The organism is Alkalibacillus flavidus, from assembly GCF_040545925.1.
GTDB lineage: Bacteria > Bacillota > Bacilli > Bacillales > Alkalibacillaceae > Alkalibacillus > Alkalibacillus flavidus.
Window position 1 is genome coordinate 173,014 of sequence record NZ_JBEPMX010000001.1, and the last position, 230,686, is coordinate 403,699.

General features: G+C 39.9%; 240 protein-coding genes, 1 tRNA gene, 1 other RNA gene and 1 pseudogene (1 of these 243 cut by a window edge). 169 read left to right on the plus strand and 74 right to left on the minus strand.

The genetic code is table 11. The features are described from left to right. Positions 1–115, minus strand: the 5' portion of a protein-coding gene (locus ABID56_RS00875; protein WP_354218490.1) for an NCS2 family permease. Its footprint begins 1,148 nt before the window's first position; only the first 115 of its 1,263 coding nucleotides appear in the window; its start codon is at positions 113–115; the stop codon falls past the left edge of the window. Between the two features lie 181 nt (positions 116–296). Between ABID56_RS00875 and sdaAB the strand changes: the two genes are divergently transcribed. The 9 genes from sdaAB to rnc all read left to right on the plus strand — a co-directional run bounded on the left by sdaAB (position 297) and on the right by rnc (position 8,268). Beyond that, positions 297–959, plus strand: a complete 663-nt coding sequence (sdaAB, locus tag ABID56_RS00880) for an L-serine ammonia-lyase, iron-sulfur-dependent subunit beta (protein ID WP_354218492.1) — start codon at positions 297–299, stop codon at positions 957–959. A gap of 21 nt (positions 960–980) precedes the next feature. Next, complete coding sequence (gene sdaAA / locus ABID56_RS00885) at positions 981–1,865, plus strand: L-serine ammonia-lyase, iron-sulfur-dependent, subunit alpha (protein ID WP_354218982.1); 885 nt, start codon at positions 981–983, stop codon at positions 1,863–1,865. 6 nt (positions 1,866–1,871) lie between these two features. After that, entirely contained in the window at positions 1,872–3,908 is a 2,037-nt protein-coding gene (gene recG, locus ABID56_RS00890) for an ATP-dependent DNA helicase RecG (RefSeq protein ID WP_354218493.1), read from the plus strand. 70 nt (positions 3,909–3,978) lie between these two features. Continuing rightward, positions 3,979–4,542: a transcription factor FapR gene (gene fapR / locus ABID56_RS00895; RefSeq protein WP_354218494.1), complete on the plus strand. Its 564-nt coding sequence runs from the start codon at positions 3,979–3,981 to the stop codon at positions 4,540–4,542. A 14-nt stretch (positions 4,543–4,556) separates the two neighbouring features. Further along, complete coding sequence (gene plsX / locus ABID56_RS00900; RefSeq protein WP_354218495.1) at positions 4,557–5,570, plus strand: phosphate acyltransferase PlsX; 1,014 nt, start codon at positions 4,557–4,559, stop codon at positions 5,568–5,570. After that, a complete protein-coding gene (fabD, locus tag ABID56_RS00905) occupies positions 5,563–6,507 on the plus strand; it encodes an ACP S-malonyltransferase (RefSeq protein ID WP_354218496.1) in 945 nt (314 codons plus the stop codon). Before plsX ends, fabD begins: the two co-directional genes overlap by 8 nt. Further along, positions 6,507–7,247 carry a 3-oxoacyl-[acyl-carrier-protein] reductase gene (fabG, locus tag ABID56_RS00910; RefSeq protein WP_354218497.1) on the plus strand — a complete coding sequence of 247 codons (741 nt, stop codon included), beginning with the start codon at positions 6,507–6,509 and terminating at the stop codon, positions 7,245–7,247. The genes fabD and fabG overlap by 1 nt, the downstream gene beginning before the upstream one ends. A 42-nt stretch (positions 7,248–7,289) precedes the next feature. Continuing rightward, positions 7,290–7,523, plus strand: a complete 234-nt coding sequence (locus ABID56_RS00915) for an acyl carrier protein (RefSeq protein ID WP_354218499.1) — start codon at positions 7,290–7,292, stop codon at positions 7,521–7,523. A gap of 22 nt (positions 7,524–7,545) precedes the next feature. Then, entirely contained in the window at positions 7,546–8,268 is a 723-nt protein-coding gene (rnc, locus tag ABID56_RS00920) for a ribonuclease III (RefSeq protein ID WP_377946521.1), read from the plus strand. A 488-nt stretch (positions 8,269–8,756) separates the two neighbouring features. Here the strand turns inward: rnc and ABID56_RS00925 are convergent, their stop codons facing one another. After that, positions 8,757–8,978 carry a DUF1128 domain-containing protein gene (locus ABID56_RS00925; RefSeq protein ID WP_354218502.1) on the minus strand — a complete coding sequence of 74 codons (222 nt, stop codon included), beginning with the start codon at positions 8,976–8,978 and terminating at the stop codon, positions 8,757–8,759. A 170-nt stretch (positions 8,979–9,148) separates the two neighbouring features. Here ABID56_RS00925 and smc point away from each other — a divergent pair, with 170 nt between their 5' ends. The 4 genes from smc to ffh are packed head-to-tail and all read left to right on the plus strand — an operon-like array spanning position 9,149 to position 15,470. Continuing rightward, positions 9,149–12,718 (plus strand): chromosome segregation protein SMC, encoded by a 3,570-nt coding sequence (gene smc, locus ABID56_RS00930; RefSeq protein WP_354218503.1) that lies wholly within the window; start codon positions 9,149–9,151, stop codon positions 12,716–12,718. A gap of 39 nt (positions 12,719–12,757) precedes the next feature. Next, on the plus strand, positions 12,758–13,777 hold the full coding sequence (gene ftsY / locus ABID56_RS00935) for a signal recognition particle-docking protein FtsY (RefSeq protein ID WP_354218504.1): 1,020 nt from the start codon (positions 12,758–12,760) through the stop codon (positions 13,775–13,777). An 11-nt stretch (positions 13,778–13,788) separates the two neighbouring features. Then, entirely contained in the window at positions 13,789–14,115 is a 327-nt protein-coding gene (locus tag ABID56_RS00940) for a putative DNA-binding protein (RefSeq protein WP_354218506.1), read from the plus strand. A gap of 14 nt (positions 14,116–14,129) precedes the next feature. Further along, positions 14,130–15,470: a signal recognition particle protein gene (gene ffh, locus ABID56_RS00945; protein ID WP_354218507.1), complete on the plus strand. Its 1,341-nt coding sequence runs from the start codon at positions 14,130–14,132 to the stop codon at positions 15,468–15,470. A 57-nt stretch (positions 15,471–15,527) separates the two neighbouring features. Here ffh and ABID56_RS00950 read toward each other — a convergent pair whose 3' ends face one another. After that, positions 15,528–15,905: a PH domain-containing protein gene (locus ABID56_RS00950; protein WP_354218509.1), complete on the minus strand. Its 378-nt coding sequence runs from the start codon at positions 15,903–15,905 to the stop codon at positions 15,528–15,530. Between the two features lie 190 nt (positions 15,906–16,095). Here ABID56_RS00950 and rpsP point away from each other — a divergent pair, with 190 nt between their 5' ends. The 112 genes from rpsP (at position 16,096) to ABID56_RS01510 (ending at position 124,429) form a co-directional block, all read left to right on the plus strand. Then, a complete protein-coding gene (gene rpsP, locus ABID56_RS00955; protein ID WP_354218511.1) occupies positions 16,096–16,368 on the plus strand; it encodes a 30S ribosomal protein S16 in 273 nt (90 codons plus the stop codon). 14 nt (positions 16,369–16,382) lie between these two features. Beyond that, on the plus strand, positions 16,383–16,610 hold the full coding sequence (locus tag ABID56_RS00960; RefSeq protein ID WP_354218513.1) for a KH domain-containing protein: 228 nt from the start codon (positions 16,383–16,385) through the stop codon (positions 16,608–16,610). Between the two features lie 77 nt (positions 16,611–16,687). Further along, positions 16,688–17,071, plus strand: coding sequence for a YlqD family protein (locus ABID56_RS00965; protein ID WP_354218514.1), 384 nt, complete (start codon positions 16,688–16,690; stop codon positions 17,069–17,071). Between the two features lie 9 nt (positions 17,072–17,080). Further along, a complete protein-coding gene (gene rimM, locus ABID56_RS00970) occupies positions 17,081–17,602 on the plus strand; it encodes a ribosome maturation factor RimM (protein WP_354218516.1) in 522 nt (173 codons plus the stop codon). Next, positions 17,602–18,360, plus strand: coding sequence for a tRNA (guanosine(37)-N1)-methyltransferase TrmD (trmD, locus tag ABID56_RS00975; RefSeq protein ID WP_354218518.1), 759 nt, complete (start codon positions 17,602–17,604; stop codon positions 18,358–18,360). Before rimM ends, trmD begins: the two co-directional genes overlap by 1 nt. A gap of 92 nt (positions 18,361–18,452) precedes the next feature. Beyond that, complete coding sequence (gene rplS, locus ABID56_RS00980; protein ID WP_354218520.1) at positions 18,453–18,797, plus strand: 50S ribosomal protein L19; 345 nt, start codon at positions 18,453–18,455, stop codon at positions 18,795–18,797. A gap of 129 nt (positions 18,798–18,926) precedes the next feature. Further along, a complete protein-coding gene (gene ylqF / locus ABID56_RS00985) occupies positions 18,927–19,772 on the plus strand; it encodes a ribosome biogenesis GTPase YlqF (protein ID WP_354218522.1) in 846 nt (281 codons plus the stop codon). A 50-nt stretch (positions 19,773–19,822) separates the two neighbouring features. Next, positions 19,823–20,599 carry a ribonuclease HII gene (rnhB, locus tag ABID56_RS00990; RefSeq protein WP_354218524.1) on the plus strand — a complete coding sequence of 259 codons (777 nt, stop codon included), beginning with the start codon at positions 19,823–19,825 and terminating at the stop codon, positions 20,597–20,599. Between the two features lie 44 nt (positions 20,600–20,643). After that, positions 20,644–22,824, plus strand: a complete 2,181-nt coding sequence (locus ABID56_RS00995; protein ID WP_354218526.1) for a TP0910 N-terminal domain-containing protein — start codon at positions 20,644–20,646, stop codon at positions 22,822–22,824. Beyond that, positions 22,821–23,090, plus strand: coding sequence for an EscU/YscU/HrcU family type III secretion system export apparatus switch protein (locus ABID56_RS01000; protein WP_354218527.1), 270 nt, complete (start codon positions 22,821–22,823; stop codon positions 23,088–23,090). The genes ABID56_RS00995 and ABID56_RS01000 overlap by 4 nt, the downstream gene beginning before the upstream one ends. A gap of 117 nt (positions 23,091–23,207) precedes the next feature. Then, positions 23,208–24,368, plus strand: coding sequence for an ADP-forming succinate--CoA ligase subunit beta (sucC, locus tag ABID56_RS01005; protein ID WP_354218528.1), 1,161 nt, complete (start codon positions 23,208–23,210; stop codon positions 24,366–24,368). A gap of 16 nt (positions 24,369–24,384) precedes the next feature. Continuing rightward, positions 24,385–25,287, plus strand: coding sequence for a succinate--CoA ligase subunit alpha (gene sucD, locus ABID56_RS01010; RefSeq protein WP_354218529.1), 903 nt, complete (start codon positions 24,385–24,387; stop codon positions 25,285–25,287). 73 nt (positions 25,288–25,360) lie between these two features. Continuing rightward, positions 25,361–26,254, plus strand: coding sequence for a DNA-processing protein DprA (gene dprA, locus ABID56_RS01015; protein WP_354218531.1), 894 nt, complete (start codon positions 25,361–25,363; stop codon positions 26,252–26,254). A 760-nt stretch (positions 26,255–27,014) separates the two neighbouring features. Continuing rightward, positions 27,015–29,090 carry a type I DNA topoisomerase gene (topA, locus tag ABID56_RS01020; protein WP_354218532.1) on the plus strand — a complete coding sequence of 692 codons (2,076 nt, stop codon included), beginning with the start codon at positions 27,015–27,017 and terminating at the stop codon, positions 29,088–29,090. A gap of 248 nt (positions 29,091–29,338) precedes the next feature. Then, positions 29,339–30,238 carry a tyrosine recombinase XerC gene (gene xerC, locus ABID56_RS01025; protein ID WP_354218533.1) on the plus strand — a complete coding sequence of 300 codons (900 nt, stop codon included), beginning with the start codon at positions 29,339–29,341 and terminating at the stop codon, positions 30,236–30,238. Positions 30,239–30,253: 15 nt separating this feature from the next. Continuing rightward, entirely contained in the window at positions 30,254–30,817 is a 564-nt protein-coding gene (gene hslV, locus ABID56_RS01030; RefSeq protein ID WP_354218534.1) for an ATP-dependent protease subunit HslV, read from the plus strand. Further along, a complete protein-coding gene (gene hslU, locus ABID56_RS01035) occupies positions 30,817–32,208 on the plus strand; it encodes an ATP-dependent protease ATPase subunit HslU (protein WP_354218535.1) in 1,392 nt (463 codons plus the stop codon). The genes hslV and hslU overlap by 1 nt, the downstream gene beginning before the upstream one ends. A 15-nt stretch (positions 32,209–32,223) precedes the next feature. Continuing rightward, positions 32,224–33,003 (plus strand): GTP-sensing pleiotropic transcriptional regulator CodY, encoded by a 780-nt coding sequence (codY, locus tag ABID56_RS01040; RefSeq protein WP_354218537.1) that lies wholly within the window; start codon positions 32,224–32,226, stop codon positions 33,001–33,003. A gap of 226 nt (positions 33,004–33,229) precedes the next feature. Further along, on the plus strand, positions 33,230–33,610 hold the full coding sequence (gene flgB / locus ABID56_RS01045) for a flagellar basal body rod protein FlgB (RefSeq protein ID WP_354218538.1): 381 nt from the start codon (positions 33,230–33,232) through the stop codon (positions 33,608–33,610). A gap of 2 nt (positions 33,611–33,612) precedes the next feature. Next, complete coding sequence (gene flgC, locus ABID56_RS01050; RefSeq protein ID WP_354218540.1) at positions 33,613–34,068, plus strand: flagellar basal body rod protein FlgC; 456 nt, start codon at positions 33,613–33,615, stop codon at positions 34,066–34,068. A gap of 10 nt (positions 34,069–34,078) precedes the next feature. Next, positions 34,079–34,393, plus strand: a complete 315-nt coding sequence (gene fliE / locus ABID56_RS01055) for a flagellar hook-basal body complex protein FliE (RefSeq protein WP_354218541.1) — start codon at positions 34,079–34,081, stop codon at positions 34,391–34,393. Between the two features lie 43 nt (positions 34,394–34,436). Further along, a complete protein-coding gene (gene fliF / locus ABID56_RS01060; protein ID WP_354218542.1) occupies positions 34,437–36,020 on the plus strand; it encodes a flagellar basal-body MS-ring/collar protein FliF in 1,584 nt (527 codons plus the stop codon). An 18-nt stretch (positions 36,021–36,038) separates the two neighbouring features. Then, entirely contained in the window at positions 36,039–37,052 is a 1,014-nt protein-coding gene (gene fliG, locus ABID56_RS01065) for a flagellar motor switch protein FliG (RefSeq protein WP_354218544.1), read from the plus strand. Continuing rightward, the gene (fliH, locus tag ABID56_RS01070) at positions 37,045–37,788 is read left to right on the plus strand and encodes a flagellar assembly protein FliH (protein WP_354218545.1); all 744 of its coding nucleotides are present in this window, start codon (positions 37,045–37,047) and stop codon (positions 37,786–37,788) included. The genes fliG and fliH overlap by 8 nt, the downstream gene beginning before the upstream one ends. Positions 37,789–37,794: 6 nt before the next feature. Continuing rightward, entirely contained in the window at positions 37,795–39,117 is a 1,323-nt protein-coding gene (gene fliI / locus ABID56_RS01075) for a flagellar protein export ATPase FliI (protein ID WP_354218546.1), read from the plus strand. Continuing rightward, a complete protein-coding gene (fliJ, locus tag ABID56_RS01080) occupies positions 39,114–39,554 on the plus strand; it encodes a flagellar export protein FliJ (protein ID WP_354218548.1) in 441 nt (146 codons plus the stop codon). Before fliI ends, fliJ begins: the two co-directional genes overlap by 4 nt. 11 nt (positions 39,555–39,565) lie before the next feature. After that, on the plus strand, positions 39,566–40,147 hold the full coding sequence (locus tag ABID56_RS01085; protein WP_354218549.1) for a MotE family protein: 582 nt from the start codon (positions 39,566–39,568) through the stop codon (positions 40,145–40,147). 34 nt (positions 40,148–40,181) lie between these two features. After that, positions 40,182–41,681: a flagellar hook-length control protein FliK gene (locus ABID56_RS01090; protein ID WP_354218551.1), complete on the plus strand. Its 1,500-nt coding sequence runs from the start codon at positions 40,182–40,184 to the stop codon at positions 41,679–41,681. A 2-nt stretch (positions 41,682–41,683) separates the two neighbouring features. Then, positions 41,684–42,148, plus strand: coding sequence for a flagellar hook assembly protein FlgD (gene flgD / locus ABID56_RS01095; RefSeq protein ID WP_354218553.1), 465 nt, complete (start codon positions 41,684–41,686; stop codon positions 42,146–42,148). Continuing rightward, the gene (locus ABID56_RS01100) at positions 42,141–42,521 is read left to right on the plus strand and encodes a TIGR02530 family flagellar biosynthesis protein (RefSeq protein ID WP_354218554.1); all 381 of its coding nucleotides are present in this window, start codon (positions 42,141–42,143) and stop codon (positions 42,519–42,521) included. The genes flgD and ABID56_RS01100 overlap by 8 nt, the downstream gene beginning before the upstream one ends. An 82-nt stretch (positions 42,522–42,603) precedes the next feature. Beyond that, entirely contained in the window at positions 42,604–43,860 is a 1,257-nt protein-coding gene (locus ABID56_RS01105) for a flagellar hook-basal body complex protein (protein WP_354218556.1), read from the plus strand. A gap of 41 nt (positions 43,861–43,901) precedes the next feature. After that, entirely contained in the window at positions 43,902–44,129 is a 228-nt protein-coding gene (locus ABID56_RS01110; protein ID WP_354218557.1) for a flagellar FlbD family protein, read from the plus strand. After that, the gene (locus ABID56_RS01115; RefSeq protein WP_354218559.1) at positions 44,113–44,535 is read left to right on the plus strand and encodes a flagellar basal body-associated FliL family protein; all 423 of its coding nucleotides are present in this window, start codon (positions 44,113–44,115) and stop codon (positions 44,533–44,535) included. Before ABID56_RS01110 ends, ABID56_RS01115 begins: the two co-directional genes overlap by 17 nt. Before the next feature lie 30 nt (positions 44,536–44,565). Beyond that, on the plus strand, positions 44,566–45,561 hold the full coding sequence (fliM, locus tag ABID56_RS01120) for a flagellar motor switch protein FliM (protein ID WP_354218560.1): 996 nt from the start codon (positions 44,566–44,568) through the stop codon (positions 45,559–45,561). After that, on the plus strand, positions 45,551–46,795 hold the full coding sequence (gene fliY / locus ABID56_RS01125) for a flagellar motor switch phosphatase FliY (RefSeq protein ID WP_354218562.1): 1,245 nt from the start codon (positions 45,551–45,553) through the stop codon (positions 46,793–46,795). The genes fliM and fliY overlap by 11 nt, the downstream gene beginning before the upstream one ends. A 21-nt stretch (positions 46,796–46,816) precedes the next feature. Next, a complete protein-coding gene (locus ABID56_RS01130) occupies positions 46,817–47,179 on the plus strand; it encodes a response regulator (RefSeq protein ID WP_354218563.1) in 363 nt (120 codons plus the stop codon). Positions 47,180–47,200: 21 nt separating this feature from the next. Further along, positions 47,201–47,887 carry a flagellar biosynthetic protein FliO gene (locus ABID56_RS01135; protein ID WP_354218565.1) on the plus strand — a complete coding sequence of 229 codons (687 nt, stop codon included), beginning with the start codon at positions 47,201–47,203 and terminating at the stop codon, positions 47,885–47,887. Further along, the gene (gene fliP, locus ABID56_RS01140) at positions 47,880–48,548 is read left to right on the plus strand and encodes a flagellar type III secretion system pore protein FliP (protein WP_354218567.1); all 669 of its coding nucleotides are present in this window, start codon (positions 47,880–47,882) and stop codon (positions 48,546–48,548) included. Before ABID56_RS01135 ends, fliP begins: the two co-directional genes overlap by 8 nt. 21 nt (positions 48,549–48,569) lie before the next feature. Then, positions 48,570–48,839, plus strand: coding sequence for a flagellar biosynthesis protein FliQ (fliQ, locus tag ABID56_RS01145; RefSeq protein ID WP_354218569.1), 270 nt, complete (start codon positions 48,570–48,572; stop codon positions 48,837–48,839). Position 48,840: 1 nt separating this feature from the next. Further along, entirely contained in the window at positions 48,841–49,620 is a 780-nt protein-coding gene (gene fliR, locus ABID56_RS01150; protein WP_354218570.1) for a flagellar biosynthetic protein FliR, read from the plus strand. Between the two features lies 1 nt (position 49,621). After that, positions 49,622–50,707, plus strand: coding sequence for a flagellar biosynthesis protein FlhB (gene flhB / locus ABID56_RS01155; RefSeq protein WP_354218572.1), 1,086 nt, complete (start codon positions 49,622–49,624; stop codon positions 50,705–50,707). 23 nt (positions 50,708–50,730) lie between these two features. Beyond that, positions 50,731–52,767: a flagellar biosynthesis protein FlhA gene (gene flhA, locus ABID56_RS01160; protein WP_354218574.1), complete on the plus strand. Its 2,037-nt coding sequence runs from the start codon at positions 50,731–50,733 to the stop codon at positions 52,765–52,767. Next, positions 52,764–53,915: a flagellar biosynthesis GTPase FlhF gene (flhF, locus tag ABID56_RS01165; RefSeq protein WP_354218576.1), complete on the plus strand. Its 1,152-nt coding sequence runs from the start codon at positions 52,764–52,766 to the stop codon at positions 53,913–53,915. Before flhA ends, flhF begins: the two co-directional genes overlap by 4 nt. Further along, a complete protein-coding gene (locus tag ABID56_RS01170) occupies positions 53,912–54,778 on the plus strand; it encodes a MinD/ParA family protein (protein WP_354218577.1) in 867 nt (288 codons plus the stop codon). The genes flhF and ABID56_RS01170 overlap by 4 nt, the downstream gene beginning before the upstream one ends. Before the next feature lie 3 nt (positions 54,779–54,781). Beyond that, entirely contained in the window at positions 54,782–55,849 is a 1,068-nt protein-coding gene (locus tag ABID56_RS01175; RefSeq protein ID WP_354218578.1) for a protein-glutamate methylesterase/protein-glutamine glutaminase, read from the plus strand. A gap of 12 nt (positions 55,850–55,861) precedes the next feature. Beyond that, the gene (locus ABID56_RS01180; RefSeq protein WP_354218580.1) at positions 55,862–57,919 is read left to right on the plus strand and encodes a chemotaxis protein CheW; all 2,058 of its coding nucleotides are present in this window, start codon (positions 55,862–55,864) and stop codon (positions 57,917–57,919) included. A gap of 12 nt (positions 57,920–57,931) precedes the next feature. After that, positions 57,932–58,396, plus strand: a complete 465-nt coding sequence (locus ABID56_RS01185) for a chemotaxis protein CheW (protein ID WP_354218581.1) — start codon at positions 57,932–57,934, stop codon at positions 58,394–58,396. A gap of 25 nt (positions 58,397–58,421) precedes the next feature. Next, positions 58,422–59,051 (plus strand): chemotaxis protein CheC, encoded by a 630-nt coding sequence (locus tag ABID56_RS01190; RefSeq protein WP_354218583.1) that lies wholly within the window; start codon positions 58,422–58,424, stop codon positions 59,049–59,051. Then, positions 59,048–59,545, plus strand: a complete 498-nt coding sequence (locus ABID56_RS01195) for a chemotaxis protein CheD (protein WP_354218584.1) — start codon at positions 59,048–59,050, stop codon at positions 59,543–59,545. The genes ABID56_RS01190 and ABID56_RS01195 overlap by 4 nt, the downstream gene beginning before the upstream one ends. Next, complete coding sequence (locus ABID56_RS01200) at positions 59,545–59,883, plus strand: hypothetical protein (RefSeq protein ID WP_354218586.1); 339 nt, start codon at positions 59,545–59,547, stop codon at positions 59,881–59,883. Before ABID56_RS01195 ends, ABID56_RS01200 begins: the two co-directional genes overlap by 1 nt. An 18-nt stretch (positions 59,884–59,901) precedes the next feature. Then, the gene (locus ABID56_RS01205; protein WP_377946527.1) at positions 59,902–60,663 is read left to right on the plus strand and encodes a FliA/WhiG family RNA polymerase sigma factor; all 762 of its coding nucleotides are present in this window, start codon (positions 59,902–59,904) and stop codon (positions 60,661–60,663) included. 20 nt (positions 60,664–60,683) lie between these two features. Continuing rightward, positions 60,684–62,225 (plus strand): flagellar assembly protein A, encoded by a 1,542-nt coding sequence (locus tag ABID56_RS01210; protein WP_354218588.1) that lies wholly within the window; start codon positions 60,684–60,686, stop codon positions 62,223–62,225. A 77-nt stretch (positions 62,226–62,302) separates the two neighbouring features. After that, complete coding sequence (locus ABID56_RS01215; RefSeq protein WP_354218590.1) at positions 62,303–62,617, plus strand: hypothetical protein; 315 nt, start codon at positions 62,303–62,305, stop codon at positions 62,615–62,617. Positions 62,618–62,641: 24 nt separating this feature from the next. Next, a complete protein-coding gene (locus tag ABID56_RS01220; RefSeq protein WP_354218592.1) occupies positions 62,642–63,196 on the plus strand; it encodes a DUF6115 domain-containing protein in 555 nt (184 codons plus the stop codon). A 148-nt stretch (positions 63,197–63,344) separates the two neighbouring features. Then, entirely contained in the window at positions 63,345–64,097 is a 753-nt protein-coding gene (rpsB, locus tag ABID56_RS01225) for a 30S ribosomal protein S2 (protein WP_354218594.1), read from the plus strand. Between the two features lie 94 nt (positions 64,098–64,191). Further along, positions 64,192–65,076, plus strand: coding sequence for a translation elongation factor Ts (gene tsf / locus ABID56_RS01230; RefSeq protein ID WP_354218596.1), 885 nt, complete (start codon positions 64,192–64,194; stop codon positions 65,074–65,076). A gap of 78 nt (positions 65,077–65,154) precedes the next feature. Continuing rightward, complete coding sequence (pyrH, locus tag ABID56_RS01235) at positions 65,155–65,877, plus strand: UMP kinase (protein ID WP_354218598.1); 723 nt, start codon at positions 65,155–65,157, stop codon at positions 65,875–65,877. A 2-nt stretch (positions 65,878–65,879) separates the two neighbouring features. Beyond that, entirely contained in the window at positions 65,880–66,437 is a 558-nt protein-coding gene (gene frr / locus ABID56_RS01240) for a ribosome recycling factor (protein ID WP_354218600.1), read from the plus strand. 82 nt (positions 66,438–66,519) lie between these two features. Beyond that, positions 66,520–67,266: an undecaprenyl pyrophosphate synthase gene (gene uppS, locus ABID56_RS01245; RefSeq protein WP_354218601.1), complete on the plus strand. Its 747-nt coding sequence runs from the start codon at positions 66,520–66,522 to the stop codon at positions 67,264–67,266. Between the two features lie 12 nt (positions 67,267–67,278). Beyond that, entirely contained in the window at positions 67,279–68,067 is a 789-nt protein-coding gene (locus ABID56_RS01250; RefSeq protein WP_354218603.1) for a phosphatidate cytidylyltransferase, read from the plus strand. A gap of 24 nt (positions 68,068–68,091) precedes the next feature. Then, positions 68,092–69,237 (plus strand): 1-deoxy-D-xylulose-5-phosphate reductoisomerase, encoded by a 1,146-nt coding sequence (dxr, locus tag ABID56_RS01255; RefSeq protein WP_354218605.1) that lies wholly within the window; start codon positions 68,092–68,094, stop codon positions 69,235–69,237. Between the two features lie 15 nt (positions 69,238–69,252). Further along, positions 69,253–70,509 (plus strand): RIP metalloprotease RseP, encoded by a 1,257-nt coding sequence (rseP, locus tag ABID56_RS01260; RefSeq protein ID WP_354218606.1) that lies wholly within the window; start codon positions 69,253–69,255, stop codon positions 70,507–70,509. 82 nt (positions 70,510–70,591) lie between these two features. Beyond that, positions 70,592–72,295, plus strand: coding sequence for a proline--tRNA ligase (locus ABID56_RS01265; protein WP_354218607.1), 1,704 nt, complete (start codon positions 70,592–70,594; stop codon positions 72,293–72,295). Between the two features lie 77 nt (positions 72,296–72,372). Then, complete coding sequence (locus ABID56_RS01270; protein WP_354218608.1) at positions 72,373–76,680, plus strand: PolC-type DNA polymerase III; 4,308 nt, start codon at positions 72,373–72,375, stop codon at positions 76,678–76,680. A gap of 450 nt (positions 76,681–77,130) precedes the next feature. Continuing rightward, the gene (gene rimP / locus ABID56_RS01275; RefSeq protein WP_354218610.1) at positions 77,131–77,601 is read left to right on the plus strand and encodes a ribosome maturation factor RimP; all 471 of its coding nucleotides are present in this window, start codon (positions 77,131–77,133) and stop codon (positions 77,599–77,601) included. A gap of 19 nt (positions 77,602–77,620) precedes the next feature. Continuing rightward, entirely contained in the window at positions 77,621–78,724 is a 1,104-nt protein-coding gene (gene nusA, locus ABID56_RS01280) for a transcription termination factor NusA (protein ID WP_354218611.1), read from the plus strand. A gap of 15 nt (positions 78,725–78,739) precedes the next feature. Beyond that, positions 78,740–79,012, plus strand: a complete 273-nt coding sequence (gene rnpM / locus ABID56_RS01285) for an RNase P modulator RnpM (protein ID WP_354218613.1) — start codon at positions 78,740–78,742, stop codon at positions 79,010–79,012. Then, positions 79,009–79,311 carry a YlxQ family RNA-binding protein gene (locus ABID56_RS01290; protein WP_354218615.1) on the plus strand — a complete coding sequence of 101 codons (303 nt, stop codon included), beginning with the start codon at positions 79,009–79,011 and terminating at the stop codon, positions 79,309–79,311. The genes rnpM and ABID56_RS01290 overlap by 4 nt, the downstream gene beginning before the upstream one ends. A 17-nt stretch (positions 79,312–79,328) precedes the next feature. Further along, positions 79,329–81,482, plus strand: coding sequence for a translation initiation factor IF-2 (infB, locus tag ABID56_RS01295; protein WP_354218617.1), 2,154 nt, complete (start codon positions 79,329–79,331; stop codon positions 81,480–81,482). Then, positions 81,483–81,761, plus strand: coding sequence for a DUF503 domain-containing protein (locus ABID56_RS01300; RefSeq protein ID WP_354218619.1), 279 nt, complete (start codon positions 81,483–81,485; stop codon positions 81,759–81,761). A 25-nt stretch (positions 81,762–81,786) separates the two neighbouring features. Continuing rightward, positions 81,787–82,134, plus strand: coding sequence for a 30S ribosome-binding factor RbfA (gene rbfA, locus ABID56_RS01305; RefSeq protein ID WP_354218621.1), 348 nt, complete (start codon positions 81,787–81,789; stop codon positions 82,132–82,134). A gap of 69 nt (positions 82,135–82,203) precedes the next feature. Next, a complete protein-coding gene (gene truB / locus ABID56_RS01310; RefSeq protein ID WP_354218623.1) occupies positions 82,204–83,115 on the plus strand; it encodes a tRNA pseudouridine(55) synthase TruB in 912 nt (303 codons plus the stop codon). Positions 83,116–83,130: 15 nt separating this feature from the next. After that, entirely contained in the window at positions 83,131–84,078 is a 948-nt protein-coding gene (gene ribF, locus ABID56_RS01315) for a riboflavin biosynthesis protein RibF (protein WP_354218625.1), read from the plus strand. Positions 84,079–84,206: 128 nt separating this feature from the next. Then, entirely contained in the window at positions 84,207–84,476 is a 270-nt protein-coding gene (gene rpsO, locus ABID56_RS01320) for a 30S ribosomal protein S15 (protein ID WP_354218627.1), read from the plus strand. Positions 84,477–84,632: 156 nt separating this feature from the next. Then, positions 84,633–86,747, plus strand: coding sequence for a polyribonucleotide nucleotidyltransferase (pnp, locus tag ABID56_RS01325; RefSeq protein ID WP_354218629.1), 2,115 nt, complete (start codon positions 84,633–84,635; stop codon positions 86,745–86,747). Between the two features lie 54 nt (positions 86,748–86,801). Continuing rightward, positions 86,802–88,019 (plus strand): M16 family metallopeptidase, encoded by a 1,218-nt coding sequence (locus tag ABID56_RS01330; protein ID WP_354218631.1) that lies wholly within the window; start codon positions 86,802–86,804, stop codon positions 88,017–88,019. A 31-nt stretch (positions 88,020–88,050) separates the two neighbouring features. After that, a complete protein-coding gene (locus ABID56_RS01335) occupies positions 88,051–88,290 on the plus strand; it encodes a YlmC/YmxH family sporulation protein (protein WP_354218633.1) in 240 nt (79 codons plus the stop codon). Between the two features lie 103 nt (positions 88,291–88,393). Then, complete coding sequence (gene dpaA, locus ABID56_RS01340; protein ID WP_354218635.1) at positions 88,394–89,275, plus strand: dipicolinic acid synthetase subunit A; 882 nt, start codon at positions 88,394–88,396, stop codon at positions 89,273–89,275. Between the two features lie 15 nt (positions 89,276–89,290). After that, entirely contained in the window at positions 89,291–89,881 is a 591-nt protein-coding gene (locus ABID56_RS01345) for a dipicolinate synthase subunit B (RefSeq protein WP_354218637.1), read from the plus strand. A gap of 74 nt (positions 89,882–89,955) precedes the next feature. Next, positions 89,956–91,005, plus strand: coding sequence for an aspartate-semialdehyde dehydrogenase (locus tag ABID56_RS01350; protein ID WP_354218639.1), 1,050 nt, complete (start codon positions 89,956–89,958; stop codon positions 91,003–91,005). Positions 91,006–91,019: 14 nt separating this feature from the next. Continuing rightward, positions 91,020–92,234 carry an aspartate kinase gene (gene dapG, locus ABID56_RS01355; protein WP_354218641.1) on the plus strand — a complete coding sequence of 405 codons (1,215 nt, stop codon included), beginning with the start codon at positions 91,020–91,022 and terminating at the stop codon, positions 92,232–92,234. Positions 92,235–92,253: 19 nt separating this feature from the next. Continuing rightward, positions 92,254–93,126, plus strand: coding sequence for a 4-hydroxy-tetrahydrodipicolinate synthase (dapA, locus tag ABID56_RS01360; protein ID WP_354218643.1), 873 nt, complete (start codon positions 92,254–92,256; stop codon positions 93,124–93,126). A 184-nt stretch (positions 93,127–93,310) separates the two neighbouring features. Then, entirely contained in the window at positions 93,311–93,976 is a 666-nt protein-coding gene (locus tag ABID56_RS01365; protein ID WP_354218985.1) for a ClpP family protease, read from the plus strand. Then, positions 93,973–94,182: a YlzJ-like family protein gene (locus ABID56_RS01370; RefSeq protein WP_354218645.1), complete on the plus strand. Its 210-nt coding sequence runs from the start codon at positions 93,973–93,975 to the stop codon at positions 94,180–94,182. The genes ABID56_RS01365 and ABID56_RS01370 overlap by 4 nt, the downstream gene beginning before the upstream one ends. A gap of 90 nt (positions 94,183–94,272) precedes the next feature. Then, entirely contained in the window at positions 94,273–96,576 is a 2,304-nt protein-coding gene (locus tag ABID56_RS01375) for a DNA translocase FtsK (RefSeq protein WP_354218647.1), read from the plus strand. A gap of 66 nt (positions 96,577–96,642) precedes the next feature. After that, positions 96,643–97,932, plus strand: coding sequence for an EF-P 5-aminopentanol modification-associated protein YfmF (yfmF, locus tag ABID56_RS01380; protein WP_354218649.1), 1,290 nt, complete (start codon positions 96,643–96,645; stop codon positions 97,930–97,932). Next, positions 97,925–99,214 carry an EF-P 5-aminopentanol modification-associated protein YfmH gene (gene yfmH / locus ABID56_RS01385; RefSeq protein WP_354218651.1) on the plus strand — a complete coding sequence of 430 codons (1,290 nt, stop codon included), beginning with the start codon at positions 97,925–97,927 and terminating at the stop codon, positions 99,212–99,214. The genes yfmF and yfmH overlap by 8 nt, the downstream gene beginning before the upstream one ends. A 1-nt stretch (position 99,215) precedes the next feature. Beyond that, positions 99,216–99,944: an elongation factor P 5-aminopentanone reductase gene (gene ymfI / locus ABID56_RS01390; protein ID WP_354218653.1), complete on the plus strand. Its 729-nt coding sequence runs from the start codon at positions 99,216–99,218 to the stop codon at positions 99,942–99,944. Between the two features lie 70 nt (positions 99,945–100,014). Then, positions 100,015–100,272 (plus strand): DUF3243 domain-containing protein, encoded by a 258-nt coding sequence (locus ABID56_RS01395; RefSeq protein ID WP_354218655.1) that lies wholly within the window; start codon positions 100,015–100,017, stop codon positions 100,270–100,272. A gap of 191 nt (positions 100,273–100,463) precedes the next feature. Beyond that, positions 100,464–101,261, plus strand: coding sequence for a DUF3388 domain-containing protein (locus ABID56_RS01400; RefSeq protein WP_354218657.1), 798 nt, complete (start codon positions 100,464–100,466; stop codon positions 101,259–101,261). Between the two features lie 17 nt (positions 101,262–101,278). Next, positions 101,279–102,214 (plus strand): RodZ domain-containing protein, encoded by a 936-nt coding sequence (locus ABID56_RS01405; protein WP_354218659.1) that lies wholly within the window; start codon positions 101,279–101,281, stop codon positions 102,212–102,214. Positions 102,215–102,280: 66 nt separating this feature from the next. Beyond that, positions 102,281–102,859, plus strand: coding sequence for a CDP-diacylglycerol--glycerol-3-phosphate 3-phosphatidyltransferase (gene pgsA / locus ABID56_RS01410; protein WP_354218661.1), 579 nt, complete (start codon positions 102,281–102,283; stop codon positions 102,857–102,859). Then, positions 102,856–104,097 carry a competence/damage-inducible protein A gene (locus ABID56_RS01415; RefSeq protein ID WP_354218663.1) on the plus strand — a complete coding sequence of 414 codons (1,242 nt, stop codon included), beginning with the start codon at positions 102,856–102,858 and terminating at the stop codon, positions 104,095–104,097. The genes pgsA and ABID56_RS01415 overlap by 4 nt, the downstream gene beginning before the upstream one ends. Before the next feature lie 88 nt (positions 104,098–104,185). After that, complete coding sequence (gene recA / locus ABID56_RS01420; RefSeq protein ID WP_354218665.1) at positions 104,186–105,229, plus strand: recombinase RecA; 1,044 nt, start codon at positions 104,186–104,188, stop codon at positions 105,227–105,229. 247 nt (positions 105,230–105,476) lie between these two features. Further along, complete coding sequence (rny, locus tag ABID56_RS01425) at positions 105,477–107,042, plus strand: ribonuclease Y (RefSeq protein ID WP_354218667.1); 1,566 nt, start codon at positions 105,477–105,479, stop codon at positions 107,040–107,042. A gap of 94 nt (positions 107,043–107,136) precedes the next feature. Next, positions 107,137–107,934 carry a TIGR00282 family metallophosphoesterase gene (locus ABID56_RS01430; RefSeq protein WP_354218669.1) on the plus strand — a complete coding sequence of 266 codons (798 nt, stop codon included), beginning with the start codon at positions 107,137–107,139 and terminating at the stop codon, positions 107,932–107,934. Positions 107,935–108,046: 112 nt separating this feature from the next. After that, positions 108,047–108,307 (plus strand): stage V sporulation protein S, encoded by a 261-nt coding sequence (locus tag ABID56_RS01435; protein WP_017186088.1) that lies wholly within the window; start codon positions 108,047–108,049, stop codon positions 108,305–108,307. Positions 108,308–108,439: 132 nt separating this feature from the next. Beyond that, entirely contained in the window at positions 108,440–109,348 is a 909-nt protein-coding gene (locus tag ABID56_RS01440; RefSeq protein ID WP_354218672.1) for a dipeptidase, read from the plus strand. Positions 109,349–109,483: 135 nt separating this feature from the next. Continuing rightward, a complete protein-coding gene (miaB, locus tag ABID56_RS01445; protein ID WP_354218674.1) occupies positions 109,484–111,055 on the plus strand; it encodes a tRNA (N6-isopentenyl adenosine(37)-C2)-methylthiotransferase MiaB in 1,572 nt (523 codons plus the stop codon). A gap of 3 nt (positions 111,056–111,058) precedes the next feature. Further along, positions 111,059–111,469 carry a YlbF/YmcA family competence regulator gene (locus ABID56_RS01450; protein WP_354218676.1) on the plus strand — a complete coding sequence of 137 codons (411 nt, stop codon included), beginning with the start codon at positions 111,059–111,061 and terminating at the stop codon, positions 111,467–111,469. A 180-nt stretch (positions 111,470–111,649) separates the two neighbouring features. Next, positions 111,650–112,180 carry an outer spore coat protein CotE gene (gene cotE / locus ABID56_RS01455; protein WP_354218678.1) on the plus strand — a complete coding sequence of 177 codons (531 nt, stop codon included), beginning with the start codon at positions 111,650–111,652 and terminating at the stop codon, positions 112,178–112,180. Positions 112,181–112,281: 101 nt separating this feature from the next. Continuing rightward, a complete protein-coding gene (mutS, locus tag ABID56_RS01460) occupies positions 112,282–114,834 on the plus strand; it encodes a DNA mismatch repair protein MutS (RefSeq protein WP_354218680.1) in 2,553 nt (850 codons plus the stop codon). A gap of 18 nt (positions 114,835–114,852) precedes the next feature. Continuing rightward, complete coding sequence (gene mutL, locus ABID56_RS01465; RefSeq protein ID WP_354218682.1) at positions 114,853–116,685, plus strand: DNA mismatch repair endonuclease MutL; 1,833 nt, start codon at positions 114,853–114,855, stop codon at positions 116,683–116,685. 16 nt (positions 116,686–116,701) lie between these two features. Continuing rightward, on the plus strand, positions 116,702–117,655 hold the full coding sequence (gene miaA / locus ABID56_RS01470) for a tRNA (adenosine(37)-N6)-dimethylallyltransferase MiaA (protein ID WP_354218684.1): 954 nt from the start codon (positions 116,702–116,704) through the stop codon (positions 117,653–117,655). A gap of 24 nt (positions 117,656–117,679) precedes the next feature. Further along, entirely contained in the window at positions 117,680–117,901 is a 222-nt protein-coding gene (gene hfq, locus ABID56_RS01475; RefSeq protein ID WP_354218686.1) for an RNA chaperone Hfq, read from the plus strand. 62 nt (positions 117,902–117,963) lie between these two features. Next, complete coding sequence (hflX, locus tag ABID56_RS01480; RefSeq protein WP_354218987.1) at positions 117,964–119,250, plus strand: GTPase HflX; 1,287 nt, start codon at positions 117,964–117,966, stop codon at positions 119,248–119,250. Positions 119,251–119,258: 8 nt separating this feature from the next. Further along, positions 119,259–120,494, plus strand: coding sequence for a methionine gamma-lyase family protein (locus tag ABID56_RS01485; protein WP_354218688.1), 1,236 nt, complete (start codon positions 119,259–119,261; stop codon positions 120,492–120,494). A 107-nt stretch (positions 120,495–120,601) separates the two neighbouring features. Then, positions 120,602–121,006 carry a MerR family transcriptional regulator gene (locus ABID56_RS01490; protein ID WP_354218690.1) on the plus strand — a complete coding sequence of 135 codons (405 nt, stop codon included), beginning with the start codon at positions 120,602–120,604 and terminating at the stop codon, positions 121,004–121,006. A gap of 27 nt (positions 121,007–121,033) precedes the next feature. Beyond that, positions 121,034–122,368, plus strand: a complete 1,335-nt coding sequence (glnA, locus tag ABID56_RS01495) for a type I glutamate--ammonia ligase (RefSeq protein ID WP_354218692.1) — start codon at positions 121,034–121,036, stop codon at positions 122,366–122,368. Positions 122,369–122,599: 231 nt separating this feature from the next. Beyond that, the gene (locus tag ABID56_RS01500; protein ID WP_354218694.1) at positions 122,600–122,827 is read left to right on the plus strand and encodes a hypothetical protein; all 228 of its coding nucleotides are present in this window, start codon (positions 122,600–122,602) and stop codon (positions 122,825–122,827) included. 4 nt (positions 122,828–122,831) lie between these two features. Further along, complete coding sequence (locus ABID56_RS01505) at positions 122,832–123,161, plus strand: YolD-like family protein (protein WP_354218696.1); 330 nt, start codon at positions 122,832–122,834, stop codon at positions 123,159–123,161. Between the two features lie 11 nt (positions 123,162–123,172). Continuing rightward, positions 123,173–124,429: a DNA polymerase IV gene (locus ABID56_RS01510; RefSeq protein ID WP_354218698.1), complete on the plus strand. Its 1,257-nt coding sequence runs from the start codon at positions 123,173–123,175 to the stop codon at positions 124,427–124,429. Between the two features lie 37 nt (positions 124,430–124,466). Here the strand turns inward: ABID56_RS01510 and lexA are convergent, their stop codons facing one another. After that, positions 124,467–125,087: a transcriptional repressor LexA gene (gene lexA / locus ABID56_RS01515; RefSeq protein ID WP_354218700.1), complete on the minus strand. Its 621-nt coding sequence runs from the start codon at positions 125,085–125,087 to the stop codon at positions 124,467–124,469. Positions 125,088–125,289: 202 nt separating this feature from the next. Between lexA and ABID56_RS01520 the strand changes: the two genes are divergently transcribed. The 7 genes from ABID56_RS01520 (at position 125,290) to ABID56_RS01550 (ending at position 130,365) form a co-directional block, all read left to right on the plus strand. Then, positions 125,290–125,523, plus strand: coding sequence for a DUF896 domain-containing protein (locus ABID56_RS01520; protein WP_354218702.1), 234 nt, complete (start codon positions 125,290–125,292; stop codon positions 125,521–125,523). 93 nt (positions 125,524–125,616) lie between these two features. Further along, positions 125,617–127,626, plus strand: coding sequence for a transketolase (gene tkt, locus ABID56_RS01525; protein ID WP_354218704.1), 2,010 nt, complete (start codon positions 125,617–125,619; stop codon positions 127,624–127,626). A 98-nt stretch (positions 127,627–127,724) separates the two neighbouring features. Next, positions 127,725–128,159 (plus strand): sporulation inhibitor of replication protein SirA, encoded by a 435-nt coding sequence (gene sirA, locus ABID56_RS01530; protein ID WP_354218706.1) that lies wholly within the window; start codon positions 127,725–127,727, stop codon positions 128,157–128,159. 100 nt (positions 128,160–128,259) lie between these two features. Further along, positions 128,260–128,508 carry a YneF family protein gene (locus ABID56_RS01535; protein ID WP_354218708.1) on the plus strand — a complete coding sequence of 83 codons (249 nt, stop codon included), beginning with the start codon at positions 128,260–128,262 and terminating at the stop codon, positions 128,506–128,508. Positions 128,509–128,653: 145 nt separating this feature from the next. Beyond that, a complete protein-coding gene (locus ABID56_RS01540) occupies positions 128,654–129,358 on the plus strand; it encodes a cytochrome c biogenesis CcdA family protein (RefSeq protein ID WP_354218710.1) in 705 nt (234 codons plus the stop codon). 72 nt (positions 129,359–129,430) lie between these two features. Beyond that, positions 129,431–129,883 (plus strand): Na(+)/H(+) antiporter subunit B, encoded by a 453-nt coding sequence (locus tag ABID56_RS01545; protein ID WP_354218712.1) that lies wholly within the window; start codon positions 129,431–129,433, stop codon positions 129,881–129,883. Then, a complete protein-coding gene (locus tag ABID56_RS01550) occupies positions 129,883–130,365 on the plus strand; it encodes a CcdC family protein (RefSeq protein WP_354218714.1) in 483 nt (160 codons plus the stop codon). The genes ABID56_RS01545 and ABID56_RS01550 overlap by 1 nt, the downstream gene beginning before the upstream one ends. Positions 130,366–130,397: 32 nt before the next feature. Here the strand turns inward: ABID56_RS01550 and ABID56_RS01555 are convergent, their stop codons facing one another. After that, entirely contained in the window at positions 130,398–130,844 is a 447-nt protein-coding gene (locus ABID56_RS01555; protein WP_354218716.1) for a DUF2621 family protein, read from the minus strand. 27 nt (positions 130,845–130,871) lie between these two features. Then, positions 130,872–130,968, minus strand: a tRNA-Sec gene (locus tag ABID56_RS01560). Positions 130,969–131,200: 232 nt separating this feature from the next. Here ABID56_RS01560 and ABID56_RS01565 point away from each other — a divergent pair. Together ABID56_RS01565 and selB are read left to right on the plus strand one after the other, a co-directional pair. Beyond that, positions 131,201–132,292, plus strand: a complete 1,092-nt coding sequence (locus ABID56_RS01565) for an ATP-binding protein (protein ID WP_354218718.1) — start codon at positions 131,201–131,203, stop codon at positions 132,290–132,292. A gap of 17 nt (positions 132,293–132,309) precedes the next feature. Further along, positions 132,310–134,190, plus strand: coding sequence for a selenocysteine-specific translation elongation factor (selB, locus tag ABID56_RS01570; RefSeq protein WP_354218720.1), 1,881 nt, complete (start codon positions 132,310–132,312; stop codon positions 134,188–134,190). Between the two features lie 60 nt (positions 134,191–134,250). On the opposite strand, the gene selD is transcribed toward selB, so the two are convergent. Then, positions 134,251–135,306 (minus strand): selenide, water dikinase SelD, encoded by a 1,056-nt coding sequence (gene selD, locus ABID56_RS01575; protein WP_377946531.1) that lies wholly within the window; start codon positions 135,304–135,306, stop codon positions 134,251–134,253. A gap of 123 nt (positions 135,307–135,429) precedes the next feature. Here selD and ABID56_RS01580 point away from each other — a divergent pair, with 123 nt between their 5' ends. From ABID56_RS01580 to acnA, 3 genes are all read left to right on the plus strand, one after another. Then, the gene (locus ABID56_RS01580; RefSeq protein WP_354218722.1) at positions 135,430–135,660 is read left to right on the plus strand and encodes an Rdx family protein; all 231 of its coding nucleotides are present in this window, start codon (positions 135,430–135,432) and stop codon (positions 135,658–135,660) included. Between the two features lie 71 nt (positions 135,661–135,731). After that, on the plus strand, positions 135,732–137,141 hold the full coding sequence (selA, locus tag ABID56_RS01585; protein WP_354218724.1) for an L-seryl-tRNA(Sec) selenium transferase: 1,410 nt from the start codon (positions 135,732–135,734) through the stop codon (positions 137,139–137,141). Positions 137,142–137,279: 138 nt separating this feature from the next. Continuing rightward, the gene (acnA, locus tag ABID56_RS01590) at positions 137,280–139,988 is read left to right on the plus strand and encodes an aconitate hydratase AcnA (RefSeq protein WP_354218726.1); all 2,709 of its coding nucleotides are present in this window, start codon (positions 137,280–137,282) and stop codon (positions 139,986–139,988) included. 40 nt (positions 139,989–140,028) lie between these two features. On the opposite strand, the gene ABID56_RS01595 is transcribed toward acnA, so the two are convergent. Further along, positions 140,029–142,143 (minus strand): catalase, encoded by a 2,115-nt coding sequence (locus ABID56_RS01595; protein ID WP_354218728.1) that lies wholly within the window; start codon positions 142,141–142,143, stop codon positions 140,029–140,031. A gap of 144 nt (positions 142,144–142,287) precedes the next feature. Here ABID56_RS01595 and ABID56_RS01600 point away from each other — a divergent pair, with 144 nt between their 5' ends. The 6 genes from ABID56_RS01600 to ABID56_RS01625 all read left to right on the plus strand — a co-directional run bounded on the left by ABID56_RS01600 (position 142,288) and on the right by ABID56_RS01625 (position 144,840). Next, a complete protein-coding gene (locus ABID56_RS01600) occupies positions 142,288–142,959 on the plus strand; it encodes a hypothetical protein (RefSeq protein WP_354218730.1) in 672 nt (223 codons plus the stop codon). Continuing rightward, positions 142,959–143,543: a TlpA family protein disulfide reductase gene (locus tag ABID56_RS01605; protein WP_354218732.1), complete on the plus strand. Its 585-nt coding sequence runs from the start codon at positions 142,959–142,961 to the stop codon at positions 143,541–143,543. The genes ABID56_RS01600 and ABID56_RS01605 overlap by 1 nt, the downstream gene beginning before the upstream one ends. Positions 143,544–143,598: 55 nt before the next feature. Further along, on the plus strand, positions 143,599–143,745 hold the full coding sequence (locus tag ABID56_RS01610; protein ID WP_354218734.1) for an FbpB family small basic protein: 147 nt from the start codon (positions 143,599–143,601) through the stop codon (positions 143,743–143,745). A gap of 55 nt (positions 143,746–143,800) precedes the next feature. Further along, positions 143,801–144,040, plus strand: coding sequence for a small acid-soluble spore protein Tlp (locus ABID56_RS01615; RefSeq protein WP_354218735.1), 240 nt, complete (start codon positions 143,801–143,803; stop codon positions 144,038–144,040). A 76-nt stretch (positions 144,041–144,116) separates the two neighbouring features. Next, the gene (locus tag ABID56_RS01620; protein WP_354218736.1) at positions 144,117–144,554 is read left to right on the plus strand and encodes an acyl-CoA thioesterase; all 438 of its coding nucleotides are present in this window, start codon (positions 144,117–144,119) and stop codon (positions 144,552–144,554) included. Then, positions 144,538–144,840 carry a hypothetical protein gene (locus ABID56_RS01625; protein WP_354218738.1) on the plus strand — a complete coding sequence of 101 codons (303 nt, stop codon included), beginning with the start codon at positions 144,538–144,540 and terminating at the stop codon, positions 144,838–144,840. Before ABID56_RS01620 ends, ABID56_RS01625 begins: the two co-directional genes overlap by 17 nt. Positions 144,841–145,418: 578 nt before the next feature. Here ABID56_RS01625 and yidD read toward each other — a convergent pair. From yidD to plsY, 4 genes are all read right to left on the minus strand, one after another. Beyond that, entirely contained in the window at positions 145,419–145,652 is a 234-nt protein-coding gene (gene yidD, locus ABID56_RS01630) for a membrane protein insertion efficiency factor YidD (RefSeq protein WP_354218740.1), read from the minus strand. A 10-nt stretch (positions 145,653–145,662) separates the two neighbouring features. Beyond that, positions 145,663–146,580 (minus strand): GTP cyclohydrolase FolE2, encoded by a 918-nt coding sequence (folE2, locus tag ABID56_RS01635; protein WP_354218741.1) that lies wholly within the window; start codon positions 146,578–146,580, stop codon positions 145,663–145,665. 80 nt (positions 146,581–146,660) lie between these two features. Next, positions 146,661–147,833, minus strand: coding sequence for a CapA family protein (locus ABID56_RS01640; protein ID WP_354218742.1), 1,173 nt, complete (start codon positions 147,831–147,833; stop codon positions 146,661–146,663). 12 nt (positions 147,834–147,845) lie between these two features. Next, positions 147,846–148,427: a glycerol-3-phosphate 1-O-acyltransferase PlsY gene (plsY, locus tag ABID56_RS01645; RefSeq protein WP_354218743.1), complete on the minus strand. Its 582-nt coding sequence runs from the start codon at positions 148,425–148,427 to the stop codon at positions 147,846–147,848. A 174-nt stretch (positions 148,428–148,601) separates the two neighbouring features. On the opposite strand from plsY, the gene ABID56_RS01650 reads away from it, so the two are divergent. From ABID56_RS01650 to ABID56_RS01710, 13 genes and pseudogenes are all read left to right on the plus strand, one after another. Beyond that, positions 148,602–149,015: a CoA-binding protein gene (locus ABID56_RS01650; protein WP_354218745.1), complete on the plus strand. Its 414-nt coding sequence runs from the start codon at positions 148,602–148,604 to the stop codon at positions 149,013–149,015. 103 nt (positions 149,016–149,118) lie between these two features. Next, complete coding sequence (parE, locus tag ABID56_RS01655; protein WP_354218746.1) at positions 149,119–151,071, plus strand: DNA topoisomerase IV subunit B; 1,953 nt, start codon at positions 149,119–149,121, stop codon at positions 151,069–151,071. Between the two features lie 11 nt (positions 151,072–151,082). Beyond that, complete coding sequence (gene parC / locus ABID56_RS01660) at positions 151,083–153,533, plus strand: DNA topoisomerase IV subunit A (protein ID WP_354218747.1); 2,451 nt, start codon at positions 151,083–151,085, stop codon at positions 153,531–153,533. 96 nt (positions 153,534–153,629) lie between these two features. Next, complete coding sequence (locus ABID56_RS01665; RefSeq protein WP_354218749.1) at positions 153,630–154,235, plus strand: TetR/AcrR family transcriptional regulator; 606 nt, start codon at positions 153,630–153,632, stop codon at positions 154,233–154,235. A gap of 75 nt (positions 154,236–154,310) precedes the next feature. Continuing rightward, positions 154,311–155,453 (plus strand): acyl-CoA dehydrogenase, encoded by a 1,143-nt coding sequence (locus ABID56_RS01670; protein ID WP_354218750.1) that lies wholly within the window; start codon positions 154,311–154,313, stop codon positions 155,451–155,453. Between the two features lie 22 nt (positions 155,454–155,475). After that, a complete protein-coding gene (locus ABID56_RS01675; protein WP_354218752.1) occupies positions 155,476–157,113 on the plus strand; it encodes an AMP-binding protein in 1,638 nt (545 codons plus the stop codon). A 15-nt stretch (positions 157,114–157,128) separates the two neighbouring features. After that, positions 157,129–157,440: an AMP-binding enzyme gene (locus ABID56_RS01680; RefSeq protein ID WP_354218753.1), complete on the plus strand. Its 312-nt coding sequence runs from the start codon at positions 157,129–157,131 to the stop codon at positions 157,438–157,440. Between the two features lie 15 nt (positions 157,441–157,455). Further along, positions 157,456–158,799, plus strand: a complete 1,344-nt coding sequence (locus ABID56_RS01685) for an acetyl-CoA carboxylase biotin carboxylase subunit (protein WP_354218754.1) — start codon at positions 157,456–157,458, stop codon at positions 158,797–158,799. A 12-nt stretch (positions 158,800–158,811) separates the two neighbouring features. Continuing rightward, positions 158,812–159,024, plus strand: a complete 213-nt coding sequence (locus tag ABID56_RS01690) for an acetyl-CoA carboxylase biotin carboxyl carrier protein subunit (protein WP_354218755.1) — start codon at positions 158,812–158,814, stop codon at positions 159,022–159,024. 23 nt (positions 159,025–159,047) lie between these two features. Then, entirely contained in the window at positions 159,048–159,950 is a 903-nt protein-coding gene (locus tag ABID56_RS01695) for a hydroxymethylglutaryl-CoA lyase (RefSeq protein ID WP_354218756.1), read from the plus strand. Between the two features lie 5 nt (positions 159,951–159,955). After that, positions 159,956–160,735: an enoyl-CoA hydratase-related protein gene (locus ABID56_RS01700; protein WP_354218757.1), complete on the plus strand. Its 780-nt coding sequence runs from the start codon at positions 159,956–159,958 to the stop codon at positions 160,733–160,735. Positions 160,736–160,754: 19 nt separating this feature from the next. Beyond that, positions 160,755–162,284 carry an acyl-CoA carboxylase subunit beta gene (locus tag ABID56_RS01705; RefSeq protein ID WP_354218758.1) on the plus strand — a complete coding sequence of 510 codons (1,530 nt, stop codon included), beginning with the start codon at positions 160,755–160,757 and terminating at the stop codon, positions 162,282–162,284. 97 nt (positions 162,285–162,381) lie between these two features. Next, positions 162,382–164,030 (plus strand): annotated as a pseudogene (locus ABID56_RS01710) (FAD-binding dehydrogenase). A gap of 79 nt (positions 164,031–164,109) precedes the next feature. Here ABID56_RS01710 and ABID56_RS01715 read toward each other — a convergent pair. From ABID56_RS01715 to ABID56_RS01725, 3 genes are all read right to left on the minus strand, one after another. After that, positions 164,110–166,053 carry an AMP-binding protein gene (locus tag ABID56_RS01715; RefSeq protein ID WP_354218760.1) on the minus strand — a complete coding sequence of 648 codons (1,944 nt, stop codon included), beginning with the start codon at positions 166,051–166,053 and terminating at the stop codon, positions 164,110–164,112. 586 nt (positions 166,054–166,639) lie between these two features. Further along, complete coding sequence (locus tag ABID56_RS01720; RefSeq protein WP_354218762.1) at positions 166,640–167,206, minus strand: NADPH-dependent FMN reductase; 567 nt, start codon at positions 167,204–167,206, stop codon at positions 166,640–166,642. Between the two features lie 16 nt (positions 167,207–167,222). After that, positions 167,223–168,278, minus strand: coding sequence for an LLM class flavin-dependent oxidoreductase (locus ABID56_RS01725; RefSeq protein ID WP_354218764.1), 1,056 nt, complete (start codon positions 168,276–168,278; stop codon positions 167,223–167,225). A gap of 162 nt (positions 168,279–168,440) precedes the next feature. Between ABID56_RS01725 and ABID56_RS01730 the strand changes: the two genes are divergently transcribed. Together ABID56_RS01730 and ABID56_RS01735 are read left to right on the plus strand one after the other, a co-directional pair. Beyond that, the gene (locus ABID56_RS01730; protein WP_354218766.1) at positions 168,441–168,659 is read left to right on the plus strand and encodes a hypothetical protein; all 219 of its coding nucleotides are present in this window, start codon (positions 168,441–168,443) and stop codon (positions 168,657–168,659) included. 100 nt (positions 168,660–168,759) lie between these two features. Next, positions 168,760–169,497 (plus strand): hypothetical protein, encoded by a 738-nt coding sequence (locus ABID56_RS01735; RefSeq protein ID WP_354218767.1) that lies wholly within the window; start codon positions 168,760–168,762, stop codon positions 169,495–169,497. Here ABID56_RS01735 and ABID56_RS01740 read toward each other — a convergent pair whose 3' ends face one another. Both ABID56_RS01740 and ABID56_RS01745 read right to left on the minus strand, forming a co-directional pair. Beyond that, positions 169,498–170,502 (minus strand): LLM class flavin-dependent oxidoreductase, encoded by a 1,005-nt coding sequence (locus ABID56_RS01740; RefSeq protein ID WP_354218768.1) that lies wholly within the window; start codon positions 170,500–170,502, stop codon positions 169,498–169,500. A gap of 141 nt (positions 170,503–170,643) precedes the next feature. Then, complete coding sequence (locus ABID56_RS01745; RefSeq protein ID WP_354218769.1) at positions 170,644–172,413, minus strand: methyl-accepting chemotaxis protein; 1,770 nt, start codon at positions 172,411–172,413, stop codon at positions 170,644–170,646. 271 nt (positions 172,414–172,684) lie between these two features. Between ABID56_RS01745 and ABID56_RS01750 the strand changes: the two genes are divergently transcribed. Continuing rightward, positions 172,685–173,035 (plus strand): carboxymuconolactone decarboxylase family protein, encoded by a 351-nt coding sequence (locus ABID56_RS01750; RefSeq protein ID WP_354218770.1) that lies wholly within the window; start codon positions 172,685–172,687, stop codon positions 173,033–173,035. Positions 173,036–173,078: 43 nt separating this feature from the next. Here the strand turns inward: ABID56_RS01750 and ABID56_RS01755 are convergent, their stop codons facing one another. Next, positions 173,079–173,282, minus strand: coding sequence for a CDGSH iron-sulfur domain-containing protein (locus ABID56_RS01755; RefSeq protein ID WP_354218771.1), 204 nt, complete (start codon positions 173,280–173,282; stop codon positions 173,079–173,081). Between the two features lie 277 nt (positions 173,283–173,559). Between ABID56_RS01755 and ABID56_RS01760 the strand changes: the two genes are divergently transcribed. Further along, a complete protein-coding gene (locus tag ABID56_RS01760; protein WP_354218773.1) occupies positions 173,560–174,372 on the plus strand; it encodes a glycerophosphodiester phosphodiesterase family protein in 813 nt (270 codons plus the stop codon). A 16-nt stretch (positions 174,373–174,388) separates the two neighbouring features. On the opposite strand, the gene ABID56_RS01765 is transcribed toward ABID56_RS01760, so the two are convergent. Continuing rightward, positions 174,389–176,428 (minus strand): penicillin-binding transpeptidase domain-containing protein, encoded by a 2,040-nt coding sequence (locus tag ABID56_RS01765; protein ID WP_354218774.1) that lies wholly within the window; start codon positions 176,426–176,428, stop codon positions 174,389–174,391. Between the two features lie 115 nt (positions 176,429–176,543). Here ABID56_RS01765 and ABID56_RS01770 point away from each other — a divergent pair, with 115 nt between their 5' ends. Next, positions 176,544–176,690: a lmo0937 family membrane protein gene (locus tag ABID56_RS01770; RefSeq protein WP_354218775.1), complete on the plus strand. Its 147-nt coding sequence runs from the start codon at positions 176,544–176,546 to the stop codon at positions 176,688–176,690. A gap of 102 nt (positions 176,691–176,792) precedes the next feature. Further along, positions 176,793–177,320: a peptide-methionine (S)-S-oxide reductase MsrA gene (gene msrA, locus ABID56_RS01775; RefSeq protein WP_354218776.1), complete on the plus strand. Its 528-nt coding sequence runs from the start codon at positions 176,793–176,795 to the stop codon at positions 177,318–177,320. A gap of 37 nt (positions 177,321–177,357) precedes the next feature. On the opposite strand, the gene ABID56_RS01780 is transcribed toward msrA (ABID56_RS01775), so the two are convergent. The 4 genes from ABID56_RS01780 to ABID56_RS01795 form a co-directional block, all read right to left on the minus strand. Beyond that, the gene (locus tag ABID56_RS01780) at positions 177,358–179,343 is read right to left on the minus strand and encodes a S9 family peptidase (protein ID WP_354218778.1); all 1,986 of its coding nucleotides are present in this window, start codon (positions 179,341–179,343) and stop codon (positions 177,358–177,360) included. Positions 179,344–179,404: 61 nt separating this feature from the next. Continuing rightward, the gene (locus tag ABID56_RS01785) at positions 179,405–182,971 is read right to left on the minus strand and encodes a dynamin family protein (protein ID WP_354218780.1); all 3,567 of its coding nucleotides are present in this window, start codon (positions 182,969–182,971) and stop codon (positions 179,405–179,407) included. Between the two features lie 11 nt (positions 182,972–182,982). After that, positions 182,983–184,047, minus strand: coding sequence for a GGDEF domain-containing protein (locus ABID56_RS01790; protein ID WP_354218781.1), 1,065 nt, complete (start codon positions 184,045–184,047; stop codon positions 182,983–182,985). A gap of 83 nt (positions 184,048–184,130) precedes the next feature. Beyond that, positions 184,131–184,367, minus strand: coding sequence for a ferredoxin family protein (locus ABID56_RS01795; RefSeq protein ID WP_306978084.1), 237 nt, complete (start codon positions 184,365–184,367; stop codon positions 184,131–184,133). A 162-nt stretch (positions 184,368–184,529) separates the two neighbouring features. On the opposite strand from ABID56_RS01795, the gene ABID56_RS01800 reads away from it, so the two are divergent. After that, positions 184,530–185,435 carry a M14 family metallopeptidase gene (locus ABID56_RS01800; RefSeq protein WP_354218782.1) on the plus strand — a complete coding sequence of 302 codons (906 nt, stop codon included), beginning with the start codon at positions 184,530–184,532 and terminating at the stop codon, positions 185,433–185,435. A gap of 35 nt (positions 185,436–185,470) precedes the next feature. Here the strand turns inward: ABID56_RS01800 and ABID56_RS01805 are convergent, their stop codons facing one another. The 4 genes from ABID56_RS01805 to ung form a co-directional block, all read right to left on the minus strand. Next, the gene (locus tag ABID56_RS01805) at positions 185,471–185,674 is read right to left on the minus strand and encodes a DUF6501 family protein (RefSeq protein WP_354218784.1); all 204 of its coding nucleotides are present in this window, start codon (positions 185,672–185,674) and stop codon (positions 185,471–185,473) included. Between the two features lie 23 nt (positions 185,675–185,697). Beyond that, positions 185,698–186,657 carry a peptide-methionine (S)-S-oxide reductase MsrA gene (gene msrA / locus ABID56_RS01810; RefSeq protein WP_354218785.1) on the minus strand — a complete coding sequence of 320 codons (960 nt, stop codon included), beginning with the start codon at positions 186,655–186,657 and terminating at the stop codon, positions 185,698–185,700. A gap of 23 nt (positions 186,658–186,680) precedes the next feature. After that, positions 186,681–187,058, minus strand: coding sequence for a hypothetical protein (locus tag ABID56_RS01815; RefSeq protein WP_354218786.1), 378 nt, complete (start codon positions 187,056–187,058; stop codon positions 186,681–186,683). A 61-nt stretch (positions 187,059–187,119) separates the two neighbouring features. Then, positions 187,120–187,782: a uracil-DNA glycosylase gene (gene ung / locus ABID56_RS01820; RefSeq protein ID WP_354218787.1), complete on the minus strand. Its 663-nt coding sequence runs from the start codon at positions 187,780–187,782 to the stop codon at positions 187,120–187,122. Positions 187,783–187,928: 146 nt separating this feature from the next. Here ung and ABID56_RS01825 point away from each other — a divergent pair, with 146 nt between their 5' ends. Beyond that, entirely contained in the window at positions 187,929–188,018 is a 90-nt protein-coding gene (locus ABID56_RS01825; protein WP_167260439.1) for a YjcZ family sporulation protein, read from the plus strand. A 50-nt stretch (positions 188,019–188,068) separates the two neighbouring features. On the opposite strand, the gene ABID56_RS01830 is transcribed toward ABID56_RS01825, so the two are convergent. The 6 genes from ABID56_RS01830 to ABID56_RS01855 all read right to left on the minus strand — a co-directional run bounded on the left by ABID56_RS01830 (position 188,069) and on the right by ABID56_RS01855 (position 191,126). Further along, entirely contained in the window at positions 188,069–188,290 is a 222-nt protein-coding gene (locus ABID56_RS01830) for a YozE family protein (RefSeq protein WP_354218789.1), read from the minus strand. A gap of 14 nt (positions 188,291–188,304) precedes the next feature. Further along, positions 188,305–189,078, minus strand: coding sequence for a twin-arginine translocase subunit TatC (gene tatC / locus ABID56_RS01835; protein ID WP_354218791.1), 774 nt, complete (start codon positions 189,076–189,078; stop codon positions 188,305–188,307). An 81-nt stretch (positions 189,079–189,159) separates the two neighbouring features. Beyond that, positions 189,160–189,375 carry a twin-arginine translocase TatA/TatE family subunit gene (tatA, locus tag ABID56_RS01840; RefSeq protein WP_354218792.1) on the minus strand — a complete coding sequence of 72 codons (216 nt, stop codon included), beginning with the start codon at positions 189,373–189,375 and terminating at the stop codon, positions 189,160–189,162. 20 nt (positions 189,376–189,395) lie between these two features. After that, positions 189,396–189,578 (minus strand): twin-arginine translocase TatA/TatE family subunit, encoded by a 183-nt coding sequence (tatA, locus tag ABID56_RS01845; protein ID WP_354218793.1) that lies wholly within the window; start codon positions 189,576–189,578, stop codon positions 189,396–189,398. Between the two features lie 97 nt (positions 189,579–189,675). Then, on the minus strand, positions 189,676–190,161 hold the full coding sequence (locus ABID56_RS01850; protein WP_354218794.1) for a dihydrofolate reductase: 486 nt from the start codon (positions 190,159–190,161) through the stop codon (positions 189,676–189,678). 11 nt (positions 190,162–190,172) lie between these two features. Beyond that, complete coding sequence (locus ABID56_RS01855) at positions 190,173–191,126, minus strand: thymidylate synthase (protein ID WP_354218796.1); 954 nt, start codon at positions 191,124–191,126, stop codon at positions 190,173–190,175. 100 nt (positions 191,127–191,226) lie between these two features. Here ABID56_RS01855 and ABID56_RS01860 point away from each other — a divergent pair, with 100 nt between their 5' ends. Then, positions 191,227–192,216, plus strand: coding sequence for a C40 family peptidase (locus tag ABID56_RS01860; protein WP_354218797.1), 990 nt, complete (start codon positions 191,227–191,229; stop codon positions 192,214–192,216). Here ABID56_RS01860 and ABID56_RS01865 read toward each other — a convergent pair. Then, positions 192,213–193,067 carry a DUF72 domain-containing protein gene (locus tag ABID56_RS01865; protein ID WP_354218798.1) on the minus strand — a complete coding sequence of 285 codons (855 nt, stop codon included), beginning with the start codon at positions 193,065–193,067 and terminating at the stop codon, positions 192,213–192,215. The two genes, ABID56_RS01860 and ABID56_RS01865, sit on opposite strands and share 4 nt — an antisense overlap. A gap of 241 nt (positions 193,068–193,308) precedes the next feature. Between ABID56_RS01865 and ABID56_RS01870 the strand changes: the two genes are divergently transcribed. After that, positions 193,309–193,509 (plus strand): cold-shock protein, encoded by a 201-nt coding sequence (locus tag ABID56_RS01870; RefSeq protein WP_354218799.1) that lies wholly within the window; start codon positions 193,309–193,311, stop codon positions 193,507–193,509. Positions 193,510–193,565: 56 nt separating this feature from the next. On the opposite strand, the gene ABID56_RS01875 is transcribed toward ABID56_RS01870, so the two are convergent. From ABID56_RS01875 to ABID56_RS01925, 11 genes are all read right to left on the minus strand, one after another. Continuing rightward, positions 193,566–194,402, minus strand: coding sequence for a sulfurtransferase (locus tag ABID56_RS01875; RefSeq protein ID WP_354218801.1), 837 nt, complete (start codon positions 194,400–194,402; stop codon positions 193,566–193,568). 15 nt (positions 194,403–194,417) lie between these two features. Continuing rightward, on the minus strand, positions 194,418–194,930 hold the full coding sequence (locus ABID56_RS01880; RefSeq protein ID WP_354218802.1) for an isoprenylcysteine carboxyl methyltransferase family protein: 513 nt from the start codon (positions 194,928–194,930) through the stop codon (positions 194,418–194,420). A gap of 2 nt (positions 194,931–194,932) precedes the next feature. Next, positions 194,933–195,982 carry a type III polyketide synthase gene (locus ABID56_RS01885; protein WP_354218804.1) on the minus strand — a complete coding sequence of 350 codons (1,050 nt, stop codon included), beginning with the start codon at positions 195,980–195,982 and terminating at the stop codon, positions 194,933–194,935. A gap of 103 nt (positions 195,983–196,085) precedes the next feature. Then, positions 196,086–197,216 (minus strand): THUMP domain-containing class I SAM-dependent RNA methyltransferase, encoded by a 1,131-nt coding sequence (locus ABID56_RS01890; RefSeq protein WP_354218805.1) that lies wholly within the window; start codon positions 197,214–197,216, stop codon positions 196,086–196,088. A gap of 75 nt (positions 197,217–197,291) precedes the next feature. Next, positions 197,292–197,673: RNase P RNA component class B (rnpB, locus tag ABID56_RS01895), an RNA gene on the minus strand. Positions 197,674–197,755: 82 nt separating this feature from the next. Next, a complete protein-coding gene (gene gpsB, locus ABID56_RS01900; protein WP_354218806.1) occupies positions 197,756–198,055 on the minus strand; it encodes a cell division regulator GpsB in 300 nt (99 codons plus the stop codon). Between the two features lie 27 nt (positions 198,056–198,082). Next, the gene (locus tag ABID56_RS01905; protein WP_354218807.1) at positions 198,083–198,637 is read right to left on the minus strand and encodes an SLOG family protein; all 555 of its coding nucleotides are present in this window, start codon (positions 198,635–198,637) and stop codon (positions 198,083–198,085) included. A 104-nt stretch (positions 198,638–198,741) separates the two neighbouring features. Next, complete coding sequence (locus ABID56_RS01910; RefSeq protein WP_354218989.1) at positions 198,742–199,185, minus strand: cytidine deaminase; 444 nt, start codon at positions 199,183–199,185, stop codon at positions 198,742–198,744. Between the two features lie 15 nt (positions 199,186–199,200). Then, complete coding sequence (locus ABID56_RS01915) at positions 199,201–199,560, minus strand: DUF1798 family protein (RefSeq protein WP_354218808.1); 360 nt, start codon at positions 199,558–199,560, stop codon at positions 199,201–199,203. A 50-nt stretch (positions 199,561–199,610) separates the two neighbouring features. Continuing rightward, complete coding sequence (locus ABID56_RS01920; RefSeq protein ID WP_354218809.1) at positions 199,611–199,748, minus strand: hypothetical protein; 138 nt, start codon at positions 199,746–199,748, stop codon at positions 199,611–199,613. A gap of 101 nt (positions 199,749–199,849) precedes the next feature. Then, positions 199,850–200,812 (minus strand): DUF2515 family protein, encoded by a 963-nt coding sequence (locus tag ABID56_RS01925; protein WP_354218811.1) that lies wholly within the window; start codon positions 200,810–200,812, stop codon positions 199,850–199,852. 92 nt (positions 200,813–200,904) lie between these two features. On the opposite strand from ABID56_RS01925, the gene recU reads away from it, so the two are divergent. Both recU and ABID56_RS01935 read left to right on the plus strand, forming a co-directional pair. After that, the gene (gene recU / locus ABID56_RS01930) at positions 200,905–201,528 is read left to right on the plus strand and encodes a Holliday junction resolvase RecU (protein WP_354218813.1); all 624 of its coding nucleotides are present in this window, start codon (positions 200,905–200,907) and stop codon (positions 201,526–201,528) included. Then, positions 201,525–204,128, plus strand: coding sequence for a PBP1A family penicillin-binding protein (locus ABID56_RS01935; RefSeq protein WP_354218814.1), 2,604 nt, complete (start codon positions 201,525–201,527; stop codon positions 204,126–204,128). The genes recU and ABID56_RS01935 overlap by 4 nt, the downstream gene beginning before the upstream one ends. A gap of 49 nt (positions 204,129–204,177) precedes the next feature. On the opposite strand, the gene nth is transcribed toward ABID56_RS01935, so the two are convergent. The 16 genes from nth to ABID56_RS02015 all read right to left on the minus strand — a co-directional run bounded on the left by nth (position 204,178) and on the right by ABID56_RS02015 (position 219,131). Continuing rightward, positions 204,178–204,831 (minus strand): endonuclease III, encoded by a 654-nt coding sequence (gene nth / locus ABID56_RS01940; RefSeq protein WP_354218815.1) that lies wholly within the window; start codon positions 204,829–204,831, stop codon positions 204,178–204,180. Positions 204,832–204,845: 14 nt separating this feature from the next. Continuing rightward, positions 204,846–205,505, minus strand: coding sequence for a DnaD domain-containing protein (locus ABID56_RS01945; protein ID WP_354218816.1), 660 nt, complete (start codon positions 205,503–205,505; stop codon positions 204,846–204,848). 64 nt (positions 205,506–205,569) lie between these two features. Continuing rightward, a complete protein-coding gene (gene asnS / locus ABID56_RS01950; RefSeq protein WP_354218817.1) occupies positions 205,570–206,862 on the minus strand; it encodes an asparagine--tRNA ligase in 1,293 nt (430 codons plus the stop codon). 12 nt (positions 206,863–206,874) lie between these two features. Continuing rightward, positions 206,875–208,056 carry a pyridoxal phosphate-dependent aminotransferase gene (locus ABID56_RS01955; RefSeq protein ID WP_354218818.1) on the minus strand — a complete coding sequence of 394 codons (1,182 nt, stop codon included), beginning with the start codon at positions 208,054–208,056 and terminating at the stop codon, positions 206,875–206,877. A 16-nt stretch (positions 208,057–208,072) separates the two neighbouring features. Continuing rightward, positions 208,073–208,591: a hypothetical protein gene (locus ABID56_RS01960; RefSeq protein WP_354218819.1), complete on the minus strand. Its 519-nt coding sequence runs from the start codon at positions 208,589–208,591 to the stop codon at positions 208,073–208,075. A gap of 80 nt (positions 208,592–208,671) precedes the next feature. Next, a complete protein-coding gene (locus ABID56_RS01965; RefSeq protein ID WP_354218820.1) occupies positions 208,672–209,421 on the minus strand; it encodes a hypothetical protein in 750 nt (249 codons plus the stop codon). 68 nt (positions 209,422–209,489) lie between these two features. Continuing rightward, the gene (locus ABID56_RS01970; RefSeq protein WP_354218821.1) at positions 209,490–212,126 is read right to left on the minus strand and encodes a helicase C-terminal domain-containing protein; all 2,637 of its coding nucleotides are present in this window, start codon (positions 212,124–212,126) and stop codon (positions 209,490–209,492) included. A 65-nt stretch (positions 212,127–212,191) separates the two neighbouring features. Next, entirely contained in the window at positions 212,192–212,575 is a 384-nt protein-coding gene (panD, locus tag ABID56_RS01975) for an aspartate 1-decarboxylase (RefSeq protein WP_354218822.1), read from the minus strand. Between the two features lie 5 nt (positions 212,576–212,580). Further along, positions 212,581–213,450: a pantoate--beta-alanine ligase gene (panC, locus tag ABID56_RS01980; RefSeq protein WP_354218823.1), complete on the minus strand. Its 870-nt coding sequence runs from the start codon at positions 213,448–213,450 to the stop codon at positions 212,581–212,583. Further along, a complete protein-coding gene (gene panB / locus ABID56_RS01985; RefSeq protein WP_354218825.1) occupies positions 213,447–214,277 on the minus strand; it encodes a 3-methyl-2-oxobutanoate hydroxymethyltransferase in 831 nt (276 codons plus the stop codon). The genes panC and panB overlap by 4 nt, the downstream gene beginning before the upstream one ends. A 29-nt stretch (positions 214,278–214,306) precedes the next feature. Further along, on the minus strand, positions 214,307–215,281 hold the full coding sequence (locus tag ABID56_RS01990; protein ID WP_354218826.1) for a biotin--[acetyl-CoA-carboxylase] ligase: 975 nt from the start codon (positions 215,279–215,281) through the stop codon (positions 214,307–214,309). Further along, positions 215,257–216,462, minus strand: coding sequence for a CCA tRNA nucleotidyltransferase (locus ABID56_RS01995; protein WP_354218828.1), 1,206 nt, complete (start codon positions 216,460–216,462; stop codon positions 215,257–215,259). The genes ABID56_RS01990 and ABID56_RS01995 overlap by 25 nt, the downstream gene beginning before the upstream one ends. Positions 216,463–216,466: 4 nt before the next feature. Beyond that, positions 216,467–217,597: an N-acetyl-alpha-D-glucosaminyl L-malate synthase BshA gene (gene bshA / locus ABID56_RS02000; protein WP_354218829.1), complete on the minus strand. Its 1,131-nt coding sequence runs from the start codon at positions 217,595–217,597 to the stop codon at positions 216,467–216,469. Continuing rightward, a complete protein-coding gene (gene mgsA / locus ABID56_RS02005) occupies positions 217,590–218,006 on the minus strand; it encodes a methylglyoxal synthase (RefSeq protein WP_354218831.1) in 417 nt (138 codons plus the stop codon). Before mgsA ends, bshA begins: the two co-directional genes overlap by 8 nt. Positions 218,007–218,019: 13 nt before the next feature. Next, positions 218,020–218,823 (minus strand): 4-hydroxy-tetrahydrodipicolinate reductase, encoded by an 804-nt coding sequence (gene dapB, locus ABID56_RS02010; protein WP_354218833.1) that lies wholly within the window; start codon positions 218,821–218,823, stop codon positions 218,020–218,022. Beyond that, positions 218,820–219,131 carry a nucleotide pyrophosphohydrolase gene (locus ABID56_RS02015; RefSeq protein ID WP_354218991.1) on the minus strand — a complete coding sequence of 104 codons (312 nt, stop codon included), beginning with the start codon at positions 219,129–219,131 and terminating at the stop codon, positions 218,820–218,822. The genes dapB and ABID56_RS02015 overlap by 4 nt, the downstream gene beginning before the upstream one ends. 194 nt (positions 219,132–219,325) lie before the next feature. On the opposite strand from ABID56_RS02015, the gene ABID56_RS02020 reads away from it, so the two are divergent. Continuing rightward, entirely contained in the window at positions 219,326–220,195 is an 870-nt protein-coding gene (locus ABID56_RS02020) for a YitT family protein (RefSeq protein ID WP_354218834.1), read from the plus strand. A gap of 59 nt (positions 220,196–220,254) precedes the next feature. Here ABID56_RS02020 and ABID56_RS02025 read toward each other — a convergent pair whose 3' ends face one another. The 13 genes from ABID56_RS02025 to ndk form a co-directional block, all read right to left on the minus strand. Continuing rightward, positions 220,255–220,473, minus strand: coding sequence for a hypothetical protein (locus tag ABID56_RS02025; protein ID WP_354218835.1), 219 nt, complete (start codon positions 220,471–220,473; stop codon positions 220,255–220,257). A gap of 31 nt (positions 220,474–220,504) precedes the next feature. Continuing rightward, on the minus strand, positions 220,505–221,092 hold the full coding sequence (gene lhaT, locus ABID56_RS02030; protein ID WP_354218836.1) for a lipoprotein heptaprenylglyceryl N-acetyltransferase LhaT: 588 nt from the start codon (positions 221,090–221,092) through the stop codon (positions 220,505–220,507). Between the two features lie 65 nt (positions 221,093–221,157). Further along, a complete protein-coding gene (locus tag ABID56_RS02035) occupies positions 221,158–221,967 on the minus strand; it encodes a menaquinol-cytochrome c reductase cytochrome b/c subunit (RefSeq protein ID WP_354218837.1) in 810 nt (269 codons plus the stop codon). Between the two features lie 31 nt (positions 221,968–221,998). Then, positions 221,999–222,673: a menaquinol-cytochrome c reductase cytochrome b subunit gene (gene qcrB, locus ABID56_RS02040; protein ID WP_354218838.1), complete on the minus strand. Its 675-nt coding sequence runs from the start codon at positions 222,671–222,673 to the stop codon at positions 221,999–222,001. Between the two features lie 3 nt (positions 222,674–222,676). Next, positions 222,677–223,186: a Rieske (2Fe-2S) protein gene (locus ABID56_RS02045; RefSeq protein ID WP_354218840.1), complete on the minus strand. Its 510-nt coding sequence runs from the start codon at positions 223,184–223,186 to the stop codon at positions 222,677–222,679. A 151-nt stretch (positions 223,187–223,337) separates the two neighbouring features. Further along, entirely contained in the window at positions 223,338–223,805 is a 468-nt protein-coding gene (locus ABID56_RS02050) for a DUF2487 family protein (protein WP_354218841.1), read from the minus strand. A gap of 1 nt (position 223,806) precedes the next feature. Beyond that, complete coding sequence (locus ABID56_RS02055; protein ID WP_354218843.1) at positions 223,807–224,364, minus strand: YpiB family protein; 558 nt, start codon at positions 224,362–224,364, stop codon at positions 223,807–223,809. 13 nt (positions 224,365–224,377) lie between these two features. After that, on the minus strand, positions 224,378–225,628 hold the full coding sequence (locus ABID56_RS02060; RefSeq protein WP_354218845.1) for a tetratricopeptide repeat protein: 1,251 nt from the start codon (positions 225,626–225,628) through the stop codon (positions 224,378–224,380). 16 nt (positions 225,629–225,644) lie between these two features. Beyond that, positions 225,645–226,949 (minus strand): 3-phosphoshikimate 1-carboxyvinyltransferase, encoded by a 1,305-nt coding sequence (aroA, locus tag ABID56_RS02065; RefSeq protein ID WP_354218847.1) that lies wholly within the window; start codon positions 226,947–226,949, stop codon positions 225,645–225,647. A 13-nt stretch (positions 226,950–226,962) separates the two neighbouring features. After that, on the minus strand, positions 226,963–228,069 hold the full coding sequence (aroB, locus tag ABID56_RS02070) for a 3-dehydroquinate synthase (RefSeq protein WP_354218849.1): 1,107 nt from the start codon (positions 228,067–228,069) through the stop codon (positions 226,963–226,965). Further along, positions 228,066–229,232 (minus strand): chorismate synthase, encoded by a 1,167-nt coding sequence (aroC, locus tag ABID56_RS02075; RefSeq protein WP_354218851.1) that lies wholly within the window; start codon positions 229,230–229,232, stop codon positions 228,066–228,068. Before aroC ends, aroB begins: the two co-directional genes overlap by 4 nt. A gap of 14 nt (positions 229,233–229,246) precedes the next feature. Next, the gene (locus ABID56_RS02080; RefSeq protein WP_354218853.1) at positions 229,247–230,023 is read right to left on the minus strand and encodes a CheR family methyltransferase; all 777 of its coding nucleotides are present in this window, start codon (positions 230,021–230,023) and stop codon (positions 229,247–229,249) included. 148 nt (positions 230,024–230,171) lie between these two features. Further along, positions 230,172–230,618 carry a nucleoside-diphosphate kinase gene (ndk, locus tag ABID56_RS02085; RefSeq protein ID WP_354218855.1) on the minus strand — a complete coding sequence of 149 codons (447 nt, stop codon included), beginning with the start codon at positions 230,616–230,618 and terminating at the stop codon, positions 230,172–230,174. Positions 230,619–230,686: the final 68 nt, after the last annotated feature.

The window sequence follows — 230,686 nt, forward strand, 5'->3', positions numbered from 1 at the left end:
TCCCAGCATCATTTAAAATCGCGCTGTTAACGACGACGATGTAAACGGTCGTTAAATAACCGATCAAACCAGCGATCACATCGTTATACCAACGATGGTTTGGCCAATTATTCATGACGACTCCTTCTTTTTTTGTAAGCCCTCACCCGCCCAGGTCTTAAAAACCCAAAATACATTATAAGCTTTGCATTGAAAAATATCAACTCATGACATGAAGACACGTCGGATAAGTGTTGGCTTTTTGTTCAATTAACGATAAAATGGAGGTAATATGAATTTATAAAGGGGTGTCCGGCATGAAGTTTAGATCGGTGTTCGACATTATCGGACCTGTCATGATTGGGCCGTCCAGCTCACACACAGCAGGTGCTGCTCGAATTGGTAAAATGTCACGTGAATTATTTGGTCGCAAACCAGATTGGGCGAAAATTCACTTATATGGTTCTTTTGCCAAAACGTATGAAGGTCATGGAACAGACGTTGCACTAATTGGTGGTATTTTAGGATTTGATACGTACGATGAACGCATACGCGATGCTAAAACGCTAGCACAAGATGAAAACGTTGACATACAAATCATAGAAGAAGATGGTTCTAGTGATCATCCGAATACAGCTCGGATTGAATTAGGAGATCAAGATGGTACGTTTGAACTCGTCGGTATTTCAATTGGTGGCGGGAAAGCTGAGATTACTGAATTAAACGGTTTTGAACTCCGTTTGTCAGGACAGTCGCCAGCTATTTTAGTGATGCATAATGACCGTTTTGGTGCGATTGCTTCAGTGACAACCGTTTTAGCTGAATATGAGATTAATATCGGTCATATGGAAGTTGCTCGACGAGAAGAAGGTCAGGAAGCGATGATGATTATCGAAACGGACGAAAAAATACCTAACGATGTGATGGAGCAATTAAATGAATGTGATCATATCTTGCAAGTCGTGACGATTTCAGAATAAGGAAGGGGTGGACAGCACATGATGTTTCAAAATGTTAGTGAATTAGTGAAACGCGCAGAAGATGATGGGATTCCCATTTCAGAAGTGATGATTCGTCAAGAAGTTGAAGAAACCGATAAACCACGAGAAGAGATTTTCGCCGAAATGGGTCGTAATTTAGACGTCATGGAAAAATCCGTTGAAGATGGGCTACAAGGTGTAAAATCGACATCAGGCTTAACTGGCGGCGATGCGGTTTTAATCCAACAATATATGGCAGAACAAGAGTCGTTGTCTGGTAATCTACTTTTAGATGTAGTTAGTAAAGCTGTGGCGACGAATGAAGTGAACGCAGCGATGGGAACGATTTGTGCAACGCCAACAGCCGGAAGTGCAGGTTGTGTGCCGGGAGTTTTATTTGGCCTTAAACCGAGGTTAAACCCGACGCGTGAACAAATGATTCGCTTTTTATTCACATCTGGAGCGTTCGGCCAAGTCGTCGCTAATAACGCATCTATTTCTGGTGCAGCTGGTGGTTGTCAAGCAGAAGTAGGTTCAGCTGCGGGAATGGCTAGTGCGGCAGCTGTTGAAATGGCGGGTGGTACACCTCAACAATCAGCTGAAGCGATGGCGATTACCCTTAAGAATATGTTAGGTCTTGTTTGTGACCCTGTGGCAGGTTTAGTGGAAGTGCCGTGTGTGAAGCGTAATGCGATGGGCTCATCCCAAGCCATTGTATCAGCTGACTTAGCATTAGCAGGTGTCACGAGTCGAATTCCGACTGATGAAGTAATCGGTGCCATGTTCCGGATTGGTGAAAGCATGTCACCGGCGTTAAAAGAAACAGCTGAAGGCGGATTAGCCGCAACACCAACTGGCCGTGAATTAGCGAAGAAAGTGTTCGGGCCTGCAATGGGAAGCGAGTGATTTTAAGTGTTTTATGAATCAGTCGATACGATTCCGAGTGTTGGAGATAAAACGAAAGAACAATTAACGATGCTTGATATTGAGAAAGTGGGAGATTTACTCTTCCACTTTCCTTTTCGTTATGACTTTTTAGAATTGAAAGATCTTGAAGACTTAGAACATGATGAAGTCGCCACGATTGAAGGGGAAGTCGCTTCACAACCTAATATCTCTTATTTTGGTAAGAAGAAATCTCGTTTAACTTGTACAATTCAAGTCGGATTAGTCGCTGTGAAGGCTGTCTTTTTTAATCAAGCCTTTTTAAAAGATAAGCTAGTCATGGGTGAAACCGTGACGTTAACGGGAAAATGGGACATGCATCGTTTGCAACTCACTGTACATAAATTCCATCCGAAGTCATTTGATGAAGCGTCATCAATTGAACCTGTCTATCATACAAAAGGCAATCTTAAGATGACTCAGTTGAAGAAGTTTATTCGTTATGCGCTTAAATCTTCGCTTCATGAAGTCGAAGAGATTTTGCCAGGTGATTACTTAACTGATTATAAATTACCGACTCGACAAGAAGCAGTTCGACAGTTGCATGAACCAGCGAACCAAACGACATTGAAACATGCACGACGGCGCTTTATTTTTGAAGAATTATTTCTATTTCAGCTGAAAATGCAATATATTAGAAGAGAAAATAAAGCACAATCGATTGGAACGACGAAAGTATTTGACGACGAACGGCTACAATCGTTCATTCAGTCATTACCGTTTCAACTGACAACTAGCCAAGTGAAAGTGTTAGACGATATTTTACATGATTTACGTGATGAAACACGCATGAATCGATTACTTCAAGGGGATGTCGGCTCAGGTAAAACGGTTATAGCCGCAATCGCTCTTTATGCCACCGCATTATCTGGACAACAAGGGGCTTTAATGGTTCCGACTGAAATATTAGCTGAACAACATGAAGCGTCACTTAACGAGTTATTAGGCGAATCACTGCGTATCCGGTTGTTGACAGGGTCGATCAAAGGGAAGAAGCGCCAAGCGATTTTAGAAGAAGTCGCAAATGGTGAAGTGGATGTGTTGGTCGGGACGCATGCGCTTATTCAAGACGATACGATCTTTCATCGACTTGGACTAGTTATTGTTGACGAACAACACCGATTTGGCGTGAAGCAACGAAAAACGTTACGTGACAAAGGGTTAACCCCTGATGTGTTATTTATGACAGCGACGCCAATTCCGCGAACGTTATCGATTACATCCTTCGGGGATATGGATGTGTCAGTCATCGATGAAATGCCTGCAGGTCGATTACCTGTTGAAACGTATTGGGTCAAACACAATATGACAGAGCGCATCCATCAATTTTTAATCGATCAAATCCAACAAGGTGAGCAAGCTTATGTCATTTGTCCTCTCATTGAAGAATCAGACCAATTAGATATTCAAAATGCGGTTGATATTTTTGAAACATTACGCGATGTTATGCCGGAGTCGATCCAAGTTGGCTTAATGCACGGTCGTTTAAGTGCGCAAGAAAAAGAAGATTTAATGCGCCAATTTGCCAATAATGAGATTCAACTGCTCGTGTCGACTACCGTGATCGAAGTAGGGGTGAATGTGCCAAACGCAACGACGATGGTGATTTATGATGCTGAACGATTCGGTCTTGCACAATTGCACCAATTACGCGGACGAGTCGGTCGTGGCAGTCAGCAAAGCTACTGTGTGTTAATGGCAGACCCGAAAAGTGATAACGGAAAAGAGCGAATGCGCGTGATGACGGAGACGACAGATGGCTTTGAGTTGTCGGAACATGACTTAAACATTCGCGGACCAGGTGACTTTTTTGGCAAACGTCAAAGTGGTTTACCAGAATTTAAAGTGGCGAATATTGTTGATGATTACCGGGCGTTAGAAGTTGCAAGACAGGACGCTGTGCGTGTCATGCAAGAAGGACGGTTAGAAAAAGACCCTAATTATGCTAAGCTGAAACACTTGATTGAATCGGATCCGCTAATCCAAGAACGAATTTTTGATTAATGTTTGCATCTAACGGTGACGTATTATATATTACTATTAGGACCTAGTCATAAAACGGATGGTGTATGACATGAAAAAGAAGAAACAAGAGCGACAAGAGCAGTTAACTCAACTGATTGAAGACACACCATTTATTACCGATGAAGCGTTAGCGGAACAATTCGGTGTCAGCATTCAAACCATTCGTCTTGATCGATTAGAATTGTCGATTCCAGAATTACGTGAACGGATCAAACATGTAGCGCAGCAACAATGGGATGAAACGGTTAAAGCTTTACCGCTTGATGAAGTGATCGGTGAAGTGGTTCATTTAGATTTAGATCAATCGGCTATTTCATTATTAGACATTGGAGCCGAACATGTTTTTTCTCGTAACCAAATTGCACGTGGTCACCATTTATTTGCCCAAGCTAATTCGTTAGCGGTCGCCGTTATTGATGATGATTTAGCTTTAACGGCTCAATCTGATATACGTTTTACGCGCCCTGTTAAGTTGCATGAGCGTGTTATAGCTAAAGCTTACGTGCGAGGCGAGAATGAAAAGGGACACACCATTGTCGATGTGACGAGTTATGTTGACCAAGAAATGGTATTCCAAGGTCAATTCCACATGTATCGATCAACAGATGAATAAAGGAGTTAACGACGATGAAAATTGCAATAGATGCTATGGGTGGTGACAATGCTCCGCAAGCCGTGGTTGAAGGTGCGATGCAGGCAGTCAGTCACTACGATCAATTAGAGATAATACTGTACGGTGATGAAGAGCAAATCAAGCCATTTTTGACATCTAATACCGATCGGATTGCGATTCATCATACGACTGAAAAAGTTGAAAACGATGACGAACCAGCTAGAGTAGCGCGTAAAAAGAAACAAGCGTCAATGGTGTTAATGGCTGAAGCTGTGAAGAATGGTGAAGCGGATGCTTGTATTTCTGCCGGAAATACAGGGGCGTTAATGAGCGTTGGTTTGTTTAAAGTTGGCCGCATTAAAGGGATTGAACGACCAGCATTAAGCCCGACGCTACCGACAGTCGATGGACAAGGCTTTTTACTGTTAGATGTTGGCGCAAATGTCGAAGCGAAGCCGCAGCACCTTTTACAGTACGCGATGATGGGGTCAGTCTATGTCGAAAATGTTCGTCATATTAAAGAACCACGCGTCGGTTTGTTAAACGTTGGGACAGAAGACGGAAAAGGAACAGAATTAACGAAACAAGCCTTTGATTTAATGAATGATGCCCCGATTAACTTTGTTGGAAATGTGGAAGCGCGTGATCTGTTAGAAGGTGTAGCTGACGTCGTCGTAACAGACGGCTTTTCAGGTAATATCGCCTTGAAATCGATTGAAGGAACGGCTTTAACGATGTTTTCGATGATTAAAGATACGTTCTCACAAAACATAAAAACAAAACTAGCAGCTGGCTTAGTTAAATCGGATTTAAAAGGTATTAAAGACCAACTCGATTATTCGGAATATGGTGGTGCCGGGTTGTTTGGCTTAGCAGCACCTGTTATAAAAGCGCACGGATCATCCAATGGTCGCGCTGTATTTAGTGCCATTAAACAAACATACGATATTGTCGAAAAAGATGTCGTTAATCGAATCCAAGCAGACGTCGAAGCAATGAATGAACGAAAGGAGTCTCATGATGGCTAAATTAGCATTTCTCTTTCCTGGTCAAGGATCACAAGAAGTAGGTATGGGAAGCGCGTTTTATGAGCAATTTGACGATGTGAAAGCCTTATTTCAACGAGCTGATGATGTATTAGGTTATGGTTTGTCTGATTTAATGTTAAACGGGCCAGACGAAACGTTGACGAAAACCGAAAATGCTCAACCCGCTTTGTTATTAAACAGTGTCGCGATATTAGACCATATTAAACGAGCTGGCATAGAGCCGGACATGGTTGCTGGTCATAGCTTAGGCGAATATAGCGCACTGTATGCGGCTGGCGCTCTCTCGTTTGATGATGCGATCCAAGCAGTTCATAAACGCGGTAAATTAATGGAAGAAGCTGTGCCGAGTGGACAAGGAACCATGGCAGCTGTTTTAGGATTAGATGATGAAACGATTCATAACATTACTGAAAACGTGACAAAATCAGGCGAAACAGTCAATGTCGCGAACTATAATTGCCCAGGTCAAACGGTTATTTCTGGAACAGTTGACGGCGTTAACCAAGCGATTGAGCAATTGAAAGAAGCGGGTGCTAAACGCGCTTTGCCACTCAATGTTAGTGGACCGTTTCATTCGGACTTGATGAAACCTGCGAGTGAACAGTTCCAATCAGTCTTGGATGGTGTGAACATTCAATCGGCTCATATTCCAGTTTATGCTAATGTGACGGCCGAACCGATTCAGGATGAAGATGAGATCCGTGAGCGTTTAATCGAACAGTTATATTCTCCCGTTAAGTTCAAACAAACGTTAGAAAACATGGTGGAACAAGACGTTGATGCGTTTGTTGAAATTGGGCACGGTAAGGTGTTAGCAGGCCTTGTCAAAAAAGTTCATCGCCGAGCTAAGATTTACAATATTCAAGACGTTGAACAATTAAATGCGTTTATTGAAGACATGAAGGAGGAATCGTAATGTTAGACGACCAAACGGCCCTCGTAACTGGGGCATCACGTGGTATTGGAAAAGCAATTGCATTAGAGCTTGCCAAAAGTGGTGCGAATGTCGTTGTGAACTATTCAGGTAGTCAAGCGAAAGCTGAAGAAGTAGTTGAAGAAATCAAAGCCATTGGTCGCGATGCGATTGCGATTCAAGCGAATGTATCTAATAGTGATGATGTCCAAGCGATGATTAAACAAACAGTTGAACAATTCGGTTCTGTAGATATTTTAGTTAATAACGCTGGAATTACGCGTGATAATTTACTTATGCGTATGAAAGAAGAAGAGTTTGACGATGTTATTGACACGAACTTAAAAGGCGTATTTAATTGTATTAAAGGCGTTACGCGTCAAATGATGAAGCAACGCGGTGGTAAAATCGTAAACGTGGCATCCATTGTCGGCGTTATGGGTAATCCAGGACAAGTTAATTACGTTGCTGCGAAATCAGGTGTGATCGGCATGACGAAATCGGTAGCGAAAGAATTAGCTTCTCGTCACGTCAACGTGAATGCTGTCGCACCAGGCTTTATTGCGACCGATATGACAGATGATTTAACCGAAGAGCAAAAACAACAAATGCATGACATGATTCCGCTTGACCGTTTAGGTGATCCGGAAGATGTCGCGCGCGTCGTCCGCTTTTTAGCTTCAGAAGACTCGAAATATATGACCGGTCAAACGTTACATGTTGATGGCGGTATGGTCATGTAATAATATAGACAATAATTGATTCTTTGAAGGGAGGTGAACGACATGGCAGACGTATTAGATCGTGTCAAAAACATTATCGTTGAACGTTTAGACGTTGACGAATCAAAAGTAACAGAAAACGCTTCATTTAAAGATGATTTAGAGGCAGACTCATTAGACGTTGTAGAGCTCGTCATGGAGCTTGAAGATGAGTTTGATTTAGAGATTTCTGATGAAGACGCTGAAAAAATTAATACAGTAGGTGATGCTGTTAATTACATAAACAGCAATCAGTAACTGAGAAAACAGAGGATGGCTTATGATGTCATCCTCATTTTCTATGAAAAGAAAAGGTGACAGTATGGATATAAAACATTTTCAAGATCGATTTAATGTACATTTTGAAAACGAATCATTGTTAAAACAAGCTTTTATGCATACATCATATGTGAATGAGCATCGAGATCAATCACTTGAGGATAATGAACGATTAGAGTTTTTAGGTGATGCTGTGTTGGAACTTGCTGTTTCACAATATTTATTTAGACAGTACCCACATATGAGTGAAGGCGAGTTAACGAAGTTCCGTGCGAACATCGTCTGTGAGCCATCACTTGAACAATTTAATCGTGATTTATCGTTGAGTCAGTATTTATTACTAGGTAAAGGGGAAGAAGCGTCTGGTGGAAGAGAGCGCCCAGCGATTTTAGCTGACGCGTTTGAAGCGATGATGGGAGCCATTTATTTGGACCAAGGATTTGAAACAGCGTTATCTTTTTTAGAGACGAATATATTCCCGAATGTTGAACCTGGTGCTTTTTCGCATGTGATGGATTATAAAACAAAATTACAAGAATCAATGCAAAAGGAAGGCAAAAACGTTTCATATCAAATTATTGATGAGTTAGGGCCTGATCATAACCGAGAATTTGTCGCTGCGTGTTATGTGAATGATCAAAAAATAGGCGAAGGTCGAGGTCGCTCGAAAAAAGACGCCGAGCAAGAAGCCGCTAACGAAGCATTACAAAAACGCCAATCATAGAAAAATATGGTTGAGATAAAAGATTAATCGTTATATAAATAACGAATGTTTGAAAATAACGTTAGATAGTGATTAAGCGGAATCAAAACACATAGACGCCTGGTCGACTAAGTACGGTCACGTCCTGTGACCAACGTCGACATTAAACCGTCCAGGTCGTCATGGGAACAGCACGAGTCTCGAGACCCCGCAGGAAGCGTTTTTCTTCCGAGGGATGCACCTGCGTCTCCTAGTAATGCCTCGAAGTTAGCTTCCTCGGTGCAAGTTGCAAGGAAGCATATTCGATGGTGTGGGCTGGCTCGAGCCGCGCCCCGGTAAAGGAAACACGGCGATTGCGCCAGCAGAGCCGATATTGAGCTTATGTCACGTAGAACAAAGCGAAGCGTTTTGATGGAGCGTCATACAAGCAGAAAACCCGAACGATTTATTTTTATTAAAATCGCTCGGGTTTTACTTTGCATTATTATCTTTAGTCTCAGCACTAACTTTTACTTACGATATTTACTTAACTCAGTGATGATCGCATTGATCTCAGCGACGCTGACTTGTCCTTGGGCTTTGACCATGTCATAAATGTCTTTAATGTCATGATAATGATCTAAGTCATAATCGCCCGGTTTTAGCAACGCAGCATTTAATACTTGTAACTCACTTGCTAAGTCTTCGATAATATAGTGTAAATTATCTTCTGTTGCTTCATTTAAATTCATAAAATCTCACTCCCATTCCTACTTTTGAGCCTTCTGTGAACTCTGAATGTATGATAAAATGTAACGGTTGACATGTTAAGGTGCAACTTTAAATGAACCCGATACTAAAACAATACTAGAACGTTTACATAAATTAAAGTGTAGCATGAAATAAGTAGGTGTATAAAGTCATGTTCCTAAAAAAACTCGAAACAGTCGGATTTAAGTCATTCGCTGAGCGTGTATCAGTTGATTTTGTCCCTGGTGTGACAGCTGTTGTCGGCCCTAACGGAAGTGGTAAATCAAACATTACCGACGCGATCCGCTGGGTCCTCGGGGAACAGTCAGCTAAATCACTGCGCGGTTCTAAAATGGAAGACGTTATTTTTTCAGGTAGTGATACGCGTAAAGGGCTAAATGTAGCTGACGTGACTCTCGTGTTAGATAACCAAGACCATCAACTTCCGATTGATTACGATGAAGTAGCCGTCACGAGAAGGGTTTATCGCTCAGGCGAAAGCGAATATTTACTTAATAAACAATCTTGCCGCCTTAAAGATATTACAGATCTCTTTATGGATTCAGGCTTAGGAAAAGAAGCGTTTTCGATAATAAGCCAAGGTAAAGTTGAGGAAATTTTATCGTCGAAATCTGAGGAACGACGTAGTATTTTTGAAGAAGCAGCCGGCGTATTAAAATACAAAAAGCGTAAACTAAACGCGCAAAAAAAACTCGATGAAACACAAGATAATTTAAGTCGTGTCGAAGATATTATACATGAAATCGAGGGCCAGCTTGAACCGTTAGAAGAACAGGCCCAAACGGCACAACAATACTTAACGAAACGGGACGAGTTAGAACAAGTCGAAGTGTCTTTACTCGTCGCAGAAATCGAATCGATCCATGCTGATTGGGAAAAGCTCCTATCATCGATTGAAACGTTGAAAAATACATTAACAGAAGAAAAAACAATTATCCAACAAGATGAAGCGAATTTAGAAGAAAAGACGAATACGATTAACACATTAGAACAACAAATCACGAAATGGCAAGATCAGAAACTATCACTCACACAAGAAATTGAGCAACTAGAAGGTCAAAAAAATGTGCTGGTTGAACGGTTGAAGCATTATGATGAAAGTAAAGATAAACTAGAGCAATCGGTTGAATCACATCGCGACCAAATTGATCAAATCCAGCTCGACATAGATGATTATGAGTCGCGCTTAGAAGTATTAAAATCATCGCGACAAGAAACAAAGGATCAAATCCAATCATTAAAGCAGACGATTGCATCTAGTGAAGGCAATATTGAAGAGACAATCGAAAACCATAAAGCAGAATACATTGATCTGTTAAATGATCAAGCCGCAAACAAAAACGAAAAAACTTCGCTTGAAAAACAATTGGAACAACTCGACGCTCGTAAGGAACGACTGGATCAACGCTTTGATGAAATGTTGCATGAACGACGTCAATTGGAAGACGATCTCGCGACTCATACGTCGAAAGAATCAGAGTTAAAGGAACAATTATCATCATATCAACAAGACTACGAAAGCCGTCAATCTGAACGTGAGACGTTACGGGAAACGATTCAATCTGATGATGACAAGCTTAACCAAGCTTATCGAATGATTGAACAACTACGATCGAAAAAAGACATGTTAGAAGACATGAAAGAGTCTTACAGTGGTTTCTACTATGGTGTTAAATCGATTTTACAGGCTACAGAGAAAGGGCAGTTAAGTGGGATCCACGGCGCAGTCGCTCAATTAATTGATGTACCTGAAGATTATGTGACAGCACTAGAAACGGCATTAGGTGGGCAAGCTCAACATATCGTCGTTGAACATGAGAAAGATGCTCGTGACGCGATTCAATTTTTGAAGCAATCGAAAAGTGGTCGTGCGACACTTCTTCCATTATCGACGATGAATTCACGGTGGATCGGCGATCGTGTTTACGACACAGTCAAAGACGTTGATGGGTTTGTCGGCGTAGCCAATGAACTCGTTCATGTTGATGACACATATCGTTCCATTGCGAATAATTTATTAGGCAATGTACTAGTCGCTGAGACGTTGAAACATGCCAATACTATTGCGAAAACGATTAACCATCGTTTTCGTATCGTGACTTTAGAAGGGGATGTCGTAAACCCAGGCGGCTCCATGAGTGGCGGGGCTAAAAAACAAAATCAACAAGCATCTCTTTTCACGCGGGAACGCGAACTAGAAGATGTGAAACAAAAGCTAGACCATTACGAGTCGAAAACGAAACAGTTTGAAGACGAGTTACAAACAAAGCGAACCCAATTCCAATCCCTAGATTCGACTTGTACGGAGTTGAATCAACACATGGAAACGATGAACCAACACGTACAAGAGGTCGAACAAGCGAAGCAATCGTGCCAAATTCAACTTGACCATATTAATAAACAGTTAGAAGTGTACGATCAAGAAAATAAACAGTACGAACAAGATAAGACTCAATTGCAAACAGATCTTGCACAACTAACTGATACGTTACAACAACAAGAAGACGAAGCGAATGCGTTAAAACAGAAGATTGACGATTTAACAGCCAATCAATCGACGTATAAAGCGGAACAAGATGAGCAACAAGAAAAACTTAACCATTTGCAAATACGTTTAGCCGAACAAGATAGCGATGTTCGTAACCAAGAAGAACGATTGAAACAGTTGAAAACGGATTTACACGATGAGCAGCAACAAAAAGCGCAACTTGAACAAGAATTACATGATTTACAGACGTCATTTGAAAAAGCAGACACGGTAGAGGGGCTGTCTGATTCTTTATCCAACCATCGTGAACAACTCGTGCAAGTTAATAGTCAATTAGAAAATGCTCGTGAAGAGCGAGAAAAAGAACGACAATTAAAAGACGACCTTGAACGCGAAGTGAAAGAGAAAAATCGTTTGTACGATGAGAAAAATCAACAATTACAGCAGCAAGAAGTGCAAGCTAATCGACTAGATGTGGAATTAGAAAACCGTTTGCAACAACTCCAAAACGAATATTCGATGACATTCGAACGCGCAAAAGCGACGTATGGACCGAGCGAGGCGATTGATGAAGCGAAAGAGACCGTGCAATCGATCAAGCAAGAGATTAAAGCGCTAGGTCACGTTAATCTTGGTGCGATTGATGAATATGAACGGATCCAAGAGAGATATCAATTTTTAACAGACCAGCGCGATGATTTATTAGAAGCGAAAGAAACACTTAATTCAATCATTGCCGAAATGGACGAAGAAATGGTTCGTCAATTTAGTGAGACATTCACACAAATTCAAGCCGAATTTACGAAAGTGTTTAAATCGTTATTTGGTGGGGGTCACGCGGAATTAACTTTAACGAATCCTGATAACCTTCTAGAAACAGGTGTTGATATCATCGCTCAGCCTCCAGGTAAGAAGTTGCAACAACTAGGGCTTTTATCAGGTGGCGAACGAGCACTAACGGCAATCGCTTTATTGTTTGCTATATTACGCGTCCGCCCTGTCCCGTTTTGTGTGCTTGATGAAGTCGAAGCAGCATTAGACGAGGCGAACGTGATTCGTTTTGCACAGTACTTAAAAGAGTTCTCAGCTCAAACACAATTTATCGTGATTACACACCGTAAAGGAACGATGGAATACGCTGATGTCCTTTATGGTGTCACGATGCAAGAATCAGGTGTGTCCAAAATGGTTTCGGTTAAATTGGAAGAGACAGATGAGATGATATATAATTAAACCCAATCGGGACGTTGCAAGTTAGAAAGGAAGATAACGATGGGATTTTTCCAAAAATTAAAAGATAAAGTAAATAAACAAACAGAAGAAGTCACCGAAAAATTTAAAGACGGCATGTCCAAAACACGCGACTCGTTTACGTCGAAAGTGAATGATCTCGTCGCGCGGTACCGTCAAGTTGACGAAGAGTTTTTTGAGGAATTAGAAGAAATTCTTATTTCAGCTGACGTCGGTGTGAACACTGTAATGGAATTAATTGAAGAGTTAGAAATGGAAGTGAAACGTCGTAATATTAAAGATACGGAACAAGTGAAAGAAGTCATTTCTGAAAAGCTAGTCGAGATTTATTATGATGGTGCCGATGAATCATTGCAGACCCTCAATATGCAAGAAGACGATTTAACCGTGATGCTTATCGTTGGTGTCAATGGCGTGGGTAAAACGACGACGATTGGTAAATTAGCTTATCAATTACAACAAGAAGGAAAGTCGGTCGTCTTAGCAGCAGGTGATACATTCCGTGCCGGTGCGATCGATCAATTGGACATTTGGGGTGAACGCGCTGGCGTTGACGTGATTAAACATAGTGAAGGCGCGGATCCAGCGGCCGTGATTTATGATGGGATTCAAGCTGCTAAATCACGCGGTGCTGATGTACTTTTATGCGATACAGCAGGACGTCTACAAAACAAAGTCAACTTGATGAAAGAGTTATCGAAAGTACACAAAGTAATCGAGCGTGAAATTCCTGATGCACCGCACGAAACGTTACTCGTGTTAGACGCGACAACAGGACAAAACGCGCTAAGCCAAGCGAAAACATTTAAAGAAGCAACCGATGTGTCAGGTATCGTATTAACGAAATTAGACGGTACCGCGCGTGGTGGTATCGTGATTGCGATACGCAATGAATTGAATATTCCGGTTAAATATGTTGGGCTCGGTGAAAACATCACAGATTTACAACCATTTGATCCGCATCAATTTGTTTACGGATTATTCGGCGATTTAATGACACGTGTTGAAACAGAAGAAGATGACGATCATAATAATGGCTGAGGAGTGCCCGCATGTTAGAAAAAACGACACGAATGAATTATTTATTTGATTTTTACCAGAAGCTCCTAACCGATAAACAGCGCAGTTACATGGAGTTATATTATTTAGAAGATTATTCTCTAGGTGAGATTTCTGAAACTTATGATGTTAGTAGACAAGCTGTTTATGATAATATTAGACGTACGGAAGCGATGCTTGAAGAGTATGAGTCGCAACTCGGCTTGTATCGATATTTCGAAGAGCGACATGATCTCATTCGTCAGATGAAACAGAAGCTAGCAGACAATGAATTGGATGAGGTTCGTGCGTTATTAGAACAATTGGAAAACCTAGATTAGGGGGGATCAGCCATATGGCATTCGAAGGATTATCCGAACGCCTGCAAGACACGATGAAAAAGATTACCGGTAAAGGTAAAGTGAGCGAAGCAGACGTCAAAGAAATGACCCGCGAAGTCCGTTTAGCTTTGTTGGAAGCGGACGTTAACTATAAAGTGGTGAAAGATTTAATTAAACGCATTAAAGAACGTGCGGTTGGCCAAGAAGTAATGGAGAGTTTAACACCTGGCCAACAGGTGATTAAAGTTGTCCGTGATGAATTAACAGAACTCATGGGTGGCGAACAAAGTAAAATCGCGGTAGCCAACAAACCGCCAACTGTCATTATGATGGTCGGTTTACAAGGTGCCGGTAAGACGACAACGACGGGTAAATTAGCCAATCATTTACGCAAAAATTTCAACCGCAGTCCATTACTCGTCGCAGCAGACGTCTATCGTCCAGCCGCTGTCGATCAGCTTGAAACATTAGGTGAACAACTCGATTTACCCGTTTATTCAAAAGGAACAGAAGCAAACCCTGTCGACATTGCGAACGAAGCGATTGAAAAGGCGAAAGCTGAACATCATGACTATGTCTTAATTGATACAGCCGGTCGTTTGCATGTGGATGAAGATTTAATGGATGAGTTACAACAAGTTAAGACGAATACTCAACCCGATGAAATCTTCCTCGTCGTCGATTCGATGACAGGTCAAGATGCCGTAAACGTGGCCGAAAGTTTCGATGATCAACTCGATATTAGTGGTGTTGTCTTAACGAAACTTGATGGTGATACGCGCGGTGGTGCTGCATTATCTATTCGTTCCGTGACAGGGAAACCGATTAAATTCGCTGGTATGGGGGAGAAGCTAGACCAATTAGAGCCATTCCATCCAGACCGTATGGCGTCACGCATCTTAGGTATGGGTGATGTGTTTAGTTTAATCGAAAAAGCCGAAACCGAAGTCGACGAAAAGAAAGCGAAAGAAATGCAAGATAAAATGCGTTCCGCTTCCTTTACGTTTGAAGACTTTTTAGAACAGATGGACCAAATCAAAAACATGGGACCTCTCGACGAACTCATCAACATGATGCCTGGAGCAAACAAGATGAAGGGCATGAAAAACATGCAAGTCGACGATAAACAGTTGTCTCATATCGAGGCGATTATACAGTCGATGACGAAAAAAGAACGTGTCGACCCAAGTGTCATCAATGCGAGTCGTAAAAAACGAATCGCTAGTGGTTCAGGGACGTCTGTTGCGCAAGTGAACCGTCTGTTAAAACAGTTTGAAGAAATGAAGAAAATGATGAAACAAATGACCAACTCGAAAAAAGGTAAAAAAGGCGGCATGAACCTGCCGTTTATGTAACACTAAACCCCCCTTATGACATGTCTTGGAACAGACAACATAAGGGGCGTTTTATAGTTAAGTGCATTTTTGAGTTAACACTTTTTGAATATCATAAATACTGTCGTCTTTTTTAAACTGTTTGCTTATGGTCGGTTGAGCAGCGCCTGATATCCATATTTTAAGCTCCGCATCCAAGTCAAATGTACCAGCCGTTTCAATGCTGAAGTGCGACACACTCTTATATGGAACCGAATGATAATCCGTTTTTTTGCCTGTCATGCCTTGCTTATCAACCATCATGAGACGACGATTAGTAAACACGATTAAATCACGCACTAATTTAAAGGCGACTTCAACGTTTTCATCATCAACTAATAAATTACCTAGTTCTTGTTCCACTTCATCTGGTTTTGCGGTCGATGCATTTCCCATTAATCCATCAAATAAGCCCATATCATAACCTCCTAAATAAATTGTTCCACTGATTATATTTTGACAAAACCGTATAATATCCTGCCATTTTAATGGAATAGTCAATAAAAATTGATAGATTTTTAATATGTCATGGAAAAATACTTTACACACTTCAAACTGTCTGCTACAATCTGTACTTGTGATAAGTTAATTAATGGAGGTGTAAGACATGGCAACGAAAATTCGCCTAAAACGTATGGGTTCTAAACGTAATCCGTTTTATCGTGTCGTTGTTGCTGATTCACGCGCGCCACGTGATGGCCGTATCATCGAGCAAATTGGCACATATAATCCAGTAGCTGAAACACCAGAGGTTTCAATTAATGAAGAGAAAGCACTTGACTGGATGACTAAAGGTGCTCAACCAAGCGATACAGTACGCAATCTATTCTCAGACAAGGGCATCATGAAGAAGTTTCACGAGTCAAAAAATAACGGATAAGGATTTGTGATATCATGAAACCCTTAATTGAATCGATTGTGACGCCGTTAGTCGATCATCCCGATTTGATTCATGTTGACGTAGAAGAAACGGATGAAAAAATTCGTTACCACTTAACGGTGCATGAAGATGATGTCGGAAAAGTCATCGGTAAAAACGGACGTATCGCAAAAGCCGTCCGTACGGTAGTACACGCTGCCAATTCGGACACATCGAAAAAGGTTTATGTTGATATTATGTAAAAAGGGAGAGGGTTTTGAACCTTTCCCTTTTTTATACATGATGAAGATTGAAGTCACACAACATATAGGTGATTCTCATGCAAATAATCCGTAAAACGACAGTGAAACAAGTGTTAACCGAAACGAGTAAGCACGAACTTAAAACGCATTTTGAAAACGAAATGGCAGCTAAACGAAAAGAAATAGACCAACTCGTCTTCCAAAAGAAAAAATTGCTCAAACAACAATTCGACGCCCAAAAAGTCGAAGAGAAGTTTGCTAAAGAAGAACTGAAACGGCAACAATCGATCGAGTGGTATGAATTTCAAATCGAACAATTGAACCAATTGCCATTAGGTAGTGAAATCACTGAACGTGACGTAGAAGAAATTGTGGACGTTTCAATTGGTGACGATTGGAATAACATTATCGGCGAACGCGAAATCGTCGTCCAAGACGGTAAAATAGTTAAAATAAATTAGGTGATGAACATGGATCAAGACTATTTAAAAGTAGGAACCATTGTGAATACACATGGTGTTCGAGGTGAAGTTCGTGTCATATCGGTAACCGATTTTGATGAACGATACGAACCAGGCAGTGAATTAATCGCGATAGATGATGACGGAAACGAAACATCAGTAGTCGTAGAATCGCATCGCGGGCATAAACAATTTGATTTATTAACGTTCGAAGGTTATACATCGATAGAAGCTGTCGAATCGTTAAAATCGGCCACGCTTTATGTTCACGTTGACGAATTACATGAATTAGATGATGACGAATTTTATTATTTTGAAATTATCGGCTGCCAAGTGTACTATACGACCGGGGAGTATGTCGGGTTTATTAAAGAGATTATGCAACCTGGTGCGAATGATGTGTGGGTGGTTGACCGACCAGAACCAGGTGCAAAAGATGCGCTTATCCCGTTTATTGATGATATCGTGAAAGACATTGATTTAGAAAATGAACGGGTGACGATTGCGTATATGGAAGGATTGTTACCGTGATGAAGCTCGATATCTTAACCCTTTTTCCTGAGATGTTTACAAACGTATTTGAGTCGTCGATGTTAAAGAAAGCAAAGGACAAAGGGGCATATGATTACGACTTAATCGATTTTCGTACGTATACGGAAAACAAACATAATAAAGTGGATGATTACCCATACGGTGGGGGCGCAGGTATGGTGTTAACCCCCCAACCCATTTTTGACGCTGTGGCTGATTTGAAAGCGAAACAACAGTCACAACCTCGCGTCATTTTGTTATGTCCACAAGGTGAACCTTACACGCAAGCAAAGGCGCATGAATTAGCGGAGGAAAACCATTTAATTATGATTTGTGGTCATTACGAAGGTTATGATGAACGAATTCGAACTGAACTGGCAACTGATGAAATCTCAATCGGTGACTATGTCTTAACGGGCGGTGAGCTTGGTGCCATGGTCGTAGCTGATAGTGTCATTCGATTGTTGCCTGACGCTTTGGGCAATGAAGAGTCCGCCGCACAAGACTCTTTTTCTAAACCGTGGTTAGAGCACCCACATTATACGAGACCGCAAGATTTTAGAGGGCATCAAGTTCCGGATGTGTTACTGTCAGGCAATCACCAAAAAATTGACGATTGGCGACAGTATCAATCGATTAAACGGACGTATGAACGCAGACCAGATCTTATTGATGAATCCACTTTATCAGACAAAGAACGACAATTATTAAATCAAATTAAAGCCGAACAAGGTGTTGCGTCTGATAATGGTGTATGATATATTAATTTAGTGCTTAAGTGTTCTTAAGTCGAAAACGATGTTCCGCTACTTGGATGAGTAAGAACATTAGTTGGAAGGAGTGAACGAACATGCAACAGATTTTAGACCAAGTCGTACAGGACCAACTACGTACAGACGTGCCTGAATTCCGTGCTGGTGACTCAGTAAAAGTACACGTAAAAGTTGTCGAGGGTAACCGCGAGCGTATTCAGGTATTCGAAGGTGTTGTCATTAAGCGTCGTGGTGGTGGAATCAACGAATCGTTTACAGTACGTAAGATTTCTTACGGTGTAGGCGTTGAGCGTACATTCCCTGTACATTCTCCACGTGTTGACAAAATCGAAGTATCTCGTCGTGGTCGCGTACGTCGTGCGAAGCTTTATTATCTACGTAACCTACGTGGTAAAGCAGCGCGTATCCCAGAGAGACGATAGGTATAAGCAGAACAAACAGAGCTTGGCGTTTACGACGTCAAGCTCTATTTTTTTCGTGAAATTTTAGCGATTATGGGCCGTTAACGATATAATAGAAGAACGTAGAAATGATAAGAAAGTGGTGATGGTATGACGATCCAATGGTTTCCAGGCCATATGGCGAAAGCGAAGCGTGAAGTTGAGGAACAATTATCCCTCGTTGACCTTGTGATTGAATTAGTCGACGCACGTGCGCCTTACTCAAGTCAAAACCCGATGATGCAAGATGTGACAAGTGATAAACAGAAACTTATTATACTCATGAAGCGTGACATGGCTGAAGAGCGAGTCACACAACAATGGTTAGACTATTTCCGGGAACAAGGGAAGTACGCTTTAGCTGTTGATGTGAATCAAAAAGATGATATCAAACAAATCGTGAAACAAACAAAGCAAATTAGCGAACACATTAACGAAAGACGTAAAGAAAAAGGAATAAACCCTCGCTCATTAAGAGCGATGATTATTGGTATTCCGAATGTTGGGAAATCTACGTTAATCAATCGATTAGCGAGCAAAAAACAAGCTCAAACAGGTGATAAGCCAGGTGTAACGAAAAAACAACAATGGATCAAAATTCAAGGTGAGTTTGAACTATTAGATACACCTGGGATATTGTGGCCTAAGTTTGAAGAAGAAGAAGTCGGTTATCGATTAGCCGCTATAGGCACGATTAAAGATCAAATTTTACACTTAGATGATATCGCGATTTATATATTAAATACGATGAAACAGTATTATCCAGATGCCTTAGTTAAACGGTATTCGACATTAAATTTAGAATCGGATGATGTCGTCGAGTGGTTTGACGCTATCGGTAAACAAAGAGGGTGTTTGATGTCTGGTGGTGTGATTGACTACGATCAAGTAGCCGATGTCATTATTCGTGATTTAAGGCAAGGTCACCTCGGTCGCGTTACTTTTGATCAAATGTAGCTTATAAACGGGCGTTTTGTGTCGATATAAATAAAAGGAGACAGTCACCTATGGATATTAAGCAAATGACAGTTCGAGATGTTAAAGCGTTAATCGATCAAGGCGATGTCGATGAACATACAATTGCCTTATTGCGTGAGGATTCGCGGACAGGTGTCCAAAAAGTCATTAAGCAATACGACAAACGTGTTGAATTAGAAAAACAGAAATATCAACAATTTCAAGACATGAGAGCTTATGAACAAGCGGGATGGTCACGTGGCTATCGTTATATTGCTGGGGTTGATGAAGTCGGTCGTGGGCCACTTGCTGGTCCAGTCGTCGCTGCTTCTGTCGTGCTTGACCCTGATGATGAGTCGTTAGTAGGGATTAACGATTCAAAACAATTATCGGAATCGCAACGTAAAGCGTTTTACGATACGATCATAGAACGTGCTATAGCAGTAGGTGTCGGTGTCGTTGAAGCTGAGACAATCGATAAAATTAATATTTATCAATCAGCTAAACAGGCGATGCAACAGGCGGTCGATCACATGGCTACACAGCCTGACTATTGCTTAATTGATGCGATGACGCTAGAGGAACTAATGTGTCCTCAACAATCACTCATAAAAGGCGATCAAAAGAGCATCTCTATTGCAGCAGCAAGTGTCATTGCGAAAGTGACACGAGATCGATTAATGATCGAGGCGGCACATACATATCCTGATTTTGAATTTGAGCGGAATATGGGTTATGGTACACCGAATCACTTGCAAGCCTTAGCAAAACACGGGCCGACTAAGATTCATCGTCTATCATTTAACCCTGTTTCTTCGTATCGTTAAATCATTGGTTTTGACTATAATCTTAGTTTAAAGGCGTGAGTATAATGGTTGAAGTGAATAAAGCGTTTCAGTCAATTCGTGTCGGTCGACAAGAGTCGAGCAGTTTAAATTTACGTGAAGGACAGGTCGTCTCAGGTCGTGTGTCGAAGTTTTATCCCGATAATAAGGCGCAAGTTCAGATCGGTCAACAACAAGTCGTAGCACAACTGAATGCCAATTTACAATCGAATCAAAATTACTTGTTACAAGTCAATCAAACGAGCCCGAGTGTTCATTTGCAAGTCGTCAGTGAAAAAGCGGTTAATTCGCCACTAGATGCGGCTAAAACATTACTTCAAGCGACGAATCAACAGGCGAGTCGACAAGAGACGATGATGCTTGCGCAAATGCTTCGTGAACAAATGCCTGTCAGTCAACAAAATATAGGCACACTATTATCGCTAGCTCGTAGTGATAGTGCGGATAGTCAAACCGTGTTACGCGAGATGTTAATGCGTCAATTTCCTTTAACAGAACAAACGTTTAGAGCTGTTGACCAACGAATTAATCAACCGATTTCACTGCAGCAAACGTTAGCTCAAATGCAAGCGCAATTAGGTCAATCTAGCCAATTGACGAGTGAACAAATGCAAATGCGTTTATATATGCACGCCTTAAGTGGAAATACGCCGTCTAACCAGCAAATGATGGCACAATTAACCCACCAAATTTTGTCGGAGATTGGTCGTGGGTCAGAAACGACTTTTCAAATGTTACAAAAAGCGGGTGTCGTTAGCCAACAAGTGTCGTTTTCTGAATGGTCTAATACATGGTCCAACTGGGCTCAACAAAATCAGATTACATTTAATTTGAATAGTCAAGGGGCTAACCCCCTTCCGAATATCCCGTTACCTTATAATATGACAGCGGATCAAGTACAATCAGGTTTGCAACAATTAGCTGGGCAACAATTGTCTGGCGGGTTAAAGTCACAGCAAATTTTACAATCGTTCGTCAATCAGCTCTCACAATTACAGCAATCTGGTGGAGAACGATTAAACTTTTTGCGAAATGTGACGCAATTACCTGTGTTTAATCAAGTGCAAGCGAACCTATCAGTTAGTAATCAGCAAACGATGCAACAGCTCGTGCAATATATAAATCAAAATCAAAGTGGTCAAGCACAACAGTTGTTAAATAGCGATTCTGGGCAACAATTAATGCAAAACTTAAACCAATTACTTGCTACACAATTAACTGCTGAGCAAAGTCGCGGACTGCAAGTGTGGCAAAACGTCATGACTGCGAATCAATCAAATAGTATGTCGCAAGTGATGCAGCAACTTCAAACATTTTTCAGTATGACGCAACACGACGGTCAAACAGCTAATCGAATGCAGCAAGCGATCACGCAAGTTCAAAGCCAATTGAGTCAGCCTAATCAGCAGACATTACAACAAGTGGTGCAAGCGGTCAGTCAAAATCAACCAGCACAAGTCCAACAACTATTAAACTCTGACTCTGGCCAACAGTTAATGCAACAGCTAACACAATTTAATTCACAAACGATGACTCAACAGGATGCGCGCGCTGTACAAATATTAAACAATATGTTGCAACAAATCACAACGCAACCTCAACAATCGGCTCAGTTTAATCAAATCATGCAACAATTGCAAGCGATGTTTAATCAACAAGACATGACTCAAGCACAAATGATGCGACAAGATTATCCATCTATGAGCCAATTGTTGCAAACTGTGTCTGCTCAAACGGGTCAAGAATCGTTCCAACAAATGAATCAAGTTTTGCAAGGTATGCATTTATCGATGCAAGACTCAGCGCGTGAGTGGATGCAATTTTCTGCTCATCTACCGAAGGAAATGTTTGGATTGAATGATGATTTATTTATGGATTTTGAAGGGCAACGACAAGCAGATGGGTCCGTTCATCCAAAGAATTGTCGCGTGATGTTTTATTTAGATTTGCCCAACCTTGAGCAAACAGTTGTGGATATGAAGGTCACACAAGGGCAGGTTGATTTATCGATCTATCATGACAACCCAGACAAACTCGCACCGCTTGCCGAAAGCATGGAAGATAACTTAAAACTTAATTTAAAAGATAAGCAATATGAGCTGGCTAATTTACAAATTAAACCACTTGAACAACAAACACTAGAACCTGTAAAACCACAAGAATCATCACTCGATACGTCTTACAAAGGAGTTGATTTCCGCGTATGACAGATGAATATAAACGAAAAGAAGCGATTGCGTTAAAGTATGATGAAGGTGAACACGAAGCACCAGAAGTGATCGCCAAAGGAAAGGGCTTAATTGCAGAAGAAATATTAGACCGAGCTGAAGGCCATGATGTCCCTATTTATGAGGATCCAGCTCTAATGAATTTGATGAGTGAACTCAACATTAATGAAAAAATTCCAGAAGATTTATACCAAGCGGTGGCTGAAGTGTTCGCTTTTATTTATCGGCTAGACAAAAAATACTAAAAAACCACATAAAAATGTGACAGATTCTTTTGATTACGACACATTTCATGTATAATAAAAACAGTGTGGTTTTATTAATTAAGTATATTGCAGTGACTTTTGATGGGAGGATGTAACATGAACATTCATGAGTACCAAGCGAAGGAAATTTTCCGTTCTTACAACGTTGCTGTCCCTAACAGTAAAGTCGCATTTTCAGCAGATGAAGCTGTCGAAGCGGCGAAAGAATTAGGTTCAGATGTAACGGTTGTTAAGGCACAAATTCACGCTGGTGGACGTGGTAAAGCAGGTGGTGTCAAGATCGCCAAAAGCTTAGATGACGTTCGTGAATACGCAAATGAAATTTTAGGTAGCACGCTAGTAACACACCAGACAGGCCCAGAAGGTAAAGAAGTAAAGCGTTTACTGATCGAAGAAGGCTGTGACATTCAAAACGAATACTATATTGGTGTTGTAATGGACCGTGCGACATCTAGTGTCGTTATGATGGGGTCTGAAGAAGGCGGTACAGAAATTGAAGAAGTAGCCGCTGAAACGCCTGAGAAGATTTTTAAAGAGGTCATTGACCCGGTAACAGGTCTTATGCCATACCAAGCACGTCGTTTGGCGTTTAATATTAATATTCCTGAAGAGTACTTAGGCAAAGCAGTTAAGTTCATGATGAGCTTATATGACGTTTTCGTCCAAAAAGACTGCTCAGTAGCAGAAATTAACCCACTTGTGACAACAGGTGATGGTGAAGTATTAGCGCTTGATGCGAAATTAAACTTTGACGATAACGCGTTATTCCGTCAAAAAGATGTCGTTGATTATCGCGACCTAGATGAAGAAGATGATAAAGAAATTGAAGCTTCTAAACATGACCTTAGCTACATTGCTTTAGACGGTAATATCGGTTGTATGGTTAATGGTGCAGGTCTTGCGATGGCGACAATGGATATCATTAAACATTATGGCGGCGAACCAGCGAACTTCTTAGACGTTGGCGGTGGCGCAACAGCTGAAAAAGTAACTGAAGCGTTTAAGATCATTTTGTCCGATGACAACGTTAAAGGCATTCTCGTCAACATCTTCGGTGGTATTATGAAGTGTGACGTCATTGCTGAAGGTGTTGTAGAAGCAACGAAACAAATCGGCTTAGAGATTCCGTTAGTCGTTCGTTTAGAAGGTACCAATGTCGAACAAGGTAAGAAGATTCTAGACGAATCAGGCTTAAACATCACGTCAGCAGATTCAATGGCTGATGGCGCTGAGAAGATTGTATCTCTAGTAAAATAAGAAAGGACGGACGAAAATGAGCGTTTTTATTAATAAAGACACAAAAGTATTAGTTCAAGGTATTACAGGTGGAACAGCTCTTTTCCACACGAAACAAATGCTTGACTATGGTACGCAAATTGTCGGAGGTGTCACACCAAAAAAAGGTGGCACTGAAGTAGAAGGTGTACCTGTATTCAATACAGTAGAATCAGCAGTTGCCGAAACAGGCGCGAATGCTTCTGTTGTTTACGTACCTGCTCCTTTTGCGGCAGATGCGATCATGGAAGCTGTTGATGCTGAACTTGACTTAGTTATTTGTATTACGGAACATATTCCGGTACAAGACATGGTTAAAGTGAAGCGTTATATGGAAGGTAAGAAAACACGTTTAGTTGGACCTAACTGCCCAGGTGTTATTACACCAGATGAGTGTAAGATTGGTATTATGCCAGGTTACATCCATACGAAAGGTCATATCGGTGTTGTGTCACGTTCTGGTACATTGACATATGAAGCTGTACATCAGTTATCTGAAAACGGCTTTGGTCAATCAACAGCTGTCGGTATCGGCGGTGACCCTGTAAACGGAACGGACTTTATCGACACATTAAAAGCATTTAATGAAGATCCAGATACTGAAGCGGTCATTATGATTGGTGAAATCGGTGGTACTGCTGAAGAAGAAGCAGCAGAATGGATCAGAGATAATATGAACAAACCAGTCGTCGGCTTTATCGGTGGTGCAACAGCGCCTCCAGGAAAACGTATGGGTCACGCTGGTGCGATCATTTCAGGTGGTAAAGGAACAGCGGACGAAAAAATCCGCGTTATGAATGAATGTGGAATCAGCGTTGCGTCAACGCCAGCTGTCATTGGCGAAACAATGATCGACACATTAAAAGAAAACAACCTTTACGACAAATGTAAAACTCATTAATAAATAGTTGAGTTGGGCGCCTTTTTGGCTAGCCCAACTCAATTTATATCATATTTAATAGGAGTGATCTTTATTGCATGTTAAGCAATCATTTTTATTATTTCTTATCCTCGAAACCCGCCTTATGAAACGACAACTTCTTTCCCGCTACCTTTTGGAACATAGTCATTTAGACCCACTGCTTGATGCGTCATCGACTGAATTATCTTTGATTTTTTCCTTACCGACAGAACAAGCTTCAAAACTTAACCATCTTCTGCATGATGAACGATATAAGCAACAAATGTGGCAACGTTTTTGTAATTTGTCTGTCATAACGTGGTTTGATTCGTCATATCCTGACTCTCTACGATTAATCCCAGATCCACCCCTAATTCTTTATTATCAGGGTAACCTCAAGTTATTAGCTACTCCGATGATTAGTGTGATCGGTTCACGCACCCCTTCTCAAGATGCAGAACAAAAAATTTCCTATATATTAAAAGAGTTAGTGAAACATCAGTTTACGATTGTGAGTGGCATGGCTAAAGGTGTTGATGGGTTGAGTCATGAATTTGCTTTAAAACAAAAGATAGGCACAATCGCTGTATTAGGCTTTGGTTTTAATTATATTTACCCCGCACGTCACCGCGAATTATTTCAAAGAATATCAAAGAATGGTCTCATCCTATCTGAATATCCACCCGAAACGAGAGCGCAAAAATGGCATTTCCCTGAACGGAATCGAATCATCAGTGGTTTATCCCGTGCAACGTTAATTGTTGAAGCTGCTGAAAAAAGTGGAACGATGATAACGGCAGATCAAGCGCTCGAACAAGCCAAAGATGTCTTTGTAATACCAGATTCTATTTTCCTACCCCAAGCAAAAGGTTGCCATCGCTTACTTCAAGAAGGGGCGATACCAGTGACAGCGCCTGAACAATTAATTGAGTATTTATCATCAGGCGCCTGGATTCATTCAACTTGATACACCTTTTCAAAAACCACCAATCATTCAATTTAAATTTAAACCTCTGTTAAAGTTTAGTGTTGATTTTCGATTCATTCAGCACTGAGTTGTTGAATTGTGAGAAGCGAAGGTGGCGACTCCTGGTCGACTAAAAGCGGTCACGTCCTGCGCCTGCGAGTACTCGGCGCAGAATTAGTCAAGGAAGCTTATGAAATCAGCTTTTGTGACCAACGTCGACATTAGACCGTCCGGGTCGTCACGGGAACAGCGCGAAGGCGCACAGGACGTGGGTCACTTCGGCGTTCGGACAGGACGTCCGGTACTTAGCCGAAGTTCCTTTGTCCCCCGAGGGATGCACCTGCGTCTTCTCGTATCGCTTCTAAGCAGGCTTCCTCGGTGCAAGTTGCAAGGAAGCATATTCGATGAGGTTGCCTGGCTCGAGCCGTGCCCGCGGTCGACTAAAAGCGGCCACGTCCTGTGGCCAACGTCGACACTAGACCATCCGGGTCGTCGGAAAGCGTCCACCGAAAGCGGAGCACAATTCAACAACGGATTCCAACAAACCCTAACTTAAAAATTCTCTTTTATTGTGATAGTATCAGCTCTTAATTATTTCTTTTGTCGAACATTTTTTCGTTTAAGCGTTTGACAAATGCTTATAAGTTATTTAATAATGAATGAGATTAAGATAGAATGTAAACGATTTAACCCATCAACTCAAACTTTAAAACAAATAAAAGAAATGAAAAGAGAAAATACCTCGTAGGAGGAATCGCAGATGTCAGATTATCTAGTCATTGTAGAATCACCAGCCAAAGCGAAAACAATTGAACGTTATTTAGGAAAAAAATATACGGTCAAAGCATCGATGGGCCATGTTATTGATTTACCCAAAAGTAAAATGGGAGTCGATGTTGAAAACGATTATGAACCTAAGTATATTACGATTCGCGGAAAAGGTCCTGTTCTAAATGATTTAAAAAAATCAGCGAAAAAAGCGAAAAAAGTTTATCTCGCAGCCGACCCTGACCGTGAAGGTGAGGCGATTGCGTGGCATTTATCACATAGTTTAGGCATTGAAGAAGGTACGAAATGCCGCGTTGTGTTTAATGAAATCACAAAGGATGCTATTAAGGAATCATTTAAAGAGCCACGTGAAGTCGATATGGATTTAGTGAATGCACAACAAGCTCGACGCGTTTTAGACCGACTTGTAGGTTATAACATTAGTCCATTACTTTGGAAAAAAATTAAAAAAGGCTTAAGTGCTGGTCGTGTTCAGTCCGTCGCAGTTAAGCTAATCATCGACCGTGAGAATGAAATTAACAATTTTGAACCAGAAGAATATTGGTCAATCACGTCACAATTTACACATAAGCGGAAGAAATTTGAGGCGAAATTTCACAGTGTAGACGGTGAAAAGAAAGACTTAAAGAATGAAGAAGATGTCCAAACCATTGTGAACCGTCTCAATGGCGATGTGTTTGATGTTGACAAAGTGAACAAACGTGAACGCAAACGTAATCCATCACCACCCTTTACGACGTCATCGCTACAACAAGAAGCTTACCGAAAACTGAATTTCCGAGCTAAAAAGACGATGATGGTTGCGCAACAATTGTATGAAGGTATTAACCTTGGAGGCAAAGAGGGGACAACAGGTCTTATCACGTATATGAGAACGGATTCGACGCGTGTATCCAATACAGCTAAGAAAGAAGCTGCTGATCTTATTGAAGCGAAATTTGACCAACAGCATTTAGGTAAACAAAAACAAGCCAAAAATGATGAGCGATCTCAAGATGCACACGAAGCGATTCGTCCAACGGCTATTCACAAAGAACCGACAGCGATTAAACCGAAGTTGTCTAATGATCAGTACAAGCTTTACAAGTTAATTTGGGAACGATTCATCGCTAGCCAAATGGCGCCAGCTGTATTAGATACAGTCACTGCTCATTTATTAAATGAAGGTGTCGAGTTTCGTGCAACTGGCTCTCAAGTGAAATTTAAAGGCTTTATGGAAATCTATGTTGAGAGCGAAGACGATAAGAAAAAAGACGAGCAAAAAATGTTACCGCCATTAGAAGAAGGCGACCAAGTGAAAGCTGAAGACATTACACCAAATCAACATTTCACGCAACCACCACCTCGTTATACTGAAGCTCGTTTAGTACGTACACTTGAGGAAAAAGGTATCGGGCGTCCATCAACCTATGCGCCTACTCTCGATACGATTCAGCGACGTGGTTATGTTGCGTTAGATAATCGCCGATTTGTTCCTACCGAATTAGGAACAATTGTGATCGATTTATTAGAACAATATTTTCCAGAAATTATTAACGTTCAATTTACCGTTGATATGGAAAATAATTTAGACAGTGTAGAAGACGGTGACAAGAATTGGCGTAAGGTTATCGATCAATTTTATCAAGATTTCGAAAAACGCTTGGAAAAAGCAGAAGAAGAAATTGAAAAAATTGAAGTCCGTGACGAACCAGCTGGTGAAAACTGTGAGAAGTGCGGTCACGAAATGGTTTATAAAATGGGCCGTTATGGTAAATTCATGGCTTGCTCTAACTTTCCGGACTGCCGTAATACGAAACCGATATTGAAAGAAATCGGTGTCGACTGTCCGCGTTGTGAAAAAGGGAGCATTGTTGAACGTAAAACGAAGAAAAATCGAACATTTTATGGTTGCGATCAATATCCTGAATGCGAATTTATTTCGTGGGACAAGCCGATTCAGCGACCGTGTCCAAAATGCGCATCGCTTATGGTTGAGAAAAAACAAAAGAAAAGTACTCAAGTTAAATGTACAGAATGTGACTACAGCGAGACAGAACAATCGTAATGAATTGAGAGCTAGTTAAAAAAGACTAGCTCTTTTTGTATATTTTTCAAACAAATTGAGAAAGATGACAATAGTTAAGTATTTTAAATTGACACACAATTTCACTTCGTATAAAATTTGATTTTGGCGCTATGAAAATGCGTGCAAATAGGCGATGAACAAATTGTGACACCTTTGTCAAATTTGTTGTATTATTTTGAAAAGTTTGATAAAATCTAAATTGGTCAATAGACGTAGGAGGGGGTTGTATGACAAATCAACAATTAATGCATGATTTTAATCAATTTTTAAACGTTGAGCGAAATGCCTCTTCATACACGATTGATCAATACCAAGCTGACTTACAGCAGTTTCATATGTTTCTAGAGCATGAACAGATAGAAGATTTTACGCATGTTAAGCATTCAGATGTTCGTCTATACTTGACACAATTATACGATCAAGGGTTAAGTCGTGTGTCTGCTTCACGTAAGTTATCAAGCTTAAGAACGTTTTATACCTTTTTAGAAAAGGAAGGGCTTGTAGGTGTGAATCCGATTGAGTATGTATCAACCCCTAAAAAAGATCGGAAAATACCGCAATTTTTTTATGAGGAAGAACTTGAGAAACTGTTTGAAACAGAAGATTTAAGTATGCCTTTAGGTCAGCGTAATCAAGCGATTATAGAGTTGATGTATGCAACTGGTGTGCGTGTGAGTGAACTTGTTCAAATAACGATTGGCGATATTGATTTTTCACTAAACACCGTTTTAGTACATGGAAAAGGGATGAAACAACGTTACATACCGTTTGGTGCTTATGCTGAGAATGCATTGCGGCAATATTTGCGTGATGGTCGGCTTCAACTTCAAGCAAAATCGGATCATGAATGTGATGATGTTTTTTTGAACCATCGCGGGGCACCATTAACTGATGAAGGCGTACGTTATATTTTAAATGATGTTATGAAACGAGCAGCATTAACGAGTTCAATTCATCCTCATAAGTTGCGGCACACATTTGCGACGCATTTATTGAACCAAGGTGCTGACATGCGTTCGGTTCAGGAGTTGCTCGGACATGAAAGTTTATCGTCAACTCAAATTTATACTCACGTCACGAAAGATTATTTACAAAATATTTATAACAATGCTCACCCAAGAGCATAACGAAAGAGGGATAAGATGGAACAATCGTTTCATGCGACGACGATATTCGCTGTTCGACACCAAGGGCAAGCTGCGATGTCAGGTGACGGGCAAGTAACGTTTGGCAATGCAGTTGTGATGAAACATAAAGCTAAAAAAGTGCGCCGGTTGTACCACGGTCAAGTGTTGGCAGGTTTTGCTGGTTCAGTGGCTGATGCCTTTACGCTATTTGAGAAATTCGAAGGTAAGTTAGAACAATTTAACGGTAATTTGAGCCGATCAGCAGTAGAGTTGGCAAAGGAATGGCGGAGCGATAAAGTATTACGCCGCTTAGAAGCAATGTTAATTGTCATGAATGCTGACAAAATGTTGCTCGTCTCAGGAACAGGTGAAGTGATAGAACCAGATGATGATATTTTAGCCATAGGTTCTGGTGGTCATTATGCTTTAAGTGCAGGACGAGCATTAAAACGCTATGCGGATAATCAAACGGCTAGCAGCATCGCGCAAGCAGCCCTTGAAATGGCGAGTGAAATCTGTGTTTATACAAATGATGAGATCGTATTGGAAACATTAGATGATAAAGGAGATTCTGAATAATGAGCACTAAAGCTACGCCGAAACAAATTGTTGAACAACTCGACCAATATATTATCGGTCAAACTGATGCAAAGCGTGCCTTAGCTGTTGCACTCCGAAATCGCTTTCGTCGTATGCAGTTATCAGGTAGTATGCGCGATGAAATTGTACCGAAGAATATTTTAATGATCGGGCCAACGGGTGTTGGTAAAACAGAGCTTGCTCGTAGACTTGCAAAATTAGTCGGCGCCCCGTTTTCAAAAGTGGAAGCCACGAAATTCACAGAAGTCGGTTATGTAGGACGCGATGTTGAATCGATGGTACGTGATTTAGTTGAAACAAGTGTCCGCATGGTTCGCGAAGAGAAAATGCTTGAGGTTCAGACAAAAGCACGTGAAGCAGCGAATCAGCGGTTAGTCGATTTAATGATGCCTAGTAAAAAGAAACAATCTGCCCAGTCCAAAAACCCTCTCGAGATGTTGTTTAATCAACAGCAACAGGAAACGGAAGAGGATTCTGAAGAAGAGGCAAACAAAGCAGATAAACGTAGACAACTAAAGGCACAATTAGAACAAGGACAATTAGAAGAAAAGACCGTTACGATTGAAGTGGAAGAGCAACAATCATCCATGTTTGATATGTTACAAGGTTCGGGTATGGAACAAATGGGTATGAATATGCAAGATGCCTTAAATCAATTTATGCCAAATAAAACGAAAAAACGTAAATTACCAGTGAAAGATGCACGTGAAGTGTTAACTCAAATGGAAGCTGAAAAACTCATCGACATGGATGAAGTTCATCAACTTGCGATTGAACAAGCAGAACAGTCGGGTATTATTTTTATTGATGAGATTGATAAAGTTTGCGGTCAAGACAATAAGCAAGCAAATGTATCCCGTGAAGGCGTGCAGCGTGATATTTTACCAATCGTTGAAGGTTCGACGATTATGACGAAGTACGGCGCTGTTAAGACGGACTATATGCTTTTTATTGCAGCAGGTGCGTTCCACACAGCAAAACCGTCAGATTTAATTCCGGAATTACAAGGACGTTTCCCGATTCGTGTCGAATTAAATAAATTAGTGGTCCAAGATTTCATCAATATACTGACTGAACCATCTAATGCGATCATTAAGCAATATACCGCATTATTGGAAACGGAAGGTATTAATGTTGTCTTTACAGATGAAGCGATTGAGCGGATTGCTGAAATTGCATTTGAGGTTAACCAAGATACGGATAACATTGGCGCAAGACGTCTTCATACGATTATGGAGAAATTGTTAGAAGATTTATCCTTTGAAGCACCTGATATTACGATGGAACAAATAGATATTACAGCGCACTATGTTGATGACAAACTCTCATCCATCGTTAAAAATAAAGATTTATCAGAGTATATCTTATAATTAGGAGGAATAAAGATGAATTTATTAGAAAAAGCACGAGTTATTAATGCAATGCTCCAAAAAACACAAGGTAAGGCTGTGAACTTTAATGATATGTCAGCAACACTACGTGATGTCATTGGGGCGAACATCTTTGTGTTAAGTCGTAAAGGTAAGTTATTAGGGTTTGCGATCAAACAGGAAATCGAAAATGAGCGAATGAAGTCCATGTTAGAAGAACGTCAATTCCCAGAAGAATATACAAATAATTTATTTAGTATTCAAGAAACAACAGCAAACATTGATATTGATAGTGAGTACACAGCGTTCCCGGTTGAAAATAAAGAGTTGTTCAAAGATGGTCTAACAACTATTACACCAATCATAGGTGGTGGCGAACGTTTAGGGACGCTTGTTCTTAGCCGCATTGAAGAGTCGTTTGATAACGATGATTTATTGTTAGCTGAATACGGTGCAACGGTTGTTGGTATGGAAATCTTACATCAGAAATCCGAACAAATCGAAGAAGAAGCGCGTAGTAAAGCTGTGGTGCAAATGGCGATTAATTCATTATCGTACAGTGAACTTGAAGCGATTGAACATATCTTTAACGAGTTAGATGGTAATGAAGGGTTACTTGTTGCGAGTAAAGTAGCTGATCGCGTAGGTATTACACGTTCTGTTATTGTGAACGCGTTACGTAAGTTGGAAAGTGCCGGTGTCATTGAGTCACGATCACTCGGTATGAAAGGGACTTACATCAAAGTATTAAATGATAAATTTCTTGTCGAATTAGAAAAAGTGAATATGTTATAATTCATGATAAAAGGCTAGCCGTTTATGACGACTAGCCTTTGTTTTGTTTTTATAACATACTTTAGTCCTAGGTATACATATTCCTAATTTGATAATATCGACAAAATCTCTAAAAGTTTAATAGAAACTGTGTTATTTTTCGTAAAAATATGCAATAATATAAGAAAATTAAGCACCTTATAAGTTATAACTATTCGAAAACCTTTTAACAGAGGTGGGGGTTTAAATGAATTTATTCGGTCAAACGATCAGTAATTTAGAACAAGGGTTAAATTATTCATCAGTGAAAAACCAAACTATCGGAAATAACATCGCTAATGTTGATACGCCAGGGTATAAAGCGAAAGATGTTTCATTCAAAGATCATTTAAATGCTGCTAGTTTTGATGCTAGACAAACGAACCAGCGACACATTTCGTTTTCAGGACAAGAACCATCTTTTAACATCTCCGCTCGACAAGATGCGACATACAACCATAACGGTAATAGTGTTGATATTGACAAAGAGATGAGTGAATTAGCTAAAAACCAAATGTATTATCAAGCATTAACAGAACGTATAAACGGTAAATTTAGTTCGATTAAAACAGCTGTAGGAGGCAGATAAACATGAGTATTTTTGACGGTTTAAATGCAAATGCAAGTGCTTTAACAGCCAATCGTTTCAAAATGGATGTCGTCTCATCTAATATTGCGAATGCGAATACAACACGCGCTGAGCAAAATGAAGACGGCGAATGGGTACCGTATCGCAGAAAGATTGTGTCACAAGAATCACGCGGTGCTAGTTTTGATTCATTTTTACAAAAATCATTAGGACGCAGTGATAATCCTGGTCAAGGTGTACGAATTAATTCAGTTGAAGAAGATCAGTCACCATTCAAACAAGTTTATCAACCGTCTCACCCAGATGCGAATGAAGATGGCTATGTCCAAATGCCTAACGTTGATCCATTAGAAGAAATGTTAGAGCTTATGTCTACATCACGTTCATACGAAGCGAACGTAACGGCATTAAACGCATCGAAGGGTATGATGATGAAAGCATTAGAGATTGGAAGGTAAGGTGGTTTAGATGAAACCAATTGATCCGCAATTTTTTACTCAAGCAACAGCAAGCTTAAACCCACAACAAACACAACAAAACCAAGTAACGGCAAGTGATGTGCAACAAGGGTTTGCTAATGAATTAAAAAATGCGATTAACAAAGTGAATTCAGCACAACAAGCATCTAACCAACAAACAAATGCACTTGTTAACGGCGAAGCAGATAATTTACATAACGTCATGATCGCCGCAGAAAAAGCAAGTGTCACATTACAAACGGCAACTGAGATGCAAAACAAAGCAGTTGATGCTTATAACAAAGTGATGCGAATGCAACTATAATTACAAGTCTAGATGAAGATTTTCTGAGAGTCGGAGGACTACAATGAATGAAACAGTACAAACATATAGGAATCGAATAACAGAATTTTGGAAATCGAGAACAACTCCTCAGAAATCGCTCATTGTTGGGGGTACATTAGGAGCTATTATTCTATTAGTGTGGCTTACGATTTTTGCTACATCACCGAATATGGTTCCTTTATACAGTAATCTTTCCATGCAAGAGGCTGGTAACTTGCGTGAGGAACTACAATCGCAGGGGGTACCACACGAAATTGAAAATGGTGGGACAACCATACTAGTTCCTGAGCAACAATCTGATGAGTTGTTAGTTGATTTAGCCGCTCAAGGTATTCCAGACAGTGGTAATATCGATTACTCGTTTTTCAGCGATAATGTGTCATGGGGTATGACCGACGAAGAACGGCAAATCATTGAACGTGACGCATTGCAAACAGAATTATCGAATTTAATCACCAATATCTCTGGTATTTCTGGGGCAAAAGTGTTGATCAACGAAGCTGAAGAATCAGTGTTTGTGGCGGACCAAACAGGTGAATCATCCGCATCGATCACGATTGAAACGGATTATGGTAGTTCGTTTGATCAAAGCCAGGTCCAGAGTCTATACCACTTAGTATCCAAAGCGGTACCGAACTTAGAACCAGAAAACATTGCGATTATGGACCAAAACTTCAACTATTATGACCTTGAAGGCGGAGGTTCCGGCGCAAGCAGTACATACGCAGAGAACCAACAGATCAAAGATGATATCGAACAAGATATTCAACGCGAAGTCCAACAAATGCTAGGAACGATGATGGGACAAGATCAAGTCGTCGTTTCGGTTACATCAGATATTGATTTTTCACAAGAAAACCGTGTTGAAAACCTAGTTGAACCTGTTGATATGGAGACAATGGAAGGGTTACCCGTTAGTGTTGAACGTGTAACAGAAACCTATACAGGTTATGATGCTGGTGATTTAGTTGATGGAGAAGGTGATATTCCAGAATTACCAGCTGTCATTGAAGACGGGGAGGAAGTATCGGATTACGAAAACACGCGCGAGACAATTAATAATGAATTTAACCGTGTTCGTCGCGAAATTGCCGAAGCGCCATACGAAATTCGCGATCTTGGTATTCAAGTAGCTGTCGATAATACCGTGGAGAACGAAAATGGTGAAGTTGTTGAATTGACAGATGAAGAACAACAAGCATTAGAAACGGATATTCAATCTATTTTAGGTACAATTGTCCAAACATCAATACCTGAACAAGAAACAGCAATTAATCCAGAAAATAAATATTCTATCGTATTTCAAGAATTTAATGGAGCACCAGAATTCGAGGGAGGTACACCAGGTATACCAACTTGGATGTATATCGCTGGAGCTGCTTTAGTATTAGTTGTGGTTATTTTACTCTTTATTCTTATGCGAAACCGCAATCGTGGGGAAACAACTGAAGAAGTTGTTGAAACACGAAAGCCTCAAGAAGAACGCGATTACACTATTGAACAAGAAGAAACCGAAGCTGACGTAAGACGTAAGCAACTTGAGCAAATGGCCAAAGATAAGCCAGAAGATTTTGCTAAGTTACTTCGTTCATGGATCGATGAGTAAAGGGGGAGTCAGGTTTCTATGACTGCACAAAAGAAAGAATTATCAGGTAAACAAAAAGCGGCAGCGCTCCTCATTTCTTTAGGTCCAGATGTTTCTGCTGAAGTATATAAACATTTGACTGAAGAAGAAATTGAGCAATTAACATTAGAGATTTCATCTGTTAAAAAAGTCGATTCCGAGCAAAAAGATGAAATCATGGATGAATTCCACCAAATCGCCATTGCGCAAGATTATATTGCGCAAGGTGGTATTAATTACGCGAAAACAGTACTAGAAAAAGCGCTCGGTGACGATCAGGCAGGTAAAATCATTGATCGATTAACGACATCACTCCAAGTGAGACCATTTGATTTTGCCCGCCAAGCAGATGCTGGACAAATATACAATTTTATTCAAAATGAGCATCCACAAACGATTGCGTTGGTGTTGTCTTATTTAGATCCAGAACAGTCGTCGCAAATATTATCTGAGTTATCAGAAGAACACCAATCAGATATTGCAAGACGTATAGCTGTTATGGAATCGACGTCACCTGAGATTGTGAATGAAGTGGAGCATTTACTCGAAAAGAAACTATCGACAACAGTGACAGATGATTACACCGAAACAGGTGGTATCGAATCGATTGTTAACATACTAAACAGTGTTGATCGAACAACTGAACGAACTATTTTAGATGATTTAGAAGTGCAAGATCCTGAACTTGCTGAAGAGATTAAGAAACGTATGTTTGTCTTCGAAGATATCGTGACATTGGATAACCGTGCTATTCAACGCATTATCCGCGATACTGAGAACGAAGATTTAATGTTAGCGTTAAAAGTTGCCAGTGATGAAGTAAAAAATATGCTATTTAGCAACATGTCAAACCGCATGTCTGAAACGATGAAAGAAGAAATTGAATTTATGGGACCTGTCAGGTTAAAAGATGTTGAAGAAGCACAAACACGAATTGTCGGCACGATTCGCCGACTAGAAGAAATGGGTGAAATCGTCATTGCGCGTGGCGGAGGTGACGATATCATTGTCTAACCTTTATCGATTATCACAAATTGATAAGACAAAAAAGATTCAGCTAAAACCAATTGATCTACCGGAAGAACCTGTTGAAGAAACAGAAGACGAAACAGAAGTTGATTATGATGCATTAGCGCAAGAAAAAGTTCAAGAAGCAGAACAGAAGCTTGAAGATGCACAACAGCAAGCCGATCAAATGATTCAAGATGCGAGGGCACAAATTGAACAAGAGCGGGAACAGTTTGAAGCAGAAAAGCAAAAAGCATTAAATCAAGCACATGAACAAGGCTATCAAGATGGCTTTCAGCAAGGTGAAGGTCAATTTAATGACTTAATTAATCAAGCTACACAAGCTGTTGAACGAGCACAATCTGATTACCATAATAAAGTGCAGGCTGCAGAAGAAACGATTTTGTCGATTGCAGTTAAATCAGCTGAGAAAATACTGCATCAACAATTACATGAAGATGAATCCCGTTTTCTACCAGTCGTTCAAGAAAGTATCGAAGACGTATCAGATCAACCTGAAATTAAAGTGTATGTTCACGTAAACCAATATCAACTATTACTTGATCGTAAACAAACATTACAACAATTGTTAAACCAGTATACGACTCTATCAATCTACCCGAAGAAAACGATGGATGAATATGGTTGTGTGATTGAAACTGAACAAGGCCAAATTGACACCTCAATTGACACCCGCCTAAATGAGCTGAAGCGAACGTTAATTGAGGATATAGAGGGGTAAACGTATATGGTGGTTGAAGATATTTTAAATCGAATTGAACAAGCGGATATTGTCAAACGGTACGGGCGTGTTAATCGTAACGTAGGATTATTGATTGAATCAAAAGGTCCTGAAGCCAATATGGGTGATGTGTGTTATATCTATACAGACCAGCAAAAATCGCAATACGTTAAAGCAGAAGTTGTTGGATTCCAAGAGCAACACGTTTTGTTGATGCCTTATGAACAGACAAACATGATTGGCCCTGATAGTTTAGTCGAAACATCACATCAGCCGTTACACGTTCAAGTTGGTGATGAACTGATTGGCCGCGTATTAAACGGTTTAGGCGAACCACTTGATGACCAAACGTTACCGACCAATTTAGATAGATTTAATATCGAACAAAAACCACCGAACCCTTTATCGCGGGCACCGATTGACCAAGTTGTCTCAACGGGAGTCAAAGCAATCGACAGTTGTATAACGGTCGGAAAAGGACAAAGAATTGGTATTTTTGCGGGAAGTGGCGTTGGTAAAAGCACCTTGCTAGGAATGCTTGCGAAAAATAGTGATGCCGAGATAAACGTTTTCGCCTTATTAGGTGAGCGTGGTCGTGAGGTCCGTGAGTTTATTGAACATGACTTAGGTCCTGAAGGGTTAAAGCGTTCAATTATTATCGTTGCTACATCCGATCAGCCCGCATTACAACGTATCAAAGGCGCTAGTACAGCCACAGCTGTTGCGGAGTATTTCCGAGACCAAGGCTATCATGTGAACTTAATGATGGATTCATTAACGCGTATTGCCATGGCACAACGTGAGCTCGGTTTAGCTAGTGGCGAACCACCGACAACTAAAGGCTATACACCAAGTGTTTTCGCCTTACTACCACAGCTGTTAGAGCGAACAGGGCCAGATGAGGCGGGTAGTATTACCGCTTTTTACACGGTTTTAGTCGATGGGGATGACATGGATGAACCGGTATCTGATGCTGTACGAGGATTACTTGATGGACACCTTGTATTAGACAGGCAATTGGCAGAACAAGGACAATATCCAGCGATTAATATTCTGAAATCAGTCAGTCGTTTGATGCAGAAGATCGTCAGCCAAGAACACCAACAATTAGCACAGCGTGTCCGTTCGTTATTAGCCATTTATGAAGAAAACCGTGAACTAATTCAAATCGGCGCGTATAAAAATGGTTCCTCGTCAGACATTGACGAAGCAATCTTTTATTATCCGAAAATCATGCAATTTTTGTCACAACAGATGGATCAAGTTGTTACAGCTGATGAAACATTTAAACAACTTAAAACCCTTTTCCGAAACGGTGATATGTCATGAGTGATATAAAAGCATTTGAAAAACTGTACCAAGTCCGGGAACAGGAATTAGATGATGCCAGGTTAAATTATGACCGTGCACTTGACCACTTTGAACAAGAAGCGACAAAGCTATATGACCTTCTAAAATCAAAAGAAAATGTTCAAGCGCAGTTGGAGCATCATGTGTCATCTGGTATAAAAGTTGATCAGATGGCAGGCTATTATAATTATTTAAGTATGTTAGAGCAACAAGAAGGGTCGCTACAAAAGAAAGTTCATCAAGCACGACTGAACATGTACAAAAAACAAGACGCTGTTCAAGAAGCCCATCAAGAAGTGAAAAAGATTGATAAAATCATTGAGCATAAGAAAGAACAGCAACGAGAATTAGATAAACAAGCTGAAGCATCCTTTTTAGATGAAATCGCAGTCCAGCAATATTCTAGAGTGAAGTAAAAGGTGATCAAATGGCTACAGGTCAAAATAAAGAAAATGCGAGCAAATTGCAATGGTTTTTATTCGTTATCGTGATACCAATCATTTTTGCAGTCACACTTGTCTTAATCATTGCAACATTTGCTGGTGTGAATCCGATCGAAAAAGCAAGAGAATACGGTAGTCAAATGCCAATTGTTAATTCATTTGTGACAAGTCCTGAAGAGGAGAATTATGAAGAACAGTTAGCCAATTACGAAGCGACCGTTCAAGATCAAGAAGCAACGATTAGTGAACAAGAGGCGACGATTAATTCTCAAACGCAAGAAATTGAAGAATTAAATGCTCAAATCGCTCAATTGCAAGAACAGTTAGAAGAAGATCAAAATGACCAAGCTTCTCGTGATGAGACGGTGTCACGTCTAACACGATCGTTTTCGGAAATGGACGCTACCCGAGCGGCGGAAGTCATGACTGAAATGGAACAAGCAGTCGTCTTAGATGTGTTAGCACAAATGAATGACACAGCACGAGGTTCCATATTAGCAGAAATGGACCCCGAATTAGCTGCCAATTTATCGAACGCGCTTGTCCAGCGATCTAACGCTGAATAAGTAATATCTAATTCCTTTGAAAGGGGGTGAAAATATGAATGGACTCGTCACAATGATGCCAACAGTACAAAATCAGCCGATGACAAATGCTGTGAGTAGTAAATCGTCTGGTGGCCAAGGCTTTAAAAACATGTTGCAAAATTTATCCGGTCAAGATGGACTTAAGTCTATGTCTAGTGGTGAGACAATGTCTGAAAGTGATGTCAAAGCCCTGCTTGCAAAAGTACAACAAGCACTTGATTCAGGAGATGGTGATTTAGCATCGTTAGTCAGTCAATTATCAGAAGGTGAGCTTTCACAACTTGTGAACACGATCAACCAACTCATGACTGATTCAGGATCGTTTATGACGGAATTATCCGGTGAGCAACTGAACGCTTTAGGCCAACTTTTACTAGAGTCGCACCAACAACTATCAAGTGAAACGTCATCTAGCCAACTAACAGATGTTTTAAAGCAATTACAGAATGAAACAAATGGTCAGTTGAGTGACTTGAGCCAAGATGAATTAACGAACATGATTAAAGGCATGGATGGTGTTAGCCTAGATCAGTTAGGGTTATCCGCTGAAGACTTGCAAAACCTTTTAGCAAAACTTGAGATCAGTGGTGCCCAATCGATTACAGAAGATCAGGTTCAGCAATTACTCGCATCTATGCAAGAGCAAAATATGAGTCAATTTGTCTTAAACGGACAAACCATGAACTTACAACAAGTTGAAACGATGGTGTCTAATGGTCAAAATCAATTGCAACAAACGGAACAAGCTTTAGCACGCGTGATCGCTGCCTTGTTCGGTCAGCAACAAAACATGACATCAAACCAACAATCAGGTTCAAACGAAAAATGGCAGCAATTATTACAACAATTACAACAACAATTGAATAAACAAAATCTCAATCAACCGTCGTTACAACACCGTCAAGATGTCACCGCTATTCGCCAAAATTTATCACAGATATTGAATGGTTCATCTAGCGACCAATCGATGCAAACCGTTAAACTCGATACATTGTTTGGCGACAACAATCAAATGTCAAAAATCGAACAATACACGATTCATTTATCTCGAGCTACTGGACAGCAATCGTCAGGACAAACGAGCAACCAACAGCAAATGATTGAACAATTACAGAAGATTATCCAATCATCTAACTTTGGTCGTGCAAATGGCGCAAACAATGTAACGATTCAGATGAAACCGGCTAATTTAGGTCAAATGACACTTCAATTCATGCAAATTGACGGCCAAATGGCAGTGAAGATTTCGGTTATGTCACAAGCTGCTAAAGACATGCTAGAAGGCAACTTGAATCAACTAAGACATATGTTCCAACCACATCAAGTCGTGATTGAACGTCAAGTTGATCAAACCAACACCGATTTCACGAAACAACATTTAAATGATGAGCAAAATGAAGATCAGGAAGGACAACTGTTTGAAGAGGAACAGTTTGATAACAGTCCAGATGAAGATGATGTCGTTGAAGAACCTCTGTCATTCCGAGATCTACTCATTAATGAGGAGGTGTAAATATGAAAATTGATGAGTCTTTAATGTTACAAAGCCAGAACAAACAACCGATTCAACAACAAGGCGATCAAGGATTAGGTCGTGATGCTTTTTTAGAAATATTAATGACCCAGTTAACGAACCAAAACCCATTGGATCCGATGAAAGATAAAGATTTCGTCGCGCAAATGGCAACCTTTTCTGAGTTAGAACAATCTACTAACATGGCTGAAAGTATTGAGAAGATGGCAGAAAATCAAGGTTATTCAGATTTTCTTCAAATGTCTAACTTAATCGGTCAATCAGTTAATTATGAAAAAGAAAACAGTGACGGTAATCTAGAAGAAATCACACAAACGGTGCAATCGGTTCGTAAAGGCGAAGACGGAATTGTCGTTGCATTAGAAAACGGTGATGAAATCAATTCTGACCAAATCATCCAAATTGGCCAAACCAATGATGGAAGTGATGGTGGAACAAATGAATAAAATCAATCCGGTTTATCATCAACAGCCATTACCATTACCGACAAAACCAAAAACCGAACCAACTCAAGGTCAATCGTTTAAGTCGGTTTTAGAACAACAAGTAGCTGGTGAAGGGATTAAGGTGAGCAAACACGCTCAAAAACGTTTAGATGAACGTCAAATTGACATTAGTGACCAACAATGGTCACAAATTGAAAACAAAATGAATGAAGCGAAAGAAAAAGGCGTCACAGATTCAGCGATTATTACGCGTGATGCCGTGTTAATCGCCAGTACAAAGAATGATACGATCGTCACAGCGATGAACCGTGAAGAAGCATCGAGTCAACTGTTAACAAACATTAACGGAACAATCGTTTTACAAGACGACTAACGGCTGGACCTAACGGAAGCCGTTCAAACTGCTGACTGACTGAAGCAGTTCAATTACACGAGAAGGAAAGGATGAACGATACATGATACGTTCTTTATACACAGGAATTTCCGGCATGAGCGGGTTCCAAGAAAAACTAGATGTCACATCCAATAACATTGCGAACGTGAACACATTTGGTTTCAAAAAAGGTCGTCAAACATTTTCTGACTTAATGAGCCAAACGACACAAGGTGCCACAGCTCCTGCTGAAGGAGGCCAAATAGGTGGTCAAAACCCAATGCAAGTTGGTCTTGGTTCAAACACAGGAAGCATTGACAACATCCATACACAAGGTAACCGCCAAACGACAAACCGTCCGCTTGACTTAGCGATTGAAGGCGACGGCATGTTTGCGGTAGCGGAGAGAACGTGGTCAACAGAACCTGACAACTTTTTAGATGTGTTAAATGATGTAGGGATGATTGTAGAAAATGATGACGATGATTTCGTTGCTGGAGAAGACTTAGTAGATTTGTCTGATGGTGATTTTGATTATGATGGTGACGTTGAAAACCTAGAAGATTTTGAAATTTCCTTTGCAGTTGATGGGGATGTAGATTTAGATGATACGGATTTAGATGTTGACGGTGATGAGGTTACTTTGACGTCACTTGATGATGCTAAAACACTATCACAACTCATTGATAATCAAAATGATGAAAATGGAACTTATGATGATCTCATTACACAATTAGATTCGTTTATTGACCAAGGTGATAAATCAGTATCGCTAGAACAAGATAACGTTATGTTCACACGTGCTGGTAATTTCTATCTTGATGAAGAAGGTTACATGGTTAATGCTAATGGTCAATATTTACTTGGAGATACCAATACGAATTTAACGAACGATGAAGGAACTGGAGTAACAAATTATGATGGTGAAGACACTCTTAATTCACCTGGACGTATTCAAATTCCAGAGGGTGCTCAAAGCTTTAACATTGCTGCTGATGGTACTGTGAATTTCGTTGATTCGAACGGACAAGCTCGAGTTGCAGGCCAAGTGATGTTAGCTAACTTCTCAAATGCTGAAGGGTTAACAAAAGCTGGTAGTAATAACTTTACTGAAAGTGACAACTCCGGATTAATGGAGGATGGCGAAATCGGGTTCTTAAACTCTCCTGGTAACGGCGGAACGGGTAACCTATACGCTGGTGCATTAGAAATGTCAAACGTTGACTTATCAGAAGAGTTCACGTCGATGATTACAGCACAGCGTGGTTTCCAAGCAAATACACGTGTGATTACGACATCTGATGAGATCCTTCAAGAATTAGTAAACCTAAAACGATAAGGAGGAAAGGGGCTAACGTCGCTTAGCCCTACTTATCATTTATGATTAATATAACCCGATTAAACGGTGAAGAATTTGTCATTAATGCCTTGTACATAGAGAAAGTCCAAGCATTGCCCGACACTACCATTACATTGTCTAATGGCAAAACGTACTTTGTAAAAGAATCTAAAGACGAAATAGTGAGTCGAACGACTTCGTTTTATCAACAAGTCGGGTTGATCAATCTCCAAGCGAAGGGTGTTGATACAGATGTCGAAACCGATTAAAATCATGTTAACGACGATTATCGCCTTGACGATTATTGGTATTGTCGCTATTATTTTATTACTTTATGTCGATTTTGGTAGTACTGAAAATGGCGAGCCAACGATTAGTGAAATGGCTGAAAATTCCTTTGTCACAGATGAAATTACGACGGACTTAGCAGATGGTAACTTTATTCGTATTCAGTTTCGTGTCGTGACAAACGATCAAGATACAATGTCGCAACTCCAATCAGGTGAACAATTTATTTTAAACGATGCAATCATTGAGGAATTGACGGTTATGGAAGGTGACGATTTTAGAAATGATTTAAGAACGATACGTAACAATGTAAAAACTGCAATTAACGAACGATTGAATGAAGGCGAAGTAACAGATGTCTTCATTACACAAAAAGCCGTGCAATAACGAATAGCACTCCACGATGGAGGTGATGATATGGCGGATGATGTTCTGTCCCAAGGCGAAATTGACGCTCTCTTATCGGCAATTTCGACGGGGGAGATGGACGCAGATGAGCTAAAAGAACAAGAAAAAGACGAACGAAAAATACGTGATTACGATTTCAAACGAGCCTTACGTTTTTCAAAAGATCAAATTCGTGGTTTAACGAGAATACATGAAAATCTCGCTAGGTTATTAACCTCGTTTTTCGCCGCCCAATTAAGGTCTTATGCAGAAGTGACTGTCGCGTCAGTAGACCAAGTCCCATATGAAGAATTCGTCCGGTCAATGCCACAACGGACGGTCTTGAACATATTTTCAGTTGATCCGCTAGAGGGACGGTTAATGTATGAGGTGAACCCGAACATTGCTTATGCGATTGTCGATCGCGTGCTAGGTGGTGAAGGGCAAGGCACGAACAAAGTCGACAATTTAACCGAAATCGAAAGTCGAATTATGTCTCGATTATTCGAAAAAGCGTTTGAGTCGTTAGAAGAAGCATGGGGATCTATGGTCGACATTGATTTAACGTTAGAAGAGTTTGAAACAAATCCACAGTTTATTCAAATGGTATCACCTAATGAAACGGTTGTTGTGGTTTCATTAAACGCATCGATCGGTGAAAGCTCAGGCATGATGAATATTTGCATCCCACACATGGTGTTAGAACCAATTATTTCGAAATTATCTGTCCATTATTGGATGCAAAACGAAAAATCAAAAAGTAACCCTGAAGATTATGAACATTTATCTAAAAACTTAACGCATGTTGATGTTGAGGCAAAAGCTGTTCTCGGCGAGTCAGCTATTTCAATTGAAGAATTTTTGAATTTAAATCAAGATGATGTGATCATGTTAGATCAACATATCGATGATCCATTAACGATGTATGTTAATGATGAACCGAAATTCCATGTTCAGCCTGGTAAACAAAAACGTCACATGGCTGTTCAGATCTTGGGCGAATTGAGAGGTGAAGATGATGAATAATAACGATGATATGCTATCCCAAGAAGAAATCGATGCGTTGTTGAATGGTACAAACGACGATAATGATCAGGATCAAACAGATGAAACGACTGATCAAGATAATCGTGATGAATCGTCGATGTTGCAAGATTTATTGACTGATATAGAAATTGATGCAATTGGAGAATTAGGTAATATCTCATTTGGAAGCTCAGCGACAGCACTATCGTCACTTTTAAATCAAAAAGTAGAGATAACAACACCGGTCGTATCAGCGATTGACAGTGAGTCGTTAGTTAATGAATTCCCGTCTCCACATGTTGCGGTTAAAGTTGACTACACCGATGGCTTAAGAGGAACGAATTTATTTGTAATTAAAAGTCATGATGCAGCAGTGATTGCTGATTTAATGCTCGGGGGAGATGGGACGAACCCTGCTGAGGAGCTTGGTAAAATTCAACTAAGTGCTGTTCAAGAAGCGATGAATCAAATGATGGGGTCTGCTGCAACGAGTATGTCATCTGTATTTAATAAACGGATTGATATCACTCCACCAGACACAACAGTATTGGATGTTGAAACAGGGCAAGGTACCGACTATATTCCAGACGGAGACAACTTTGTCAAAGTGTCCTTCCAGCTTAAAGTTGGTGATTTAATAGACTCGAACATTATGCAACTGTTGCCAATTGAATTTGCGAAAGAGTTTGTCGATAGTTTACTAAATGGAGAAGATTCAACCGAATCTGAGGAAGCGAGTACGGTGTCAGAGCAACCATCTGCGCCAAAACCGGACCCTGAACCACAACCATCGCAACCACAACAGCCAACTATGCCTCAACCTGAAGCGCAACCCCAGCCACAACCACAACCGGAGGCAGCGGCTAACCCGCAACAATTGGGGCAAAAATCGTTTCAACAAGGTGAAGGGCACAGTGTTGATCAAGCACAGTTCGAAGAGTTTGGTAAACAACCACAGCTCGCACAAGAAGAACATCGAAATTTAAATCTATTAATGGATATTCCATTAAATGTTTCTGTTGAACTAGGGCGTTCTAGTAAAAGCATTAAAGAAATTTTAGAATTAAACACAGGGTCTATCGTTGAATTGGATAAATTAGCAGGTGAGCCTGTTGATATTCTCGTTAATAACAAATTAATCGCGAAAGGTGAAGTTGTTGTTATTGATGAAAACTTTGGTGTCAGAGTGTCTGATATTTTAAGTCAATCAGAACGTATTCAAAAATTACGATAAATAAATTAGGGGGATTTAATCATGGGACAAAAAATCTTAGTAGTAGACGACGCGGCATTCATGCGCATGATGATTAAGGACATTTTAGAGAAAAATGGTTATGAAGTAGTTGGTGAAGGTGAAAACGGACAGGATGCCGTTAATAAGTATAAGGAATTAAAGCCTGATTTAGTTACGCTTGATATTACAATGCCTGAAAAAGACGGGATTCAAGCGTTGAAAGAAATCATGGGTGAAGATGGGAATGCACGTATTGTGATGTGTTCTGCCATGGGTCAACAATCGATGGTAATCGACGCAATTCAAGCAGGAGCGAAAGACTTTATCGTTAAACCCTTCCAAGCTGATCGTGTGTTAGAAGCTATTGGAAAAGCGCTAAGTTAATTGATACAAGGGACGATAATCATGATGAAACGAGTTTTTTTGGTTGGATTACTAACAGTTTTAATCGCCTTGTCCTTCGAGGGCGGCATATTAAATGCTAATACAGATTGCGAAGGAAGCGTCGCAGACTGTTTAGAATCTGATTCTTCATCAAATCAAAATGAAAACGATGAGCCAACGGATGACTTATCGCCTGACGATTCTAATAATGAATCAAATGAGGACGAAAATGCTGTTGGCTCGTCCAATCAGTCTTTGTTTCTTGATTTTCTAAGAATGATAGCGGCACTCGTTCTCGTCTTAGCACTGCTATATGTCGTGTTGAAGTTTATTCAAAAACGTACGCGCAATTATCAACAAACGAGAGCGATGGAGAATATTGGTGGTGTAGCATTAGGTCATAACAAATCGGCTCAGATTGTACGTGTCGGTGACGATTTTTATTTAGTTGGAGTAGGCGAAAATGTCGAATTTCTAACACAAATCGAGAACCCAGATACGATAGACCAACTTATACAATCACCTGAAGAAGCGTCAGGCAATGCATCGTTCCAATCATTTTTACAAAACTTTCAAAGCAAAAAACGAAACACATATCAAGAAGCTGAAACGAAAAATCAGTTCAAAACAGAACTTGAAACGATGAAAAATTCGAGAAAACGCATGATGAAACGTTATCAAGGTAAGGATGACCGTCACGATGAATGAGTTTATGAATCTATTTGCAGATAATGATCCCGGCAATATTTCGACAGCAGTTCAGTTATTACTGTTACTAACTGTCTTAACATTAGCGCCGAGTATTCTCGTCTTAATGACGAGTTTTACGCGTATTGTCATCGTTTTATCATTCGTTCGAACAGCTTTAGCGACACAACAAATGCCACCCAACCAAGTGTTAATTGGTTTAGCACTCTTTTTAACATTTTTCATTATGGCGCCAACATTATATGAAGTGAATGAAGAAGCCCTTCAGCCTTTGTTTAATGATGAAATTACACTTGACGAAGCATATGAGGAAGCAAGCATACCATTTAAAAATTTCATGTCTGAACATACTAGGCAACAAGACTTAGGGTTATTCATGGATTATACGGGTGCTGAAACACCTGAATCTGTCCAAGACATACCGCTTACAACATTAGTTCCAGCATTTGTGATAAGTGAGCTGAAAACAGCCTTCCAGATGGGCTTTATGATTTTTATACCATTTCTCGTAATTGATATGGCTGTTGCCAGTGTCCTGATGTCGATGGGTATGATGATGCTACCGCCAGTTATGATTTCATTACCGTTTAAAGTATTGCTGTTTGTCATTGTCGATGGTTGGTACTTAGTGACCCATTCAGTATTAGAAAGTTTTAGTTAGCAATAGGAAGAAGGAATCGATATGACTCCAGAGATGGTTGTCGCCTTAGGTGAACGAGGCGTTTATACAATTTTACTTGTCGTAGGGCCGTTACTAATTATTGCCCTAGCTGTTGGTTTAGCCGTAGCGATATTCCAAGCAACGACGCAAATTCAGGAACAAACGTTAGCGTTTATTCCGAAGATTATTGCTGTTTTTATTGCGATTGTCATTTTAGGTCCTTGGATGTTGCAGCGCATGATCGAATTTACGGTCAGTATTTTTAATAATATTCCACAAGTGATTGGTTAATATGCTTGAATTATTAGATATTACACGTATTCCTGCTTTCTTCTTAATACTGGCTCGTTTAACGGGTTTCATTTTATTTGCACCTTTATTTGCTTATACAACGATTCCAAACCAAGTCAAAATTGGTTTGATTGTCATGCTGTCGTGGATTATGTATTTAACACTCGACATTCCTGTTTTAGCGGTGGATGGCCAATACATATTACTTTTGTTAAAAGAGCTGACCATCGGGGTTATGCTCGCTTTGGTTGCTTATATTATTATCACAGCAGTTCAAATCGCAGGTGGTTTCATCGACTTCCAGATGGGTTTCGCGATTGCTAACGTTGTGGACCCGCAAACAGGTGTGCAAAGTCCGATCATAGGTCAGTATTACTACATCATGGCGATGTTGTTATTAATTGCGACTAATGCTCACCATTTACTGATTGACGGAATATTTTATAGCTATGATTTCATCGGCTTCCAAGATATGATTCCTATAGAGCAAGAGTCGTTTGCTGAATTTATCATCGTGACGATGTCACAAATGTTCATGCTGGCCTTCCAAATGGCGATTCCGATAGTAGGGACGTTGTTTTTAGTCGATGTGGCACTTGGTATGATTGCTCGTACCGTACCACAAATGAACGTCTTTATTATCGGTTTACCACTTAAAATTTTAGTGAGTTTCGTAACTGTTTTTATCGCATTTAGCTTTTTCGGTCTATTAATCTCACAACTATTTGAATACATGTTCCAAACAATGCGGCAGTTAATGGAGTTGATTGGAGGCGCGTAATGTGGCGTTACTGCGATTAGACTTACAATATTTTAATCAAGAGAAAACAGAGCAGGCAACACCTAAAAAACGTGAAGATTCCCGTAAAAAGGGTCAAGTTGCCAAAAGCCAAGATATAACGACTGCTATACTACTGTTCGCTGTTTTCGTGTTCATGGTAGCTTTCGGCTCAACATTAGGTGATACGTTATCGAGTATTTTTACATATGCCTTTACCGAAACGATTCATTTAGAAGTAACACCAGAAAATGTTGAGACCGTCTTATTTCAAGTGTCAGTTGAAGCAGTCAAAGTGGTCTTACCTATTATGGCTGTAGCTATAGTCGCTGCCTTAGTAGCGAACTATTTACAAATTGGCTTCCTCATCACAGGTGAACCGCTCAAATTTGATTTAAATAAAGTTAATCCTATTAATGGTATTAAGCGGATTTTTTCAGCGCGTGCTATTGTTGAATTTTTGAAATCGATGTTAAAGGTGTCATCAATTGCTGTCGTTTGTTTCACGATTTTGTGGTGGAATCGTTCTGAACTGATGATGTTATCACAAAAATCGATTGGTAATGCAATTGCTTTTTTCGGGCAACTAACGCTATTAATGGGTGTGGCGGCGACCTTAATGTTGCTCATTATAGCGGTCATTGACTTCGTTTATCAGCGTTATGACCACGAGAAAAATATCCGGATGTCAAAACAAGACGTTAAAGACGAGAACAAAAACATGGAAGGTGATCCGCTAATTAAGTCACGCATGAAAGAACGCCAGCGCTCTATGGCACAACAACGTATGATGAGTGAAGTGCCAGATGCTGATGTCGTCATCACGAACCCGACGCACTACTCAATTGCGCTTAAGTATGACGAGGACAAGGCAGACGCCCCATTTGTGATTGCTAAAGGGGTCGATTATGTCGCTTTAAAAATACGTGAGGTCGCTGATGCTAATAATGTTGTTCGAATCGAAAACCGTCAATTAGCAAGAGGCTTATACAACAGTGCTGAAATTGGCGAGACGATTCCAGAAGATTTCTTTCAACAAGTGGCTGAAGTACTTGCTTATGTATACAAGTTGGAAAAACGCGCGAAGTAGTAATGAAGAGAGGATTTTGAAACATGTCAGCAAGAGATATGTCGGTATTATTTGGTGTTATATTAATTATTGTCATGTTAGTCATTCCATTACCGGGATGGCTATTAAGTATTTTAATCTTAATAAATATTTCATTAGCTCTTATTGTTATTTTAGTCACGATGAACACACAGGAAGCACTTGATTTCGCGATTTTTCCTTCATTACTCTTACTATTAACGTTGTTTAGATTAGGATTAAACGTTTCGACTACACGTTCTATTTTATCAGAAGCTGACGCTGGTAATGTCGTTGATACGTTTGGTGAATTCGTAACAGGTGGTAACCCGTTTGTTGGTTTCGTTATCTTTATTATTTTAGTAATTATTCAATTTATCGTCATTACAAAAGGTGCCGAGCGTGTATCGGAAGTGGCGGCACGTTTTACGTTAGATGCGATGCCAGGTAAACAAATGAGTATTGATGCCGACTTGAATGCGGGTATGATTACGGAGCAACAAGCGAAACAACGCCGTGAAAAAATTGAAAATGAAGCTGACTTTTACGGTGCGATGGATGGTGCCAGTAAATTCGTGAAAGGGGATGCGATTGCTGGTATTGTCATCGTCTTAGTCAACATTATTTTCGGGTTTATTATTGGTATGGCACAGTGGGGCTTAACCTTCAATGAAACTGTTAATACATTTTTACGTTTAACAGTCGGTGACGGTTTAACATCACAAATTCCGGCTCTCTTAATTGCAACGGCAACAGGTATTATCGTCACACGTGTAGCAGCTGAAGGTAATTTATCACACGATGTGACGGGTCAACTTTTCCGTTACCCGCACTTACTGTATGTTGCGGCAGGTACGATTTTCTTCCTTGGCCTAACACCGATTAACTTCTTACTGACAACGTTTATTGCTGCTATTTTAGCCGTAGGTGGTTGGTTCTTAACCCGTGCACAAGAACGTCGGGATGCATATGAGGAAGAGGAAACCGAAGAACAAGCGGAGGAACAAGAAGTGGCGCAACCAGACAATGTTGTTGATTTACTTAATATGGATCCAATTGAATTCGAGTTTGGGTATGCGCTCATTCCAATCGCTGATGCGAACCAAGGTGGTGACTTACTCGATCGAGTTGTGATGATCCGCCGTCAATTGGCTTTAGAATTAGGGATTGTCATTCCTGTCGTTCGTATCCGTGATAATATTCAGTTAAACCCGAACGAGTATCAATTGAAAGTCAAAGGTAATGAAGTCGCTAAAGGTGAATTGTACTTGAATCATTACTTAGCGATGTCGCCAGGGATGGAAGACGACTCGATTGAAGGTATTGATACTATTGAACCGGCATTTGGATTACCTGCTAAATGGATTTCAGAAGATATGAAAGATGAAGCTGAACTGTCTGGTTATACAATTGTTGATCCGCCTTCTGTTGTATCAACACATATTACAGAAGTCATTAAGCAATATGCACACCAATTACTCGGCCGTGAGGAAACACAACAATTAATAGATCACTTGAAACAGAGTTACCCAACATTGGTCGAAGAGGTGACACCAGAGCCGCTGTCTGTTGGTGAAGTGCAAAAAGTCTTATCGAAGTTATTAGAAGAACAAATCTCGGTTCGTAATCTCCCGGTGATTTTTGAAACGTTGGCTGATTACGGCAAAATGACGAATGATACCGATCTGTTAGCTGAGTATTGCAGGCAGTCCTTATCGATGCAAATTACCCAAACGTTCGCATCACCTGACCATACGATGAAAGTTGTGACGTTATCTCCGCAAGTCGAAAAGAAAATTGCTGAGCATATTCAACAAACGGAGCACGGGAACTTTTTATCGATGGATCCTGAAACACAACAAAAAATTATTGAGTCGATTCATCAAGAAGCAAGCCAAGCATTTATGGATGACTCGACACCTGTCTTATTATGCTCACCTGCGATTAGACGTTACGTGAAGCAAATGATTGGTCGTTACTTAAAGGATGTAGTCGTCTTGTCTTATAATGAGTTAGAACCTGATCTTGAAGTCGAAAGCGCTGGGGTGGTGAACATCGCATGAAGGTAAAAAAATATACGGCACCGACTATGCCTGAAGCTATGAAAACGGTCAGAAAAGAACTCGGTGACTCCGCTGTAATATTAAATTCTAAAGAGAAGCGGACGAAAGGGTTTCTCGGACTATTTAAAAAGAAAAATATCGAAGTGGTTGCCGCTGTTGACCCAACTCCTGTGAAACCTTCGACACAAGAAGGTGACATAAAAGAACCGAATTTAAATTTTAAATTGAACAAACAATCGTCACTTAATTTGCACCAACCACAGCAGCAAAGTTCGGTGACAACGGATCAAGATTTATTAAAAGAAATTCGTGAGTTGCGTGAATCACTGATGCAATCATCATCAAGTACAACATCTTATCCCGCGCCTTTAGAAGCCGTTGCTAAACAATTGCACGAAGAAGGTGTCGCAGAAACTCACGTGCACCAGTTGATGGAACCCGCGATGTCTGAATATTATACGAGCGATAAACAAGCGGATGAAGCTGATTATTGGGAAATCGTAAAGCGTCAAATAACTGAAGATATGCAAGAGGCGATCGAATACGAACAAAAACAAAGTGTTAAAAAAGTCTTCTTATTTGGGCCAACGGGCGTAGGTAAAACAACGACTTTAGCTAAATTAGCCGCTGATGCGTCGATCAATCGAGGATTAGATGTAGCCTTAATCACACTTGATACATATCGTATTGCTGCTGTCGAACAACTGAAGACTTATGCCAAAATTCTCGACTTGCCTGTAGAAGTTGCCTACAACCAAGACGATTTTGTAAAAGCAAAAGAACAATTTGCCGATAAAGATTTAATTTTGATCGATACAGCTGGCCGCAACTTCCGACATGATCAGTATATTGATGAAGTTAAACAATTCGTTCAGTTTGAGGATGACGATGAATTATTTGTTGTGCTATCACTGACCGCAAAAGAACAAGACATTGACGATATTTATACTCGCTTTCATGATTTATATATTAGTCAAGTTATTTTCACCAAGTTAGACGAAACTAAACATTTTGGTTCGATTTTAAATCTATGGCGTAAACACCAGTTTAAAATTGCTTACTTAACGAATGGGCAAGATGTTCCAGATGATATTGAACGACCTTCAGCCCAACAGATGACGGACTTAATAGTGGGTGATCGTACGTGAAAGACCAAGCGCATGATTTAAGACAGCGTATGTTAGAACAAGAGCAAAATCAAGCTCATACGATTGCGATATTTAGCGGAAAAGGTGGCGTAGGAAAATCTAACTTTGCATTGAATTTTGGTATGGCTCTGTCTGACATGAATAAAAAAGTGCTCATTTTCGATTTAGATATTGGGATGGGTAATATTGATATTTTACTCGGTCTACAACCGAAACAAAGTTTATCGACAATGTTAGAGAAAAAGTTACAAATTTCTGATATTATAGAGACAGGACCACAACAATTGTCCTATGTAGCAGCTGGAACTGGCTTATCAGACTTTTTTCATCTCGATCGTTCGAAATATGATTATTTTGTCCGACAACTTCAGTATGTCACGGCTTCCTACGATTATATTATTTTTGATTTAGGGGCTGGGATGACGGAAGAACATTTAGCTTTTATTCAAGCAGCAGATGAGAGTATCGTTGTCACGACGACTGAACCGACATCGATCACGGATGCTTATGCAGCCATGAAACGATTAGTGGTGCATAGCGATCGTGATGATTTACAATTATCATTATTAGTTAATCGAGCGAGCGATGGAGATGAAGGAGAATTTGCTTATAGTAAATTGAATGCGGTTGTGACTAAATTTTTAGAATGTGATTTAACGTATCAGGGCTATATGCCAGATGATCCATCAATTATGCAAGCCGTTAAACAACAGGAACCTTTTTATACATTTGTACCGCGAAGTAAAGCGACAAAACAAATAAAAAAATTGGTCGAAAGCTTTTTAAACCAAGAGTCTGATTCAGAACCTGATCGCAAGTTTATTAAGCGGATTAGGTCATTTTTCTCAAGAAAGGTAGATTGACCTATGAATAAGAAAAATGTATTAGTCATCGATGATTCTGCCTTTATGCGTAAAGTCGTATCGGATATTATTAATCAAGATCCTAAACTACATGTGATTGATACGGCGCGAAACGGTGAAGATGGTCTGAAAAAAGTAAAACAACATAAACCAGATGTCGTCACACTTGATATTGAAATGCCTGTAATGGATGGATTGACAGCATTACAACACATTATGTCAGAACAACCAACTCCCGTTTTAATGTTATCGAGTTTAACATACGAAGGGGCAGAGAGTACGATTACTGCTTTACAGTACGGCGCAATTGACTTCATTAATAAAACGTCTGGGTCCATTTCTCTCGATTTAAACAAAAAAAGTGACGAAATTTGTACCAAGGTAAAACAAGTAGCCAAAGCCAATCTTCGTAAAAAAGCGACGTCGATGCCGGCCATGACACAAGAAGAATCGAATGTCAACACGACGTCAAAAGCTTCTCAGTTTCAACATGATCAAACCGTTGTTGCTGTAGGTGTTTCGACAGGTGGCCCGAAAGCATTGCAGGAATTTTTGACAAGAATCCCGAAATCATTTAATAGTCCTATACTTGTTGTGCAACATATGCCAGCTAAGTTCACACAATCTTTAGCTGAGCGATTGGATCGATTGTCTGACATACCTATTCATGAAGTGCAAAATGGCGAATTGTTAAAGCGTGGTCATGCTTATATTGCACCAGGCGATTTCCATTTTGAAGTCAAAACCGTTGGACGCTCTTTAGCAGCTGTAATTACTCAAGATGAACCTATTGGTGGTCATCGTCCAAGTGTCAATAAGTTATTCAAATCCGTTGCGCACGTTCCAAATATGAACAAAGTAGCTATTGTTCTGACGGGGATGGGACATGACGGGACAGAAGGCGCACAATATTTGAAGCAACATGATCCGTCAGCCTATTTAATAGCTGAATCGAAAGAGAGTGCTGTTATATATGGCATGCCTAAATCGCTCATCGAAGAAGCAAACCCACATTTAGTCAAACCAATAAAAGAGATGGCTGATGCTTTAGTTCAAGTCGTTAAGAAATAAGGAGGCATTCGTGTGGAATCGAACCAATATTTAGACGTGTTCATTGACGAAAGTAAAGAAAATTTACAAGTGGTCAATGACGGCTTACTAGAATTAGAAAAGGAACCAACTAATCTATCAATCGTCGACGAAATTTTCCGAGCGGCGCATACACTTAAAGGTATGTCTGCCACAATGGGGTATGATGACTTATCCGACTTAACACATAAGATGGAGAACGTGTTAGATGCGATTCGACATGAAAAAGTAAGCGTCAATTCAGATGTCATGGACGTTTTGCTTAATTCAGTCGAGTATTTAGAAGACATGACGGCCGATATTGCTGAAGGCGGAAATGGTTCGATGAATGTTGGTACTGTTGTATCACAATTAAAAGCAATTGAAGCGGGTGAAGCTATACCTGATAAGTATACAACAGAAGCCGCTAATGAATCAGCTGCTACGACAACTAATGATGAACCTAAGACGTCCAGTTCAAATACACTAACTGTCGATCAGTTTGAGCAAACAGTATTAGAACAAGCGAAAATTGATGGACAATCGGTATATCATATCACCGTGTCGTTATCAGAGGATTGCTTATTAAAAGTGGCTCGTGTCTATATGGTATTCGAAGTGCTTGAACAAAGTGGTGAAGTAATTAAATCGGTTCCAACTGTTGATGAACTTGAAAATGAAGAATTTGACCAAAGTTTTGATATTATTCTCGTCACTTCGGATAACGAAGATGATCTACAAGCAAAAATTATGAAAGTATCCGAAGTGAGAGAAGTCACGATTCAACCATTTGATGCTGAAGCTAACCAGTCAATTCAAGAACAAGAACAATCATCTGACGAAAGCGAATCAGACGAACAATCAGAAACGCCACAGAAAAATGAAAGTAATGATAATGGCGGTGAGCAAAAGAAAGCGGCAGGGAACAAAACGATTCGTGTGAATATCGAACGTTTGGATGCTCTTATGAACTTATTTGAAGAAATGGTGATTGATCGTGGTCGTCTAGAACAAATCTCAGAAGAATTAAACCATAATGACCTTAAAGGAACGGTTGAACGTATTTCAAGAATTTCTGGCGATTTACAAAATATTATCTTAACGATGCGAATGGTTCCGATCGAACAAGTGTTTAATCGTTTCCCTCGTATGGTCCGCCAATTAACACGTGAACTCGGAAAAGATATTGATATGCAAATTGAAGGTGCTGAAACGGAATTAGACCGAACTGTCATTGATGAAATTGGTGATCCACTCGTTCACTTAATTCGTAATGCAGTTGACCATGGTATTGAGACACCTGAAGAACGTAAAAGTAAAGGGAAGCCTGGCCAAGGTAAAATGTTGTTAAAGGCCTTCCATAGTGGTAACCATGTGTTTGTTGAGATTCGTGATGATGGACAAGGCATTAATAAAGAGAAAGTCTTGCAAAAAGCGATCGATAATGGCGTGGTTAGTGCAGAACAATCTTCTAGTCTATCAGATAAACAAATCAATGAATTGATTCTAGCAAGTGGTTTTTCAACTGCTCAAGAGATTTCAGATATTTCAGGGCGTGGGGTCGGTTTAGATGTTGTTAAAAGCACCATTGAATCACTAGGTGGTTCAATTGAGATTGAATCTGAGTTTGGAAAAGGTACTACGTTCTCCATTCAACTCCCATTAACTTTATCGATTATTTCGGTTATGCTCGTTGTCGTAGAACAAGAAACGTACGCGATTCCGTTATCATCGATTATTGAAACAGCTGTCATTAAGCGCTCAGAAGTGATGAAAGCTCATAATAAAGAAGTGATTGATTTCCGTGGTCATATCGTACCGCTTGTCGATTTACGAAATGTTTTCGAAGTCCCTAAAGCAAATGATGACGAAGAAGACTATTATTCTGTCGTCGTTGTACGAAAAGGCGACCAAATGGCCGGATTAGTTGTCGATTCTTTCATTGGCCAGCAAGAAATTGTGTTGAAGAGTTTAGGTGACTACTTATCAAACGTGTTTGCTATTTCGGGTGCCACTATTTTAGGTAATGGTGAAGTTGCTTTAATCGTAGATAGCAACGCATTGATTAAATAAGGAGGCGTAATCATGAGTGAAGCGATACAAGATGATAAAGTGATCGTATTTAAATTAAAAGATGAAGAATACGGGATTCCGATTGAAAATGTGGGTTCTATTGAACGAATTTTTAATATAACACGTGTCCCACGTGCTCCGAAGTTTGTAAAAGGTGTAATGAATTTACGTGGTGTTATAACGCCTATTATCGACCTCCGTGAACGTTTTGGGTTAGAACAAATTGAACAAACCGAAAGCACACGTATTATTATCATTAATGTTGATGGTAAGAGTATTGGTGTTGTCGTTGATGCAGCGAATGATGTCGTTGATGTTCCACACGATATCGTTGAGCCATCACCTGAAGTAGTTGGCTCTATTAATGCCGATTACATCCGAGGAGTCGCTAAAGTCGATCAACGATTATTAATATTACTCAATCTTGATAAAGTGTTATCTGAAGAAGAGTTTGAGCAACTATCGACAATCGATTAATTTTGCACATGAGAGGATTTGCGCGATGAATGATTATTTCAACTTTGAACAATTACACTTAGACATATTAAAAGAAATTGGCAATATCGGCGCAGGGAATGCTGCGACGTCTCTATCGCAGTTAATCAATCGCTCTGTTTCGATGACGGTTCCGATAGTTAATATCGTTTCATTTGATGAAATGATGGAAGAAATCGGCGGGAAAGACGAAGTTCAAGCAGCGGTTTTTGTTCAAGCGACCGGTGACATTACCGGCAATATGTTTTTTATGATTCCGCCAGAAGAAGCTGATATTTTCTCCCAATTGATGGTTGGTGATGAAACCCAAAAGGTATCAAACGGTGATGAAATTGCGACATCAGCGTTTCTTGAGCTCGGTAATATTTTAACAGGTTCTTATTTAAGAGCTTTTTCTGATTTTACGAAACTGGACATTAATCAATCAGTCCCGAATGTTGCGATTGATATGGTTGGTGCCATGTTAACACAAGGCCTGCTTGAAATTTCGACGATGTCAGATCAAGCGATTATGATTGAAACCATTTTGCACGATATAGAAGGTTTTGACCAAGATATTAAAGGTCATTTCTTTTTATTACCAAACCCTGACGCCTATGAAACGATTTTTAATGCATTAGGAGTCAGCATGTCATGACACAAGTTACAGAAGTCGTAAAAGTAGGTATTGCCGATTTAAATATTGCTAAACATCCGCAAACGATTATGACAGCTGGTTTAGGCTCATGCATAGGGTTAATCTTATACGATGAAACCTCAAAAATAGCGGGGTTAGTGCATGTGATGCTACCGGATTCATCAATGGCTCGAAATAAATCATTCAAAGAAGCAAAATTTGCAGATACAGGGATCGAGGCTTTATTAAGCTTGCTCGAAAAGGAAGGCGTCCGAAAATCTAGATTAAAAGCAAAGATGGCTGGCGGAGCACAAATGTTTAACACGGCAAACAGTAGTGAGATGATGCGAATTGGTTATCGTAATGCCGAGGCTGTAAGAGCTATACTAAAAGAACATAAGATACCATTAATTGCAGAAGATTGTGGTGGTAACAAGGGTAGGACGGTTGAGTTTTTACTTGATCAATCGTTACTTAAAATTAGAACGATTCAAGAAGGTGTGACATATATCTAATGGCTGGTTCAATTTGGTATAACATTCTATTATCAACCATTATGGCGGTCTATACATTTTTATTATCGATCATGAATAATACACCACAACATTCATTGATTCGTGGTGTTGCTGTTCTAATCGTCACATTTGTTGTCGTATTTCTAATACGGCGTATGGTTAGTTGGATAATAGAAACGAGACGCAGACGTGAAGAAGACCTTATCGTTTCATCAACAGATGATGCAACTCCATTATCTGTAAACGAGACAGAGGATCAAGAGGCGATCGACAGTGAAGAAGCGGCTGAGCGTGTTAGAGCGATGATGCAAGATGAACAAGAACAACGAGAATCTTAATCTTGGGGGTGCGTGGCGTTGAATGAGTCAACAACTTCTATGTCCGCATTGTGGAATAAATGGCAAGAGACGAAAGATCAAGAAGCAGGCAATTTATTAGTTGAACATTATATGCCGTTGGTGGAATACCAGGTTAATCGGATTCATTCCCACCTTCCAAGAAATGTTGAAAAACAAGATGTGAAAAGTTTAGCCTTCATGGGCCTTGTCGACGCATTAGAAAAATTTGATACAGACCGTGATTTGAAATTTGATACGTATGCATCATTTCGAATTAGGGGAGCTATTATCGACGGTTTACGAAAAGAAGACTGGCTTCCACGTTCAGTGCGTGAAAAATCAAAAGAAATCGAACAAGCATATGAAGCACTTGAGCAAACATACCAAAGAGAACCCACTGTTGATGAATTGGCTAATTATGTAAGTTTACCTGCTGATGATGTAGCTGAAGTGTTGAAAGATACTCTATTTGCACACGTTTTATCGATTGAAGAGAAAACATCTGAGCAGGATGATGATACACGAGAGAATTTACGCAATACGATTCCAGACACGCACGAACTTCAACCTGATCAACAACTCATAAAACAAGAAAATATATCAGAATTAGTTCAAACGATGGAACAATTAAATGAAAATGAACAGATGGTCCTAAGCTTATTTTATAAAGAAGAATTGACATTAACTGAAATCGGTGATGTATTAGAATTATCAACATCCCGTATTTCACAAATACACACAAAAGCTATAGCAAAATTACGCCACTTATTATTAGCTTAAGACAAGGGGGTGTCAGTTAAATGGAATTAACTGACTTTATTAAGCTGAAAGTGTCTGATGATCGTTTAACAGCGTCACTCGAAGCCGACATGGATTATATTGAAAGTGTTAAAACAGAACAACAATATAATGAAGAAGCTGACGATGAAAATGATGGTGAAAATGATGCTGATGAGCAGACCGAACAAGAGCATGATCACGGTGATACCATAGTTGAAACAGAACGTGAATGTTTCGATGAGATAGTGACTGTTGACGCTGTACTGACATATGTAGAAGAGCAAGGTGTTCAAGTTCAAGTCGACCGTGAAGCGGTTGAATCATTTTGCGAATTTGTTTTGAATACAGAATCATTTGAAGAAAAAAAATACAGTCAAGCTATAGCTCACGGGCAAGCAGCTGTTGATGGTGACGATGGCTATTTAGATTATCACATTAATTTAATGACAGAAAATACAGTAGATGATTCCGATCAAAAAGTCGATTTTAAAGAAATGATGAAGATTCCCATTGTGGAAATTGACGACCCATTAGTCACATTCGTCAGCCCTACAGAAGGGGAAAATGGAACGGACGTCTATGGTCAAGATATCAAACCAAAGCGCGGAAAAGATGTTAGCTTAAAAACAGGTGAAAATACGAAGTTAAATGACAATAATGCGACGGTTTATGCAACAGATAGTGGACAAGTTACATTTACAGAAAAAGAAATCAAGGTGCTTCCTGTTTATGAAGTCCAAGACAATTTAGACTTAAAAGTTGGTAATATTGATTTTAATGGTTCAATCGTGATCAATGGCGATGTACCAGAAGGTTTTACGTTAAAAGCGCGCGGCGATATTGCAATTCAAGGGGTTGTGGAAGCGTCGTACTTAGAAGCTTGTGGATCTGTCTTCATTAAGGAAGGTGTATCAGCGTTAGGTAAAGGACATATCAAGGCGACATTAGATATTTTTGCGGGCAATGTGAATCAAGCCAATTTAGAAGCGGGTCGTCATGTACAAGTGAACAATTCAATTTTACATAGTGATGTCATTGCTAGAGAGCAAGTGATATGTCAAAAAGGTCACATTATTGGTGGTTCGGTCTCTGGAGGACAGTACGTCGAGGCTAAAGACATCGGTAATCGTATGAGCTCAAAAACGAAGATCTTTTTAGGTGAAAATAAAAAAGCAGTCGAAAAGAAAACCTATATTGAAACACGTATGAAAGAATTAATTGATCAACTCAAAAAATTAAAGGCTATCGGTGACAAATTAGAACAAGTCAAACAAACACGTGATTTATCAAGCAAAGAACGCGTGACATTGCTTCGTCAAAAGCATTCATATGAAAAAGTTAGACTTGAATTAAATGAGTTAAATGATAAATATAAAATTTACGCCAAAGACGAAAATAGCGAAGAAGAAGTAGAACAGTTAATAAAAGTTGTTGTTCATGGTAGAATATATCCAAATGTAGAAGTGAATGTCGGAAAGTATGCCAAAGTATTTGATAAAGAATCCGATAGAGTGTCGGTTATTTTTCAAGATCGTGACTTTTCCGTCAATCCACTCGTTTAATGATGGTCCGTAACAAGATGTCCTTAAATAGGGAGTAACATTATGTTAAAGACCTAAAATATAAAGGAGTCGATCGCATGAGTTGGAAAGCTGTAGAACTACAAGTTGCTCTTCCAAGAACACAAGATGCAGGTCAACTTCAAGATCAATTACAACAACGTGCACAAATTATGCAAGATGTATTAAGCCAAGAACAACTGCGCGAACTAGAACGAAGACGAAAAGCTGTTTTAGAAGCGAATGAAGCAGTGCGAGCAAGCAATGAAGACGATGAAGAATCACAAAATGACGGACAACAAGAACAAGGGCAAGGTCAACAATCTAAACAACAGGCGCCTAAACAATCGATACCTCATCCATATTTAGGTGGACGAGTTGACTTTTCTGGATAGTTAACAAATATAGGTGGTATAACAGTGGAGATATTCAGTCTTATTTTACATGGCGTTGCGTTTATGGCGATTTTATTTTTGTATCAAAAATTACGACAAGCAACTGAAAATGAACGTGAAGCTGATAGACGCATACAGGAAATTGAGGATCTATTCAACTCTTATTTATTAGAAATTAAGGACGAAAACCGTAAATTATTAGATGAAATGTCTAAAATCGAACAACATCCTACAAAGACGACACCCCAACCTTCTGAAACGTTCCAATCACAACATACATCAGAGCCAGTTTATCAACCCCCTCAACAACATGTTTCGCAACGTTATCAGCCATCGTCTCAGACACAGCGTGACGAAACTGAAAAGCAAGCAGGGTATGATATTGCTTCTATCATTGACGAGAAACAAGATTATGTCGAGATTAACCAGCCTGATTATGGACAGTATGAATCACCTCGTCGCGATATTTTTCAATTATATGATCAAGGATACTCAATCGAAGCGATTGCGAAACAGTTAGATATGGGTTATACAGAAGTGGAGCTTATTGTAAAATTTCATTATAAAATGACGCAATAAGGCTTGCCCACCTCATCATAATGTGATATATTTATTTTTGGTGTTAATACACACGTCTGTGGAAGTAAGTGAAGGTGCTCATGAATTGAGTTTCGCTTATGTATGAAGCAGTCGGAGGAAAACAAAAACCAATTAGGAGGATTTTATTATGGCAGCAATTTCAATGAAACAATTGCTAGAAGCAGGTGTCCATTTCGGTCACCAAACACGCCGTTGGAACCCGAAAATGAAACGTTATATTTTCACGGAGCGTAACGGCATTTACATCATTGACCTACAAAAGACAGTTAAGAAGGTTGATGAAGCGTTCAATTTCGTTAAGGATGTTGCACAAGATGGCGGCACAATTCTTTTCGTTGGAACGAAAAAACAAGCACAAGATACCGTGAAGGAAGAAGCAACTCGTGCTGGTATGCATTATATTAACCAACGTTGGTTAGGCGGCACATTAACAAACTTCCAAACGATCGAAACACGTATTAATCGTCTTAAAGAAATCGAAGGCATGGAAGAAGACGGTACATTTGACGTACTTCCGAAGAAAGAAGTCGTTATGATTCTTAAAGAAAAAGAACGTCTAGAGAAATTCTTAGGCGGTATTAAAAATATGGACGGCATTCCAGATGCACTATTTATCGTAGATCCACGTAAAGAGCGTATTGCCGTTAAAGAAGCGCATAAATTAAACATCCCAATCGTCGCAATGGTCGATACAAACTGCGACCCGGATGAAATTGATTATGTCATTCCTGCAAACGATGACGCGATTCGTGCAGTTAAATTAATTACATCCAGAATGGCTGATGCAATTTTAGAAGTTAAGCAAGGTGAAGCGACAGAAGATGTTGCTGAAGACATGACTTCTGAAAACGAAGAAGAAAAAGAAGCTGTTCAAGAGTAAAAGGTTGAGGTGATAAGAGGGAGGACCTTTTATCACCTTTTTTTAAGAGCGAGTCAATAAATTAATCAGTTATTTCCTTAAGGAGGATTTCATAATGGCAATTACAGCGAATTTAGTTAAAGAACTGCGTGAAAAAACAGGCGCAGGTATGATGGATTGTAAAAAAGCATTACAAGAAACGGATGGCGACTTAGACAAAGCAGTTGAATACCTACGTGAAAAAGGTATGTCAAAAGCAGCTAAGAAAGCAGACCGTATTGCAGCGGAAGGGTCAACGCATATCGTTGCAAATGACCAAGCAGCAGCTATGATTGAAGTGAACGCTGAGACAGACTTCGTTGCGAAAAACGACCAATTCAAACAGTTGTTAAACGATTTGGCAAACCATGTTCTTAACCATCGTCCAGCAACAGTTGAAGAAGCGTTTGAACAAACGATTAATGGAACTGAGCAAACAGTAAGCGAGTACATTACATCAGCTATTGCTACGATTGGTGAGAAAATTTCACTACGTCGTTTTGAAGTATTCGAACAAGGTGACAACAGTGCAATCGGTAACTACATCCATATGGGTGGTAAAATTGGCGTTCTTACTCAATTAGATGGTACAACTGATGAAGCTGTTGCTAAAGACATTGCGATGCACATTGCAGCGATCAATCCACAGTATTTATCACGTGATGAAGTGGATCAAGAAATCGTTGATAAAGAACGTGAACGTCTAAAACAACAAGCGCTAGAAGAAGGCAAGCCTGAACATATCGTTGAGAAAATGGTTGAAGGTCGCCTAGGTAAGTTCTTTGAAGAGATTTGCTTACTTGACCAAGCGTTTGTTAAAGATTCTGATCAAACGGTTAAACAGTATGTTGAGTCGAAAGGAGCGACTATCAATACATTCGTACGTTATGAAGTCGGCGAAGGCATGGAAAAACGCGAAGAGAATTTTGCTGATGAAGTAATGAGCCAAGTTAAGAAGTAATGATGTTAAAATAGGGGACACGTGGTGTTCCCTATTTTAAAACAACAATTGATTGCTTACATAATGACGGAGGTAAATATGTCTAAAGCTGATTTCAACCGAGTAGTATTAAAATTGAGTGGGGAAGCCTTAAGCGGTGAGCAAGGTAATGGAATTGACCCACAATTTATCAAATCGATTGCAAGACAAGTGAAAGCTGTCCACGACTTAGGCTTAGAAATTGCCATTGTTGTTGGTGGCGGCAACATTTGGCGTGGTAAAGTAGGCAGTGAAGTTGGCATGGACCGAGCTAATGCGGATTATATGGGGATGTTAGCGACGGTCATGAATTCACTCGCTTTACAGGATAGTTTAGAAAATTTAGGTGTTGAAACGCGTGTTCAAACATCTATTGAAATGCGACAAGTTGCAGAACCATACATTAGACGAAAAGCGATGCGTCATTTAGAAAAGAAGCGTGTTGTTATTTTCGCTGGTGGAACGGGTAATCCGTATTTCTCCACGGATACAACAGCTGCTTTACGCGCCGCCGAAATTGAAGCAGACGTGATTTTGATGGCGAAAAATAATGTTGATGGTGTATATTCAGACGATCCATCTCTTAATACAGATGCCGTTAAATATCATGAATTGAGTTACATGGATGTATTAAATGAAGGTTTAGGCGTAATGGATTCAACAGCTTCATCATTATGTATGGACAATGACATTGCATTAATAGTATTCTCGATTATGGAGGAAGGTAACATCAAACGCGTTGTTACTGGTGAAGAAATAGGAACAATAATTAGGAGGAAATAACGATGAGTGACGAAGTGATTAAAGATTGCCGCGACAAAATGTCTAGCGCTGTAGATGCGTTTTCGAAACAATTAGCAACGGTTCGCGCAGGTCGAGCAAACCCTGCTATTTTGGATACAGTTTATGTTGAATATTACGGTGCACAAACGCCATTGAATCAGTTGGCTAACATTTCAGCACCTGAGGCACGTTTACTTGTTATTACGCCATTTGACAAATCAGCAATGGGTGACATCGAAAAAGGGATTCAAAAAGCTGATTTAGGATTAACACCAAATAATGACGGCAAAGTCATTCGTATTAATATCCCGGCATTAACAGAAGAACGTCGTAAGGAATTAGTTAAAATCACGCGCAAATATGCGGAAGAAGCTCGCGTTCAAGTACGTAATATTCGTCGCGATGCAAACGATGAGTTGAAGAAATTAGAAAAAGATAGTGACATTACAGAAGATGAGCTTCGTTCATATCAAGATGATGTCCAAAAAGAAACGGATAAGCATATTGACAAAATCGATCAATTGCTAGAAGCTAAAGAAAACGAAATCACTGAAGTATAAGTCATCATATGTCATTTAAACAGCTTTCGCTTTAGCGGCGGAAGCTGAATTTTTCTTAAGGATATAATGGAGAGGGATCGATATGCTTTTTCGTTCACAAACAAAGGGTGACGAACAACCGCTAAGTTCTGATAATATACCACGGCATATAGCAATTATTATGGATGGTAATGGACGATGGGCCAAAAAACGCGCTCTTCCAAGGGTCGCTGGTCATCGAGAAGGGATGAAATCGATTGAAAAAGTCGTCAAACGAGCTTCTGATTTGGGAGTTGAGGCGTTAACGCTTTATGCTTTTTCGACAGAAAATTGGAAACGACCGAGTTCAGAGGTTGAGTTTATTTTGAAGTTGCCGTCTCAATTTCTAGATACATATTTGCCTGGCTTGAAAGAAAACAATGTTCATATTTCAACAATCGGTGATTTTGATTCCTTGCCAGACTTCACCAAAAAAGCTGTGAATCAAGCCATTGAAGAAACAAAAGATAATGATGGTTTAAAATTAATTTTAGCGTTAAACTACGGAAGCCGACACGAACTCGTCCAAGCAGCACAAAAAGTGGCCCGGCTTGTTCAAGACGAGTCGATAACGATTGAAGATATAAATGAAGATCTTTTCAGTCAACAATTGTTAACGACAAATGTTCCAGATCCAGATTTATTAATCCGTACAAGTGGCGAAAGACGTCTCAGTAATTATTTATTATGGCAAGTTGCTTATGCGGAGTTTTATTTCACAGAACAACTTTGGCCTGAATTTGATGGTCAAGCGTTAGATGAGGCCATTTTAGAATATCAACATCGAAAACGACGCTTCGGTGGATTGTAGGGATGTGATTGATTGAAGCAACGCGTATTAACTGCGGTCATCGGGTTACTCATATTTATCCCGTTTATCATTTACGGTCAGTGGCCGTTTGTATTAGCGATGGGACTTTTAGCAACGATTGGGTTACATGAACTGTTACGTATGAATAACATGAGTTGGAATAGCTTACCATCTTTATTGTGTTTCGTCTTATTATGGGGCGGTTATATTGATTTATTCTTGGTATCTTTCTCATCACGCTTACCGTTTTCAATAACTGAAGTCGCGTTATTAATAGCTTTTGTTTTACTCGCGTATATTGTACTAGTCAAAAATCGCATCACCTATTCTGATGTAGCATTCATTGTCTTATCGTTTATTTATGTGAGTGTAGGGTTTGCAACTGTAGCTGAAACACGATTATTAGGTCTAGATTATTTATTATTTGTGTTATTGATCATTTGGTTCACAGATACAGGTGCTTATTTAGTTGGCCGTTCATTAGGGAAACGTAAATTATGGCCAGAGATCAGCCCTAAAAAAACAATTGCTGGTTTTATAGGTGGCATTATAAGTGCTATTGTCATTGCGTTATTATTTGAAATGATTCATCCGTTATATGATAATATAGTATCAGTTATTGTCATTTCATTCATTGGCTCCATTTTAGCGCAGATCGGTGATTTAGTTGAATCAGCACTTAAACGAACGTATGGTGTGAAAGATTCTGGCACAATATTACCGGGGCATGGTGGTATTTTAGATCGATTTGATAGTTTAATTTTCATGCTCCCATTTTTACACTTTTTACAATTCCTTTAGATTGAACGTGAATGAGGTATTCAAATGAAAAATATTGTATTATTAGGTGCAACTGGATCCATTGGCGTGCAAACAACGGACATCATTAAAGCACACCCAAACGAATTTAATTTATATGCCATGGCTTTTGGCTCACAAGTCGAAGTAGCAAAACCGATCATTGAGGAGCTTAAACCGAGCGTTGTAATTGTGAAAAATAACGAAGTCAAACAAGCTTTGCTACCTCATATAACGGGGGATGTGACTGTTTATTCGGGTCTTGACGCGTTAAATGAGATTGTTAAAGACCCCAGTGTTGATTTAGTCGTAAACGCCTTGCTCGGTAGTGTCGGATTGGAGCCCACATTAGAGGCTATTCGAGCACGAAAACAAATTGCATTTGCGAATAAAGAGACATTAGTGACAGCGGGTCACCTCGTCATGGAAGAAGCGAAACGTTACGGCGTTGATTTATTGCCAGTAGACAGCGAGCATGCCGCGATTCATCAATGTTTACGTGGCGAAAATCGACAAGACATGAAGCAGATGATTATAACAGCATCAGGTGGCAGTTTCCGTGACCGTAGTCGGGATGAGCTTATCGGCGTGACGAAAGAAGACGCTCTAAAGCATCCGAATTGGAGTATGGGGGCGAAGATTACGATCGATTCAGCATCCATGATGAATAAAGGGTTAGAAGTCATTGAAGCCCATTGTTTATTCGATGTTTCATATGATGATATTGATGTGATTATGCACCGAGAAAGTGTCATACATAGTATGGTGGAATTCGCTGATCAAAGCGTCATGGCGCAACTCGGTACACCTGACATGCGTATTCCGATTCAATATGCGTTAACGTACCCTGATCGTTTGCCATATAACATGTCATCGGGGTTAGACTTAAAATCGTTCGGCACACTACATTTCGAAGAATTGAGTTTTGATCGCTTCCCGTGTTTAAAAATGGCATATGAAGCAGGTCGCGAAGGTGGATCATTACCAACTGTTTTAAACGCAGCGAATGAAGAAGCTGTCCAACTATTTTTAAATGACAAGATTGATTTTTTAGGAATTGAACAAGCAATTTCTGATCAATTAGAACAGCACGATACGATTCAGTCACCTGGTTTAGATACGATTTTACAGATTGATCAAGAGACACGTGAGCGCGTAAGACAGCGTTATTAAAGGAAGGTGCTCGTATTGAATACGGTTATAGCATTTATCATAATGTTCGGTCTGCTCGTGTTTATTCACGAGTTAGGCCACTTAGTATTAGCGAAACGAACAGGTATGTTAGCGCGGGAATTTGCCATTGGTTTTGGCCCGAAAATATTCTCATACCGTAAACATGAGACGTTATATACTGTACGCTTATTACCAATCGGGGGTTATGTTCGTGTAGCTGGTGAAGACCCTGAGATTATTGAATTAAAGCCTGGGCATCATGTTGGGTTAGAGTTTAATGAACAGGGAAGCGTTAATAAAATTATCGTGAACAATAAATCCAATCATCCTGATGCTAAAGTCGTCGAAGTATCAAAAATCGATTTGGATCATGCCTTGACGCTTGAAGCAAATGATCTTGATACAGATGATTTTCATGAATACGATGTCGATCGTCAGGCGTTGTTTGTCATGGATGAAAAAGAAACGTTAATCGCACCTTATGATCGACAGTTTTCAAGTAAATCCGCCTTTCAAAAATTCTTGCAAGTGTTTGCAGGGCCGTTTATGAATTTCGTGTTGGCGGTTGGTCTCTTTATTGCCTTAGGCTTTGCTCAAGGTGTACCTGCTGAAGAAGCCATAATTGGCGATGTAGAACCTGACACACCTGCAGCTAATGCAGACTTTCAACCGGGAGATCAGGTCATTTCTGTAGAGGATGAATCGATCAGTACTTGGCGAGATTTAGTCATGTATGTGCAGGAACGACCAGGCGAAACATTAGATGTAACGCTTGAGCGCGGTGATGACATCGTGACAACATCAGTCGCGCCAGAAGAAGTAGAAGAACAAGGACAAACGATTGGACGGTTAGGCGTAGCAAGACATTTTGAAAAAGCGCCGGGTGATGTTTTTGTTTATGGCTTTACCCAAACGTATGATGTAACAGTCTTAATTTTAGAAGCTGTCGGTCAACTTGTGACGGGTCAATTATCATTAGATGCTCTAGCAGGACCTGTTGGTATTTATTCAGCAACTGATGATGTTGTACAAACTGGCTTTTTCAGTTACGTTATGTGGACGGCAATGCTTAGTATTAATTTAGGTATTGTCAACTTGTTGCCACTTCCAGCATTAGACGGTGGTCGCTTAGTCTTTATCGGACTTGAAGCTATTCGTGGTAAACCGCTTGATCCTCAAAAAGAAGGAATCGTTCATTTTATTGGTTTTGCGTTATTAATGCTTCTCATGATTGCTGTAACGTGGAATGATATCGAACGATTATTTATGTAACACATTAAAATGTATCCGCAGATTACATGTAATTTGTACCGTAATATATGTATTCACGATTAATAATGAGGTGAGATATCGAATGAGACAAAGTAATATGTTAATCCCAACTTTACGTGAAGTACCAAAAGAAGCCGATATTCCGAGTCATCAACTTTTATTAAAAGCAGGTTATATTCGCAAACTCGCATCTGGTGTATATAATTTCTTACCACTTGGAAAACGTGTACTAAGAAAATTAGAGACAATTATTCGTGAAGAAATGGACCGCACAGGTGCACAAGAAATTCAAATGCCAAGCCTACAACCTGCAGAATTATGGGAATCATCAGGTCGCTGGGAGACGATGGGACTTGAATTAATGCGGTTAAACGATCGTCATGAACGCCGATTTGCCTTAGGAGCAACGCATGAAGAAGTCGTGACATCATTAATTGGTGATGAAATTAATTCATATAAAAAATTACCTCTAACGGTTTATCAAATTCAAAACAAATTCCGTGATGAGAAACGACCACGTTTTGGTTTACTTCGCGGTCGTGAGTTTTTAATGAAAGATGCGTACTCTTTCCACGAAACATACGAGTCATTAGATGAAGCTTATGATCAATTATTTACAGCCTATAAACGTATTTTCGAACGTTGTGGCTTGAATTTCCGTGCCGTTATTGCGGATTCAGGTGCTATGGGTGGTAAAGATACCCATGAATTTATGGTGTTATCGGATATCGGAGAAGATACCATTGCTTATTCCGATGAATCAGATTATGCGGCTAACGTCGAAATGGCTCCTGTCCACCAAACATATGAATCGTCTAATGACGAAGCAATGCCATTAGAAAAAGTTGAAACACCGAATGCGAAGACGATGCAAGAAGTCGCTGATTATTTAGATCATACGTTACAAGAAGGTATGAAAGCCATCATGTTCAAAGTCGACGATCGATTCGTGATGGTTGTAACACGTGGTGATCACGAAGTTAACGATGTGAAAGTGAAAAATCTTCTAGATGCCAATATAGTCGAGTTAGCAACAGAGCAAGAAACAATTGACGCAGTAGGTGCAGGGTTCGGATCGTTAGGCCCAATCGGTGTACCAGACGATGTGGAGGTTATTGCAGACCATGCTGTGAAAGCACTCGTCAATGCAACATGTGGTGCTAACGATAATGGCTATCACTACCGTAACGTTAATCCTGAACGTGATTTTTCAGCGACACAGTATGCTGATGTGCGCTTCATTGAAGAAGGCGACCCATCCCCAGATGGTCATGGGACGATTCAATTTGCGAAAGGGATCGAAGTCGGCCACGTATTTAAGTTAGGATCTATTTACGCTGATAAGCTGGGTGCATCTTTCCTTAATCAAGAAGGGCGAGCGCAACATTATATTATGGGTTGTTACGGCATTGGTGTGTCTCGTACTTTAGCAGCTGTCGTTGAACAATTCCATGATGAACAAGGTATGTTATGGCCTGATTCCTTAGTGCCGTTCGATGTTCATATCGTAAATTTAAATATGAAAAAAGACGAACAAGTGACTGTAGCGGAATCCGTCTATGATACGTTACAACATCAAGGATTCGACGTACTTTATGATGATCGTCCTGAACGTGCAGGCGTTAAATTTAACGATAGTGATTTGATCGGGATCACACACCGAGTGACGGTTGGTAAACGTGCAGGTGAAGGTTATGTCGAATACAAAAACCGTCAAACAGGTGAACAACAAGATGTTCACGTTGATGATTTACCTGCGTTTTTATCATCAACAACTCATGCTTAAATAGTTCATACAAACCCTTGTCTATTTGTGTAGGCAAGGGTTTCTAAATCATATGCCTTGCTAAGAGAGGGTTTACAATGGATTTAAATAAACGTGAAAAACTTGAATTGTTATTACAGCAAGTCAATATGCCGCAGGAGGTTGTTGACCACCATTTTTCACAGGCGGTTTTAGAGAAAGTGACTGTTTATAAATCAACGAAGCAATGGGTCTTCCATATACATAATAAAACACCATTTGATTATGAAGTTTTTTCGTTATTTTTGGCAAATTTGCAGACATCTTTCCACCATATTGCAGCCGTTGATGTTGTTGTGACAACAGATGAATCAACGATAACGGAATCATGTTTTCAAGCTTATTGGCATGACTTCATTCATTCAATACATGATTTATTCCCAGCGTACAAAGATTTTATTTGTGAACAAAAACCACAATTAGAGGGCGCCAATGTTATTCTTCAAGCGCGAAATGACGCAGAAGCGAATATGATTAAGAAAAAGCTTGATCCCTTGTTTCAAGACTATTGTGAGAAACGCGGGATGAAAAAGTACCAGATTCAGCTTCAAGTAAACCAGGATGAGGACGCAATTGAAGCGTTTCAACAACAAAAGTTACAAGAAGAACGGTCACTCGTACAAAAAGCGATGCAAGACCAAGCTGAAAAACAAAAGGCGAAAGAAGAAGCTGGCGATGATTCAAGTGCACCACAAGGCCCATTACTGATTGGTTCTGATATTAAGGAAGAGCCTGTCGAAATGCATAACATTTTAGAAGAAGAGCGTCGGATGATCATTCAAGGGTATGTATTCGATGTTGATATTCGTAACTTACGTTCAGGCCGCGATTTATTAATTGTCAGTATTACGGATTACACGGATTCGATCCAAATTAAAATGTTCTCGAAAGGCGATGAGCAAAAAACGCTTTTCGGTCAAGTAGAAGAAGGTATGTGGTTAAAAGCGCGCGGTAGCATTCAAACCGATACGTACACAAACGAATTAATGATGATGGGGCAAGACTTAAATGAAGTGAAAGTCAAAACACGGCAGGACCCAGGTATTGACGGGGAAAAGCGTGTAGAATTACATGCTCATACGACGATGAGCCAAATGGATGCGACCGTATCTGCTGAGAGCTTAATCAAACAAGCGGCTCAATGGGGGCATGAGGCAGTTGCTATTACAGACCACGGCGTCGTCCAAGCATTTCCTGAAGCTTTTAATGCGAGTCAAAAACACGGCGTTAAGGTATTGTACGGATTAGAAGCAAATTTAGTCGATGATGGCGTGCTCATTGCTTATAATGAAGCAGACCGTCCATTAAATGATGCGACGTATGTCGTTTTTGACGTAGAAACAACAGGTTTATCTGCTGCTTACGATAAAATCATTGAATTAGCAGCGGTGAAAGTACATGATGGCGAAATCATCGATCGATTTGAACGCTTTGCCAACCCGCACCAAAAATTAAGTCAAACGACGATCGATTTAACGGGCATTACCGATGATATGGTTCGTGATGCACCGGAAATCGCTGATGTCATGCGCGACTTCCATGAATGGTGTGGAGACGATATATTAGTTGCACATAACGCTAGTTTTGATATTGGTTTTATTAATGCGGCTTATAAACAAATCGATTATCCGAAAGTGACGAATCCGGTCATTGACACATTAGAACTAGCCCGTTTATTGTATCCGAATTTAAAAAATCACCGTTTGAACACGTTGTGTAAGCATTTGAATATTGAGTTAACGCAACACCACCGCGCGATTTACGATGCTGAAGCGACAGGGTATTTATTGTGGAGTTTAGTAAAATCTGCGAAAGAAAAAGATATCGAATCGCACGCGGATATGAATCAATATGTTGGACAAGGGGATGCTTATAAACGGTCAAGACCAAATCATGCGACGATCATTGCCCAAACAGATGAAGGTTTAAAGAACTTATTTAAACTCGTGTCGATGTCCCATATCGATTATTTTTACCGTGTGCCGCGCATTCCGCGATCACAACTTAGAAAGCATCGAGAGGGATTACTCGTCGGTTCTGCTTGTGACCAAGGGGAGCTATTCGATACGATTGCTCTAAAATCAGAAGAAGAAGCAGAAGAAGTCGCTGAATTTTATGATTACATCGAAGTCCAACCACCGATGAACTATTATCACTTAATTGAAAAAGAAACAGCTCAATCAGTGGAACATATTAAGCAATTAATCAAGAAACTTGTTGGAATTGGTGAGAAATTAAATAAACCAGTCGTTGCTACAGGTAATGTGCACCACCTACATTCTCATGAAAAAATTTACCGACAAATATTAATCGCTTCGCAAAGCGGTAATCCGTTAAACAGACAAACGATTCCAAACGTTTATTATAAAACGACAACAGAAATGTTAGAGGAGTTTGCCTTTTTAGGCGATGACGTCGCAAAACAAATTGTCGTGACGAATTCGAATTGGGTAGCTGATCAAGTAGACGATGTAAAACCAATTAAAGATGATCTATATACCCCTAATATCGAAGGAGCCGACGATGAAATCCGCGATATGTGTTATACACGAGCTAAATCGATATACGGTGAAGAATTGCCTGAACTCGTATCGAAACGTCTTGATACGGAATTAACGAGTATTATCGAAAATGGTTTCTCAGTTATTTATCTTATTTCGCAAAAAATCGTTAAAAAATCACTCGATGATGGCTATCTTGTCGGCTCGCGTGGTTCAGTTGGATCTTCTTTTGTGGCGACGATGATGGAAATTACCGAAGTTAACCCATTACCACCTCACTATGTCTGTCCAAATTGCCAACATCATCACTTTTTCACGGATGGTAGTGTTGGTTCTGGTTTTGACTTGTCGAAAAAAGATTGTGAGAAATGTGGGACACCATATCGTCGTGACGGCCAGGACATTCCGTTTGAAACGTTTTTAGGTTTCAAAGGTGATAAGGTACCGGATATTGACTTAAACTTCTCAGGGGAATACCAACCCGTCGCGCACCATTATACGAAAGTGTTATTCGGTGATGATAAAGTGTACCGTGCAGGAACTATTGGGACAGTGGCTGAAAAGACAGCATTCGGTTTTGTGAAAGGCTATGCACAAGATCATCAACTGATGTACCGACAGGCTGAAATCGATCGGTTAGTTAAAGGGTGTACTGGAGTCAAACGTACGACGGGCCAACACCCAGGTGGTATCATCGTTGTTCCGGATGATTACGAGATTTATGATTTTTCACCGATTCAGTACCCAGCTGATGACTCGAGCTCGGAATGGCTAACGACACATTTTGACTTCCATTCGATTCACGATAACTTGTTGAAGTTAGATATTCTTGGGCACGATGATCCGACCGTTATACGTATGCTTCAAGACTTAACAGGACTCGATCCGGAATATGTCCCGACAAATGACCCTGAAGTGATGAAAATCTTCAGTGGTCCTGACGTATTAGGGGTTAGTGAAGATGATATTTTATGTAAAACGGGAACGCTTGGAGTTCCTGAATTCGGGACGCGTTTCGTTCGTCAAATGCTTGAAGATACGAAGCCATCGAGTTTTGCTGAACTAGTTATTATTTCAGGTCTATCGCACGGAACCGATGTCTGGCTTGGCAATGCGCAAGAACTGATCAATGATGGTATTTGTGAGATTGGTGATGTTATCGGGTGCCGTGACGATATTATGGTTTATTTGTTACAAAAAGGCTTAGAATCGTCGTTAGCCTTTACGATCATGGAATATGTTCGTAAAGGACGTGGCCTTAAAGATGAGTGGATCGACGAAATGAAAAAACACGGTGTGCCTGATTGGTATATCGAATCGTGTAAAAAAATTAAATACATGTTCCCGAAAGCACACGCTGCAGCCTATGTATTAATGGCAGTACGAATTGCATACTTCAAAGTGCATTATCCGATTGAATTTTATGCCGCGTATTTCTCCGTTCGGGCTGATGATTTTGATATTGATACAATGGTAAAAGGTAGCGACGCCATTAAACAACGTGTAGAAGATATCTTGAATAAAGGGAATGACGCATCACCGAAAGAGAAAAGCTTATTAACTGTTTTAGAATTGGCTTTAGAAATGACAATGCGCGGCTATTCATTCCAGTCGGTCGACTTATATCGTTCGGATAGTCAACGCTTTATTGTTGAAGGTGACACGTTAATTCCACCGTTTAATGCGATTGATGGACTAGGGACAAATGCGGCCATTAATATCGTGAAAGCACGAGAAGATGGTGAATTTCTATCGAAACAAGATTTACGCGAGCGTTCACGTATTTCAAAAACGGTATTAGAATATTTAGACCATCACGGTTGTTTAAGTGACCTACCGGATGAAAACCAACTATCATTGTTTTAGACTTTGTTACAGTCCGTTGTTGATATTGTGATCCGCTGCCGGTGGACGCTTTCCGCGGGCACGGCACGAGCCTCCTCGGAAGAAAAGCGCTTCCTGCGGGGTCTCGAGACTCGTGCTGTTCCTGCAGGAGTCGGCACCTTCGCTTCTCACAATTTAACAACTTAGTCCTCTATAATTAAAATCAACATTAAACTTTAACAAAGCCTTGTTTTAAAACGATCCGTAAACCTGTGTGAAAGACCGAGTTTGCAACATGTACCTATTTATGGTATATTAATTGACAGAGAAGTAAAAGATACGTTTACGATGAAAGAGTGGGGATTTCCCACTCTTTCCTTTTGTCTGCCCTGCTTACCTCTTAATGACAGCAGGGCGATTTAATGTGAAGACAACAGGTCAGACAGCCTGATAATGCTATACGTGTGAATGATCGAAAAAGGAGGGTATATGATGAGTAACAAAATCGTATCGTTAACTGAAGAGATTGTTCAACCGATTGTTGATGACATGAACTTAGAACTCGTTGATATTGAATTCGTTAAAGAAGGAAAAAACCATTTTTTACGCGTTTATGTCGATAAAGAAGGTGGCGTAGACATCGAGGATTGCGAACAAGTAAGCGAACGCTTAAGCGAACAACTAGATGAACACGACCCGATTGAGCAAGCGTATTTCTTGGAAGTTTCATCACCTGGTGTTGAACGTAAGCTGAAGAAACGAGAAGATTTCGAACGATTTGTTGGCTCGTATATGTATGTGAAAACGTACGAACCAATAGATGGGGATAAAGAATTTTGGGGTGATTTAATTCAGTTTACAGATGATGAATTAACACTTGAAGTAAAAGTAAAAACTCAAACGAAACAAGTGACGATTCCGTATAAAAAAGTCGCGAATGCACATCTTGCGGTGCAGTTTTAATTTAGGGGAGGTTCGACAGTTGAATACAGAATTATTTGAAGCGATGGATCATTTAGCGAACGAAAAAGGAATTGACCGTGACGTACTATATGAAGCATTGAATGATGCTCTCATATCAGCTTATAAGAAAAACTTCAATTCAAAAACGAACGTTCGTGTAGAACTAGATACAGATCACAACACGATGAAGGTGTTCTCACGCCGTGTTGTCGTTGATGAAGTAGAGGATGACGATTTAGAAATCAATTTAGATGACGCTAAAGCAATCGATCCATCATATGAAGAAGAAGATGTTGTTGAACAGGAAGTTACACCACGTGATTTTGGTCGGATTGCAGCTCAGGCAGCTAAACAAGTTGTGACGCAACGTGTTAGAGAAGCAGAGCGCGGAGTCATTTATAACGATTTCGTTGACCGATTAGACGACATTATCATTGGGACAGTACAACGGGTTGATAACCGGTATTTATACATCCATTTAGGTAAAGTGGAAGGGAAACTACCTATAAACGAAGTAATGCCTGGTGAATCATACCAAGTCCATGACCGAATCAAAGTCTATGTGACGAAAGTTGACAATACGAGCAAAGGCCCACAAGTTTATGTGTCACGGACACACCCAGGGTTACTTAAACGTTTGTTTGAAATTGAAGTACCAGAGATCTATGAAGGTATTGTCGATATTATGTCAGTGTCACGTGAAGCGGGTGACCGTTCTAAAATTAGTGTGCATGCAGATGACCCAGAAATTGATCCAGTTGGTTCATGTGTTGGTCAACGCGGGCAACGTGTGCAAACTGTCGTTGATGAATTAAACGGCGAAAAAATCGATATTGTTCATTATTCGGAAGACCCAGTCGTCTATATTTCGAATGCTTTAAGTCCATCTAAAGTTATCGATGTTTTAGTTGATGAAGAAGAACACGCAACGACTGTCATCGTGCCTGACGACCAATTATCATTAGCTATTGGTAAGAAAGGGCAAAACGCTCGTTTAGCAGCTCGCCTTACGGGGTGGAAAATTGACATCAAAAGTGAATCTGAAGCAAACGATGATGGTGTGTTAGATGAATCCGAGGATAACGTCGCGTCGGAGGATATCGAACTAGATGACGAACAATAAAAGGGGGAGATGACGTTGGCTAAACAAAAAAAACAACCTCTACGAAAATGTGTCGTCACACAAGAAATGTTTCCTAAACAAGAGCTGATTCGTGTCGTTCGAAATAAGGAAGGCGACGTATTCATCGATGAAACGGGCAAACAAAATGGCCGTGGCGCGTATTTAAGCAAAGATGCGAAGACGATTGAGAAAGCCAAGCAATCGAAAGCATTGAACCGTCACTTAAATGCAGACATTGATGATACATTATATGATGAACTCTTCCGTTATGTAGGTGAGTCTTCATGAGTCAAGCTTATTTGAACTTTCTCGGTTTAGCCAACCGTGCTCGTAAACTAGTTTTCGGCGAAGAAAACATTGTTGAAAGTATTCGTCAACAACAAGCAAAACTAGTCTTAATTGCACAAGATGCATCGGATAATACGACGAAAAAATTAACCGATAAATGTCAAAGTTATCACGTACCGTACGCGATCGTGACTGATCGCCAAACGCTATCCCAAGCGATAGGTAAAGACGGGCGTGTTGCCATTGCGGTAACAGATCAAGGTTTTGCGACGAAGCTAACTGAAATGTTATCGGAATAATATTCGGGGGTGAATGTATGAAAAAAATGCGCGTATACGAATATGCCAAACAACAGAACGTATCCAGTAAAGAAGTCATTAATAAATTAAAAGATCTAGACGTTGAAATTTCTAATCATATGTCAACAATTACGGAGAATACCATTCGACAATTAGACGAAATCTATCAGCCAAAACAACAAGAAGAAACAAAACAGACAGAACAACCTAAACAACAATCATCAAAACAAAACAACCAACAAAATCAACAGAACCAGAAGAATCAAAAGGGGCAACAGAACCAAAAGAATCAATCTAATAATCAAAAACAAAATCAACAGAAAAACAATCAACAAAAACCAAACAATAAGCCTAACCAAAAACGTTCTAAACAAAATAATAAGAAACAAAAAGGGCAGTCTAAACAACAAACACAAGAGACGCCTGAAAAAATTACGTATCAAGGGTCTCTTACAGTTGGTGAATTAGCTGATAAGTTAAACAAAGATTCGTCTGAAATCATTAAGAAATTAATGATGTTAGGTGTTATGGCAACAATCAATCAGCAATTGGATTCAGAAACGATTGAACTAATTTGTGATGATTATGGAATTGAAGTTGAAGAAGAAATCGTTGTTGACCAAACAGACATCAATAACTATATCCAAGAAGATGCTGAAGAAGACTTAGGTGTACGTCCAGCGATTGTCACGATTATGGGTCACGTCGACCATGGTAAGACAACGTTACTCGATTCGATCCGTGAAACGAAAGTGACAGAAGGTGAAGCGGGCGGTATTACACAGCATATTGGTGCATACCAAATCGAACAAGATAATAAAGAAATTACGTTCTTAGATACGCCAGGTCACGCAGCTTTTACAAGTATGCGTTCTCGTGGTGCGCAAATCACAGACATTGCGATCTTAGTCGTAGCAGCAGATGATGGTGTTATGCCACAAACAGTTGAAGCGATTAACCACGCGAAAGCAGCAGAAGTTCCGATTATTGTCGCTGTCAACAAAGTCGATAAAGAAGGCGCAGATGCCAGCCGTGTCATGCAAGAATTGACGGAGTATGAGTTAGTACCAGAAGATTGGGGCGGTGAAACGATTTATGTGCCTCTATCTGCCTTGAAAGGTGAAGGTATTGATAACTTAGTCGAAATGATTAACCTTGTGGCTGAAGTTGAAGAGCTTAAAGCTAACCCTAATAAAGAAGCAAACGGCACAGTCATTGAAGCGCAATTGGAAAAAGGCCGCGGCAGTGTTGCGACATTACTCGTTCAAAATGGTACGTTAAACAAAGGTGATTCATTAGTCGTTGGTAAACATTACGGTAAAGTTCGTGCGATGACCAATGATGTCGGTAAATCCGTCTCTAAAGCTGGTCCATCAATGCCTGTAGAGGTCATCGGGCTTAACGGTGTTCCACAAGCTGGTGATCAGTTCCTCGTATTTAAAGACGATAAGCAGGCGAAACACATTGCACAGATCCGTGAACAAAAAGAACTTGAAGAACAACGTGAATCGACTGGTAAGATTAATGTCGATGAATTGTTCGAACAGATTAAGCAAGGCGACTTAAAAGAGATTAATGCCATTGTTAAAGCTGACGTACAAGGCTCAGCTGAAGCCGTTGCGTCATCGTTACGTAAGATTGAAGTTGAAGGGGCTAAAATTAATATTATCCACACAGGTGTTGGTGCGATTACAGAATCAGATATTATTTTAGCGTCTGCATCAAACGGTCTAGTGATTGGCTTTAACGTCCGTCCAGACAACAATGCGAAGCGTGCTGCTGAGAATGAAGGCGTCGATATTCGCTTACATCGCATCATTTATAAAGTAATCGAAGAAATGGAAGCTGCCATGAAAGGTATGCTCGACCCAGTATATGAAGAAAAAGTGATCGGTCAAATCGAAGTGCGTGAAACATTTAAAGTATCAAAAATTGGTACGATTGCAGGGGCATATGTCACAGATGGTAAAGTGACGCGGAACTCTGGTGTACGTGTGATTCGTGACGGCATCGTACAATTCGAAGGTGAAATTGACTCGCTAAAACGTTTCAAAGATGACGTTAAAGAAGTTCAACAAAACTACGAATGTGGTATTACGGTTAAAAACTATAACGACATTAAAGAAGGCGACATCATTGAAGCCTTTATTATGGAAGAAGTTGAACGCTAAATGATTGGCTACGCTTATGTAGAATGCATGCTCTATGATGTTCAATCGTTAAAAGCAAAACGGTCTGTCATTAAACAGGCGATGCACCAAGCTACTAAGCATTTAAATGTCAGTATTACAGAAATTGATTATCACGATTTGTGGCAACGCACAGCTTTCGAGATCGCTTGTGTATCAAAAGATCAAGTGCTAGCTGAGCAATTGCTACAAGACGTGATTAGTCGAATCGATTCGCGTTCAGACTTAGATATTACCACTGTGCAATATGAATGGTTGTAATAGTGGAAGTAAGAGGTGAATGGTTATGAGTGATTTACGTGCTAATCGTGTTGCCGAACAAATGAAAAAAGAATTAGGCGATATTATATCACGCAAAATTAAAGATCCACGTGTCGGATTCGTCACCGTCACCGACGTTCATGTAACAGGTGATTTACAACAAGCTAAAGTATTTATTTCGATTTATGGTGATGATGCGCAACAAGAAGAAACGCTTGTTGGTCTTGCGAAATCTAAAGGGTTTATTCGGTCTGAAATCGGTCAACGAATCCGTTTAAGAAAAACACCTGAGATTTCCTTCGAAATCGATGAAGCAATTGAATACGGTAATCGGATCGAATCAATATTAAAAGATTTGAATAATGAATCATAAAGACAGTCAAAAGGGTAGGCGACGGTGTCTATCCTTTTATCTGTGTACATAGTTAACGAGGTGCATTGAATGGACGGCATTATTCCACTTTGGAAACCGAAAGGCATGACATCACACGATTGTGTCGGAAAATTACGCGGTATTTTACAAACGAAAAAAATTGGCCATACAGGTACATTAGACCCGGATGTCGAGGGTGTCCTTCCTATGACAGTTGGTAAAGCGACTAAGTTGACATCATTCATTACGGATCATGCTAAAACGTATTTAGCAGAAGTGTCACTAGGGCAACAAACAGCGACAGAAGATCGCGCAGGGGAAGTTGTTCGATCGACACCTGTTTCAGATGACCTTACTATTGCTGATTGTCAATCTGTCTTAAAGCAATATAAAGGTGAGATTAGACAAATTCCACCGATGTATTCAGCAGTTAAAGTAAATGGCATGAAATTATATGAATATGCGCGAGAAGGTTTAAGTGTTGAACGACCAGTTCGTGATATTAAGATTTATGACATAGAATGTGTAGACGACCAATTAAATCGCTATGATGAAACAGACGTCCGTTTTTCATTCCGCGCAACGTGTTCAAGTGGTACTTATATTCGTACGTTGTGTGTTAATATTGGAGAAACAATCGGTTATCCAGCCCATATGTCACATTTAGTTCGGGAACAGGCAGGAACGTTTGAACGTCATGAGACGGTTACCTTTGAACAATTAGAAGCAGCTAAAGAAGCGGGAGAGGTTGAAACTTATATTGTGAACCCTCGTCGTACATTAACGCAATTGCCTGTGTATAAAGCACCTGATCAAGACATCATTCGATTTAAGCATGGACAAGTACTAACCATTCCCGATAGACTAAAAGAAACAACGTTATTTCGTGTTGAAACAAAAGATGGAGATTTAATCGCTTTATATCAACCTCATCCATCGAAAACAAATCTAATGAAGCCGTATAAAGTGTTACATACGTAAAGAAGGTGGACAGACATGGAAGTCATCGAATTAAGTTTACAACAACATCATCCATTCCCGGCATTGGACGATGTCAGTGTCGCGGTAGGTTACTTTGATGGGGTACATATTGGTCATAGGCGTGTGATTGAAACAGCAAAAGAAGAAGCAACTCGACGAGGCATTAAGTCAGGTGTTATGACATTCAGCCCTCACCCGTTAACGATTATCAAAAATCAACCGTTAACGAATTACTTAATTACGTCTAAACATGAAAAAATGAAAGCATTTCAAGAACTTAATTTGGATTATGTTATTGTTGTACAATTTGATCATTTATTAGCGCAACAATCACCTGAAGCGTTTGTAAACCAGTTTCTAATTGGCTTGAACATTCAACATGTCGTTGGCGGATTTGATTTTTCGTTTGGTCACAAAGGGGCTGGCAAGATTCAACAGATGGATGACTACGCGCAAGGAAGGTTAACGTATTCAGTCGTCGATGAAGTGTCGGCAGAGAGTGAAAAAATTAGTTCGACTTCGATTCGCGAACAAATAAGACAAGGTCAAATGCAAACGGTAACGAATTTGTTAGGTCGGCCTTTTTCTATTGAAGCACCTGTTGTGAAGGGTTATCAACGAGGGCGTGAGATTGGATATCCGACTGCGAATTTAGATGTCGACCGAGAGCATATTATTCCTCACGTTGGCGTCTACGCGATACAAGTCGCTGTGGACGACCGGATCTACGATGGTATGGCTAGTGTTGGATTTAATCCGACGTTTGATGACCATCCTAGTGAGCCTGTCGTCGAAGCGCATTTGTTTGATTTTAACGAGTCCTTATATGATCAATGTATAACGGTTTACTTTTTACAATACATTCGTGACGAAGAGTCATTTTCTGATGTCGATGAATTAGTGAAACGAATTGAACAAGATGAATTAGAGGCGAAAAATTTTCTGCAGTCAAATCAAGCTTAGTCCTTGCATTTAAGCCTTATAAGGTGTATTGTATGTAGTGTATGACTATCAACCTTTTTCTTGGCATAACGTTACTCCGCCGAATGCGAGGAAGAAGGCGATTAAACTACTATTAGGAGGTGGGCAACATGGCCCTATCACAAGAACGTAAAAGCGAACTGATTAACCAATTTAAGACACACGAGAATGACACTGGTTCTCCAGAAGTGCAAATTGCGATTTTGACTGAACAGATTACAACATTAAACAGTCACTTACGCGATCACAAAAATGACCATCACTCTCGTCGTGGTTTAATGAAAATGGTTGGTCGTCGTCGTCACTTATTAAATTATCTACGTGATAAAGATATTCAACGTTATCGTGATCTAATCCGTGCATTAGGTCTACGTCGATAAGTTGTAAGTTAAAGGAAAGCGGGGTAGTACCCGCTTTTTCTTTATTCACTAACATAAAGCGCTCATTTTATAGCAAGAGATGTTTATAATACAATAGAAGAAAACATGTTTCTTGTGTGTACATAAGCAACAGTTTTGGAAGGAGTCGTATAATTTATGACGAATGAAATGAAGTCATATTCGATTGATGTCGGAGGACGTCAATTAACATTTGAAGTAGGTGAAGTAGCTAAACAAGCTAATGGAGCAGCCATGGTCCGCTATGGTGATACATCTGTGTTAGTAGCTGCTACAGCATCTAATGAACCGAAAGATTTACCATTTTTCCCACTAACAATCAACTATGAAGAGAAGTTGTATGCCGTTGGTAAAATTCCAGGCGGGTTTATTAAACGTGAAGGTCGCCCAAGTGATAAAGCTGTTTTAACATCACGCTTAATCGACCGACCAATTCGCCCGCTATTTGCGGATGGTTTTCGTAATGAAGTACAAGTCATGAGTACGGTGATGAGCCTTGATCAAGACTGTTCTTCAGAAATTACGGCTATGATTGGTTCTTCTCTTGCTTTATGTATTTCAGATATTCCATTTGATGGCCCAATTGCTGGCGTTCATGTTGGTCGTATTAATGGCGAATTTGTTATTAATCCGACCGTTGAACAGATGAAACAGAGTGACATCGAGTTGACTGTAGCTGGAACAAAAGATGCGATTAACATGGTAGAAGCTGGAGCACAAGAAGTGCCAGAAGATATTATGTTAGAAGCGATTATGTTTGGTCATGAAGAAATTAAACGTCTCGTGGCATTCCAAGAAGAAATTATGGCTGAAGTCGGCAAGGATAACATGGACGTGACATTATTCCAACCTGAAAAGGATCTGGAACAGGAAGTCATTAATCTTGCAAAAGATAAAATCGTAGCAGCGATTCAAACAGAAGAGAAAAAAGCACGTGAAGAAGCGATCGATGCAGCTAAAGATGAAATCGTTCAACAATATGAGGACGCTGAAGCCGAAAGTGATGTTATTTCACAGGTGAAATCTGTTCTTGACTCCATTGTAAAAGAAGAAGTGCGTCGTTTAATTACAGTTGATAAAGTCCGCCCAGATGGCCGTGGCTTAGATGAAATCCGTCCGCTATCGTCACGCACTGATGTGTTACCTCGTACGCACGGTTCTGCTATGTTTACGCGTGGTCAAACACAAGCATTAAGTGTTTGTACATTAGGTCCGTTAGGTGATGTACAAGTCTTAGACGGTCTTGATGTTGAAGAAGAAAAACGGTTTATGCACCATTATAACTTCCCGCAATACAGCGTCGGTGAAACAGGTCCTGTAAGAGGACCAGGTCGTCGTGAAATTGGTCATGGTGCATTGGGTGAACGTGCATTAGAAGCGGTTATTCCAGATTCAGAAACCTTCCCTTATACCGTGCGTGTCGTATCAGAGATTTTAGAATCAAACGGTTCGACATCACAGGCGAGTATTTGTGCTGGTTCAATGGCGATGATGCAAGCAGGTGTCCCACTCAAACAGCCGGTAGCAGGTATAGCAATGGGGCTTGTGAAGTCAGGTGACCATTATTCAGTTCTAACAGATATTCAAGGTATGGAAGATGCTTTAGGTGATATGGACTTTAAAGTAGCTGGAACGAAAGACGGTGTTACAGCGCTACAAATGGATATTAAAGTAGATGGTTTATCGCGCGATATTTTAGAAGAAGCATTGACACAAGCGAAAAACGGTCGTATGGATATTTTAGATCATATGAACGACACGATTTCTGAACCACGTCAAGAACTATCAGATTACGCGCCGAAGATTGTTTCTCTATCGATCAATCCAGATAAAATCCGTGATGTCATTGGTCCAAGTGGTAAACAGATTAATAAAATTATCGAAGAAACAGATGTTAAAATCGATATCGAACAAGATGGTCGGATTTTCATTTCATCACCAGACCGTGACAAAATTAATCACGCAAAACAAATTATTGAAGATCTCGTGCGCGAGGTTGAAGTCGGCCAAATTTATCTCGGAAAAGTAAAACGCGTTGAGAAATTCGGAGCCTTTGTCGAATTGTTTAGCGGAAAAGACGGTCTAGTCCACATTAGCGAATTAGATGAAGCACACGTGAAAAACGTAACGGACATTGCAGATATTGGCGATGAAATGCTCGTTAAAGTAAAAGAGATCGACCAACAAGGACGCGTTAATTTATCTCGCAAAGCCGCATTAAAAGAACAAGAAACTGAAGAATCAACATCGTAATACGACGAAAAGAGCTGGTACATACCAGTTCTTTTTCATATTTTGGAGGGCATTATGTTAACACGTTATCAATTATCTAATGGATTACGCATCGTTGAAGAACAAATGGAACACGTTCAGTCAGTGTCTATCGGCATATGGATATTGTCAGGATCGCGATATGAATCTGCCGGCGAAAACGGTGTATCTCATTTAATTGAGCACATGTTATTCAAAGGAACTCATCGACGTTCAGCTAAACAAATTGCTGAAGCGTTCGATCGAATAGGCGGTCATGTGAATGCATTTACGTCAAAAGAATATACATGTGTTTATGCGAAAGTCATTGATGAACATGTCGAAGAAGCGATTGATCTATTATCAGATATGGTCCTTCATTCAGTGGTAGATGAAGAAGAGTTGGATCGTGAGAAAGATGTTATTTTTGAAGAAATGTCAATGACAGAGGATACACCAGATGATATTATTCATGACCATCTGCAAGAAACGAGTTTTAACGGGCATCCACTCGGTCAATCCATTTTGGGTTCCCGTCAATCGTTAGGGGAGATGACGAGAGAGGATGTCATGAGATATAAACAAACGTATTACACAGGAAAACGGATGGTTGTGTCAGCTGCTGGTTCTATTCCTGATCATTTTCATAAACTCATCGAAACGTATTTTAGTGATCTTCAGGAAGGGGATGCGTTTGACGATCAGTTACAACATCATTTTCAATTTGACACGTTCAAACAGTCTGATGATATTAGTCAAGCTCACATCTGTTTAGGGTTTGATGGTTATGCCATTGGTGATGATTCACTTTACCCGATGACGATTTTGAATAATGTACTAGGCGGGGCCATGAGTTCACGGTTGTTTCAACAAGTGCGTGAAGAACAAGGGTTAGCGTACGATATATTCTCTTACCATAATCCATTTCGTGATAATGGTATATTAACGATTTACGGTGCTACCTCGTACGAGCGTTTGGACGATTTAGAGTCGATTATGTTTAATATATTTTCAGACATTCAACAACATGGTATTACGGAACAAGAGAGAAAGGATACGATTCAGCAACTAAAAGGTCAATTGACGTTAGGGTTGGAACATTCAAGCAGTCGTATGCAACGTAATGGCCGAACAGAATTATTACAAGAACCTCATTTATCAGCTGATGATGTCATCACTAAATTAGAAGACGTCTCACAGGAAGAGATTCGTTTAGTTGCGCAACAAGTATTACAACAACCTTCTCGTGCATGGATTTTACCTTCGAACATATGATGTAGTAAAACATGAATAGAGGGTGAATGATGTGCGTTATCATGATTTAACAGGTAAAGAATTGATAGACGCTGATCGTGGACAACGTTTAGGGGTGCTAGGTCAAACGGACTTAGTCATTAACAATCAAACAGGTGAAATCGAAGAAATTGTCATCCAAGATTATGCCATGCTCGGGTTCAAAAAAAGCGAATCTGCTGCATCCATTAAATGGCAAGATATTGAAGTCATTGGTAACGATATGATTGTCATTAAACGTGAAACGACATAAGGATTTTAAGCTTAAGCTGGTTTCTAACAAATAGAAGCCAGCTTTTTCACGTTTTATAACTAGGCACATAAGATATAGTGGATTGAATGAACATGGGCAGGTGATGAGTGTGTTAACTGGTAAAAACGTATTGATTGTAGGTGGCGATGCTCGTTATTTTGAATTAATGAAACAATTAATATTGTACGATGCAAGCGTGTATGCGATTGGTTTTGACGATGCGACTGATGACATTGATGGCGTCGTCTTAACGACTGAACAAAACATTGACCACCATTTGTTTGATGTGGTGATACTGCCGATCTCAGGTGTCGATGACAAAGGGAACGTCGATACGCATTTTCGGCGTCCTGCAATTAAGCTAACGCATGATTGGTTTGGTCACTTCACGAAAGAATGCATTATTTTCACAGGCATTGTAACTTCATTTTTAAAACAGCTAGAACGTCAACATGCTAATGTGATGGCCTTAATGGATCGTGATGATATTGCCATTTATAATTCTATTCCAACCGCAGAAGGTGCCGTTATGCTAGCAATTCAACATACCGATGTCACGATTCATGATGCTAACGTCGTCATACTAGGTTATGGACGTGTCGGTAAGACGTTAGTGAACACATTTCAAGGTTTAGGGGCACAAGTATCCGTCTATGCGAGACAAAAACGCGATTTAGCAAGAATTTACGAGGCGCAAGCACAGCCTATAACTGATGAACAATTATTATCTTCCATTGAGGGTGCCGACCTTTTAATTAATACGATACCGAAACTCATTGTGACCCCAGAAATGATCCGTGTATTACCGACATCGTGTTTTATTTTAGATCTCGCATCAAAACCTGGTGGGGTCGATTTCCGGTTTGCTAAAAAACGAGGAATTGAGGCGATGCTGGCACCTAGTTTACCAGGGTTAGTTGCGCCGAAAACGGCAGGTAAAATGCTTGCCCATGTGATTCAAACAGTGGTTCAAGATGATAAATGAAAGGAGTCCTGTCACGTGGATTTAAAAAGGAAACGAATTGGGTTTGGTTTAACAGGCTCTCATTGTACGTATGACGAGACATTCCCCGTGCTGCAACAACTCATTGATTTAGGGGCTGATGTTGTCCCGATTGTTTCAAGCACGGTAAAAAGCACAGATACAAAATTTGGTGAAGCGCAACAACATATGAATACGATCGATTCAATGACCGAACACCCGATTATTGATTCTATTCCGCAAGCTGAACCGTTAGGGCCTAAAGAACCGTTAGATTGTATGGTGATTGCGCCAATGACTGGGTCATCTTTGAGCCGATTTGCAAATGCGCAGACAGACAGTCCTGTTCTCATGGCAGCTAAAGCGACGTTACGTAATCGGAAACCGGTCGTATTAGCGATTTCGACGAATGATGCCTTAGGTCTAAATGCACAAAATTTAGCTAAATTACTTCCCGCAAAAAATATCTACTTCGTGCCCTATGGTCAAGATCATCCGACTAAAAAACCAACATCGCTCGTTGCCCATATGTCTCTATTACCAGAAACGGTTGAAAAAGCGCTCGATGGTGAGCAATTACAGCCGATGCTCCGCTCTTTTGAACAATAGTGTTAATTCTCACAAAATATGATAAACTGTGAAATAGAAAAATTAAAACCGTAATTATGGAGGGTGTAAGAAACATGGAAGCAAAAAGTAGATACAATGTAGCAATCGTCGGAGCAACAGGAGCAGTCGGGCAAAAAATGATCGACATGCTAGAGCATGTGGCGTTTCCGATTGATGAATTACGACCATTAGCTTCAAAACGATCTGTTGGTAAGATGGTGACGTATAATGGTCGTAATGTAGCGATTCAAGAAGCAAAGGCTGATGCTTTTGAAGGGGTCGATATAGCACTGTTTTCTGCAGGTGGATCCGTTTCAAAACAACTCGCTCATGAAGCTGTCGAGCGTGGGGCTGTTGTGATTGATAATACGAGTGCCTTTCGGATGCATGAAAATGTACCACTCGTCGTACCTGAAGTCAATAAAGAAGCGATTCGTGATCATCAAGGCATTATTGCCAACCCGAATTGCTCAACGATTCAAATGGTTGGTGCGCTTGAGCCCGTACGTCAAAAATATGGTCTTAACCGTGTGATTGTATCAACCTATCAGTCGGTATCTGGTTCAGGATTGGATGCTGTTGAAGAGTTAAAAGATCAATCACAAGCGATGTTAGATGGCACAGCAGTCAATGCTGAAATACTACCTGTTAAGTCAGAACCGAAACATTATCCAATCGCATTTAATGCGTTGCCACAAATTGATACGTTTGAAGATAACCATTATACATTTGAAGAGATGAAAATGATTAACGAAACGAAGAAAATAATGGGAGCTCCTGATTTAAGTGTGGCTGCCACTTGCGTTCGTTTACCATTCTTTTATTCCCATGCTGAAAGTGTTTATATCGAAATTGATCAAGACGATGTGACCGTCCCGCAAATGCAAGGGGTAATTCAAGAAGGTGAAGGCATTGTGTTACAAGATGATATCGTTAATCAAGGGTACCCTACACCATTGTCAGCTGAGGGGCAGTTAGATATTTTTGTCGGGCGTGTTCGTCGAGACTTAGATGTTCCAAACGGATTCCATTTATGGGTTGTATCAGATAACTTACTTAAAGGGGCAGCATGGAACTCAGTTCAAATCGCGCAAGCCTTAATCGAAATGAATTCAGACGCATAAGTTGAGGTGCAAACATGAAAACGTTAGTTCAAAAATTTGGAGGAACGTCAGTACGTGATCAAGAATCGCGTCATCGTGCGATACAACATATCCAAGGTGCTCTAAATGAAGGGTATCAAGTCGTTGTCGTCGTGTCAGCAATGGGAAGGTTAGGCGATCATTATGCGACGGATTCGTTGCTTCAGTTAATTGACTATCCTGAAACACAAATGACGAAGCGAGAAGTTGACGTCTTAATGTCATGCGGCGAAACGATCTCATCCGTCGTAATGGCTCATGAATTACAACAGCAGGGCATTACAGCTGCTTCATTAACTGGGGCAAGAGCAGGCTTTTTGACAACGAACGATTTTACTGATGCACGCATTAATAAAGTTGATCCGACCGATATCGAAAAGTATTTAAAAACGAATGATGTCGTCGTCGTAGCCGGATTTCAAGGCCAGGATGAAGACGGCAATGTCACCACATTAGGACGCGGCGGATCAGATACGTCTGCGGTTGCTTTAGGTGGTGCGTTGCATTCGGATTACGTCGATATTTTCACGGATGTGGATGGTATAAAAACGGCTGACCCACGACTAGTAGAAAACGCTCGAACGTTACAGGTTATGACGTATAATGAGATTGTACATTTAGCCTATCAAGGGTCTAAAGTCATTCATCCACGCGCGGTTGAAATTGCGATGCAAGAAAAAATCCCGATTCGCGTTCGTTCTACTTACTCACAAGATAGTGGTACATTAGTGACAGCGAAAAAAGATCAAACTGTCGATCAAGGGTTTAAAGACCGCCTTGTGACGGGAATAGCACATGTATCTGGAATTACACAAATTAAAGTGTATAGTGATGATGATCCGGTTAAACTACACAATGATGTATTATCACAATTAGCCGACGCTGAGATTTCCGTAGATTTCTTTAATATTTCAACTGATGGTATCACGTTTACTGTTCCGACCGATTCTTTAACACAGACGACGTCGATTATTGAAAATCTCGATTATCGTTATCAGATCGTTGAAAAATGTGCGAAGGTATCAACGGTTGGCGCAGGTATCCAAGGTGTACCAGGAGTGGCATCAAAAGTTGTTAAAGCGTTGTCGCGTTACGATATTCCAATTCTACAATCAGCTGACAGTCATACAACGATCTGGGTTCTAGTTAAAGAACAAGATTTAGAAAACGCTGTTAATGCACTGCATCAAGTATTTTTAGAAGATCGTTAAATTGGGAAGGGGTATGCCGATGAATTTTGGTCGAGTATTAACCGCAATGGTGACGCCCTTTGATTCCATCGGACGTCTTGATTTGAAGAAAACTGAACAGTTAGTGACTCATTTAGTGGACCACGGTTCAGATGGGCTTGTGTTAGGTGGTACGACAGGTGAATCACCAACATTAACTCATGATGAGAAGTTACAATTATTTCGTCATGTCGTGCAGTTAGTTGACGATGAGGTTACCATAATCGCCGGTACTGGAAGTAATCATACAGCGTCTGCAGCTGAATTGACGAAAGAAGCGAGTGAAACAGGGGTCGACGGTATTATGCTTGTCACGCCGTATTATAATAAGCCAAATCCAGCTGGTTTATATCAGCACTTTACAACGATTGCAAACGAAACGGACTTACCGGTTATGTTATATAATATTCCTGGTCGTTCGGTTATTAATATGCCAGTTGAAACGACGGTTGCATTATCGAAAGTGGCTAATATCGTTTCCATAAAAGACGCAAGCGGTGACTTGTCGATGATGAGTGATATTATCCAACAAACGAGTGATGATTTTTCGCTTTATTCGGGTGAAGATCATTTAACCTTGCCGTCATTGGCGGTTGGCTCTCACGGCGTTGTCTCAGTCGCTTCACATGTGATTGGCGATCAGATGAAGGATATGGTAAAGGCTTATATGGCTGGTGATAACATGAAAGCAGCCGCTCGACATCGTGAATTATTACCTGTTATGCGAGCTTGCTTTATGGCACCATCACCTGCTCCTGTGAAAGCAGCTTTAAATTATCTAGGAGTCGATGTTGGATCCGTCCGACAACCACTCGTTGATTTAACGTTTGAAGAGTTCAACGACTTACAAAAAGTGCTTGATCGAATAGATTAGTGATTTCTATGATGTTGACCCCGATTATTCCTTTCTCTAGGTATAATCGGGGTTTTTGATTGAAATATACGATATTACGATGCATGATTCGTTGATGTTCGTCCACACTACATGTCAGAAGGTGGTGTTGACGTTGGGAGATAATCAAGATGAAAAACAAAATCAACAACAACAAGATTCTTTGATGGAGAAAATTAAACAATTAGGGTCGACGAATGTGCCACAAGCACCCGACTCGAATATTCACGTGTTACCCATCATTGGTCAAATCGAAGGGCATTTACAACTACCAGCTAAAAATAAAACAACAAAATACGAACATCTCATTCCGCAAATTGTCGCGATCGAACAAAACCCGAAAATCGAAGGTGTTATTATTTTGCTCAACACAGTTGGCGGCGATGTTGAAGCTGGGCTAGCCATTTCGGAAATGATTGCATCGTTATCAAAACCGACTGTATCGATTGTATTAGGTGGTGGCCATTCAATAGGTGTACCGATCGCGACTGCTGCTAACCATTCTTTTATTACCGAAACCGCCACGATGACCATTCATCCGATTCGGTTAACTGGTTTAGTGGTCGGTGTTCCGCAAACATTTGAATACTTAGATAAAATGCAAGAACGTGTGATCAATTTCGTGACACACCATGCCGATGTTGATGAAGAAACGTTTAAAGACCTTATGTTTGCTAAAGGTAATCTAACACGCGATATTGGGACCAATGTTGTTGGTCAAGATGCAGTGGACCACGGAATTATTGATTCAATCGGTGGTGTTCAAGAGGCCATGGCGCATTTAAATCAATTGATCGGCAACGAAAGTCAATTAGGAGGTGAAACGTCATGATCATTCACACACCGTTACAAGAACATGATATTTTTGATGAAGAGGATGATTTTAGCTCATATTATACAATAAATGTGAATCAGGCGATGCTCACCTTAAAACGGGATGATAGCAATCACGGTTATCAAATTGTTCACATGCATTCGACGAACCCAAACGATTACTTAAATAAGCGTTTAGAACCAGGTTCAATTTATTATTTATAAACATCCCCAAACCCCGCACGTCTATGATATAATAGACGTGACCGAAGCAGCCCATATCGTGGCTGCTTTACGCTTTTTGGGGTGATGAAAATGGCAAAAAAGAAACGAAAAACAAAACGTAATAAACGACCACCATTTTTAAAATTTGAATTAATTGGGTTATTGCTCATCTTATTAGCTATTTTTTCTAGTGGTATTGCGCCGATTAATGAAGGGGTTATCCCGAACTTATTAACGAGCGTGTTGCAATGGCTATTTGGTTTTTGGTATGCGATAGCGAGCGCGTTTATGCTCGGTTTAGGTGTTTATCTAGTATTAAAACGTGCATGGCCAACTTTTACGACGAATCGTTGGATCGGCTTTTATATTACATTAGCCTCTCTATTCTTAATGACGCATTTACAAACGTTCGATGATGTTATCATTCAAACGGATGCGTCAATCTTCACGGTGACGTGGGATTATTTTGATGCTTATCAAACAGGCTCAATCGCTTATGCACATATAGGCTCAGGTATGGCTGGCGCCTTCTTATTCTTTTTAACGTTTTATTTGTTGTCGGCAACAGGCGCTAAAGTGTTAGCGTTCTTCGGTTTAGTGATTGGAGTTATGTTTTTACTTGAGAAATCATTATCTGACGTTATGTCAGGCTTTATATCCTCTGTCCAATCGTTTTGGGAAAACGTTAAAGCAAAATGGCATGCGAAACGTGAAGCAAAGGCAGACGAGCAGGCGCAAGATACGGACAAAACGGATACGCAAGTGGATGTGTCCTTCGCTGATGAAAACAGTCAGTTAGAGGAGGAAGAGCCTGTTATTGCTAGTTTTGAAGCAGATGACGATGCAACCAATACATACGATGACTCGACAGAAGAGATCGAAACGAGTGAATGGACTGAACGTGTTGATCAGACGGCAACAGATAGTGATGACGATGAATCGTTGCCATTAACTGAAATTGAAAATGAAGATTATGCGTTACCACCACTTAATTTATTAAGTAATCCGGTTAGTCATTCACAACAACAAGAAAAATCACAAATTCAATCAACAGTGAAAAAATTAGAACAAACTTTCCATAGCTTTGGCGTTAAGGCGAAAGTAACGAAGGTGCATGTCGGACCAGCTGTAACAAAGTATGAAGTTTATCCTGATGTCGGTGTGAAGGTAAGTAAAATCGTCAATTTGCACGATGATTTAGCACTAGCCCTTGCTGCGCGTGATATACGGATCGAAGCACCAATCCCTGGCAAGTCTGCGATCGGTATTGAAGTCCCTAACGGTGAAGTGGCTCAAGTGTCGATGAAAGAAGTCATGCAACCGATTCACAACAATCCGGCTAAACTATTGTTCGGGTTAGGACGCGACATTGCAGGTGAAGCGATTACGGCTGAATTAAACAAAATGCCACATATGCTCATTGCTGGTGCGACCGGTAGTGGTAAGAGTGTTTGTGTCAATGGTATTATTACGAGTATATTATTGCGTGCTAAACCGCATGAAGTAAAAATGATGATGATTGACCCGAAAAAAGTGGAACTAAACGCTTATAATGGTATCCCACATCTTCTTGCGCCTGTTGTAACTGATCCGAAAAAAGCGTCACAAGCATTGAAGAAAATTGTTTCGGAAATGGAACGTCGTTATGAGTTATTTTCCGAAACAGGCACGAGAAATATTGAAGGCTATAATGAATACGTGAAGCGGGTTAATGAAGAAGAAGACGAGAATCATCCAACATTACCGTATATAGTTGTCCTTATTGATGAGTTAGCGGACTTAATGATGGTCGCATCCAGTGAAGTAGAAGATGCGATTACGCGGTTAGCTCAAATGGCACGTGCAGCAGGTATTCATTTAATCATTGCCACGCAGCGCCCATCCGTTGACGTCATTACTGGTGTCATTAAGGCGAACATTCCATCTCGAATTGCCTTTAGCGTGTCTTCACAAACAGACTCTCGTACGATTTTAGATAGTGGCGGTGCTGAGAAATTACTCGGTAAAGGCGATATGTTATTCTTACCTGTCGGTGCGTCTAAGCCGACACGTATACAAGGTGCCTTTTTATCAGATTCTGAAGTGGAATCGATTGCTGATTATTGTATTGAACAACAGAAAGCACAATATCAAGATGATATGATTCCATCTGAAACGCCAGAGCAACATGAAGAGGTAGATGATGAATTATATGATGAAGCGGTGCAGTTGATTGTCGCGCAACAAAGTGCTAGTGTATCCATGTTACAACGTAAATTCCGCATCGGTTACACACGGGCTGCACGATTGATCGATGCGATGGAAGAACGGGGTGTAGTCGGACCTTATGAAGGAAGTAAACCACGTAAAGTCTTACAAACAACTACACAACCAGAAGAACAATCGACATCGTAATCGTTCATCGCATGATTTAGAAAGAACAGGCAATGCTATTAGCAGAGAATTGTTAGGAGGACTGACATGAAAACACTCATAGACCAACAAGTCGACTATGAAACGTATCAATTACACATGATTCCGACAACGAAATTTAAAACGACGACGATCGCTTTAAAATTCGCAAGACCGATTGAACGTGAGACAATTACTGATCGTGCCTTGCTACCATTCGTTTTACAAAAAGGAACCGAAAAATATCCAACTGAGCGTGATCTGCGTTTAGAATTAGATGAATTATATGGCTCTAAATTTTCAATCAATGGGGCGAAAAAAGGAGAAAACCATATCATTACGTTCACCCTCGATTTGCCAAACGAGAAGTTTATCGATGGTGAATCTGATCTCTTTCAACGTGGTGTGCAATTTTTATATGAAGTAGCAAACCGCCCGAAATTGGTCGAGCAGGCATTTGATCCTAATCTTGTCGGGAAAGAAAAAGAGACGCTAGAAAACAAAATCAACTCCATTATTGATGAAAAAATGCAATACGCGAACTTAAGACTCGTTGATGAAATGTGTGACGGTGAATCATTTGGTATTCGGTCACATGGTTATGTAGAGGACTTAGATCGTATTGACGAGCAATCATTATACACCACCTATCAAAACATGATCCAACACGATCGTTTAGATATTTATGTGGTTGGCGATGTGGAAACAGAGACGGTTAAAGAAACATTCGAATCTCATTTTCCGATAAACCGTCAACCATCAGTTGATTTAAAACAAGCAGAAGCGGTGGATGCTGGAGATATCGATACCATCACAGAACAACAAAAGATTCAACAAGCGAAATTACACTTCGGTTACCGTACGCACATCACATATCGGGATGATGATTACCCAGCCTTGCAAGTGTTTAACGGTATCTTCGGTGGATTCCCTCATTCTAAGCTGTTTTTAAATGTTCGCGAAAAACATTCACTTGCTTATTATGCAGCGTCACGTTTTGAAAGTCATAAAGGGTTATTATTCGTATTTAGCGGTATTGCTCCAGACACTTACGACGAAGCAAAAGAGATTATTTTAGCCCAACACGAGAGCATACAACAAGGCGATATTTCAGATGACGAATTGGACCAAACGAAAAAAGCAATCGTCCATAGTTTAAAAGAAACATTAGACCGGTCTCGTGGCGTGATTGATTGGCATTACCAACAAGTGATTGGTGGTAAATCCCAAACGAATGATGATGTTATTCAAGCCGTAGAAGCCGTAACGAAAGACGATGTTCAACGCGTTGCGAATCAAGTGTCATTAGATACTATTTACTTATTAACGAGCGAAGACGGAGGTGGTCATGATGCGTGAAACAGCGATCCCGAAAGTGAATGAAACAGTGTATCATGAGCAATTGTCTAACGGGTTAGATGTTTATTTACTACCTAAAACCGATATGGAAAAAACGTTTGCTATCTTTTCAACAAATTATGGATCGGTTGATCAAACGTTTAAACCTATTAATGAAGACCAATGGGTGACGGTTCCTGACGGTATTGCGCATTTTTTAGAGCATAAAATGTTTGAAAAAGAAGATGGCGACGTGTTCCAACACTTCTCTGAACGCGGTGCTTCAGCGAATGCTTTTACGTCTTTTACTGAGACAGCGTATTTGTTTTCTAGCACAACAGATGTTGAAGCAAATGTTGAAACGCTTCTCGATTTCGTACAAGACCCATACTTTACAGAAGAAAGTGTTGAAAAAGAAAAAGGCATCATCGAGCAAGAAATTCGAATGTATGATGACCAACCTGATTGGCGTTTGTTTTTCGGTACGATCGCCTCGATGTTTAAACAACACCCTGTAAAAATTGATATTGCGGGTACAGTTGAATCAATTCGTCAAATTACGGCTGACGACTTATATACGTGTTACAACACGTTTTACCACCCATCGAATATGCAAGTGGTTATAGCTGGCAATTTTGATGTCGATCAAATGGCAGATCTCATCCGCTCGAATCAAAGCGCTAAATCGTTTGAATCAAAACCTGCGATTGAACGTGATTACGGTGATGAGCCAGTTGGTGTCTATGAAAAAGAAAAAACCATTCATATGCCGATTAATACACCAAAATGCATGATTGGAATTAAAGAAAAGCCTGAAGCTTTAGAACGCGATGTGTTATTGAAAAATGATTTAATCCGTGACCTCGCACTTGATTTATACTTTTCGAAGAGTGGTCGTTATTATGAGACGTTATATCAAGAAGGGTTGATTATCGACTCACTTCGTTTAGAGTACGTGCTTGAGCCGTCATTTGGTTTTACAGCGATCGGTGCGAGTACTATGAAACCTGAAGCGTTGGGTGAACGTATCGTTGACATGTTACATTCCATCAAAACAGATGCTGTTGATGAAGTCGCTTTTGAACGAGCGAAAAAGAAAAAATACGGTGAATTACTTCGTGAATATAACAATTTGGAAAGTGTCGCGAGCAACGTCATTCAATACCACCAATTAGGCCTTGATTTCCGTGATGTGTTTGAGACGTTAGAACAATTGACATTAGATCAATTTAAAGAAAGTGTCTCATCATGGATTGATGACGATCAAATGACCGTTTGTATGATCAAATCAGAAGAGGGATAATGTGAAAACGGAAACGGTTCTCGTAGTCGGAGCTAGTAGTGATATTGGTGGGGCGATTGTGCATTCATTAGCAAATGACAATCCAAACAGGCAATTCGTTTTACATTATCATCAAAATCATGAAGCACTAAATAACTTAATCGACCTTTTAGATGAAGAACGTGTGCTTATGACCGTACAAGCTGACTTAGCGACAGATAAGGGGATTAACGATTTAATACAATCGATCCCCTTTGATATTGAAACGATTATATTTGCGCAAGGCCAAGCGTATTCTGGATTATTACTGGATACCCCTGATGACGTTATGGATCAATTATATTATGTGCATGTTAAATCGACGGCTATGATAACAAGACACTTTCTTCCGTCGATGACTCGACAACAATCAGGGCAAATCGTCGTGGTGTCATCTATTTGGGGTGAAGAAGGTGTCAGTTATGAAGTGTGGTATTCGATGATGAAAAGTGCTCAAAACCATTTCGTCAAATCGTTAGCAAAAGAAGTGGGCCCATCTCAAATACGTGTAAACGGTGTTACGGCAGGTTTTATTGAGACCAAAATGAACAACCACTTAAATGATACAGAACGCCAAGAGTTGTTAGCTGACATACCGCTTCACCGTGCAGGTCATCCAGAAGACATTGCTTCAGCTGTTAAGTTTTTATGTTCAACAGAATCATCTTATATCAATGGTCATTTAATGCAACTTAATGGTGGTATGGCATAAGATAACTTCCATGTATAATCGGTTCTTTTCTGTTTAAACTAAAGGTGATGACAGAAAAGGAGGCTTTCTTATGTCTGTAATGGATAATTTTGAACAATGGAAAGACTTTTTAGGCGACCGGCTTCATCAAGCACAAGATCAAGGTGTTGATCAGCAAGCAATTAATCAACTCGCTTATCAAGTCGGGGAACATTTAGCGACCCAAGTGGATGCTAAAAATGATGAAGAAGCGATGTTACGCGATTTATGGAATGTTGCATCAGATGAAGAACGTCATACGATCGCGAATATGATGGTGAAATTAGTGCAGGATGAAGGTACCCATTAATCATGTAGGGACCTGAAAGCCGAGTTAAGGAGCAATCCTTAGTTCGGCTTTTTTTAATGTACAGGTTCATTGATTGAATGATATGAATTTTTATTCATAATTTATGACGTTCTACCTTTTCATCGCCACGAAAATAATTTATGATAGACTTAACACGTATGAAAAAATGTGGAATAGAAAGGCTGATTCTAGTGACAGATGATCGCAAAGATTGGTACTTAGAATATGAAATCAAACATAATCGGCCTGGTTTACTTGGTGATATATCGTCTTTACTCGGTATGTTATCGATTAATATTATTATGATAAATGGTGTTGAAAACCAACGTCGAGGGATGTTGCTTCTTTGTAAAGATGATAGACAAATCGACCGTCTCGTTAGTATATTGAACACGATGCAAACTATTCGTGTGACGAAAATTAGACGTCCGAAATTGCGTGACCGTTTAGCGGTGATGCACGGGCGATATATTAAGAGCGATTCAGACGATAAAAAGACATTTCGTTTCGTTCGTGATGAACTTGGTTTACTCGTTGATTTTATGGCTGAACTGTTTCAAAAAGACGGCCATGTGTTAATTGGTATTCGAGGTATGCCACGTGTTGGTAAAACCGAATCGATTGTGGCTGCAAGTGTTTGCGCCAATAAACGGTGGTTATTTTTATCTAGTACATTATTAAAACAAACGGTCCGAAGTCAGTTAATTAAAGATGAGTATGGATCTGATAATTTATTTATTATTGATGGCATGGTGTCGGTGAAGCGTTCAACTGAAAAACATTGGCAGCTCATCCGTGAAGTGATGGGAATTCCTGCTGTTAAAGTGGTTGAACATCCGGAAGCATTTGTGCAAAATTCCGAGTATACACTAGACGATTTCGATTATTTTATTGAATTGCGTAATAGTGTTGATGAAGAAATTGAATACGAGCAAATACAAAAACCACAATTCGATGAACAAGATGGTTTTTCGATGTTTGATTTTTAAATGGATGGTGTTAACTCATGGAAATAGGAGAAAGACTAAAAGAGGCTAGAGAATCAAAAGGGCTTTCGATCGAACAAGTGGCAGAAGAAACGAAAATTCAAAAACGATATTTAACAGCCGTTGAATCACACGATTGGTCGACAATGCCAGGTAATTTTTATATCCGTGCTTTTATTCGCGAGTACGCTAACGCTGTCGGATTAAATGGGGAAGAATTGTTAGAAGAGCATAGTCAAGAACTACCAGAAACGTCGAGTGAAACACCCAATTATCAATATGTGACGCCAACACGCTCGTCTAGTAAATCGTCGAAAAACAATAAGCAAATGTTTTCGATCATTCCTAAATTACTCGTCTTTATTTTAATTATCGGCATTGGCTTTGCTATTTGGTATTCGGTTGTGAACTTTATTCAACCAGCTATGTCAGACGAAGGGAATGCCGACGAGCCTCAAGATATTATTAGTGCGCCAGAAGACGAAGAAGACGATCAAGAAGGTCAAAATTCTGATGCCACTAATGATGACAGTACAAATGATAGTGAACAAAATAATGACTCTGAATCATCAGAAGATCCGACAGACGAAGAAACCGAGCAACCTGAGCCGACGTTAGAAGTCGCTAATGTTGATGAAAGTGGTACGCCACGCACAGTCTATCAATTATCCAATGCGAAAACGATGGAAGTGACGTTATCGACTGATAGTGAATCGTGGTTAGAAGTGAACACAACGGAAAATGGCGAGAGTTCTCAAGCGTTTTCAGGTATGTTTACGACGAGTGATTCACCTACAACTTATTCATTCGAGGAAGGATCAGCGGAAGTTGAGCTAAATATTGGTCGAGCGAGTTCGCTTAATATTGAAGTGAATGGTCAACCGCTTACTTACGAAATTGATCCAAACGAAACAGTGCGCCAATATATTGTATTGCAATGGGAAAACGAATCCTAGTCATAAATCCTTTGCCTTCGTTGCAAAGGATTTATTTGTCGAAATGACTCATACGGAGGTAGAAATATGAATATACCAAATAAAATTACGCTTTCACGTTTGTTTTTGATCCCGATTTTTATCGTTTTACTTGTCGTTCCGTTTAATTGGGGAACCATCGATATTGGCGATTATCAATTACCTATCGCCCATCTAATAGCTGGTGTGTTATTTATCATTGCATCATTAACGGATTGGCTTGATGGTTACTACGCTCGGAAATATAATCTTGTTACCAATATGGGGAAATTTCTCGATCCGTTAGCGGATAAACTACTCGTATCAGGTGCTTTAATTTGTCTCGTAGAATTAGGGATGGCACCTGCATGGATTGTGATCATTATTGTCAGTCGTGAATTTGCAGTAACAGGCTTACGTCTTGTGGCATCTGGCGAAGGTGTTGTGTTAGCGGCAAGCCAAATGGGGAAATTGAAAACGACATTACAAATTGGTTCAGCGGCTTTTCTCATCTTGCACCACTTCCCATTTTCCTACATCGGTTTTCCGATCGGGACTGTTTTATTGTATCTCGCTGGACTGGTTACTGTCATTTCAGGGTATGATTACTTCAAGAAAAATTGGCATGTTATGAGGGATTCGAAATGACGACACGATGTGAAATTATTTCTGTTGGTACCGAGTTATTATTAGGACAAATTGTCGATACAAATGCGACTTGGTTATCAGAGCAATTAAATAATATCGGGATAAACGTGTATTATCATCAAACGGTAGGCGATAATCACGAGCGGTTACAAGCCGTATTTGAACGAGCGCAAAGTCGTTCGAATGTGATCGTCGTAACCGGTGGCCTTGGTCCAACTGAAGACGATTTAACGAGGGAAGTCGCAGCAGAATTGTTCGATACGACACTAGAGATTGATGCAGCATCCATGGCTAAAATTGAGCATTTTTATCAAGAAAAAAATATCGAGATGACCGAAAACAATCGCAAGCAAGCCCTCGCCTTTCGAGGTGGAGAAGTGTTGGCGAATCCAATCGGTATGGCGCCTGGATTAACGTATCATCATGAAGGGACATTGTGGATTTTTCTCCCTGGTGTTCCAAAAGAAATGAAACAATTGACGACTGATCTTGTGATCCCGTACTTACATAAACAGCAACTATCGGCAGGTAGACTGTTTTATCGTACGTTATATTTCCAAGGAATCGGCGAGTCAGCGCTTGAAACAGAATTACTCGATTTAATGCAAGCTCAAACGAATCCAACAATTGCTCTTTTAGCAGGGGATGGATATGTCACATTACGATTAGCGGCTAAATCAGTTGATGAAACGGAGTCGCATCATCTGTTTGATCAAATCGAACAGGTCATTTCGTCTCGCGTTGGTTCTTTTATCGTTGACCAACCAAAAACGATTGTGGAACGGGTTGTCAGTCAGTTCAAACATCATCGTTTAACATTGGCTTCTTGTGAAAGTTTAACAGGTGGTTTGTTTTCTTCGACACTCATTAGTTATGAAGGTGTATCATCATTTTATAGTGGTAGTTTAGTGACTTATAACAATGAGGCCAAGCGTGAAATAGCTGGTGTAGATGACACCATTTTAGAGCGTGACGGCGCAGTAAGTGAGGCGTGTGCGAAAGCAATGGCAACTGGTGCAGCTCAAAAAATGAACGCTGATGTCGCAATTAGTTTTACGGGAGTAGCAGGTCCAGATAATCAAGGCCATATTCCAGCTGGTACAGTTTATATTGGGCTTTTTCACAAAGGTCAAACGACGTGTTATTCATATCAGTTCCCAGGTGGACGAGATGACGTTCGACAAGCGGCAGTAGAACGTGGATTTAAAGTGTTACATCATGAACTACGCAACGAATAAAAAAACAGAACAAATATTCGCTTTTTGCTTGGCAAACGATTCAATTCATAGTATTATAGATATAGTTATAAGAAAGGGGAATGAGAAAATGAGTGACCGTCAACAAGCGTTAGACATGGCATTAAAACAAATAGAAAAACAATTTGGTAAAGGCTCCATTATGAAATTAGGCGAACAGGAAGGCCAAGCGATCTCGACAGTTTCGAGTGGATCATTAGGCCTTGATGTTGCTTTAGGTGTCGGAGGTTATCCGAGAGGTCGTATTGTCGAAATATACGGTCCGGAATCGTCTGGTAAAACAACAGTCGCTCTACACGCAATTGCTGAAGCGCAAAAGCAAGGCGGCCAAGCAGCATTTATCGACGCTGAGCACGCTTTAGACCCTGTTTATGCACGCAATTTAGGTGTCAATATTGAAGAGTTATTACTGTCACAGCCTGACACGGGCGAACAGGCACTAGAGATTGCTGAAGCACTCGTTCGTAGTGGTGCTGTTGATATTATCATTGTCGACTCTGTTGCTGCCTTAGTGCCTAAAGCAGAAATCGAAGGTGAAATGGGTGATGCACACGTCGGTTTACAAGCACGACTCATGTCACAAGCCCTTCGTAAGTTATCAGGTGCGATTAATAAATCGAATACGACAGCGGTATTCATTAACCAAATCCGTGAAAAAGTCGGGGTCATGTTCGGTAACCCTGAAACGACTACAGGTGGTCGTGCGCTGAAGTTCTATTCATCAGTACGTTTAGAAGTACGCCGCGCTGAAACATTGAAGCAAGGTAACGACATGGTCGGTAATAAAACCCGTCTTAAAGTGGTGAAAAACAAGGTAGCACCACCATTTAAGCAAGCGGAAGTCGACATTATGTATGGCGAAGGTATTTCTCGTGAAGGTGAATTGATTGATATTGGCGCGAATTTAGATATTGTTCAAAAAAGTGGCGCTTGGTTCTCATATAATGGCGACAAACTAGGTCAGGGTCGCGAAAATGCTAAACAATATTTAAAAGACAACCCATCTGTTTATGAACAAATTTACAGTGAAATTCGTGCCCATTATGACATCGATGATGATAACGGAGCAGCTGAAGAAGCCGACGACAATCAAGAAAAACTTGATCTAGAATAGTCAATATAACACGCTGTTCAACATGCTCCTCATAGATGTTGAGCAGCGTTTTTTATGTTATGACATCATCAGACAAATATATAAATTGTTTGACAATTCCTTGACATGTTCACTAGACAAGCTTAAAATTAATATGTATAATTTTCATTTTATACTTTAATGCTTATGATGAATGATTGTACATTACCGACTGAAACGAAACGAAACGAAAGAATGAAACAATTTTATAGCAAGAGGAGGTGAAAGGATGGATAGTATGGCAATGGTAATCATCTCCATTTTGCTAGCTTTAGTTGTCGGTACTGTTGTTGGTTATTTAATTCGTCGTTCGATTGCAGAAGCTAAAATATCAAGTGCTGAAGAATTTGCACAAAAAATTGAAGATGAAGGCCGACGCAATGCAGAAGCAGCGAAGAAAGAAGCGCTGTTAGAAGCTCAAGACGAAACGCATCGTCTGCGTCAAGAGCAAGAACAAGAACTTCGTGAACGTCGAAATGAAGTACAAAAACAAGAGAATCGACTAGTGCAAAAGGAGGAGACTCTTGATCGTAAAAGCGAAACGTTAGATAAACGTGAGCTTACGTTAGAAAACAAAGAAACCTCACTAAACGAAAAACAACAACAACTTAATGAAGCTGAAAGCAAAGTGGAAGACATGTTAGCAACACAACAGGCAGAACTAGAACGTATATCTGGTTTAACCGAAGAGCAAGCTAAACAAGTGATTATTGACCGTGTAGAAAATGAAATGTCTCATGAAACGGCGATGATCATTAAACGTGAAGAGACAAAAGCGAAAGAAGAAGCGGATAAGAAAGCGAAAGATATTTTATCCTTAGCGATTCAACGCTTAGCTGCTGAACACGTATCAGAGACGACGGTTTCTGTTGTGAACTTACCAAACGATGAAATGAAAGGTCGTATTATTGGTCGTGAAGGTCGTAACATTCGAACACTCGAAACGTTAACCGGTATCGACTTAATTATCGATGATACACCTGAAGCCGTTATTCTGTCCGGTTTTGATCCGATTCGACGTGAAATCGCGCGAATCGCCCTTGAAAATCTCGTGCAGGACGGTCGTATTCATCCCGCACGCATTGAAGAAATGGTTGAGAAATCACGTCGTGAAGTGGATGATTACATTCGTGAAGTGGGTGAAGAAGCAACATTTGATATCGGCGCACACGGTATTCACCCAGACCTTGTTAAAATTCTCGGTCGCTTGAAATATCGTACAAGTTATGGTCAGAACGTCTTAAAACACTCATTAGAGGTTGCTTATTTATCAGGATTACTAGCAGCTGAATTGGGTGAAGACGAACAATTAGCTAGACGTGCTGGACTGTTACACGATATTGGTAAAGCAGTCGACCACGAGGTTGAAGGTAGTCACGTTGAAATTGGTAAAGAATTAGCTCAAAAATACAAAGAAAACGAGACAGTTATTAATGCTGTTGCTTCCCACCACGGTGATGAAGAAGCGACAACTGTTATTTCGGTCATCGTTGCAGCTGCTGACGCATTATCAGCTGCACGTCCAGGAGCTAGAAGTGAGTCGTTAGAAAACTATATTAAACGACTTGAAAAACTAGAAGAAATTGCGGACTCATACGAAGGGGTTGAAAAATCCTTCGCGATACAGGCAGGACGCGAAGTACGTATTATGGTACGTCCTGATGATATTGATGACGCGAAAGCTGTCACATTATCACGCGACATTCGTCATAAGATCGAAGAAGGATTAGAATATCCTGGTCACATTAAAGTCACTGTTGTTCGTGAAACACGGGCAGTAGAATACGCAAAGTAAGAAAGGGCGGCTCAATACGGGCCGTCTTTTATTTTGACTTCATATAGAAAATATGTAACGATTTTATTAGATAGTCATTAGAAAGGACGACATTATGAAAATACTATTTATCGGCGACATCGTCGGTCAACCAGGACGCCAAGCATTACAACAACAATTATCCCAACTCAAACGACAACACCGAGCCGATCTAACCATCGTGAATGGTGAGAATGCCGCTCATGGTAAAGGGATTACGAAAAAGATCTACCACCAAATACTCGAGTGGGGGGCTGATATTGTCACACTCGGTAATCACGCCTGGGATAAACGAGAAATTTTTGATTTTATCGATGAAACCGAGACACTTGTAAGACCAGCCAATTTTCCAGAAGGAACACCAGGAAAGGGTATGCAATTTGTTAATGTAGGCAAAACTAAAGTTGCGGTCATTAATGCACAAGGCAGAACATTTATGAATCCAATCGATGATCCGTTTACGGTGGTTGATGGGTTAATGGAACAAGCTCGAAAACAAGCAGACATTATTTTTGTCGATTTTCACGCTGAAGCGACGAGCGAAAAGCAGGCGATGGGGTGGTATTTAGATGGACGAGCTAGTGCTGTAGTCGGAACGCACACCCATATCCAAACGTCTGACAATCGAATTTTACCGAATCGTACAGCTTATATAACAGACGTGGGCATGACTGGACCTTACAATAGCATTTTAGGCGTTGATAAAGATGCTGTTATTCGCAAATTTAAAACTGGCCTACCAGTCAAGTTTGACGTTCCTGAGACGGATCAAACAGTCTTGAGTGGCGTCGTGGTAGATGTCGATTCTAAAACAGGTCAAGCCAATCGGATCGATCGTATCCTCGTGAATGATGATCATATGAATTTTGAATGAGTGGATTATTTGAATTTTTCGAACAATTCGTTCATAATATAAGTAATAGATCGTATAAATGCTGAATAGATTAATGTTGAGATCATTATAGTCATTGAAGGAGGAACTAGGAATGGAAATACTCAAAGTATCATCAAAGTCTAATCCAAACTCAGTTGCAGGTGCTTTAGCTAATGTGTTACGTGAAAGAGGGTCTGCGGAAATTCAAGCAATTGGAGCTGGTGCTCTTAACCAAGCTGTGAAAGCAGTCGCGATCGCAAGAGGATTTGTTGCTCCTAGTGGTGTAGACCTCATTTGTATTCCAGCATTTACAGACATTACGATCGAACAGGAAGAACGAACAGCGATTAAATTGATTGTAGAACCAAGATAAGACGTCACAAACGTACAAGGCTTCAAAGCTTTGTACGTTTATTTTTGTCCAAAAATTGCTAATGCTTGATCGCTATCAATCATGTAAGATAAATTTATATATTTTTAAAGTAGTTAAAGGGAGAGATAATTTATGATTGATATGCATTGTGATGTGTTACTAAAACTTTGGGAAGATTCAAGTAAAACATTTGAAGATGACGATTTACATATATCTTATAACAAATGGATGGAAAGCCCTGTCCAAGTCCAATATTTCGCGATTTTTGTCCCGCCTGAGATTGATTCGGATTATTTTCAAGCTACACTCGACATGGTTGATTTATTTCATCGTAAAATTATCGAACCTTATTCTAATATTAAATGGGTTCAGTCCAAAGAAGACATAGAAGCGTTAAAGCCACATGAGAAAGGCGCTATGCTTACGCTAGAAGGATGTCATGTCATAGGGGAAGACTTAGTTAAGCTGCGGACACTATTACGCTTAGGCGTTAAAGCAGTCGGTTTAACATGGAATACGGTCAATGCTGTTTCCGGTACGTGTGTTGAACAGGTTGACCAAGGTCTAACAGAATTCGGGAAACGTGTAGTTGAAACGATAAATGAGTATGATGCATTTGTCGATTGTTCTCACTTATCACCTGCTGGTATCGATGATGTCCTAAAACTGGCAGAAAAACCGATGATTTCGCATTCCAATGCTAAATCGGTTTATCATCATGATCGCAATATTTCTGATGATCATTTAAAACAATTTTTCGCTAAAAAAGCACCTGTCGGGGTGACGTTCGTGCCGTATTTTACGCAAAGCGATCGAGCGACGATTGACGATTTAATGGCCCATGTTGACCATATGTATCAATTAGGCGGACGAGATTCGATCGCATTCGGCTCCGATTTTGATGGTGTTACAGAAACGATTGATCACCTTCACGATATAACAGATGTCCATCACGTTATAACAGCGTTAAAAGACCGTTATGAATTGGCTGATGTTTATCGTATGACTTATGATAATGCTATTCGTTTATTAGATTCGTAATTATGACTGTTTCATGACATCTTTAAGGTTTTTAGGTTGTATTTTCAGGCTTATTATTGTTAAAATCCGTTTGAGCACTTATACTGATTATAGGTATGTACTAGGTTTTCGGTATTATATGAAAGGAGTCTTGTCATGAACGAAAAACAACGACATGAACAGAATCAAATAAAACAAAGTCATGCGTCTGATCAGGCAAGCGACGAACGTAATTTAGAACGTTTGAAAGACAAAACTTCAGATGATTTTATCAAATATTTTGAAGCAACCTATGAACCACCGAATCTAAGAAAAGCACAAAAACGTGGTAAACAAGATATTCAATATCATGATGATTTCGAAATAGAAGAACAGTTTCGTGATCTAGGTGTCGGCAAAAAATATTTAATTCGAACATACGGGTGTCAAATGAACGAACATGATACAGAAGTTATGTCTGGTATTTTAGAAGAGATGGGGTATGAAGCCACAACTGATCAAAAAGAAGCCGACATGATTTTACTTAACACATGTGCGATTCGTGAAAATGCGGAAAACAAAGTGTTTGGTGAACTTGGCCACTTAAAGTCATTGAAGGTCGAAAATCCTGACTTAATAATTGGCGTTTGTGGTTGTATGTCACAGGAAGAATCGGTTGTTAACCGTATTTTAGCGAAACATCATCATGTTGATTTAATTTTTGGTACACATAATATCCACCGTCTCCCACAGCTTGTTCAAAACGCTTACCTTAGTAAAGAACGCGTGGTTGAAGTTTGGTCTAAAGAAGGTGACGTGATTGAAAACCTTCCTAAACGTCGTAAAGGCCAAATTAAAGCATGGGTTAATATCATGTATGGTTGCGATAAATTCTGTACTTACTGCATTGTTCCGTACACGCGCGGTAAAGAACGTAGTCGCCGCCCAGAAGACATTATTCAAGAGGTACGCCATTTAGCTGCTCAAGGTTATAAAGAAGTCACATTCCTTGGTCAAAACGTGAATGCTTATGGTAAAGACTTAGATATTGATTTCGGTTTAGGCGATTTAATGGATGAAGTTCGTAAAATCGATATCCCACGGGTTCGGTTTACGACATCACATCCGCGTGATTTTGACGATCGTTTAATTGAAGTGTTAGGTAAAGGCGATAACTTAATGCCGCATATTCATTTACCGGTCCAATCAGGTAATTCTGATGTGTTAAAACTGATGGGTCGTAAATATACACGCGAGCAATACTTAGAACTCGTCGACAAAATAAAAGAAGCAATTCCGCATGCGACGTTTTCAACAGATATCATCGTTGGCTTCCCGAATGAAACGGAAGAGCAGTTTGAAGATACGATGACATTATATGATGAAGTCGGTTTTGAACATGCTTATACTTTCATCTTCTCACCACGCGATGGTACACCAGCTGATAAGTTTAAAGATGAGGTTACTGAAGATGAGAAGAAACAACGTCTTTATCGTTTGAATGATAAAGTAAATGCTTACGCGAAAGAAGCTATGAAGAAATACGAAGGTCAAACAGTTAAAGTTTTAGTTGAGGGTGAAAGTAAAAATAACCCTGACGTTTTAGCTGGTTATACAGAGCATAGTAAGCTAGTGAACTTCACAGGTCCTAAGTCTGCAATTGGTGACATTGTTGAAGTCGAAATTACTCAAGCTAAAACGTGGTCATTAGACGGCGTGATGGTTGAAGAAGCTGTAGAGGTGAAATAACAAATGGCACAATATACAAGACAAGAAGTGATTCAAGAAGCGAAAGATTTAGCGGAAAAGTTGTCTAAAATCGAAGAGATTGAACGTTTTAAGCAGCTTGAAGTTAAGTTGAACCAAAACAATAAAGTGCAATCGCATATTAAGAAAATTAAAGCATTACAAAAGCAAGCGGTCAATCTACAACATTATGAAAAATCAGAAGCGCAAAAGCGTGTAGAAGAAGAATTAGATCGTTTGCAACAAGAACTCGATGAGATTCCGGTTGTGCAAGAATTTAAAGAAACACAAGTTGTTGTAAATGATATTTTGCAACGTGTGACACAAACGATTGCCGAAGAAGTGACGAATGAAATTATTCGTTCTACGGGTGGTAACGTCTTAAAAGGCGAAACAGGAAAAGAGCTTAAATATTAATTGAAATCTCCGAACATTTGCGTGTTCGGAGATTTTTTGTGATCCCGGTCGTCACGTTGAACATTTCGTTAGGCACTTGCATAAAGATGACTATACAATATCTTAGTCGTCACGGTTTAATCACACCAAAAGCCTAGTGACCATAAGATAAAGTGGCGAAACGAAAAAGGAGGAACGTGTATGACAGGTCGAGATTATCGGGAAATTATTACGAAAGCAGTTTGTGGTAAAGGGAAGAAGTATACGGAATCATCGCACCATGTATCACCGAATTATAAACCGACCAGTATTTTAGGATGTTGGGTGATTAATCATCAATATGAAGCAACGAAACGCGGTCAGGTCGTCGATGTGAAAGGCACATACGATATTAATATATGGTATTCATATGCTGACAACACGAAAACAGAAGTGATCACAGAACGCAAACAGTATTCCGATCAAGTCCCTATTGTCATGAAAGATCAAAAATGCTTAACGAATCAATTTGATGTTGTAGCGAGAACGACGCAACAACCGAATACATTGGAGTGCGAGATTGACGAAAAACAAAAACAAATCCGTGTTGATTTAGAACGAGAATTTGTCGTCGATTTAATTGGTGAAACGAAAGTGTGGGCAAAAATTGAACCGAACGGATTTGATGAAGATGCGGTGGATTTTGATGGTTTAGAGTCAGAATTGGCTGATCTTGATGTAGACCGTGAGTAAATCAAGGCCATACAGTTGTTCATTCAACTGTATGGTTGTTATTTAAACGCTTATTTTATGCTATAATATCGGTTAGAGTACGACAATTGGAGGAACCATACATGGCTCAATATACGCCAATGATAGAACAATATTTATCCGTAAAATCTCAGCACAAAGATGCTTTCTTATTTTTTCGCTTAGGCGATTTTTATGAACTATTTTTTGATGATGCACTACAAGCAGCTAAAGAACTCGAAATCACCTTAACACAGCGTGATGGCGGTGAAGAAAAGATTCCGATGTGCGGTGTGCCGTATCACTCTGCTGAAAGTTATATTAAAACGTTAATCGATAAAGGCTACAAAGTCGCGATTTGTGAACAAGTTGAAGATCCGCAAGCAGCTAAAGGTGTTGTAAAACGCGAAGTCGTTCAAATTGTGACACCTGGTACGGTTATGGAAGGTAAAATGTTAGATGAAGCGGAGAACAATTTCATTTCATCGATTACACCTACTGACAATGGCTATGTCATTGCGTATGCTGACCTCTCAACAGGGGAAAGTTTTATCAGTCAACTGGAAGCGCCGATTAAAGATGTTATTAGCGAGTTGTACAACCGTCCGATTAAAGAGATTGTTCTTCCCGAAGCATTTCCCGAAGACGACAAGGCGTTATTAGCAGCTTATCTCAATGTAACACTATCGTTTGAAGAAGAGACGACGATTCCAGACACGTTTACATATTTAGTCGATGGATTAGAGAGTAAGGACTTAATTCAAGGGTTTGGTCGGTTATTTCAGTATATCCACCATTCACAGAAACGATTTTTAAGTCATTTACAACCTGTTGAATATGTCGCGCTTGAGCAATATATGAAGCTTGACTTATATTCCAAACGCAATCTCGAGTTAATGGAATCGATTCGTGACCAAAGCCAAAAAGGGACGCTTTTATCAGTCTTAGATAGGACATCGACTGCTATGGGAGCGAGACGATTAAAGAAGTGGATCGACAATCCGTTATTATCGAAGACAGCGATCGACAAACGACATAACCAAGTCGGTACGTTAATCGATTTCTTCTTTGAGCGGGAAGAACTACGCGATCAGTTAAAACTCGTTTACGATTTGGAACGACTAGCTGGGCGTGTATCATATGGCAATGTGAATGCGCGTGATTTATTGCAACTTAAGCAATCGTTAGCGGCGATACCTGCTATTAAAGAGACGCTTAACCAGTTTGATGATTCGCTTATTTCGGATTTATTAGGTGATATATCGGTGTACAGTACGATCTATCAATTGCTTGAAGATAGCATTCATGATGATCCTCCGATTGTCATTACAGAAGGTGGCATTATTAAAGACGGTTACGACGCTCAGCTTGATGAGTATCGTGAATCTTCACGTAACGGCAGACAATGGGTGGCACAACTTGAAGCGTCTGAACGTGAAGCAACAGGGGTTAAATCGCTTAAAGTAGGTTATAACAAAGTATTTGGCTATTATATTGAAGTGACGAAAGCGAATTTACATGCGATAGATGATGACCGTTACGAACGAAAACAAACATTAGCTAACGCCGAACGTTTTATTACGCCGGAATTAAAAGAAAAAGAAAAATTGATTTTGGAAGCGAAAGACAAAAGCATGGCGTTAGAGTATGATTTGTTTTTAGCCATTCGAGAAGAGATGAAGCAATATATTCCACGATTACAGCAATTAGCTGAGCAAATTAGTGAAATTGATGTGTTAGTCAGTTTTGCCTTTATTAGTGAAGAGTATAATTACGTTAAACCGACGATGAATCATGATCAGTCATTAGCTGTCTACGGTGCGCGTCACCCTGTTGTCGAACAAGTCATGCGCGATGAATTTGTGCCGAATGATTTTGAACTGGAACAAGGAACAGATATATTGCTTATTACGGGCCCGAATATGGCAGGTAAGAGTACATATATGCGCCAACTAGGGTTAATTGCGATCATGGCTCAGATTGGCTGTTTTGTACCAGTGAATGAAGCGGACTTACCGATTTTTGATCAAATTTTCACTCGTATTGGGGCAGCTGACGATCTCGTATCAGGACAAAGTACGTTTATGGTGGAAATGTTAGAAGCGCAAAATGCAGTTAGTCATGCGACGCCGAATAGTTTAATTTTATTCGATGAGATAGGGCGCGGAACAAGTACGTATGACGGGATGGCATTAGCTCAGTCCATTGTGGAATATTTGCATGATTACGTCGGTGCGAAAACCTTATTTGCTACACATTACCATGAATTAACGACGTTAGAAGATAATTTGGACCATTTGCGAAACGTCCATGTTGAAGTCGATGAACAAGACGGGGAAGTCGTCTTTTTACACCATATTAAACGAGGCAAAGCGGATAAAAGCTACGGAGTCCATGTGGCGAAATTAGCCGACTTACCTGATGAGATCATTGACCGGGCGAACTATTTATTACAAACGTTTGAAAGTACGCAAACGATTAAGGATGATCTCGTACAAGAACAGCAATTGACATTATTTGATGAGTCGAAGGAGCAATCAACACCTCAACAACTTGAAGTGTCAAAAGAAATCAATGATTTAAACTTGATGGAAATGACACCGATGGATGCGATGAACACGTTATATACGTTACAAAAACGATTAAAACAATCGTAAGTGAAAGGAGGCGTGAGCGTGGCTTCAATTATTGAATTACCAAGCACATTATCGAACAAAATCGCAGCAGGTGAAGTTGTCGAGCGCCCCGCTTCTGTCATCAAAGAACTGATCGAAAATAGTGTTGATGCAGGGAGTACGTGGATCAAAATAGAACTAGAAGAAGCGGGACTTCGTTCGATCAAAGTGACAGATAATGGACGAGGGATACCGAAAGAGGACGCGCCTAAAGCGTTCGGTCGACATGCGACGAGTAAAATCGCACACGAACAAGATTTATTCCGAGTAGAAACATTAGGATTTCGCGGTGAAGCTTTAGCGAGTATCGCAGCTGTGAGCCAATTAACCCTAAGGACATCGACAGGCGATGAAACGGGTACGGAACTCGTCGTTCATGGCGGGCATATCGTCGAGCATCAAAAACATACGAAGCGTCAAGGAACGGAAATCATCGTCGAACATTTATTTTATAACACACCTGCACGGTTAAAATATTTAAAAACCGTCCATACTGAACTCGGTCATTTAACGGATGTGATTAATCGAATGGCTTTATCGCATCCTGATATCCGCTTTGAATGTGAACATAACGGAAAAAAACTATTTTTCACTCCAGGAAATGGCCAATTGCTTAAAACGATTCAACAGATTTATGGTTCGTCTATTGCGAAACAAATGGTTGAAATCGAAGCTCACTCATTAGATTATGACGTGAAAGGGTATATTGCGAAACCCGAAGTGACACGAGCAAACCGACACTATATCTCACTCATTGTGAACGGGCGTTATATTAAAAATCCGAAGTTAAATAAAGCGATATTAGACGGTTACCATACGTTCTTACCGATTGGGCGTTATCCAGTCGTCGTCTTACAAATTGACATGGATCCTTACTTAGTCGATGTCAACGTTCATCCTGCTAAAACCGAAGTCCGCTTCAGTAAAGAAAATGAACTATTTGAATTAATTAAGGAAGCGATTTATGATGCACTTCATGGCGAACGGCTGATTCCGGAAAAGCATACGCCGAAACGAGAACAATCCGAACAGACTGCGTTAGATTTCACGGCCCCTCACATTACACAGGAGGGAACAAATCAAACAGAAACATCACAACATCTCGCATCACATGTTGCTGACGCATTGAATCAACACACGCATACATCGTACGAACCGGTGGATGATAATCATGTGACGGCGAATGACGCCGTTCATGAGACACCTGAGCAACATGATGTGCCCGAACTTGTTTCACGTCATGATGATCAACGGATACCTTATTTAAGTCCGATCGGTCAATTGCATGGGACATATATTTTAGCGCAAAACGAAAATGGGCTCTATATGATTGATCAGCATGCAGCGCAAGAACGGATTAAATATGAATATTACAAAACGAAGCTCGGAAATCCAGACTATGAATTACAAACATTGTCAGTCCCACTGACGTTTGATTTTACGACACAGGAAGCGATCACGATTGAAGAAAACCGGAAGCAATTAGAAGATGTTGGGTTATTTTTAGAGCCATTTGGTGAGCAAAGTTATCTCGTCCGCTCACACCCAAGTTGGTTCCCAAAAGGCGAAGAAGAAATGACGATACGTGATATGGTCGACGATTTAGCGCAAGAAAAAGGTATCAGCATTGAAAAAATACGGGAAGAAGCAGCGATCCTCATGTCATGTAAACGATCGATTAAGGCCAATCATTATTTGAATCATCAAGAGATGAACTATTTAATTGACGAATTGCGGACTTGCCAAGATCCATTTACATGTCCACACGGCCGTCCGATTGTCGTTCATTTCAGTGAGTACGAATTACAGAAGATGTTTAAACGAATTATGTAATGAAAAGAGGCACACGATGAAACCGATTGTTGTAAGCGTCATAGGTCCAACCGCTGTAGGTAAAAGTAAATTAGGGATTGAGATTAGCAAACGTTTCGGTGGCGAAGTGATTAATGGTGATTCGATGCAATTTTACCAAGGGTTTAATATCGGCACAGCAAAAGTGACTGAAACGGAAGCAGACGGTGTGCCGCATCATTTAATCGATTTTTTACGTGAAGATGATCATTATTCAGCAGCTTCGTTTCAAGCGGATCTCTACGACCGTGTCCAACACATTACAAATCGACAGCGAATACCTGTCGTTGTTGGTGGTACGGGCTTTTATATTCAATCGGCGTTGTTTAACTTTAACTTTGCTGATGTGAACCGAGATGATGCCTATGTTGAAGCGGCTATTGCTGATATTTATGCTAATGGTGTTGCACCCTATTATGAAAAGTTACAGCACGTCGATCCGATTCAAGCAACCAAAATTCATCCGCATAATATTCGGCGTGTCGTTCGGGCTTTAGAAATTTATGAACGAACGGGTCAAACGATGTCGGAATTAGAAGAACAACAAACAAATGACAGTCCATACACGCCGTATATCATTGGATTAAATATGTCGCGTGAGGTCCTTTATGAACGGATTAATCGTCGAGTGGATCAAATGATCGATGATGGTTTATATGATGAAGTCACCTATTTATATGAACAATTTGGCGGTGAAATTCAAGCCATGCAGGGCATTGGCTATAAAGAGTGGATCCCATATTTACGTGGTGAAATATCATTTGATTCCGTCGTTGCATCGATTAAACAACATACGAGACGTTTTGCGAAGCGACAATTAACTTATTATCGTAATAAGATGTCGGATGTTCATTGGTATACGATCGACCCAGAGAGGTATGAAGAAACTTTTGAGACAATTTTTTCAGATTTAGCAGGATTTTTAAGAGATAAAACGAATAGTAATAATTAAGAGATAGACAGAGGAGGAAGAATGATGTCAAATTCAGCAAATGTTCAAGACGCATTTTTAAACAAATTACGCAAAGAAAAGGTGCAGTTAACAGTATTTTTAACGAACGGTTTTCAATTGAGAGGGATCATTCAATCTTTTGATAATTTTACAGTGTTAATTGAAACGGAAGGGCGTCAACAATTAATTTTTAAACACGCGATTTCCACGTTTGCTCCGGTTAAAAATATTGATTTGGACTCATAATAAGTTTGAAGAGTCAGTAGCCTATCACTTAAAAGTGGTAGGCTTATTTACGTTTGACGGGAATGCGGATTTCGTTAACAATAATAATATACGATAAAAAAGGAGTCGAGACATTGAAGGAACGCGCTATACTTGTTGGCTGTCAAACAGCTGATCAGCCAGACCCATCATTTGAAACGTCTATGGAAGAGCTTGAATCGCTAGCTTACACCGTTGATGCAAACGTGGAAGAAATATTTGTCCAAAAACGTGACAAAGTCCATTCAGCTTTGTATATTGGAACGGGAAAAGTAGACGAAATAAAGCAGTATATCGATGACTATGCGATTGATATGGCGATCATGAATCAGGAATTAACGCCATCTCAAGCACGTAATCTCGAAGAAAAGTGGGAAATTAAAGTACTTGATCGCACACAGTTAATTTTAGATATATTCGCGATGCGAGCCCGGACGAAGGAAGGTAAATTACAAGTCGAACTCGCTCAATTACAATACTTATTACCTCGTTTACACGGACAAGGGGCTGCATTGTCTCGTTTAGGTGGCGGAATCGGAACACGTGGTCCAGGTGAAACGAAATTAGAAACAGATCAGCGCCATATTCGCCGTAGAATTACGGAGGTTAAGCAATCATTAGATCAAGTGGCCAAACAACGACAACAATATCGTAAGCGTCGCAAAAAGAATGCGGCCTTTCAAATGGCGATCGTTGGGTATACAAACGCCGGGAAGTCGACCATTTTCAACCGATTGAGTGATACGGGATCGCTTGAGGAGGACAAGTTGTTTGCGACACTCGACCCATTAACACGACAAATCACATTACCGAGCGGGTTTGAGTTACTCATTTCAGATACAGTCGGATTTATTCAAGATTTACCAACAACATTAATCGCCGCATTTCGTTCGACATTAGAAGAAGTCGTGGAAGCGGACTTTATTTTGCATGTCGTGGATGGGTCGAATGAGGAATCAGTCGAACAGGAACAAACCGTTTTTAAGATTTTAAACGACTTAGGTGCAGGCGATATCCCGATGCTTACGGTATATAATAAAGCAGACTTATTAAATGATACGCTCATTCCATATTCAAAACCGAGTGTCATGATGAGCGCTTTTAAACCGTCTGATTATGAACGGTTAAAACAAGAAATTGAACGAGCGCTAATCTCGGAATGGACCTATTATGATGTTCGACTATCCAGTGACGAAGGAAAAATGCTCAATGAACTAAAACGCGAAACGATTGTGACGGACGAACAATTTATTGAAGAGACAGAACAGTTTAAGCTAAAAGGGTATGCATCACCTGATGCACCCATTTATACAACGCTAACAAAAAGGTGAGGTAGAACATGAACGAACAGCAGTGGCAAATGATTAATCAAGTAGAGAATGAACTGCAAGACCGATTTAAACAAATAAGTCATACTGTCACGAAAAATCAGGCGAAGGTGCTCCGTGCATTTCAAAGTGAACAAATCGGCGATATTCATTTTAACCCAACGACAGGGTATGGGTATGATGATTTAGGGCGTGAGAAATTAGAATTGTTGTATGCGTCTGTGTTTCAAACTGAAGATGCGCTTGTAAGACCTCAAATCGTATCAGGAACGCATGCGATTTCCACCGCTTTGTTTGGGCTGCTGCGTCCTGGGGATGAATTGTTGAGTATAACAGGTGAACCTTATGATACATTGCAAAGCGTGATTGGTGCCGATCAGCCTATCGACGGGTCACTAACTGATTTTGGTGTTCATTACCAAGAGGTTCCGTTAACCGATAACGGTCAAATCGATTATGAAGCGGTTCGTGACAAAATAAACCCACGTACTAAAGTGGTTACCATTCAACGATCAAAAGGCTATGCTGATCGTCCGTCATTCATGGTTGATGACATTAAACAGATGATAGACTTTGTCAAATCCATTAATCCGCAAGTCTATGTATTCGTCGACAATTGTTACGGCGAATTTGTAGAAACGCAAGAACCGACAGAAGTAGGGGCGGACTTGATCGCGGGGTCGCTGATTAAAAACCCTGGTGCAGGGATTGTCAGAACAGGTGGTTATATTGCAGGGCGTGCTGACCTTATTGAAAAGTGTGCGAATCGTTTAACGGCACCAGGCTTAGGGAAAGAGACAGGGGCTTCATTAAATAGTTTGCAAGAAATGTATCAAGGGTTGTTTTTAGCCCCGCATATTGTTGGTGAGGCATTAAAAGGTTCTTACTTTACCGCAACATTATTATGTCAACTTGGGTTTGAAACAAGCCCGTCACCTCAAGCAGAGCGAACGGATTTAATTCAATCGATTACATTTTCAACGAAAGATGAAATGGTTCAGTTTGCGCAAGTGATTCAACAACAATCACCGATTAATGCTTACGTGTCTCCACAACCAAGCGCTATGCCAGGCTATGATCATGATGTGATTATGGCGGCGGGGACGTTTATACAAGGAGCAAGCTTAGAATTGACCGCTGACGGTCCGATTAGAGAACCCTATACGTTATATGTGCAAGGTGGGTTAACGTATGAACATGTTAAAATCGCTGTGATGACAGCTTTAGATCAGCTTGGATTAGTTTAGAGGTATGATATATCATGCCTCTTATTTTTTATGTTAACTTTCTTAACATCTGTTGACATATGTTATAACAGACGCTATAATCAATAACTATATTGGAGGTGTTGGTGATGGCGAATAAGGATCGTAAGGCACTCCCGCTATTTCCGATAAGTGTTGTGACGGATCTAACTGAATTAAGTGCACGACAAGTTCGTTACTACGAAGATAAAGGATTAGTGATGCCTGTTCGTTCACAAGGGAATAGACGATTATTTTCCTTTTATGATGTCGATCGTTTACTCGAAATTAAAGAGTTGATCGATCAAGGCGTCAACCTAGCCGGCATTAAACAAGTGTTAAAAGTGAAAAATGAGCAACAAGAGCAAGAGACACATAAAGAACCCGCTTCAGACGAGGCTGAACGCATGTCTGAAAAAGATTTACACAAAATGCTTCGCCGCGAACTGATGGAGTCGGGGTACATGAATCAATCATCACTCGTTAAAGGCGAACTGTCACGGTTCTACCATTAACGACCATATCTTAAGGAGGCGTTTTTCTTGGCTAAATTTACGAAAAAAGATGTGTACAGACGTATTGAGGAAGAGAATGTGAAATTTATTCGTTTACAATTTACTGACTTACTCGGGACGATTAAAAACGTCGAGATCCCTGTCAGCCAACTTGACAAAGCATTAGATAATCAAATGATGTTTGACGGTTCATCAATCGAAGGGTTCGTCCGCATTGAAGAATCGGATATGCTATTACATCCAGACCTTGATTCATTTGTTGTTTTCCCATGGACTTCTGAAAAAGGAAAGGTCGCTCGTTTTATTTGTGATATTTATAATCCAGATGGTACGCCGTTTGAAGGTTGCCCGCGTTATAACTTAAAACGCAATCTTGAACGTATGGAGAAGCTTGGTTACACAGCGTTTAACATTGGTACGGAGCCTGAGTTTTTCTTATTCAAATTAGATGAACGCGGCGAACCAACGATGGAGCTTAACGACAAAGGTGGCTACTTTGACTTAGCACCGACAGACTTAGGTGAAAACTGCCGTCGTGATATCGTATTAGAATTAGAAGAAATGGGCTTTGAGATCGAGGCTTCTCACCATGAAGTGGCACCTGGTCAGCACGAGATCGACTTTAAGTATTCAGACGCCGTTAAACACTGTGATGATATCCAAACGTTTAAGCTTGTCGTTAAGACGATCGCGCGTAAACACGGATTACACGCGACATTCATGCCTAAGCCATTATTCGGCGTTAACGGTTCAGGTATGCATGCGAATATGTCGTTATTCGCTGGTAAAGAAAATGCGTTCTTCGACGAAAAGGCTGAAGAACAATTAAGCGAAACGGCTCACCAGTTCACAGCAGGTATTATTAAACACGCCGTGAACTTCACAGCGGTGACGAACCCGACTGTCAACTCTTATAAGCGTCTTGTCCCTGGTTACGAAGCACCTTGTTACGTGGCTTGGTCAGGTCAAAACCGCAGTCCGTTAGTTCGCGTTCCATCCTCTCGTGGCTTAAGTACACGTATCGAAGTTCGTAGTGTGGACCCAGCAGCTAACCCGTATATGGCGATGTCTGTTATGTTGGCCGCTGGTTTAGACGGTGTGGAAAATCAATTAACAGCACCAGAACCGGTTGACCGTAACATTTATGTGATGGATAAAGAAGAACGTGAAGCAAATGGTGTTCAAGACTTACCAGCAACGCTTTATGACGCGTTACAACACTTGAAATCAGACAAAGTGATGCAAGAAGCACTCGGTGAACACTTGCTCGAACACTTCTTAGAAGCAAAAGAAATTGAATGGGATATGTTCCGTACTCAGGTTCACCCATGGGAGCGCGAACAATACCTTAGCACTTACTAAAATGATTAACCCCCGACACGATCAGTGTTCGGGGGTTAATTTTTTAGTCTTAGATGTTGTTGTCAGCTATACCACGGTTCATCTACAAATGAATAGAAAACCAAACGCATGATGCTTCTAGTATCATGCGTTTTTATGACTGAAAAACTTTCCAGACACAAAACGGTTGCTTTTTAATGTGACACCATGCTATAATACGAACAAACGTTCTCGTTAAGGGAGGTTGTGCATATGGATCACTTATTAAAACAGTCAATTCAAAACCGACAGAAACTCGAACTCGTTTATATCGATGAGCAGCATCGTATGACACAACGCATTGTCACCATTATTAAGATAGATGATGATCGTCTGTTAGCTTATTGTTTCACGAAACGCGGTGTGCGCTCATTCCAAAAAGACAATATTTTAGCGATTTATCCAGCACGATTCAATCAAAGTAAACGAATGGAGGCTTAAACCAATGATGCATCATGACCGCGGTAGTATTAAATGGACGTCTCTCATGCTTCCTGAGCATGTTGATGCACTTCAAGACATATGGCAAGTTCAAGATAATCAGCAACCACCGATGTTAGACGACCAACAACTCGACTATTATATTCACGTATTAACGGAAGCTTATCAAACCGACCAACCACTTCATATCGTTTATTACAAAGCAAATGAATTTCGCGCGGTGAACGGTTGGGTCCTCGATTGGAGCAAAGAAACTCAGGCGGTTCGCATTCAATCAACAGATGATGACCGCGAGTGGATTCCGTTAAGGCATATAAAAGATATAACAGGGTAAGGTGTGCCATCATGAATTACAATTTATACCCGAGACACGATGTGCTTTGTATTGATATGCGTTCCTTTTATGCGAGTGTTGAGTGTATGAAGCGAGGGCTTAATCCACAAACAGCATTATTAGCTGTAGTCGGTGACCCGAACAGACGTGGGAGTATTGTGTTAGCTGCGTCGCCTGCTTTAAAAAAGAAGCATGGCATCAGTAATGTCAGTCGTTATTTTGAATTACCTGAGGACTCCAATCTTGTGATTGCTCCAGCACATATGGGGGATTACTTAACGGTGTCGCTTGAGATCACGAAGCTTATGATGCATTTTGTCCCGAAAGAAGCGATTCACGTTTATTCCGTTGATGAATTATGGTTAACCGTCGATGGGTTGAACCATTTATACGGTTCGGTTTATACCATTGCTGAAAAAGTTCAATCGAGCATTCGTGAACAATTTGGTATTGATTCGGTTATTGGTATTGGCGATAACAAGTTTTTAGCTAAAGTTGTGATGGACCTACATGCTAAACAAGCACCAAACGGGATTAGTGAGTGTCGTTATGAACATGTCTCAGACAAGTTATGGCCAATTGATATTGAACACATTTGGGGCATTGGCTCTAAAATGAAGCGTCACCTCAATCGCATGGGAATTGTCACGATGGGAGACTTGGCTCGTTTTTCACATGATCATCTAAAAAAACGATTCGGCATTATGGGCGAACAATTGTACTGGCATGCGTGGGGGATCGATTTAAGCCCTGTTACGGGGCAATTTACGAAAACGGAACAAAAAGGCTATGGGCACGGAATTACGCTGTTGCGGGACTACACAGAAGATGAAATTCAAGCGTGTTTACTTGATTTATGTGATGAAGCATGTCGACGCGCGAGGCGGGATGAAAAAATGGGGCGCACGATTCACTTATCGATTCGTTATACAGATGACGACGCTCAACATTTTAGTCGTTCACAATCGATCGATGTTCCGATAAACGATACGATGGAAATGTATCACGTTTGTATGCAATTGTTCGAGCGATTTCATACAGAAGGGGCGCATATTCGTAAAGCATCTGTGACGTTGACGAATTTAACCGATGATGTCGGGACTCAGTTAAGTTTATTTGACGACCGGAGTCATATGAATCAATTAAATCAAGCCGTTGATTCCATTCGCGAACGTTTTGGTTCTACGGCTATTTTAAGAGCAAGTAGTTACACATCAGGTGGGATTGCGCTTGATCGTGGCCAAAAAATCGGTGGTCATTACGAATAAAACCCGCGTATGTGATAAACAACATACGCGGGTTTTATTAATGAATGTCGCGATAAACACCGATCACTTTACCTAAGATCGTGACGTGATCGAGAATAATAGGCTCCATTGATGTGTTTTCAGGCTCTAGTCGATATTGATGACTGTCTTGGAAGAAACGTTTCACCGTGGCTTCATCTTGTTCCGTCATGGCGACCACAATATCACCGTTTGAAGCAGTTGCCTGTTTACGAACAATGACTAAATCATCATTTAAAATCCCGGCTTCAATCATACTATCACCTTGTATTGACAAGACGAATACGTCATCTTCAATTGCGGCCTGTGTGTTTGGCAGTGGAATGTATTCCTCAACATTTTCAACCGCAGTAATCGGCTCACCTGCTGTCACTTTACCGACGAGTGGTGCGTACATGGCATGGCGCTCTTGTACGGCTTGTTGATCCTCGTGTGTGATTTCAATAGCACGTGGTTTCGTTGGGTCTCGGCGAATATATCCTTTTTCTTCAAGACGTGATAAGTGGCCGTGAACGGTGGAGCTAGATGCTAGACCGACCGCTTCAGCAATTTCGCGTACAGAAGGCGGATAACCTTTAGCGCGAACTTCATCTGATATAAATTCATAGATTTCCTTTTGTCGTTTCGATAATTTTGTCACATTGCTCACCTCATCGTTATATAACCAAATATAATACCTCAATTAATTACTCTTATTATAGCAAGAATTCTCACAAAAAACAAACGTTCGTTCGTATAAAAGACACAATTCTTGTCATTAGTTGATATAGGTTTTAAAATATAGTTTGGACTCTGTATAAAAAGGAAATATAAACGGAAGAAGGATAAAAGGAGTATGATGTATGTTATCACAAGAAAAAATTGATCGGATTAATACGTTGGCGAATAAAAAGAAAACAAAAGGATTAACTAAACAAGAGGAAAATGAACAGCAAGAACTGCGTCAAGAATATTTACACGCATTTCGTTCCTCCTTTAAGAATCAGTTGCACTCTATGAAAGTCGTCGACCCTGAAGGACAAGACGTTACACCAGAAAAATTAAAAGAAGAACAAGAAAATCAAAAAAAACATTAAATAAATAGCGATTTTTGTCTCGAAAGTTTGTTAAAATAGGAACGTATTTGTGACATTATAGAACATGGAATTCGTGAAGGGAGAATGTAAAATATGAGTCAAACGACAGAACAATTATCAATTAACACGATTAGAACATTAACCATTGATGCCGTAGAAAAAGCGAGCTCAGGTCACCCTGGTATGCCGATGGGGGCTGCTCCAATGGCGTACACATTATGGACGAAGGTGATGGATCATAACCCGAACCATTCATCTTGGTTTGATCGTGACCGTTTCGTTTTATCTGCTGGTCACGGGTCTATGCTATTATATTCATTGCTTCATTTATCAGGGTACGATGTCAGCTTAGATGATTTAAAATCGTTCCGCCAGTGGGGGTCTAACACACCTGGTCACCCTGAATTCGGTCATACAGACGGTGTTGAAGCAACAACAGGACCACTAGGACAAGGGTTAGCGATGGCAACAGGTAAGGCAATGGCTGAACGTTTCTTAGCAGCTAAATATAATACAGATGACCATCAAGTAGTCGATCACTATACGTATGCAATTTGTGGTGATGGTGACTTAATGGAAGGCGTATCACAAGAGTCAGCATCATTAGCTGCTCATTTACAATTAGGAAAATTAATTGTTATGTACGATTCAAATGACATTTCACTAGATGGCGATCTTAACCGCTCATTCTCAGAAAGTGTTGAAGACCGTTACAAAGCGTACGGGTGGCAAGTGATCCGCGTTGAAGATGGTAACGATACGGACGCGATTGAAAAAGCGCTCGAACAAGCAAAAGCAAATACGACGCAGCCGACAATGATTGAAGTGAAAACGATCATCGGTTACGGCGCACCGAATAAATCTGGTAAAGCTGATGCTCACGGGGCACCACTTGGTGAAGATGAACTGAAATTAGCAAAAGAATATTACGGTTGGGATTACGAAGAAGCATTCTTCATTCCGGACGACGTGAAAGATGATTTCAAAGTGAACGTTCAAGACCGCGGAGCTAAAGCAGAAGAGAAGTGGAATGAATTACTCGCATCATACAAAGAAGCGCACCCAGAACTGGCGAAAGACTTTGAACGTGCGATCAACGGTGATTTACCTGCTGGTTGGAATGCTGATCTACCGTCATATAATGAAGAGTCTAAAGCACTTGCGACGCGTGCAGCATCAGGCGAAGTATTAAATGGTTTAGCATCCAATATTCCGAACTTAATTGGCGGTAGCGCAGACTTAGCTGGTTCGAACAAAACAACGCTAAAAGGTGAAGACGACTTTAAACCAGCTGATTATAGTGGACGTAACATTTGGTTTGGTGTACGCGAATTCGCGATGGCTTCAGCACTTAACGGTATGGTATTACATGGCGGTGTTGAAGTATTCGGTGGTACATTCTTCGTCTTCAGTGATTATTTACGTCCGGCACTACGTTTATCAGCGCTAATGGGCGCTCCGGTAACGTATGTGTTAACTCACGATTCTGTTGCAGTCGGTGAAGACGGTCCAACACACGAGCCGATCGAACAGTTACCATCATTACGTGCGATGCCTCACCTTGACTTAATTCGTCCAGCAGATGCTAATGAGACGAAAGCAGCTTGGGAGTTATCATTAGAAGCAACGGATCACCCAACAGCACTTGTGTTAACTCGTCAAGGTTTACCGGTATTGCCACAAACAGATGAAATCGCTCGTGATGGTGTGAGCAAAGGGGCTTACGTCTTAAAAGAAGCAGAAAAAGAACAGCCAGACTTACTGTTATTAGCAACAGGTTCTGAAGTTCAATTAGTGCACAAAGCAAGTGAACAGTTGAAAGAAGAAGGCATCGACGCACAAGTGGTCAGTATGCCGTCATGGTATCGTTTCGAGCAACAATCTGACGACTACAAAGAATCAGTCCTACCGTCAACTGTCACACAACGTTTAGCTGTCGAAATGGCGTCACCATTCGGTTGGGAACGTTATGTCGGCATCGAAGGCGATGTTCTTGGTATCGACACATTTGGCGCGTCAGCTCCAGGTGGCGAAGTCATTGAAAACTACGGTTTCACGGTTGATAATGTTGTGAAGCGGGCGAAAGCATTGTTAGACAAGTAACCCCATTGTTCGATTACATTTTTATGTGATTGCATCGAAAATACGACAAAGAATATGTTGGAATATTGATACACTGATCCGTAAAAGGAGGATTTATGATGTATCAATATTCCTTATATTTTTTTGAACCGGATTATGCGTATCATTTTTATTATAAAGTGGATGTGTTATATCGATTTATTAAAGAACAATTACACGAACCTCAAACAGATACATCTAAACGACAAGCGGATCATATTTTAGTTAAGCCAGATTGTCACTTAGTCATCGATCAGTTATTAACAGAAGAAATGGACAAGTCTTATTTAGAATTGGCTAATGATCAATTTGAATTAAAGAATTCGGATGGCAACATCACAGTCCAACAACATGGCTATGCCTTAACAGTGTTTGCGCCGTCATTACTTGAAGCAGATGCTATTGTGTTCGAAGCTATTAAACGGTGTTATCGCTATACGTTTGTCGTTAATTTTCAAACAGAAGAATGTGGTTGGGTCCTGCCTTTAACGAATCGATCATTCGAATTAAATTGAAATTATAGAAAAAATGGTGTACCCTAATATAGGCTATTGTCATAATAGGCTTGTTTTACTATACTGTATAAAGACAACGAGATAGGAGGAAAATGAAGCAATGGATATACTATGGGTTGTATTAATTGCTTTTGCAACATTGGTGCTAGGCCTTCTTGCTGGCTTTTTCATTGCACGTAAAACAATGATGAGCTATTTGAAAAAGAACCCGCCAATCAATGAGCAAATGTTACGTACGATGATGATGCAGATGGGGCAAAAACCATCGCAGAAGAAAATTAATCAAATGATGAAGTCCATGTCTCAACAAATGGACAATGATGATAAGAAGAAGAAAAAAGACAAGTAACGTCAATGAGGAGTAGGTGATCATGCCTGCTCCTTTTATTATGAGTTTTCATAAATCCGTCAATGAATAAGTCGTCTGTAAAGCGATAAGTTTGATACGATGGTAATATATTGTTAAAGAAGGAACCAGATTGGGGCGTATAGAGATGACAGATTTAAATATATTCCTCGCATTCGGGGCAGGAGTGCTGACGTTTATATCACCTTGTGTACTCCCGCTATATCCTGTCTTTTTATCCTATGTGACAGGAATGAGTGTCGAGGAATTAAAAAATGATAAAGCCATGTTACGCAAACGTAGTATGTTACATACATTGTTTTTCTTGATTGGCTTTTCATCGATATTTATCATGTTAGGGTTCACCGCTTCGTTTATCGGGGGGACACTTTATGCTTATAGTGACTTAATTCGTCAAGTCGGCGCTATTTTAATTATCTTTTTCGGTTTAGTCATGATCGGATTTTTTAATTTCAATTTCTTAATGAAAGAGCGAAAATTCACGTTTAAAAACCGGCCAGTTGGCTATTTAGGAACATTGTTGATTGGCGCTGCTTTTTCCATGAGCTGGACGCCGTGTACAGGCCCGATTTTAGCGGCTATTTTATCCTTAGCGGCTACAAACCCTGAATCAGGTGTCATTATGATGGCGTCATATTCACTCGGTTTCTCTATTCCGTTTTTCATCATGTCATTCTTTATTGGTAAAATGGACTGGATTAAACGTCACGCTCAAAAAGTGATGACGATCGGTGGTTATATCTTAATCGTGCTAGGCTTTGTGTTGTTCTTTGATTGGCTTAAAATCATTACGTCCTACTTAGCTAATTTATTCGGATTTCAGGGCTTTTAATGATTGAATGCTTATCATAAATCACATATAATGAACATAAATTGATATCGTTAAAAGGAGCAACAATTCAATATGGTGAATCAAAATGATCTAATCTTAAAAACAATGACGCAAATAATTGCTTTCATCTTACTCGGCTTTTCAATTTATTTATTTTTCGCTGGGCATAATGCACCTGGTGGAGGATTTATTGGTGGACTGATGGCCGCAGCAGCCATTATTTTAATGTACATGACATATGGTTACGACAAAATGTCCAAGGTGTTCCCGGTAAATTTTACAACCGTATTCATCATAGGATTAGGTATTGCCGCATTATATGGTGTTGGTGGTTTGTTTTTCGGTGAACCGTTCTTAACACAAAATGCAGCGTATTTTCAGTTACCGATTTTAGGTAAAACGCACTTGTCGACAGCCCTTATTTTTGACTTAGGCGTTTATTTAGCCGTTATCGGCGTATCAATGACGATTATATTGACGATTGCAACGGATTCAATGGATTCTTCAGAAGAGGTTGATATGTAATGTTTTCGGTTTTAGACCAGCCCATTGTTGCCACAACGGTCACCATCGTAGCCATTATTATGGCAAGTGGTATGATTGTTGTGCGCCAACGGGCATCACGAAAACCAGCTACAGCCAAAAAAATTATTTTACCACCGTTATTTATGAGTACAGGCGCGCTTATGTTCCTGTTTCCTTATTTTCAAATTGAGTGGTTGCTCGTCCTTGAAGCGATGGCGGTTGGTTTATTGTTTTCAGTAGTCTTGATTTTGACATCGAATTTCGAGATTCATGATCAACATATATACTTAAAACCATCAAAAGCATTAGGTATCGTTTTAATAGGATTATTAATTATTCGGATCGCTTGGAAACTAGCGATTGGGGAATCGATATCTGTAGGTGAAACGAGTGCGATGTTTTACTTACTTGCTTTTGCGATGCTTGTCACGTGGCGAATTGGTATGTTAGTTAAATTCATGAAGTTAAAATCCACATTATAATAAAAGCGGAAGTTAAGGAGTCTTTATCTCCATTAACTTCCGCTTTTATAATCTCGTTCTAATAAGTGTTCATAAGGTGAAAAATCAATGTTTTTTTCTTCTAATCGTTTAATCAAAAACTTATGGTCGCGTTTCGGTGTAGCTAGAATATAGCCTTCAATCAACAAATCTAATGTAATTGATTTTGCCCGTCGTTCTAATGCTAGTTGGCCTATTTTTGCACCGATTTTTTGTTTAGCAACATCGCGAAATAAATCAGGTACAGGTTCGACGAGTTCATTGAGTAACGCTTTTTTATCTTCGCTCCAAAGGTCGATTGTTTCACTAACGTAATATTCTTCCCAATCTATAATGGATTTGCCATCTTCTTTCGGTAGTTTCTTTAAAAACTTTCGAAACATAAAATAACCGCCGACTGCGAGTAAACCGAGCATAATGAATGACCATAGAATTAAGAGAATCCCTACTGTAGTTGACATATTCCTCACTCGTTTCACTTAAAACATTGGCGGGACTGTGTGGGAATCGAACCCACCGGAGACGACACGCGCCTCCCGGATGGTTTTGAAGACCACGACAAGCACCAGCATTGTAACCAGCCCCATTTAATCCATTTTAAATTATACAATTTGTAAACAACGGACGCAACTTAAACAATTAACAGACAATGATTGATAAAATCTATTTTTTTAGTATAATTGTTCTTAATATAGAATTACTTATTCAAAATTTTAGACATTTCACAAATTATTCGATAAAATATGATTTGTTGTCATTTATTGCTAACATCTTTCATAGTTTATAGTATATTCATCAGGTTGGGGAGGAAATGAACATGATGCATGAACCTTTATCATATTTAGATACGGACGATTTATCACAACGTTCTGAGTGGAATCATCTGATAGAAGCTGCGCATTCATGGCGAGATCGGCATTCAATGACGATCAAAGTCATTTTCGATGAGGATTTTCGCATTTTATTCGTTAGCGAATCCGTTCAAGATGTATTCGGTTATCAACCTAGTGACCTTGTTAATGAATCGATCTTATCATATATCCATCCAGAAAATCGTCAATGGGTCAAACAAAGTATACATTCCTTGCCATATGATGAAAAAGTGGTTGATGAATTTCGTGTGTTGAATTCAAACGGTGATTATATCGATTGCCAAGCGAATTCAGGTAAAATTATAAATCCGGTCACAGATCAGCCATATAATGTCACGGTTATTCAAGATGTGATGGAACATAAGCAAGCCCAACAAATGCTTATAAGCTCAGAAAAATTAGCGACAGCTGGACAGTTAGCAGCCAGCATTGCACACGAAATACGTAACCCGATTACATCGTTAAAAGGCTTTCTCCAACTTCTTGAAACAGGCATTGAAGGAAAAGAGGACTACCTTAAAATTATGAAAGATGAAATTGATAAAATAGAAGCTATTTCAAAAGAGATGCTATATATATCCAAACCGTCACCTAATCAATTTGAAGAAGATGATATTGTATCGGTTTTAGAAGACGTCTGTATGCTCATGCGTTCGCAAGCTAGAATGAATGATATTGACTTGGTGCTTGAATCTGATATGGAAGCGTTTGATTTATATTGTGATCCACAACAGCTAAAACAAGTGTTTGTCAATTTAATAAAAAATGCGATTGAAGCGATGGAAGAGCCTGGGTCGATCACAATCCGAGTAACAAATGAGGATGACTTATATGTTGATGTCATCGATGAAGGGCCTGGTGTTCCAGACAGTTTAAAAGCAAAATTAGGTCAACCTTTCTTTACGACGAAAGATAAAGGAACAGGTCTTGGTTTAATGGTGACATTAGATATTTTAGAAAGTCACCGCGCGTCATTAACGATTCATGACCATGAACCACAAGGCAGTATTTTTCGTTTACAATTCAGACAATCATAGATGGTGATGAAAACAATATGCAAACGAAACAGTATACAATTGGAATGGCAGGCCACATCGATCATGGCAAAACAGCTTTAACCCAAGCTCTTACAGGTGTGGATACCGATCGTTTAAAAGAAGAAAAAGATAGAAAAATATCAATCGAGTTAGGGTATGCACCGCTTTATCAAGATGATGATATGGGACTGTCGATTATAGACGTGCCTGGACATGAACGATTTATCCGACAAATGATTGCTGGTGTGTCAGGGGTTGATATTACATTATTAGTCATAGCAGCTGATGATGGTGTTATGCCACAGACAATTGAACATTTAGAAATATTACATTTTCTAAATGTTGATAACCCAATAATTGTATTGACTAAAGTCGATCTAGTCGATGATGAATGGTTGACGTTAGTCGTTAGTGAATTGGAAGAATATACGAGAGGTACCGTTTTTAATCATGCGCCGATCTATTATGTCGATTCAGTTAGTAGAACTGGTATTGATAGGTTATATGCTGATTTAATGGCGACGTTGGCGGATCTGAAACCGAGGGAGTCGACTGGTTATTTTCGGATGCCTATCGATCAAGCCTTTCACGTACACGGTATCGGGACTGTTGTGCGAGGAACCATTATCGGAGGACATATACATGAAAATGATCGAGTGATTCTTCAGCCTAAGAATCGTTATATTGACATTAAAAGCATTCAACAATTTGGGCAACATGTTAGTGAATCGTCGATTGGTCATCGAACAGCTTTAGCAATTAAAGGGGTAGGTACTGACGAAATAAAACGCGGTGATGTGTTAACGAGCAATGTTAATCAACCAAGCTCTAAACGGATCGATATTGAGCTGAATATTTCTCGTTATATACAACGACCAGTAAAACAACGGTCGCCTATTAAACTACATACTGGAACGAGTGAAGTGTACGGTCGTATTGTGCTGTTTGACCGAAACGAAATATCAGCAACGACTGAGACAGTTTATGCACAATTAGAACTTGATGACGCTGTTTACACACTTCGTCATGATTTATTTATATTACGGCGCGCGACACCTGCGGAAACAATCGGGGGCGGTCGTGTCATTCAGTCCGCAACCAAAAAGCATCGCTTTGGACAAGCCACGGTGAAACAATTACAACAAGAGGCGCAACAAACATTAGAAGAAAGAATAATTGATTATTTGACGAATGATGACCCATTTATCTCGATGGAAGTGTTATGCACTAAACTAAATGTCAATGAATCAGAATTAGTGCCTGTGCTTCAAAAACTACTTCAGCAAAATGATATTCGTGAAATAAATAATCGGTACGTTTCAGACCAATGGATGGAGCGGCAATTTGCAAACTGCCAGACGATGCTCAGTTCTTTTCATGAGACATATCCGCTTCTTAATGGGATGGATAAGTCCACATTAGTTGATAAGGTAGAAGCATCTAAAAGCGTGAGTAAAAGAGTGGTCGACCATTGGATTGAAAAGGGTCAATTCATCCAACACGATCATGTTATTGCATTACCATCATTCCGTCCGTTTATCCCTGATCAAATTCAGCCCTATGTAGACAGTGGACTTGCGACATTAGAACATGATGGTCTCATGGTGAATGAATGGTCTCATTATTTCCTTCAGTTAACAGATAAAGAAATGGAAGACTTGAAACATTTTCTAGTTGAGCGAGGACAGGTTGTAGCATTAAATGATACGATGATTATTGACCGGCACGTGTTTGACCGTACGGTAACAGACTTTAAGCAACACCATCCTAAGAGCTTTACGCTACATGATGCAAAACAATTTTTGCAATTATCGAGAAAATATTTAATCCCTTTTCTTGAAACATGTGATCGTTTGCGTTTAACTGAGCGTGAAGGTGATCAACGATATTGGGTATAAAAAAACGATGGCTTCTTAATCGAGGCCATCGTTTTTTATAATGAATAAAGCATCCACATATTAATTAATGTAAATATGCGGCGTGCGATGACCTTTAACGTCACCAATAATAGTAGCCATATGATCATCATAACGGTTTAATGCATCCACATAGTCGGCAGCTTCGTCTTGATTTAAGGCGATTAATAACCCACCAGATGTGACAGCGTCCGCTAATAACAAACGATTTTCTTCTAAATGAGAAGCAATCGTCACATCGTTAGATAACCAAGACCAATTGGCTTTAGACCCACCTGGGACGGCTCCTTGTTTCAATAAAGATTGAACACCACTTATAACAGGGATGGATGCCATTTCTAACGACAGTTGAACTTGACTGTTAGCAGCCATTTCGTATGCATGACCTATTAAACCAAATCCGGTTACATCAGTCACTGCACTAGGGTGGTATGATTTTAATGTATCTGCAGCAAGCTTATTAAGTTGCGACATCCACTTAATCGTCTCTGCTTGCAAAGCGTCATCCGCTAACCCTTTTTTAATGGCTGTTGTCGCAATCCCTGTTCCGATCGGTTTGGTGAGAATGAGTTGATCTCCAGGTTGCGCACCGCTGTTTAACCAAATGTTGTCGGGATGAGCAAAGCCAGTCACAGCTAATCCAAACTTTGGTTCAGCATCATCAATCGAGTGGCCACCGATAATCGATCCGCCTGTTTCAGCCATTTTATCTTCTGCACCTTGTAAAATTTCGGTCAATATATCAGGTCCATATTGCTGAACAGAGAAGCCGACAATGTTTAATGCCGTTTTGACGTCAGCCCCCATCGCATAAATATCGCTGACAGCATTCGCAACAGCGATTTGTCCGAATTGGTACGGGTCATCAACAATTGGGGTGAAATAATCGACTGATTGCACCATGGCTAAATCGTCTTGAACGTAATAGACACCTGCATCATCCGCTCCGTTTTGGCTATATAAAACATGATCGTCGTTCGATTTTGATTCAACTTGACTCAACACGTGAGTCAGCTCGCTTGGCGCGAGTTTACAGCCTCAACCAGCTTTCGTCGACAGTGCTGTTAATCGAACAATGTCATCACGGTTCCGACTCATTAAATCACCTCCTATGTTAAGGGTATTACAATGTAACATAAAAGGCCATTATTCTAATGCTAGTTGTTGCAAAAACGTTGTATTTTTACTAATCTTATAGACAAACAATGGGGAGGGACCAATATGAGTTATCGTGTATCAATCGAATTTTGTATGCAATGAAACTATGCACCAAAAGCTGCGAGTTTCGCAGATGAATTGTTTACTGAATTTCGTCACGAGATTTCAGAAATGCGCTTGATTCCATCTTCTGGTGGTGCTTTTGAAGTTACCGTCAATAGTGAGAAGGTTTATTCTAAACTAGAAACGGGCGAATTCCCTAAGCTAGAAACGGTTAAACAAAAAATGATTTAATGTTACCTCCATTAGCTATACGGTTAATGGAGGTTAGCATTGTATAAACACGTGATAAAAGAGGCGAGATCATGAACCTATTAAGAGCAATACCAGCTATTAATCGACTCATACACGATAAACGCATACAAGAGACTATTAATCGTTATCATATACCAATGATGACGGTAAAAGATGTTTTTAGACGTGTGACTGATGAGATGAGGGACGTTATTTTACGCGATGAGGCCCCTTCTAACTGGACCGTTGATACAATGTTTGACGAGACAATACAGCGAGGTTTACATGAATTAGTTGATGAGCAAAGACAACGGTTGCAACCCGTTATAAACGGAACGGGGACGGTGATACATACTAATTTAGGCCGATCAAAACTCGCTCATTCAGCCGTTGAACGCGTTCGCATGGTAACCGACTCTTATTCAACACTAGAATATGACTTAACGTATGGGGCGAGAGGGTCGCGTCATGATTTAGTTGAAGAGCGAATAAAAGCATTAACTGGAGCAGAAGCGGCCATAGTCGTTAACAATAATGCTGCAGCTGTGTATATGGTGTTATCTGCCTTTGCTAAGGGATATGAAGTCATTGTATCGCGCGGTGAATTAATTGAAATTGGCGGTAGCTTTCGTGTATCTCGGATTATGGAGGAAAGCGGAGCAAAATTACGAGAAGTAGGAACGACGAATAAAACACATGCTTCAGATTACGAATCCGCTATTCAAGATGATACAGCTATGATCATGAAAGTTCATACAAGTAATTTTACCATGCAAGGTTTTACCGCATCTGTTGATCGGGAAACGGTAAGTCAACTTGCAAAGACGCAGTCTGTTATATCATATGAAGATCTCGGAAGTGGATCATTAATTGATTTATCACAATATGGAATAAGCCAAGAGCCAAGCGTAAATCAAGTTATTCATTCAGGAGTTGACATTGTATCATTCAGCGTTGACAAACTATTAGGTGGTCCCCAAGCTGGCATTATTGCTGGTAAAAAGAAATATATCGATCAATTAAAACGACATCAACTGGCCCGCGTTCTTCGTGTAGATAAAATGACTTATGCTGCCTTAGATGAAACGTTACGCTTGATGCAGACCGATGAGTGGCACCAAATTCCGACATTGCACACGATTTTCAAAGATGAGTTCACGATTGAAGAAGCGGTTAACACGGTCATAACAAAACTACCTCATTTAATTGATTTATCAGTTGCGATAGAGAAAACTAATAGCCAAGTTGGTGGAGGTACATTACCGGATGTAACGCTTCCTTCATATAGTTTAGCGGTTCAATCTCATTCATTATCGTCTGAACGCTTAGCTGAACGTTTGCGCAAAAACACGCCAGCGATTATCGCAAGAGTTGAGAATGATACGGTATGGCTGGACTTTAGAACCATTGACGATCATGAACACGCCATGATAATTGACGTGTTAGCCGACATTGATCAATCTATTAATTTCACATCATAGAAAAATTTTAATTTTATCGTTTTACTTCTATATCGTTTTAATATAAAATGAATACGTGCAGAAATAATGAGTTTTCTGTAGAAAACGGCTAATTATTTGATGAAATGAAATGCTACATACGTTAAGGGGGTAAGTAACATGGTAGAAAGTCATGCTGCGAAAGCGAAAAAGCAGTTTGAACTGAATGGTAAGACGTATAACTATTACCATCTCAAAGCACTTGAGGAACAAGGCTTCGGCAAAGTATCGAAATTACCTTATTCTATTCGTGTGCTTTTAGAATCGGTCCTACGTCAATACGACGGACATGTTATTAAGGATGAGCACGTAGAAAAGTTAGCTCAATGGGCTGATGGGGCTAAAGTGGATGTTCCATTCAAGCCATCACGTGTTATTTTGCAAGACTTTACAGGTGTGCCAGCGGTTGTAGACTTGGCATCTCTGCGTAAAGCAATGGTAGATATGGGCGGTAGTCCAGATCAAATCAACCCAGAGGTTCCGGTTGACCTCGTTATTGACCACTCTGTACAAGTTGACCGTTATGGTACGAGTGATGCACTTCGTAAGAATATGGAAATGGAATTTGACCGTAACAAAGAACGTTACGAATTCTTACACTGGGCACAAAAAGCATTCGATAACTACCGTGCTGTCCCACCAGCTACAGGTATCGTACACCAAGTTAACCTAGAGTATATTGCGAATGTTGTACACGAGCAACAACAAGATGATGGGTCATATGACACATTCCCAGATACACTTGTTGGTACGGACTCTCATACAACGATGATTAACGGTCTAGGCGTTCTTGGTTGGGGTGTCGGTGGTATCGAAGCTGAAGCGGGTATGCTTGGCCAACCTTCATACGTTCCAACGCCAGACGTTATCGGTGTGAAACTAACAGGTAGTTTCCCTGAAGCAACAACAGCAACTGACTTAGCATTAAAAGTTACGCAAGTATTGCGTGAGAAGAATGTTGTTGGTAAATTTGTTGAATTCTTCGGACCTGGCTTAAGTGAAATGCCACTTGCAGACCGTGCAACGATTTCTAACATGGCGCCAGAATATGGTGCAACATGTGGTTTCTTCCCAATTGACGAAGAAACGCTAGATTACATGCGCTTAACTGGTCGTTCTGAAGAGCATATCGAGATGGTGAAAGAATATGCGACGAATAACGATTTATTCTATACACCAGATCAAGACGATCCTGAATTCACGGATCTTGTTGAGATTAATCTATCAGAACTAGAACCAAACCTATCTGGACCAAAACGTCCACAAGACTTAATTCCGTTATCGCAAATGAAAGAATCATTTAACGAAGCGTTAACAGCACCAGCTGGTAACCACGGTTTTGGTTTAGACGAAAAAGATAAAGACAAAGAAGCTGTCGTGAAATTCAACGATGGTAGCGAAACAACAATGCAAACAGGCGCATTAGCAATCGCTGCGATCACGTCATGTACCAATACATCTAACCCACACGTTATGTTAGGTGCTGGTTTACTAGCGAAGAAAGCAGTCGAAAAAGGATTAGAAGTACCTGACTATGTTAAGACATCTCTAGCGCCTGGTTCAAAGGTTGTAACAAACTACCTTGAAAATTCAGGTCTTATGCCATATCTTGATAAACTAGGTTTCAACTTAGTTGGTTATGGTTGTACGACATGTATCGGTAACTCAGGGCCATTACTACCTGAAATCGAAGAAGCGATTGCGAACGAAGACTTAACTGTATCATCTGTTCTGTCTGGTAACCGTAACTTCGAAGGTCGTATTCACCCATTAGTTCGTGCTAACTACTTAGCATCACCACCACTTGTTGTGGCTTATGCGTTAGCAGGAACAGTTGATATCGATATTCTTAACGAACCAATTGGTCAAGATCAAGATGGTCATGATGTATTCTTCAAAGACGTATGGCCGTCATCAGACGAGATTAAGTCTGAAATTGAAAAAGTCGTCACACCTGAAATCTTCCGTAAAGAATACGAAGAAGTATTCAACTCAAACGAAGAGTGGAATAAGATTCAGACGACGGATGAGCCATTATATGAGTTTGATGAAAACTCAACATATATCCAAAACCCACCGTTCTTCGAAGAAATGTCGAAGGAAGCGAAAGAAGTTAAACCACTTGAAAGCTTACGTGTGATTGGTAAGTTCGGTGATTCTGTCACAACAGACCACATTTCACCAGCTGGTGCAATTCCAAAAGATATGCCTGCTGGACAATACTTGATCGAAAAAGGCGTTTCACCACGTAACTTCAACTCCTATGGTTCTCGTCGTGGTAACCATGAGGTGATGATGCGCGGTACATTTGCTAACATCCGTATTCGTAATGAAATCGGTGGAGGCAAAGAAGGTGGCTTTACAACGTACTGGCCAACAGGCGATGTTATGCCAATTTATGATGCTGCGATGAAGTATAAAGAAGATGGCACTGGCTTATGTGTAATTGCTGGCCATGATTATGGTATGGGAAGCTCTCGTGACTGGGCAGCAAAAGGTACTGATTTATTAGGTATCGAAACTGTTATTGCCCAAAGTTTTGAACGTATTCACCGTTCTAACCTTGTCATGATGGGTGTGCTTCCATTACAGTTCCAAGATGGTGACAGTATTGAATCATTAGGTTTAACAGGTGAAGAGCACTTTGATGTTCAAGTCACGGAAGACGTTAAACCACATGATCTTGTTAAAGTAACGGCGACAAGCCCTGAAGGCGAGAAGAAAGAATTCGACGTCGTTGCACGTTTCGATAGTGACGTTGAAGTCGATTACTACCGTCACGGTGGTATTCTCCCAATGGTTCTTCGTCAAAAATTACAAAACGTATAATGATACGATGAAATCCCTGCCGAATACCGGCAGGGATTTTTTATGCTTGTTTCGTATCAATGGTTTCACGTTCCCAGTGACGATGTTTGGATAGTGCTGTTAAAAATGTTTGGGAGAATGAGGATAAATCGTTCGTTCGAGCTGTGATGATGCCAAGATCTTCGAATAATTGATCAGTAGCTTGTTCGGGTGCTGTTTGGAATGACTCAGGTAAATTATTGGCTAATAAACCAACCCCTTCTTGACTCGCTCCGATTGTTTTAGCATGAACGAATATCTCTTTCACAAACGTATTAGCTTCATAATGATTTAACAATTGGTCGATATGTTGCTGTCCACCTGGTATAAACAAACCGTCGTACATGACAGGGTGGGTTGTTGCATAATTTTGATGAACCATAACAGGTTCTTGATTCGCGCTTTTAACCTCACCTAATGTTTGATGAATCACCTCAACGTGAACACCGTTTTGCATCATCTCATTCATAAATTGATCAACTTCATGATACTCAAACCCTTCGCCTAATAGAATCGCAACTTTACGCGTTTTGGGTGAATATGTCGTATTTGCTTGGCTTAAGGCTTGAGAAGGTGTTGGATTTGCTCCGTCATGAACTGGTTCAGGTTCTTTGACCCCGACGCCTCTCGCTATTTGTTTAGCGAGCGTATGACTAACGTGATTAAACATTTCGACAACTTGTTGTTTGATAGATGGGTCTTTAACATTCCCGACTTCAAAATGAAACGCCTTGTACAAGTGACGTTTTTCATGATCAGATAAACTGTTATAAAATAATGTTGCTTGAGAATAGTGATCTTGAAAACTGACACTTTGGCGACGGACTTTAGCACCGTCAACATGTTCTGGGTGATGCTCAAAACCACCTTCACCCGAAGATGACGGCTGTGGATTGTTATGTTGTAACCCATTAGGACTATACGCTACTTTTCCTTGATTAATCGTCATTCTATGAAAACCGTCTCGTTGATTGTTATGCACAGGTGTGATTGGCCGATTAATCGGTATTTCGTGAAAGTTTGGACCGCCTAATCTTAACAGTTGAGTATCTAAATAAGAAAATAAACGGCCTTGTAATAATGGATCATTGGTAAAATCAATACCAGGAACAACATTTCCGATATGAAAAGCAACTTGTTCGGTTTCGGCAAAAAAATTATCTTGATTACGATTGAGGGTCATTTTCCCGACGACTCGGACAGGGACTTGTTCTTCAGGCCATAATTTCGTCGGATCTAAAATATCGAAATCAAAATCGAATTGCTCATTTTCTTTTATGACTTGTATGCCGAGTTCGAATTCGGGATATTCTCCGTTATTAATCGCATCCCACAAGTCTTGTCTATGAAAATCAGGATTCGTCCCAGCCAATTTCTGTGCTTCATCCCACGTTAATGAATGAACGCCTAATGTCGGTTTCCAATGAAATTTCACAAAATGCGTTTGACCGTCTGCATTAACTAGACGAAACGTGTGGACTCCAAAACCTTCCATCATCCGAAAACTCCGTGGAATACCTCGATCAGATAATAGCCACATGATCATATGAGCTGATTCGCGATTTTGTACGACCCAGTCCCAAAATGTGTCGTGCGCTGCTGATGCTTGGGGAACCTCATTATCTGGTTCTGGTTTAATCGCATGAACGACATCAGGGAATTTAATCGCATCTTGTATGAAGAAGATGGGCATATTGTTACCGACTAAATCAAAGTTGCCATCTTCAGTATAAAATTTTGTCGCAAATCCACGTACATCTCGCACCGTGTCAGCTGACCCGCGTGATCCAACGACTGTTGAAAACCGGACGAACACGGGTGTTTTTTGATTGGGGTCTTGCAAGAATGACGCACTCGTTAAATCGTTAAGTGATTCATAAACTTGAAATTCGCCGTGAACGCCAAACCCGCGTGCATGAACAATCCGTTCAGGAATCCGTTCATGGTCAAAATGTGTTATTTTTTCACGTAAATGAAAATCCTCCATTAAAGTTGGACCACGTTCGCCTGCAGTTAGGGACTTTGATGTATCAGTCACCTTTGTTCCTTGATCCGTCGTTAGCGGCTCGCTTTCATTGTGGTTATGAAAGCCTTTTAATTGTTGTTCTTTTGGATTTGGTTCTTTGTGATCACTCATTCGTTTAACCTCCTTAATAAATCCTCGACTAGTTTGCCATGTAAAGGAAGTATTTATTCGGATTCTTTGTCACTTAATCGTAATTCATGACACGAGAAAAGCTGGTCATCATTTGATATGATAGGTGATGGAGGAGTGACAGCTATGAATGATATTATTCAAGTAGGACCACTCAATATTTACATACCTTATTTGTTTTATATTGGCGCAATTTTGTTATCGACGTTCATTGGTGCCTTAGTTTATCGTCGTATGCACGATGGCTCTATTTCCAAAAAACCAGCAGATATTGTTATAGAATATTGGTTTGTCTTTTTAATCGTTTGGAAGTTGTCTTACTTTCTAAAACATCCATCTGACCTCGTGAACAATCCGTTAACTATTATATATTTTGACGGAGGACTTATCGGTATTATATTAGGTTTCATAGCATTAGGATTGTATTGGGTGAGACAGAACAAACGGTTTGATACCCCGTATTTATGGCAAGCGATGTGGTCGGTTGTAGCGATCGTCATCTTACTGATCGCGCAACAAGGTGTGACATTCATTTACGGCGTGACACTATCAGCAATCATAGAAATACTCAGTTATATCGTCATTTTATATCAATATGCGTTTCGTCCGAATACACTCAAACTAACGCTGATCATTAGCATCGTTCGTTGGACAGCCATTGTCTGGTCAGCTTTCCGACTATGGGCTGGTTCCGATTCATTGATGTTGATTGAAATCTTGATCGCATTAACAATCGCCGTCGCAACATATATTAGTGAATGGGTCATGGAACGTCGAACAAAGGGAGGTTATCAATAATGACATTAGCAAAGCGAATAATAGGATTGACCATTATCGGTGTATTAGTCGGAGTTCTCGTGTACAATACATGGTTATCTGATTCATCTGCAGAAAATGATGTGTCAGACGATGCTGTATTTGTTCAACCAGAAGGGGTTGATATAGACACTGACAGTATTGAAGTTGGAGATCAAGCCCCTAACTTTCAACTTGAAACATTAGACGGTAAACAAGTTGAATTAGCCGATTATCGCGGTCAAAAAGTATTTATCAATTTTTGGGCAACCTGGTGTCCGCCATGTCGTGCTGAAATGCCACATATGCAAGATATAACTGAAGAATATGGCGATGATGTTGTTATTTTAGGCGTCAATGCGACATCACAAGAGTCAGATGTTAGTAAGGTTTCAGATTTTGTGAATGAGTATGGCCTTGAATTTCCTATTTTGATGGACGAGACAGGGGAAGTAAATGTGCGTTACCAAGCGCTCAGTTTACCGACAACTTACTTTGTGAATACAGAGGGTGTTGTTCAAATCCCTAGACATGTCGGTCCGTTATCATATGACGATATGGTCGACAAAATTAATGAATTAGATTAATGTATATAGCTTATGGATTGTGGTCATCCTATATAACAAAAAGGAGTCGATCACTATGCGTAAGCGAGACCACTTAACATTTCAAAATTTAATACGAGTCGAAAAAGAAAAGATCATGAATAACCCAGTTGAGCTGGAGAAGATTTATGATAAGTTGGACAAGAGGCTTACGATCTCACCTTCAAAACAAAACCGTGTATAAGGTAATCGCATTGGGATATGCTAACGGTTGAAACAGTTTTGAAGGAGGAGATGTTATGAGTAAGCACGCAAAAAAGCCGAATCCTGATGAGCGCCAGGATAACATGAAGAAAATTCAAAAGAACTTAAACAATACATTAGACAATATGCAAGAGGCTGAATTATCAATGGAAACGGCATCTGATTTTCAAGAAGAAGAAATAAAAAAGAAAAACGCCAGACGACGGGAAGCCATTGATGGCATGCGTCATGAACTACGTGACGAGCATAAACATCAAAAACGTCAGTCGAAATAAGATGACAAAAGACTAGCCAGCGCTAGTCTTTTTATTTTAAAATAATAATAAGCGACGTAAAAAGGAGAGAAACGACATGGTTACGAATGAAACAGACGTCAAAGTACGTTATCAAGAAACAGACCAAATGGGTGTTGTATATCATGCGAACTATTTAGTTTGGTTTGAAATCGGACGGACGAATTTGATCGAGCAGCTCGGTTTTAAATATGCGGATATGGAAAAGGACGGCATTGTATCACCCGTTGTCGACATTAATGCTCAATACAAACGACCCTTAACGTATAGTGAGACGGCAACGGTCAAAACGTCGATCCAGTTTTATGATGGTTTTCGAATTGTTTATGGCTATGAAGTTTACCGTGAAAGTGGAGAATTAGCTGTCACAGGGACGTCTTCACACGTTTGTGTTAAGAAAGAGAATTTTCGACCTATCTCGATTCGTAAGCATTATCCTGAGTGGCATGAGGCGTATATGAAAGCATTGGGTGAGCACGATGGCGTTCGGGATTAAACGAGATGAACTGAAGGCGTGGAAGAGACAAGTTAATGCTGGTCAAATTGCTTTTTTAACTCATTATTGGCTCGATGATCGTTTTCCAGATCATAAAACAGTGACGAAAGCTGGCTGTTGTGATTTAGATACATTAATAGCGTGGGGACAACAATATGGCCTAAAACCGGAATGGATTCACACTGACGAACAATATCCGCATTTTGATTTAATTGGCCAATTTGAAGAAGATATCTTAAAAGCAGAAGGAAAGTTAGATCAATTAAAACGATTTCGTGATGTATAGTATATAGTGGCTCTAAGTCAAATGTTGGGGTATCCAGATGAGGCACTTCTTATATATATTCTTATATATGCCATCTATCATTGTATATCTTTATATTGTTGATACAGTAATACGTTTAGGGACATCCGACCGAATTGCTAAGTTGGTGTCAGGTGAGGAGCGTAGGTGGTGACGCCTGGTCGACTAAAAGCGGTCACGTACTGTGACCAACGTCGACATTAGACCGTCCGGGTCGTCACGGGAACAGCACGCGTCTCGAGACCCCGCAGGCCCCGCTTTTGGGCCGAGAGATGCACCTGCGTCTTCTCGTAACGCTTCGAAGTGGGCTTCCTCGGTGCAAGTTGCAAGGTAGCTTATTCGGTGATGTAGCCTGGCTCGAGCCGTGCCCCTGCATAGAAAACACTGCGAAAAACGAACGAAGTGAAGATTGAGCAGATGTTGCACTTGTGCCTTATGGGTGCAAGCATCCACCGTAAGCGGATCACCTGACACCAACAGCCATCATGCACAATCTTCCTTATTTTGTCCCATTACCTCAACAAATATTTAAGGGCCTATATAGTAAAAGCCGTGGTTTATTAACCACGGCTTTTGTCATCTTTTTCCGGGACGGGGTCGAATCCACCAGGGTGAAACGGGTGGCATTTTAAGATACGTTTAACTGATAAATAAAACCCTTTAAACACACCGAAGCGTTCAAACGCTGTTAAACTATAAGATGAACATGTCGGATGAAAACGACACGTCGGGCCTAACATTGGCGAAATAAAACGTTGATACAGTTTAATTATTCCAATCATGATCCGCTTCAATCAAAACCCTCTATTCTTCACGTTTATCATACGTAATCGAAGCTACGGCATCATGCAAATGAATCGATTCTTCATTGATACAGCGAACATAAAATTGTTGGATCGCTTCAACCTCATATAAATCGCTCGCGACAAGTCTTACCATATCTTCAACGAAACGCGGGTTTTCATAAGCTTGTTCAGTCACCATTTTTTCATCTGGACGTTTTAAAACAGGGTGAATTCGAGCACTTGCATTTGACTCAGCTGCTTCTAACAAAATAGTTTTCCAATCATACGTTTGATCATCGAAATCAGGATCTAATGTCACATCCATTTCAATATTACCACGTTGGTTGTGCGCACTGTATTCACTAATTTCTTTTGAACAAGGGCATAATGTGGTGATTTTACCACTAAGGCCAACGTGAATATCATAGCCTTCTGTTTCATGATAACGGACACGCATCCATGCATCTGCATGATTTAATCCTGCTTGCTCAGTATACGGAGCTTGACGTTCAAAAAACCATGGGAAAGACACGGTTAATTCTGCGTCTTTTTGTTCTAGTCTTTGTTGTAAATCGAAGACGAATGATTTTAATGTCGAAAAGTCAAGCACAAATCCATCTTGGTAATAAGACTGTAATTGCTCTGTGAAACGACTCATGTTCGTTCCTTTAGAATCTTGTGAGATAGACGAAGCGAAATAGAACTGCGCAATCGTCGTTTGTGTTAATGGAGTGTGTTGACTTTTGATCGTGACTGGATGTTTAACATTACTCACGCCGACAGCATCAAGTTCGAATAAAAAGTCTTTTTTCGTATTTTGTAAATCTTTCATTCCTTTTTTATCGACTGGTTTTGTTTTCGGTCCAGGTTCAACTGATCCAAATAATTTATGTCGTTCCGTTTTCGTCGGTAACTGTTTTTTAACTGTGTCGTTCATATCGAGATCTCCTTTCATTGCTTAAGAGAAGAGCATAGGCATATCCTGTATTATACTAGATAAAAATAGCAACATTCAATTTATTGAACTTGAACCCACTTAGGAACAACATCTAATTGATTAGTATATGTCTGCATATGTGTCATTGTATCATCAAAAATGGTGTCAGCATCTGGTAATGAACTGTTAGCAAGAGGGACAACAGAGACATTGTTTAATACATTTCCGTTTTGTTCAAATTCTACAAATGTCGGCATGAGCTGTATGTTTGTAACGGATGATGTCTCACTCGGTCGAATCAATCCTTTTGTTAGTTCTAATTGTAAAACACCACCAATCCGACGTTCTAGCCCCATTTGCCCCGATAGAAAATTACCTAACGAGTAAATGACGACAGATTCATGATGGTCTGTTTTGACTATGTCGACTGGCTGCAAGACGTGAGGGTGGTGCCCAAGGATAATATCTGCACCAGCTTCCGTTAATTTTTGAACTAATTGTCGTTGTTCTTCGGTTGGGAACGGCTCGTATTCGTTTCCGAAATGTAAACTGACAACTGTGAAATCGACCTCGTCTTTCATCTGTTGAATATCATCGACCATCGTACCATCACGCATATATTGAACTAAATAATCGTCTCCATCAGGCCTACGTAATCCATTCGTTCCGTATGTGTAGCCAGTAAAACCAACTGAAATACCGTTTTGTTCGATCACCCTAAGGGATTGTTGATCGTCATAACTACGATAAGCACCAACGTAATCAATCTCATGATCATTTAATAATTCAGTTGTTTGCATAACAGCTTCGCGACCATGATCTAACGTGTGGTTGTTAGCTATTGATACGATATCGACCGGAGCGGCACTTAAAGCATCCGCTACAGATGATGGCGCATTAAAACGTGGATACCCTGATAACCCAATCGTTTCACCAGCTAACATGGTCTCTTGATTCGCAAATGTTATATCTGCTTCTTGCAAATGAGGCATGACCGGCTCTAACATCGGTGTAAAAACATACTCACCTTGTTGTTCAGCCCCGCGGTAAACACGTTCGTGCATCAATATATCACCGACTGCATTTAATGTGATCGATGTTTGGGGGGAGTCTTTCTGTAGTCGGTTGCTGATGTTATGCAGATCACGCGCTGTTACTGTATCTATTTGTGAATTTTGCTGTTCTAAACCGTATATAAGCAATGTTATAAACACCATCAACGTCACAACGGTCCATATAATTAACTGTTTCAAATGATCACCTAATTAAAACCATGAGATTTTCGGTTCAGTTTTATTTTTAATTCGCTTAATATTATCCGTGTGACGATAAATGACGAGAAATGCTAGGACACATGTGACAATAATAAGTGGAACATCTTGCATAATAACAGCTGTCACAACAGCAACGAGCCCAACAAGCATCGACGCTAACGAAACATATTTAAATAATTTTAGAAAGACAAAAAATGAACCGACTAATATGGCAAATAGTAATGGACTAACGCCTAATAATACACCACCTGATGTGGCGACTGCTTTTCCGCCTCTGAATTTTGCGAAGACCGGAAAAATGTGTCCAATAACGGCAAACCCACCTACAATGAGTGGTTCAAGTGTTGGTGCAAAAATGACGACAAGGACAACAGGTATCGTCCCTTTTAATATATCTAAAACCGTGACGACTATGCCTGGTTTGACGCCTAATACACGAAATGCATTCGTCGCACCTAAATTACCACTGCCCTGCTCACGGATGTCGATATGATAAAATAATTTACCTAAGATAAGTGCGGATGGAAATGATCCAAATAAATAAGCGATGACACTGTATAATCCATAAAGCATTGAATCCCTCCTTCTTTACATGATGTAATACTATTTATTTTATCAAAAGTAAACTAGAGAAAGAAGATGATATTGTTCAAAACGAATAATTTGTAGAATGAGTCAAACGAAAGTTGAGAAATGTTGCTAAACACGCTATCCTAGAAATATGACTTTACATTTAGGGGCGATATCATGCAAAATCCGAATCAAGAGACGATGCGTCAAATTTTAGAACAAGCACAAACGATTGCAGTTGTTGGTCTATCGGATAAACCGGACCGTACTTCTCATCAAATAGCAAGCATTATGCAACAAAAAGGTTACCGCATTATCCCGGTAAATCCGACTGTTGATGAAGTGTTAGGTGAAAAAAGCTATGCGAGTCTTAAAGATATTGAAGAATCAATCGATATAATTAATGTGTTTCGCAAACCAGAACACTTAGTTGATGTAGCAGAAGATGCATTAGAAACAGATTGCCGCATTTTTTGGGCTCAACAAGGCATCGTCAATGAAGAGGCACATGATCTGTTAAAGGATCACGATTTTACAGTGATCATGGATTCTTGTATTAAAGTCGTTCATGCTGTAACAATCGGAAATTAACATGAATTATGAAATCTCTGCTTCAGAAGCAGGGATTTCTCGTGTTTTAACGAATATAACAAGACAGATACATGTTTATAGATTAGAAAGGGGTCAATCATTCGTGACGCAATCATTCGAACAATACAACGACGATTCAATTCAAGTACTCGAAGGCTTAGATGCTGTTCGAAAACGTCCCGGTATGTATATCGGTAGTACAGATCATCGCGGATTGCACCATCTCGTCTTCGAGATAGTCGATAACGCGGTTGATGAGGCATTAGCAGGACATGGTCAAACGATTCGAGTAACGATACATAAAGATAATTCCATCTCGGTCACTGACGAAGGTCGGGGGATGCCGACAGGAATGCATAAAATGGGACGCCCAACACCTGAAATCATTTTTACGGTCTTACACGCAGGCGGTAAATTTGGTCAAGGCGGATATAAGACGAGTGGTGGTCTACACGGTGTTGGGGCATCTGTTGTTAACGCATTGTCAGAATGGATGAAAGTGACGATCTGTCGTGACGGTAAACGGCATGAGATTGTATTTTCCAACGGCGGCAAGGTCGAAAAACCGTTAGCGGAAGTCGGAAACACGCGCAAATCAGGTACGACGATTCATTTCAAGCCGGATGAATCAATGTTTTCGACGACACAATATCAATTTGACACATTATCTGAGCGTTTACGCGAATCGGCCTTTTTATTAAAAGGTATTCAGCTCGTCCTAAAAGATGAACGTGATGATATAGAAGAAGCTTACGTCTATCCAGAAGGCCTACAGTCATTCGTTCACTATTTGAACGAGGAAAAAGACGCGTTACATGACGTAGTCTCGTTTGAAGGCGTGATGAAAGATATAGAAGTCGATTTTGCGATGCAGTTTAATGACGGGTATTCAGAGAATATTTTGTCGTTTGTTAACAATGTCCGTACAAAAGACGGCGGTACGCATGAATCAGGTGCTAAAACGGCCTTAACACGTGCGTTTAATGATTACGCTAGAAAAATGCAGTTGCTTAAAGAAAAAGATAAAAATTTAGACGGAAATGATATTCGCGAAGGGTTAACGGCGATTATTTCCGTTAGAATCCCAGAACAATTATTACAATTTGAGGGACAGACGAAAAGTAAACTCGGAACGCCAGAAGCGAGGAGTGCTGTTGATAGTATTATTGCGGAAAAATTAGCTTACTTTTTAGAAGAAAACCCGAACACGTCTAAAATGTTAATTAAAAAAGCGATTAAAGCACGCGATGCTCGTGAAGCGGCTCGCAAGGCACGTGAAGAAGCACGGAACGGGAAAAAACGTAAACGTCGCGATTCTATTTTAAGTGGTAAGCTAACACCTGCTCAGTCTAAAAACGCTGAAAAGAACGAACTTTTCTTAGTTGAGGGTGACTCAGCAGGTGGATCAGCTAAACAGGGACGTGACCGTCGTTTTCAAGCGATACTGCCACTTCGAGGGAAAGTCGTAAACACGGAAAAAGCGAAAATCGATGACATATTTAAAAACGAAGAAATTGCGACGATCATCCACACGATAAACGCAGGTGTTGGACCTGATTTTAATATTGATGATTCACAATACGACAAGATTATAATTATGACAGACGCCGACACGGATGGCGCGCACATTCAAGTGTTGTTGTTAACGTTTTTCTACCGCTATATGAAACCGTTAATTGAACAAGGTAAAGTGTATATTGCGCTGCCACCATTGTTTAAAGTGTCCAAAGGTAAAGGCAAGCAATATAAAGAAGCTTACGCCTGGGATGACGACGAAATGCAGCAATTGCTTAAAGAATATAAAAACGGTTATACAGTTCAACGTTATAAAGGTTTAGGTGAAATGGATGCTGCTCAATTGTGGGAGACAACAATGAATCCAGAATCACGGACATTAATTCGAGTCACAATTGATGATGTAGCACGTGCTGAGCGTCGAGTCGCGACGTTAATGGGAGATAAAGTGGAACCTAGACGTAAATGGATTGAATCAAACGTCGCATTTGGTATGGAAGAAGACGATACGATTTTAGATAATGACCGATTGCTTAATTAGGAGTGAAGAAGTTGGCTGAAGAAGCGAAGTATTTAGATTTACCACTAGAAGAAGTCATCGGTGACCGTTTTGGTCGCTATAGTAAATATATTATTCAAGACCGGGCCCTCCCTGATGTAAGAGATGGGTTAAAACCGGTGCAACGACGTATTTTATATGCGATGCACCAAGAGAAAAACACACACGATAAACCGTATCGTAAATCAGCAAAAACAGTCGGTACCGTGATTGGTAATTACCACCCACACGGGGATTCATCTGTTTACGAAGCCCTTGTTAGAATGAGTCAATCATGGAAAGTTAAAAAAGAATTAGTTGAGATGCACGGGAACAACGGAAGTGTTGACGGTGATCCTCCTGCGGCGATGCGTTACACTGAAGCAAGATTATCAGGAATCGCTTCAGAATTGATGCAGGATATCGACAAAGAAACAGTCGATTTTATCCCTAATTTTGATGATACAGATTATGAACCCATTGTTTTTCCGGCGAAATATCCTAACCTTCTAGTTAACGGTTCAACAGGTATTTCTTCGGGTTATGCAACAGATATACCGCCGCACAATCTAGCTGAAGTCATTGATGCTGTGATTTATAAAATCGAACGCCCTGAGGCCACCATTGATCAATTAATGAAGAAGGTACCAGGACCTGACTTCCCGACAGGTGGTATTATTCAAGGTAAAGATGGCATTCGCAAAGCGTACGAAACAGGTAAAGGTAAAATTGTTGTCCGTGGTCGCACAGACATCGAATCATTAAAAGGTGGACGCGAACAAATCGTCATCACGGAGTTGCCGTTTGACGTTAATAAAGCATCACTCGTTAAAAAAATGGACGAACTTAGGTTAGAACGAAAAATCGAAGGTATCACAGAAGTTCGTGATGAAACCGACCGAACAGGTTTGCGCATTGTTATTGAACTCAAGAAAGACATCGACAGTCAAAGCGTTCTTAATTATTTATTTAAAAACACTGACCTACAAGTGTCGTTTAATTTTAATATGGTGGCGATTTCTGATAAAACGCCGACAGTTATGACGCTACCAAGTATTATTGATGCTTATATTGAACACCAACGTGATGTCATTAAACGTCAGTCGCAATTCGACCTTCGTAAAGCACAAGACCGAGCCCATATTGTCGAGGGACTTATTTATGCTGTTTCAATTTTAGATGACGTGATTGCAACCATTCGCGGAGCTAACGATAAAAAAGATGCTAAGATTAAATTACAAGAACAATACGACTTTACTGAGAAACAAGCTGAAGCGATCGTCATGTTACAGCTATATCGTTTAACGAATACAGACGTAACCCAATTAGAAGAAGAAGCTGAGCAATTGCGCGAACGAATTGCTTATTTACAGTCTATTTTGGCGGACGAAACAAAGTTGTTAAATGTGATCAAAGATGATCTAAAACGGGTCAAGAAGACGTATAAAGCGGCGCGCCAAACAGATATTGAAGATGAAGTAGAAGATTTGCAAATCAATTTAGAAGTCATGGTGCCGTCTGAAGATATTGTTGTGTCATTGACTCAAGAAGGCTACATTAAGCGGACGAGTTTGAGATCATTTGGTGCATCACAAGTGGACGATTTACAAAAGAAAGACGAAGATTATTTAACCCATTTATTTGAACTGAATACGACGGATACTCTTTTGCTATTCACGAATAAAGGCCATTATTTATACATGCCAGTTCATGAACTGCCTGATATAAAATGGAAAGAGATGGGGCAACACATCGCCAACTTAATACCGATCGATTCGAGTGAGCGAGTTATTAAAGCGATACCAGTACGCGAATTTGATGACAATCACTATATCTTAACAGTGACGCGACAAGGCATGATTAAAAAATCTTCCTTAAAAGATTTTCAAGTGAGACGCCATCACCGCCCAATCGTTGGTATGAAGTTAAAAGGTGACGATGAAGTGATAAATGCACACCTAACGAATGGCCATAAAGAAATATTCGTTACATCACAATCTGGCTATGGGCTGTGGTATCACGAATCTGATGTTAATCCAGTCGGTGTCAAAACAGCGGGTGTCAAAGCGATGAATTTAAAAGATGGCGAATGGATTGTGAATGCTGATGTTTTCGATGAATTAACGAACCCTTATGTATTTGTCACCACACAGCGAGGTGCATGTAAACGGATGGCGATGAACCAATTCGAACAAGGTAGCCGAGCGCAGCGCGGACTCGTCATGTTAAAAGAACTTAAACAAAAACCGCATCGAATTGTTGGATTTCATATCATTGAAGATGATGAATCGGTTGTCATCGAAACCGAAAACGATGATACGCATACAGTCTTACCGATAGAATTCAAAGAACAAACGAGACAAAACAACGGCTCATTCGTCGTCGACACAGACCATCAAGGCGAAGTCACTAACACCTACATCCAACCACAATACACGAAATGGTTTCATGAACATGATGAATAAATGATCGTTATGGTAGTCCTTCAAAGGGCTACCATAAAATTTACCTTTGATATTTTTCTAAATTGTGATAAAATATTGACAAAAGGTAGGGAGATTATGTCACATTTAAAAGAAAAGATTATACAATCATCACTCGTATTATTCTCAGAAAAAGGATTTCACGGTGTTTCGGTTAAAGACATCGTAGAATATTGCGAGACATCTAAGGGTGGTTTCTATCACCACTTTAAGTCAAAAGACGAATTGCTTTTTGTCATACACGACCTATTTATATCGTATGTATTAAACGAAGCAAATCGTGCGAAGTTACAACACGACCGCCCGATGGATCAATTACACGCCATTTTATATTCCTTTGTCCGTGTATTTGACCTATACCAAGAACACATTATTGTATTTTATCAAGAAAACATGTACTTGAAACCTGAATATGAACAGCGCATTAAAGAAAAACGTGATCAATTCAAACAAGTTATTGTTCACATTATTCACGAAGGACAACAGTGCGGAGAGTTTCGTCAATCGTTACCTACGACCATTACAGGGATGTCTATCTTAGGCATGGTGAACTGGACATACATGTGGTACCAACGACATGGCGATATGTCAATTGATGATATTGCAACCGTTTACATCGATATCTTATTCCGAGGCGTTTTATCTGATCACGCATTAACCGAGTTTTTAAATATGAATCGTTAAGAAAGGCTTATCTTTTAAGCTTTTTATTTATAACAAAAACAGACCAACTAGTCGGTCTGATGAGGGGGAACTTGTATGGATTTTACGTTAACCGAAGAACAGGAAATGACGAGAAAGATGGTGCGCGATTTCGCTGAATCTAAAATTCAACCACGTGCCATCGATATTGATGTGAATGCTGAATTTCCTGAAGATCTTTTCAAAGAAATGGGTGAGCTCGGTTTACTCGGTATTCCTTATCCCGAGGAATACGGAGGTTCAGGCGGCGATACGATCACATACGCTCTGTCAGTTGAGGAGATCGGACGTGTATGTGGTAGTACAGGTCTCAGTTATGCAGCATCTGTGTCATTAGGTTCGTCACCGATTTATCAATTCGGGACTGAAGAGCAGAAGCAAAAATTCTTAGTTCCACTTGCGAAAGGAGAAGCGCTCGGATCCTTCGGGCTAACAGAACCGAACGCTGGTTCAGATGCAGGTGGAACGAAGACGACAGCAAAAGCTGATGGTGACGATTTCATTATTAATGGTGAAAAATGTTATATAACGAATGCTTCGTACGCTAAACAAATAATTGTAACCGCTGTCACAGGCAAAGACGACCGTGGTAAAAATATTATTTCAGCGATTGTTGTCCCGACGGATAGCGAAGGATTAACGATTACTGACAATTACGACAAAATGGGGGTACGTGGATCTAATACGGCTGAAATTGTGTTAGAAGATGTCCGCGTTCCACAAGAGAATCTTTTAGGCGATCCTGAAAAAGGTTTCAAACAGTTTTTACAAACATTAGATGGTGGACGCATTTCAATCGGTGCTTTAGGTCTCGGTATTGCCCAAGCATCATTAGACCGGGCACTAGCTTATGCGAAAGAACGTCAACAATTTGGTGAACCAATTTCATCATTTCAAGCGATACAATTTAAACTAGCAGATATGGCAACAGAAATCGAACTAGCCCGGAATATGGTACTAAAAGCAGCCTGGTTAAAAGACCAAGGTAAGCCATTTTCAAAGGAAGCTGCGATGGCCAAATTAACCGCAACGGAAACAGCATTTAGAGCAGCTAACCAAGCGATTCAAATCCACGGTGGTTATGGTTACATGCGTGAATACGAAGTGGAACGTTATTTACGCGATGCGAAACTGCTTGAAATTGGAGAAGGTACTTCAGAAATCCAACGTTTAGTCATTGCGCGTCAATTAGGTTGCTAATAAATTTAAGGGAGGATGTCCTATGTCGCTTACAACTTTAACAATCGGTCAATTAATTGAACAGCAGGCGAACAACTTCCCAGATTATGAAGCTGCCGTTTATCCTGAAAAAGAAATTCGGTGGTCGTATAAACAATTTAATGAAGAGGTCGATCGCGTAGCTAAAGGATTTATGGCTCTTGGCATTGAGAAAGGTGACCATGTTGCGATTTGGTCTGATAACAAACCAGAATGGCTCGCATCGCAATTCGCTACAGGTAAAATGGGCGCTGTTTTAGTCACCGTTAATACAAGTTACCAAGCGCAAGAGTTAGACTATTTATTAAAGCAGTCCGAATCGTCAACACTCATTCTAGCCGAATCATTTAAAGGTACATCTTATATTGATATTGTGAAAGAATTGATTCCAGATTTAGCCGAACAAGAGAAAGGGAATATTCAATCAGGTCGGTTCCCACATTTAAAGAATATTATCGTTCTAAGTGACGAGCGTTATGCTGGCTGCTATACATGGGATGATGTGGTCGAAGCAAGTCACCAGGTTTCTGACGACGCTTTGACGAAACAATTAGCATCATTGGATGCAAACGATGTTATTAATATGCAGTACACATCAGGGACAACTGGTTTTCCAAAAGGTGTGATGCTGTCACATTACAATATTGTCAATAATGGAAAGCAAATCGCGGAAAGCATGAACTTATCTGAACAAGATAGATTATGTATCCCCGTACCGTTTTTCCATTGCTTTGGTTGTGTATTAGGCACTCTTGCTGCTGTATCCAAAGCGGCAACCATGGTCGTTGTGGAACAGTTCGAACCGGAAAAAGTGTTACAAGCTGTTTCGGACGAAAACTGCACAGCCCTTCACGGTGTGCCGACGATGTTTATTGCGGAACTCAACCACCCGAATTTCAATGATTATGATTTGTCTCATTTACGCACAGGTATCATGGCCGGTTCAAACTGTCCGATTGATGTCATGAATGACGTTATGGAGAAAATGGGAGCTTCCGAAATTACGATCACTTACGGACAAACTGAATCGTCACCAGCGATTACTCAAACGACTACAGATGATCCGATTGAAAGAAAAGTGAGTACGGTAGGAAAACCTCATCCAAATGTCGAAGTAAAAATAGTAGAGCCTGGTACGAATCGCGAAGTAGGACCAAATGAACCTGGTGAGTTGTGTACGAGAGGCTATCACGTGATGCAAGGTTATTATAATAATGAAGAAGAAACGCGTAACACGATCGATCCAGATGGCTGGTTACACACCGGAGACATTGCTGAAATCGATGAAGAAGGTTACGTGAAAATAACCGGTCGTATTAAAGATATGGTGATCCGTGGTGGAGAAAATATTTATCCGCGTGAAATTGAAGAATTTTTAATTCAACACGACGACGTCCTTGATGTTCAAGTAGTCGGTGTTCCTGATGCCAAATACGGAGAAGAATTGATAGCATGGACAATTGTTAAAGACGATTCAACGTTAACTGAAGAAGAATTGAAAAATTACTGCCGGGGTCACATCGCTTATCATAAAGTGCCACGCTACATTCAATTTACAGACGAATATCCAATGACAGCGAGTGGTAAGGTTCAAAAGTTCAAACTTCGAAAACAGGCTGAGAATTTATTAGCAAACGAATAAAGTGAAGGTGATGACATGCAACACGAACAAATTCCTGAAACTTACCAGTTAGAACAGTTTATTGCAACACATGACCAAGTAGAAGATGCGAAAGTGGTCGTCGTTCCTGACGCAGACCATGGCGAATTAATGATTGCTTGGGTCATTCCAAATGACGAACTGATCACAGAACAGTCAGTCAAAGCGTTTTGTGACCAATCTGATGAGCATACCAAACCCGATCATGTCTTATTTACAGATGAATTCCCAACAACACCAAGCGGAAAGATACAAAAAATTCGCTTGAAAGAAGTAGCTCAAGAACAACTTGGTTTATCTTTTGACTAATAGGGAGTGATTATCATGTTTAACAAAATCTTAATAGCTAATCGTGGCGAAATTGCCTTAAGAATTATTAAAACATGCCAAAAGTTAGGTGTTAAATCGGTAGCTGTTTATTCTGAAGCCGATGCTGATGCGCCGTTTGTTAGCGAAGCTGATGAAGCCTATTTGCTTGGTGGACCTAAAGTTAATGAAAGCTATCTGAATATTGATAGAATTGTAGAGGTTGCTCAAGAGGCAAACGTGGAAGCCATTCATCCAGGCTATGGATTATTAAGTGAAAATACAGATTTCGCCAAACGAATTGAAGATGTTGGTATCACATTTATCGGGCCATCATCAGAAGCGATTAACCAAATGGGGAGTAAACTAACGGCACGACGAACAATGGAGCAAGCAGGTGTCCCAATTATACCTGGCACGAATGATCCCATTGCGACAGTCGAAGAAGCGCAATCATTTGCTGAGAACATCGGTTATCCGGTGATGGTTAAAGCAGCCCATGGCGGTGGCGGAATCGGTATGCAGATTGTTTACGATGAAGCCGAATTAGCGAAAGCGTTTGAAAGTAACGCACGTCGGGCCGAACAATTCTTTGGCAATGGCACGATGTTTATCGAAAAAGTGATTGAAGATGCTCACCATGTTGAAATTCAAGTGCTAGCTGACAAACACGGGCATACGATTCATTTAAATGATCGTGAATGTTCAATTCAACGACGCCATCAAAAAGTGATTGAAGAAGCGCCTTCTCCATTAATTAGCCAATCGACGCGGGATGAAATGGGGCAAGCAGCTATCCGGGCAGCAGAAGCGATTCATTACGTTAATGCTGGGACAATCGAGTTTTTAGTCGATGAAGATGAAAACTTTTATTTTCTCGAAATGAATACGAGATTACAAGTTGAACACCCGATTACTGAACTTGTAACAGGCGTGGATTTAGTGGAACAACAGTTAAATATCGCTTATGGTCACGAATTATCGATTAAACAATCAGATGTATCGCTAAAAGGCCATGCTATTGAAGCTCGTATTTACGCTGAAGACCCTAAAACATTTTTCCCTTCCCCAGGGCAATTAACAGCATTCGAACCACCTGAGGGTGAAGGCATTCGTAATGATGTTGGGGTTCATAGTAGTTATCAAGTGACGCCTTATTATGATCCAATGTTAGCGAAATTAGTCGTATATGACGAGACACGTGATGAAGCAATAGCAAAGTTAGATCAGGCCTTAACGCAGTATAAAGTAGAAGGGATTAAAACAAACATTCCATTCTTAATGGATGTTGCAAGAGCTAAAGCGTTCCAACAAGGAGATACGCGCACATCCTTTATCAATGAATTTATGGTTAAACAATAGGAGGTTTTCATAATGGCAGAAGTAAAAGCAAGCATGGCAGGAAACGTATGGAAATTAATGGTGTCAGAAGGGGACTCTGTTGATGCGAGTCAAGATGTCGTCATTTTAGAGTCGATGAAAATGGAGATTCCGATCGCTGCTGAAGTGAGCGGTACAGTGAAAGAATTGAAAGTGAAAGAAGAAGATTTCGTTAACGAAGGCGACGTTATTGCTGTTGTAGAATAATGACACCATAAAGGGGTTCGATTATGAACAATTTACCACAAGATGTCGTAATTAAAGAAGTAGGTCCACGTGACGGGTTACAAAACGAAAAAACATTAATTGATCTCGACTACAAAATCGACATGATTAATCAATTGTCCAATAGTGGTTTGTCATACATTGAAATCACGTCTTTTGTTCATCCGAAGTGGATTCCACAACTACAAGATGCCGTTGACGTTGCAAAAAAAATTGATCGTCGAGATGATGTCACTTATGCAGCGCTCGTGCCGAATATGAAAGGGTTAGAGCGTGCGTTAGAAGCTGATATCGATGAAGTATCGATTTTTATGTCAGCGAGTGAATCGCACAACCAAAACAATATTAATAAATCGATTGCAGACACTTATCCTGTATTGCAAGAAGTCGTCGATGAAGCGAAAGCGAGTGGTAAGTCTGTTCGTGGTTATATCTCTACGGTATTTGGTTGCCCATATGAAGGTGATGTCAGCGTCGATCAAGTGATGTCTGTTTGTGATCGGTTATTTTCAATGGGAATTGATGAACTGTCGATTGGTGACACAATTGGTGTTGCCAATCCTGTACAAGTTCATAACGTGTTATCGACGATGAAAGAGCGTTTTGACGAAAACCATCTCGCGCTTCATTTTCATGACACGCGCGGCATGGCATTAGCGAATACATTAGCCGCGCTGCAATTAGGATTTAAAACGTTTGATGGATCATTAGGTGGTTTAGGTGGTTGCCCTTATGCAAAGGGTGCTTCTGGAAACGTGGCTACGGATGATCTCGTTCATATGTTATCTAAAATGGGAGTTAACACAGGCGTTCAACTTGACGAGTTGTTAAAAGCGGGACAAACAATTGAATCGTTTTTAGACAAACCATTACCGAGTAAACAGATGGAATTAGCAAGAAGGATGTGAAAATCATGAGTACAGTCACTTGGGAAAAACAAAATGAGCACGTAGCAGTCTTAACATTAAATCGCCCAGAAGCAGCTAACGCATTTTCTAAACAATTAATAGCTGATTTCCATAAAGCGTTAAATGATATTGAGGAAGACGAGTCGATTCGTGCACTCATTATCACTGGAGAAGGTGATAAAGCTTTTTGCGCAGGTGCTGACCTAAAAGAAAGGCGATCGATGACGCAAGATGAAGTCGTCAAGACAGTACAATCGATTGGCGATTTAGTAAGTCGTGTCGGACATCTAAAGGTCCCAACGATTGCAGCTATTAATGGTGCAGCATTTGGCGGTGGATTAGAACTTACTTTAGCATGCGACATTCGCATAGCGAGTGATCACGCTAAAATGGGTCTAACCGAAACATCACTAGCTATAATTCCAGGCGCTGGTGGTACGCAGCGGTTAGCGAAATTAATCGGTTTAGCTAAGGCGAAATATTATATTTTAACGGCAAAGCGTATGACGAGTGACGAAGCAAAACACATCGGCTTGATTGAAGATCATGTCAGTAATGATGAACTATTAAATGAAGCAGTCGAACTAGCCAACTCCATAGCTTCTAACGGTCCAATAGGTGTTCAAGCTGCGAAACAAGCCATTGACGCAGGTTGTGAGCAAGATTTAGCGACTGGCTTACAAATCGAACGTCATCATTATATGAAAACGATTCCAACAGAGGATCGTTTAGAAGCGCTAGAAGCGTTCGGAGAGAAGCGAAAACCGCAATTTAAAGGGAAATAACGAGAGGGGATGATCCAGCATGGCTTTTGAAGAACAACATCAGGCAATTCGCGATCGTGTTGAAAAAGGCGGCGCGGAAAAATATCACGAAAAAAACGCAGAGAAAGGAAAAATGTTCGTCCGCGATCGACTCAACATGCTGTTAGACGATGATTTGAACGTAGAAGATGCATTTTTCGCCAACTGTGTCGATGAATCACTGCCTGCAGACGGTGTCGTCACGGGATTAGGTAAGTTAAACGGTGAAACAGTGGCTGTCATGGCAAATGACTCGACTGTCAAAGCCGGTTCATGGGGCGCACGAACAGTTGAAAAAATCATTCGCATTCAAGAAACAGCAATGAAGTTAGAAGTCCCGATGCTTTATTTAGTTGACTCAGCAGGCGCACGCATTACCGATCAAATCGAGATGTTCCCGAATCGTCGTGGAGCAGGGCGTATATTCCACAATCAAGTGAAGATGTCAGGTCGCGTACCACAAGTGTGCTTACTATTTGGTCCTTCAGCCGCAGGTGGTGCATACATACCAGCATTTTGCGATATCGTCGTTATGGTTGATGGTAATGCATCGATGTATTTAGGGTCACCGCGTATGGCAGAAAAAGTAATCGGCGAAAAGGTGTCACTTGAAGAAATGGGCGGGGCTAATATGCACTGCTCAGTATCAGGTGTTGGTGACGTGTTAGTGAAAAGCGAACAAGAAGCGATTGAATACGTGCAAAAGTATTTAACGTATTTCCCGCAAAACTTCAGAACCAAACCCGATGCCGAAGATCCGCTTGACCCAGCACAATATGAGAAGACGATTAGTGATTTAATTCCTGAAAATCAGAATGCTCCATTTGATATGTACGAGTTAATCAATCGTTTGATTGATAATGATAGTTTTTGTGAAATTAAACGTGAATTTGCTAAAGAATTGATTACAGGTTTGGCTCGGATTGATGGTAAATCAGTTGGTATTGTCGCCAACCAACCGAGACAAAAGGGTGGCGTATTATTCCACGATTCTGCGGATAAAGCCGCTAAATTCATCCAATTATGTGATGCATTTAATATCCCGCTCATTTTCTTAGCCGATATTCCTGGCTTCATGATAGGAACAAAAGTTGAGCGCGCTGGCATTATTCGTCACGGGGCTAAAATGATTTCTGCGATGAGTGAGGTGACGGTACCGAAGATTTGCGTCGTCGTCCGCAAAGCCTATGGTGCGGGACTATATGCGATGGCGGGACCAGCATTTGACCCAGATGTCACCATTGCGCTACCAACAGCGCAAATCGCTGTCATGGGGCCAGAAGCTGCGGTTAACGCCGTTTATGCGAATAAAATAGCGGAATTACCGGAAGAAGAGCGACCAGCCTTCATTAAAGAGAAACATGAAGAGTATAAGGAAAACATCGATATTTACCGTTTAGCTTCTGAAATGATCGTGGATGACATTGTTGAACCGAATCATTTACGAGGCGCACTAAAGCAGCGTCTAGATGTTTATCAGTCGAAAAACGTACAATTTACAGAACGTAAACACGGTGTTTATCCTGTTTAAAATTATAAGACAGCATAGCTTAGACCGAAAAGGTTAAGCTATGCTTTTTATTTATAGTAACAATATTATTATTATGTAAACCTATAGAGGTGCTTATATGGCTTATGATGCAATCGTTATTGGAGCAGGATTGGCAGGGCTTGTATCGACAGTCGAAATCGCGAAAAGCGGTAAATCGGTTTTGTTATTAGATCAAGAGCCCGAAGCATCTTTCGGCGGCCAAGCATGGTGGTCATTTGGAGGTCTTTTTCTCATCGATTCTCCAGAGCAACGGAAAATGGGAATTAACGATTCATACGAACTCGCAAGACAAGATTGGTTCGGTTCTGCCGCATTTGATGATCACAACAATGATTATTGGGGGGGGAACAATGGGCTGAAGCTTACCTTCATTTTGCAGCTCATGACAAACGCGAATGGTTAAAGAGTTTAGGGGTTAAGTTCTTTCCTGTCGTTGGTTGGGCATAACGTGGCGGCTATTTAGCTGATGGACACGGTAATTCTGTTCCCCGTTTTCATATTGTTTGGGGAACTGGACCAGGCATATTAGATCCTTTTGAACAACTCGTTTCAGACTATATTCAACAAGGGTTCGTGACTTATAAACCGTGCCATCAAGTCAGTACACTAATAGAAAACGAAGATAGCATTGAAGGTGTTAAAGGGAACATGTTAGTTGATGATGAAAGTGAGCGAGGTGAAAAAAGTAGTCGGGAAGTAGAGGGGACGTTTCATTATGAAGCTGAGCATATCGTCATAGCGACAGGCGGCATTGGAGCAAACTTTGAACTCATTCGAAAAAATTGGCCAACACGATTAGGGGAACCACCGAAGCATATGATTTCTGGTGTACCCGATCACGTCGATGGCCAGATGATTCAAACTGCTGAAGAAAGTGGCGCAAACGTCGTCAATAAAGATCAGATGTGGCACTATACTGAAGGAATCAAAAATTACAGTCCAGTCTGGTCCGACCACGGGATTTGGATATTACCTGGTCCATCATCACTGTGGCTCGATGCAAAAGGAAACCGATTGCTACCACCGAACTTCCCGGGGTTTGATACGCTCGGAACGTTAGAAACCATTATGAAGACAGGGTATGATTACTCGTGGTTTATTTTAACGCAGAGTATTATCGAAAAAGAGTTCGCCCTATCTGGATCAGAACAAAATCCTGATTTAACCGGAAAAAGTATCAAACAAGTGTTAAAAAGAGTGTTGCCTGGTGCTCCTAAGCGAGTCGAAGCGTTTAAAAAACAAGGTGAGGATTTCGTTGTCGCAGATAACCTGTCTGAGTTAATCCGAGGTATGAATGACTTAAGTAGAGGACCAATATTAGACGAGGAACATATTCGTTCACAGATAGAAGCACGCGACCGTGAGTTGGATAATAAATTTACGAAAGACTTACAAATTACGGCTTTACGCGGTTCACGTTTTTACAAGGGCGATCAACTTATTCGAACAGCAAAACCTCACAAACTACTTGAAGCCAAACAGGGACCTTTAATTGCAGTCCGGTTAAATATCTTAAGTCGTAAAACACTAGGTGGTTTGCAAACAAATTTATCAGGGCAAGTATTAAATCAAGAAGGTAAGCCAATAAAAGGATTATATGCGGCAGGAGAAGCATCAGGGTTTGGAGGCGGTGGCATCCATGGGTATCGTGCGCTTGAAGGGACATTTTTAGGTGGCTGTTTATTTACGGGGTGTGTTGTAGGTCAAATGATTGCAAATAGTTAATTATAAATTTATTATGTAAACTTATTTTATAAACGTAGGAGCTTGGTAGGTAAGTGAACCTCCAAGCTCCCGTTTTGTCTTAACCATTTTTACCGATCTGTCTAATCTCATCTACAACGTGAGGATTTTCTAGGGCTGATAAGTCACCTGCATCTTCATTTAAATAAGCGGCTTTAATTGCACGCCGCATGACTTTAGCATTTCGCGTCTTCGGCAAGTCACTGATGATATGGCACGTTCTAGGGGCAATCGCTTTGCCTAGTCGTTCGATAGCATGGTTGATGAGTTCCTGTTTCAAACCATCAACATCATCATGTTCGGCTTTCGTAACGACAAAAGCTACCGGTTTTTCACCTTTAACGTCATCAGGAATACCGATTACACCAGCTTCGACAACATCGTCATGTTCCACAAAAATAGATTCGAGTTCCGCTGGGCCTAATCGTTTACCGGCGACGTTTAATGTATCATCCGAACGCCCTGTGATCGTATAAAAGCCTTCGTCATCATGGATAACCCAATCACCATGAACCCACGTATCTTTAAAACGATTCCAGTACGTGTTTTCGTATCGTTCATTCTCTTTATAAAAACCATTCGTCATGCCGACCCATGGCTGTTTGAGGACTAGTTCACCGACTTCGTTTTCGACACGCTCACCATCCGTATCATAGACATCAACATCCATACCTGGTAAGGCTGCATTGAAGCCAACTGGTGCAATAGGTTTTACGAGGACGTTGCCGAATATACCGCCTGAGATCTCTGTACCACCTGAATAATTATAAATCGGAATGCGACGACCACAGACTTTTTCGAAAAGCCACATCCAAGGCTCCTCATTCCACGGTTCACCTGTTGAACCGATCAATTTAAGCGACGATAAATCGTGTTTTGTGACGTAGGATTCGTCTAATGTCATCAGTGTGCGTATCAGTGTCGGCGCAATACCTAAATGAGTCACATGATGTCTTTCAACAATATCCCAAATCCGATCGGGCTCAGGGAATGTCGGCGTTCCTTCGAACATCAAGATCGTTGCACCGTTCAATAGCCCCCCGTAAACGAGGAAAGGACCCATCATCCAGCCCATATCCGTAAACCAAAATAGCGTATCGCCAGCGGAAACATCCATCGTGATACCAGCATCAAAAGCCGATTTAATCGGAAAGCCGTTATGTGTATGTAAAGCGCCTTTAGGTTTACCCGTCGTACCTGACGTGTAAATAATCATATATGGATCATGACCATTTGTTTTGACGGATTCGAATGATGCGTTTGTTGATTTCAAGTCGTTCCAACGTACATCTTTCTTATGATCCCATATCACATCATTTTGAGCATGTTCAACGACAAATACCTTTTCAACGGACGGTGCTTCTTGAACCGCTTGCTGCGCGTCATCTTTTAAATTAACGGTTTTGCCACCACGGTGAAAACCATCGACCGTGATTAAATATTTTGCTTCAGCTGCATTCATTCTCGTAGCGACAGCTTCTGATTTATAACCAGAAAAAGCAGGGGAGAAAATCGCACCAATTTTCGATATAGCAAGCATGGCGATCGTCGTCTCTGGAATCATCGGCATATAAATCGTGAAGATATCACCGCGTTTAGCACCTTGATCTAATAGACCATTAGCTACACGATTCACTTCTTCATCTAATTGTTTGAATGTAAAAATGCGCGTATCACCAGCATCGCTTTCCCATACAAGGGCGTTTTGATCTTGAAAGTTTGGGTCGTTAGCCCATTTTTCAACCGCATTATAAGCGACATTCATTTCACCGTTCACGAACCATTCTGGATACATCGCACCTTGAGAGAGATCAAGAGTTTGGTCGTAATCTTTAAACCACTCGATGCCAAGTTCTTGTTCAGCTTCATGCCAGAACGTGGCGATATCACTGACGGAATACTGATGAAACTCATCGTAATCATGAAATCCTAACCGTTCCATCATTTGATAGAGTCGTGTCTGTTTTAAATCGCTTTCATTTGGAAACCAAACAGCCTGTGTCATTATGTTCACTCCATTTCTACAATATTACTAATAGTTACAATCATTCTAAAATAATTATAACTTACATGTATTGATGTGAGAAGGTATGTAAGTAAAGCGGTTTCATAAATGGTTGGTGTCCATAATAGAAGTAAAACGAATAGTTCATTAAGAGGGGAGGAAGTCATATCATGACATTGTATTTTACAAAACAGGACTACATATTTAAGCGCGAACAGATTTTACAAGTTAATTAACAAATATTTTATAATAGGGTTATAGCATAGTGTTTATGATTTGCAGCGTTATTGGATTGATGACTATATTGATCGGTCCGAAGCAGACAATGACAAATGAATAAATTAAATAAGGTAAAAACGACCGTATAACGTTACGATATAACATGATATAAACGTATAGAGAACTCGAAAATAGCGGTAAAAAGCCGATTATGGCGGGAATCACCGTCATTTTAACTGGTCATATAACTTGGTATAATCAATGTTATGTAAACCTGAAGAAATTAAATTTAAGTCGATTCTGAACCTACATCGGTATTTATACAAACATCTGGCGCTGATTATTAGTTTCAGCGCCAGATAAATTATTAAAAATCGTATTGGTCCTCTTTCGCTTGTTTGATTTGTTGATACGTTTCCGTTAGGACCATTGTATCCTCAACTAAACGATCTAATCGTGCTAAAACATCATCGTTGATAATTTGTTTCTCATAAAAATCGCTTTCTTCAATAAACACATAAGTTTGGACAATTTGAGCTTTCATGTAACCTAATATCGATTTTAGTTGTTGTTCTAAAATCAAGTAATGTTTCGCTGATCCAGCTGTTGCAAGCATACTGACAACTTTATCGCGAAACGCATCAACTGGCAGCAAATCAAAAATATTTTTCAATGTTGCTGGTATTGACGCTTGGAAAATCGGTGTTCCAATGATGATTGCATCAGCTTGCATGATCGTTTCTGTCACGTATTTTGTATCACCACTATAGTCTAAATAGTTTCGACCATCACTAAATTGAATGTCATAATCAGCTAAATCTAATAGTGTAATGTAAACATCTGGATATTGCTTCTGTAATGATTCAACAGTTGAGTCAATCGCTGTGCGTGTTTTTGATCCGACAATCGAGCCGGATAAAGCAACAACATTCATCCTCTTCCCTCCTTCTCTACTCTTTCGTATATTTCTTAATCGCTGGTAATATTTCAGTTCCAATTAAATCAATATTACGTTTCAATTTATCAAACGGCATCCCACCGAAGTCCATTTGGGCAATATACCGTTGATGACCATACAATTCATGCTGATGTAAAATCTTTTCAATAATTTGCTGCGGGCTTCCGATATTCATAACGTTTTGCGGATCGACGCCTTGTGCGAAGTTTTGCTTCGGAAAGCCTTGACCATTCGTTTTCTTCATTCCTTCATTAATATGAGGGTATAAGTCTTTTAATGCTTGTTGTGACGTGTCAGCTGCATAGAAAAAGCCAGCTGTAGCAATCGGAAGTTGACTCGGGTCATGGCCGGCTTGCTTAGCTGCATCGCGGTACGCATCAACTGTTCGCTTAAACACGGCAGTCGGTCCACCTAAGTGAGCCATAAACATTGGTACGCCCGCATATCCTGCTTTAATTGCACTTGAAGGCGATCCTCCAACAGCCCGCCAAATAGGTAATGAACCGTTCTTAGGGCGCGGCAAAACACGGGCTTGATTAAGCGGTGCGCGGTGCTTACCTTGCCACGTCACTTCTTCTTGCTCATTAATCAAATTGAGTAACTCAAATTTCTCTTCGTATAATTCTTCATAATCGCGTAACGGATAACCTAACAGTTCAAAATTGCCGACACGTGAGGCACGACCGGCAACAATTTCAGCGCGTCCGTCACTAATTAAATCTATCGTTGCAAAATCTTCATACACACGGACAGGGTCCAATGTACTAATAATCGTTGAAGAACTTGCGATTTTAATAGTCTCCGTTGCCTGGGCAATCGCGCTTAATACAACGGAATGAGCTTGTGTTGCAAAATAATCTTGGTGACTTTCACCAACGCTAAAGAAATCTAATCCAGCTTGCTCAGCTAATTGTGATAATTCGATGATTTCATTTAATCTTTGTTGGGCAGAAATCCGTTCACCTGAATGTGGATCTGGCAAATGGTCACCTAATGTATACAGTCCAAATTCCATGCCTTGTTCTGGTTTTATACGATATTGTTCCATTATCTAAGACTTCCCTTCTATTCCTTTTACTAGACTCGATAACCTCTATATTTAGCTCATTTTCAATGAAACTAGTTATTAAAACAATTAAAACGACGAACTTTCCATAGTATAGAGTATCCTGATTAGGAAATTAGAGCAACACATAGGAAGTGACGTAATATGGGCCAAAATCAAAATGGGACACCTGTTTGTGATTTACTCGCAACATTAAATCCCGGGACACCCGTTAATGAAGTGTTTGTAAACGGTGAATCAGAACCTGCTGATTACTTCGCTTCTGTCGATTTGAATACCAACTTAGCCTATTTTGTTCAAGAAGATGACGATCTATTAATTGCTGATTGCCATAAGATCGACATGATTGAAATTGAAACGTAAACCACGATTTCAAAGGGGGCCTTTATGGCTCCCTTTTTTTATAACATCTTAGGTGTATGTGCATATGATAATGTAATATCATGAACGGGAGCTATAAATTATGCGTAACAACTTATTTCTCAATTCAAGATTTAAACCACCACAACAACATGCCTATATGGAAAAACAGGTGAATCAACCTCAGCAAGACGCATCTACTGATCAACAACTCAAGCGTTTATTATTATTAACACGATCGGTTTACCAACAACTGTTTCAAATGAATGAGCTAATGATTCAATCTGAACATCACCAGCACCAACTGGATCAGCAACTTAGCCACCACCATCACAAACTTCATCATTTGGAATCACAAATCATGTCACAATTCCAAAACCAAATCCATTACTCATTAAATCATCGTGGTCAGTTGAGACAATTAACGGATTTAACTGAGCAATTAGTCAATGATGAGCAGATGAAGACTAATCAGCTTAAAAGCATCATGCATGAACAAGACGTCATGCATTTATTTCAAAAACATCACCATGATCAACAAACAGCATTTCTCCAAAATATCGAAAACTTAACAGAGTCATCTCAAACGCAACATCAAGAAGTAGTGACACTTTTTAATAAGATCATCAATTCATCTCATGCATCATGCATACGTGTCATTCAATCGCTTAATCCAGGCACACACCTCTCGTCAGTAGTGATTAACGGCGTACGTTATGATGTGCGTTTATTCGTCAATTATGATAATGAAACTAGGTTAATCACGATGGTTGATGATGACCGTCAGTTGCTCATTGCTGATAGTCATGAGATTGACGCTATTCAGCTATCCGTGAGCTAATCAGATCTTGCCATCAACGACGTCTTTCAAGATTTGATAAGATTGTTTTTGCTTATCACGGTCATACATGTAGGTTATTGCCATCAATTCATCAATATCATATCGTTCTTGGAAATCTGTTAGTTGTTGTTTAATGGACTCAGGGCTACCGATAAGTGATTGTTTTGACATGTTTTGAATCATTTGCCACTCGGCATCTCTAAAATGTGAAAGCACATCGTTATTCGGTGGACTGAGCGGATTGCTCGTACCGCGGACAACGTTTAAAAAGAATTGATCTAACGTTGTCTTTTGGAACTGAGCTTCGTCATCCGTTTCAGCTGCAATAACATTTAAGCAAACCATCATATAGGGTTCATCTAAGTAAGCTGATGGCTGGAAGTTACGACGATAAAGGTCAATCGCTGCATCCATTTGATGGGGTGCAAAATGGGCGGCAAATGCATACGGCAATCCTAAATTAGCAGCGAGTCTAGCTGAATCTGTTGACGACCCTAAAATGTACAGAGGAATGTCTGTACCGACACCAGGATGAGCTTTGACATATCCCTGTTGACTATCTGGTCCGAAATATTGGAGTAAATCTTTTATATCTGATGGAAAATCATGCACTGCATCGTGATTAGAACGTCTGATAGCACTCGCTGTTAATTGATCTGTTCCCGGCGCGCGACCTAAACCTAAATCCAATCGATCTGGGTATAATGTTGCCATCGTTCCGAATTGTTCTGCGACAATCAGTGGCGAATGGTTCGGTAGCATGACCCCACCTGAACCGACGCGAATTGATGATGTATGTTCTAGTGTATGCTTGATTAAGAGTGACGTAGCAGAACTGACAAGGGTTGGTGTATTGTGATGCTCAGCAATCCAATACCGTTCATAGCCCATGTCTTCTGTCGCTTGTGCTAAATCAACGAGATCATCAATTGCTTGTTTTTTATCTCCGCCTTCTCTTACGGGAGCTAAATTCAGGACGGATAGAGGTATATTTAAATTTGCCATAAAAGATGTTCCTTTCTTACGTTAATGTCATATATCATCCTATCAAGTTCTTCAACACAATGAAATTAATTTGTTTTTGTGCGATAACAATTTCAATACAAAAAAAGATGCTGCCTATTCATAGACAGCACCGTTATCATATTATTTTACTTTAAATTGATTAGCTGCTTCTTGTAGTTCTTCAGCCATATGCGATAGTGCATCTGTAGCTGATGTCACTTCTTCTACACTTGCTGACTGTTCCTCCGCTGCACTAGCGACTTCTTCGGCTAGGCCAGATGCTTTTTCAGTTTGTTCGGAAACAGCTTCCATTGATTGAACGAGTTTACCACTGCGTTCATCAATTTGTTGAATCGAATCCGATACTTCTTTCATACGGTTGGACACTTCGGTGACGGCTTGTGCAATATCATCGAATGATTCGCCGGCTTTGTGTACGAGTTCCTTACCTTGGTCAACGTTTTCAACACCGTTTTCCATTGAATCGACAGCTTGTTTCGTTTGATTTTGAATTTCATTAATAATCGTTGAAATTTGACTCGTTGATTCAGTCGATTGTTCAGCTAGTTTACGAACTTCATCGGCCACAACGGCAAAACCTTTACCATGTTCTCCCGCACGCGCTGCTTCAATGGCAGCATTTAACGCGAGTAAGTTCGTTTGTTCAGAAATGTCATTAATGATATCAAGAATTTTTTCGACTTCTTTCGAGCGTTCATTTAAGTTTTGAATAATATCACGTGTTGATGATGTATTGCTACTAATTTGATCCATTTGTTGAACCGCTTGTTGGACTACTTGCTCACCGTCAGCCGCTTGTTTCGACGTTTCTGAGGAAGACTCGTTCACACGCTCAGCGCGCGATGAGATCTCTTCAATATCATTAGAAATTTCGTTTACATAACCCGTTGATTCTTGTACTTGATTGAACTGGTTTTCGTTTCCTTCTGATACTTGTTGGATCGAATGGGCAATCTGTTCTGCAGCCTTCGATGTTTCGTCGGCGTTTGCATTTAACTGCTGCGAAGATGCCGCCACTTGTTCAGATGACTCAATAACAGTACGGATTAAACCATTCATCTGGTCAATCATCTGGTTATATTGCTCAGCTAAACGACCGAATTCATCTTCATTTTTCACTTCAATTGGTTGTGTTAAATCACCGTCAGCTACATTTTTCAAACCGTCTTCGAGTTGATTCATTTGCTTACTCATGTAACGAACGAATAAATACACGACGATTCCACCGATAATCACCGCGATCGCTCCGATGATTAGCATTGCTTGAACCGTATCATTCCGCACGAGTGACGCTAATTTTGACATTTGGAAGTCAATCGCTGTTACAGCAATCACTTCACCATTTTCGTTTGTCACCGTTTTAGCTAATGTAATAATCGATTCGTTTGTCGCCGCATCGATATATGGTTCAGTCCAAATGACGTCACCTTGTTGTTCCATCGCTGATTGATACCAGCCGCGTTCAGTTGCATTATAACCTGTTAAATCTGAATCAGGTATGTTATTTAAATAAAGTGAGCCATCAGGTGTCCCCATATATAAGTTTAATATGTAGTCGTACCCCTGGCTACGTTCTTCAAAATATGATTGATAATAGTCCGTCATAGCAGGATCATTTGTTGAAGGCATATTGTCATATGTCGTACTCGCACTTGGAATATCCATCGATTCGAAATTCAATTCGTCCGATTCAGATATGTTTGTTAGCAATTGCTCGTACTCTTCAAATATTTCTGTAGCCTCACTTGTTTCTTGTTCGATCACGCTTTTTGGAATGATTGTATTTTCCAAAAACAACGTTTGGCTATAAGACACATACCCGATAATGACAAGCGGTATGATTAATAGCGCCAGCATAATAAACGTTAATTTAAACTTGATTGACTTCATGCGTTACATCCCCCTTATTCATGTCGATGAATATGCTATGAATTTTATCAATTTTTCGACACGTTTGTAAACCTAATTCAAAAGAATTATTTCCCGGGCAAGCGCAGAAATTATATAAATCAAACAATTTAAGACAAAATTATTATTATTTCTTGTTATTTACTTGTCGGTTCTCTTAATCATTCGACAATACCTGCACAGATGTCATAGGAAATAAAAGTGAATAATTATGGAGTTCATATGCATACTATTGTCGAAAGGTGTGTTGATATTGGAACAGAACAAATTTGAAGACATATTACTTAATGTCAAAGAAAAGACACATGCTCTCGAAACGAAATTACCTCATTTAACAAAGCATTACTACTCATTCACTGAATCAGCCTTTAAGCCCGATGAATTAGATGCCAAAACAAAGCAGTTAATGGCATTAAGTATTGCCGTTTACACACATGATCGTTATTGCATCGTCTATCATGCCAAAGGCGCAGTAGATCAAAAAGCGACAGAGCAAGAAGTATTAGAAGCGATAGGTGTTGCGGTTGGTTTAGGCGGGGGTGCTGCATGGAGTCAAGCTGTCACGTTCGCTCATGATGCTTACCTTCATTTTGTAAGCAAATAATGAAAGCCTTCGTGTTAACTATGAACACGAAGGCTTTTATGTATTACGCTCTCGAGACATCTTGGAAGTCTATTTCTTTATGTGACCCATCACAAAACGGTTTATTTTTTGACGCGCCACAACGACAAAGTGAAAATGCAGGCTTCGTCTGATATTCGTTACCCTCTGCATCTAACAACGTGACGTCTCCTTTTACGAGAATTGATCCATTATCTCGCACTTGAATAATCGGCTTTCCTTCACTCATATCATCCCTCCTTTATATCATATATTATCGTATCATGTTTTATTCAAAATCAAAAGCTATTAAGTTTACATAATATTATTATAGTAATCTATCGCATGCTTGTTTTACTTATGCTTTGTATAGTAAGATTTTAATCAAATACTGAAAGGGGGGCAGCCCCATTTTCACATCTAAAATTTTAAAACGAATGATACTCGTTTTACTGTCCTTGGGAGTGCTTTATAGTTTATTAAATGTCGTAACATTTCATTCTATTGAATCAAAAGCATTTTTTGACTTGGATCGCCCTATGGTCATCGCCCACCAAGGTGGTGAACATTTAAGACCATCGTCAACCATGGCAGCGTTTAAACATGCGGATGAACTCGGGGTTGACGCACTTGAAACGGATTTACATATGAGTCGAGATGGTTATTTGATTAATATTCATGACCCTACTGTTGATCGTACGACTAATGGGACAGGTAACGTATCGGATTTAACGTTAAGCGAATTGAAATCGCTTGATGCTGGTTATTATTTTGAAGGACCGAATGGTCAATTTCCATATCGTGGTGAAGGGCTTGAGTTGATCACACTGGAAGAATTGTTTCAATCGTTTCCTGACCAGCGTTTCGTGCTTGAAATAAAAGATTCTAATCCGTCACCGCTCATTGACGACATGATTGACCGATTAATCCAATTAATTGGAGACTATAACATGCAGCACCAAGTGTTAATTGGATCGTTTGACCACGATACGATCAAACAATTTCAACGAGCGGATCCATATGATGTGGCGACTTCGGGTGGTCGAGATAATATTCGGAACTTTGTTATCACACATAAATTTCACTTACGTAATTTATATAATCCAACGATCGATTCCATCCTCATCCCACCAAGTGAAAGCGGCTTTGATTTAACGACATCATCTATTATAAAAGGGTCTGATCGGTTAAACTTAAAATTATTTTATTGGACAATCAATGATCAAGATGAAATGCGCGAACTACTAATGTCAGGTGCAGATGGCATTATTACGGATCAACCTGATTTATTACTCGATGTTTTAAAGGAGTTAAAACAAAACGAAAGAGTGGCCCCGTAAGTTGCCACTCTTTCATTTACTCATAGGACTCAAAAAACTGTTTGCTTAGTTGAACAGCGAGCCCACTTCCACCGCGATCTTGCACACCTTCTATAAGTAAACTTAACACCATATCGCGTTTGCTTTGATCATAACTCACGAATAATCCGTTTTGCTTGCCGTTTTCTACTTCTTGATCTGCTTTTAATTCTACCGTCCCCGTTTTCCCTGCCATCGTTTTATTATCAATGTTAATATCAGAGGCTGATCCATTCACCACTACTTGTCGAAGTGCATCTTGAATCGTTTGATTTTGTTTATCTGTTACAATATCATTTTTCCAAACTGACTGTTCGTCATTTAATAATAACGTTGGCTCCATGTATTGGCCGTCATTCGCAACGCCTGCATAAATCGTCGCTAAATGTGTGTTGGTCATTAATAATTCACCTTGTCCGAACGCAGTATCAGCAAGCTGCCCTTCTGATGATATCGAACCGCTATTCGACACTTGTGATTCAGGCAATGGGTACGTAAACGGGAGCGATTCACCAAACCCTAATTGATTTAAACCAGTAACGAAAGCATCTCGGCCAATATCTAATCCTAATCGTGCAAAATAAATATTATCTGAATAGGTCATAGCTGTTTCATAGTCAACATTAGTAACATTTCCATTAACACGTGTGACGTAATAGTCACCCCAACTCGAATCTTGTTGCCATCTTAATCCTTCGATTGTCTCGACTTCCTCTGGGTTTAATTCTCCCTGTTGGAATCCGACCAAACTCGTTAATACTTTCATCGTCGAACCTGGTGCATATGTTGCAGCAAAGCGATTTAACGTTGGCTGGCCTTCACGCGTTACCAATTCATCGTATTGAGAGCTTGTCATCCCCATAACAAATCGATTAGGATCAAATGCTGGAAAACTTAATAAACTTAACACTTCACCGGTCTTCGGATCCATTATCGTCGCTGTTCCGGCTTCATTTTCAACGATCCCGTATAATGTTTCTTGAAGATTCATGTCGATCGTCGTTTCGATTGTTTGACCGTCTTGAGCTTTCTGTTCCACGACGCTTTGGGTTGATCCATTATGTTTTTCGATAACAATGGCAACGCCGTCTTTTGCACGCAATTGATCTTCAAACAACTGCTCAAGTCCGCGTTTACCAATGACATCTGATGAGTCATATCCTTTATCTTGATGTTCTTCTAGCTCACTCGCTGTAATCGGTCCTATATAACCCGTTAGATGAGCAGCAGCTTTACCATATGGATAAACGCGATCCATTTTCACTCGAGTCGTCACGCCTTCTAGTTGCGTAATAGTTGCCACTGTGTCTTGTTGGTCAATACTAATTTGCGTAATTGGCACGAAAAAGTTCGGCTCCACCCAACTTTGATTGAGTTTGTTTTGAATATAGCTTGATGAAACGCGTAAATTGGCACTTAATTGATCAAGTGTCGCTTCCTCAAATTGATTAGGTGTAATGCCTATTTCATATACTTCACCAATAGTCGCTAACGCGTTGCCGTTTCGATCAAGAATATCACCTCGTCTACCTGACGTACGTTCTATTGCCACCTTTTCACCTTGTTCTAAATTCGGCAAAATGAGGCTTGGTTTCCATTGAATCAACCATTTTTCTTGCTCTAACGGCTCTCCGTTTTTATTCGTTGTCACCTTTTCCATTATAACGTCAGTTTCGTATTCAATTGTTCCAGCTAATGTGTCGAATGAAATCTGGAGTGGCATGGTATAACGGTCCGTTTCATCAATCGACTCTTTCAAAGAAGCGATATTGTCATCCGAGTCGGTCATGTCTACTGATAACGATTTTACTTCTAAATCATTGTATAGGTTGCGATAACGATCAACATAATCCGCTTTAGCGAATGTTTCCTTCGTCGCTTCTGTTAAATCGGTTTGATACATTTGATCAAAGGCGTTTTCTTCCCATAGCGCAATATAGTCAGCCATTTCATCGTGCGGTAATACGATAGGTTCTTCATCATTAGAACAACCAGCTACTACGATCAACATGACTACGAACAACAATAATTTTTTCATCGTGTTCCTCCAATTATGTGTGTATCTCTTTCTATTTTAGCAAAAATTTGCGAAATTAGCTTATATTCGATTGAACTATTTGAAAATAGGGTAATAATAATAGTGAGGTGATAATATGTTATGGACGATAATATTAATCATTTTAGCGATTTGGTTAATTGGTCTAGTGCTAGAAGTAGCTGGTGGTCTTATTCATTTATTACTCGTCATTGCTGGCATTATTTTTGTCTATCAATTGATCACTGGTAAGCGAAGTTTGTAGCTGTCAATCGAATGATTGGCAGCTTTTTTACGTCAAACGTCCTCACTTCCATTCAAAACAGAATATTGTTAAAATGAACGAATGAATGAAGGAGTGATCAATATGTCAGAGCAATATGCAAAAGCGACATTTGCAGGTGGCTGTTTTTGGTGTATGGTAAAACCGTTTGATCAGTGGGACGGTGTCGATAGTGTTATTTCAGGTTACACAGGCGGCCATATTGACCATCCAACGTACGAACAAGTGAAATCAGGTGAAAGCGGACATTATGAGTCTGTTCAAATTACCTATGACCCGAGCAAAATTGATTATGAAACGATTCTAGATTTGTATTGGAAACAAATTGACCCGACAGATCCAGACGGACAATTCCATGATCGTGGTCCGCAATATCGTACAGCTATCTTTTATCATAATGAGACACAAAAAACATTAGCTAAAGCGAGCCGTGCAGACCTCGAGTCATCTGGCAAGTTTAATAAACCTATTGTGACCGAGATTAAACCAGCAGAACGGTTCTACCCAGCGGAAGACTATCATCAACAGTTCTATGAAAAAAATCCAGAGGAATACGCTGAAGACCGTGCTAAATCAGGACGAGACCAATTTATTCAACAGCACTGGGCATAAAAAATCGCCACCTAGCTAAGGGTGGCGATTTTTTATGTTATAGATAGTGGTTAAACCAATCGATAATGTGTTCTAGTCGTTCAATACGTAAGTTTGGTTTACCTGTGCGTGATAAGTTATGGTCTGACTCAGGAAAACGGACAAATTCCGTTTCTTTCCGTTGATACTTAAGGGCAATATACAATTGTTCTGCTTGTTCCATCGGGCAACGGAAATCATGTTCATTGTGAATGATTTTAAGTGGTGTTTCGATTTGATCAACGTACGCAATTGGCGAATGCTTCCACATTGTTTCAATATCATTAAATGATGCTTGAATCTGCCAATCAGTAAAGTAATACCCGATATCACTCACACCTCTGAAACTTGTCCAATTCGAAATACTTCGCTGCGTCACGGCAGCTTTAAACCGATTGGTATGACCGACGATCCAGTTCGTCATAAAACCGCCGTAACTACCACCTGTCACACCTAAACGATTGTCATCGATCCACGGATATTGTGACAGAACATAATCAACACCTGCCATAATATCTTTATAATCGCCGTTACCATAATCACCACGTACAGCATTGACAAACTCTTGGCCGTAACTATGGCTGCCTCTTGGATTAACGTATAACACTGCATAACCTTGGGCTGCGAAATACTGCATCTCATGGAAAAATGTATTGCCATACATCGCATGAGGTCCACCATGAATGTTAACGATCATTGGATATTGTTTCGTTGCATCAAAATGGACAGGTTTCATTAACCAACCATGAACCGTCCAGTCATCAAAGCTTTGATACTGAATGGGTTCAGGCTCGACTAAAATGGTCTTATCATGTAAGTCTTGATGAACGTTAGATTTTAATCTTAATGTGCCTTCTGTTAAAGATAATTCATATAACTCGCTTGGACTCGTTGGGTGACTAACCGTGACTAGTGCTGTTTGCTTGTCAGGATCAATATCGTAACCAACGATATGTAATCGTTCGTTAATAGCCGGGTAAATCGAGCCATCTATATGCCCGTAATACAATAAGACACTTCCTTGATGCGAAACTGGGAAATAGAATGATTCATTACTAGCCCATATTGCAGGTCTTAACACAGGTTGCTGTTGAGTGTCGGCTGCTACAAAGTCACCAACTGGCGCATCAAAATGTTCTGTTAAACAAGCTGTAACGCCCGATTGTAGATGGTAAGCATATAAATCTGCTTGTGTCGCATTTTCATAAATACGACCCATATGAGCAAATAATAAATGCTCGCCATTTGGTGATACAGTAAAACCAGATGGCGACCCTTCTTCTGTAAATAGAAGGTGCTCTGTTTTAGCTTTTAAGTTGTATAGATAGGCTTCTGAGTTAAAATTAAAGTCCTCGTCATCCGAATGATCCGTCGTATAGACGATTTGTGATTGATTTACCCACGTTTGAAAAACAAAGTTTTGCTCAGCTTGTTTCACCGTTTCAATGGCTTTCGTATTCAAATCAAGTAATTTAATCACTTGATACTTCCGTTTCAGAAGGCCAGCGCCATCGGCTTTATACTTCATACGATTAATCACAGTCGGTTTCGGCCATTCATCTTTAGTTTCTTTCTCATCTTTCTCATCATCTGACTCGTGCAAGTCTTCTGCTTTAATCGATGTTTGTAACATGATGGACTGGCCATCTGGTGAGAACTCTGCCCGTGAAACTCCTTCTTTTTCGTCGGTTAATCGTTTCGCTTCACCGCCATAACGCGACATCCAATACACTTGTTGTTTCTCGTTACGATCAGAAATAAATATAATCGAATCACCATTTGGTGACCAGCGCGGGTTATTAACCCGAGCGTCACCAAATGTCCATTGGTTCATGACATCATGTTCAACATCGTAATGAAATAAGTTGGATTCGTACTGATTGTTGTCTTTATTTAATTCCGTTTGAATAAATAATGCTTCCTTATAGTCAGGTGAGTATCTAGGATTCGTTAGTGATGCTAATTGGAATAGATCGTCTACTTTGATTGGTTGTTTCGTTGCCATAATTCGCCTCCATTTGTTTACTAAAGTTTATATTGTGCAATATAAGCTTGCAGATCTTCAGCTATAATTTTTGCTGTAATTTTTGTTGTAATTGTCGAATTTGCTCAGCTTGAACCTCATCATGATACAGTTTTCGTTTGGATTCAATCATCTGTTCAATACGTTCGACAAATTGTGTCGTTTCTTCACGAACAATATGATTTAATTGGTGACTATAATGCTTTTGAAATATCTCAACAAATTGAGCCTGGACGACTTTCAAATAGTCGCTAACATTGGATTCGATTTGATCAAATAAAGTTTGAACACCTTTTTGCACAAAAAATTGTTTCTGATCTTTATAATAGGTCGTCATTTGACTGACATCCAAGTGATCAAAGATGGTTTCAAACTCACCTGATGATGCATCAGGAAGAGCTTGTTCTCCAATATATAATGCGTCGAAGTTTGTTTCACGTAGAACCCATTGATTGAAATCGTTAACCATTGTTTCAAGAACATCTTGAAAATGACGGTCTAGAATTAGGTTGGTTGAGTTAAATTCGTTTTCTAGTCGTCGTTCAATTGATATGCCTAACTCTTTTAACGCCTGTTTTAATTGATGTTGGCCCCGTTTTCCTTTATCACTGATCGTTGCTGGATTAACCGCTTCTTTCATCATATCCATCAATTGAATCTGTACACGTTCTTGCAAATAGTGTAATAGCTCTGTGATTTGTTGATTCATTTGTTGATGGTAAATGGCAAGATCTAATGATGAGCGTTTGGTTTGTAAGTTTGCTAATTGGTCTTGATATTGCTTAATTAACGCATCTTGCTCTGATTGATGTTGCATTAATTCGTTCACCGTTTGATCAACAAACGAAGCCAGTTGATCTAAGTCATGTTGTAATGTATGAGCGACCATCATTTTAGCATCTGTTTCAATAAACGTATTAAATCGTTCAAAAAACGCTTTCGCCTGTTTGTCAGACTGCTTCTTCTCAGGTTGTTCATTTAACTGTTTACTAGACAACGCGAAAATTTGTGGCTTGTGAATACCGTTTTGTTGTAATTGTTGCTGTAAATATTGTTGCACATCGATCAGTTCATCGTGATCAGCTGCTAAGTCTGCTGCGTTTAAGACGAAAAACATTTTATCGAGTGAAAATGCCGATTTAACACGTCCAAGTTGCGATAAAAACTCTCGATCTGCTCGTGCAAACGCGTGATTATAGTAGTTCACGTAAACAATGACATCTGAATGGCGAACATAATGCATCGACACGTTCGTATGACGAGCATGAATGGAATCAGCACCAGGTGTATCGACTAACGTCACGCCTTGATTCGTTAAATCACACGCATAATAAATAACAATTTCCTCTACATAACACGACAATGTCTCATCGGTGACATATGGTTTGAATTGAATTAAATCAAGTGTGATCGATTCATTTAATAGGGCTTCACTATGTTGTCGTCCCTTCGCAAAAGCATCAAGAAATGACCAGTCTGTCTTAGAAAGTACACGTTCTAAATAATCTTGTTGTTTATTGATAAATGAATACATTTGATCTAGTGACTTAAATTGTTTATCCGTTGCAGGCTCAAGCAATTGCTTCACTTGGTGTATTAACGTATCCGAAGACTTAAAACGTACGACAACATTACCATGTTCATAGTCATGATTTGGTGGTGCAATCTTATTAATCGCAGCGGTCGTCGGATTTGGTGACACAGGTAATAAAGCGTCCCCGATCCAAGCATTAGCAAAAGATGATTTTCCAGCACTAAATGCACCAAATAGAGCCACCGTATACTCTTGGTGATCGAGTTGGGCTAATGTACCATTAATCTTCGCATATGTATCTTGTAATAATGGGATAGCCTCGATGTCATTTAGCACATCCAACGCTTGTGTGCGTACTGTTTCAATATCAATTTGCGTTTCGTCATCATCACTTACATCCACTATTGCATCGTCTGTTCCTTCTATTTCGTCTGAAATAATGGCATCAACAGGAATTAATTGTCGTTCTTGTTCAATTTTAAGTACCGCTTCATCTAACGCCTCTGATGGTTGATCCGATTGAAATGTCTGTCGTTTTAGTTGACCGATAAATTGTTTCTTTTCAATCGTTTCTCGGTTTGTTTGCTGAGCTTCTTCCCACTTTGCTTCAATGTCTTGCAGAGCTCTATTCAACGATTCGCGTTTTTCTTCAGATGCTTCAGAAATATTATCGAACAATTGTTTTAACAGCGGTGTTATATCTTGTTTAACATTTTGTGTGATTCGATGTTGCAACGTCTCGGTGTATTGCAAGATATACTCTTTCGTTACTTCTGCTGATGGATTAATCGCATCACGTACCATCTGTTCGTCAATTTCGTAGTCATATTGCTGAATAGCTTGCTTTAAATCAGGATGACTTAACGATTGTTGGTCGTAAATGTTAACTAAATGGCGACGAATATGCCAATTAATTTCCGTTGTTATACGTTTTTGTAAATTCTCTAAAAATATGTTTAATCGGCGTTGTTTTTCTTCAGCTGTTTTTTTCTTCGCAAACAACCCACCCACTTTAAACTTTGGCTGGACTGATTCAAGATATTCCCGTGCATTCTCTCGAATATCCGCTGTCATTAAATAAGCTTCATTTGTCATTTTGCCAATGGCTTGTTTATGGTCCGTTATAAACGATGACTCATCTAATGTCAGCATTTGAAGTTGATGCTTCAGGTTGTGATACTGGTCTTCATATGACTTTTCATCTTCAGAATTAATGTCACGATCTTCATCTGTAAATTGAAGATTCGCTAGTCGTTCGATTAGTCGTTCAGTTTCACCAACCATTCGTTTCGGAAGCCGTTTATAAACGTCCTCTGTTAATGCCATCATATAATCAGTTAATGATTGCAATTGGTTATAATCATGTTCATCGTCAACTAATGACGTGGTGAAAATCGTCTCTGGTTGGAGTTCCCAATTAGCACAACTATCGCGTAAGGCTTGTAAATAGTCATCCATCTGCATTTCCTCATCGTTATGCTTATCAACTTGGTTGACAACGATCATATACGGAACGCCTTTCGATTCTAATTCAGCTAAAAATTGAAAGTTAACTTCTGATTGGACATGGTTATAATCGACGACATAAACAAAATAATCAATTAAATGGACGCGCGATAATGTACGCTCGAATTCTGCGTCATCAGCTGAATCTATGCCAGGTGTATCCATTAGCGTTGTACCGTTTAAAAATGGTAAGTCCGTTTTTATCGTTAGTGATTGAACATCATCACCGTTTTTCGACAACCGTTGTACTTCACCCATTTGAATGGAATCACTCGTTGCATAGCGATTGTCACCTAAATGATAGGTCACATGGTCATCACCGTGCTTAATTTCGACGATATTAGCGCTAGTTGGAATAGGGCTAGAAGGTAAAATATCGCGATTTAAGATATGGTTAATCATCGACGATTTTCCGGCAGAGAAATGACCCGTAAAACCAATAACTGTGTCTTGTTGCTGCCATTTTTGATAGATGTCAACGATCATTTGTTTTTCGGTTTCGTATCCGTGTTGTGTCGCAACGTGAAATAATGCATCTAAGTTAAGTTTCGTTTCGGTACCAATAGCCATACGAAAACGCCTCATCTTCCTTTGTTAGTTTCTAGTTGGAACGATTCATCAAACACTGCACGATGACGTCCAGTTGCTTTCGCTTGTTGAACGCACCGGTCAACGCGACGTAATAATTCATTTCTATCATCACGTTCCATTAATGTTGCAACCCCATAACTGACAGTAACCTGCTCACCTTTAAGGGGTTCCAACATTTGCACATGTTCATGAATATAATTATTCCATTTTTCAATTTGTTGTTCGATATGTGATCTGTTTTGATTAAATAATATGATGATAAATTCATCACCATTGTAGCGAAAACTGTAACCATCTTGAGGTTCAATCCAAAAATCTAACGTTGAACCAATGATCGCTAAAACTCGGTCTCCCCATTCATAACCGTAACGGTCATTAAGTGATTGAAAGTGATCAATATTTAATTTAATCACTGTTAATGGTTTCCGTTGTTGGACGAACTTCATTAACGTGTTTTGGAATGTCCGATGATTATACAAGCCCGACACATAATCTTTCATTGCTTCTTCCTTATAATCAATATGATCAATCGAGCCAGCTTCTTTACGAATCGTCATCGAGCTCGCTAACATACCGATTAAGAAAATAAATATCATTTGCACCAAAAAGGATAGCGTCGAAAACGCATTGAGACCCTGACTATCAAAAACGACATAAGCATACGCTGCCATAGCAACTACCGTCATTGCCATAGACACTTTCACGGTCCAAATTAACGTTATATGTAGTAACCAAATAAACAAAAGCGGTGACAATAAATGAGGCTCACTTGCTGTTATCAACATAATCGTGAGATAGAACAATAAGTCTAAACTTAACCCGACTTGCATCATGATTCGTTTCGCTTTCGAATACGTCGGTAACCATTTCAAACTAACATGTGTTATGAAACTGTAAGCTGTAACGACACCAACGATCGACCAAAAAATAGTTCCGTTAACGATTAAACTAATTTCATCGAAAGTCATCATATAAATAATGATTAAACCGACAATAATTAACCAACGTGCAAACGCAAAAACGTGTTCAATGTGTTCGTCCTTTTTATTAAACATATGTGTCAAACTCCTGTATTCAATTTGTTAAATATGAAAAAAGAGGCTGGATACGTGATCCAGCCTCTTTTTCAATGTATCCGCTAACCTTGGAAAAATTTACGATTAATTTCGATGTATTCCCGTTCTTCTTGTGGAAGCTCATCTTCATGATAAATCGCTTCGACCGGGCAAACGGCTTCACATGCTCCGCAATCGATACAAATATCTGGATCTATATAGAACATGTCTTTACCTTCTTCAATACAATCAACTGGACATACATCCACACACTCTGCTGCCTTTTCATCTTTACATGGGGATGAAATTACGAATGCCAAGATAAATCCTCCTTTAAATAGTTGAATATAGTATCATCATATCATTATTTTTTTTAAATAACTATGATTATGTCGAAATTCTATTCCACATTATAATGAGTTTTCACGATTTGTGCAAATTTTCACCGTGTTTAGCATATAGTTCAGCAAGAGGTGAGTCTTATGAAAGCAAGAGAATCGATTCATGATCAAGCCTGGTATACACATGTTATATTACATGACGATTTACGAACGCTTCAAACTATAGTACCGCAAATACAACTCAATACGATTGGCTATTCAGTTTTAGGAAAGCCTATAACTGAAGTAGTACTTGGACGCGGTGAAACTATAATCCATATGAATGGTTCTATGCACGCTCACGAATCAATTACGACAAACGTATTAATGCGATTTATAGCAGATTATATAGATGCTCTAATAGCCAACAGCAAGCTTAATGGCATTCATATGGATCATGTGTATGATCACTATACATTTTCACTTGTCCCTCTCGTGAACCCAGATGGTGTCGACCTAATGAATGAAGGGGTACCGAAATCTCCAGATATTCGTGACGCTGTTTTAAATATAAACAATCAATCACACCAATTTGACGGATGGAAGGCGAATATTCGTGGCGTTGACCTTAACAATCAATTCCCGGCTAATTGGGCAATTGAACAACGTCGTAAACCGAAACAACCTGCGCCAAGAGATTTCCCTGGCTATACCCCATTAACCGAACCGGAAGCCATCGCCATGTACCATTTGGCTCGTCTAAAACCATTCGATCGTGTTCTTGCCTTTCATACACAAGGTGAAGTCATTTATTGGGGTTATGAAGGACTCGAACCAGAACGATCCCACCCGATGGTCCAACAATATGCTAAAGCAAGCGGTTATCAACCAGTACGATACGTTGATAGTCATGCCGGTTATAAAGATTGGTTTATTCAAGCATTTCAACGGCCTGGTTTTACAGTCGAATTAGGCCGAGGTGTTAACCCACTTCCGATTACAGACTTAGACACCATCTATCCGGATGCTCTAAACATTATTATAGCTAATGTGAAATTAGACAATTAAGGGGCAACCTTATTCGATTGCCCCTAACTGCCCATCTATTCTTCTTGAAAATAATCTTTGTAAAAACCAGCCATTTTATCGGTATCATCAATTACAAAATAAAATTCTTCTGATTCATTTTTGACATCATATACTTTACCTTCAGTTAGCACATTCTCAACGGTAAATTTAGCTGCGTTTGTATGCACACATTTAATTTGTTTAATGGGTTGATTATCGTTCCATGTTTTATGAATCATATTCAATCGCTCCTCACTATCATTTAGCTGTTTTCAAATAATACTTTATATTTGCCATACCCTTGTTCGTCTAACTGATCTTTCGGGATAAATTTTAAGGCAGCCGAATTAATACAGTAACGCATGCCCCCAGCTTCCTGTGGGCCATCATCAAAGACATGCCCTAGATGGCTGTCGGCATATTGACTACGCACTTCCACGCGTCGCATACCAAGTGACGTATCGAGTTCTTCTTCTAGCGGCGCGATCGGTTTTGTGAAGCTTGGCCAACCGCAACCAGCGTCATATTTATCTAACGACGAAAACAGTGGCTCACCACTTACAACATCGACATAAATTCCCGCTTCCTCATGGTCCCAATATTCATTTTGAAACGGTGGTTCTGTCACGTCTTCTTGTGTTACCTTATACTGCATGTCAGTTAACTGTTCGCGTAAATTAGCGAAGGTGTTTTCATTTGCCCAGTGTTCTTTAATAAAACCTTGTCGCCCTGACCCTTTCTTATACATTTTATAATGAAAAGGATGCTTTTTGTAGTAGTCTTGGTGATTTTCTTCTGCTAGGTAAAATGGTTTTGCTTCACGAATTTCAACAACAATGGGTTTGTTGAACTTACCGCTCGCTTCAAGTGTTTCTTTTGATTGTTCAGCCAATTGTTTCTGTTCGTCATCGTGATAAAAAATGGCAGGCTTGTACGATTCACCACGATCATTAAATTGACCACCTGCATCAGTTGGATCAATTTGCTGCCAATACAAATCAAGTAGCGCTTTATAAGAAAATACGGCAGGATCATACGTAATTTGAACAGCTTCTAAATGACCTGTTGTTTCAGAACAAACTTCTTCGTAAGTTGGATTCTCCGTATGACCACCTGTATATCCTGATACAATTGATTCGATCCCTGGCCTACGATCAAATGGTTCAACCATACACCAAAAGCAGCCCCCTGCAAACGTTGCTTTCTTTAGTTGTTTTGTCATTGTCATCCCCCTTTTTAAAATGGTTAAATATATAATTTTGGATGCGGTAAACCGTCAAAGGATTCATCTCGTTGTTTTTGATTTTTAATCGGTGTTCGTGAGCTTTTGTTTAAATGATTCTTATCATCTGTCTGCTCATTATATTCTACCTTATCTTCTTCTAACATTAATTTTATCATATCGACCATGAATGGTGCATGCTTTAATAACGGCCGGTATTGTTTCCAAAGTGGTAATAGTTGTTCGATTAGGGCCAACCCTTTTTGAATCATATGAATCGTATCATGAATCGTCATCGTCTGTTTTGGGTAATAAGGACTGGTTGGTTTATAACTGGATTGTCGTCCGATATAGTCCCAAATTGATTTCCGCTTTGTTAGATAACGTTCAATTGGTAACATCCCGCTTCACTCCTTATATCAACTACTATAATGTACGGGATAATGCCTTTGTTTGTATAGGCTATTGTGACAAACACCAATTAATAGGTGTTTGTCGGTGTTCATTAAGGGCTAGATTCACTTGGCTAAACACTCGGCTACCAATGAACCCTCGGTACGCCGACAACGGACTAGGGTGTGGTGTATGAATAACCGTATGCCGAGAGTGAATCAATGCTGCTTTTTGGTAAGCTTGTTTTCCTAACAGCATAAAGACAACATGATCGTGCTTATCACTAATGATTCGTATCACTTGATCGGTAAAAGCTTGCCACCCAATAGAGCGATGACTGTTAGCCTCATTATGTCGGACTGTTAAAGACGTATTTAATAACATGACACCTTGCTTTGCCCACTCCGTTAAGTCACCGTGAGGGAGTGAGCAGCCTACGTCTTCACTTAACTCCTTGCTCATATTTCTTAGTGAAGGTGGTAACGCTACCCCGCGCGTAACAGAAAAGCTAAGACCATTCGCTTGTTGTGGTTGATGATATGGGTCTTGACCTAATAATACCACTTTAACATGATTAAATGGCGTTAATTCAAATGCTTTAAAAACGTCTTCCTTAGGCGGATAAACGACTGATTGTTCATATTGTTCATTGACATACTGCATGATGTCTTTAAAGTATGGTTTCTCAATTTCATGAGCTAAATAGTTTTCCCAATCATCGGGTAATATCATTTACGACATCCTTTCTATTTCCCGGGTAAGCGCAAAAAACGACCTATTACGGCATATATCACTTATTGTCATACGTGCGACTGCCCATACACTCTTATCCCCCTATGCATACATTAACAATGAATACGCTTAAGGAGGCATGGCATATGGGTAAAGGATATGACAATAACGGGTTTACGCTCATTGTGGTTCTTTTCATTTTACTAATCATTGTCGGTAGCGCATACGTTTGTTAATGAGATCACTTATAATGAAAGGCTTCACCGACTAACGGTGAAGCCTTTCGTTATGATCCATGTTCTTCATATTCTTGCCATAATCGATCAAATACTTGAACGGCACCTGGAAATGGACTATTCATTTCAAAGTGTTGACTGATTTCGTCATAATCGACCGATTGTTTAGGGAAATCGTGATCATGAAACATCGCTTCAGCAAGCTGTCGCCGTTCATCGTCTTTTTGTTGTATGCCTCGATAGGGCATAGCAAAATGATAAAATGATCGCATGTCCTCACCTGCTTTTAATCGTCTTCTTCTATTGATTTTTGTAGGGCGACTAATTTTTTCATACGTCGCTTATACACGAATCCTGACATAATGATTGCTAATTCATATAGTACAATTAATGGTGCTGCTACAATTAATTGCAATATAAAATCAGGTGGTGATAACATCGTGCCAAGTATCACTAAAATCAAATAAGCGTATTTACGCGTTTTTTTCATAAATTGTGGTGAAATAACACCTAAACTCGTTAAGAACATTGCTACTAATGGTACTTCGAAGAAAAATGCAAACGGAACTGTAATTTGCATAATGAAGCGGAAATACTTATTGACCGTAAACATTTCATTAACGATACCATCACTAAGCCCGAGCAGGAAATTCAATACTAAATCTTTTATAATAAAATAACCAAAACCGAGACCAAGGGCAAACAATATGAATATCGATGGTACATACAATAAACTCACTCGTGCTTCATGCTTCGTTAACCCTGGTTTAATAAAGAGCCAAAGCTGAAAGGCTAAAAATGGAATCGTGACTAATAAGCCGACGATTGTGCCAATAATAACATACACCCAAATAATATCGAATGGGCTTAATACAGACAGCTGAAACGGCACATCATTTGCGACATATAAATACACTTCTTGCCGAAAATAAAATCCGACACCAAATGATAACGCAAAGACGATAAAACTCCAGAAGAAACGCCGTCTTAATTCACCTAAATGGCCTGTCCAATCCATTTCTTGCTGATTTGATTGTTCCTCTTTTGCCAACTGTTTCACCTCTTACATACACCCGTATCGATACTCTAATACGCCATAAAAGAAGATGTAAGGAAGTCCTTACACCTTAAATTGAATCGTTTATTGATTGTTGGAATCAGAATTGTGTTGCTTTGAATTCGACGTATTAGATGATTGTTGATCATCAGACATTAAATCATTTGTCGCCTTTTTGAATTCTTTTAATGATGATCCAAATGCTTTACCGATCTCCGGTAATTTCGATGGGCCAAAAACAAGCAATAATACTAATACAATTAAGATTAATCCCGGTAACCCAATACTACCGATGCCCATAATATCACTCCATTTTATAATTATTGACGATCAATTCGTCGATCCGAGTCGTTTTGATCATCTTGTGTTAGTTCACGTGTTGATTGTTTAAACTCTTTTAATGATTGACCAAGCGATTGACCTAATTCAGGTAATTTCTTTGGTCCAAATATTATGAGAAGGATGATTAAGATTAAAATCAATCCTGGAACACCAATCGTCATAAACACACCTACCTATCTCATGCTTTCATTGATTACATTGTCGCTTATTTCGTCCAATATTGCAAACATAATCATGCCAATGTTACAAAATGTTCACTTATTGACGCTTATAAACGTTAAACGTGTGTGGGTGACGGTTTTTGTCGTCAACGTTGCCTTTTTCCTGCTTGATCAACGACCACTTTGACCAATCAATTGACGGGAAAAACGTATCCCCTTCAAAATCGCCATCAATCAAGGTTATATACAAATAATCTACGAACGTTAAGGCATGTTCAAATAGTGTTGCCCCGCCAATGATAAACACATCCTCATCAGACGATGTGACATCTGTTAATGCATCCCAATCATGAATAACCGTACAACCTTCTTGTTCATAACCGTGTTGGCGCGTCAAAATAATATTATGTCTATTCGGAAGCGGTTTACCGATTGAATCGAACGTTTTACGACCCATGACGATCGCAGCATTCGATGTCACGGATTTAAAGTATTTTAAATCATTAGGCAAGTGCCATGGCATCGCTTGGTTATAACCAATCACATGGTTGTGATCCATAGCAACAATTAGTGAATATGTCATCGTCTCCCTCCTTATACGGCAACAGGTGCTTTGATACTTGGATGTGGATCATACCCAGTAAGTGACAAGTCATGAATATCAAAATCAAAAATTGATGTTTTGTCTTTATTTAGTTGAAGCTTAGGGGGATCGACCAAATGACGTTCAAGTTGCGTATTAACTTGTTCAAAATGATTGTGATAAATGTGAGCGTCCCCTAACGTATGAATGAATTCTCCTACATCTAAGCCACATTCATGCGCAATTAAATGGGTTAATAGCGCATAACTTGCAATGTTAAACGGAATACCTAAAAAGATATCGCCACTCCGTTGATACAACTGACACGATAATTTACCATCTTCAACATAAAACTGAAACAGTGTATGACAAGGCGGTAATGCCATCGTCGGAATGTCTTCTGGATTCCATGCCGAAACAATCAATCGTCTCGAATTAGGGTTTGTTTTAATATCATGAATGACTTGTTTAAGCTGATCAATCGTCTCACCTTGTGTACTTTGCCAATGACGCCATTGTTTACCGTACACGTCACCTAAGTGACCGAATTTCTCCGCAAATGTATCATCTTCTAATATGTATTGTTTAAATAAAGCCATTTGTTCTTGATAAACAGCGTTGAAATTGGCATCTTGTTGCGCTCTAATGCCAAAGTTGTCCATATTAGGCCCGTTATACTCATCACTTTCAACCCAATTTTTAAACGCCCATTCATTCCAAATATTGTTGTTGTGTTGTAATAAATAACGAATATTCGTATCTCCTTTTATAAACCACAACAATTCGCTAGCAATCAATTTAAACGGTACCCGTTTGGTCGTTAATAACGGAAAACCTTGTTGCAAATCAAATCGCATTTGATAGCCAAAAATCGACCTAGTGCCAACTCCAGTACGATCATGACGGTCATGACCGTCGTTTAATACGTGCTGACATAAATCTAAATACGCTTGTTCATTCATCATTTATCTCATCCTTTCCACGTGGTTTGTTACACGATTGTAATGTATAGAGGACCTTTTTTTTCATATAGTCATAATAGAGCATGTGAAAGGTGTGATTGACATGGTGCAAACAACACCAACTAAAAAAATGTTAGTCAGTGCGATTGCCGGAAATTTAGCGATTAGCTCACCAATTGCGTTTTATACACCTATCGATTATGAAGCTTCTGCTGCAGTTCAATCTACACCATTAGTCTACGGCGACCATGGTGAATCGGTCTTAATGCTGCACAGAAAACTTAAGCGCGTTCAATATTATCCAAAGGAGCCTACACCTCATTACAATGCATTAACAGAACATGCCATCAAACGATTCCAGCAAGATTATCAATTGGTCGAAAATGGTGAATTAGATCAAGAAACCGCTGAAATGTTGGAACACATTGTTTACGACCATTATATCACAACGATAAATCATATCGGAGAGAAGATAAAGTATGGTGAACAGTCCGATAATGTCGGTCAAGTGCAAGCGTCGTTAAAAGCAATCGGCTTATTTGACTATGAAGTTGATCGTATTGCAGGGCCAAAAACAAAGCAAGCATTAAAACGGTATCAACAATTGCATAAGGAAACGTTAGATTTATCGGCATTGTCTCCCCCTGAACGATCTACATCACCAACTCAAAATGTCCAACTCGTGTCGAAACAGGAAGTCAAAAGCCAATCATCCTCTAAAGCATCAACGTCCACTCAAAACGGTTCTGTTATCGGCGTAGCTCGTTCGTTGATAGGGACACCGTATCGCTGGGGTGGTACTTCCAGAAACGGTTTTGATTGTAGCGGTTTTTTACAATATGTCTATCAACAAAATGGCCAACATTTGCCGCGTACAGTCAATGATATGTGGAACGTGACATCTCCAGTTAACAACCCAAGCGTCGGAGATCTCGTCTTTTTTGAAACGTATCAACCAGGACCATCACATGCAGGTGTCTATATAGGCAATGGTCAGTTTATTCATGCTGGTACATCAACGGGTGTAACGATCAGTTCATTATCAGATTCGTATTGGCAACAACGTTATTTAGGAGCAAGAGTGGTCCATTAATCTGAAAATAAATCCATCTGTTTCGGGTTTAATCCGTCATAATCGATACTAAGTAGTCGTTGGAATCGTTTGGCATTGTCATACGCATGGCCACCTGAATTATTATTAAATAGGATCGTTATTTGTTGGGCTTCGTTTTGTAACTGTTGAATGACCGACGTCCATTCCATTAGTTCTTCATCAGAATAATTGTATAAAAATCGGACGTCTCGCCAATTGTCTTGTCCACTTGCGTTCCAGCCGTACTTGTTCCGCCCGTGAAATCGAACTAATGACTGGTTCGAATTGGTTACTTCTGGAACAAGTGGAACGGATGACTGACCAATTTGCGGCTCATCACAAATGGTATGTATCCAGTTATGATTGTTCAAAAACGTTAATGTATCTTGTTTAACTTGTTGGTCATACCACGTACGATTGCGAAATTCAATGGCTAACGGGTAGTCACTAAATTGTTCTCGAATAAAGGTGAGACGTCTAACATGATCACGGTTCAGATCAAACCACGGCGGGAATTGGAATAACAAACAATTGAGTTTGTTCGCTTGCATTAACGGTTCAATTTGTTCCTGATAAGCTTGAAACATCGTTTTTATCTCTTGTCGTGTGCGAAATTGACGATCATGGCCAGTAAATGCTTGGTAGGCTTTCACCACGAATGAAAATGATTCGGGCGTTTGATCGGCCCATGATTGCATACGAGATGGGCTCATAATACTGTAAAATGCACTATCTAACTCGACAACGGGAAAATGAGCGGCATATGCCGCTAATTGATGGCGTGACCCCGCTTCATGTTGATGAATATCATCGTGATCTCCCCAACCCGTTAGACCAATTAAAATACTCATTGGAAACCATCCTTTCATCTGAATCGGAGTTACGTCTTGACGAACACCTTAAAATCGATTATACTAAAAGTGCAATTGAGACGTGAAGAATCATAAACAAATCGGGTAACTTCTATAGAAGTGAAAGATGCAGTTGTGATCCTTCATTTCTATAGGAGTTACCCTTTTTTAGCTTCATGGATCTCTATTGTGAATAATCCATCGCGCATTTAGATGGTAAGTTTTTAGGAGGCTTTTTAAAATGCAAAACGGTACAGTAAAATGGTTTAACGCAGAGAAAGGTTATGGTTTCATCCAAGTAGAAGGTGGCGACGACGTATTCGTACACTACTCTGCAATTAATCAAGATGGTTTCAAAACATTAGACGAAGGTCAAGACGTTGAATTCGAAATTGTCGAAGGCGACCGTGGCCCACAAGCAGCTAACGTTAACAAAAAATAAATGAAACGTCATATATTTTCGGCAATCATTCTACGGAATGATTGCCGTTTTTTCGTTTAGACAGGTTCATCACCTGTTGCAACGACATTTTGATTATTAGAAATCCAATCGCTAAAACTGCCGACATATAATTGTACATGATCAAATCCGGCTTCCCATAACGCTATAACGTTCGAAGCTGCCGTTACACCCGACCCGCAATACACGACGATCTTATCAACATCAGTTAAATCGCTAAAATGTTGTTGCAATGCCTGTTGATCTTTAAAGTACCCTTGATCAAACAATAACATCCAATCGAACGAACGAGCCGATGGGATATGTCCTGCTTTCAAGTCAATGGGTTCGTGATCGCCGATATAACGCTCGTAACTTCTTGAATCAATTAAGGCGACGCGATCATCTTGAATATAACGTTGAACATCGTCTTGTGTAGCGATCATACGATCATTTAACGACCAAGATTGTAGGTTTTTAACGGCATCTTGACTTGGGGGTTCTGATGTTAAATGAAAACCAGCTTCTTCCCATGCAGCAAATCCACCATTTAAAATAAATACATCCTCATGCCCGATCGCTTTTAACATCCAAGCAAATCGTGAAGCAAATGCATGTTGATTGTCATAAGCAATAACAGTTGTCTTATCTGTTATGCCTTTTGACAATAATAGTTGCTTGAATTGTTCCATATCAGGTAGCGGGTGACGTCCACCTGTTGAGTAAACCTCTCCACTTAAATCGCGTTCCAAATCCATATAAACCGCATTAGGCAAATGTGCTTCATCATACCATTTCCGACCTTGATCAGGCTGTTTTAAGTCAAAACGACAGTCTACAAATACAACATCTTCATTTTGACTTTTTCGCTTGGCTTCTTCCACAGAAATAATCATCGTATCCCCTCCCTTTTACTTCTTATCATACAAGGTTAACGCTTCATTTTCTAATGGAATTCGTTTAGACATAAAAAATAAATGGCCCATCGGAAACAAAATAGCTGTGACATATGCCTCGAACAACAATGGAATGACGATCAATTCAGCTAACACAATCCAATAATTCGGGTGATCTATATAACGAAAAAGCCCTCGCTTAATCCTATCAGCAGATGTTGGATTGACAACCACTTTCGTATTCCAGTGACGTCCTAATGTCATTAAGACATGAAAGCGCAAAAGCTGTAACACAATAAAAACAGTCAGCCAAATATCAGAGGTGTTGGCTGACCATTGATGAGCGATAAACGATTCAACGATAAGACTTGCTAAAAAACCTGTGTGCAATAACACCACGAAAGTGTAATACGGATCATCAACCGTGATTCCCCCGCGTTTTTGTTGAAAACGTTCGTTTAATTTCGCCCAAACGACCTCGAACAGTCTTAATACGATTAAGAAAACGACAACAATTAGATATACCATCCTTATTCAACCTCCAACAACACAAGCTCTGATGCAAAGCCTGGTCCAAGTGCTGTGAGTATTCCTTGTTGTGACTGTTTTAACGTATTAACCATTGCCCTTAATACAAATAAGACCGTCGCTGATGACATATTACCGTATTGACGTAGTACTTCTCTTGCATGATTGATCGACGAGTCAAACGAGGTTATGCGTTGAATTTCATCTAATATTTTTCGGCCTCCAGGATGAATCATCGCAAAATCTAATTGATCTACCGACGTATGTTGTGCAGATAAGCAATCTGTTACATGTTGCTGCCAAAACGATGATACGATTGATGGAATACGACGAGAAAACACAACATGAAAACCATTATCCTCTATATTCCATCCCATAATATCCATTGAATCTGGTAATATGTTGGAATCTGTAGCGCGAATTTTTAGTTTTGGTGACGGTATTCTATTTAATTGGAGGTGTTCATCTCCCATAAGTAATACAGCTGCTGCACCATCACTAAAAATAGCAGACCCAACAATATCTTTAATCGTTATATTTTGAGGATGAAAGGCTGTTGAAGCGAGTTCGCAACACACGAGCAACACCGCTTGATCAGGATGTGCTGTTAAATAGTCATACGCTCTTGATAATCCTGCAGCACCACCAGCACATCCAAGTCCAAACAATGGCATGCGCTTAAGACTTGGTGAGAGATGAAGTCGATTCATAAGATTAACATCTAATGATGGCGTCAACACACCTGTACTCGTGACGGTGATGATAGCATTTAAATTTAAATCGTCCCAGCCTGCCAAACAATGTTCGACAGCTTTCACCGCTAACACCACCCCTTCTGACTCAAATAACGTCTGACGGTCTTTAAAACCATGGTCTTCTGTTAACCATTCCCGGTCAGCTGCAAAATAACGATGATCAATTCCTGACTCATCAAACACACTTAAGTACTTGGTTAATGAATCACTCACAAATGGACGAATAAACTGTTTTGCTTCAGGTTGACTCAATGTATACTGCGGTAAACTTGTCCCGATCGAAGCGATAGTAGACACCATAACACCTACTTTTTTAGTTATAGTGTCTCCCGATTAGTCAATCGTATGTAGATTAAAAACGAAAAAACGCCACTTAAACATTAAGTGACGTTTCCAACATTTATTTTTGTCCGAAGAATTGATAGTAATCTGTTTTAATAAAGCCGTTAAATAATTTCCTTTTTTTCGATGCTTGGACGCCGTAGTGTTTTTCGAAATTTTCATGCGACGTTAACATATAGACGCTCCATTTCGGAAAGTCTTTCATAATACCACCCAACGCACGGTAAATGGATTCTACTTCATCGCGGTCACTCATCCGTTCACCATATGGTGGATTACCTACGACATACCCCACATCAGACTTCGGTTTAAAATCTTTCACGTTCATCTGCTTCCACTCAATTAAATCAGCTAGTCCAGCTTCCATCGCGTTATTCGTTGCCATTTCAATGGCTCTATGGTCAATGTCAGACCCTGTAATAGCGAGTGGTTGATCATAATTAGCTAAATCTTCTGCTTCTTCCATCGCATCATCCCAAATTGAAGCGGGCAGGAAATCCCACTCTTCTGCTGCAAATTCACGGTTAAATCCTGGTGCAATATTTTGACCAATTAAGGCAGCTTCAATCGGAATTGTCCCAGAACCTGTGAACGGATCCACAAACGGTTTATCAGGTGTCCAATTCGTCAATTTAATGAGTGATGCTGCTAACGTCTCTTTCAGTGGCGCTTCCCCTTGCTCATGACGATAGCCTCGTTTATGTAACCCTGCTCCTGTTGTATCGATTGAAAGAGTCACGTGATCTTTTAATATCGCGACTTCAATTTTATATCTCACACCCGATTCACTTAAACGTGAATGAATATGGTATTGATCTTGCATTCGCGACACAATCGATTTTTTGACAATTGATTGGCAATCTGGAACAGAATAAAGTTTAGATTTATGTGATTTACCAACAACGTGAATAAAAGCATCTTCAGGCAACCAATCTTCCCATGGCAACGCCTTAGTTTGTTCGAATAATTCATCAAAACTATAAGCGTTAAATGACCCGATATGTAACTTGATGCGATCAGCAGTTCTTAACCATAAATTTGTCCTTGCAATGCCAGCAAAATCGGATTTGAAGATAACTTTACCGTTTTCAGTTTGTAAATCATGATAACCTAAGTCTTGGAGTTCTTGTTTTACTAATCCTTCTAAACCCATTGCCGCTGTTGCAATAAGTGTTAATGGTTGTGTCACGATATGTCATTCCTTTCACGTTCATTACTTAACTTATGTCATAAATAAAGGCATAAGTAGGGTGACCGATTAATATCTTGTAAGCCATGTTCTGTCCTATCGTACTGCAAACGGTGGTCAACCTCGTACTCCAGGCGTAATCATCTATCTACAAGCAATTGCTTGTCTTCTTGCTAAGTTGAGTTCCTCGCAAGAAGTGCCCCTACCATTGTTTGGGTTGCTCACTCGTGGGGTTTACCGCGTTCCACCTTGATTGTTTCCAATCAAGCTCGTCTCTGTGGCACGTTAAAGGGATTGTAGCCCTATCCTCTGACGTAGGCTACGTCCCTGCCGTAAGTGACCGAATCGGTAACTCCCTTGACTTATGATTTCGTCAAGCACGAACACTACTAGCATCTCAGCCAGTGTGAGCATGGACTTTCCTCTCAAGTGTTAACTTGAGCGATTACACCAATATTAATACACCCTACTTATGCCCGAACTTTAAATTATAGCATAACTTTGCACATTTAGCGAGATGATTCATTTTCCATACTCACTTATTCTGTACGCCCTCGTCCGAAAACCGCTTTTTCTAAATTAGATAAACGTTGCAACACATCAGCGTTTACTTGCGATCGACTTTGACTCGGTGCTGATTCATGTTGATTCGTTGAGCTTGACGCTTGTTTTAATCTTTCCATTTCTTCTTTCAATCGTTTTATTTCTTTTTCAAAATAATCATAATCTTGAATGACGACGTCTAAAAACTCATCTACTTCATCTTGATTATAGCCTCGCATGGACGTTTTGAATTCTTTGTCTAAAATACCTTGATTGGTTAAATGTGGTTTATTCATATACTAGTCATCCCCCTCAGTACTAACCTATTCTAATTGACTGGATTCTTGCATATCTAGCGCAATATCTTCTAAATCAAACGCATTAATTTGACTGATCTGATATGCCTCTTGCTCTTGATATTGTTCGGCCATTTGATAAAAAAATCGTGGCGTGCCACCATACTCCTCTTCATAAACGATTAAACAGCCGTCTGTTTTCTGTAACAACCAACGATCTCTCGTTTTATATTGTTCAGGGCTTTGATAGCTGGCTTGGCTTAACGGTTGAGAAAAATCTGCTTGAAGTAACATGGTTTGATATTTTTGTTGTTTCTCTTCATTCCATACCTGATCTTGCGATTGAAATGGTGGTATGACGGCTATTTTGATGGTATATTCTTCTTTTAACTGTTGCACAACATCAAAGGCCCACATTTCAACGCCTGGTTGGCCAGAGATAACAACCCATTCTAGTCCTTCCTCAATCAGAGGTTGTAACCGTCGTTTAATCGCTTCTTGAATAACGGGTATTTTGTCATCTTCTTCATTAAATATATTCAATTCGTGCGGTTTATAACCTGTAATCGCTATAGATTTCATAAGCCTAGTATATCAAAAAAAGTCAATGGAACAAATCTTTATCAACATAAAAATCCGAACTGACAACTCAGTTCGGATTTTAAGTATAAGTCTATATCGATTGTTTATGAGCTTTGCCCAGATTCTAAATCTTCTGGTGTGAAGGAAAAAGGTAGTAATTCCCCTACTGTTGTCTCTTTAATCTCTAAATCTTTGTTCGTAATATAAACGGGCATATTGGGATCAAAGAATTCGCTCATTACCTGACGACACGCACCACATGGTGGTACAGGGCGATCTGTGTTCGCAATAACAGCTAATGCATTAAAATCGCGTTCCCCTTCTGAAATCGCCTTGAAAATTGCAACACGTTCAGCACAACATGTAACAGGGTATGATGCGTTTTCAATATTACACCCTTGATACACGTCACCGTTTTTCGTTAATAACGCCGCACCAACTGGAAACTTCGAGTACGGAACAAACGCTTGACTTAACATTGCTTGTGCTGAATGGACTAATTGTTGTTTTTCCATTTTATCTCTCCTCTTTGATAAGCTACTCCAAATAATATGTCATGACCTTTATTGGTCTGTTACATGTGCATCATTTAAGATGAGATCTAAATTATACATGACAGACTGATACAGTTCCATAAACCGCTTTTTGCGTACGTCATGGAAATAACTATGAAGAATCATAATTTCTAAATTATCTTTCGTATTTTTAATTTGATTAGGGAATAACGGAATACGGTGCACAACAGCATTGGCATCATCTTCCCATTGTTCAATTTGCTCAAATTGCGATAACGATTCATCTTTTACTTGATAAAATTCATCGTAAATTTTTCGATTAAATTTATAACCATCTTCATAACGTTTTAAGCAATCTTCTAAAAGTTGAAATCTTAGTTGTTTTGTTAATTCGATGAACGAGTCCATAACGACCACCTTTCTTACTCTAATGTACCATGATTGAAAGCGTTTTTCTATTATTTGGTCGTATTTTTCTGATATCTTTCTGAAGCTATTTCCACTGCTAACTGATCTAATGATTCTTCCAAACGATCAAGTGATGCTAATAATGATGTTGTAGCCACATAAACCGTCTCTTCAATTTTTGCGTTCATCTGCATTCACCCCTCTCCTATGCTTGTTAATTCAAGAAAGGCACATTTAACTCCTTTGCATACGACGAACGCTGTTATACTTAGACAAAACTAGAAAAAGACTATCTTTTTTTGACAACGTTTTTGACTGTTGATGCGACCGCTCCGACTTCAAATAACACATGACGTTTTCGCATGAAATCACGATGAAATAATTGGATATTAGGTAACGAAGGTTCTTTAAACCATCGATTTTTGATCCTTGTTTGGTAAGACCAATCGGAGAACGACTCACTCAATTCGTGTTCAACCCTTTCATACACGTTCCGCAATGGTGGCGCTGAATGAGGTGGTCCATTAAGCATAAACTGTTCGTACTCCTCTCGACTCCCAGTGACTTGGACTTCATTTATAAAATCATGAAATAATGGATGTAAATAAGGATAATACAATAGTTGCGCTAATTGTTTACCGATTTTGATTCGGTTGTGTACGCGTTGAAATGGTGGAATAAATAAGCCATATAACTTTCCGCACAATGTTGGGATGACGACAGCATTTAAATGCAAAATGGATTGTAAATAATATGGCATGCGCTGAAATACTTTGCGTTGATAAGGGTTATGCTTCACAATAGGTTTTTGAATGAGTTGTTGTTCATTAATAATTTGCGCAATCATCAATCGATCTTGGTCACCTGTTTGATAAAAACGGTACCACTCTCGTTCCATAAATGTAGAGATACCGAAATATTTAAATAGAAAAAATAACGGTTTACCTTGCTGTTTTGATCGTTCATAAATTAGTAGCTGCGGGTAAGCATCTCGGAAAATAAACCAATTAATACTCTCATAAGTTAGAAATAAAGCTTTCCGTTGTGGGTCCGTTAATATCGTTTTAAAACTCGGTAGTTCTAAATCTGTCATATTCCACCCCGCATTACGTGAGACGATATGAGCTAATAGTGACCATTTAATTTCAGGATTTTGCTGAAAGTAATGATTATACGCCAACGTTCTCGCTATATTATCTCGATTATGTAAAAACGTTTGTTCGCGTATATCATGAATTAGTAATGAATTCATCCAATCATTCCTTTGGTATTAGAACTTATTCACAGTATATCCAAATCTTTTTCGTTTAAAATTTGGTATAATAAGTTTAAGGAGGCATTCGATTGAGGTATCCAAAAGGTAGTCGTCGCAAACCATCGTCAAACTCAATACAACCGAAACAGAATAAACATCAAACAAAAGATGCACACGCTAACCGAGGTATGACCCTCGAAAAAGATATTAATGAAACGAATCATTATTATCTAGAGTCCGAACAAGCTGTTATTCATAAGAAGCCGACGCCAGTTCAAGTTGTCAATGTCGATTACCCGAAACGAAGCGCGGCTGTTATAAAAGAAGCCTATTACCAAAAGCCTTCAACAACAGACTTTAACGGACTTTATCGCGGCTATCATATCGACTTTGAAGCGAAAGAAACGAAAAATAAACAATCAATTCCTTTAAGCAATATTCATGATCACCAAGTTGAGCACATGAAACGAATCGATAAGCACGGTGGCATTACGTTTTTCATTATTCGTTTTTCTAAAATGGAAACAACGTATTTATTACCGTTACAACCGTTTTTAAAAATGTGGGAAGCACAACAAAACGGTGGTCGCAAATCGATACCACACGACTATATTGCTGAGAATGGATATGTAATTCCATTTCGCTTGCAGGCCAAAGTCGATTATTTAAAAGTCGTTGATGACGTTTTTATTAACGGAGGAGAAATAACATGAGTGAAGATGTAAAAAGCCGAAAAGCTAATAAACAAAAGAAAAAACAAGGCAAAAAAATAAACTGGAAAAAAGTCTTTATAACCTTATTTATTATCGGATTTATCACGTTAATCGTTGGTGCTGGCGTCGTATACTCGTATATAAGTGACGCTCCAGAGATTAGTGAAGAAAAATTAGAAGTTCCAGCGAGTACGAGTGTGCTCGACCGGGAAGGCAACGAGATTGCTAATTTAGCGACTGAAAACCGTGAAGTCATTAATTACGACGATGTATCGACTGTATTAGAAGATGCTGTTATCGCAGCTGAGGACGCTCGATTCTATGAACACAACGGGATTGACTTACGTCGAATTGGCGCAGCAGTGATTGCTAACGTAACAGATGGATTCGGTTCTCAAGGAGCTAGTACGATTACACAACAAGTAATCGAGAACTTTCTACTTTCTAGTGAAAAACAAATAAAGCTTAAAGTTCAAGAACAATATTTAGCGATGAAATTAGAGCAAGATTATTCTAAAGAACAAATTTTAATGATGTATTTAAACAAAATTTATTATGGTAACGGAATCTATGGTGTCCAAAAAGCATCCGAAGTCTATTTCGGTAAAGAAGACTTGCACAATTTAACATTAGCTGAAGCGGCGATGCTTGCAGGTATCCCGAACAGACCGAATGCTTTTAACCCGATTGATAATCCTGAATTAGCAGAAGAACGCCGCAATACAGTGTTAAATTTAATGGTCCATCACGACAAAATTACCGAACAAGAAGCTGAGGAAGCGAAACAAGTCAAAGTTTCGAATATGGTCCAAGCCAATTACGAAACCGATTTACAATATCCTTCATTCGTCGAAACGGTTTACTCAGAAGCGGAATCGCTCATCGACAATGATAATTTAAATATTTATACAGCAGGGTTAACGATTCATACGACGTTAGATCAAGATGCGCAAAAGCAAGTCGAACATTTATTAGGTAGTGACAGCCCTGTTAATTTCCCTGAAAACCAAGACGCAGGAATCGTTGCTTTAGATACTCAAACCGGTCAAGTGTTAGCGATCGGTGGTGGTCGTAACAAAGAAGGCTTCCGAACCCATAACAATGCGACTGATATTGGCCGCGGTCCTGGTTCATCCATTAAGCCAATCGTGAGTTATGGTCCTGTTATTGATCAGAAACAATTCTCAACGTATCATCAGTATAATGACAGTCAATCTGAAGCTTACTACTCTTGGACCGAAAGTGGACAAGCATTTGAAAACTACGGTCGATATCACGGGTGGGTGACGATGCGCCAAGCGTTGTACGATTCATTAAATGTGCCAGCTGTTATTAACGTCCGCGAAAATCTGAACAAAGAACAAGCTGGTGAATTTGCTAGAAGCCTAGGCATTTCATCGATTGAAGGTGCTGTGACCGAATCGATGCCACTCGGTGGAGTTAACGATGTACAAACGAACCCATACGAGATGGCTGGAGCTTACGCCGCCTTTGGTAACGAAGGCATGTATAATGAACCGCATACGATTACGAAGATTGAATTTCCAGACGGTCGTACCGTTGAGCCTGACCGTGAGAGCGTCCCTGTCATGGAAGATTATACAGCGTATATGATTTCAGATATGTTAAAAGACGTTGTCAATCAAGGAACAGCTAGCAGTTTAAACCTAGGCAATCTACCTGTTGCAGCGAAAACAGGTACAACCAATAAAGATGTCGACGGTTGGATCACAGGTTATACGACAAATTTCAGTGTTTCCGTGTGGACCGGGTATGAAAATAATGATCCTAACGCTGATACTGGAGTGCGTTTCCCATTATTTGAAAACATGATGCAACACTTATCAGAAGGGGTTGAAACGTCTGACTTCGTTCAACCAGACTCCGTTGTCGAACGGGAAGTTGAAAAAGGAACGCGACCAGCTAAGCTTCCGAGCGATTATACACCTGAAAGCGAGATTATTACTGAACTATTCGTCGAAAGCAATTTACCGACTGAGACGTCAGACGAATATGAACGTATAGATCCAGTGGAGTCGCTCGATCTTATTTTCAATGAAGAAAACGAAAGCATCGATGCAACATGGTCGCACCCATCAGATGATGACTCCATTCGTTTCTCTCTTACAGTGACGTCATCTGGAGAAGAAGTTGTGTCCGAACAGGATTATGCTGATTTAGCTTATGTTTATAATGATATTGAACCTGGTCAGTCTTATACATTTGAAGTAACAGCTTACAATCCTGAAAATGAAGATAATGAGAGCGAACCAACATCAGCAACGATCGAAATTCCTGGAGAAGACTCTGATTTCTGGGAAGACTTCTTCGGTGATGATAGTGATAACGATGGTTCAGAAGATGATAATCAAAACGATTCAAATAACGATAATGACGATAATAATAATGACAACAATGACAACTCAAATAATAATGATGATGGAACAACCGACGATGAACAGAGCAATACTGATCAAGACAACACGTCGGATGACAGCAACCAACAAGATTCCACAGATGATCAATCAAGCGATTCATCAACGAATACAGACCAATCCGACGATTCAACAGAAACGGACGATCAACAAAACAATAACTAATACAAAAAGCAGGATGTCTCCTCAGTTTCGAGACATCCTGCTTTCTTATTTATGATTCTAATTTTTTCATTCGTTTTTGCCCTTCACGACAAACACTGAGTAATGGGCAATCTGGGCAGTTTGGAGTTTTCGCTTGGCAATGATAGCGGCCAAAGAAAATCATACGATGATGTGTTGCGCTCCACTCCTCTTCCGGCACTTTACGCATCAAGGTTTTTTCCACTTCTAAAACAGAATCTTTCCAACGGCAGATTCCTAAACGTTTAGAGACACGTTCAACATGTGTATCGACTGCAATAGCCGGTTGACCAAATGCGACTGACATAACAACGTTCGCTGTTTTCCGACCAACCCCTGCTAGGTTCACTAATGAATCGTAGTCACTCGGTACTTCTCCGTCGTATTTTTCGATTAAATCAGCACATAGTTTGCGAATATTTTTCGCTTTATTTCGATATAAGCCAATTCGTTTAATGTCATGTTGCAATTCTTCTAACGAGACGTTCACGTAATCTTCCGGCGTTTTATATTTGGCAAATAAATCGGGTGTGACTTTGTTGACTAAAGCATCTGTAGCCTGTGCGGATAAAACAACAGCGATAAGCAATTCTAATTCATTGTTATGATTCAATTCACAATCTGCATCAGGATACATGTCCTGTAGGGTATCCAACACAAAACGAATATCTTTTTTGGTTAACACCAGCCTCTCCTCCTCTACTCTTCTAACCAATTATAATAAACGGATGTATCTCGCTTTTCCTTCGGTGCTTGCTGTACTTGCTGTGATGCTGTTTCTTGTTTAACATCTTGAGTTGAGCGAATACCTTTTTTCTTCCATTCGTTTAGGATCCGGTCAATATAACGAAAGTTTAATTTCCCCATTAAAACAGCTTCACGTAGCGCAGCTTTAATAAGTGGCGGCTTGAATTGATCTTCATCTAACCAATGACTGACGGTATCAATTTCTATCGGCGATAACGTTCTAGCGAATTCTTGTTCAAATAGTTGAAATAATTTTCCTTCTTCTTCTTTTGTAGACGTCTCCTCTTGTTCATACAATCGGTTAAATAAAGGCGATAAGGAATACCATTCTTGGTCTTGGTTTGATTCGTCTTTTACTTGTTCAATATGTAACAGTGATTGATTGCGTAATTTTTTTAAGACATTAGATACTTCATTGGCATTCAATGTCATGGAGTGAGCAATCTGGTCAAAGGTCGGCAATAAAATGCCAGATTGTTGTAAATGTAATATATGCAAAACAACGACGAGATCAGTTTCATTTAATGAAAGTGATTGATAATCTGATAGCAGCTGACTTGGGATGCTGATTTGATTCGCTAATAGTTTTTGATACGAAAAAGGTATATCCAACGTGTTCACCCTTTCATGAACGGAATAGAAAAGATGACTCACCATATGAGTCATCTTTTATTGCTTATGGGTATAAACGGTTTAATAAGCGTGGGAATGGAATCGTTTCACGAATATGCTCGATACCTGTAATCCATGCGACCGTACGCTCTAAACCTAATCCGAAACCGGAGTGAGGCACTGAGCCATATTGGCGTAATTGTAAATACCATTCATAAGCAGGACCTTCTAAATCATGCTCTTTATAGCGTTGTGCCATTAGTTCGTAATCATCAATACGCTCAGAGCCTCCAATAATTTCACCATAGCCTTCTGGTGCAATTAAGTCAGCGCATAACGCGACATCTGGATTGTCTGGATCCGGCTTCATGTAGAACGCTTTAATCTCAAGTGGAAAATGCGTAATAAAGACTGGTTTATCAAATGATTCAGCGATCGCCGTCTCATGTGGTGCGCCAAAATCGTCGCCCCAATCAATATCATCAAACCCTTGATCTTTAAGCAATTGAATCGCATCCGTATACGTGATACGCGGGAATGGAGCTGTGATTTTTTCTAACTGTGTTTTATCTCGTTCTAATGTATCCAATTCAATTGAACAATTGTTTAAAACGGATTGCACGACAAACGCCACATATTCTTCTTGCATTTGTAAGCTTTCTTCATGATCCATGAATGCCATTTCTGGTTCAATCATCCAAAATTCGATTAAGTGGCGACGTGTTTTCGACTTTTCAGCTCGGAATGTTGGACCAAATGAAAATACTCGGCCTAATGCCATCGCAGCTGCTTCCATATACAACTGACCACTTTGTGATAAATAAGCGTCTTCATCAAAATATTTCGTATGGAAGAGTTCAGTCGTTCCTTCTGCAGAAGCCCCTGTTAAAATCGGTGGATCTACTTTCACAAACCCTTCTTGATTGAAGAATTCATACGTTGAACGAATGATTTCATTACGGATACGCATAATCGCGTGTTGTTTCTGACTACGTAACCATAAATGGCGATGGTCCATCAAAAATTCAGTGCCGTGTTCTTTCGGTGTGATGGGATAATCAACAGCTTCTTGAATCAACTCAAGGTCTGTCACTTGTAGTTCATAGCCAAGCGGACTACGGCTATCTTCAACAACCGTACCTGTTACATACAATGATGACTCTTGTGTGATGTTTTTAGACAGCTCAAACGCTTCTTCTGAGACTGCCGCTTTAGCGACGACCCCTTGAATAAAGCCAGACCCATCACGTAATTGTAAAAATGATATTTTACCGCTCGATCGTTTATTATGTAACCATGCACCGATCGTGACGGTTTCGTTAAGATGTTTGTGTACATTTGCTATAGTTGTTTTCACGATGCTTTCCTCCTATCGATACTTTTCGACAAATCGTTTTAATCGTGTCGCTGCTTCTTCGAGTTGATCTAATGACGTGGCATAAGATAATCTCACATTGTTCTCAGCTCCAAAACCGGAACCAGGTACAATTGCTAATTTTTCTTCTTCTAACAATCGCTTCACCCACTCATCGACTGAATCAAATGGTGATTGATCGACAATCTGACGGACATTCGGGAACAAATAGAACGCGCCATCTGGTTTGACACACGTTAAACCAGGTATGTCCAATAACCAATTATACAACGATTCCAGACGATGTTCAAAAGCTTGATTCATTTTGTGAACCTCAGTTTCATCATGCGTGTAAGCAGCAATTGCTGCATGTTGTGAGATTGACGTTGGATTTGATGTCGCATGCGATGCTAAGTTAGACATAGCTTGAATGATTTGTTTTTGACCAGCTGCATAACCAATGCGCCAACCTGTCATGGCATGTGATTTACTTACACCATTGATGACGACTGTTTGTTGTTGTAATTCTGGTGATAATTGTGCCATAGAGACATGCTTTTTATTACCATAAATTAATTTTTCGTAAATTTCGTCAGAGACAATCAATAAGTTATGTTTAAGTGCAACGTCACCTAAAGCCTTTAATTCGTCTTCAGTATACAACACACCAGTCGGATTACTAGGCGAATTAATGATAACAGCTTTCGTTACATCTGTAATCGATTCCTCTAATTGTTCTGGTGTCATTTTAAATTGATTGGATTCGTCAGTGTTAACGAAAACAGGTTGACCTTCAGCTAACTTAACTTGTTCAGGGTAGCTCACCCAATAGGGAGTCGGGATAATCACTTCATCCCCACGATTCAACAAAACTTGAAACAATGCATATAAAGCATGTTTTGCACCAGTTGTCACGACGATTTGTTCTTGTTCATAATCTAATTGTTGATCTCTTGAGAACTTATCGATAATAGCTTGCTTTAATTCAGGCAATCCGCCAGCAGGTGTATAAGTTGTTTTCCCTTCATCCATTGCTCGCTTCGCTGCTTCTAAAATATACGATGGCGTATTAAAATCTGGCTCACCTGCTCCTAAACCAACAACATCATGACCATCTGCTTTAAGTGCTTTTGCCTTTGATGTGATCGCTAATGTACTTGACGGTGTTAATGATTTCACTCGATCAGCAAGTTCCATATGTATCGCTCCTATTCTAATTTTGGCTAAAAGATATTGAGTCGTACACGTCGCCATCTTCCATTGTATATGTTCGATAAACGAGACGGTCATTCGACTCATACGTTAATTCCCAAACATAATCATCGTTTATAATACCAGGTGTTATATGTTCTAAATGGCAGTCTGAACATTCTTCTTGAAATTGATCTAACATAGCTGATTCAGATAATACGTCATTAGCTTTAATCCAATCAATGTCATCTGAGTTTAACGAATCTTGTTGTGGTACAAAGACAAAATATGAACCGTCATCCCCTTCGCCGCGAATAACCGTGTAAGCTTCTTCACCATGATACGTATAACGTTGATTCACTTCCTGTACCGGACTTAGCTCTAATGCGACGTCTTGATATGTTTGTTGTTGATTATCATGGTCACCTTCAATAGCATAATATAAAATCATCGAAACGACAATGGTTGCTATTGTGACGACTAAGACGATAAGTAAAGCCATTAAAAACCATTTTTGTTGAAACAACTCGCGCACTGACAATTGTTCATCTCCTCAACATTCACATAATTTCTTCACTTGTTTAAGTATAACAAGAATTTGATGATGTTTTGACCATTCCCCTAATCATTTTTCGGTAATTTTTCTAATCGAATCGAAAAGTCGTCAACGTCATTAAAAATGTGAATCGCTAAATTTTGTTTCAGTAAATACGTATCGATCCATAATGTTTGTAATAATTGGTGGATACTTGAATCATAATGATCTACATCTTGATTAATAATCGCTAATTGAGGGTTCAATTTGTCGATAACAGCCTCATCCATATCGTCATGTTTGACATATGATGGCGTGTAAAGGATATCGATATCTTCCAAAATGGGCGACTGCTCTGATTCAAACCAGTAAACAGATGTTTGATTGTTCGACACGATCATGTTTCCTTTTGACGGATCGACAGGATGATAATGAAAAAACATATCACGGTTTAGCGCAAAATGGACATCTTCATTTAACGTTAACTGATTAATCGAATCATTTAATTGATTAGCGCATGATGATGCCATCGTTTCTGTCATATAAATATGCTTAATGGGATGACGTTCAGTTAAGCGTCTTACATTTGAACAGCTGTTTGCTTCAGATGATGTCATAACAATGCTTTTTATAGGTGACACATCATTAATCTTCATTAGACGCTCTATAGCTTCATATTGGTCACGTTTCCCCGTATTAATTAGGATGGTTTCTTGATCATCTTGCAGCAACACAGTATCTCCGGCTGACGTCGGTGTGAAAAGCCACGGCTCTTCACTTATAGGGGAACTCGTTACACTTCCAATTAACCATAGCATCACTATCCATACGTTCATGTTTTACCAACACCTAACCGTTTAATTAAAACAACATCTAACGGTTAGCTTAAGTCAATGACCGTTCATTATGATAGCCATTTTTTTGCATCTGTTATGATCCTCTCTGGTTCACTGTGTAACATATGAACATCTGGCAAAGCATTTAAGAATGATGATCCATAACGCTTCGTATATAAACGTTGATCTAGCACGAGAAAAACAGCGCGATTCGATTCATGCCGGATCATACGTCCAAACGCTTGCCTAAAACGCTGGACCGCGATCGGCAGTGCTAAGTGATAAAAATCATTATATGATTGTTCTCCCATCGCTTGACGTTTCGCTTGCATCAGTGGGCTAGACGGCATTTCAAATGGCAACCTGACCATACATACTGTTTTAAACGAATCGTCGTTCACATCAAATCCTTCCCAAAATGAGTGCGTCCCGAGTAAGATAACATCATCGTTTGATTCAAACATTTTTTTCAGCTTATCTCGGCTACCCGTCGTCACACCTTGACCAATAACCGTGACATGTTCTAAGCGATTCGACCGTTTTAACTGCTTATAAACTAATCTCAACATATCAAATGATGTAAACAAGACGAGCATTTTGTGTTGAACACCGACGTAATACTGAATGATAAAATCCGATACTTGCGATGTATAAGATACGATATCCGACTTCGACACTTCTGCTAGGTGATTCGGTGTGTACATACGAACTTGCGATTGATAATGGAAAGGTGATTCCAGCACTAAACAATCTGTTTGTTGCGGTATCCCTGTTTGAGACATGAAGATGTGGAAATCGTGATTCATTTGTAATGTTGCGCTAGTTAGTATGACGGGCACTGTTGATTGAAAAAGTTGTTCGTGTAACCAATCTGCAACTGAAACAGGTTCAAGATGCAATGTTGCAGCATTTTTGGCCCCGAATTGATTCATTTCAATCCATTTAACATCACGACCATCATTAGCAAAATATTGAGCGAAGATTCCTTTGATACCAAAGAGCTGTTCAACTGCTTCGCGTCGCAACAATTCATACCAAGAATGATGAACAACTTGTTGCTCTATTTCATCAATCACTTGATCAATCATAGCGTTCAACTGAATGTATTGGTCGTTAATATCTCCTTGTAACACTAAATCCTCTGTTTCATCATCCAATATAAGTTGTGCTTTGCCGGTGTCTGTGACGAGATCGTCGTCATATAAGAATTCCACTGCTTGATAAATTGCTCTAAAAAAGCTGTCTGCTAATTGACGTGTTTGTTCTAACGTATCCCATGTTAATAGTGGTTCTAAATCTTGCAATAGATGAACAATATCGACATAATTCAATTGTCGAGCAAATTGATGTCGAGCCGTATTCTCTAATTGATGGGCTTCATCAATGATGATCGTATCAACATCAAGAAGGCGTTGTTGTTTTAACCGATCTTGTAATAAAAAAGCATGATTCACGACAACACAATCTGATTGTTTACTAACGTCTAGCGCTCGATGAAAGTATGAGCCCTCTTTTGATGTATGTGGATTGTCACAATTAATGTAGTGCCATATTTGCTGCCCATTTGTCGGTAAGTTTAACTCATCGACATCGCCTGTTTCTGTTTCCGTTAACCATACGAGTAACATCGTCGCTGTCAACACAGCATCATAGTTATGATGATCCGAAAAATGATCTATATATGTCATAAAACGATGATAATGAATGTAATGTCTCGGGCTCTTTATGAGCGTTACACGAGGAGGCAACTTTAAATCATCAACTAATTGGTGTGCTTCATGAACAAGTTGATGTTGTAATTGGATCGTGCTCGTACTAATCAATGTTCGCTTACCTTTTGAGGCTTCATATAAAGTAGGTAATAAATAAGCTTGTGTTTTACCCAATCCAGCACCAGCTTCAACAACGAAGTGAGCTGACTGATTAATATGGTCCCATATATGGTTTGCCATGTCGTACTGCTTTTCTCTTAGCGTATAAGGTAATCTTTGATTCATGTCGTTTAACCAATCAGAAAATGCCAATTCCACATCATCATGACGTACTTGACTAACATCATGATGATCGTCATGTTGATATGGCTGGTTGTATTTATAACGCTTTTGTTCAACTAAACGATCGAACCATTCTTCGATTTGGCTATGTAAAAACGGTATAAAACTCCGTAACATAGTCAACGTTCTAAACGGTAATTGGGCTAACTTCTCCCATTCATGAAGCCATAACTGACTCGTTACATAAGCGTCAGATAACGCGCGATGTGGCGAAAAATGCTCAATCCCTAAATAATCGGTGATATCAGACAACTTATAGCTTGGAGCTTTCGGGAAACAGAGACGAGCTAATTCAACTGTATCAATCGTTAAACAATCAATCGGTTGAAGACCAACTTGTTGGAACGATTCATTTAAGAAAGTAAAATCAAACGGCACGTTATGAGCGACAAAATAGCCTTGAGAAAACATATGACGTAAGTCAGGGGCTATTTCTTCAAAACTAGGAGCATCTCGTAGGTCCTCATTTGTGATACCCGTCAAATGCGTTATAAAAGGTGGTACCTTTGCTTTCGGTTTGACTTTCGTTTTATACTCATTAACAATCGTTTGACCTTCTAACACAATGATACCGATTTCGATAATTTCGGCGCCTTTACTAACGGTTTGACCTGTTGTTTCGAGATCGACAACGATAAAGCGTTCGCTCATTTTAACCCTCCTTTCAACAACGCAACACGGCTAATCAAAAAGAACCCCCTTCAGGATTAAGGGAGTTACAAAATCGACATTGGCGGTTCTTCTTTGATAAGTGATTCGATTTGATTGTCTTCATCCATAATCGCAATAGTCGGTTCATGATCTGCTAGCTCGTCTTCATTTAACGTTACGTACGATATGATAATAACAATATCGCCTGGCTGCACTCGTCTCGCTGCAGCCCCGTTCAAGCATATAACACCGCTTCCGGGCTCACCCGCGATGACATATGTTTCGAAACGTTCGCCGTTATTATTATTAACGATTTGAACTTTTTCATGTGGCAATAAATCGACTTGACTTAATAAGTCTGAGTCAATCGTAATACTTCCGACATAGTTTAGGTTAGCTTCTGTAACCGTCGCCCGGTGAATTTTACTGTTTAATATAGTTCGTTGCACGTGATTCACCTCCCGTATTTAAGGTCACCTGTTGATGTGATGATCACATTATCTATAAGTCTTGATTGTTGGAACTGAACAGCTACCGCTATAATTATATCATCATCATGCTTAATGTCATTAGTTAATTCAGGATAAGATAAACAATTAATGTAATCAATATCACCATTAATTTGATTTAAAACAGACTCAACTTTTTCAATAACAGCCATTCGCGTCCATTGGTTGTCTTCTGCAATCAATTGTTGTCCTTTCTCTAACGCTTCATTTATCTTTGGAGCCTCGAGTCGCTCTTGTGTCGTTAACCTCACATTACGACTACTCATTGCTAAACCATCAGCTTCTCTTACGGTCGGGACAGGCACAAGTTCAATGTCAAAGTTTAAATCGTCAATAAGCCCGTCCACAACAGCAACTTGTTGGGCATCTTTCAAGCCAAAATAAACGCGATGTGGTGAAATGATATTAAATAACTTTGTTAAAACCATTAACACGCCCTCAAAATGTCCCGGACGGGTTGCCCCGCACAATACATCGCCTCGTCTAATTAACCGCATATCGGTGGATAATGCATGTGGGTACATTTCATTGACATCAGGATAGAAAATATAGTCGACACCTTCTTCGGCCAATAACTTTTCATCCCGTTCAAAATCCCTCGGGTAAGACGTTAAATCACTGCTTTGATTAAATTGTAACGGATTAACGAACACGCTAACGACAACGATATCATTTTGTTGCCTAGATTTTTTTACGAGCGCTAAATGACCGTCATGCAAATACCCCATCGTTGGGACGAATCCAATAGAATAGCCTTGTGCATAGCAAGTCTTTTTAATTTCACGCATCGACTCAATTGTTTTTATGGTTTTCATGATCCTCCGTATAACCCCTTTAATACATCATCGTTCATTTTGTAAGCATGATCATCAGTTGGAAAGTTTTTCTCTTTGACATCAAGAACATATTGCGATACTGCTTCAACCGCAACCTCATCCAAATTCGCATAAGCTTGTACAAATTTAGGTAGTCGTGATACACCGTATTGTAATAAATCGTGATACACTAACACTTGGCCGTCGCATTGATTTCCTGCGCCAATTCCAATGGTCGGAATCGCCAATTCTTCTGTTAATTTAGTCGCTAATGGCGCTGGAACACATTCAAGCACAATAGCAATCGCGCCTGCATCTTCTAACGCTTTCGCATCCTCAATGAGTTGTTTCGCTTCAGCTTCAGAACGACCTTGAACTCGATAACCACCAAGAACATTAACCGTTTGAGGTGTTAAGCCAATATGTCCGACAACTGGAATACCTGCTTGTGTCAGTTTAGTGACTGTTGGAACTAACTCTTGTCCACCTTCGATTTTTAGTGCGTCTGGTTCAATTTCTTGGAACATGCGTTTAGCATCACGTAACGTGTCTTCGACGGAAATATTAAACGACATAAATGGCATATCAACAATCGTATGCGTGTTCGGCGCGCCACGACGAACGGCTTTTCCGTGATGAATCATATCATCAACAGTCACTTTAATGGTTGATGAGTAGCCTAGCATAACCATGCCAACCGAGTCACCGACTAAAATAAGGTCAGCTCCAGCTGATTCGCACACTTTGCTCGATGGAAAATCATAAGCCGTCACCATTGTGATCGGCGTTTCATCGTCTATTTTATTTTGTAACATCTTTTTAATCATGATACGACACCCTCGTTTTAATCATTTAATTATCGCCAAATGACTTCAGCGGAATATAATATATGTTGATTGCCTATAACATCTTCAACGATTAACGCACCGTCTTCATGGATACCGATCAGTTTAGCCGACCATTCTTCTTGGGTGCGAATCGTTAACCATTCTCCAATTTTATAAGCTAGTCGTTCCCAATCTTGTTTGATCGCCGCAAACCCTTCAGATATAAACCGATTATACTCTAATTCAAAATGGTTCGCCAATTGTCGGAACAAATCGTTTAACTGTACAGATTCATTTCTATATTGTTTGAGAGAGATGGCCTCGTGTTGAACGTCATCGTGAAAATCATTGCGATCGTGATTCACATTAATACCAGTGCCAAGCACAATATAATCAATTTGATCCTGTTCAGCCTGCATTTCTGTTAATATACCAGCGAATTTACGGTCACCAATATATAAATCATTTGGCCACTTTATAGCAACGGGTATCGCCATTCGTTCAAACAGTTTAGCATAAGCAACAGCCGCTACAAGTGTCAATTGCGTCGCATCTTTAGGCGTTAATTCTGTAGGACGTAGAATGACACTAAACCATAATCCTAAATCAGCCCTCGAATCCCAATAGCGCTTCATTCGCCCCTTGCCGGCTGTTTGTTCACCTGCCATAACCACAGTTCCATGCGGGTATCCTTCGCGTGCCATATCATGAGCACGATACTGTGTAGACGATACGGTTTTCAAATAGGTTAATTCTTGACCATACCATTCTGTTTGAAGACCCCAACGTAACGATTCTTCAGACAGATGATCGGGTACATTCACAATACGATAGCCTTTATTCGTAATCGCTTCAATTTGATAACCTGACTTCTCTAACTCTTTCATATGCTTCCAAATCGCAGAGCGCGATATGTTAAGTTGCTCGGATAATTCTTGTCCTGATATGTATTGGTCAGGTTGATGATATAACAGTTGAATTAATCGTTTTCTTGTTCCTTCCATTGTTTCACCCGTCTCTCTATCGCCTCATAATCGTTTGATAATTGTCCTGCTAATATGGCTCGTTCAATTGCTTGTAAATAACGACCAATCCACGGCCCTTTGCGCCAATCCGGAATTATACTTTGTAGCTGTTTACCATCAACTGCAATCTGTTGTTTCGATTGAATCGGCAACGCTTCATAGACTTCGTGTAATTGTTCTAACGAAACATCCGGCAAATCTAATGATTGAACGACTTGTTGAAAGGCTTCAAGGTTCACATCCCCTAGTGTATAGACCACAAAAGACGTTAAGCCATTCTCTTTGAATTTACTGACTGATTGGATTAGTTTTTTCGCTTGACGTTGAATGATATTAGAACACCGATACGATTTAATCCAATCGTTTAACGTTAAAGTGTTAGATAGACAAGCACATAACGCCATTACAGCTTCAGGATGACGAATAGGTCGTTTGATGTTCTTTGTGAGATGCTTGATCACATCACGTTCTTGATTTAATAACGGTAACGATTGATACATATCAGTTTTATTTAATACATCAAGAGCATGTGCAACACCGTAACCAGTAAATAATTTGAACCATTCCACTTGGATACGTTCGACAGCTATCTCTTGTAGTAAAGTGTGATATCGTTTAATAGCCGTTAGAACGTCATTGGTTACAGCAAAATTTAATTGACTCGAAAAACGAACCGCACGCAACATACGAAGTGCATCTTCATGAAATCGATCGTCTGCTCGGCCTACAGTTCGTATAACCCCATGTGTTAAATCATTTCGACCTTGAAAAGGGTCAATCACCTGACCATAACGATCCATGGCCATTGCATTAATCGTTAAATCACGTCTAGCCAAATCATCTTCTAACCGACTGACGAACGCAACATGATCTGGGCGCCGATAATCACGGTAATCACTCTCTACTCGATATGTCGTGACTTCATATTCATTGCCATTATGTAATACGAGGACAGTTCCATGGTCGATGCCGACTGGAACTGTTCGATCAAACAGCGACATCGTCACATCAGGCGTGGCATTCGTCGCAATGTCAACATCACCTATTGATTGACCTAGTAAATGATCTCTAACTGCACCACCGACAAAATACGCTTCGTACCCGTGTTGTTCAAATTGATCTATGACTGGTATAGCTTCTTGAAACGGTTGACTTAACATGGCTTCAATCCTTTTTTAAAACGTGTTCATATAAATCTTCATATTGTTTGACGATATGCTTCGTTTGAAAATCGTGTAATACTGTATTTTTAGCTTGTTCCGATTGTTGTTGCCAAAGTTGTTCATCTTGCAACAATTGAATCGCCTTTGATGAGACGCAAGCTAAATCGCCTAACGGGCAAATATAGCCATTAACGCCATCTTGTATTACTTCGGGAATACCACCAATATTTGTACCAATACACGGAACACCCTGACTCATCGCTTCTAATAAAACAAGACCAAAGCTTTCCTTTTCAGATAATAATAGTTTTAGATCACTTATTTTGATCAAATCTTGAATATTATCTTGTCGTCCTAAGAAAATAACGTTTTGATCCAAACCATAATCCAACACTTGTTGACGGACCTTACTATACTCTGGCCCATCGCCTACTAATAATAGTTTTGACTTAACATGTTGTGAAATATGATAAAAGGATTCAACAACTTGATCGACACGTTTTACTTTACGAAAGTTCGAAATATGAATTAAAACTTTTTCTTCAGGCTCAAGGCCTAAATCACGTTTAAGTTGTTCATCTGATTCGAATGATCGTTCATGAACATCGATGAAATTATGAATGACATCGATATGGGCTTGTGTTTGAAAGACATCCTCGGTTTGTTGTTTTAAGCTATGAGACACAGCTGTTACAGCATGGGACTCCTCAATTGCAAAACGAATCATTTTTTGTAGACTATCATCAATCCCTAAAACCGTAATATCCGTACCGTGAAGTGTTGTTACGACTTTCACATCACGGTTAGTCATTTGTTTGGCAAACAAGGCACATATAGCATGTGGAACTGCGTAATGCGCATGAATAATATCGAGTTCTTCACGGTCAACAACTTCAGCAATTTTGTTTGCTAGAGACAAATCATAAGGAGGATGCTTGAAAACAGGGTAATTTGCTACTTCGACTTCATGAAAATAAATATTCGGATACAAGCGTTTTAACCGAAACGGCATCGTCGTTGAAATGAAATGTACATCATATCCTTGTTCAGCTAAAAAGATCCCTAATTCCGTCGCGACAACACCTGAACCACCAATTGTGGGATAACATACAATACCAATACGCCTACTCATGATAAGCTCCTACTGAATCTTGTATGGACCGCCAATCTAACCAACCATTCGCTAGACCACGAACAATAATTTCAGCTGTCGCCGCATTTGTTGCGACAGGTATCCGATAAACATCACACAACCTTAATAACGCGGTAACATCTGGCTCGTGTGGCTGAGCTGTCAGCGGATCACGGAAAAAGATAATTAAATCCAAATCATCTGTGGCAATTTTAGCCCCAATTTGCTGATCACCACCTAAAGGTCCTGATTGTAAACGTTCGATCGATAAGCCGACTTCTTCAGTAATTCGTTTCCCTGTTGTCCCTGTCGCAAATAGTGTATGCTCTTTAAAAATAGGCTCGTACGCTGTTACAAAATTGATTAAATGTTGTTTTTTCTCGTCGTGCGCAATTAAAGCGATATTCAAGCTTGCTCACCTACTATTCCATTAAATTTTCTAATCCATAAACATAGTCATCCTGCTGCATGACTTGTTCGACAGCAAAATGGACCCCACTCATAAATGAATAACGATCTGTTGAACTGTGCGTAATTTTTAACGTTTGACCAGCCTGTCCAAACGTCACTTCTTGTTCTGCAATATATCCTGGCAAACGGACACTATGAATCTTAAACCCATCATAATCCGCTCCGCGAGCACCGTCAATTGTTTCTGTCTCATTCGGGTGACCTTGACTTTGAGATGGTCGAGATTCCTGAATCAATTGAGCGGTTTTCACTGCTGTACCAGACGGGGCATCAAGTTTTTGGTCATGATGCTTTTCAATAATCTCAACGTCAGAAAAATATTTAGCTGCCATTTGTGAAAAACGCATCATAAGCACAGCTCCCATTGCAAAGTTTGGTGCAATGACAACGCCTGTCTCGTAATCTGTACTCAATTGTTTGATCGTATTTAGCTGATCGTCTGTAAAACCAGACGTTCCGACAACAGGTCGCACTTGATGTAACAAAGCAAGTCGCGTATGTTCGTATCCAGCTTCTGGATTGGTTAAATCAATTAAAACGTCCGCGTTCACTTGATCGAATGCGTGATTTGGATTTGTATAAATCGGTGCATCTAAAGCAGGTAACCCTTCAATATCTTGAACTTTCATACCGTCGTATTTACGGTCCAAACAAGCAACTAAATGAAAGTGATCTGTTCTTTCGATTAATTTTAACGCTTCAGCCCCCATTTTGCCACGTGGGCCAGCTAACATAATATTGATTGTATGACTCATGATTCAGTCTCCTTTTTTGTCCATCTGTTTTGGTCCCGTGTTTCGATTTTAGACATACTCTGTTCGAAAGCCTCGCTTAAATCAAGGTTTAATGAATTCGCAAATGTCATGATAACAAATAGTAAATCGCCCAATTCTTCTTCTAATGCTTTATCAGACTCCGTTGACTTTTTAGGTTTCTCTCCATAAACATGATTGACTTCTCGAGCTAGTTCACCTAATTCTTCGGTAAGTCGAGCTGTCATGGATAACGGTGAAAAATACCCTTCTTCAAACTGACTAATAAACGCATGAACACGTTCTTGCATTTCCTTTGTTGTATATGATTGACTCAATTCTCTCACACCTTTATGTAATCTAACATTATGTTAGCTAATTACGCACGGTTTGACAAATCATTTATACTAATTTTCAGATTTACTTTTATGATGAGTGGTTGTTAGCGATTATCTTTTTGCCTATAATGTAGTCGTATGACTTGCTCAATGAGGGGGAATTGACTATGAACCAAACATCGATAAAACTTAAAAATATCGTGTTCATTTTACTTGGATCGGCTATATTTTCGTTCGGAATCGTTAATTTTAATATGCAAAACAATTTATCAGAAGGTGGCTTTACAGGCATCACGCTTCTGTTGTATTTTTTATTTTCATGGGATCCAGGAGTCATGAACCTCGTTTTAAATATACCCGTTTTTTTAATCGGATATAAATTTCTTGGGCGGAACACATTTATATATACCGTTATAGGCACAATAGCCGTTTCAGTCTTTTTATGGCTATTTCAAGCGAATCCAACGTTTGCTCTTCAAGATGACATGACACTAGCTGCTTTATTTGCCGGCACCTTTATTGGTGTTGGACTCGGCACCATCTTTCGCTTTGGTGGTACGACAGGTGGTGTAGACATCATTGCTAGGCTAGTTAATCAATATGTTGGCTGGAGCATGGGACGTACGATGTTTTTATTCGACGCACTCGTGATCATCGCTTCTGTCGTCTTTTACTTAAATGAGGTCGAAGGTATGTACACCTTAGTCGCCGTCTTTGTCGGTGCTCGGATCATTGATTTCATTCAAGAAGGTGCATATGCTGCTCGCGGAGCCACGATCATATCGAATCATAGCGAGTTATTAGCACAAGGCATTTCCAATGAAATGGAACGCGGTGTCACCATGCTTCACGCTACTGGCTATTACACGGGAACTGAACGCAATGTATTATATTGTGTCGTCGGTAAAAATGAAATCGTTAAACTCAAATCAATCATTCATAACATTGACCCACATGCCTTTGTGACCGTTTCAGCTGTTCATGATGTTCACGGTGAAGGATTTACCTTAGATGAAAACAAAAAGCCTATAGATTAATCAAACAAACCTCCGTTAACGCTTACTTCAAGCATTGACGGAGGTTTGTTTTTTTACAATTAATGATGATCTGAATGTGACTGCTTAACGTGTTGTTTATGCTTTGGATGATCGATGACGTTATAATTTAGTTTGGATGCTTGATGTAATCTTCTTGCCACATAATAAAGTGTTAATCCTATAATCATGATAAGTGTTAAAATAAATTGTATTAAATCGTGTTGAGTCACCTGTATACTATTAATCAGTAACAACAGAGAAAACTGACTTACCCCCATACGATAACCCCTTAAACTTACATTTACACTATCAATATGATAATTCGTACGACGTTGTTCGTTTAATACAGAATAAATAGACTAAAGTGATCGAGAGTAAGCTTAACCAAAACGTAAAATAACCGATATGCTGCTCATATTGCGCTAATGTTGGATACATCGGCATTTGACCATAAACATAATCAATAATGTCGTTATGGAGTGTCCATATTGAAGCCACAACGAGATGGCGCCATTCTATTTTATAAAATGGAGCGTACAACAATGCTTGAATAGCCATAGCACCATGAGACACGATGAGCATTAACGCCATAAAAGAAACAGGCTGGCCATTAAAGAAAGTTAAAATGTTCATCACCACAGCCCACGTTCCATATTTAAAAAGCGTCACCATGGCTAGTGCTTCAATATATGAAAAGTGTCTTCCTATCAAAAAACCAGCCAATACAATAACAAAAAATAAAGACGCGGTCGGACTATCAGGAACAAATGCAAGAAATATTGGGGGCGTCACTTCGAATTGAAGACGATACCAATAATAACCATAAATCGTACCTAAAAAGTTAATGATGAATAATAACATTAAAAACGTACGATCTAATAATAAATATTTTAACATCATTTTCTACTCCTAAACGTGAAAAATAAAGAGCTGACTTAAGTAAGCCAGCTCTCAAGCTTTTATTATTCTGAACTTCCTTCGCCTTCGCCTTCACTTTGAGCACTTTTCGTATTCTCAACGATGAAAGATGCAAGTTGTTCGAGTTCTTCATCTGAACCATCGAACTGACCTGCTGGCATATCACCAATACCGTTTACAGCGATATCTTTAATCGCATCCTTTTGCATTTGTGTTTCAGCTAATGAAGGACCTAAACCTGCGTTACCCGTCATATTCTCACCGTGACAGCTCATACAGTTGTTAGAATAAGCTTCATAACCAGGATGCTCTTGGTCAACTTCGTGTTCCACAGCATTTGCTACGGAGTATGCGTCACGCTTATCCCAATCTACAGCTGCTACAGAAACGTATGTTAACCATACAGTTGCAATAACACCCATCAACATCATACCGTTAGCAATTGGACGCTCTGATGGACGACGTCCTGGTCCATTATCTAAGAACGGCGCTAGTAATAATGCACCGAATGCAAGACCTGGAATTCCGATTGTACCGATAACGACATAGTCTGCCGAAGCGAACTCAAATTTTAATAACTCATATAAGAATAAGAAGTACCAGTCTGGTAGCGGAATGTAAGACGAGTTCGTCGGATCAGCTTCTAATTCTAATGGCGCTGGTGCAACAGCTGTCATACATAGAAAGCCGATTAAGAAAACCGCCCCAACGAGCCATTCTTTTAATAAGAAGTTTGGCCAAAACGCTTCCGTACGACCTGGATATTCGGAATAATCTTTTGGAATCGTATTGCGATAGGATTTGTCTTGGACACGCGAGTCTCCGACAAATTTCATGCCTTTCCCTTTATGCACAGTGTTCCCTCCTTTTTTTACACGTTTAATCTTATAATGGTCCTGAAATTCCTTGGCGACGAATCATAATAAAGTGTGCAGCTAGTAAACCAAACAATGCTGCTGGTAAAAAGAAGACGTGAATCGCAAAGAATCTTGTCAGGGTCTGTGCACCTACAATATCAGGGTCACCAGCTAGTAATGTTTTAATATCTGAACCAATCACTGGGACACTTTGTGCAATCTCTAAACCAACTTGTGTCGCGAAGAATGCTTTGTTATCCCATGGTAGTAAGTAACCTGTGAAGCCTAAGCCAAACATTACAAAGAATAATAAAACACCAACGACCCAGTTCAATTCACGTGGTTTCTTATAAGCACCTTGGAAGAAAACGCGCAACGTATGTAAGAATATCATAACGATAACTACACTAGCGCCCCAGTGGTGCATACCACGTACAATTTGTCCGTGTGCAACTTGTGACTGTAGGTACTCAACCGAAGCCCAAGCATTTTCAATATCTGGTACATAATACATCGTTAGGAACATACCTGACAACACTTGAATAACCGTCACAAAGAATGTCAAACCACCAAAACAATAAACAAAAGCTGAAAAATGGTGGGCTGGGTTTACGTGTTCAGGTACTTCGTGGTCCGCGATATCGCGCCAAATAGGCGTAATATCGAGACGCTCATCAACCCAATCATATATCTTCTGAAGCATCTATTACGCCCCTCCTCTCGGTTCCGCTTTACCTAAGTAAAGTTTACCTTCTTCTACGCGATAATTGTATGCAGGTAATGGTGCTGTTGGTGGTGTGTTCGCAATGTTTACACCATTACTATCATAACGTCCGTTGTGACAAGGGCAGAAGAATTCATTGTCATGATCCCCGCCTTCCCAACTAACGACACAACCTAGGTGTGTACAAATCGGAGATAACGCTAAAATTTCATCATTATCATCACGATAAATCCAAGCCGTTTTCTCAACATCAGATTCATACCAACCATCTTGTTGCTCAATCGTAAATGATTTACGTTGTGGTGTCTTCGTGATTTCATCAACATCCATGACATAAATAAAGTCACTTGACCCTTCAGCTTGTAATAATGGATCTACAGCCATACCGACCATTGGCGCAACCATAGCTGCCCCCATAAAGCCACCAACACCTGTTAACGTGTAGTTTAAAAACTGTCTACGAGAGACTTGGTTGTTTTTCTTTTCACTCATGTCTTTCCCCCCTCTACTCATTCTGACTACGTTCAGGGTATTCTACATATTTATTAGGACAATATCATAATAGCGTATCCCGTGAATTCGGTCAATAAAAACCGTGTCTAGAATTGCAAAATGTCACAAATTCTTTACAAGATTGTCATAACTATGACTGCCATTGATCTTGAATTAACGTTTGTAACTCATTTGCTTGTGATTGTAATATTTGTTGTGTTTCGACTTGGTTTAAATCACCTTCTGTTGGTGCCGGCAACCAAATAAGTTCAGCATTTAAATGACGTTGTTGTTTACGCCATTTGTTATCAAACGTGAACAACAAGGTGTGTTGAAAAGGTTGTTGTTCGTGCATTTGATCAATCATATTATTGAGACGCTCAGTTTCACTCTCTAGTGTGTTTTGTTTTGGATAATGATATACAGGTAGGAGTAGAACACGTCCTTTATATTGTTTTTCAATTTGTGACATTAATATATACATGGCTTCTGATTGAAACGCATATTTTTTTAATGACTCATCATCGTCAAATGCAAATGGGACGAGTGCCATTACTGCCGTATCAATATACTCTTTAGCTTGTACATACTGATCTATATCGTTATAAATCCATTTCAACCTAGTCATCCCCTATTGATTCATTTAGTTGCTGACGATTCAATAGCCAACTGTAGTGATAAAAAGCTTCATCATTACCGGCATCTAATGATTCGTCTATTTTCTGCTTCAATTGTGAAATATATTGTTCATCGGTTACATGTTGTAACAAGGCATCGACTACCTGATAATCGTCATCATGCATATAATAGTCATCGGGCATATATGGGTTATCTATTAAAACGTCACTGTATTCGATTGATTGTCGAAATCCCGGAAAGTTTAATTCAACATATAATGGTTCTTGAAGATTCATTCGAATATCGTGAAATGCTTTTTCAACTTCAGATGTTACAACATGCTCTTTATAATATCGAAACGGACGTTTTTCATCAGGTTGGACAGAAATCACCATACTCCGTGGGCATAAATGGGCATCGAAAACAAAATGAATATGATTTAATAACTCTTCGCGTTTTAACATATAGTCAAACAGCCAAACCATTTCACGTTTCGGTAATTCATAATGGTCTAGAAACCAATTTAAAAACACCTGTTTCTTAACCGGTGACACATACATATTTTCACCTCATTTATTCTTGAATTCTCGAAACAAAATCCTTTATTTCTTCATCATGAGGAATAATCTTAAGGTATTGGTTAAATTGTTTAATAGCTAAATTTGTTTCGCCTTCTTCAATTAAAAACATACCGTATTCTTTTAAGAAGTCTGGATCATCTGGATAAACGAGTGCTGCTTGTTCGTACATTGACTTCGCTTGATCAAATTCTTCTAATTCATTATAAATTTGTGCCGCTTGCCAATTAAGGACAACAGGATACCCTTCATACGCCATTAATTGTTCAACTAAGTCTTTCGCTTTCAAATACTCATCTTGTTCAAAATAAATTTGAAGCAATAGCTCTGCACCATCTTCGTAAGCAGGATCAATGGCTAATGATTCCTGAAGATAATGAACGGCGTCTTCTGTTTTCTGCAATTTAACGGCATACTGTGCTGCTAATAAATATAACTCATTATTGTGTTCATCTTTTTGGATACCTTGTACCGTTGTATCATACGCTTCTTGTACAGCACCCTCTTCATACAACGCTTGGGCAAGCATTGGATAAACACTTGTATACTCTGGATCTACATCAATTAACTGTCGCCAAACTTTCGTACAAATATCGTAACGATCTAATTGATATGCCGTATAGCCATATTTGAATAATTGGTCAGGCGTCTCTAACTCGATTTGTTCATAATAATGTAAGGCATCTTCCCAATTACCAGTTGATGACAACGATTCAGCTAAACGTTCTTTCACGTTCACAACACTAATCTCGTCATCGTATTTTTCGACCTTCTCGTAAAACGGAATCGACTTTAGATACTCCCCGTTAGAAAAAGCGAGCTCACCTAAAGCTAAATCAATAATCGGTTCGTCTGGGTCAATTGATTTCGCTTCATTTAGTTTTTTCTCAGCTACTTCATAAAGGCCTTGCGATTGATATAAATCAGCTAATTGTACAAGGGCTGGAATATACGCTTCATCTTCTTCATCAATGTCTTCTAATAAATCAATCACACGATCGTCTTCCCCTAAATCTGTGTAAATCTCAGCTAATAACAATTTTACATAGTGATCATCTGGGTAAAGAACGAGCATGTCTTCGTAAACATCTTTAGCATCGTTCATAAGGCCCCAATCTTGTAATAATTGGGCAATGTCAAGGCGTTCAGCATCATCCGCTTCATTGACGTAATCTTTAAGTAATTGTACGGCTTCGCGTATTTTTCCTTCATTTTTTAACTCTAGTGCTTCACTAATCGTTTCCATTCTATTATTCACCTTTCTACTTCACTCGTTCTGAATCCTGCAAAATTTGACTTAAATCTGCAAAAAAACTTGGATAGGATATGTTTATACACTCAATATTATCAATTTCTATCGGGTTTTCGCTAACAAAAGATGCTATAACACCTAACATCGCTAAACGATGGTCGTTATATGTTGTGACAGCGCCACCTTTTATCCTCGCTTGTCCTTTTATTGTCATTGCATCTTCATATTTCTCAGCTTGGACACCTATCGAATGTAAGAGTTCGACCGTAGCATGAATTCGATCGGTTTCTTTATATTTTAATTCACCGATTCCTGATAGCGTCATATCACTATCACATTGCGTTGCGACTAATGCTAATAATGGCACTTCATCGATCAAGCTAGGAATTTCATCATCTTTTAATACTGTCGGTTTCAATGACGAAGATCGTGCTCGGACATGCCCAACTGGTTCATCACCTATCCAATAATCGACTGTCATTTGAATATCGGCCCCCATTCGTTGGAGGACATGAATAAAACCAATTCTCGTTTCATTAAGACTAACTTGTTGAATGGTTATATCACTTTGAGGCGTCATAACAGCCGCCGCAATCCAAAAAGCTGCTGACGATGGATCACCTGGTATCGTTAAGTCTGTCGGTTTTAACGTTTGTTGACCTGTGACGGAAACGGTTTGACCATTTGTTTCAATTTCTCCACCAAAGGCGCTGATCATATTCTCTGTATGATCACGTGTTTTTATCGGTTCTTGAACAATCGTCTTGCCTTTTGTACGTAAACCTGCTAACAAAATAGCCGACTTGACTTGAGCACTTGCTACAAGGAGTTCGTACTCAATAGGGGTTAAATCGCCACCACTCACTGTATAGGGTAACCGATCAGACACAGATTCAAACTCAAAGCCAGCTCCCATCAATGACAAGGGACCCGTTACTCGCTTCATCGGCCTATGTTGTAGTGAATCATCTCCTGTTAAACGAATCGATTGATTAAGAGAAGCTAATATACCAGATAACAATCGTGTCGTCGTACCTGAATTCCCAAGGTCTAACGTATTCGTAACGCTTTGCCAATGATCGATGCCTGAGCTCGTTATATAGGTTTTGTGACCATCAAATTGAATATCAACACCGAATGCCTGACACACATCGATCGTTCGTCTGCAATCTTCAGATTTAAGTAAGTTATAAATCGTACTTTTACCTTCTGCTAACGAGGCGAACAGGATCGCCCGATGACTCATCGATTTATCGCCTGGAACACTAAGCTCACCTTGAATTATCGACCCTTGATAATGATATGAATGATCCATAAACGTACTCCTTTTAAATTAGCGGTCTTAAATAAGTATAACGTCTTAACTCGTCTGTGAAATCATGCAAATGTTGAGCTATCTCGTTATCACTAAACTGTTTTGCATAAGGTATTCCGTGCTCATCTAACACAATGCAAGTGATTTGACCCGATTTATTTTTCTTATCATGCGCCATCGCATCAATCAATTGTTGAATTGGCCAATAGTGTAACGTTAAATGATAACCTAAGTCGGTTAACCAATTAAGAAAATCATCCGTTAAATAAGGATAGCGACGGTTGTGTATTCGATCTGATAGATACAAATCAAATAATAACCCGACCATAACCGCTTCACCATGTGTGACCTGCTGATCTGCAAAGACCGACTCAATCGCATGAGCTAACGTATGTCCTAAATTCAAATGTTGTCTAATCGATTGTTCATGTTCATCCGCCTCAACTATCGTTTGTTTAACAGCAATTGATTGACCGAGTATTATTTCTAAATCTTTTGTCGTTAGTTCATCAAATGATTGAACATGATATAATAATTGACTCAACATGTCTGGTTTTAAATAACGGTGTTTAATAATCTCTGCAAACCCCGAACGCCATTCTTGGTCATTTAACGTCATTAACGTCGAACAGTCATATAAAACGATATGTGGTGGATAGAAATGACCAACGAGATTTTTAATATCGTCGAGGTTAATCGCAACTTTCCCTCCGACACTACTGTCATGAGCCAATATGGTCGTTGGCATTTGCACAAAACCAATCCCTCGCATATATGATGCAGCGACATAACCGGCTAAATCGCCAACAACACCACCGCCTAAAGCAATAATAGCTGAATGACGATCAAAATGGTGACGATTTAAAAATGATAATATTGCTTCAAATTGAGCCATTGATTTAGACGATTCTCCAGCTGGTATAACATAATCGACGACAGTATATTCTGATTCGAGTTGTGATTTGACATCATGTAAGTATAACGGGGCGACATGTTCGTCTGTGATGATTGCAATCTTTTGAAAGTTAAATGGTTTAAGTCTGTTTAACGTATCATGCCGCAATTCATCTCCGAGAACAATATCATAAGGTCTTACGCTCTGCATGGTTATCTTATTCATCCAAATGTTCGCAACCTTTCACGATAATCATCAAAAGCGGTCTTTAATTGGTCCATATAGTCTGATGGGAATTGGTCAACAATGGCTGCGGCCACTTCCCATGCAACAACATGTTCCATGACTACAGATGCAGCTGGAACGGCACAGCTATCTGAGCGTTCAATACTAGCTTGAAACGGTTCTTTCGAATGAATATCAACACTTTCTAACGGTTTATAAAGCGTCGGAATGGGTTTCATAACACCTTTAACGACAATCGGCATCCCTGTCGTCATGCCCCCTTCAAAACCGCCGAGACGATTCGTTTTACGGTAGTAACCGCCGTCATCTTCGTACCCTATTTCATCATGGGTTTGGCTACCCCTCGTGTGGGCTGCTTCGAATCCAATACCAAATTCAACACCTTTAAATGCATTAATACTGACAACTGCCCCAGCAATTTGACTATCTAATTTACGGTCGTATTGTACGTAAGACCCTAAACCTGGAGGAACACCATCGACTGTTACCTCTACAACACCACCGATCGAATCACCATCTTGCTTCGCTTCGTCAATGACCCGCTTCATCGCTTCTTCTTGTTCGGGATCGATTGTTTTAACGTCTGATTGGCTTGCTCGTGCGATCTTTTCATCTATCGTTAAATCTAATTCTCGAGCTTCAACATCATAAATTTGTCTCACATAGCCAGCAACAGTAATCCCTAGCTCGGACAAAATCTTCTTAGCTACTGATCCCGCTGCTACTCTAGCAGCCGTTTCACGAGCAGATGACCGTTCTAGCACATTTCGTAAATCATGGTGGTTATATTTCATCCCACCATTTAAATCAGCATGTCCTGGTCTAGGTTTTGTCACTTGCCTTCTGATATGGGTATCAGGGTCTACTGGTTCTTCTCCCATGATATCTTCCCAATGTTTAAAATCGTCGTTTGTTAACGCGAGTGTAATCGGTGAGCCAAGGGTATAACCATGCCTAACGCCACTTAAAATAGAAATGAGGTCCTTTTCTATTTTCATTCGTCTACCACGTCCATATCCACCTTGACGACGTAACAAAGACGCATTCACATCTTCAGATAATAAAGGAAGATGGGCAGGCACACCTTCAATGATGGTCGTTAATTGTTTTCCGTGTGATTCACCTGCTGTTAAATATCGCAATGCGTAACACCTCTTTATGATTGTTTTTCGTAGAAGAACGTTTGAGCCACATGTAAATTAAATTGTTGTGGATCGAAAATTTGTTCCGTACTACCGACAAATAGGACACCACCTGGAACTAACGATTGAGAGAACCAATCATAGACCTGACTTTTAGCTTCTTCAGTAAAGTATATTAACACATTTCGGCAGACGATAAGGTCATATTTCGATTTATAACGATCCGCTAATAAATTGTGTTTACTAAACTGGACACAACGTTTAATATCGTCAGATAAGACATAGAAATCCCCTCGTTTTGTAAAGAATTTGTCTTTTTTATCTTTTGGCATTTCTTTCAACGAACGTTCAGGATACACAGCTTCTTGCGCTCTATTCAACGCTTGGTCATCGATATCAGTTGCATGAACAGTGATATCTTTTAACGGAAAGTAATCACTTAAAATCATGGCAATGGTGTATGGTTCTTCGCCAGTTGAGCAAGCGGCGCTCCACACTTTTAAACTTTTCTTTCCTTCCATTAATGACGGTAAAATCTTCGTTCGAAACGTTTCCCAACGATTAAAGTTACGATAAAACTCTGATACATTAATCGTCATACGGTCAAGAAACTCATAATAGAGTTGTTCTTCATTCATCATCGCTTTGAAATAGTCATTAAAACTAGCAAACCCACGTTTATCGCGTAATGTTGTTAACCGACGTTTCATCTGTTTTTCCTTATATAAAGCTAAATCAATTCCTGTTCGCTTTTTGATTTGATCGACAAAATCTATGTAATCATCTCGCATACACTTCTCTCCCTACTATTACTTTCAATACAACTATTATATAACATAGAGCCATCTAAATGCTATCGTTGTATAAGGAAACTCACAGTAAAAAAACCTTGCGCCAACGTTTAAGCACAAGGTTTCAAAATAAAATATTATAAAGATTTTAGTAAACCCATTTGTCCATATCTTTTGAATAATCGATTAGGCCGCCTTCTGGGAAGAACAGACCGATTTCGCGTGTAGCTGATTCAGGTGAGTCTGAACCGTGAATCACGTTTTTACCAACAGTCACACCGTAATCGCCACGGATTGTACCAATGTCAGATTCTGCAGGGTTTGTTGCACCCATCATTTTACGTGCTGTCGCAATCACATTTTCACCTTCCCATACCATCGCGAATACAGGACCTGATGTAATGAAATCAACTAGCTCGCCGAAAAACGGCTTGTCACTATGCTCACCATAATGCTCTTCTGCTAGACTTGTTGGAACTTGCATTAATTTCGCTGATACTAATTTAAAGCCTTTGTTCTCAAAACGAGACACAATTTCGCCAACGAGATTACGTTGAACGCCGTCTGGTTTAACCATAATAAAAGTTTGTTCCATGATTCGTCACCTCTTCGTAATATTATCTTTCAAACCGTTAAAAAGTTTAACAAAATTTATGACAAAAT

Bases quoted from the DNA above. Each gene is read 5' to 3' on its own strand.
- ung (WP_354218787.1), bottom strand. From the start codon at position 187,782: ATGATATTACCCGATGATTGGGAAAACTATTTAGCTCATGAAATTGAG.
- ylqF (WP_354218522.1), top strand. From the start codon at position 18,927: ATGACGATCCAATGGTTTCCAGGCCATATGGCGAAAGCGAAGCGTGAA.
- flhF (WP_354218576.1), top strand. From the start codon at position 52,764: ATGAAGGTAAAAAAATATACGGCACCGACTATGCCTGAAGCTATGAAA.
- ABID56_RS02055 (WP_354218843.1), bottom strand. From the start codon at position 224,364: ATGTATGTGTCACCGGTTAAGAAACAGGTGTTTTTAAATTGGTTTCTA.
- ABID56_RS01430 (WP_354218669.1), top strand. From the start codon at position 107,137: ATGAAAATACTATTTATCGGCGACATCGTCGGTCAACCAGGACGCCAA.
- ABID56_RS01785 (WP_354218780.1), bottom strand. From the start codon at position 182,971: ATGGCTATTGGTACCGAAACGAAACTTAACTTAGATGCATTATTTCAC.
- ABID56_RS01685 (WP_354218754.1), top strand. From the start codon at position 157,456: ATGTTTAACAAAATCTTAATAGCTAATCGTGGCGAAATTGCCTTAAGA.
- ABID56_RS01880 (WP_354218802.1), bottom strand. From the start codon at position 194,930: ATGGTATATCTAATTGTTGTCGTTTTCTTAATCGTATTAAGACTGTTC.
- ABID56_RS01395 (WP_354218655.1), top strand. From the start codon at position 100,015: ATGTCTGTAATGGATAATTTTGAACAATGGAAAGACTTTTTAGGCGAC.
- ABID56_RS01500 (WP_354218694.1), top strand. From the start codon at position 122,600: ATGGATCACTTATTAAAACAGTCAATTCAAAACCGACAGAAACTCGAA.
- ABID56_RS01920 (WP_354218809.1), bottom strand. From the start codon at position 199,748: ATGAACGCAAAAATTGAAGAGACGGTTTATGTGGCTACAACATCATTA.
- ABID56_RS01450 (WP_354218676.1), top strand. From the start codon at position 111,059: ATGGCACAATATACAAGACAAGAAGTGATTCAAGAAGCGAAAGATTTA.
- ABID56_RS01000 (WP_354218527.1), top strand. From the start codon at position 22,821: ATGACAGATGAATATAAACGAAAAGAAGCGATTGCGTTAAAGTATGAT.
- ABID56_RS01730 (WP_354218766.1), top strand. From the start codon at position 168,441: ATGGGCCAAAATCAAAATGGGACACCTGTTTGTGATTTACTCGCAACA.
- ABID56_RS01800 (WP_354218782.1), top strand. From the start codon at position 184,530: ATGAAAGCAAGAGAATCGATTCATGATCAAGCCTGGTATACACATGTT.
- ABID56_RS01100 (WP_354218554.1), top strand. From the start codon at position 42,141: ATGAATAAAATCAATCCGGTTTATCATCAACAGCCATTACCATTACCG.
- ABID56_RS01905 (WP_354218807.1), bottom strand. From the start codon at position 198,637: ATGAAATCTATAGCGATTACAGGTTATAAACCGCACGAATTGAATATA.
- gpsB (WP_354218806.1), bottom strand. From the start codon at position 198,055: ATGAATAAACCACATTTAACCAATCAAGGTATTTTAGACAAAGAATTC.
- ABID56_RS01415 (WP_354218663.1), top strand. From the start codon at position 102,856: ATGACGACACGATGTGAAATTATTTCTGTTGGTACCGAGTTATTATTA.
- sdaAB (WP_354218492.1), top strand. From the start codon at position 297: ATGAAGTTTAGATCGGTGTTCGACATTATCGGACCTGTCATGATTGGG.
- cotE (WP_354218678.1), top strand. From the start codon at position 111,650: ATGACAGGTCGAGATTATCGGGAAATTATTACGAAAGCAGTTTGTGGT.
- ABID56_RS01620 (WP_354218736.1), top strand. From the start codon at position 144,117: ATGGTTACGAATGAAACAGACGTCAAAGTACGTTATCAAGAAACAGAC.
- ABID56_RS01740 (WP_354218768.1), bottom strand. From the start codon at position 170,502: ATGGCAAATTTAAATATACCTCTATCCGTCCTGAATTTAGCTCCCGTA.
- infB (WP_354218617.1), top strand. From the start codon at position 79,329: ATGAAAAAAATGCGCGTATACGAATATGCCAAACAACAGAACGTATCC.
- fabG (WP_354218497.1), top strand. From the start codon at position 6,507: ATGTTAGACGACCAAACGGCCCTCGTAACTGGGGCATCACGTGGTATT.
- ABID56_RS01825 (WP_167260439.1), top strand. From the start codon at position 187,929: ATGGGTAAAGGATATGACAATAACGGGTTTACGCTCATTGTGGTTCTT.
- tatA (WP_354218792.1), bottom strand. From the start codon at position 189,375: ATGGGCATCGGTAGTATTGGGTTACCGGGATTAATCTTAATTGTATTA.
- fliI (WP_354218546.1), top strand. From the start codon at position 37,795: ATGGTGGTTGAAGATATTTTAAATCGAATTGAACAAGCGGATATTGTC.
- ABID56_RS01735 (WP_354218767.1), top strand. From the start codon at position 168,760: ATGCGTAACAACTTATTTCTCAATTCAAGATTTAAACCACCACAACAA.
- rplS (WP_354218520.1), top strand. From the start codon at position 18,453: ATGCAACAGATTTTAGACCAAGTCGTACAGGACCAACTACGTACAGAC.
- panC (WP_354218823.1), bottom strand. From the start codon at position 213,450: ATGAAAACCATAAAAACAATTGAGTCGATGCGTGAAATTAAAAAGACT.
- rimP (WP_354218610.1), top strand. From the start codon at position 77,131: ATGAGTAACAAAATCGTATCGTTAACTGAAGAGATTGTTCAACCGATT.
- ABID56_RS01535 (WP_354218708.1), top strand. From the start codon at position 128,260: ATGGATATACTATGGGTTGTATTAATTGCTTTTGCAACATTGGTGCTA.
- ABID56_RS01870 (WP_354218799.1), top strand. From the start codon at position 193,309: ATGCAAAACGGTACAGTAAAATGGTTTAACGCAGAGAAAGGTTATGGT.
- ftsY (WP_354218504.1), top strand. From the start codon at position 12,758: ATGGGATTTTTCCAAAAATTAAAAGATAAAGTAAATAAACAAACAGAA.
- ABID56_RS01875 (WP_354218801.1), bottom strand. From the start codon at position 194,402: ATGATTATTTCTGTGGAAGAAGCCAAGCGAAAAAGTCAAAATGAAGAT.
- ABID56_RS01190 (WP_354218583.1), top strand. From the start codon at position 58,422: ATGAATGATTATTTCAACTTTGAACAATTACACTTAGACATATTAAAA.
- ABID56_RS01925 (WP_354218811.1), bottom strand. From the start codon at position 200,812: ATGAATTCATTACTAATTCATGATATACGCGAACAAACGTTTTTACAT.
- hfq (WP_354218686.1), top strand. From the start codon at position 117,680: ATGTCAAATTCAGCAAATGTTCAAGACGCATTTTTAAACAAATTACGC.
- sucD (WP_354218529.1), top strand. From the start codon at position 24,385: ATGAGCGTTTTTATTAATAAAGACACAAAAGTATTAGTTCAAGGTATT.
- rimM (WP_354218516.1), top strand. From the start codon at position 17,081: ATGGATCAAGACTATTTAAAAGTAGGAACCATTGTGAATACACATGGT.
- flgD (WP_354218553.1), top strand. From the start codon at position 41,684: ATGAAAATTGATGAGTCTTTAATGTTACAAAGCCAGAACAAACAACCG.
- flgB (WP_354218538.1), top strand. From the start codon at position 33,230: ATGAATTTATTCGGTCAAACGATCAGTAATTTAGAACAAGGGTTAAAT.
- fliJ (WP_354218548.1), top strand. From the start codon at position 39,114: ATGAGTGATATAAAAGCATTTGAAAAACTGTACCAAGTCCGGGAACAG.
- fliM (WP_354218560.1), top strand. From the start codon at position 44,566: ATGGCGGATGATGTTCTGTCCCAAGGCGAAATTGACGCTCTCTTATCG.
- rpsP (WP_354218511.1), top strand. From the start codon at position 16,096: ATGGCAACGAAAATTCGCCTAAAACGTATGGGTTCTAAACGTAATCCG.
- ABID56_RS00995 (WP_354218526.1), top strand. From the start codon at position 20,644: ATGGTTGAAGTGAATAAAGCGTTTCAGTCAATTCGTGTCGGTCGACAA.
- msrA (WP_354218785.1), bottom strand. From the start codon at position 186,657: ATGACAAAACAACTAAAGAAAGCAACGTTTGCAGGGGGCTGCTTTTGG.
- aroB (WP_354218849.1), bottom strand. From the start codon at position 228,069: ATGAATAAGATAACCATGCAGAGCGTAAGACCTTATGATATTGTTCTC.
- ABID56_RS01265 (WP_354218607.1), top strand. From the start codon at position 70,592: ATGAGACAAAGTAATATGTTAATCCCAACTTTACGTGAAGTACCAAAA.
- fliG (WP_354218544.1), top strand. From the start codon at position 36,039: ATGACTGCACAAAAGAAAGAATTATCAGGTAAACAAAAAGCGGCAGCG.
- ABID56_RS01615 (WP_354218735.1), top strand. From the start codon at position 143,801: ATGAGTAAGCACGCAAAAAAGCCGAATCCTGATGAGCGCCAGGATAAC.
- aroA (WP_354218847.1), bottom strand. From the start codon at position 226,949: ATGGATCATTCATATCATTATCAAGGGTCGATAATTCAAGGTGAGCTT.
- fapR (WP_354218494.1), top strand. From the start codon at position 3,979: ATGAAAAAGAAGAAACAAGAGCGACAAGAGCAGTTAACTCAACTGATT.
- ABID56_RS01510 (WP_354218698.1), top strand. From the start codon at position 123,173: ATGAATTACAATTTATACCCGAGACACGATGTGCTTTGTATTGATATG.
- ABID56_RS01505 (WP_354218696.1), top strand. From the start codon at position 122,832: ATGATGCATCATGACCGCGGTAGTATTAAATGGACGTCTCTCATGCTT.
- ABID56_RS01935 (WP_354218814.1), top strand. From the start codon at position 201,525: ATGAGTGAAGATGTAAAAAGCCGAAAAGCTAATAAACAAAAGAAAAAA.
- fliR (WP_354218570.1), top strand. From the start codon at position 48,841: ATGCTTGAATTATTAGATATTACACGTATTCCTGCTTTCTTCTTAATA.
- ABID56_RS01375 (WP_354218647.1), top strand. From the start codon at position 94,273: ATGGCAAAAAAGAAACGAAAAACAAAACGTAATAAACGACCACCATTT.
- fabD (WP_354218496.1), top strand. From the start codon at position 5,563: ATGGCTAAATTAGCATTTCTCTTTCCTGGTCAAGGATCACAAGAAGTA.
- ABID56_RS01215 (WP_354218590.1), top strand. From the start codon at position 62,303: ATGAGTTGGAAAGCTGTAGAACTACAAGTTGCTCTTCCAAGAACACAA.
- ABID56_RS01755 (WP_354218771.1), bottom strand. From the start codon at position 173,282: ATGAGTGAAGGAAAGCCGATTATTCAAGTGCGAGATAATGGATCAATT.
- panB (WP_354218825.1), bottom strand. From the start codon at position 214,277: ATGATTAAAAAGATGTTACAAAATAAAATAGACGATGAAACGCCGATC.
- ABID56_RS01625 (WP_354218738.1), top strand. From the start codon at position 144,538: ATGGCGTTCGGGATTAAACGAGATGAACTGAAGGCGTGGAAGAGACAA.
- dapA (WP_354218643.1), top strand. From the start codon at position 92,254: ATGAATTTTGGTCGAGTATTAACCGCAATGGTGACGCCCTTTGATTCC.
- ribF (WP_354218625.1), top strand. From the start codon at position 83,131: ATGGAAGTCATCGAATTAAGTTTACAACAACATCATCCATTCCCGGCA.
- ABID56_RS01790 (WP_354218781.1), bottom strand. From the start codon at position 184,047: ATGTTTAATAAAAAGGACGAACACATTGAACACGTTTTTGCGTTTGCA.
- rny (WP_354218667.1), top strand. From the start codon at position 105,477: ATGGATAGTATGGCAATGGTAATCATCTCCATTTTGCTAGCTTTAGTT.
- yfmF (WP_354218649.1), top strand. From the start codon at position 96,643: ATGAAAACACTCATAGACCAACAAGTCGACTATGAAACGTATCAATTA.
- ABID56_RS01330 (WP_354218631.1), top strand. From the start codon at position 86,802: ATGTTAACACGTTATCAATTATCTAATGGATTACGCATCGTTGAAGAA.
- ABID56_RS02025 (WP_354218835.1), bottom strand. From the start codon at position 220,473: ATGGGGGTAAGTCAGTTTTCTCTGTTGTTACTGATTAATAGTATACAG.
- ABID56_RS01110 (WP_354218557.1), top strand. From the start codon at position 43,902: ATGATTAATATAACCCGATTAAACGGTGAAGAATTTGTCATTAATGCC.
- recA (WP_354218665.1), top strand. From the start codon at position 104,186: ATGAGTGACCGTCAACAAGCGTTAGACATGGCATTAAAACAAATAGAA.
- ABID56_RS01545 (WP_354218712.1), top strand. From the start codon at position 129,431: ATGGTGAATCAAAATGATCTAATCTTAAAAACAATGACGCAAATAATT.
- rnhB (WP_354218524.1), top strand. From the start codon at position 19,823: ATGGATATTAAGCAAATGACAGTTCGAGATGTTAAAGCGTTAATCGAT.
- ABID56_RS01565 (WP_354218718.1), top strand. From the start codon at position 131,201: ATGATGCATGAACCTTTATCATATTTAGATACGGACGATTTATCACAA.
- selA (WP_354218724.1), top strand. From the start codon at position 135,732: ATGAACCTATTAAGAGCAATACCAGCTATTAATCGACTCATACACGAT.
- rpsO (WP_354218627.1), top strand. From the start codon at position 84,207: ATGGCCCTATCACAAGAACGTAAAAGCGAACTGATTAACCAATTTAAG.
- ABID56_RS01780 (WP_354218778.1), bottom strand. From the start codon at position 179,343: ATGGCAACGAAACAACCAATCAAAGTAGACGATCTATTCCAATTAGCA.
- rnc (WP_377946521.1), top strand. From the start codon at position 7,546: ATGATGTCATCCTCATTTTCTATGAAAAGAAAAGGTGACAGTATGGAT.
- ABID56_RS00950 (WP_354218509.1), bottom strand. From the start codon at position 15,905: ATGGGCTTATTTGATGGATTAATGGGAAATGCATCGACCGCAAAACCA.
- fliP (WP_354218567.1), top strand. From the start codon at position 47,880: ATGAATGAGTTTATGAATCTATTTGCAGATAATGATCCCGGCAATATT.
- ABID56_RS01350 (WP_354218639.1), top strand. From the start codon at position 89,956: ATGGAAGCAAAAAGTAGATACAATGTAGCAATCGTCGGAGCAACAGGA.
- ABID56_RS01815 (WP_354218786.1), bottom strand. From the start codon at position 187,058: ATGTTACCAATTGAACGTTATCTAACAAAGCGGAAATCAATTTGGGAC.
- ABID56_RS01440 (WP_354218672.1), top strand. From the start codon at position 108,440: ATGATTGATATGCATTGTGATGTGTTACTAAAACTTTGGGAAGATTCA.
- ABID56_RS01405 (WP_354218659.1), top strand. From the start codon at position 101,279: ATGGAAATAGGAGAAAGACTAAAAGAGGCTAGAGAATCAAAAGGGCTT.
- ABID56_RS01690 (WP_354218755.1), top strand. From the start codon at position 158,812: ATGGCAGAAGTAAAAGCAAGCATGGCAGGAAACGTATGGAAATTAATG.
- ABID56_RS01485 (WP_354218688.1), top strand. From the start codon at position 119,259: ATGAACGAACAGCAGTGGCAAATGATTAATCAAGTAGAGAATGAACTG.
- ABID56_RS01195 (WP_354218584.1), top strand. From the start codon at position 59,048: ATGACACAAGTTACAGAAGTCGTAAAAGTAGGTATTGCCGATTTAAAT.
- ABID56_RS01200 (WP_354218586.1), top strand. From the start codon at position 59,545: ATGGCTGGTTCAATTTGGTATAACATTCTATTATCAACCATTATGGCG.
- ABID56_RS01085 (WP_354218549.1), top strand. From the start codon at position 39,566: ATGGCTACAGGTCAAAATAAAGAAAATGCGAGCAAATTGCAATGGTTT.
- ABID56_RS01175 (WP_354218578.1), top strand. From the start codon at position 54,782: ATGAATAAGAAAAATGTATTAGTCATCGATGATTCTGCCTTTATGCGT.
- ABID56_RS02015 (WP_354218991.1), bottom strand. From the start codon at position 219,131: ATGCAAGAACGTGTTCATGCGTTTATTAGTCAGTTTGAAGAAGGGTAT.
- ABID56_RS01695 (WP_354218756.1), top strand. From the start codon at position 159,048: ATGAACAATTTACCACAAGATGTCGTAATTAAAGAAGTAGGTCCACGT.
- ABID56_RS01605 (WP_354218732.1), top strand. From the start codon at position 142,959: ATGACATTAGCAAAGCGAATAATAGGATTGACCATTATCGGTGTATTA.
- ABID56_RS01855 (WP_354218796.1), bottom strand. From the start codon at position 191,126: ATGATGAATGAACAAGCGTATTTAGATTTATGTCAGCACGTATTAAAC.
- ABID56_RS01675 (WP_354218752.1), top strand. From the start codon at position 155,476: ATGTCGCTTACAACTTTAACAATCGGTCAATTAATTGAACAGCAGGCG.
- tkt (WP_354218704.1), top strand. From the start codon at position 125,617: ATGAGTCAAACGACAGAACAATTATCAATTAACACGATTAGAACATTA.
- ABID56_RS01550 (WP_354218714.1), top strand. From the start codon at position 129,883: ATGTTTTCGGTTTTAGACCAGCCCATTGTTGCCACAACGGTCACCATC.
- ABID56_RS01860 (WP_354218797.1), top strand. From the start codon at position 191,227: ATGGTGCAAACAACACCAACTAAAAAAATGTTAGTCAGTGCGATTGCC.
- ABID56_RS01765 (WP_354218774.1), bottom strand. From the start codon at position 176,428: ATGAAAAAATTATTGTTGTTCGTAGTCATGTTGATCGTAGTAGCTGGT.
- ABID56_RS00960 (WP_354218513.1), top strand. From the start codon at position 16,383: ATGAAACCCTTAATTGAATCGATTGTGACGCCGTTAGTCGATCATCCC.
- ffh (WP_354218507.1), top strand. From the start codon at position 14,130: ATGGCATTCGAAGGATTATCCGAACGCCTGCAAGACACGATGAAAAAG.
- sdaAA (WP_354218982.1), top strand. From the start codon at position 981: ATGTTTCAAAATGTTAGTGAATTAGTGAAACGCGCAGAAGATGATGGG.
- dapG (WP_354218641.1), top strand. From the start codon at position 91,020: ATGAAAACGTTAGTTCAAAAATTTGGAGGAACGTCAGTACGTGATCAA.
- qcrB (WP_354218838.1), bottom strand. From the start codon at position 222,673: ATGCTTCAGAAGATATATGATTGGGTTGATGAGCGTCTCGATATTACG.
- ABID56_RS01600 (WP_354218730.1), top strand. From the start codon at position 142,288: ATGAATGATATTATTCAAGTAGGACCACTCAATATTTACATACCTTAT.
- ABID56_RS01665 (WP_354218749.1), top strand. From the start codon at position 153,630: ATGTCACATTTAAAAGAAAAGATTATACAATCATCACTCGTATTATTC.
- rbfA (WP_354218621.1), top strand. From the start codon at position 81,787: ATGAGTGATTTACGTGCTAATCGTGTTGCCGAACAAATGAAAAAAGAA.
- selB (WP_354218720.1), top strand. From the start codon at position 132,310: ATGCAAACGAAACAGTATACAATTGGAATGGCAGGCCACATCGATCAT.
- folE2 (WP_354218741.1), bottom strand. From the start codon at position 146,580: ATGAACGACACAGTTAAAAAACAGTTACCGACGAAAACGGAACGACAT.
- ABID56_RS01715 (WP_354218760.1), bottom strand. From the start codon at position 166,053: ATGACACAGGCTGTTTGGTTTCCAAATGAAAGCGATTTAAAACAGACA.
- dxr (WP_354218605.1), top strand. From the start codon at position 68,092: ATGAAAAATATTGTATTATTAGGTGCAACTGGATCCATTGGCGTGCAA.
- ABID56_RS01850 (WP_354218794.1), bottom strand. From the start codon at position 190,161: ATGACATATTCACTAATTGTTGCTATGGATCACAACCATGTGATTGGT.
- ABID56_RS01290 (WP_354218615.1), top strand. From the start codon at position 79,009: ATGAGTCAAGCTTATTTGAACTTTCTCGGTTTAGCCAACCGTGCTCGT.
- pgsA (WP_354218661.1), top strand. From the start codon at position 102,281: ATGAATATACCAAATAAAATTACGCTTTCACGTTTGTTTTTGATCCCG.
- truB (WP_354218623.1), top strand. From the start codon at position 82,204: ATGGACGGCATTATTCCACTTTGGAAACCGAAAGGCATGACATCACAC.
- fliF (WP_354218542.1), top strand. From the start codon at position 34,437: ATGAATGAAACAGTACAAACATATAGGAATCGAATAACAGAATTTTGG.
- ABID56_RS02060 (WP_354218845.1), bottom strand. From the start codon at position 225,628: ATGGAAACGATTAGTGAAGCACTAGAGTTAAAAAATGAAGGAAAAATA.
- ABID56_RS00965 (WP_354218514.1), top strand. From the start codon at position 16,688: ATGCAAATAATCCGTAAAACGACAGTGAAACAAGTGTTAACCGAAACG.
- codY (WP_354218537.1), top strand. From the start codon at position 32,224: ATGAATTTATTAGAAAAAGCACGAGTTATTAATGCAATGCTCCAAAAA.
- fliE (WP_354218541.1), top strand. From the start codon at position 34,079: ATGAAACCAATTGATCCGCAATTTTTTACTCAAGCAACAGCAAGCTTA.
- ABID56_RS01965 (WP_354218820.1), bottom strand. From the start codon at position 209,421: ATGAACGTATGGATAGTGATGCTATGGTTAATTGGAAGTGTAACGAGT.
- ABID56_RS01805 (WP_354218784.1), bottom strand. From the start codon at position 185,674: ATGATTCATAAAACATGGAACGATAATCAACCCATTAAACAAATTAAA.
- tsf (WP_354218596.1), top strand. From the start codon at position 64,192: ATGGCAATTACAGCGAATTTAGTTAAAGAACTGCGTGAAAAAACAGGC.
- fliY (WP_354218562.1), top strand. From the start codon at position 45,551: ATGATGAATAATAACGATGATATGCTATCCCAAGAAGAAATCGATGCG.
- ABID56_RS00925 (WP_354218502.1), bottom strand. From the start codon at position 8,978: ATGAATTTAAATGAAGCAACAGAAGATAATTTACACTATATTATCGAA.
- msrA (WP_354218776.1), top strand. From the start codon at position 176,793: ATGTCAGAGCAATATGCAAAAGCGACATTTGCAGGTGGCTGTTTTTGG.
- ABID56_RS01990 (WP_354218826.1), bottom strand. From the start codon at position 215,281: ATGGAAGGAACAAGAAAACGATTAATTCAACTGTTATATCATCAACCT.
- uppS (WP_354218601.1), top strand. From the start codon at position 66,520: ATGCTTTTTCGTTCACAAACAAAGGGTGACGAACAACCGCTAAGTTCT.
- sirA (WP_354218706.1), top strand. From the start codon at position 127,725: ATGTATCAATATTCCTTATATTTTTTTGAACCGGATTATGCGTATCAT.
- ABID56_RS01115 (WP_354218559.1), top strand. From the start codon at position 44,113: ATGTCGAAACCGATTAAAATCATGTTAACGACGATTATCGCCTTGACG.
- ABID56_RS01745 (WP_354218769.1), bottom strand. From the start codon at position 172,413: ATGAAGTCAATCAAGTTTAAATTAACGTTTATTATGCTGGCGCTATTA.
- ABID56_RS02080 (WP_354218853.1), bottom strand. From the start codon at position 230,023: ATGCGAGATGATTACATAGATTTTGTCGATCAAATCAAAAAGCGAACA.
- ABID56_RS01300 (WP_354218619.1), top strand. From the start codon at position 81,483: ATGATTGGCTACGCTTATGTAGAATGCATGCTCTATGATGTTCAATCG.
- miaB (WP_354218674.1), top strand. From the start codon at position 109,484: ATGAACGAAAAACAACGACATGAACAGAATCAAATAAAACAAAGTCAT.
- ABID56_RS01995 (WP_354218828.1), bottom strand. From the start codon at position 216,462: ATGTTAAGTCAACCGTTTCAAGAAGCTATACCAGTCATAGATCAATTT.
- topA (WP_354218532.1), top strand. From the start codon at position 27,015: ATGTCAGATTATCTAGTCATTGTAGAATCACCAGCCAAAGCGAAAACA.
- ndk (WP_354218855.1), bottom strand. From the start codon at position 230,618: ATGGAACAAACTTTTATTATGGTTAAACCAGACGGCGTTCAACGTAAT.
- ABID56_RS01135 (WP_354218565.1), top strand. From the start codon at position 47,201: ATGATGAAACGAGTTTTTTTGGTTGGATTACTAACAGTTTTAATCGCC.
- ABID56_RS01650 (WP_354218745.1), top strand. From the start codon at position 148,602: ATGCAAAATCCGAATCAAGAGACGATGCGTCAAATTTTAGAACAAGCA.
- ABID56_RS01595 (WP_354218728.1), bottom strand. From the start codon at position 142,143: ATGAGTGATCACAAAGAACCAAATCCAAAAGAACAACAATTAAAAGGC.
- plsX (WP_354218495.1), top strand. From the start codon at position 4,557: ATGAAAATTGCAATAGATGCTATGGGTGGTGACAATGCTCCGCAAGCC.
- rpsB (WP_354218594.1), top strand. From the start codon at position 63,345: ATGGCAGCAATTTCAATGAAACAATTGCTAGAAGCAGGTGTCCATTTC.
- ABID56_RS01720 (WP_354218762.1), bottom strand. From the start codon at position 167,206: ATGAATGTTGTTGCTTTATCCGGCTCGATTGTCGGATCAAAAACACGC.
- smc (WP_354218503.1), top strand. From the start codon at position 9,149: ATGTTCCTAAAAAAACTCGAAACAGTCGGATTTAAGTCATTCGCTGAG.
- mutS (WP_354218680.1), top strand. From the start codon at position 112,282: ATGGCTCAATATACGCCAATGATAGAACAATATTTATCCGTAAAATCT.
- trmD (WP_354218518.1), top strand. From the start codon at position 17,602: ATGAAGCTCGATATCTTAACCCTTTTTCCTGAGATGTTTACAAACGTA.
- xerC (WP_354218533.1), top strand. From the start codon at position 29,339: ATGACAAATCAACAATTAATGCATGATTTTAATCAATTTTTAAACGTT.
- lhaT (WP_354218836.1), bottom strand. From the start codon at position 221,092: ATGTTAAAATATTTATTATTAGATCGTACGTTTTTAATGTTATTATTC.
- ABID56_RS01365 (WP_354218985.1), top strand. From the start codon at position 93,311: ATGGAGAAAATTAAACAATTAGGGTCGACGAATGTGCCACAAGCACCC.
- ABID56_RS01700 (WP_354218757.1), top strand. From the start codon at position 159,956: ATGAGTACAGTCACTTGGGAAAAACAAAATGAGCACGTAGCAGTCTTA.
- flgC (WP_354218540.1), top strand. From the start codon at position 33,613: ATGAGTATTTTTGACGGTTTAAATGCAAATGCAAGTGCTTTAACAGCC.
- ABID56_RS01105 (WP_354218556.1), top strand. From the start codon at position 42,604: ATGATACGTTCTTTATACACAGGAATTTCCGGCATGAGCGGGTTCCAA.
- ABID56_RS01520 (WP_354218702.1), top strand. From the start codon at position 125,290: ATGTTATCACAAGAAAAAATTGATCGGATTAATACGTTGGCGAATAAA.
- ABID56_RS01490 (WP_354218690.1), top strand. From the start codon at position 120,602: ATGGCGAATAAGGATCGTAAGGCACTCCCGCTATTTCCGATAAGTGTT.
- ABID56_RS01670 (WP_354218750.1), top strand. From the start codon at position 154,311: ATGGATTTTACGTTAACCGAAGAACAGGAAATGACGAGAAAGATGGTG.
- acnA (WP_354218726.1), top strand. From the start codon at position 137,280: ATGGTAGAAAGTCATGCTGCGAAAGCGAAAAAGCAGTTTGAACTGAAT.
- dapB (WP_354218833.1), bottom strand. From the start codon at position 218,823: ATGAGTCATACAATCAATATTATGTTAGCTGGCCCACGTGGCAAAATG.
- hslV (WP_354218534.1), top strand. From the start codon at position 30,254: ATGGAACAATCGTTTCATGCGACGACGATATTCGCTGTTCGACACCAA.
- ABID56_RS02045 (WP_354218840.1), bottom strand. From the start codon at position 223,186: ATGAGTGAAAAGAAAAACAACCAAGTCTCTCGTAGACAGTTTTTAAAC.
- tatA (WP_354218793.1), bottom strand. From the start codon at position 189,578: ATGACGATTGGTGTTCCAGGATTGATTTTAATCTTAATCATCCTTCTC.
- bshA (WP_354218829.1), bottom strand. From the start codon at position 217,597: ATGAGTAGGCGTATTGGTATTGTATGTTATCCCACAATTGGTGGTTCA.
- ABID56_RS01725 (WP_354218764.1), bottom strand. From the start codon at position 168,278: ATGGAACAATATCGTATAAAACCAGAACAAGGCATGGAATTTGGACTG.
- ABID56_RS01865 (WP_354218798.1), bottom strand. From the start codon at position 193,067: ATGAGTATTTTAATTGGTCTAACGGGTTGGGGAGATCACGATGATATT.
- ABID56_RS01540 (WP_354218710.1), top strand. From the start codon at position 128,654: ATGACAGATTTAAATATATTCCTCGCATTCGGGGCAGGAGTGCTGACG.
- frr (WP_354218600.1), top strand. From the start codon at position 65,880: ATGAGTGACGAAGTGATTAAAGATTGCCGCGACAAAATGTCTAGCGCT.
- fliQ (WP_354218569.1), top strand. From the start codon at position 48,570: ATGACTCCAGAGATGGTTGTCGCCTTAGGTGAACGAGGCGTTTATACA.
- pyrH (WP_354218598.1), top strand. From the start codon at position 65,155: ATGTCTAAAGCTGATTTCAACCGAGTAGTATTAAAATTGAGTGGGGAA.
- ABID56_RS01680 (WP_354218753.1), top strand. From the start codon at position 157,129: ATGCAACACGAACAAATTCCTGAAACTTACCAGTTAGAACAGTTTATT.
- ABID56_RS01210 (WP_354218588.1), top strand. From the start codon at position 60,684: ATGGAATTAACTGACTTTATTAAGCTGAAAGTGTCTGATGATCGTTTA.
- ABID56_RS01435 (WP_017186088.1), top strand. From the start codon at position 108,047: ATGGAAATACTCAAAGTATCATCAAAGTCTAATCCAAACTCAGTTGCA.
- ABID56_RS01130 (WP_354218563.1), top strand. From the start codon at position 46,817: ATGGGACAAAAAATCTTAGTAGTAGACGACGCGGCATTCATGCGCATG.
- hslU (WP_354218535.1), top strand. From the start codon at position 30,817: ATGAGCACTAAAGCTACGCCGAAACAAATTGTTGAACAACTCGACCAA.
- ABID56_RS01270 (WP_354218608.1), top strand. From the start codon at position 72,373: ATGGATTTAAATAAACGTGAAAAACTTGAATTGTTATTACAGCAAGTC.
- pnp (WP_354218629.1), top strand. From the start codon at position 84,633: ATGACGAATGAAATGAAGTCATATTCGATTGATGTCGGAGGACGTCAA.
- ABID56_RS01830 (WP_354218789.1), bottom strand. From the start codon at position 188,290: ATGCGATCATTTTATCATTTTGCTATGCCCTATCGAGGCATACAACAA.
- ABID56_RS01185 (WP_354218581.1), top strand. From the start codon at position 57,932: ATGAGTGAAGCGATACAAGATGATAAAGTGATCGTATTTAAATTAAAA.
- flhA (WP_354218574.1), top strand. From the start codon at position 50,731: ATGTCAGCAAGAGATATGTCGGTATTATTTGGTGTTATATTAATTATT.
- ABID56_RS01955 (WP_354218818.1), bottom strand. From the start codon at position 208,056: ATGGAACTTGCTGATCGAGTGAAATCATTAACACCGTCAAGTACATTA.
- miaA (WP_354218684.1), top strand. From the start codon at position 116,702: ATGAAACCGATTGTTGTAAGCGTCATAGGTCCAACCGCTGTAGGTAAA.
- ABID56_RS01915 (WP_354218808.1), bottom strand. From the start codon at position 199,560: ATGGACTCGTTCATCGAATTAACAAAACAACTAAGATTTCAACTTTTA.
- ABID56_RS01970 (WP_354218821.1), bottom strand. From the start codon at position 212,126: ATGAGCGAACGCTTTATCGTTGTCGATCTCGAAACAACAGGTCAAACC.
- ABID56_RS00915 (WP_354218499.1), top strand. From the start codon at position 7,290: ATGGCAGACGTATTAGATCGTGTCAAAAACATTATCGTTGAACGTTTA.
- ABID56_RS01370 (WP_354218645.1), top strand. From the start codon at position 93,973: ATGATCATTCACACACCGTTACAAGAACATGATATTTTTGATGAAGAG.
- hflX (WP_354218987.1), top strand. From the start codon at position 117,964: ATGCGGATTTCGTTAACAATAATAATATACGATAAAAAAGGAGTCGAG.
- ABID56_RS01555 (WP_354218716.1), bottom strand. From the start codon at position 130,844: ATGTCAACTACAGTAGGGATTCTCTTAATTCTATGGTCATTCATTATG.
- yfmH (WP_354218651.1), top strand. From the start codon at position 97,925: ATGCGTGAAACAGCGATCCCGAAAGTGAATGAAACAGTGTATCATGAG.
- ABID56_RS02020 (WP_354218834.1), top strand. From the start codon at position 219,326: ATGAACCAAACATCGATAAAACTTAAAAATATCGTGTTCATTTTACTT.
- plsY (WP_354218743.1), bottom strand. From the start codon at position 148,427: ATGCTTTATGGATTATACAGTGTCATCGCTTATTTATTTGGATCATTT.
- dpaA (WP_354218635.1), top strand. From the start codon at position 88,394: ATGAGTGTGTTAACTGGTAAAAACGTATTGATTGTAGGTGGCGATGCT.
- sucC (WP_354218528.1), top strand. From the start codon at position 23,208: ATGAACATTCATGAGTACCAAGCGAAGGAAATTTTCCGTTCTTACAAC.
- ABID56_RS01705 (WP_354218758.1), top strand. From the start codon at position 160,755: ATGGCTTTTGAAGAACAACATCAGGCAATTCGCGATCGTGTTGAAAAA.
- ABID56_RS01090 (WP_354218551.1), top strand. From the start codon at position 40,182: ATGAATGGACTCGTCACAATGATGCCAACAGTACAAAATCAGCCGATG.
- ABID56_RS01770 (WP_354218775.1), top strand. From the start codon at position 176,544: ATGTTATGGACGATAATATTAATCATTTTAGCGATTTGGTTAATTGGT.
- ABID56_RS00940 (WP_354218506.1), top strand. From the start codon at position 13,789: ATGTTAGAAAAAACGACACGAATGAATTATTTATTTGATTTTTACCAG.
- ABID56_RS01610 (WP_354218734.1), top strand. From the start codon at position 143,599: ATGCGTAAGCGAGACCACTTAACATTTCAAAATTTAATACGAGTCGAA.